The following is a 215041-nucleotide window of genomic DNA, read 5'->3' as shown; positions in this document are numbered from 1 at the left end:
CGCAACGCCACGCACCAGATGAAGAAGCTCACCCTCGCGGACCTGAAAGCCTTCCGCGACCACCTGCGCATCCCCATCACGGACGAACAGCTCGAAGCGGACCTCTACCGGCCTCCGTACTACCACCCCGGCATGGACTCCCCGGAGATCCAGTACCTCATGGGCCGCCGCAAGGAACTCGGCGGATTCGTCCCCGAACGGCGGCCGGACCACGCGCCCGTGGAGCTTCCCGACCCCAAAACCTATGAGGTGGCCAAGCGCGGCTCCGGCAAGCAGCAGGCCGCCACCACCATGACCTTTGTGCGCCTGCTCAAGGACCTGCTCCGGGACAAGAAGTTCGGACACCGCATTGTGCCGATCGTTCCGGATGAATCCCGGACCTTCGGCATGGACGCGTTCTTCCCCTCGGCGAAGATCTACAACCCGGACGGCCAGGGCTATCTCTCCGTCGACCGGGAGCTTGTCCTGGCCTACAAGGAATCGGCGCAGGGGCAGCTGATCCACCCGGGCATCAATGAGGCCGGGGCAGTGGCGGCCTTCACGGCCGCGGGCACCTCGTACGCCACGCACGGCGAGCCGCTCGTGCCGGTCTACGTCTTCTACTCGATGTTCGGTTTCCAGCGCACGGGCGACTCCTTCTGGGCCGCAGCGGACCAGATGACCCGCGGGTTCATCATCGGCGCCACCGCCGGCCGCACCACCCTTACCGGTGAGGGCCTGCAGCACGCCGACGGCCACTCCCCCATGCTGGCCGCGACCAACCCGGCCGTCGTCACCTACGACCCCGCCTTTGGGTACGAAATGGGCCACATCATCCGCGACGGCCTGGAGCGGATGTATGGCGGCGCCGCAGGAAGCCACGCGGACCGGAACCTGATGTACTACCTCACGGTCTACAACGAGCCCATCTTCCAGCCGGCCGAACCCGAGAACCTCGACGTCAACGGGGTGCTGAAGGGCATCTACCGGGTGTCGGCGTCGGAGGTGACCGGGCCGAAGAGCCAGATCCTGGCCTCCGGCGTGTCCGTCCCCTGGGCCCTCGAAGCCCAGCGGATCCTCGCCGAGGACTGGGGCGTCTCCGCCGATGTCTGGTCCGTGACGTCCTGGACCGAACTGCGCCGCGACGCCATGGCCGCCGAGGAAGACGCCTTCCTCAACCCCGGCCAACCCGCACGCGTGCCGTTCGTCACCGAACAGCTCGCCGGCGCCACCGGCCCGATCGTCGCCGTCACCGACTACATGAAGGCCGTCCCGGACCAGATCCGCCAGTTCCTCCCGCACCAGTTCGCCTCGCTGGGTGCGGACGGCTTCGGCTTCTCCGACACCCGCGCCGCCGCCCGCCGCTTCTTCAAGAACGACACCCACTCGATCGTGGTGAAGACCCTGCAACTGCTCGCGGCGAGGGGCGACGTCGAGGAAGGCGCGCCGTCGTACGCCATGGACCGCTACAAGCTCCTGGATGTCAACGCCGGGACCACCGGCGGAGCGGGCGGCGACTCCTGAGCGTTGCGTTAGGGGCGCGCGCTAGTGTGGGCAGATGAGCGACAGCGGAGCCCTGAGCCCGACGACAGGCACGACGGCGGTGCTGCTTGCTGCCGGCGCCGGGACGCGGCTGGGGCTCGGCCCCAAGGCGCTGCTCCGGTTCCGCGGCCGCACGCTCGTTGAAGTGCTCGCTGACATGCTGTTGCAGGGCGGTTGCCGGGAAGTGGTAACAGTGCTCGGCGCTGATGCAGCAGCGGTCCTCGCCGCCACCGACCTCAGCCGGCACAAGGTCATCGAAAACCCTGACTGGGAGTCCGGGATGGGCAGCTCTTTCCGGGCCGGGGTTGCCGCGGCGGCTCCGGAGGATCACGTGCTCATCGCGCTCGTGGACCAGCCCGGGCTGACTCCGGACATGGTGGCCCGGCTGCTCGCGTCGCACCGGCCGCGCCGGGTAACGGCCGCCGCATACCGCGGACCCGACGGCACGCTCCGGCGCGGACACCCGCTGCTGATGGATGTCACGCTGCGTCCCGAAGCTGCCGCCTCGGCCGCGGGTGACGCCGGCGCCCGGCAATTCCTGCAGGCCCACCCGGACCTGGTTGATCTGGTGGACTGCAGCGACCTCTCCGGCGGCGAGGACCTCGACACCCCGGACCAGCTGCACCTCCTCGACTAGGGCCAAACGCCGTCGCGCACTCACCACCCCCAACAACGCGGGGTCAGATACGGCCCAAAAGACGCCCCAACATGGGCCGGATCTGACCCCGCGTTAGGTTTAGCGGGAGGGGGCGAGCAGCTCTTCCAGTCCCCGCTTGAAACCGGCCCTGCCGCCGTGGGCGGGATGCCTGATTTTCGGCACGTCCAGGCCGCTCTGCTGCAGGCTGCGGTACGCCACGTTCCCGACAGCCACCACGTGTTCGATGGAGAAATCCTCCGCCAGTGCCTGCCAAAACGGGGTTCCCAGTGCGGCCTCGGCAACGGTGGGGGTGCGGTTGGACAGCGGCCGCCCGGGCACATGGGTATGCCAGGGGCAGGCGCTCCAGAGCAGCGGCAGGAAGTCCAGTTCGGCCAGGACCTGCCACATGACCGTGGCCGTCGGCTCCGCCGCAATTCCGGCAGCTTCCGGCGGCAGCGCATATCCCTTCCCCGGCCCGAACAGCCCGAAACTGTTCGCGGGGCCCTGGAACATCGTGCGGTTGGTGAAGGGGACCCCGGTGATCCCCATGCCCCTGAAACCGGGGGCTTCCCCCACCAGCAACATCTTCGGGGAGCGGTCCAGCATTTCGCTCAGGTATAGCGCGAGGTTCCGCCGGCGCAGGGCGTTTCCAGGCACGGTGTGGTCGAAGAGATTGTTGCACCCCGGCCCGGTTTCGACGGCCGCGAGCCGGTCTATAAAGCCTTCGATGCTGGATGAAATCACTCGGGGACCGTTCCTTGGCAGCTAATTGGGTCAACCAGACTGTCCGGCCCCCTCCGCCGCCGACACACGCTAGCGTCCGGCACCCCCACACAACGCGGGGGGTGCTACCAGCGGGGGTGGATCGATTCGCGGAAATAGCGGTCGTAGATTTCGTGGACGCCGACGTCGAAAGTTGAGTCAATGCCCCTGACGTCCGCGGCGGCGGCATTGGAGCGCGCCTGGTCCGGGTTGCGTGCACCGGGGATCACGGTGCTGAGCCCGTCCTGCGCCGCGATCCATGCGATCGCGGCCTGGGCCGTGCTGACGCCGTCGGGCACCAGTTCCTCGAACTCGGCCACCGCCTTGAGCCCCTGCTCAAAGTCCACACCCGAGAAGGTTTCCCCGACGTCGAAGGCGGAGCCGGTGCGGTTGTAGTTCCGGTGGTCGTTCTCCGGGAATGACGTGTCCTTGGTGTACTTGCCGGACAGCAGCCCGGAGGCGAGCGGAACCCGGGCGATGACGCCCACCCCGGCTGCCAGGGCGGCGGGAAGCACCTCGTCCAGGGGCTTGAGCCGGAAGGCGTTGAGGATGATCTGCACTGTGGCCGTGCCCTCGTGGCGGATGGCTTCGAGGGCCTCGTCGGTCCGCTCCACGCTGACGCCATAGTTCCGGATGACGCCGTCGGCCACCAGGGTGTCCAGCGCGTCGTAGACCTCAGCGTTGCTGTAGACAGCCGTCGGCGGGCAGTGCAGCTGGACCAGATCGAGTTGTTCAACGCCCAGGTTGCGCCGCGACCGGTCCGTCCATTCCCGGAAGTTGGCCAGGTTGTAGTTTTCCGGCGTCTGTTCCACCCGGCGGCCCATTTTGGTGGCCACCGTGATGTCCAGGCCCGGGTTGTCCGCCAGGAACGTGCCGATGGCCTGTTCGCTGCGCCCGTCACCGTAGACGTCGGCGGTGTCGAAGAAGGTGACGCCGGCCTCGGCCGAAGCGGCAAGGATGGCCTGCGCCTGTGCCGGGTCCACGTTCCCCCAGTCCGAGCCGAGCTGCCATGTCCCCAAACCAACGATGGAGACGTTCCGTCCGGTCTTGCCCAACATTCGCTGTTCCATCATCCGACTATAGGCCTGAACAGCAACGCGGGGTCAGATACGGCCCATTAAGGCCCCTCCGATGGGCCGTAAGTGACCCCGCGTCGCTGCCCAGCACAGAGCGCATGTCCGACGGCGTCGGGCGCCTCTAGCTCCGGCTCAGGGCCTCGCCGCCGTGGCGGCCCCCGCCAGCGGCCATCCGATGACCGTCTTGGGCCGCGGAGTGGCATAGGTCCGGACTTTGGATGTGCTCAGCCCCAACCGGACCAGCGATTCGGCGATGGTGACGGCGGCCGCCACCCCGTCCACCACGGGGACGCCGGCACGCTTGCGGATCTCCTCGTCCAGGCCTGCCATGCCGCCGCACCCGAGGACAATGACTTCCGCCTTGTCCTCACGGACTGCCAGCAGGGCCTGTTCGATGATGGCCTCCACCGCGCGCTCCGGCTGCTCCTCCAGTTCCAGGACGGCCATTCCGCTCGCCCGGACGGAGGCGCACCGGGCATCGAGGCCGGCCAGCTTCAGCCGGTCCTGGATCAGCGGGACGGCACGGTCCAGCGTGGTAACCACCGAGTATTTGTGGCCCAGGAACATCGCGGTGCTCGCGGCCGCTTCGGTGATGTCAACCACCGGAACGTCGAGGAGCTCCTGGAGCCCTTCCCTGCCGTGCTCGCCGTAGCCAGCTTGGATGACGGCATCGAACGGCTCCGGATAGGACAGGACCCTGTCCATGACGGCGATAGCCGCAAGGTAACTCTCAAAGTTTCCCTCGCAGGAATCGGCGCCGAAGCGGGGAGTGAGCCCCACGATTTCCGTGTCCGGCAGCGCGGCCTGGCGTGCCTGGGCGGCGATGGAGTCTGTCATGGACTGCGTGGTGTTGACGTTGGCGACAAGAATGCGCATGGTGCTTCCGCTTTCGGACAGATGGGTTAGTGGTTGCTGGCGACAGCGATTGCTTCGCCGTCGACGTCCTCGAGCCGCCGCGAGCGGTCCGAGATGGCGTAGTAGATCGCCGCGGCGATTCCGGCTGCGACGAACCACGCGAACGGGGCGGCGGCTTCCAGCGCCGGAACAAAGGCGACCAGGAGAGCAACGCAGGCGGCAGGCACCAAAGCGATGATCGCCCGGGGATTGAAGCCCTTCTTGTAAAAGTAGGCTCCCGCCGGATCCTCGGTGTAGAGCTCCAGGACGTTGACCTTGCCGCGGCGCAGCAGCCAGTAATCGGCCATTACGACGCCGAACAACGGGCCGAGCAGCGCTCCGAGTCCACCCAGGAAGTACACAATCACGATCGGGTTGTTGTACAGGTTCCACGGCAGGATGACGAGGCCGATCGTGCCACTGACCCAAGCCGCCTTGCGGAAGTTCAGGTGCTTCGGGAAGAGGTTGGTCAGGGCATAGACGGGAGCCACAAAGTTGGCCATAAGGTTCACTGCGATGGTCAGGATCAGTAGCGCAAGGCAGGCCAGGACCAGGAACATCGTGTTCGGGATGGTCTGGACGATGTCCGACGGGCTCTTGATGATCGTGCCGTTGATCTTGAACTGGCCGCCGGCCATGACCACCACGATCGCGCCGAAGAGGAGCATGTTGATGGGGATGCCCCAGAAGTTGCCTCGTACCACCGCCTTCTTGGAGACGGCGGACCGGGTGAAGTCACAGAAGTTCAGGACGAACGTTCCGTAGATGGAAACCCACAGCGCACCGCCGGCGAAGATGGTGCGCCACATTTCGGCGCCTTCGAGGGCGTGGTTCGAGGTCCAGGCGATGGAGCCGCCGGCCTGGACGAAGATCCAGATGGCCATGGCCGCCATGGTTACCAGGATGATGGGCCCGGCGAAGGCTTCATACTTGCGGATCATTTCCATGCCGAAGCTGACGATGACCAACTGGACGATCCAGAGGAACACGAACGAGGCCCAGCCCAGCGTGGAGAGGCCGAGGAGGGAGTTGGCGTCCAGCTCCCGGAGCGAGGGGACCATGGCCACGAGCATGACGCGGAGCACGACAGACGCCAGGTAGGTCTGTATACCGAACCACGCGACGGCCACCGCCCCGCGCAGGAGGCTGGCGATCTGTGCCCCCCTGATGCCGAAGCTGATCCGGCTCATGACCGGGAACGGGACACCGGTCTTGACGCCCATAAAACCGGAGAAGCTCAGTAGCCCAAACAACAGGACGGCTCCGACGCCGAGGGCGAGAAGGATCTGCCAGCCGCCCAGTCCGAGGGCGAAGAGGCCGATGGCGAAGGCGTAGTTTCCGAGGCTGTGGACGTCATTGGCCCAGAGGGTGAAAATGCTGTAGCTGGTCCAGCGCCGGCCTTCCCGCTTCGTCGGGGCAAGGTCAATGTTGTAGAGGGAGGGGCTGATCGTGCGGCCGGAGGCGGCGCTGGCTGCTTCACAAAGTGCGTCGACACCCATGGACGGGTGGGTAGCTTTGCTCAAGTCAGCTGCGGTCTCGGTAGCCGGTTCGACGCCGGTCAACGGGGTCGTCTGCATCGTGATCTCGCTTCTTTAAGATGTCTTCCATGCGTTCCGCGCTGGGATATGTGCCGAGAACTACCGGCAGGAGCGTCATTGCATTCATTCCACAATGCGGAATATGGGTATCGAGTAGTGAAATAACGGTATGACCTGGATCACGTATCAGTCAAGGGTTGCCGGAATGCGGCCAGTCACAAACGGTTGCTACGGCCCCAGGCACACCCCAGCCCGCCCTCACCGAATCCCCGCAGGAACAGCAACGCGGGGTCAGGTACAGCCCATGTCCGGCCCCGGCATCGGCGGTATCTGACCCCGCGCTGGTTTTAGCGGGAGGGGGGCCAGGCCGGCTTCCTTGAGACCCAAGTAGATCTTGTCGCGGGAGATGGGCAGCTCCGAGAACCGAACGCCGGTGGCGTTCCGGATGGCGTTCGCGAGCGCCGGCGCCACCGGGTTGAAGGGGCTCTCGCTCATGGACTTGGCGCCGAGCGGGCCCAGTTTGTCGCTGGTGTCGGCGAAGTACACCTCGCTGCGCGGCACGTCCGCGAAGGAGGGGATGTGATACTGCCGGAGGATGTCCGTGGTGACGCGGCCGGCGTCGTCCACCCTGAGTTCCTCGTACAGCGCGGCGCCCAGGGCTTGGGCGATGCCGCCTTCGATCTGGCCGCGGCACTGGCGCGGGTTGACCACCACGCCGGCGTCGGCCGCCTGGACGCTTTGCAGGATCCGCAGCTCACCGGTCCCGGTGTTCACGGCCACCCGGAAACCCTGGACGTTGAACGCAACGGAGCGCGGCGTTCCGCCCCAATGGCCCTCGGCGGCGAGTTCGACGCCGGCGCGTTCGGCGGCGTCGTAAATTTCCGTCAGCGGCACGCGGGTTCCGTCGCAGACTACGGCGTCCGTCTCTAGCACGCACCCGGCGGCGGGGATCTGTCGGAGTCCGGCGGCGAAGGCGCGGATGCGCACGGCGAGGTCCTCGGCGGCGGCGAGGGTGGCCTTCCCGGCCACCACGGTGCCAGCCGAGCCGAACGCCCCGGAGTCGTGGTCGACGAGGTCGGTGTCGGACTGCCGCACCGTGACACGGGCGGCGGTGGTGGACAGGGCGTAGGCGGCAAGCTGGGCGTGGACGGTGGTGGTTCCGTTGCCGAATTCGGCCGTCCCGACGGCGGCGGCGTAGGTCCCGTCGGGCAGGAGCCGGAGCCGTGAGTGGGCAAAGTGGCCGCGCGGCGGGACGGTGTCGATCATGGACAGGGCGGAGCCCTCTCCCGTGACCCAGTCCGGGCCGAGGTCCTCGAGTCCCCCGGTCCGGTAGCGTTCCCCGCCGCGGGCCAGGGCGTCCTGCACCAGCCGGGTGCACTGGTCCAGGCCGTAGCTGCCGTACCGGACGTCCTCCTGTGGCTCGTCGCGCGTGGACAGCATGTCGTCTCCTTCGCGGACCATGTTGCGGCGGCGGAAATCCATGGGGTCCATGCCGATCCCGGCGGCGAGCTCGTCGATGCCGGATTCGATGGCGAAGATCATCTGGCTCAGCCCGTAGCCGCGGAAGGCGCCGGACGGAACGGTGTTGGTGTAGACGGCGTGGGCGTCCACTTTCTTGTTGGCGCACTTGTACACCCCCAGGGACTCGCCGCAGCCGTGGAACATGACGCCGGGCGCGTGGTTGCCGTAGGCGCCCGTGTTGGTGATCACCTCCAGCTGAAGGGCGGTCAGCCGGCCGTCGCGGCTGGCGCCGGCCTTGAGGTGGATGGTGAACGGATGCCTGGTGGTGGCCGCCGTGAACTGTTCAGCCCGGGTGAATTCAAGCTGCACGGGGCGTCTGAGTTTCAGGGCGGCGAGCGCCACGACGTCCTCGGTGAGCACCTCCTGCTTGCCGCCGAAGCCGCCGCCCACCCGTCCCGCGACCACCCGGATCTGGTCCTCCGGCAGGCCGAAGACCCGGCCCAGGGTCCGCCGCACCAGGAAAGGGACCTGGCTGGACGTGCGGATCTGCAGCCGTCCTTCACTGTCGAAGGACGCGATGGCGGCATGGGTTTCTAGCGCCGTGTGCGCCACCCGCTGGGTGCGGTACGTGTGCTCGTGGATGAAGTCCGCCGCCGCGAATCCTGCCGACGCGTCGCCGAGTTCGGAATGCAGTTCCGCCACAACGTTCCGGTCCGGCCGGCTGATGCGGGATGTGTCCGCGTCCTTGTCGCCGTGGATGGCGGGAGCCCCGGGGAGCATGGCGTTCTCCGGGGTGAAGACGGCGTCCCGCAGTTCGTAGTCGACCCGCAGTGCGCGCACCCCGGCTTCGGCCTCCGCCACGGTGCCGGCAACGACGGCGGCGACCCGCTGGCCGATGAACCGCACGACGTCGTCGAACACACGGGTATCGTCCGGGTCATCGGTGAAGTGCTCGTGCTGCGCGGTGGAAAACAGCTGGGCCGGGGAGTCCTCGTGAGTGAAGACCGCCGCGACGCCGGGAAGCGCCAGCGCGGCCGTCGTGTCGATGGAGCGGATCCGGGCGTGCGCGTGCGGGGAGCGCAGCAGCTTCATGTGCAGCAGTCCGGGCAGTTCTTCGGCCGGGACGTCCAGGGTGAAGCGGGCCCGTCCCGTGACGACGGCAAGGCCGGCGGGTGCCGGCACGTCGTCGCCCAGCTGGCCGGGAAGCGGCTCCGGCCGGCTGGCCCTGGCGGCTCCCGCACCGGCAGCCGGGGAGCCCGGTGCCGAGAGGTCGGGGTGCCCTTCCGGCCCGCAGACGGCATCCCCGATGGCGCGGTAGCCGGTGCAACGGCACAGGTTGCCCTTGAGGTTCCGCGGCAGGTTCGCCTTCTGCTCGTCATCGAAGGTGGCCGCCGTCATCACCATGCCTGCGGTGCAGAAACCGCACTGGAAACCCTGCCGGTCCAGGAACTGCTGCTGCATCGGGTGGAGTGCGGCGGCGTCATGTCCGCCGGAGGCACAGGTGGCAGCCAAACCTTCGATGGTGGTGACGGCGCGGCCCTCGGCCCGGACCGCGGGAAAGATGCAGCTGTGCACCGGCATGCCGTCCACATGGACCGTGCACGCACCGCAGTCGCCGGCGTCGCACCCTTTCTTCACGCCGAAGTTCCCCTGCTCGCGCAGGAACGTCCGCAGGCACTGGCCGGGACGGGGTTCGGCGTCCGCCGGGACGCCGTTGATCTCGATGGACATGATCAGGCCCCGTCCGTCGGGGATCCGGCGCGCGGGGGATGGACCTTCGGCGGCCAGAAGTCACCGGATACGCGTGCTGGATGGTGGCCTGCCGGGGCGGCCAGTTCGGCCCGGATTTCTTGGGCTAGCCGGTACGTCATGTCCTTGCGCCAGGCGGGCATTCCGTGGACGTCGTCGTGGTAGAGCTCGTCGGGGATGGCCGCGTCCAGCGCCTCGGAGAGGGCGGCGGCCGACGTCGATGCGCCGGACAGCGCATCTAGGCGCAGCTGCACGGGGCGTTTGGTGGCTGCGGTGACGGTGAGGACCAGGCTGCCGTCGGCGTCGAGCCGTCCGATCAGCAGCACCCCGGACCGGCCCAGGTTGCTCAGGGACAACCGGCGGAAGGCCACCCGCGAGGACAGGGCCGACGCCGGGAGGCTGACGCTGCGCAGGAGCTCCCCGGGAGCAAGGCAGTTCCTCCCGTCACCGGTCACGAAGTCCAGCACGGGGACTGTGCGGCTGGCACCGCCGGGGCCCAAGACGGTGGCTGTGCCATCCAGCGCCGCGCAGAGCGAGATCATGGGTCCGGCCGGCAGTGCGGTGCACAGGTTGCCGCCCACTGTGGACATGTTCCAGATTTTGAAGGAAGCCACAAAGGAGTCGCAGCAGGGGCGGACGAGCGCCACGGCCGGCCAGTCCCCGGCCCGTTCCCGGCCGGCGTGCGAATCCGGGACCGCATACAGTTGCGCGATGGTGCAGGTTGCCGCGACCTCGATGCCCGCGGCCGAGACCGCGAGGGGTGCCCAGCCAGTGGAGCCGAGGTCCAGGAGCCGCCGGAGCGGTTCCTGGCCGAAAGCTGGACTGCCATAAGAGAAGAGCACGGTGCCCCCGGCGAGCCAGGCGTCCCCGTCGCGCCATTCGGCCGGGTCCGCGGTGCGGACCACAGCCTCAACGGTGTTCATGTCCATGGGACCTCCTGACGTTCCGGCATGCCGGCCATTATGTCGCAGGGGTCCCGGCCGGTGCGGGCGCCCCTTAGAAGCGGTCCCAGCCGGGCCGCCGCCGGCAGCACGGGCCCGTCGCCGGACCGCCAGGCGCCTAGCAGCGGGAGCAGATCCAGCATGGCCGCACGCCCCGGGCCTAGTAGTCGATCCTGGACTCGAGCGAGTTCCAGGTGGTGAACGGAGCTAGGATGGCGGGGGCCTGCGGGTCGGTGAGTTCCAGCCTGCCCACCGGCATGAGCGCGTCGCGTTGATTGCTTTCGAAGTATTCGTAGAAGACGGCGTCATCGAACCCGGCGGAGGCGGCATCGTGCCGGTCTGCGGCGAACACCACGCGCTGCACCCGCGCCCACAGCGCGGAGGCCAGGCACATGGGGCATGGCTCGCAGCTGGAGTAAAGCGTGGCCCCGCCGAGGTCGAAGGTGGCCAGTTCGCTGCACGCCCGCCGGATGGCTGTGACTTCGGCGTGCGCAGTGGGATCGTTGGTGGCGGTGACGCGGTTGACGCCGTCGAACGCCTGCCCGTCCGCGGTGACAACCACCGCACCGAACGGGCCTCCGCCGGTCAGGACGTTGGCCGTGGCCAACTCGATGGACCTGGCCAGGAACTTCTGGGCCGTAACGGTTGTAGTCATGCTGCGACTCCCTTGCTGCGGAAGCCGGTACACCGTCACGGGACGCAGGGGCCGGATGCGACGGTGACCAGTCTTCAGCATGTGCCTTGAAGGTTGCGCCTGGTAGATAGCGTCCCGGGTTCGGGCTGCCCGCCGTTGGCAAGATTGAGAGTAGCACCACGGCCCCCGCACGGCGCCCCACACCCGATGGAAGCCCAGTTTCGTCGTGTGAAATCTCTATTTCCGGATCTTCACGCCGGCGGACTACCGCCCGAAGATCGGGAGCGCGCGGAGCCAGCGGGAGAAGCCGCGGTCCTTGCGGTCGCAGTCGGCCGGAATGTAGAAGTCCGGGTCTGTACCGCCGAAAGGCAGGTACAACTCCTGGCCCGGCGCCGGAAAGTCAGGGACGGTGTCCTTCTCCTGCGAGTCCATGGACTCCTCCTCAGTCATGTGTGGCCGTTTCTTCGCCGAGGGCCGAACCACGCGATCGTGGTTCCGCTTTGCGAAAAAAATTTATTGCTATGTGGAAGAGAATAGGGGTCGACGCCGGTGGCGGTCAAGGTTCCCGGCCGGCGCAGTCACAAACCGAATTTTCGGAAAGTGATGTACACCACGCCCGGGCCGGGCTACGCTGGAAAGCAATTCGTGGCGCAGGTCACGTAACCTGGGAGCAGCAGGCAGGGTCGTAATGAGCTGACATCAACTGATGTCGGCTCTTTTTTTGTGGGCCGACGGAACGAGAAACGCGCGGGAAACAAGCGCTTAATTTCTATGTGGGACTTTGGTGCCACATACCTGACGTTGGGAATCAGACCATGAGCAACAAGATCGTCCTCGGCCACAACCAGTACGGCAAAGCGGAAGTCCGGGTCGTCAAGATCACCCGGGACACCGGCCGCCACGAGATCGAAGACCTGAACGTCACCTCGCAGCTGCGCGGGGACCTGGCGGCGGCCCACCTCGAAGGCGACAACAGCCATGTGGTGGCCACGGACACCCAAAAGAACACCATCTACGCCTTCGCCAGGGACGGCATCGGCTCCCCCGAGGCCTTCCTGCTGCGGCTGGGCAAGCACTTCACCTCAAGCTTCGACTGGATCAGCGGCGGCCGCTGGGCGGCCGAGTCTTACAAATGGGACCGGATCCAGGCCCACGGAGCCGAGCACGACCACTCCTTCGTCCGCAGCGGCCAGGAAGTCCGCACGGCCGTCCTGGTCCGCGACGGCGGTGCCGAGCACCTCATCGCCGGGCTAAAGGACCTCACCGTGCTGAAGTCGACCCAGTCCGGCTTCAGCGGCTTCCCGAGGGACAGATACACAACCCTCCAGGAGACGTCGGACCGCATCCTCGCAACGGATGTCTCCGCCCGCTGGCGCTTCAAGGCCGGCACCGACTTCGGCGCCATCGACTTCAACAAGAGCTACGACGACGTCAAGGGCCTGCTGCTCGAGGGTTTCAGCGAGAACTACTCCCACGCCCTGCAGCAGACCCTCTTCGACATGGGCGCCAAGGTCCTGGAGGCGCACGCCGAAATCGACGAGATCAAGTTTTCCATGCCCAACAAGCACCACTTCCTCGTCGACCTCTCGCCGTTCGGCCTCGACAACCCCAACGAGGTCTTCTTTGCCGCCGACCGCCCCTACGGCCTGATTGAGGCCACCGTCCAGCGTGAAGACGCCAGCCCTGCGGAAATCGCGTGGCGCGGCATCGCCGGCTTCTGCTAGAACTCCCTGCGCCGCAGGCCCTAGCTGCTGGCGCCGCCGGTCCGAACCGGCGGCGGCGCCGGCAACCGCTGTACCGGCAACCCACTACCCGTTAGCCAGACATTGTTAGCCGGACGACGACGTCCGCCATGAACCAGAAAGTCTGCCATGAACGCACGAAAGAAATTGACCGCCCGGCCGCTGCATCCGCGGTCCGGCGGCACGCCCCGCCCCGAAGACGAGCGGCTCTCCCTCGGAAGCAGCTTCGCCTATGGATTCCAGCACGTCCTGACCATGTACGGCGGCATCATCGCCGTCCCCCTGATCGTCGGCCAGGCCGCCGGGCTGGCTCCCGCAGACATCGGGATCCTGATCGCCGCGGCCCTCTTCATGGGCGGCCTGGCAACCCTCCTCCAGACCCTGGGCCTGCCGTTCTTCGGCTCCCAACTCCCCCTGGTCCAGGGTGTCTCCTTCGCCAGCGTGGCCACCATGGTCGCCATCGTCTCGGGGGGAGGCGGCATCCCCGCCGTCTTCGGCGCCGTTATTGCCTCCGCGGCCATCGGACTTTTGATCGCCCCGGTATTCTCCAAGATCGTCCGGTTCTTCCCGCCGGTGGTCACCGGAACTGTCATCACCACCATCGGCCTCACGCTGATGCCCGTGGCGGCCAACTGGGCCATGGGCGGGAACAAGAAGTCCCCGGACTACGGAAGCGTGGCCAACATCGGGCTGGCGGCTATCACCCTGGCCCTCGTCCTGCTGCTGAGCAAGGTCGGCAGCGCCACCATTTCCCGCCTGTCCATCCTGCTGGCCATGGTGATCGGAACGGGGGTCGCGGTCGTGACCGGGATGGCGGACTTCTCGAAGGTCGGCGACGGCCCGATCGCTGCCTTCCCCACACCGTTCCACCTCGGCGTGCCCACCTTCGAGGTCGCCGCCATCATCTCCATGGTGATCGTGGTTCTGGTCATCCTGACCGAGACCATGGCCGACATCCTGGCCGTCGGCGAAATCGTGGGCACCCGGGTTGACTCGAAGCGGATCGCCGCGGGCCTGCGGGCAGACATGGTATCCAGCCTCGTGGCGCCGGTCTTCGGCTCCTTCACGCAGAGCGCCTTCGCCCAGAACGTCGGCCTGGTGGCCGTCACCAAGATCAGGAGCCGTTATGTGGTCGCAGCCGGCGGCGTCATCCTCGTCCTGCTGGGCCTGCTGCCGGTGCTCGGCCGCGTAGTCGCGGCGGTTCCGACGGCGGTCCTGGGCGGTGCCGGGATCGTGCTCTTCGGCACGGTGGCCGCCAGCGGCATCCGCACCCTGGCCAAGGTGGAGTACCGGAACAACATGAACCTGATCATCGTCGCCGCCTCCATCGGCTTCGGCATGATCCCGATCGCCGCGCCGACCTTCTACGACAAGTTCCCCGCCTGGTTCAGCACCATCTTCCACTCCGGCATCAGCTCTGCAGCCCTCATGGCCATCCTGCTGAATCTGCTCTTCAACCACCTGAAGACGGGCAACTCGGAGAACCAGTCAGTGTTCGTGGCCGGAACGGGCCGGGCGATCCGCGAGGAAGACCTCAGATGCCTGGCCGAGGGCGACCGCTATGAGAACGGCAAACTCATCGACTGCGACGGTAGAGAAGTTCCGGTGGAACAGTCCACGGTCGCCGCGGACGAGCCCTAGGAAGCCGCATCGCCGGAATCGCAGAAGCTGGTGGGGCCCACAGCCGTGGGCCCCACCAGTCGCGCGTCGAAAGCGGCCCCCTTCCGGTCGGACGCCCTGGCGCTTCAGCCCTGCTTGAGCTCGTCCGAGATCGCGCGGGCGGCCTCGCGCAGCAGCGGAACGGCCTTGTCCGCGAAAGCCTGGTCAACACGGGACACGGGCCCGGAGACGGAAATGGCGGCCGGCGTCGGGGCATCCGGGATGGCCATCGCAAAGCACCGCACCCCCACCTCCTGCTCTTCCTCGTCAATGGAGTAGCCACGCTGGCGGATGAGCTTCAGGTCTTCCAGCAGCGTATCGACGTCGCCAATGCTCTTCGGGGTGGGCGTCGGCATCCCCTGGCGTCCAACGATGCCCCGGACGGTGTCGTCGTCCAGCTGGGCCAGGATCGCCTTGCCCATGCCGGTGGCATGCATGTAGCCGCGCTTACCCACCTCGGTAAACATGCGCATCGAGTGCAGCGACGGCACCTGCGCGACGTAGATGACCATGTCGGAGTCCAGAACGCCCATATTGGCCGTTTCACCCAACCGGTCCACGAGCGACTTGAGCTGGGGCCTGGCCAGCGAGCCGAGCTGCTTGTTAGCCGCCTCACCCAGGCGGATCAGGCGGGGCCCCAGCGCGTACCGGCGGTTGGGCAGCTGCCGGATGTACCCCAAGGAAACAAGGGTGCGCAGGAGCCGGTGAATGGTGGGAAGGGGCAGATCGGTGGAATTGGACAGCTCGCTGAGGGTGACCTCGCCGCCCGCATCGGTAATCAGTTCCAGAAGTTCGAAGACGCGCTCAACGGACTGCACGCCTCCCGAGGGCTTATCAGCCATAAAGATTCTCTCCTGCGCGTCGGCGTCGACATTTCTTATCCACATCGTGAAATCCAGCTGAAAATCAAAGATACAGCACCCCGACACCTGATCAATGACCCAGCAAGGGTTGTTTTTCCACTAAGCAGATAATAATATCCATAATACGAGAACATTCACGGAAGTGTGAGCGGCCCGCCACGGGCCATACCAGGAGGAACTCAATGGCGAACCCCAGCCCCGGAAATTCGATCACCCTGCGCGTGGAAGCGCCGTCCAGCTTCACCGCCACCAGCGAGCTGGCGGCAGCGGTCGGCGCAGCAGGGGCGGCCATCACCGCCCTGGACGTCACCGAATCCCACCACGAGACGCTCGTCGTCGACGTCACCTGCAACACCACCGACGACGAGCACGCGGCCCGCGTCAAGGACGCTCTCAACGCGCTCGACGGCGTGAAGGTCCAGCATGTTTCGGACCGCACCTTCCTGATGCACCTGGGCGGCAAGCTCGAGGTGGTCCCCAAGGTGGCCCTGCGCAACCGCGACGACCTCTCCCGCGCCTACACCCCCGGCGTCGCCCGCGTGTGCCTGGCGATCGCGGAGGACCCTTCCGCCGCGAGGAACCTGACAGTCAAGCGCAACACCATCGCCGTCGTCACGGACGGCTCCGCCGTCCTTGGCCTGGGCAACATCGGGCCGGCCGCCGCGCTGCCGGTCATGGAAGGCAAGGCCGCCCTCTTCAAGCAGTTCGCTAACGTCGACGCGTGGCCGGTCTGCCTCGACACCCAGGACACTGAGGAGATCATCCGGATCGTCAAGGCCATCGCCCCTGTCTACGGCGGCGTGAACCTGGAAGACATCGCCGCCCCGCGCTGCTTCGAGATCGAAAACCGGCTCCGCGAGGAACTCGACATCCCCGTCTTCCATGACGACCAGCACGGCACCGCGATCGTCACGCTCGCCGCCCTGGTCAATGCACTGCGCGTCGTGGACAAAAAACTCTCCGAGGTCAAGATCGTGGTGTCCGGCGTCGGCGCCGCGGGCTCGGCCATCATCCAGCTGCTCAAGGCGCAGGGCGCCAACCACATCATCGCCGCAGGCCGCTCGGGCGCGATCCACCACGGCGCCGAGTACGACGACGAGCACCGCAGCTGGATCGCGGAAAACACCAACGAGGCCGGCTTCTCCGGAACCCTCCACGAGGCTCTCAAGGGAGCGGACGTTTTCATCGGCGTCAGCGCCCCGCACGTGATCGGCGAAGAGCAGGTGGCGTCGATGGCCAAGGATGCGATCGTCTTTGCCATGGCCAACCCGACGCCGGAAATCGACCCGGTGATCGCGTCGAAGCACGCCGCCGTCGTCGCCACCGGCCGCAGCGACTTCCCCAACCAGATCAACAACGTGCTCGCCTTCCCGGGCTTCTTCCGCGGACTGCTCGACGCCGGCGCCGCCGACATCACGCCGTCGATGCTGGTGGCCGCCGCGAAAGCGATCGCCAACCGGGTGGCGGACGAGGAACTGAACGCCAGCTACATCATCCCCAGCGTCTTCGACCCCGAAGTTGCCGGCGACGTCGCCGCCGCCGTTGCCGCGGCGGCGCGCGAGAACTCCGCACGCGCCGCCACCCGCGCCGTTCCGGCCCACGCCTGATCCACAGCCTTATTCAAGCCCAGGAAGGACCAGAAATGGCTCTCACCGTCACCGATCCCCAACCCGTCGACCGGGCAGGGGAAATCCTGACCCCGGAGGCTCTCGCCTTCGTCGAGGAACTTCACCTCCGCTTTGCCGGAACCCGCGCCGAACTGCTCAAAGCCCGCGCGGTCAAGCGCGAGCACGTTGCCCGGACCGGGCGCCTGGATTTCCTGCCGGAGACCCAGGAAATTCGCGACGCCGACTGGAGCGTGGCGCCGGCACCGGCCGCCCTGCAGGACCGCCGGGTCGAGATGACCGGGCCGGCCGCCCCGGCCAAGATGGCCATCAACGCGCTGAACTCCGGCGCAAAGGTGTGGCTCGCCGACCTCGAGGACGCCAGCACGCCCACCTGGTCCAACGTGGTCGAATCGATCCTCAACCTCCGCGACGCCGCCGAGGGAACACTGAAGTACACCTCGCCCGAAGGCAAGGAGTACGCGCTGCGCACAGACGCCCCGCTCGCCGTTGTGGTGGCCCGGCCCCGCGGCTGGCACATGGGCGAACGGCACCTGCTGATCGGCGGGGAACACACGATCGGCGCCCTGGTGGACTTCGGCCTGCACTTCTTCCACACCGCCAAGCGGCTCCTGGAGAACGGTCACGGACCGTACTACTACCTGCCCAAGATGGAGAGCCACCTCGAGGCACGGCTGTGGAACGAGATCTTCGTCTTCGCGCAGGACTATCTCGGCATCCCGCAGGGCACCGTCCGCGCCACGGTCCTGATCGAGACCATCCCGGCGGCCTTCGAGATGGACGAGATCCTCTTCGAACTCCGCGACCACGCCTCCGGCCTGAATGCCGGACGCTGGGACTACCTGTTCAGCATCATCAAGTACTTCCGGGACGCCGGCGAGAGCTTTGTCCTTCCCGACCGGGCCAGCGTCGCCATGACCGCGCCATTCATGCGGGCCTACACCGAACTCCTGGTCAAGACCTGCCACCGCCGCGGCGCCTTTGCCATGGGCGGGATGGCGGCGGTGATCCCCAACCGGCGCGAACCCGAGGTGACCGCCCAGGCCTTCGAGAAGGTCCGGGCGGACAAGACCCGCGAGGCCAACGACGGCTTCGACGGCTCCTGGGTGGCGCACCCGGACCTGGTGCCGATCTGCCGCGAGGTGTTCGACTCAGTCCTGGGTGCGCGGCCCAACCAGCTGGACAAGCAGCGGCCCGAGGTCAGCGTCACCGCCGAGCAGCTTCTGGACATCCGTTCCGCCCAGGGCCAGGTGACCGAGGCAGGCATGCGCCTGAACCTCTACGTGGCCGTGGCCTACACCGCCGTCTGGATCTCCGGAAACGGCGCCGTGGCCATCCACAACCTGATGGAGGACGCCGCCACGGCCGAAATCTCGCGGTCCCAGGTCTGGCAGCAGATCCGCAACCACTCGGTGCTCGCCGACACCGGCCGGACCGTCACCCGCGAACTGGTGTCCGCCATCCTCGCCGAGGAGACCGAGAAGCTCCGCGGCGAGGTGGGCGAGGACGCTTTTGCGAAGCACTACCTTCCGGCCAGCCGCCTGATCGGCGACATCTGCCTGTCCGAGGACTACACCGATTTCCTCACCACCCCGGCCTACGAACTGGTGGGCTGAGGGATGGCAGCCACCTCCGCCGGCGCAGGACTACACCGAAGCAGTCAGGGACCGGTGACACCGTCCCTCTCCGGGGCCGACCTCGCCAGGATTGACGCGCAGCTCGCCGACACCGACCGGCTGCTGGAGCGCAACTACCCGGGCGATGACGGCTCCCGCCAGCCCGTGCACACCGTCTACGTTCCCGCCGACCGCTTCAGCCCGGAGTTCACCGCCGACTGGGGCGCCCAGGCCCTCGCCGCGGCGGACGCCCGCGGAGGCATCGAAAGCCTATGCGCACTGCAGGGCCAGGACGCCGACCTGGCGGCGGCCGTCGCGCCCCGGGTCCGGACCAAACTCTCAGCCCAGCCCATCGAGGACCTCCGGCTGGACTTCGAGGACGGGTTCGGGGACCGGGGCGACGACGCCGAGGACACCGCCGCTGTTGCCGCGGCGTCCGCCGTCGCCGCCGCCGTCGCCGCCGGCACCGCGCCGCCGTTCATCGGAATCCGTTTCAAGTGCTTCGAGGCCGCCACCCGGGCCCGGGGACTGCGGACCCTGGACCTCTTCGTGTCGCAGCTGGCTGCGGCCGGCGAACTCCCGGATGGGCTCATCCTCACCGTGCCCAAGGTCACCACCGTGGCGCAGGTGGAAGCCATGGCCTTCGCCGTGTCCCGGCTCGAGGACGTTCACTCGCTCCCCGCGGGCCGGCTCCGGTTCGAGGTACAGGTGGAAACGCCGCAGCTCATCCTGGGCCCGGACGGGACATCTCCGGTGGCGCGCCTGCCGCACGCGGTGCCCGGCCGGATCAGCGGGCTGCACTACGGGACGTACGACTACTCCGCGTCGCTGCAGATCTCGGCCGAATACCAGTCCATGGAACATCCCGTGGCGGACTTCGCCAAGGAAGTCATGCAGCTTGCCGTGGCCGGGACCGGCATCCGGCTCTCCGACGGCTCCACCAACATCATCCCGGTGGGCGACAACGTGGAAAAAGCCTGGCAGCTCCACGGCCGGCTGGTCCGCCGGTCGCTGGAACGCGGGTACTACCAGGGCTGGGACCTCCACCCGGCCCAGCTGCCCAGCCGGTTTGCCGCGACTTACGCCTTCTACCGGCAGGGGCTCCCCGCTGCCGCTGCCCGGCTTCGCAATTACGTGGAACAAACCGGCGGCGGCGTCATGGATGAGCCCGCCACCGCACGCGCCTTGGCAGCCTTTGTGCTGCGCGGCGTCCAATGTGGCGCTGTCGGCGCCGATGAAGTTCTGGCGCTGGCCGGCGTCGGACTTTCCCAACTCACCGAGCTGGCCCACCCGCGGCTGGCCGCTTCTTCCGCCCCCTCATCGAAAAGGACACACCCATGAGCAACTACTTTTCACCCGAAGGCGGTCTGCCGCCGCAGACCCAGCTCCTCACCGACCGCGCCGTGGTCAAGGAGGCGTACACCGTCATCCCCAAGGGGGTGCTGCGCGACATCGTCACCAGCAACCTTCCCGGCTGGACCAACACCCGGTCCTGGATCATCGCCCGGCCCATCGCCGGCTTTGCCACGACGTTCTCGCAGCTGATTGTCGAGGTGGGCCCGGGCGGCGGCAGCGACAAGCCCGAGGCAGAGGCCGGCGTCGAAGGCGTGATCTTCCTGACCAAGGGCGAGCTGACACTGACCCTCGACGGCGAAATCCACCATCTCGAGGCCGGCGGCTACGCCTACCTCGCCGCCGGCTCGGACTGGAAAGTGTCCAACGACTCCGCCGGTGAGGCCGCCAGTTTCCAGTGGATCCGCAAGGCATACGAGCCCTTGGAAGGCTTCACGGCCAAATCCTTCGTCACCCGGGACCAGGACGTCGAGCCGCGGCCCATGCCGAACACCAACGGGGCCTGGGCCACCACCCGTTTTGTGGACCCCGACGACCTCGCCCACGACATGCACGTCAACATCGTCACGTTCCAGCCCGGGGCCTCCATCCCCTTCGCCGAAACCCACGTGATGGAACACGGACTCTTCGTCCTGGAGGGCAAAGCCGTCTACCGCCTCAACGACGACTGGGTGGAAGTGGAGGCGGGCGACTTCATGTGGCTCCGGGCCTTCTGCCCGCAGGCCTGCTACGCCGGCGGCCCGGGTCCGTTCCGCTACCTGCTCTACAAGGACGTCAACCGCCAGATCCGCCTGACCTAAGGCATGTCCGCGCCGGACCGGTGCACGCAGTGCTGGTCCGCACATTGCTGCTCCAGCGAGCGCTGTTCCGCGTTGTGGTGAGTCACCCTGTGGAGTCCGCCCCGCCTGTCGGGGCGGACTCCTTCGTTGTTCCGGACTCTTTCGTGGTTCCGGGGCCGTGCGCGCCTCCGCACCAAATGAGATTCCCAAGCCCGAGGCCCTTGCGGCCCGGGCGATGCTTGCTAGCCTGAGGCTGTGAAGTACGAATCCCTGTGGATCGGAATGCTCCTTGGCGCGGCCTTCGGCTTCGCCATCGGAGTCACCACCGTCGACAAGCCGTTCACAGGCCTGCTGATCGGCCTGGGCATCGGCGCGCTCGTGGGCCTGGCAGCCCGGAAAGATCCCACGAAGCGGTAGAACCACCCTTCGCCGTATCCGCAGCACCCCCGCGCCCCTCCCGGACGTACGCCCCTTGACGCGCACCCCTTGACTCTCCTGCCCTAGCTTCCCTACACTTTTCATAAAGCAGAATCTAAATTCCACAAAGCGGAAATCGCAGGAAACGGTCTGCAAGGCAACGAAGCCCGGGATCCAGCTCCCGCCCACACCGGAAGGAACCCACAATGACGTACACCGTGAACTGCTCCATCCTCCTGACGGAGCTCCCTCTCCTGGAACGCCCGGCCGCGGCGAAGGCCGCCGGTTTTGACGCCGTCGAATTCTGGTGGCCCTTCGAGACCTCTGTCCCTACCGACGCTCAGGTCACCCGGTTCGAGAACGCCATCACCGATGCCGGCGTGCAGCTCACCGGCCTGAACTTCAATGCCGGCGACATGCCCGCCGGAGACCGGGGCCTCGTGTCCTGGAAAGGCCGCAGCGCCGAGTTCAAAGACAACATCGACGTCGTCGCCGGGATCGGCGCGCGACTCGGCTGCACCGCCTTCAACGCCCTCTACGGCAACCGCCAGGAGGAGCATTCCCCCGAGGAACAGGACGAACTGGCCGTACAGAACCTGGCCGCCGCAGCCGCCGGAGTCGCCCGGATCGACGGAACCGTCCTGCTGGAACCGGTCAGCGGCGCACCCCGCTACCCGCTGCTAACCGCGGCCGATGCTCTCGACGTCATCGCCCGGGTCAAGAACGAAACCGGCGCGGAGAACATCAAGCTCCTGGCCGACTTCTACCACCTGGCGGTCAACGGTGACGACGTCGCTGCCGTCATCGAAGGCCACGCCAAAGACTTCGGCCACATCCAGATCGCCGACAGCCCCGGCCGCGGCGCCCCCGGAACCGGGACCCTGCCGCTGGGCGAATGGATCACCCGCAGCCGCGAACTCGGCTACGAGGGCTACATCGGCCTCGAATACAAGGAACCGGCGGAAACCGCCTTCGCCTGGGCCATCCGCCAGCACGCCGCGGGCTAGCCCCACCCGCCCGCGCTAACAGACTTCAGTAAAGGAAACACAATGAGCAACGTTGCAGTGATCGGACTCGGCATCATGGGCCTGCCCATGGCCATCAACCTCGTCAAGGCCGGCCACGCGGTCACCGGCTTCAACCGGAGCCAGGACAAGATCGACAAGCTCGTCTCCGAAGGCGGCCGGGGCGCCACGAGCATCGCGGACGCCGTCAAGGACGCCGACGTCGTCATCACCATGGTCCCGGACTCCCCCGACGTCGAGGGCGTGGTCAGCGGCGCCGACGGTGTGTTCGCCAACGCCAAGCAGGGCGCGCTCTGGATCGACGCATCCAGCATCCGCCCCGACGTCGCCAAGCGTTTGGCCGACGACGGCAAAGCAGCCGGGATGCGCCCCCTCGACGCCCCGGTCTCCGGCGGGGAGCAGGGCGCCATCGACGCTGCACTGTCCATCATGGTGGGTGGCGACGCCGCTGACTTCGAAGCCGCCCAGGATGTCCTGACGGCCGTCGGCAGGACCATCGTCCACGTCGGCCCGTCCGGTTCCGGCCAGACCGTCAAGGCAGCCAACCAGCTGATCGTGGCCGTCAACATCGAGGTCCTGGCCGAGGCCATTGCCTTCCTCGAGGCCTACGGCGTGGACACGGACGCCGCCCTCAAGGTCCTCGGCGGCGGGCTGGCCGGCTCCAAGGTCCTGGACCAGAAGGGCCAGAAGATGCTGGACCGCAACTTCGACCCCGGATTCCGCCTGGCCCTGCACCACAAGGACCTCGGCATCGTCACCTCCGCTGCACGCGAAGCCAACGTCGCGGTCCCCCTCGGCGCCGTCGTCGCGCAGCTCGTCGCCGCCACCGTCAACCAGGGCGACGGCGGACTGGACCACTCGGGCCTCTTCAAGCAGGTCCTCCAGCTCAGCGGCCGAAAGTAACCCAGGCCGGAAGTAGGCAGCCCGGCGACAGGCCGGAACCAGGCAAAACAGGGCAACCGCCGTCGTACTTCACGACGGCGGCTCCCCCTCCACAACCAAAACAGACTTTCAAGGAGCACACCATGACGAAGATGCGCACTGTTGACGCAGCCGTCGCCATTCTGGAAAAGGAGGGCGCCACCGAGGCGTTCGGCCTGCCAGGGGCGGCAATCAACCCGTTCTATTCCGCGATGCGGGCCCACGGCGGCATCCGCCACACCCTGGCCCGCCACGTTGAGGGCGCCAGCCACATGGCCGACGGCTACTCCCGTGCGGCGGACGGCAACATCGGCATCTGCATCGGCACGTCCGGTCCCGCCGGCACGGACATGATCACGGGGCTGTACGCAGCCTGGGCGGATTCGATCCCGATGCTCTGCATCACCGGTCAGGCCCCGGTCGCCAAGCTGCACAAGGAAGACTTCCAGGCCGTGGATATCGAGTCCATCGCCAAGCCCGTCACCAAGATGGCCATGACCGTCCTGGAGCCCGGCCAGGTTCCCGGCGCCTTCCAGAAGGCTTTCCAGCTGATGCGCTCTGGCCGCCCGGGCCCGGTGCTGCTGGACCTGCCGATCGACGTTCAGATGGCCGAAATCGAGTTCGACATCGAGACGTACGAGCCGCTGCCCGTGGAAAAGCCGAAGGCCAGCCGCAAGCAGTTGGAAAAGGCCTTCGACATGCTGACGGCCGGCGAACGCCCGCTGATCGTGGCCGGCGGCGGCATCATCAACGCCGGCGCCTCCGAGCAGCTGGTGGAACTGGCCGAACTGCTGGGCGTTCCGGTCATCCCCACCCTGATGGGCTGGGGCGCGATCCCGGACGACCACGCCTTGATGGCCGGCATGGTGGGCCTGCAGACCAGCCACCGCTACGGAAACGAGAACTACCTGCGCAGCGACTTCGTGATCGGCATCGGCAACCGCTGGGCCAACCGCCACACCGGCGGCCTGGACACCTACACGGCCGGCCGCAAGTTCGTGCACATCGATATCGAGCCCACCCAGATCGGCCGCGTGTTCTCGCCGGACCTGGGCATCGCCTCCGACGCCGGCGCGGCCCTGGCGGGGCTGGTCGAACTCGCCCGCGAGCGCAAGGCTGCCGGCACCCTGCCGGACTACAGCGCCTGGGCGGCCGAGTGCGCCGGACGCAAGGCCAGCCTGCACCGCAAGACGCACTTCGAGAACATCCCGATCAAGCCGCAGCGTGTGTACGAGGAGATGAACAAGTCTTTCGGCAAGGACACCACCTATGTGTCCACCATCGGCCTGTCGCAGATCGCCGGCGCCCAGATGCTGCACGTGTTCGGCCCCCGCAAGTGGATCAACGCCGGCCAGGCCGGTCCGTTGGGCTGGACCGCCCCGGCCGCCCTCGGCGTTGTCCGCGGCAAGCCGGACGAGACCGTCGTTGCCCTGTCCGGTGACTACGATTTCCAGTTCATGATCGAGGAACTGGCCGTGGGCGCGCAGTTCAACCTGCCTTACATCCACGTGGTGGTCAACAACTCCTATCTGGGCCTGATCCGCCAGTCGCAGCGCGGCTTCAACATGGAACAGAACGTGTCCCTGGCGTTCGAGAACATCAACTCCACTGATCTCTCGGCAACGGCAAGCGGCTACGGCGTGGACCACGTCAAGGTGGCCGAAGGCCTGGGCTGCAAGGCCGTCCGAGTGGAGGACCCCAACGACCTGGCGTCCGCTTTCGACAAGGCCAAGGCGCTGGCCGGCGAGTTCAAGGTTCCTGTGGTGGTGGAAGTGATCCTGGAAAAGATCACCAACATCTCCATGGGTGTGGAGATCAACGCGGTCAACGAGTTCGAGGAACTGGCCGAGACCAGCGCCGACGCCCCCACCGCCATCCTGGCGATGCAGGCCTGAGATGCGGGTGGTCATAGCGCCGGACAAGTTCAAAGGCTCGCTCTCGGCCCCGGACGTTGCCCGGCACGTTGAAAATGGGCTCCAACGGGCCTGTGGCGGCAATCTTGAGGTCCTCAGGATTCCCGTTGCCGACGGCGGCGAGGGCACCCTCGATGCCGCCGTCGGCTCCGGGTTCGGCCGCCGGAGCGCCGTCGTCAGCGGCCCCACCGGCGAGCCGGTCCGCGCGGACTTCGCCGTCCGCGGCCGCGTTGCCGTCATCGAGATGGCCACCGCCTCCGGGCTCGCCGTGCTGCCCGGCAGCCCCGCCGGTGCAGCGCCGGATTCGGCGAGCGCCACCGGCGCCAGCAGCCTGGGCACCGGCGAACTGATCCGCGCAGCGCTCGACGCCGGGTGTCGGCAGATCGTCCTCGGGGTCGGCGGGAGCGCCAACACCGACGGCGGCGCCGGCGTCCTGCAGGGTCTTGGCGCCAGGTTGCTCGACGCCGACGGCCGTGAGCTGCCGCTCGGCGGGGCAGCCCTGGCCCGGCTGGCTTGGATCGACTTCTCCGGATTCGACTCCCGTCTGGACGAGGCACGTTTCGTGCTCGCCAGCGACGTCGACAACCCGTTGCTCGGACCCTCCGGCGCCGCACACATCTTCGGCCCGCAAAAGGGCGCCACCCCCGCCGACGTCGGGCTCCTGGATGCAGCTCTGTCCCACTTCGTGCAGGTCCTGACATCCGAGATCGGCCCCCGGGCGCTCCGGGCGGCCGAGGCTCCGGGCGCGGGCGCAGCCGGCGGCGTGGGCTACGCGGCGATCGCGGCATTGGCCGCGGCCCGCCGGCCCGGCATCGACGTCGTCCTCGAATTCACCGGACTGGCAGACCGGCTGTCCGGAGCGGACCTGGTGATCACAGGCGAAGGCAGCCTGGACGAGCAGACGCTGCTGGGCAAGACTCCCGCGGGCGTTGCCCGGGCGGCCCGGCGCGCCGGAGTCCCGGTCGTCGCGGTCTGCGGCCGCACCACCCTGACATCCGAGCAGCAGCAGGAATCCGGATTCCGGGAGGTCTACCCGCTGACTTCTCTGGAGGCCAGCTTGGAAACATGTATAGCCGAAGCAGGTCCCCTGCTTGAACAATTAGGACAGCGCATCGGCGCGGAACTGCCGGGCCTGGTCCCGGCCGGGACCGCGCCGGCGAAAAGTGCCCGCAAAAAGGAGCCCCTCAATGTCTGAAGAACGCTTTGACCTCGTCATCCGGGGACGGCGCATCCTCACCACCGCCGGCATCGCCGCTCGTGAAGTTGGGGTGCGAGGCGGCAAAATCGTCGCAATCGAGCCCTTGGGCAACGGTCTTGCCGGCGCAGAAGTGATTGAACTTGCCGACGACGAAACCCTGCTGCCGGGCCTCGTGGACACCCACGTCCATGTCAACGAGCCCGGTCGCACCGAATGGGAAGGCTTCGCCTCCGCCACCCGGGCAGCCGCGGCCGGCGGCGTGACCACCATTATCGACATGCCGCTGAATTCCATCCCGCCCACTACCACCGTCGAAGGGCTCAAGCTCAAGCGCGAGGTGGCCGAAGACCAGGCGTTCGTAGACGTCGGGTTCTGGGGCGGTGCCGTGCCGGGGAACAAGGCCGAGCTGCGCGGCCTCCACGACGAGGGCGTGTTCGGCTTCAAATGCTTCCTGCTGCACTCGGGCGTGGACGAGTTCCCGCACCTGGACGCTGACGAGATGGAAGAGGACATGGCCGAGCTCAAGGCCTTTGACTCGCTCATGATCGTCCATGCCGAGGACTCGCACGCGATAGACCGGGCACCCCACCCGGGCGGCGACCATTACTCGACGTTCCTGGCCTCCCGCCCACGCGGCGCCGAGAACAAGGCCATCGCCGAGGTCATCGAACGGGCCCGCTGGACCGGCGCCCGCGCCCACATCCTGCACCTCTCATCCTCCGACGCCTTGCCCATGATCGCCAGCGCCAAGCGCGACGGCGTCCACCTCACGGTGGAGACCTGCCCGCATTACCTGACCCTCATGGCCGAGGAAATCCCCGACGGGGCCACCGCCTACAAGTGCTGCCCGCCGATCCGCGAGGCCTCCAACCGCGAGCTGCTCTGGGCAGGCCTGCAGGACGGCACCATAGACTGCATCGTCTCGGACCACTCCCCGTCCACCCTTGACCTGAAAGACTTGGAAAACGGGGACTTCGCGGTGGCCTGGGGCGGCGTTTCCTCACTGCAGCTGGGCCTCTCCCTGATCTGGACCGAGGCCCGGCACCGCGGCATCCCCCTGGAACAGGTGGTCTCGTGGATGGCCGAGAAGCCGGCCGCACTGGCACGCCTCTCCAACAAGGGCCAGCTCGCGCTGGGGTACGACGCCGACTTCGCCGTCTTTGCCCCGGACGAGGCGTACGTCGTGGATGTCTCCAAGCTCAAGCACAAGAACCCCATCACCCCGTACGACGGCAAGGCGCTCTCCGGCGTTGTCCGGCAGACTTACCTCCGCGGCACCCTGGTTGACGGCCGGACTCCGACCGGCAAGCTGATCCGCCGCGGCGGCGTATGAGCCAGCCGGCCGCGGCCGGCCCGGCACACGCGGCTTACGGACAGCGCGGCCCGGTTGGCCGGACCGGGCCTGTCGGCCGGGTCGGACGGCCTGGACAGATCGGACGAGCTGGACAGGCCGGCCTCACCGCGAAGGGGCTGGCCGTCTGGGTCACCCTGCCGGACAACGCCGACTGTGACCCGGCCGTCCTGGCCCGGGCGGCCGAACTCGTGCTTGGCCGCGCCCTCAGATGTGCCCCGGAGGCGGAAGTCCACTTTAGGCCCGCCGCCGGGGCAGCAACGTCCGCCGTCGTCCGATCCCCCGGAGAGGACGGCACCCCGGCGGGAACCGCACCGGAGGTTCCCGCCGGAGCCGAACTTCCTGTCTGGACTGAACTGCTTGCCAGGGCTGACGACGACGGCGGGGCGGCAGGCGACGGCGGGGCGCCGCTGGCGCCTGCCCCCGGCAACATCGCCCGGCTCGCCGTCGACCTCGCGGCCGGGGAGGCCAGGCTCGACGGCGAGCGGGTGCCCCTGACGGACGTGGAGTTCGCCCTCCTGAGATGCCTCGTGCAGAACTGCTCCCGCACGGTAACCCGGCAGGACCTGCAGCATTGCCTCGACGGGTTCGACACCCCTGGTGCGGCCACCCGGTCTATCGATGTGTACGTCGGCCGGGTGCGCCGGAAGCTCAAGGGCTGCCGGCACGCCCTCGTCACCGTCCGCAGCGGCGGCTACCGCTTCGTCCCCGGTCCGCTGGCCACCGTCCGCGGACCAGCGGAATACAGCATCTGACCCGGATTAGCCCGCCGCTGCCACCGACCCCTCGATGGAAGGAACTTCATGCAACGCACCGTAACCAACAAGCTGCACGCCCCCACCCGACTGCAGTCCGGCGCCCCGGCCCCCGGGTTTACGCTGCCCGACTCCGCGGGGCGCCGGATTTCGCTGTCCGATTACCGCGGCAAGAACGTCATCATCTACTTCTACCCCCGCGCCGCCACCCCCGGCTGCACCGCGGAGGCCTGCGATTTCCGCGACAGCTTTGCCGCACTCCAAGGTGCGGGCTTCGAGGTCCTGGGCATCTCCCCCGACGCACGGGAGGACCTGGCCGCCTTCGCGGCCGAGCATGCCCTGACCTTCCCGCTGCTCGCGGACCAAGACCACGCCACAGCCCTGGCATACGGGGCCTGGGGCGAGAAGCTGGTGGACGGCGAAGTCCACGAAGGAACCCTCAGGTCCACAATTGTGGTGGGCCAGGACGGCAACGTGTTCCTGGCCCAGTACCGGGTCGGCGCGGAGGGCCACGTGCGGGCCCTCCGGGAGGAGCTGGGCGTCTAAGCGCCGGACGACTGCTCCACCGCCTTCGGCTTTCCGCCACGGTTTCGGCCAGGGGCGCCGCGGATCCCCGGTGCCGCGGTCTGATTCCGCCGCGGATTTCCGAAGGCACCGAACGGGCCCTCACGCGCGGCCTAAAAAAGGGCGCCCGCAACGGCCTGCGTCAGCTGATGGATCACTTCGGTGCGTTCGGGAATGTCGCTTTCATCCTGGCCCTTGGTGTAGATCACGAGGGCGTAGGCGGTGCTGCCCTGGGCCAGGATCGCGGCATCGTGAAGCTCATCGCCGAGGAGGCCGTACTTGTGGAAAACCGTGATGCCCTCCGGAACGGCCGCTGGAATCAGCGTTTCGTAGTTGGTGTCCTGCATATAGGACAGCAGCTGCGCGGTGTCCCCGGCGTTCAGGAGCGTGCCGGAGTAGACGCCGGAGATGATGGTCGCCATTTCCGCCGGCGTCAGTGTATTGGTTTCGGGGTCGTAGCTCACGCCTAGCGATGCCGCGTACTCCGTCAGCTCCTCGTGGCCCACGGCATCCATGATCAGCGACCAGGAGTCGTTGTCGCTTTGCTGGATCATCTCCCGGAGCTGGAATCCGGCGGTGTAGCTCCCCATCGGGTCCTCGAGGCTGGCATCCCCGGTTTCGACCAGATGGTAGAAGGCCGCCGCTGCCAGGACCTTGGCCGTGCTGGCCGCCACGAACTTCTCCTGGACACCGTATTCGTGGGCGTCCGCAGAGCCTGCGCCCTTGGAAAGATCGACCAGCGCCACGCCGAACTGGTACTGGCTGTTGGCCGCGATGATGGCATTGACCTTTGCGTCGAGCGCCGCGTCGATGGACCCGGCCGGCGGGGACGGGGCAGACTTTCGGGCCGCCGCGTCCAGCCCCGCCGGGGCCGGGTTGCTGGCCTGGGCCGTCGTCGGAGCTGATGGCGCGGCCGACGCCGCCGCGAGATTCGCCGCCGTGCGGGCTTGGGCGGAGGAGTAAATCCCTGTCGCCAGCGCGAGTGCCAGCACCGCGGCGACGGCTGCGAGGATCACGGCCCGGACCCGGCGAGGCGCCCGCCCCCGGCCGGTGCCCGCGCGTCGTGATCCGGTGCGTGGCTCTCGTGTCGTGTGATCGTCCATAGAGGCCTGACTTTAACCAGCCCACCTATGCATCAGCTATGAAGAGGCTGTCACGACGGCCCAGACCCGGCGCAGCTGCCGAGCTGAGGAGGACGCTGAACGACACACAGTCGGCTCTCCCGGACCGCCGTCACACCGCCCTACCCTCCGCCCAAAAGACGCCGCAAACGCCGGCCGTCGCACCATCCGTTGGACCGCCGGCACACCGCCGGCAACCGACGGAATACAGGCCTCGGCGCAGGTGTTGTGCACCACAGACCAGTTGTCCCCTCCCCCTAAGGATCACCATGAGCGCCAATCCGACTGTCAAACTCCAGCCCGGCACGCCGGCCCCGGAATTCACGCTGCCCGATGCCGAGGGCAAGCCGGTCTCCCTCGCCGACTACCGCGGCAAGAACGTCATCGTGTACTTCTACCCGCAGGCCGCAACCCCGGGCTGCACCACCGAGGCCTGCGATTTCCGTGACAACCTGGCATCCCTGCAGGGCTCGGGCTACGAAGTCCTGGGCATCTCCCCCGATGCCCCGGACGCCTTGGCTCACTTCACCGGCGACTTCGCCCTGACCTTCCCGCTTCTGGCCGACGAGGACCATGCCGTGGCTCTCGCCTACGGCGCCTGGGGCGAGAAGCTGATCCACGGCGAGGTCACGGAGGGCATCGTCCGCTCCACCGTGGTGCTGGACCCCGAGGGCAAGGTGAAGCTCGCGCAGTACCAGGTCAAGGCCCAGGGCCACGTCGCTGCGCTGAAGGAAGAGCTGGGCGTCTAGCAGCGCGGCCCCGGGTCAGGCCCGGGCGGAGCTGAGGCTCGGGTTTCGGCTCGGCTGGAGCTTAGGCTCGGGCTTCGGCTTCAGCCCGGCGGATTCCGCTACGCTTTCGGACCGCCGCAGCTTCGGCTTCGGCTTCAGCCCGGCAGATTCCGCTACGCTTTCAGACCGCCGCAGCGGAATAAGACAACCGCGCCGCGGATCCTGCCTGCGCCCGTCTGAAATCGGTGCGCGTGTCCGAAATCGGTGCGCCACTCGGAACACCGCGGATAAGTTGTCCACATCCGCGGCGCCGCCGGTTGTCCGGTCCGGCCTCGGGGGCCACGATCGGCACATGGAACTGCCACTGATTCTCAGCAGCGATCTCGCACGCCTCGGCCAGGACGCCCGAACCCTCGCGCGGCAGGCAAAATCGGGGCAGCTCCGGCGTATCCGGCAGGGCGTCTACGTACGGGCACGGGAATGGGACGCGCTGACGCCGTGGGACAGGTATCCGGTCCTCATCCGGGCGGCAGCCGCCACGCTGAGGAGCCGCACCGTGTTCTGCCGCCAGTCGTCCGCTGCTCTGTGGGACATGCCGCTGCTCGGCCATCAACATGTGGTCCGGGCCTGCACATCCGACGCCGGCGGCGGACGCTCGCGCGCCGGGGTCCGGCGTCATTTCGTCGATTTTGACTCGACGCAGATCGAGGAACATCGCGGGCTCCTGGTCACGGACCGCGTCCGGACAGCCTTGGACTTGGCAGCCTTCGAATCGTTCGAGCAGGGCGTCACGGTCTTCGACCACGTCCTCCGGTCACAGCCTGACAACTTGGCACCGGTCAGCCGCGAGGACCTGGACGCTGGCATTGACGGCAACTACTCCAAAGCCGCGGCCCGGCGAATCCGGATGGCCTTGAAGTTTGCTGATCCCGCGTCCGGCTCCCCCGGAGAATCGGTAAGCCGCGCGCTGATGCACCGGCTCGGTTTCCGGGTTCCCCTCCTTCAAGTCGAAATCCGCGATGCGCGGGGGCTGGTGGCATTCACAGACTTTGACTGGGCCGAAGAGAAGCTGTGCGGAGAATTCGACGGCCTCGTAAAGTACCGGAAAGCGGAGTATCTCCAGGGCCGAACACCGGCTCAGGCCCTCACCGACGAGAAGCGCCGGGAGGACAGGATCCGCGCCACGGGCCGACGCGTGATCCGCTGGACATGGTCCGAGCTGTCCAGCCCGGCAACCTTTGCGGCATTCCTGGCTGCGGCGGGTGTTCCGCGCCAGACACTCCCGTCGTGCCGTCGCTGATCCTGCGGTGGTTCCGCGACGACGGCTCCGAACCCGGACAGGGGTGTCTCGGATCCCGGGCTGCGCCGGGCAGTCCTCGCTGCGATTCCGGACCACCGCTCCAAACTCGGATCCCAGGCAGCTCGGACCCGGGACCCACGCTGGGCAGTTTCCGCTACGATTTCGGACCACCGTTCCAAGCTCGGACCCGGCCAGCTCGGACCCCGGCCCCACGCCGGGCAATCCTCGCTACGATTTCGGACCACGGCTCGGAACCCGGACGGGGGCGGCGCGGATCCCCGGTGCGCCCGTCTGAAACCGGTGCGCCCGTCTGAAAACGGCGCGGAAACCCAGCAGGCGGCCGCCTAGGGTTTGGTCCCGGCCACCACCGTGGCGGTGGACCGGAGCCGGATCGCGCCGTCGTGCTGATACCGGCCCAGCAGCTCGAACACGTCCGAGCGGATCAGGGCCCGCGACTCGTCGTCGGCTTTGGCCAGCCCCATGGCCACGGTGGTCGCAATTTCGGTCATGAACTCCCAGTAGCTCTCGGGGGTTTCATGCACCAGCTCGGTGCTGACCTGATATTCGGTCACTTCCGTGAGCCCGGCGTCCTTGAACATCCGGGTCATGAACCCGGTGGGTGCGCAGCGGAACAGCCCGGGGTTCCCTGCGGGCGGAATGGGCAGCTCGCTGTGCCGGGCAATCGTGCCCAGGATCAGGCTGGCCCACGGATTCTGGGCGGCCCGCCCCCAGACGACGGCGCCCACCCTGGCGCCGGGCTTGGCGGTGCGCGCCATTTCTCGCATGGCCGCGGACATCACCGGAAAGAACATCAAACCGAACCGGCAATACACGGCGTCGAACGTGTTGTCACCGAACGGCAGGGCGGCCGAGTCGCACACTTGAAAGTCCACGTTGTCCAGGCCCCTGGCCAACGCCTTCTCTTCGGCCACCCGCAGCATCCCGGCCGAAATGTCGGCCAGGACCACGCGGCCCTCCGGTACCTGCGCCGCGACATCGAGCGCGGGTTCCCCCGAGCCGGCCGCGACGTCCAGCACCGTGGAGTCGGGGCGAAGCCGGAGCTCCCGGAGCAGGGCGTCCCCGAACGGGGCATGCCAGCCGAGCAGTTCAGCGTCCCATTTCTTCCAGCCCGCCGAGAACTCATCCCAGAGCAAGCGCTGCTCCTCGCGAACACGGTCGGCCGAGGCTAACATGGCGGTTCCTTCGCTCGTCTGTACCTAGCCTTTCCCCACCCCTAGTCTGCGCCGGGAATCGGTCACCGGCAATGAGTCGAAGGGCAGTAGGCTTAACGGCATGTCTTCCCATGAAACCCCCGGCACCGCAGGCAACGACCCCCTGGGGGAACCGGTCCCGGGCGGCGTCCCGGCGCGGCGCGAGGTCACCGTCCGCCGGGCGCCGAAGTATGTGCCGTTCCTAATCCTGGGCGGCCTCGTGGGCGTGGCCGCGGCTGCCATCATCGCCTTTGCACTCCCCGGTGATGCCAGCTACGACGCCAGCTCCGTTTTCGGCTTTTTCATGATTCTTTGTGCAGCCGGCGGCGTCATCCTGGGGGCCGTGGCGGCTCTCGTGCTGGACCGGGTCAGCGTCCGCCGCGCCGAGCGCGCCGTCGTCGAACCCGTCCCCGATTCGGTCTCCGACGCCGACGACGACGGGAACCGCATCTAGGGGCGGCAGGTCATAATCCGGCCGCCGGAAAAGTCTTAGCGCACATCGTGAGATAATCGACCAGTGGCACGCGGCGATGGAAAACTTTCTCATGATCTTCTCCCAGGCGAAAAAGGCCCTCAGGACGCATGCGGCGTCTTCGGGGTCTGGGCACCCGGTGAAGAAGTAGCAAAACTCACCTACTACGGGCTGTACGCACTGCAGCACCGCGGTCAGGAGTCGGCTGGTATTGCAACCAGCGACGGCAAGCGGATTAACGTCTACAAGGACATGGGCCTCGTTTCCCAGGTCTTCGACGAGACCACGCTGAACACCCTGACCGGGCACCTGGCCGTCGGCCACTGCCGCTATTCAACTACGGGTGCGAGCCACTGGGCCAACGCCCAGCCCACCCTGGGCGCGACCGCCACGGGCACCGTGGCCCTGGCCCACAACGGCAACCTGACCAACACGGCCGAGCTCAAGGCGATGATCGAGGACCGCAACGGCGGCCAGCTCAGCGGCGAGATGAAGCAGGGCAACACCTCGGACACGGCGCTGGTCACGGCGCTCCTGGAGGGCGAAGAGGGCAAGTCCCTTGAGCAGACCGCGATGGAGCTGCTGCCCAAGATCAAGGGCGGCTTCTGCTTCGTCTTCATGGATGAGGGCACCCTCTACGCGGCCCGCGACACCTACGGCATCCGCCCGCTCTGCTTGGGCCGGCTGGAACGCGGCTGGGTGGTGGCCTCCGAGCAGTCCGCCCTCGCCACCGTCGGCGCCAGCTTCATCCGCGAGATCGAGCCCGGCGAGTTCATCGCGATCGACGAGGACGGCGTCCGTTCCCAGCGCTTCGCCGAGGCGACGCCGGCCGGCTGCGTTTTCGAATATGTCTACCTCGCCCGCCCGGACGCGTCCATTGCGGGCCGCTCGGTATACGAATCCCGCGTGGAAATGGGCCGCCAGCTGGCCCGCGAAAACACCCAGGAAGCGGACATCGTCATCCCGGTGCCGGAATCGGGCACCCCCGCGGCGGTGGGCTACGCCGAGGAATCCGGCATCCCCTTCGCGCACGGCTTCGTCAAGAACTCCTACGTCGGCCGCACGTTCATCCAGCCCTCGCAGACGCTGCGCCAGCTCGGCATCCGGCTCAAGCTCAATGCCCTCGAATCCGTGATCCGCGGCAAGCGTGTCGTGGTGGTGGATGACTCGATCGTCCGCGGCAACACCCAGCGCGCCATCGTGCGGATGCTCCGGGAAGCCGGCGCCGCAAGCGTCCACATCAAGATTTCCTCCCCGCCGGTCAAGTGGCCCTGTTTCTACGGCATCGACTTCGCCTCCCGCGCGGAACTGATCGCCAACGGCGCCACCGTCGAGGAAATCACCCAGGCCATCGGTGCCGACTCGCTCGCCTATATCTCCGAAGACGGCATGATCGGCGCCACCCGGCAGCCGCGCGAACGGCTGTGCACCGCCTGCTTCACCGGCAAGTACCCGATCGAGCTGCCGGGCGCGGACAAGCTCGGCAAGAACCTGCTTGAGCGCACGGACCTCGGCGGGCTGCCCGCCACGGCAGCGCCGGCACCGTCCGCCGCGTCCGACGCCGATCCCGGCACCTCGATCGCGGACGACCCGGCCGCCAAGGCCGGCGCCACCGGCTGCGACCCGGGCCCGGACTCCGAATTCGAAGAACTGCTCACCGATGCCGACCGCGTCACCTCAGCCGACAAGAAAGAGCCAGTATGACTTCCGCCTCCCCGGCCGCTGACATGAATGCCGCCCAGAACGCCGGCATCACCTACGCCTCCGCCGGCGTCGACGTCGAAGCGGGAGACCGCGCCGTCGAGCTCATGAAGGATGCCGTCAAGGCAACCCACAACGCCTCAGTGATCGGCGGCGTCGGCGGGTTCGCGGGGCTCTACGACGTCTCCCGGCTGCTGACCTACAAGCGGCCGCTGCTGGCCACCTCCACCGACGGCGTCGGCACCAAGGTGGCAATCGCCCAGGCCATGGACATCCACGACACCATCGGTTACGACCTCGTCGGCATGGTGGTGGACGACATCGTCGTCGTGGGCGCCGAGCCGCTCTACATGACCGATTACATCGCCTGCGGCAAGGTTGTCCCCGAGCGCATCGCCGACATCGTCCGCGGCATCGCGGCCGCCTGCTCGGTCGCCGGCACCGCCTTGGTGGGCGGCGAAACCGCCGAGCACCCGGGCCTGCTCGGGGAGCACGAGTACGACGTCGCCGGTGCCGCCACCGGCGTGGTCGAGGCCGACGCTCTGCTGGGCCCGGACCGTGTCCGCGCCGGCGACGTCGTGATCGGCATGGCCTCCTCCGGCCTGCACTCCAATGGCTACTCCCTGGTCCGCCGCGTGGTCAACCACGCCGGCTGGGCCCTGGAACGCCATGTCTCCGAACTCGGCCGCACCCTGGGCGAGGAGCTCCTCGAGCCCACCCGCGTCTACGCCGCGGACTGCCTGGACCTGGCCCGCACCTTCCCGGTCAACGGCTCCGCCGCTGGCGGCAAGGCTGTCCACGGCTTCAGCCATGTGACCGGCGGCGGACTCGCGGCCAACCTCGCCCGCGTCCTCCCGCAGGGCCTGCTGGCCACCGTGGACCGCTCCACCTGGGAGCTCCCGGCCATCTTCAAGCTGGTCGCCGAGCTCGGCAACGTCCCGCTCGCCGACCTTGAGCGCACCCTGAACCTGGGTGTCGGCATGGTCGCCATTGTTTCCCCGGAGGCCGCGGACGCCGCCGTGAACCGGCTCAACGACCGCGGCCTGCCGTCCTGGATCATGGGCACGGTCCAGGAGAACTCGGACTCGATCGTCAAGACCGGCCCGGACTACGTCCAGGGCGCCAAGGGCGTCGACGGCGGCGCCGTCCGTTTGGTCAACGCCTACGCCTGATCCCGCCCGCACCATCATCGAGTGCTCCCCACCGGCACCCTAGCCTCCCAAGTCCCCACCGGCTCCCAGCCCTCGCAGGCTCAGGCAGGGGCCTCGCCGGAGTGGGCCCAGCCGCCGTTTGGAGACCAGGAAACGGCGGTTGGGGAGCACTCGATGGGTTTAAGCGGCGGCCCTAGACCTCCAACAGGTTGAACACGCCGCCCTGCGGGTCCTGGAGCGTGGCGATGCTGCCGGCTTCCCCGGCCTCCTCGGGTTCGATCAGCACGACGCCGCCCACGGCCACCGCGGCCTGAACCGCTGCCGCGACGTCGGAGACGCCGAAATAGACCTGCCACCCGGGCTGGAGGGTGTCCTGTGCATCGCCTGGGACCCGGGCGATCCCGGCCACCTCGGCGCCGTTCACCATGAGCGTGGTGTAGGTGCCGCCGTCGTCCTGGGGGTATTCGGTCACGTCGTGCCCGAGGATGTGCTGGAAGAACCCGACGGCGGCCTGGGGGTCCGGCGTCAGGAGCTCGGCCCAGGCCAGGGCGCCGGCTTCCTGGTCCCGGGCGGCGCCGAAATGGGTGCCCGCCTGCCAAGCCCCGGTGGTTCCGCCGCCGGGCGGGGCGAAGAAGACCATGATGCCGGTGTCGCCGACCTGCTCCGGGCCGAAGTCGAGGCGCCCGGAGGAGTGGGCCAGCTCGGCGGCCAGATCACCGGCATCGTCAACTGCGAAGTAAACATTCCACCGTCCCGGGTCGCCCGAGGATTCCTGCTCCGCGGTCTGCGGGGCGATCACCGTCACCAGATCCCCACCGAGGTATGCCTTCGCGTAGCTGCGGCCGTCCGGGGTGGGCAAGTCTTCGTACCGCCAGCCGAAAACCTCCGCGTAGAAGGCCTTGGCTGCCCCCACGTCGCTGGTCTGGAGATCGGTCCAGCAGAGCTCGCCCTCGGCGAATCCTGTGCGAATGGTCATGGCAGTCCTTCCGGGCCGGCGGGTGGTGTCCGGGAGAATCCGGCACGATCAACCTAGCCCGAGGTCCAGCCGGTGACAACTACACCGACGGCGCGGGCCGCTGGCGTGCCGAGTATTCGCCCGGTATTCGCCCGGTGGCACAAGAAAGGCCGCCAGCCACGCCTGAGACAGGTGTGGCCGACGGCCTGAAAATCTTTGGCTGGCACCGCAGTGCCGGAAGGATCCTCCCGAAGAAACTGCCGGGAGGATGCGTCGACTAACCTATCCGACGGGAGTCAACCTCGTCGTCGTCGTCTTCCAAATCGTCCGCGTACTTATCCACATACGCCGAGTAATCCGGCTCGACCGGATCATCCGCAAAGTGGTTCGTGGCACGACTTCCCGGGCCCGTGAGCTCGCGCTGAAGGGCCGAATAGTCAGTGTTCGGGGAGTAGTACTTGATGTCCCGAGCCTGCTTGGTAGCTTTTGCCTTTTGACGGCCGCGCCCCATGGCGTGACCCCCTTTTGTACTTGGACCGGAGGTGGTCACCTTTGGCGATCGGTGAGGCCCCGGAATGTTTGGTCAATTTGTCGTACACCTAGATTACATGCTTTCGGCCCCGACTGCTTGCCGGCCCGCGCCCTGTGGACAGTGTGGCGCTTCCGGCGGACGGGCCACGGCCCGCCGCGCATGCGCCGCGCCGGGCTTGTTCGATAGAGTTTCGTGGTGTGCCCCCGGAAACGGGCCACGACGCCGGGCCTCCAGCCCCGGCCAAGATGCACGGAAGTGGTGAAATTCTCAGTGACCGAAGAGAATCCAAGGCGCGGCGGCTGGTCCGTCCCGCCGCCGCCTTCGAGGCTGCCGACGTCCGCCCTGCCCGTTATTGAAGCCGACAGTTACCCGGCCGGGCCCTCTCCGGCGGCCCCTCCGGCTGCGCCCCCGGATGAGCACCGGACCGGGACGCCCTGGGGCCTCAAGCCTCCGGCCGCAACGCGCCCGGGCCTCGCAGTCTCCGGCATCATCACCGCACTCTCGATCCGCATACGCCCGCTGGTCCGCCGCATCCGCCGCCAGGGGCGCAAGCGGCTCGGCGTGGCTGCGGCGGCGCTCATCGCTCTCGTACTTCTGGTGTGGCTGGCGGTGGCCTCATTCGCCGGCAGTACCCGGTCGTCCGCGGACGGCGGCCCGGCCCCCGCAGCGGCGTCGGGTTCGGCGTCGTCCGCGGCCGGCCGGGGAAGCCTGCCGCTGGAGGGGGTCAGCCCGATGGACTTCCAGTTGCGTGACTGCTTCAAGGACTTCGATCCGGATGCCCAGCAGTCCACCATCGTGGACTGCACCACCGGCCACTCGGCGCAACTGGTCGCCGTGGTGAAGTACGCGGGTGCGGACTCCTACCCCGGCCGGGAAATGCTTCAACAGAAGGCGCGCGATGCTTGCAAAGCCGCGCCGCTGACGGACATGGCTGGCGCCTACGCGCTGAGTTACAAGCTGGCGTACCCGAGCTCGAGCAGTTGGGGCAAGGGCGACCGCCGCGTCGACTGCTACGCCGTGACGGATGCCGGCAACGTCATCATGGAGTCCTTGCTCCCGTAGGTTTGCGCGGCCTTTCGGCCTTATCAATCCCCGGGCGTCGTAGCGCGCCGGCAGTACCCACGGCGCCCGCAAGTTCCGACGCACGACGGCGTTAGCGCGCCGGCAGCCGGGACGAACCCGGCTGCCGGCGGACGCTGGCGCGACACTGCTGCCGGCGGCTAGTCCTTGCGCCGGACCGAGAGGCCGGTGCCGGTGGAGGCGCCGCCGTCGGGCCGGTCGGTGGCGTCATGGCCGCCCATGGTGAGTTCCATCAGGTCCGGCGCGGTGTCCACCACAACCGTGTCCCCGTCGGAGATCTCGCCGGCCAGGATGGCCCGGGCCAGCCGGTCGCCGATCTCGCGTTGCACCAGCCGGCGCAGCGGCCGGGCGCCGTAGGCGGGATCAAAGCCGGTGACCGCCAGCCAGGCGCGGGCGCCCTCGGTAACTTCAAGGTTCAGCCGGCGGCCCTTGAGCCGCTCGCCCAGCTCCTTGACCTGCAGCTCCACGATCCGGGACAGCTCCTCCACGCTCAGCGGATCGAACAGCACCACCTCGTCCAGCCGGTTCAGGAACTCCGGCTTGAAGGAGGCATGCACGGTCGCCATGACGGCATTCTTCTTGGCCGCCGCGTCGAGGTTGGGATCCACAAGGAACTGGCTGCCCAGGTTAGAGGTGAGCACCAGGATCACGTTGCGGAAGTCCACGGTGCGGCCCTGGCCGTCGGTGAGTCGGCCGTCGTCGAGCACCTGCAGGAGGATGTCAAAGACCTCGGGGTGGGCCTTTTCCACTTCATCGAGCAGCAGCACCGAGTACGGGCGGCGGCGGACGGCCTCGGTCAGCTGACCGCCTTCCTCGTAGCCGACGTAGCCGGGGGGCGCACCGACAAGCCGGGCCACGGAATGCTTCTCCGAGTATTCGGACATGTCGATCCGGACCATCGCGCGCTCGTCGTCGAAGAGGAAGTCGGCAAGGGACTTCGCGAGCTCCGTCTTGCCGACGCCGGTGGGGCCAAGGAACAGGAAGGAACCGGTGGGCCGGTTGGGATCGCTGATCCCGGCGCGGGCGCGGCGCACGGCGTCGGAGACCGCGGCAACGGCCTTCTTCTGGCCGATCAGCCGCTCCCCCAGGACCTCTTCCATGTTCAGGAGCTTCTGGCTCTCGCCCTGCAGCATGCGCCCGGCCGGGATGCCGGTCCACGCCGAGATCACCTCGGCGATGTCATCCGCGGTGACCTCATCGGCCACCATCTGGCCGGACTTGTCGGGCACGGCCGCTTCGGCCTCGGCCGCGGCGTTCAGTTCCCGCTCCAGCGCGGGGATCTCGCCGTAGAGGATTCTGGACGCCGTTTCGAGGTCGCCTTCACGCTGGGCTTTGTCGGCCGCGGAGCGGAGCTCGTCGAGCTTGGCCCGCAGGTCGCCCACCCGGTTCAGGCCGGCCTTCTCGGCCTCCCAGCGGGCGTTGAGGGCCGCGAGCTCCTCTTTCTTGTCCGCCATGTCCGCGCGCAGGGCCGCCAGCCGCTCCACCGAGGCGGGGTCGGTCTCGCCGGCAAGGGCCAGTTCCTCCATGGTCAGGCGGTCCACCTGGCGGCGCAGCTGGTCGATCTCCTCCGGTGCGGAGTCGATTTCCATCCGCAGCCGGGACGCCGCCTCGTCCACCAGGTCGATCGCCTTGTCCGGCAGCTGCCGGCCGGAGATGTACCGGTTGGATAGCGTGGCGGCGGCCACCAGGGCGGAATCCGAGATGGAAACCTTGTGGTGCGCCTCGTAGCGCTCCTTGAGGCCGCGCAGAATGCCGATCGTGTCCTCCACACTCGGCTCGCCGACGAAGACCTGCTGGAAGCGGCGTTCCAGGGCAGGATCCTTTTCGATGTTCTCGCGGTACTCGTCGAGGGTGGTGGCGCCGATCAGCCGCAGCTCGCCGCGGGCCAGCATGGGCTTGAGCATGTTGCCGGCGTCCATGGAGCTGTCCCCGGTCGCGCCGGCCCCGACGACGGTGTGGAGCTCGTCGATGAACGTGACGATCTGGCCCTCGGAGCTCTTGATTTCCTCCAGGACGGCCTTGAGCCGCTCCTCGAATTCACCGCGGTACTTCGCCCCGGCCACCATCGAGGCAAGGTCCAGGGCGATCAGGGTCTTGCCGCGCAGGCTTTCGGGGACATCGCCGGCCACGATCCGCTGGGCAAGTCCCTCGACGACGGCGGTCTTGCCCACGCCGGGTTCACCGATGATGACTGGGTTGTTCTTGGTCCGGCGGCTCAGCACCTGGATGATGCGGCGGATCTCGGCGTCGCGGCCGATCACCGGGTCCAGCTTGCCGGAGCGGGCAATCGCGGTGAGGTCGGTGCCGTATTTCTCCAGCGCCTGGAACGTGTTCTCGGGATCGGCATTGTCCACCTTGCGGTCGCCGCGGACACCGGGCAGCGCGGCGAGGAGGGCCTCGTGGGAGGCGCCGGAGTCTCGCATCAGCTTGCCGACGGCGTCACTTCCGGAGGCGAGCCCCAGCAGCAGGTGTTCGGTGGAGACGAAGGTGTCTCCGAGCCGCTCGGCCTCGTTCTGGGCGTTCTTGATGGCCTGCAGGGCAGTGCGGGACAGCTGCGGCTGCTGCACCGAACTGCCGGAGGTGGACGGAAGGGCCTTGATGGCGCTGCTGGCCTGGACGCTGACGGAATCTGGGTCCGTCCCCGTGGCGCGGAGGAGCGCGACGGCGACACCCTCGCGTTGGTCCATGAGCGCCTTGAGCAGGTGGGCGGGTTCAAGCTGGGGATTCCCCGCCGTCGAGGCGTTCATTGCGGCTGCCGCCAGAGCCTCCTGGCTCTTGGTGGTGAATTTGGCGTCCAAAGAGAGCTCCTTCCGGGAACATGCTGATACTAAAGTTGAGTCTACTCCGCTCAACTTTACGGCGGGTTCCTTTTGGTCCATGTTTGCCGACGGCGAAACGGCTGTCTAGGGCCGGACTCCCCGCAGCCCTCGCGGCACGGGACCCCCGGGACATGCCCCTCCCCGGCCGCGAGGACTGGACATAATCCCACCATGCCCTTTGCCTGAGACCAGGAATGGACATGTCCCGTGTCCATGGGCACCAAGAATGAGCATGTGGGCGCCAAGAATGAGCATGTCCCCTGCTTCTGGGCGTCAAAATGCATACATGCATCGGACTTGACGCCAGGAACGGCCCCGCTCCGGACATGCCCTCCGCCGACCCTGTACGACCGGGCATGTTCGCCGCCGAGCCGGCGCCAGGACCTGAAGATTGGACATGCTCCCCGCCGCCAAGCCGGACAAGGCGACATTCCCTCCCCCGGTCCGAGCCATTGGACATAATCCCCATATGTCCACTCCTGGGACTGAAGGCTGGACATATCCCCCAGCAACGCGCCCGGCCATTGGACATGCTCCCCGTAGTCGGGCCTGACCACTGGACATGTCCACTGACGGGCTCAGGAGCTGGACATGCCCTGCGCGGGGCCGGGGCCAGGGAATGTTGCGCAGCAAGCTCTGACTGGGCTCAGTAGGCGAAACGCGGCCCCACGAAGGAGCGGCACGGCGGCCGGGTCCCCCAAGGAACCGGCCACCGAGCCAAACACTCCCACCCCGAAAGCTTGTCACATGTTTGACAAGCATTGTCACGCGACGCTCCGGGCCGGACCGAAACTCGTCGGTATTGTGGAACCCATGAATGAGTCGTCCGCACCGCAAAATCCCGAGCACCGGAGTGTATTCCTGGACAAGCAGCACCCGGCGGCCTGGCGCGCACTGAACGGGCTTGGGCTCAAAGCCAAGGAAGCGGCCGAGGACGCGGGACTGGACGACAAGCTCATCGAGTTGCTCAACGTCCGCATCTCGCAGATCAACGGCTGCGCCTACTGCCTTGACCTGCACGTGGGCGATGCCGTCAAGGGCGGCGAGTCGGCCCAGCGTCTGGCTGTCCTCTCCGCCTGGCGCGACACCACGCTCTTCTCCGAAAAGGAACGGGCTGCACTGACTCTGGCCGAGGCGATCACTTCCATCGCCGACGCCCGCACCCGAGACCATGAGGGCGCCCAGGCGCGGAAGCACCTGACGCCGGAGGAATTCTCCGCGGTCAGCTGGCTGGCGATCACGATGAACGCGTTCAACCGGGTCTCGATCGTCAGCCAGCACCCCGTTCGCGCCGCCGGCGACTAACCTCGCCACAGAGCCGCACTCCCGCCCAGCCCGCCCGGCACTCAGTCAGGCCCACCCCGTCCGGCACTCAGTCAGCCCCGCCCCGCTCCCCGGCGAATCACCCGGCCGGCCACTCAGCCCCGCCCAGCTCGTCCGGCAATCCGCCCCGCCCGTCCGTCGCTCCAGGACGAAACCCAGGCCCAGCGCCCCGGGGCTGCGCCCACGCTACGCCGGGTAGATCGACACCGCCGCGGCCTTGACCACGAAGTAGGCCTCCAGCCCCGGCGCCAGGCCAAGGTCCGCGGAGGCGGCGGGCGTGATGTCAGCCGACAGGTCGCCGGCGCGGACCCGGATCTGGTCCCCGTGCGGCTCTAGATCCGTGAGCCTTACCCGGAACGAGTTCCGCGGGCTGCCATGGGCCTCGCTCAGGAAGACGGACACCGCCGACGGCGGAAACGCGGCCACTCCGGCCTGCCCGGGGACCAGCGGATCATCATGTTGGCCGGCGAATTCCAGCCCCTCGGCCGAACGGACGCCGGCGGCGGTCACGGTTCCCGCCACCAGGTTCAGTCCGGCAAGACCGGCGGCGAAGCGGCTGCGCGGGCGCCGGAGCACCTCGCGGACGGGGCCTTCCTCGGTGATCCGGCCCTCCTCCAGCACAATCACCCGGTCCGCGAGCATGTACGCGTCCAGGATGTCGTGGGTGACAATGACGGCGCGGCGCCCGGCGAGGACCCGCTTGAGCAGCCGGCGCAGCAACGGCGCGGCATGGATGTCCAGGGCCGCCATGGGTTCATCCAGCAGCAGGACGTCGGGGTCGGCCGCCAGCGCACGCGCCACGGCCACCCGTTGCGCCTGGCCGCCGGACAGCTCGCCGGGTCGCCGGGAGGCGAGCTCCGCGGCGTCGACTTCGGCCAGCCAGCGTCTCGCGGTTTCCCTGGACGCCACCTTGCCCACGCCGGCGCTCCGGGGTCCGAAGGCGACGTTGTCGAGCACGCTCAGGTGCGGGAACAGGAGTGGCTCCTGGGCCAGCAGGGCGGTGCCGCGGCGGTGGGGAGCGGTCCAGGTGTTCGCCCCGGCACCGAGCTGGAACAGGACCCTGCCGTCCACCTCGCCGCTGCCGGTGTCCGGGCGCAGCAGGCCCGCCATGACGGAAAGCAGTGTGGATTTGCCGGCCCCGTTGGGACCGAGCACGGCCAGGGTTTCCCCCGGCGCCAGGGTCACGGAGACGTCGAAGCCGCGGGCGGCAATGGCGGCGTTGATGCGGACGCTCACCGTGCCACCGGCTCCAGCGCGGGCTCCGCCGAACCTGCGCGCGGGGTGCGCGGCGCCGCGCCGGAGCCACGCGCGGCGGCCGCTCCCGGACCCCGGTAGGACAGTCCGACGACGGCGACAGCCACCGCGACAAGTAGGAGTGACAATGCGACGGCGGCGTCGGCGTCGGTCTCGCGCTGCAGATAGATCTCCAGCGGCAGGGTGCGGGTGACGCCCTGCAGGCTCCCGGCGAACGTGAGCGTGGCGCCGAACTCGCCCAGGCTGCGCGCGAACGAGAGCACGGCGCCGGACGCCAGCCCGGGCAGCACCAGCGGGAGGGTCACCCGGCGCAGCACCGTGGTGGGGCGGGCGCCGAGCGTCGCCGCGACGGCCTCGTACCGGCTGCCGGCCGAGCGCAGGGCGCCTTCGAGACTCACCACCAGGAACGGGAGGGCGACGAAGGTCTGAGCCAGGACCACGGCCGTGGTCGAAAAGGCGATCTGGATGCCCGCCAGTTCGAGCGATCGCCCGAGCAGCCCCTGCCGGCCGAAGGTGTAGAGCAGCGCGATGCCACCGACGACGGGCGGCAGGACCAGCGGCAGGAGCACGAAGGAACGGAGCAGCCGCTGCCCGCGGAACTGCCCGCGGGCCAGGACGAGAGCAAGCGGGACGCCCAGCACGATGCACAGCGCGGTGCTGGCCGCGGCGGTCCGCAGGCTCAGCCCCAGGGCCGTGAGGGACGATTCGGAGGTGACCAGGGGCAGGAACTGGGGCCAGTTGACCTTCGCGACGACGGCGGCCAAGGGCAGCAGGACGAATACGGCGCCTGCCGCGGCGAGGACATAGATCCAGCGCGGGATGCCCTGGTAACCGTGCCTCATCCGCGACTCACTTCGTGCCGAACCCGGCGTCGCCCAGGACTTTCTTGCCCGCCGCGCCGGTGACCAACGCCACGAAGGCCGCCGCCAGGTCCTTGTTCTTGCTGGCGCCCACCGTGGCGATGGGGTAGGTGTTGACTGCCTGGCCCGCCTCGGCGAAGGGGATTCCCTTTACCTTGTCGCCGGCGGTCTTGACGTCCGTGACGTACACGAGTCCGGCGTCGGCCTCGCCCGAGGTGACCTTGCCCAGGACGTCGGTGACAGAGGATTCCTCGCTGACCGGCTTCAGCGTCACGCCTGTGGATTTTTCGACGGCGGCGGCCGCGGCGCCGCAGGGGACCTGGCCGGCACACACCACCACCCGGACCCCGGGACGGGCAAGATCGGCGAACGAGGCGATCGATGCCGGGTTGGCCGGCGGGACGGCGATCGCGAGGACGTTGGTGGCGAAGTTCCTGGCGGGACCGTCCAGGAGTCCGGCGTCGGCGAGCTTGGCCATGTTCTTGGTGTCCGCCGAAGCGATGACATCCGCGGGGGCTCCCTGGCTGATCTGGGTGACGAGATCGGAGGAGCCGGCGAAACTCAGAGCCACCTTGGTGCCCGGGTTCGCCGCCTCGAACTCGGCGGCGAGCTTCGTGAAGGTGGCCTTCAGCGAGGCCGCGGCGAAGACCGTCAGGGTTCCGGTGGGCTTGGCCTCCCCCGCGCCTGACGTTGAGCCGCCGGTGCCCGATGCCGCGCCCGCTCCGCTGCCGGGCGCTCCCGCGCACGCAGCAAGGACAATGGAGACCGTGGCGGCGGCGATCAGAGCGGTGAGCCTGCGCGGCAGTTTCATATGACGGCCTTTCCTTTGGGGGTCTCGATGATCACGGTGGTGGCTTTCACCACGGCGGTTGCGACGGAACCGAGTTCCAGTCCCAGATCACGAACGGCCTCGCTGCTCATCAGGGACACCACCCGGAAGGGCCCGCACTGGAGCTCGACCTGTGCCATCACGGTGTCCGCCGTAATCGCCGTGACGAGTCCGACGAAGCGGTTCCGGGCGGAGCTGCCCACCCGGGCAGGGTCCTCCGGAAGCTGGGCCTGTTCCCGGGCCAGCTGTGCGAGCTCCAACCCGTCTACGGCCAGACGGCCGGAGTCATCCTTGAGCGCAGTGAGGTTTCCCTGCTCGGTCCAGCGCCGGACGGTGTCGTCACTGACACCGAGGAAGCGGGCTGCTTCGGAGATGCGAATCTTAGGCATATCTCCATGATAATCCTCATTTGCGGTTTTGGAACGGATTATTTACCGCATAAACAACCCTGAGGCAGCTTGACGACGCCGGGACAACCGTCGCTGCGTGGCCCGGTCCGCAGCGCGCAGATGCCCGCGGCCCGGCCCCGCGTGCCGCGGGCGGCGTTAGACTTCCACCATGGCCGTCTATGTCGATCCCCCTCTCTGGCCTGCCCACGGAACGCACTTTTCCCATCTGGTGTCCGACACCTCGCTTGATGAGCTGCACGCCTTCGCTGCCGCTGCCGGCATCCCCGATCGGGCGTTCGACGGCGACCATTATGACGTTCCCGAGTCCCGGCACGCGGCCCTGGTGACCGCCGGGGCCATCCCCGTGGAAGGCCGGGTCCTGGTCCGCAAGCTGATTGCGAGCGGCCTTCGAATCCCGGCCCGACGACGTGGAAAGGCCCTCCGGGTCCCGCTCCTGAACCGCTGGAACGAGACGCTGCCGGGCCACGACGCCCTCTTCCTGGATCTGATGGACCGCTGGGGCGAGGAGAACCGGAAATACCACGGCCGCACCCATCTGCTGGCCGTGCTGGAGGCTCTGGACCGGCTGTGCGAGCCGGCCGGCGCGCCCCGGCACGTGGTCCTGGCCGCGTGGTTCCACGACGCCGTCTACCGCGGCGTCGCAGGCCAGGACGAGGACGAGTCGGCCCGCCTGGCCCAGGACCGGCTCCGGCATGCAGACCTTCCTGCCGCCGAGGTGGACGAGGTGGTGCGCCTGGTGCTGCTGACGGCGGACCACTGCCCGGAGCCCGGCGACGACGCCGGCGCCCTGCTCAGCGACGCCGATCTCTCCGTCCTTGGCGGGGCCCCGGAGGCTTACGCCCGCTACCGGGCCGCGGTCAGGGAAGACTTCGCGCACATCGGCGACGCCGACTTCGCCGCCGGCCGCGCCGCGGTGGTCCGCCGGCTGCTGCAGCTTGATCCGCTCTTCCATACCGACCGCGGCCGCGAACTGTGGATGGAGGCGGCCCGCCGGAACCTCCAAGGCGAGCTCGCGTAACCGGCAGGCCGGCTGAGTGTCGGCAGCCGCCGGCGCTCAGGCGGCAACGCTGAGGTGATCGGCCAGCCTGTCGAACGATTCACGCCAGCCCTCGCCGTGGCGGTCCCGGCTGGCTGCTGAGTCGAACGGGCCCTGCGTGAACGTCATCTGGGTGCCGCCGTCGATCTCATCCAACCGGATGGTCACCTCGGTCTCGAACCCGCGGGTGCCGTCCGGTTTATCCCAGGCATGGGTGAACACGAACAGCTGCGGCGGCTCGATGTCGGTGTGCACTCCGCTCCACCAGAATTCCTCCCCGGTGCTGTCCTGGACCATGCAGGCGCGGTACAGGCCGCCGACTTCAAGGTCGGCGTCGATACTCTCACGCGGAACGTGGAAACCGCGCGGACCCCACCACCGCGGTGCCTGGTCCGGGTCCGTCAATGCAGACCACACCACCTGGACAGGTGCCCTGAACTCGCGGACGATCACCAGCATCAGGTCTGTGTCGCCCGACGCCAGTTCGCTCATGATCCCCTCCCGGATTCCTTAGAAATGACAGCAGGGCCGCCCCGCCTGCACCACAGCCCTAGCGGCGGCCGTGGACGTAGGTCGGCACAAACGGCGTATTGCTCGGAACGATCTGCTTGCCCAGCGGCATCAGCGAGACCGGGATGAGCTTGAGGTTGGCGATGGCCAGCGGGATGCCGATGATGGTGATGGCCATCGCGAAGGCAGTGACAACGTGCCCGATGGCGATCCAGATGCCCGCCACAAGCAGCCAGATGACGTTGCCCAGCAGGGTAAAGACACCGCTTCCGCCCGGCTTGTCCACCACCATGCGGCCGAATGGCCACAGGGTGAAGGACGCGATGCGGAAGGAGGCCAGGCCCCACGGAATGGTGACTATCAGCAGGCAGCAGATGATGCCGGCAAAGAAGTATCCGAGGGCCAGCCAAAGCCCGCCAAAGATCAGCCAGATGATGTTCAGGAGTGTCTTCATGAATCCATTCTCGCCCGTGGGAGTGACATTGGACCTAGGGAGGGGCCGGGATCATTTCGCTGACTTTCGTCACGGCTCCTAGGTATCGGCCTGCTTCACCATGGCGGCCTCAACATTGATCTTTACCTTGTCGCTGACCAGCAGCCCGCCGGCGGCGAGGGCGGCGTTCCAGGTCAGGCCGAATTCTTTCCGGCTGATGTCCGCCTCGGCGCTGAATCCGGCCCGGGTAGCGCCGAAGGGGTCCACCGCGACGCCCGTGTACTCGACCTCGAGTTCCACGGTCTTGGTGGTGTCACGGATCGTCAGTTCGCCGGTCAGCACGTAGTCCTCCCCTTCGCCACGGATCCCGGTGGCCCGGAACGTCATGTCGGGGTACTTCTCGACGTCGAAGAAGTCCGGACCGCGGACGTGCCCGTCGCGGTTGGCGTCCCCGGAGTCGAAGCTGGCCGTCTTCACCGTGGCGTGCAGGCTGGCATCCGCGAGGGACTCGCGCACCCTGGCCTCGGCGGTGGCCTCATTGAACCGCCCCCGGACCTTGCTGATGCCCGCATGGCGGACGCTGAAGCCGACTTCACTGTGGGACATGTCCAGCGTCCACACTCCGGGGGTCAAGCCTTCGGGCAGAGTCACAATGGTCTCCTTCGAGCACGGGCGGGCCTGTCCCGCCGGGACAATCGGGGTATTCCCCCACCCTGCATGCTAACGAGGAAGCCCGTCCCGGGCTAGGTCCCGCCGGCCCTTGACGCGGGGCGCGGAGTCTTCCGCCGGGCTGGACATGCGGGCCGCAGCCCATGCCTGCGGCCCGCATCCGGGCACGGGCTACTCTGGCCATCGTTCCAGGGCCGGGCTAGTCTGGCCTGTAAATGCCGGGCAATCACCCGTGTTCACGGGATTCTGTGCACAGCTTCACCCGCACAATCCCGATCGACCAAATGATGTGAGGAATCGTGGCCAGGTCCCTGGGGAAACGTGGCAAGGCGGCCACAGGCGCATGGGTGCTGAGCATCGCCCTGCTGCTCGCCGCGTGCCAGCCCGGGCCGCCGGAACCGTCCCCGGTTCCCGGCACGCCGTCGTCGTCGAGTCCGGCACCGCCGTCATCGGGTGGCCGGCCGTCGCCCAGTGCAGCGCCGTTGCCGGCCGGGTCGGTGCACTTCACCGCCCAGGGGGACATCGGTGTCAGTACGGGCGCCAAGAAGGTACTCGACGTCGTGGCCGGCCTCGAACCCCAGCTGAACCTCGCCCTCGGCGACTTCGCGTACAAGGCCGGGATCGAACAGCAGTTCTGCGACATGGTCACTGCCCGGCTCGGCAGGGACTTTCCCTACCAGCTGGTGACCGGAAACCACGAGAGCGACGGCCACGACGGCGACATTGCGAAATTCGTCCAGTGCCTGCCCAACAAACTGCCGGGCATCCAAGGCGAATACGGCACCCAGTGGCGGGTAGATGTCCCCGCGCAGAAGCCCGTTGTCCGCTTCATCCTGGTCTCCCCCGGCATCGATTTCCGGGACGGGCAGCCGCTGGACTATTCCAGGGACAGCGAACGCTGGCGCTGGACCGCGGACGCAATCGACGAGGCCAAGTCGCAGAATATCCCGTGGACGGTGGTGGGCATGCACACCCCCTGCCTGAGCATCGGAAATTATGGCTGCCTAGCGGGGCAGGACTTCACCAACATGCTGATCGAGAAAAAAGTGGACCTCGTCCTGTCCGGCCACGACCACGTCTATCAGCGGACGCACCAACTGGCCACGGGCGGGGCCTGCGCGGAACTCGTTCCCGCCAGCTTCACCTCCGGGTGCCTGGCCGATACCGACGGCTCCATGGTCAAGGGCTCAGGCACCGTGTTCGCCACCGTAGGCGTCGGCGGTGTCGGGCTCTACGATGTACATGCCGACGACCCGGAAATGCGGTATTTCGCCAGCACGTCCGGCAGGAACCGGGATCCCGCCCTCGGGACGCTCGACGTCACGGCCACGGCGGATGAACTGGCTGCCCGGTTCGTTCCCGCAGACGGATACACGTTCTCCGACTCCTTCACCGTGCGCCGCCGGTAGGACCTGCGGCCAGGGCACACCTGCCGCCGGGCGTTCGGCTCAGGCCGGCACCCAGACGCTGATCCAGTCGAGCGAAAGGTGGCCCCGCGCCGCCGGGGCCGGGCAGCCGGTCAGGCAGGACTCGGTCTGCAGGATCAGGTGCATGGGCGTCTTGGGCGCCTTGGTGCTGACCCCCAAGGACTGGCCGTCCAGGAAGAACTCAATCCGGCCGGGACTCCACTCCATCGTGGCCACGTGCCACGATGTCACGTACTGGTCCGAATCCAGTTTCTCGAACGCGTCCCTGCCGTTCCGGGCGAAATGTGCAGCGCCGTAAATGATGCTGGCCAGGTCCCCTTCGGGGAAATCCACCTCGCCATCACGTGGCCACACGCCGCTGTCCGGCCACAGAAGCCAGGCCGTCTTGAATCCGGCGATGGCGTCGCCCCGGTACCGGACCGAGTACCGGCCGTGGAGCAGGCTGTTGGCGCGCGGCGGGTTGGAGCTGGCGTTGGGGATCCTGGGCGTCGGTGCCGCCCCCATCGAGATCCCGTTTTCCGAGTGCAGGTACCAGTCCAGGGCCCCGTTGCGGACGCTGAGAACTTTCGACGGGTAGTAGCCGGAGCGCGCCTTTTTGCCGCTGCGCTGCGCGGCGGTGTCCGGCGTCCCGTCTTTGTAGCCGGCGCTCCACTTGGCGCTGTAGAGCGGGCCGGGGAAGCCGCCGAGCGGGACGTCACCGGCAGAGAAGTCCTCGACGAAGACCTGTTTCCAGCCGGGCAGGTCACCGGTCATTTTCACATCTGTGGTGCGGGCCGAAAGCGGCGCTGGCCCCGCCTGCGGCGCACTCCCGCTGCCCGGCGCCGGCGGAGCCGCCGACCCGTCACCGGCCTCCGCGGCCTGGCTGGGCATTGCAGTCCCGCCGGGCACGGCAGCCTGGGGGCCAGGGGACTGGGTTGCGGCGTCCGGCGTGGCTGACGGATCCGCCGGCAACGCCGAACGGGACGTGAACATCGGCCGCTCGCCCGCTGGACCGGCATCCGCCCCACACCCCACCAGCGTCGTGACCAGCACGATGGCGGGAACAAGCATGATCCGGGAGGGGAGGGGACGCCGGCGGCCTCCCGGCACGCTCCCCCTATGAACGGGTGTTCGCATCCGGCCAGTCTGGCACGGAGGCATCATCTCATCAACGATTTCGCGGCGATTTTAATTGAATGTTCAAGTTAATCCAAGGTTAACGCAAGGTGCCGTGACCAGTATTTAAGCCTGGGGTAACAACTAAGTTGTCGATAACTGATCAGCGTCAGCATTGGGTCTAATTTCCGGGTTGGTAGGGCCGGGAAGCGCTGCAGTTGAGACGAGCAGAGAATACGTCATTGAGTGGTGAGGCCAGTGTCCATCCCGAATCTCAAGCCGAACGTGCGTCCTCAAACGGCGCCTCCGCCGGCAAACCCGTCCGTCAGCGTGGTAATTCCCACTTTGAACGAGGCGATGAACCTGCCGTGGGTTCTGCGGCGTATGCCCTCATATGTGGATGAGGTGGTAATTGTTGACGGTCGTTCCCTGGACGCAACCGTCGATGTCGCCCGGGCCCTGCGCCTGGACGTGGTGGTGGTGGCGGAAACGCGCCCCGGCAAGGGAAACGCGGTGCGTGCCGGATTCGCGGCGGCCTCAGGGGACATCATCGTCATGCTTGACGGCGACGGCAGCATGGATCCCCAGGAAATCGGCTGGCTGGTGACTCCGCTCCAGCACGAGTACGACTTCGTCAAAGGATCCCGATATGTGACGGGCGGCGGCTCAGATGATCTCACCTGGCTGCGCAGCGGGGGAAACAAGGCGCTCACCCTCCTGGCCAACGCCGTCCTCCACAGCGACTACTCGGACCTTTGCTACGGCTACATCGCGCTCCGCCGTGAATGCGTCGACATCCTGGAATTGAAGTCGGACGGTTTCGAGATAGAAACGGAACTGATTGTGCGAGCCTCCAGGGCCGGCCTGCGCATTGCCGAGGTTCCCAGCCATGAGCTTTCCCGCATCTCCGGCCAGTCGAATCTGCACACGTTCCGGGACGGATGGAGGGTTCTGCGCACTCTTGCCCGCGAGCGGGTGAGCTGGGAGGCGCCGACCGCCGGAGCCCGCCCCGAGGCCTTGCGACGGGTCAAGTACAAGTATCCAAACCTGGTGTTCCCGCATGTTCCCACCGATCCGAGCAGCGTTCTTGGCCTCCGGGCGGGTGAGTAGAATGTCCGAGCACTCCGGTTTGCCGGCGGCATCTGTGGTCATCTGCTCGTACTCGGAGGACCGTTGGGACCTGCTCATGGCCGCCCTCGACTCGGTCCGCACCCAGAGCGTCCCGCCCAAGCAGACGATCGTCGTCGTCGATTACAACGTGGACCTCTACAAGCGCCTGATCTTCACCGTCCCGGACGCAGTGATTGTGGAGAACAACGGTGCCAAAGGCCTCTCCGGAGCCCGGAATACCGGAACCGCCGTCGCCAAGGCAGAGATCGTGGCGTTCCTCGACGACGACGCCGAAGCCGAGCCGGATTGGCTTGAACGGCTGGTTGCCCTGTACGACGATCCCGATGTCCTTGCTGTGGGCGGCCGGGTGGAACCGCTCTGGGAAGCCGGGCGGCCAGGCCATTTCGCCAGCGAGCTCGACTGGATTGTCGGCTGCACGTACCGGGGAATGCCCAAAGTCGCCGCCGAGGTCCGCAACCTCATTGGCGCGAATATGTCCTTCCGGGCCGAGGTCCTGGACCGTGTTGGCGGTTTCAACACGGCGCTGGGACGCCAGGACGCCGTTCCGTTCGGCTGCGAGGAGACCGAGCTGTGCATCCGCGCGGTGATCGGAGCCCCCGGGTCACGGGTGGTCTACGAGCCCGCGGCCCTGGTCCACCATCACGTTCCGGCCGGCCGGGGCACCCTGCGCTACATGCTTACACGTTCCTGGGCCGAAGGAATATCCAAGGCTCAGGTCAGCAAGGTGGTCGGCCACAAGCGGGCACTGGGCCCGGAACGCCGCTACGTCCGGCAGATCCTGCCCAGGGCGGTGTTTGCCGGTGTCGGCAGCTGGCTCCGCGGCGAGGACCGGGCCGGCATCGGCCGCGCGGCAGCCATCATCGCCGTGCTCGCCGCCACCGCTACCGGCTATGTCCGCGGCAGGCGCCTGCCCAACGCGCCCGTCCCGCAAAAACCCGTCCCGGCGTCGCCAGAAGATCCCTGGAGGGAAGTCCAGTGAACCTCTTGGAAGGGATGCCCGTCCCCGCACAATCCGTCTTCCCACACCGCTTTTTCACTCACCGTCTCTTCACACACCGCCTGGTGCAGCGCCTGCAACCGGATCCACCTGACCGCAGCACCCCAAACCCAGAAAGCTTGGACTATGAGCCAGTCTGAACGCGACGTGAAACAGCCGACCAGTGCTTCGGCAGGGGCCTCCTTCGACGTCCACGGGATCGTGGGGATAGATGTGGAGGCCGGGACGCCGGGTGAACCGCAGCTGCGGGATATGTTCGCGCCCTTCCTCGGGGAGTCGCGCGCGCCACGTCGGATCAGCATCGGCGGCAAAGTATCACCGGTCTCCGGCCAGTCGCACGCGGAGGATGCGTACCGTTTCACGGGGGATTCCCTGTACATCCCGGCCGACCGCGTTCAGATCATGGAGACGAAGGACGGCTACCGGGTCGAAGGCGCCGGCGAGCTTCTCACCTCGGTGATTCCGCTGCTGGATCGTCTGTGTGTCCGGGACGAGACGGCAATGATCCATGCCGCGGTAGTGGACTTCCGCGGCTCCGGGGTCCTGCTGCCGGCCTGGGGCGGCGTCGGGAAGACGAGCACGGTGGCGAAGCTGGTTGCGATGCACGACGTGCGCTTCATGGCAGACGACTGGGCCTTCATGGGCGCCGGCGGAATGCTCATGGGCTACGCCAAACCGATGTTCATCAAACCCCACCACCGGGCTATTTACCCGGACATGTTCCGGGGGACGCGCAAGCCGCTGGCCCCCGGATGGCTCACAACTCCCGTGGCCCACCTGGCAACGGCGGTTCATCCCGTCATCGTCCGCTACCCGAAAACGGCCGCGTTCACCCGGCGCTGGTCCCCTGAGCACCGCATGGTTCAGCCCGAGCACGTCTTCGGTGCCGAGCGGATTTCTTCGGCGGCGCCGGCCCAGCTGGCCATCTTCCTCGAACGCTTTGACGGTGCCGACGCCCGGCTGGAGGCACGAAGCGCGGAGTGGATGACGTCCCGGATCGTCGGCAACTTCCATTCGGAGCTGCCCATGGTGTCTCGGCGGCTCGTGGAGGCTTTGGGCGCCACCAGCCTCGTCCCCCTGGAGGAGCATTTCGGGCAGAAGGCCGCCGTGGTGCGCCGGGCCCTGGAAGACGTTCCCTGCTGGCTGCTCCGGCTGCCGGCAGCCTGGTCCGCGGACCAGGCCTCTGACTACATCGCGAACCTGGTCCGCTCGAAACTGGATGAGTGAGGCGAGGTGACGTGAGCGATCTGTTGGTATCGGTTGTGGTTCCGGCGCGCAATGCCGCGCCCTGGCTGGCCGAGTGCCTGGAATCCATCCGCAGCCAGCACCCGCACGAGATGATCGTGATCGATGGCTGCTCGACTGACGATACAGCCGCAATCGCCCGCGAATGCGGGGCGACCGTCATCTCCGACGAGGGGCGCGGCCTGCCGGCCGCGCGGATGCTGGGCGCCCGGCTTGCCACCGGTGACGTCGTCGCCCTGATCGACGCCGACGTCGTGCTTCCACCGGATAGTCTGCGCGGGCTGCTCGCCGAATTCGAGTCCGGCGGCTACGACGGCCTGCAGTTCGGATTGGCCAGCGAAGCCGACGGGCCCGGGTACTGGGGCGCGGCGCTGGCATGGCACCACAACCACAGCCGGGTACGCGGCTGGTTCGGCGTCAGCGCGACGCTGATGCGCCGCGACGTGCTCCTCGCGGTGGGTTTCGACGACGACTTCCGCTCCGGGGAGGATGTGGAGCTGCGGATCCGTTTGGAGCAGGCCGGCTACCGGCTCGGCGTCTCCGACAATGTTGTGGTCCGGCACCGGTTCGGCGACACGTTCGCCTACGCCAAGGACCAATGGCTCCAGGACGGGGCCGGCATGGCCCGGACCGTCCGCAAGCATCGGCGCCACGGCTGGCTGGTGTTTCTGCCCCTACTGGCGACCTTGCGGGGTGCGGGCATGTCCCTGTTCCGCGCACCGCGCTTCCTGCCATATTGGGCGGGCTTCCTCGTCTACAACTACAGCGCCATGTTCGGTGAACTCCTGCGGCCGGCCCACAAACCCATCTCCGTGGGCGGGAACGCGGCCTGGTTAGCCGCCGCGAGGATCGCCCCCATGGTTACCGGGTTCCTGTTCTGGGCCCTCGCGGCCCTGGTGCTGCTGCCGGCGCAAATAGGCCTCGGCTCGGCGGTGGTGTCTGCAGCCCTCCTGACCGTGCAGCTGGGGATGCTCGGCGTCGGGCCGGCCACGCTGACGCTTCTGCCCGCCGAAACTGACGGCGGACGGCGCCTGATCGCCACGAGCCTGCTCACCGTCGCCGCGTTCTCCCTGCTGGGGGCGGGACTGCTGGTGATGATCACGCGTTGGATCGGCACGGGGGTGGGCGAGGCATGGAACGATCCCCTGGTCACCGATCTCTTCCTGGCCACGGCGCTCCTGGCCGCGTGCGCCTATCAGCTTGACCACGTCGGCGTAGCCCAGCAACGTGCCGATCGGACCCTGGTCAGGAGCCTCGCGCAGAGCCTCGTGCAGCTCGCGGTCCTGGCCGCGGCATTCTCCCTTGGGATCCGTGACCTGGCGGCGGTGGTGGGCGCTGTCGCTGCCGGGGCGCTGGCTAGTGTCCTCGTGGGCCTCAACCAACTTGGCCGGGCCAAGGTGTCCCCCGACTGGCGGCATGGTCTCCGGCCCCGCCCGGCCCTGAGACTCCTGAAGCCGGGGCTCCCCAACCATGCCCTCATGCTGGCGGACCGCGCTCCGGGGTACCTGCTCCCGCTCATCGTCGCGGCCACCTTGGGCGCCGCACCCACCGCTGCGTGGTACATGGTGTGGATGATGGCCTCCGCGGTGTTCTTCGTGCCGCAGTCAGCCGGATTCACCCTGCAGACCGCCCTCGCGGGGACGCGGGCACGGCCCGGACTCGTGGCCTCCGCGCTGCGGGCCAGTCTCCTGCTCACGCTCGTAGCGGGGCTGATACTGATGCTTGCCGGCCCTGCGCTCCTGGGCTTCCTCGGGTCACAGTACGCGTCCGCATGGGTCCTTCTTCCCGTACTCGTTCCGGCACTCCTCCTCAGCTGCGTGACCCAGGTCTACTACGGGCTGTGCCGGGCCCAAGGGCGACTTTTGGAATCCACGGCAGTCGCGGCACTGGTCGCCCTCCTGGTCGTGGTACCCGCCGCGCCTGTAGCCGAACGCTACGGCCTCACCGGAGTGTCCGTGCTCTGGGCCGTTGCACAAACGGCAGCCTCGCTGATCGCCGCCCGGCGTCTGATCACCCTGACCCGACTGAAGCCCGCCGCCGCAGGCGAGATTCCTTCAGCGGCGCGCCACCTGCCGACCTGAATGGAGAAGTCATGACACGCGAAACGGCAGCAAGCCTCCCAGAGCGCACCTCGAACCGGCATGAGACGGGCGCGCGGGACGGCAGCGTCAAACCGCCAACCCACCGCAATCTCGGACTAACGCCGTCGTGGCACGTCGGCGCCCTGGCCGCTGCAGGCGCAGCCGCCCTCGCCCTCGGCGTCTGGAGCATGACCCAGGTCGATCCCCTGCTGATCGGCGGGGCCGGGCTCATTGGCGCCCTGCCGCCGGCCTACTTCATAGCTCTCGCGCTCAGCCTGGCCGGGTTCGTCACCTCCTTGAGTCTTCGCCGCCTCGTTCCGAGTCTCCTCACCTGGCAGGTCTTGGTCACGGTGGTTATCTTGGACGGCGCCGACCCCATCATCCACGGCTTGCCCCGGCTGGAAGCGAGCTTCCGCCACCTGGGCATCGCCGACACGATTGCACAATCGGGCCAGCTCGATTCGAACCTGGATGCGTACTTCAGCTGGCCGGGATTCTTTAGCCTTTTGGGAATGCTGTCGGGAGCCACGGGGGCCAAGGACCTGATGGGCCTCGCGACCTGGGCGCCGATCGGGATCAACCTCCTCCTGCTGGCACCGCTCCTGGCCTTGGCCAGGCGCCTGACGGCAAATCCGCGCCAGGCGTGGGCGGCCGTATGGATCTTCTATCTGGCAAGTTGGGTTGGGCAGGACTATCTGTCGCCACAGGCCTATTCGTTCGTCCTCATGCTCACCTTGATCGCCTGCCTGCTGAGCGTCTTTGGCGGATGGGCCTGGCCCACCGAGCGCACCCGCTTCTCCCGTTGGCTTGCCCGGAATGTCACCAAGCTCGACGGCGCAGTCCCCCGCCAGGGCGTCCTGGACCTGCCCCGGACGGACGCGGCGGCCCTTGTTGTGGTCTGCGCGCTCTTCCTTCTGGCCATGACAGCCTCCCATCAGCTCAGCCCCTTCGCCGTGATTCCCATCCTGGCCGCCATGCTTCTGACCGGGCGGCTCCGGCTCCGCTTCCTGCCCGTCCTTGCCGTGCTCCTGCCCGTGGGTTGGCTGCTCTTTGCGGCTTCAACATTCCTGCAGGGGCACTTCGGCCAGCTCTTCGGCTCGCTGGGCGACATCGGGGCAAACAGCCTCGGCGCGCTGAGCAACAGGGTGTCAGGCAGCGACGCACATCTTCTCGTCGTCTATACCCGCATGGCCGAGGTCGCCCTGGTCTGGATCCTCGCCGCCGTCGGCGCCTTTGTGGGCTACCGGCGAAAGGCGCCGTGGCTGGCAGCCGCGGCCGGGGCTGTTGCGCCGCTGGTACTGATTCCCCTCCAGTCCTATGGCGGCGAGCTGCTCCTTCGCCTGTACCTTTTCAGCCTGCCGTTTGCGGTGTGCCTGACGGTGCTGCCGCTGATGTCGGATAAATCGGCCGGAGTGGGCCTGAAGCGAGCCCTTGGTCTGTTGGTCATGGGCGCTGTGCTGGCCACCACCACGGTGGTTTCGCGGTACGGCAATGACAGCATGGAGAGCTTCAGCGAAGATGAAATCGCCGTAGTGAACCACCTCTATTCGACGGCGCCCACCGGCGCCATCCTCATCGAAGCGGTTCGCAACACCCCCTGGAGATTCCAGCACTACGCGGACTATGACTACCGGGCGCTCCTTGCTGCCGAGCCCGGTCCCAACGCCCCGCCGCTCAGCTGTGACGCGGTCAACCAGATCGCCCATAACGCGGGCGCTTACCTCATCGTTACCCAAAGCCAGCAGAACGCGGCCGAACTTCGCGGCTCAGCTCCTGCGGGCGGTCTTCACAGTTTTGTCACCACATGCGCCGCCAACCCGGGGTGGACAAAGGTTTTTGAGAACTCCGGCGGCGTGATCTTTCATATCGGAGGAGTCAAAAATGGCAAGTGAACGCAGCTACTTAGGCTATGCGACGGCGGCCGTCGCCGTGGCGGCCATACCGCTTTCGTTCGTCGGCCCTGAGGGCCTGCGCCTGGCGGTAATAGGCCTGCTGATGCTGGCCGGCCCTGGAACAGCACTGGTTCTGCTCCTCCGGTTCGCCCCGACGCGCTCGGCCCGTGCCACCGGCGCGCTCCCCCTCGCCATCGCCGTCGCCATCGCCTTCAGCCTGGCGATGTCCACCCTCGTGGCGACGGCGATGATCTACGCGCGGTTGTGGGCCCCTCCGGCGGGTGTATGCATCCTGTCGGCCGTGACCCTCGCCTTCTTGGGACTTGCGCTCAAGCGGCCACAGCGCGTCGAGGTGCGTGCGAAATGATTATTTTCCTGACAGGGCTGGCCACGGTATCGGCACTCGTAGGCTGCGATGTGCTGCGCGTTTTGAAGCCGGACAAGGCACTTCCGCGGACCATGTTGATCATCACCGCAGCCCTGCTGGCCGTAGTCGGCATCTCTGCAATCGTGCAGCTGGTGCGGCTGGCGTGAAAGTGGCCAGTCCGCCCGGCGACGCGGCACGAACGCGATACATGAACAAGACGAACCACTCACGGAAAGTATCTTCAATGAGAAAACTCAAAGCACTCAGCACGGTGGGGACGCTCGGAATGCTCGTAGCCGGTTCCCTTGTTTTCGGCTCCGCCCAGGTTGCGACCGCCGCATCCTGCAGTCCCGCACCGACCAACTCCTATCCCGGCACCGTTGTTGTCGCGACCGGTTTTGAGTCGGGCGGCCTCTGCGGGCTCATCCCCACGGTATCGGGCACAGGCACGGCGGCCGTTTCCACCGCCAAGCCCTATGCCGGCACGCATTCCGTGAAGTTGCACGTGACGACGGACATCGGGTCGGTCGCAAACCTTTCCTCCCCGGCGTTCACCGCTGGGACCAAGACCTCGTACGCTGAGGGCTGGTTCAATATCACCGTTGCCGGTGTCTCCGGCAATGATGTCCCCTACTTCCGCTTCTTCTCCGGATCCACCCGGGTTGCCGACATCTACCGCTACAACAGCAACGGGCAGCTGTGGCTCCGGGTGACCGCGCCCAACGGCACCTTTGTCTACACGAAGCTGATCTCCTCCAACATCACGCTGAGCGCCTGGCACCACGTCATCATGCGGGTCACCGCCAACGGCGCCGCGTCGACAGTCCAGGTATGGTTCGACGGCGTGCAGCGCTACAGCAGCACGAGCGTCAACATGCTCGGGAGCAGCTTGAGCAAGGTACAGCTCGGGGCGGAGCACGATCAGCAGAAGGGCGACGAATACATCGATCACGTGGTGATCAAGCGCTCCTAGGAACTGACCCCAAGACGACGGGCGCCGATAGGGGTGCCCGGAGCAACGCCTGATGCCGGGTCGTCACGAGAATGGCAGCAGGGGACCCGTCCCCCGGCTGCCATTCTCGTGCGCTGTAGGCCCTCAGCGTTGCGCTGCTCGCCTTAAAACCCCGTGCCGCACCGGGCCGGCCTCATGCCGGAGACTTGGCTGACCGCACGAAGTCGCCGATTTTGGCCAGGTCCTTGATGCCGCGTGCCGACTCGACGCCGGAGGAGACATCGACGCCCCACGCCCCGGCCTCCGCGGCCGCCCGGGCCACGTTCGCCGGGTCGAGGCCGCCGGCGAGGAGCCACCGCCGGCCGTCAAGCCCCTTGGTCCGGACGGAACCGTAGTCCCAGGCTTCTCCGGAGCCGGGGACAGCGGCGTCGATCAGGAGCATGTCCTCGCCCCAGTCGCCAAAGGCTTCCGGCGCGGCGTCCATGGTGACGGCGCGGATCAGCTTCATCCCGGCGTCGTGGACTGTCCGGACATCCGCGGGCGAACGGTCGCCGTGAAGCTGGACCCAAGCCAGGCCGCTCTGGCGGGCGATGGCCACGGCGTCGGCGGCAGGCTCGTGCCGGAAGACCCCCACCGCGGGCAGGCCGTCCGGGAGGTCCTTCAGGAGGTTCCGGACCTGTTCCGGGGTGACCTCCCGGGGGCTGCGGGTCAGGACGAAGCCGACGGCGTCCGCGCCGGCCCCGGCCGCGGTTCGGACCGATTCCGGGGTGCTGAGACCGCACACTTTGACGAACATTCGGGCTCCTTCTGCGCGCTTCCTGCCTTTGACGTTAGCAAGACCGGGCCGCCGCCGCCGACTTTGCGTCAACGCCGCCCGCAGCAACAGCTGCCCGGGCGCAGCCCCGAAGGGAGGGCCGAAGCGCCGAGGCAGGCAGATAGGCTGAGACCATGGAGATCATCCGCTATGCCGAGCTCAAAGCCCTCCCCTGGCGCAACGGCGGCGGGGTGACGCGCGAAGTGGCACGGCATCCCCGGACCCCGTCCGTTCAAACCGCGAGGCAAAGCACGGCGCCGGACAACGCCTGGGACTGGCGCATCAGCATTGCCGAAGTTTCCAAGGCCGGCGCCTTCTCGGCCTTTGCCGGGATGGAGCGGGTGCTGACCGTGATTGACGGCGAGTTGCTGCTCCTGAGCGTGGACGGCGCAGAGCATCCGCTCGAAAAGTACCGCCCGTTCCGGTTCTCCGGGGACGCCGAGTCGGCCGGGGCACTGCCCACCGGAGACATCCGGGACCTGAACGTCATCACCCGCAACGGATCTTTCAAGGGCTACACGTCCATCATCGAGCTGTCCAAGAAACGCGCCCATCCGGTGTTCGCCGGCCAGTTCGGCATCCTGCTGCAGGGACAGGCGACCGTCAGCCCCGGGGCTGCGGACGGCGCCGCGTCCGGCGCCGCCGCTCCGGAGCCAGCGCCGGAGGCGCAGCGCGTGGAACTGAACCGCTACGACGCCGTCGTCGGGGCTGATACGGCGTCGCCGGAAATCCTGGGCCGCGGCTTCCTGGCGGTCGTCTCCATCGATCCGGCGGAGCCCGGCACGGACTAGGCCTTCGCGGCCTTCACGCGGGCCCCGCTGACGCCTACCGAGTCCCCCGCCAGCCGCTGCGCCAGCCAGATGGGAACGATCGAGACCACAATCAGCACGACGGCCACGACATTGACCACCGGCGCCTGATTCGGGCGGAAGAGGTTCTGCAGGATCCAGATCGGCAGGGTGGTCTCACCGGCCCCGATCGTGAACGTGGTAACGATGATCTCATCGAAGCTCAGCGCGAAGGCCAGCAGCCCGCCGGCCAGCAGGGCCGAACGCAATTGGGGAAAGGTCACCAGCCCGAATGTGGTGAACACGCCGGCACCGAGATCGGCGGAGGCTTCCTCCAGGCCGGCGCTCATGCGCCGGAGCCGGGCAATGACGTTGTTGAACACGGTCACCATGCAGAACGTTGCGTGGGCGATCACCACCGTCCACAGGCTCAGGGGCACGCCCAGGATGGTGGTGAACATGTTGTTCAGGGCGATGCCCGTGACAACGCCGGGCAGCGCGATCGGCAGGATCACCAGGAGGCTGATGACGTCGCGGCCGAAGAACGCGTAACGCTGCAATGACATCGCCAGCAGAGTCCCCAGCACCAGCGAGATGGCGGTCGCCACCAGCGCCACCCACAAGGAGGACACGACGGCGTCCCTCACACCGGGTGAGTCAAAAGCCTTGCCCCACCATTCCAGCGTGAAGCCCTTCGGCGGCCAGCCGAACGTCCGGTCCGCGTTGAAGGAGTTCACCACCACCAGCATCAGCGGGGTGTAGATGAACAACAGCACCAGCGCTGTGATGACGCCCAGGACCACTTTGGCGCCGCGGGAAAGTCTCATGATGCGCCTTTCGCTACAGGTTGTTCAGGGCGCCGGTACGGCGGACGACGAAGAGGTAGAACATGATGATGGCGATCGGAACCAGCGATACCGCCGCGGCAAAGGGCAGGTTGTTCGCGGCTCCGACGTTCGCGTAGACCACGGTGCCGAGCATCTGGGTGGTCCCGCCGACGATCTGGGCCGTGATGTAGTCACCCAGGGACAGGGAGAACGTGAAAATCGTGCCCGCAATGATGGACGGGACCAGCAGCGGAAGCATCACCAGGCGCATGGTGGTCAGCGGCTTCGCGCCGAGGTCCCCGGAGGCTTCCAGCAGGGAGTCGGGCACCCGGTCAAAGCCCGCGTAGATCGGCAGGATCATGTACGGCAGCCAGATGTAGGACAGGGTCAGGATGACCGCCGTCTCGCCGTAGCCCGGCGACGACAAGCCGATCGGCGCGCCGAGCCACTCCAGCAGCCCGCCCTCGGCCAGGACATTCCGCCAGGCGTAGGCCTTGACGAGGTAGCTGGCCCACAGCGGCATCAGCACGGCCACCACAAGCAATTTCTCCCAGCGGGCGCCGGCCACCTTGGCGATGAAGAAGGCGATGGGCAGCGCCAGGATCATGTCGATCACTGTGACCGCGATGGCGATCCACAGTGTCCGGAGCGTGATCCGTTGATACACCGGATCCGTCAGCACGGTGACGATGTTCTCAGTGGTCCAGACCGTGGACACCTGCCCGGTGAAGGTGTCCACGGTCCAGAACGCGGTGATCAGCAGTGCTGCCAGGGCGGCGATATAGACGAGCACCAGCCAGCCGGCAGGGGCCGTAAGCAACGCGGCAAGCCTCAGCCGGGGCGAGCGGTGGAGCAGCGCCGAGAAGGCGTTGGCCTTCGCCCGGGGTACGGCCCCGGAACTACGGGGTGCGCCGGGTGGAAGCTGTTGCGTCTGTTGTGCCATCTCGCCTTATATTCCGCCGGCCCTCGGGCCGGCTGTTCTTTCCGGAGTCAGTACGGTCTGAGGACCGGAATCAGCCCTTAATTGCCGTCCAGGCCTTGGTCCATTCCGAATAGTCGGTGCATTTGACGTCCTTGCGGCCGTCGAGGCATTCGGCCACCGGGGTGGTCCAGTACCAGATCTTTCCGGCGTAGGCCGCATCACTGGAGTGGTACGTCTCGCAGTGCTTGGGGTCCTTGGTCTGCGCGCAGGCTTTCGCGTTGGCCGGGGATTCGCCAAAGTACTCCGCCACCTGGGCATTCACCTTGGGACTGGCGATGTAGTCGAGCCACTTGTAGGCGCAGTTGACGTTCTTGGTCTTGGCCCCGATCATCCAGGTGTCCGACCAGCCGGTGGCACCCTCTGTCGGAACCAGGGTCGCCACTTTAGCGCCGTCGGACGCCGCGATGTTCGCCCCCACCTGCCAGGTGGTGCCGACCACGGTGCTCCCTGAAGTAAAGGCCTGGACCTCCTTGACGACGTCGCTCCAGTACTCGCCGATGTGCGTGCGCTGCTGCTTGAGCAGGTCCACGGCGGCGGCCAGCTGGTCCTTGTCCAGCGCGTACGGGTTCTTGATGCCCAGCTCCGGTTTGTGCGCCATGAGGTACATGGCGGCGTCGGCGATGTAGATGGGCGAATCGTAGGCCGTGACCTTGCCGGTGTGCTTGGCGGCGTCGTCAAACACCGCGCTCCAGGAAGTGGGCGCCGGGGTGACCTTGTCCGTGGAGTACATCAGCAGGTTGGCGCCCCAGCCGTGCGGCATGCCGTAGTTCGTGCCGTTGACGGTATTCCAGGCTTTGTCCTTCAGGAACGGGTAGATATCCGGGTAGTTCTTCAGCAGGCTCATGTTGACCGGCTGCACATCCTGGCCGGCGACCAGGCGCAGCGAGGCATCCCCGGAAGCCGAGACGACGTCGTACTGACCGGTGCGCATCAGCGTCACTGCCTCATCAGAGGTGCCGAACGGCTTGAAGCTGACCTTGCATCCGGTCTCCTTTTCGAACGGATGCACCCAGTCCACGGCGGGGTCGTTGCTGCCGTCCTCGACATACCCCGGCCACCCGAGGATGGACAGCTGGCCTTCACCGGCGCCGATCTCGGTCTTGACCGGCTGCGCCGAGGGCGAGGAGCCCGATCCGCCGCTGGTTCCGCAGCCGGCGAGCGCGAGCGCCGCCGCCGCGACCACCCCGACCACGAGGGAGGCCTTCGTTCTTGGTGCCATGATCCTTACCTTTCGATGGGGGTAAATCGACGAATGGGCGCGGCGCGGCGTCAGGCGCCGTGGGCCGGAAGCCAGACGACGGCGTCGTCGTCCCAGCTCACGGTCACGTGCCGGTTCACCAGCTCCGCGTCGCTGCCGGGAAGCTTTTCCGGAACGAGCGCGACGACGGCGGGGCCGCCGTCGAGCTGCACCCGCACCTGGGTGGCGTGCCCGACGTAGACGAAGGACGTCACCGTTCCGGGCCGGGACGAGGTGCCCGCACGGCCCTCCGCTCCGCCGTTCCAGGCCACGCGCAGCCGCTCGGGCCGGATGCACAGGGGCTCCGCCCGGTCATAGATGCCCGCGGCCTGGCCGGCGTCGAATATGTTGGAGGTCCCGACGAAATTGGCCACGAAAATGCCTCCGGGGCGCTCGTAGATGTCGTGCGCGGTGCCGATCTGTTCGATGCTGCCGTTGTTGAAGACACCGATCCTGTCACTCATGGTCAGGGCCTCCTCCTGGTCGTGAGTGACGAAGATGAAGGTGATCCCCAGCGAGCGCTGCAATTCCTTGAGTTCGACCTGCATCTGCTGCCGGAGCTTCAGGTCCAGCGCGCCGAGCGGCTCGTCCAGCAGAAGGACCTTCGGCTCCACGACGAGCGCCCGGGCCAGGGCAACGCGCTGCCGCTGGCCGCCGGAGAGCTGCGCGGGCTTGCGGCCCACGAATTTCCCGAGCTGGACCCGGTCCAGGGCCTCCCTGGCCCGCTCCCGGCGCTGGTTCGCGGGCATGCCGCGCACGCGCAGCCCGTAGGCGACGTTGTCCACGAGGGACATATGCGGGAACAGTGCGTAGTCCTGAAAAACGGTGTTGACGTCCCGCTGGAAAGGCGCCGTCGCCGTGACGTCCTTGCCCTCGAGTTCAATGCTGCCGGACGTCGGCAGCTCGAAGCCGGCGATCAGCCGCAGGACCGTGGTCTTGCCTGATCCCGACGGGCCGAGCATGGAGAAGAATTCCCCGTTGCGGATGTCCAGGTCCACGGCATTAACCGCGACGGTGTCCCCGAATACCTTGGTGAGCTTGCGGAGGCGGATCGCCGGAACCTCTTCGGTCCCGGTCGCGGAGCCAGCGGCCAGTGTTTCGGTCATGCGGTGCGCCTTACGTCGTTGCCGGTGCGTCGTTGCGGTTGCGTCGTTGCGGTTAGTCCAAGCAGGTGCCACGCAGCGCAATGTGATCCAGGCCACACCGGACTGCTGGCCAAAATGCTATTACTTCATAGGATTTATGTATAGACCCTCCGGCAAAACCGGGATTAGGATGTCATCAGCCCGGACGGCGCACGGCGGCGCCGGTCCCGGACCTTGCACTCAGACCTGCGCGAACGCCCCGGCAGGGGGCGGTTCGCATACCGCTGGAGGGAAGGGAGGCCCTGATGCTGTTGTCGCCCGAGGGCGCCTCCCGGAGCCTCGCGGCCGTGTTCACGCCGATCAAATCCCGCGGCCTCGTTGATGAGGTGTGCGGCCGGATCGAGCAGGCGGTGGAGACCGGCCTGCTGACCAGCGGCCAGCGGCTGCCGAACGAAACCGAACTGGCCGCGGCCCTCGGGGTGTCCGCGGTGACGGCGCGTGAGGCGCTGTCCCAGCTGCGCGCCTCGGGCATCATCCGGACCGCGCGCGGCCGCAGCGGCGGAAGCTTCATAGCCGATGACGTGCTGCCCTCCCGGGAACGGGCCCTGGCGCAACTGCACGAGCTGAGCCGGCTGCAGATCCGGGACCTGGCGCTGCACTATCAGGCGATCGCCGCGGCCTGCGCGGGAGTCGCGGCGCGGCGCTCCGACGCCGCCGACGTCGCCACGCTGCGGTCGTTCATTCCCGCGGCGGACGATGATCCCCCGAGCTGGCGCCTGGCGCTGTCCGAGTTCCTGCTGGAAGTCGCGGCCATTGCCCGCTCGGCCCGGCTGGCCCGGGAACTCATCCGACTGCAGGCCGATCTCGGCACGTTCACGCTGCTGCCTTGTGCCGACTCCGGGTACCGCGCGCGCACCAGGGTGATCCTCGAGGACGTGGCCGCCGCGATCGAGTGCCACCGGCCCGGGGCCGCCGAAACGGAGGTCAAGGCCCTGATCTCGGCCACCACCGACTGGCTGCTGGCCGAGCAGGCCAAACGCTACTGGCCGGACGATTTTGATCCGCCGCACTGACGCCATCGGCCGCTATCGACCGCACGACCTTCATCACCCCGTCCCGGCACCTTCGAGCTAAGGCAAGGAATCATGTCCGAAGCCACCTCCGCCGCGGGGCCGTCCGCAGCATCGGCCGAGCCCGCCCCCGTAGCGACGGCAGCCGAGCAGGCCGCCGTCGAACTCGACGCCACCATCGCCGGAATCGAGCAGCGCCTTGCGGCCTGGGCCGCCGAGACCGGGGCCGCCCTGGCCGCCATGTCCGGGAAGGTCACCGGCACGGCCGTGGACAAGCTCATCCGGCCGGTGGTCGAGGAGCTCGTGCAATTGCCCGGCGGCTACGCAGCCGGCGCGGGATTCATCGCCAACGCCGGGCTGCTCGGGCCCGAGCGCAGCTACATCGCCTGGTGGCAGGGACCGGACCTGGAACCGGTGGATGCGCTGGCGAACTTCAGCCCCAACTCCATCAGCCGCTACGTCAAGGCCGAGTGGTTCAGGATCCCCGTCGAAACGGGCAGGGCGCATGTCACCGGGCCCTACGTGGACTTCCTCTGCACCGACGAGTACGTCCTGACCTTCACGCACCCGGTCTTCGCCCGCCCCGACGGCCCGGTCGCAGGAATCGTGGGCGTCGACGTCACGGTCCAGCGCCTTGAACGCTGGGCGATGCCGGCCCTGCGCCGTGTCGGCCCCCGGGCGGTGCTGGCCAACGCCGACGGCCGGGCCGTGGTGTCAGCGGCGTCCGACATCGACGCCGGAGACCTTGCCGCGCCGGACGAGCCGTGCCGGCACTACCCGGTGGGGCGCACGTTCACGGTCTGGAGCGACGCCGTCGCGCGCTAAGCCGGCCTTGCTAAACTTGGACGCCAAGGCCCCCTGTCCGGGGCCTCCGGACGACGGTTCAGTACCCGGTGCGCGACAAGACTGGCCACAGGAGCTCTCATGTCGTGGCTAATACTCATTCTTTCCGGGGCCCTGGAGGCCGTCTGGGCCGCCGCCCTGCACCGCACCACACAGGCCACGGGCCGCCGCCGGGTGGTCCCGGGATTGGTCTTCCTCGTCTCCGTCCTTGCCAGCACAGGGGGCCTCGCCGTCGCGATGCAGTCCATCCCGCCCGGCACCGGCTATGCCGTCTGGGTGGGGGTAGGCGTGGTGCTGACCTCCGCTTACGCGATTATCACCAGGGTTGAACGCGCGACGGCGGCCCGGATCCTGCTGCTCGGCGGGATCGCGGCGAGCGTCGTCGGCCTGAAGCTGGTGGCATGATCATGGCATCGAATAGCCGCCCCGAAGACCGTTCCGCAGCCCTTGCCTGGCTGATCCTGCTCGCGTCCGCCGTGCTGGAGGCGGTCTGGGCCACGGCCCTGGGCCTGTCGGAAGGGTTCACCCGCCCGCTGCCCACCCTGGTGTTCGCGGTGGCGGCCACCCTCAGCATGGCCGGACTCGGCACGGCTGTGAAGCGCATCCCGCTCGGTACCGCCTACGCGGTCTGGGTGGGGATCGGCGCGGCCCTGACGGTCGGCTGGGCGATGGCCACCGGCGTCGAACCGGCCAGCCCGCTCAAGCTGCTGTTCATCGCCGGGATCGTCGGCTGCGCTGCGGGCCTGAAACTCCTGCCGGCCGGGAAGGCCGCGGCTTCCCCGACGCTCCCGCCCAGTTAGTCCAAGCCCGGCGCGTGAATCGCCGGCAACACGCCGTGTCCGGGGCCGCTGCCGGGAAGCAAACGGGCAGGAGCGCAGGAATAGCCGCGCGCGCCCCGGGGTTCTTGGCAGGGACGGAGCTTCTCCGGAACTATTCAGCGCGCGAATGGAGATCCAGATGACGGCAGCACCAGTCCAGCTCGGCGACGGCCTTACGGTCAGCCCCCTGGGATTCGGCGGCATGGCCCTGACCCCTGTGTACGGGGAAGTGGACCCGGCCGAGGCCCTGAAAACTTTGCACGACGCCGTCGACGCCGGAGTCACGTTCCTGGACACGGCGGACATCTACGGCGGCGGCAGCAACGAGGAGCTGATCGGGCAGCTGCTCAAGGAGCGGCGGGACGAGGTCCAGCTGGCCACCAAGTTCGGCCTGGTGGGTAACCCAGCGGCCGGCTACACCGACATCCGTGGCGACGCCGCCTACGTGGAACAGGCCGTGGACCGCAGCCTGCAGCGGCTGGGCACCGACACCATCGACCTGTACTACATGCACCGCCGTGACCTCCGCGTTCCGATTGTGGAAACCGTGGAGGCCATGGCGAAGCTGGTACAGGCCGGCAAGGTGCGGCACCTGGGCCTGTCCGAAGTGACGGCCGAGGAGCTGCGCGATGCGAGCAAAGTCCACCCGATCGCCGCGGTCCAGAGCGAATGGTCCATCTGGAGCCGCGATGTGGAACGCAACGTTGTTCCTGCCGCGGCCGGGCTCGGCGTGGGCTTCGTGCCCTACTCGCCGCTGGGCCGGGGATTCCTCACCGGCACAGTGGACGCGTCAAAGCTGGGCAGCAACGACTTCCGCCGCAACATCCCGCGCTTCGCCCAAAGTGCGGCAGCGTCCAACCAGGGCGTGGTGGCAGCCGTGAAGACTGTCGCCGCCGAGCTGACCGTCTCCGGGCAACCGGCGACGCCTGCCCAGGTGGCGCTGGCCTGGCTTCTGGGCCAGGGCCGGAAGTTCGGATTGCCGGTGGTCCCCATCCCCGGCACCCGCAAGGCGGACCGGATCGATGAGAACCTCGGCGCCTTGGCGCTGGTCCTGACGCCGGCGCAACTCGAGGCGCTCGACGCCGCCGCGGATGCCGTCGTCGGCTCCCGCTCCGCGGACCCCACCTGGGTGTCCGAGGGCCGTGAATGACCGCGTCCGTAAACTGAAGCCCATGGACTCGCTCATTCACTCTTTACGTGACATCACCATCCGCCGGATTTCGGTCAGCGAGATGGACAACAACGTGTATCTACTCACCAGCAAAGTATCCGGCGCGCAGCTCCTGATCGATGCGGCCGATGATCTGGCCGCCATCGAGGAACTGCTCGCGGATGCCGCCGCGGACACTGCCGCGGCGCCGAAGCTGGCGCTAATTGCCACCACCCACCAGCACTGGGACCACGTCCGCGCACTGCCGGGGCTGGTTGAAGCGACCGGGGCGAAGACGGCGGCCGGGACGGAAGACGCCCCCGGGCTGCCGGTGCCGGTCGATGTACTGCTGGATCACGGGGACGTCGGCACCTTCGACGGCTTCGACGTGACCGCCGTGCATCTGCGCGGCCATACCCCGGGCTCGATTGCCCTGGTGTACCAAGACCCGGAGGGGCCGGCACATATCTTCTCCGGCGACTCGCTGTTTCCCGGCGGCGTGGGCAACACCCAGAAGGATCCGGCGCGGTTTGCCCAGCTGATCACCGATGTCAGCGAGCGGCTGTTCGACGTCTACCCGGATGACACCGTGGTGCACCCCGGCCACGGCAAGCCCACCACCCTGGGTGCGGAACGCCCACATCTGGATGAGTGGCGCGCCCGCGGCTGGTAAGTTTCAGCCCTTTTATGCGGCGTTTTCGGACAGCCGCCGCGTTTTCGGACGGCCGCTAGGGGGATCCCCGTAGCGGCCGTCCGTTTTCGTAGCGGAAACCCGAAACCTTAGCGGCTGCGGCGTTCGTTCGAGGCCGGAGCCGAAGCGCGGCGGGGGCCGCTGCGGGCCGGACGGCCTTCGCCGGAGCGGCCGTTGCCGCCGCCCGCGTAGGAGCCGCCCGAGGTGCCGCCGGTGTTTGAGGACCAGACAGCCGCGCTGCCTCCGGCTTTGCTGCCGCCGGACTTGGCGCCGGCCGCGGCACGCTGGCCCGTGGCCGGACGTCCGCCGCGCTGGCCGCCGGTTGCGCCACCCGTGCGGGATGCGCCGCCGGTGCGCGGTGCGCCGCCGGTCCGGGGTGCGCCGCCGGTCCGGGGTGCGCCGCTGCGGGGAGCCGAAGCGCCCCGGGTGTCGCTGCGTCCTTCTGCGGCGCGTCCGTCGGAACCTCGGCCGGCCGAAGCGCGGCCGCCTGCGGACGGAACATCGTTGCGGTGCGTGCCGTACGAGGTGGAGCGGGCGCGGACGCTGCGGCGCTCGGCGCGCTCGGCATCCTGCCGGTCCTCGTTGCGCTCGATGACACGCTCTGCGGCGTTGCGGGCAGCAGCCTGGCCTTCGTAGGCCACGGCACGGCGTTCGGCACGGGGAAGGTCGGTGCGGGGAGCCTCGGCTCCGACGCGTCCGCGTCCGCCACGGCCGCCGCGGCCACCCGCAGTGGGTGCAGCCTGGGTGGTCCGGCGGGCGCGCTTGCGCTCGGCGTTGGCACCGGTGGAGCTGCCACCGCCCTGGTTGGACTTGGCGGCCAGCAGCGCGGCGCGGGTGCGCGGGTCGATCTTGTCGGCCATTTCGCCGACCAGCTGGGCGACCAGCGGCGAGCTGGCGGTGACGCGCTCGAAGTTGACCTCGACGCCGGCAGCCTTCATGAGCTTCTTGACGTCGGACTGCTGCTCGGGAAGCGTCAGGGTCACAACCGTGCCGTCGGAACCGGCGCGGGCCGTACGGCCGGAGCGGTGCAGGTACGCCTTGTGCTCCGTGGGCGGATCCACGTGGATGACCAGCTCGACGTCGTCGACGTGGACGCCGCGGGCCGCGACGTCGGTGGCCACCAGGACGCGGACCTCGCCGGAGGAGAACTCGGCCAGGTTGCGGTCACGGGCGTTCTGCGAGAGGTTGCCGTGCAGGTCGACGGCGGGGATGCCGGCGTCGGTGAGGGTCTTGGCAAGCTTGCGGGCGTGGTGCTTGGTGCGCAGGAAGAGCACGCGGCGGCCGGCGCCGGAGGCGAGCTCGACGATCAGCTGCTTCTTGACGGTCTGGTCGTTGACGACGAGCACGTGGTGTTCCATGGTGGTCACCGCGGCCTGTGATTCATCCACGGCGTGCGTCAGCGGGTTGGACAGGTAACGCTGGACGATCTTGTCAACGCCGTTGTCCAGGGTGGCGGAGAAGAGCAGGCGCTGGCCCTGCCTGGGGGTCATGTCCATGAGCTTCTTGACCACCGGCAGGAAGCCGAGGTCGGCCATGTGGTCGGCCTCGTCCAGGACGGTGATTTCGACGCCTTCGAGGGTCAGGATGCGCTGGCGGATCAGGTCCTCCAGGCGGCCCGGGCAGGCGATGACGATGTCGACGCCGGCGCGCAGGGCCTTTTCCTGGCGGGCCTGGGAGATGCCGCCGTAGATCACAGTGGTATTCAGGCCCATGGCCTTGGCCATCGGCTCGATGGTCGCGTTGATCTGGGTGGCCAGCTCACGGGTCGGCGCGAGGACCAGGCCCATCGGGCGGCCGGGCTTGCGGAAGTGCTTGGCTTCCCGCTCAGCGAGTCGTGCTACAAGCGGGATGGCGAAAGCGATGGTCTTGCCGGAGCCGGTGCGGCCGCGGCCGAGGACGTCGCGTCCGGCCAGGGTGTCCGGGAGGGTCTTGACCTGGATGGGGAACGGTTCAACGATTCCCTGGGCGGTAAGGGTGTCGGCAAGGGCCTTGGGCGTGCCGAGGGCAGCGAAAGTAGTCATGTGTTTCAAGGTCTTTCAGGCGGTATCCATGCGGATATCGGCCCCCGGTGCCGGTTGGCCCAGGGGTTCGCCGAAGAAAAGTCAGGTGATCAACCGGGCTGCTGCCAAAGTTCAGCAAGCGGCCGCCGGGACCAAATGGAACGCGTTCATCGACGCAGGATGTGCCTCTCACATGAAAAAAACCCACTGCCTGCGAACGCATTCCCGAAGGGATCCGGCAGGGGATCCGAAAGGCGGGCCGAAGCCGGTCAACCGGAACCAAAGTGGGCATCACTGCACATCAAGTTTCACCAGTCTATCATCCGGCGGGACCCGGCCCCCTATCCGCGGACTTCGGGGCCGTTCCTAGCCCGCCAGGCGGGGGGCCTGGAACAGCGGGATGTGGGGCGACTGGGAGGGTATGCGGACGGACGTGGGGCCGGGCGCCGGGGACGCCGTGCGGGCAGCGCCCGGGGGTGCCGCACGCAGGATCACCAGGGCCTCGGCGTCAATCAGGCGGCGCGTACCCGTCCGGGAATCCAGGATCCAGAAGAGGTCCACGGCAGTGACCGTCTGGGTCACCGTGCCCCGGTGGAAGAGTTTGCCGTTATGCCAGGCCTCGATCTCATCGCCCACGTTCAGCTCGCCGGAGCGGCGGATGTGCCGTGCTTCGTCAACGTCCATGATCATTGCCTTCCCCAGCGTTTCAACGTCTTGCGCCCAGCATTCACGACCCACGTTTCGAAATCGTTTCCGGAGCGTGTTTTCCGTGTGTCACTTCGCCTCCGCCGCACTTTGCGGCGTCAAGGCCGGGCCGTGACCGCGGCCGATGACCGCCGCCGTCGCCCGCGATCGCAGCCGGCCGCCGCATCATTGACCGCCGCCGCGTCCCGGAGGAGCATGGTGGGCGGACAGGCGATGAGAGGAGACGGGGCCCGATGCCGGAACTGGCCGCCGCAGGTTTCTTTCGCGCCCTCCAGGTGCTGTTGCTGCCCATCGGGATCGCGGGCTACATCGCGGGCGTCCCGAGGCTGCTCGCGTACAGCCGGCGCACGGGCGTCTCGGCAACCTTGCTGTCGTCCCTCTACGCCCGCTACATGCAGCACCGCCTCGAAACGAGACCGGACGTCCCGGCGGCCCGGCTGATGGCAGTCATGCCAAATGTGTCCCAGGAAGGGTTCCGGCTCGAGACTGCCCCCACCCTCGTGGGCCACCTGCTGACCGGCTACGTTCCCCGGATCTACCGCTACCCGTACCAGGGACCGGCTCCGATGCACCACCAGCCGACGGCGCGGACCAGCCTCTACGATGCCGCCCTCCAGCGGCATCTGACCGGCGTTGACCAGCTCGTGGTCCTCGGCGCAGGGTTCGACACCCGGGCTTTCCGGCTGGCACAGGAAGACCGCATACGATGCTTTGAAATCGACCTTCCCCGGACTCAGGCGTTCAAGCTGAAGATGCTTGAGAAAGCCGGCCTGTCGACGCATCAGGCCACGTACGTATCCGCCGACTTTGAGACCGAGGACTGGATGGAGAACCTGGTAGCGGCCGGATTCGACCCCGGCAAGCCGGCGTTCTTTCTGTGGGAGGCGGTGACCATGTACCTTGACCGCGCCTCGGTAGAGGCAACGCTGCGCCGCATCGCCGGCAGCGCACCCGGAAGCGTCGTGGCCTTCGACTACTTCTCCCGGGACACCGTCGCCTCGCGATCGCCGTACATGCGGTACGCCAGGGCCACCGCGTCATACGTCGGCGAACCGCTGACATTTGGCATCGACAACACTCCCCCGGCCAGGAAGAGCGCGGCAGACTTTGTCGGGTCCTTCGGACTGGCCCTTGAGGAGCACCGGAATTTCGGTAGGGAGACCCGGCGCCGGTCCGCGCCGGCCGGGTTCGTCACCGCCGTCGTGCCCGCCGCGGCCGCCCGCGGTCCGCAGCCCGATGGCCCTAAGCCAAACACACAGCGTAACCCGGCAGAGCGCCGCAATGAGGGGAACCCATGACAGAGAGCCACAGCCATGACCACGCCGCGACCGATGCTGAGATGCCCGGCACCGCGGCCCAGATGTGGGACGAAAAGTACAGCAGCCGCTCCAGGATGTGGAGCGGTGAGCCCAATCCGCAGCTCATCGCGGAGGCGGCGCAGCTGCCTCCCGGCAAGGCGCTGGACCTGGGGTGCGGGGAGGGCGCGGACGCCATCTGGCTCGCCGCCCGCGGATGGGCAGTGACGGCCTTGGATGTCTCCGCCGTCGCCCTTGAACGCGCGGCCGCACACGCCCGGGAACGGGGCCAGGACGCCAACATCGAGTGGGTGCAGCAGGACCTGGCCACGTGGGTTCCGGACCGGTTGTTCGACCTCGTCACGGCCCAGTTCCTTCATTCCACCCTGATGCCGTGGCAACAGGCATTGCAGCTCGCGGCGGCCGCGGTGCGGACCGGCGGCACGCTGTTGATCGTCGGCCACCACCCCGACGGGCTGCCGCCGTGGGGCGCGCACCATACCCCGGAGAAGTTCTTCACCGCCGAGGATCTTGCCCGTGAGCTCGGGATCGAGGAACCCGAGTGGCGCATCGAGGTCCTGGACACCCGGCATCGCCTCGTCGTCGGCCCCGAGGGCGAGGCGGCGTCCCTCTCCGACGCCGTCCTCCGGGCCACCCGGCTGGCCGCGCAGTAAAGCGCGCGCGCCGCATGTGACGCAGTTCACTCCGTTTCGACCGTGAGGATTCCCGCTCCGGGCCCGTCTTACCTATGACGGCGCCACGGAGCGCCACCCTCAACCGATCAGGAGTGATTGCCTTGACCACCCAGACGCACACCCCGGCAGACATTCAGAAGCACACCAACCCGGCAGTCGCGGCGAAGACCCCCGCATTGACGGACCCCGCTCCGGCCGCAGGGGCGGACGGCCGCGGCGCGACCACCGTCGCAGACGGCGTAGTGGCGAAGATTGCCGGCATCGCGATCCAGGAAATCGAGGGCGTGCACGCCCTCGGCGGCGGAGCGGCCCGCGCGCTGGGAACCCTGCGGGAAAAGGTCGGCCAGAAGGACCTCACCCAGGGCGTCAGCGTGGAAGTCGGACAGACCCAGGTGGCGGTCGACGTCACCTTGGTGGTCGAATACCCGCACCCGCTCCAGCAGGTGGCCGATAACGCCCGCGACGCCGTCTACACGGCCATCGAGGACCTCGTCGGCATGGAGGTGACCGAAGTCAACATCACCATCACTGACATCCATGTAGCCTCCGACGACGACGGTGCCGCCGACGCCCGGACCGAGCCGAGGGTGGCTTGAGCCCCACCCTGGCCGGCCTGGCCATCGGAGCAGTCCTGGCCGGGGCGGCCCTGGCGTTCGGGTTCTGGGGCTTCCTGCTCACCGCGCTGATGATGGGGGCGGGGGCCGTGCTGGGCCGCGCCGCCGAGGGCCGGCTTGATCTTGGCGGAGTGCTCGACGCCCTGCGCGGCAAGCGCTCCTCCTCATGACGCGGGCGGGGCACACCCGGATCGCCCCGGCCGCGCTCAGGCACACCATCGAGACCATTGCGGCGCGCGCCTTCGGCGTCCCGGGGGCCAACGTCGCCGCGGTGCTGGAGGACGATGCGGGCCGGCTCGGCGCAACAGTCTCCGTGCACCTGGCTCTGCCGCCGCTGCTCGGCAGGGGCCGGGGACCGGGCCCGCTCCGCGGGGTGGACGGCGGCACCGTCTTCGACCTGTCCCGGGCGGCCCGGGCAACTATTATTTCCCGCGGCCTGGACCTCACCGGCCGGACGCTGGGCCGGGTCGATATCCGGCTCCGCGGGGCCAAACAGCCCGCCGGCCCCGCCAGGGTGGACGCACCGGCCGGCCGGCCGCACCCGAATCCCATGGAAAGGAACGCGACGTGAGCCAGCATCGAGTCATCCGCCGCCTCGTCCGCCGGGAGACCCATTCCTCGCGGGCCGCCGCGTCCGCCCTGACCGCCGGCGCACTTGCCGCAATCTTCCTCTGGCTGGCCCTCGAGGCCGTGCTGGCGCTGCTTCAGCAAAGCCCGCTCCTGGCCAGCCCCGACCGGCTGGGCCGCTGGCTCGCCGGCGTGCCGGCCAACACGCCCCCGGCCGGGCTGGTGGCGGCCGGCGCAGGCCTGGCAGCCCTTGGCCTGGTGCTGTTCGCGGCCGCAGCGACGCCCGGCCGCCGGTCCCGGCACGCCGTGCACAGCGACCGGAGCGCCGTCGTGGTCGATGACGAGGTCATCGCCTCAGCCGTGTCCCTGCGGGCGCGCCTCACAGCGGGGCTGGCGCGCGGGCAGGTGAGCACCACGGTGGGCAGGCGGGCCGTCCGCGTCCTGGTGCGCCCGACGTCGGGCATCCCCGCGGACCGGGACAAGATCGGCACCGCGGTGGACGCCGAGCTCGCCACGTATGCCCTGGACCGCCGCATCACACCCTCCATCCACATCTCCAGGGAAGGGGCGCTGGGGCAATGAGCCAAACCAACAGGGTACTGAACCGGATCCTGCTGGCCCTGGCGGGACTCGTGCTGCTCGCCGCCGGCACCGCCACGGCGGCGGCCGGAATCCTGCCGGACATCGCTGCCTTTTGGACAGCCGCGGGGTCCTCCCTCATGGACCGGGCCGGAAGCCTCCTCGCCGCGGCGCCGCTCCCTGGCCCGGCCCGCAGTTGGTGGGCCGTGGCCGGAGTCGCCGCTCCCCTCCTGGCGGCCGCGCTCAGCATCGCCTGGGTCGCATCGCAGGGCGGCGGCCGGACACCCCGGGTGGCCCGCGAGACTGACGGCGGCCTCGGCACCACTGTGGTCGAAACCGGACTCGTCTCGGCGGCCGTCAAGCAAGCCCTGGACGGCAGCCCCCTGATACTCGGCACCACGGTCTCGGCCTGGGAAACCCGGGGCAAAACCGGACTCCGGCTGCAGCTACAGGCACGGCAGGGAGCCTCCCCCCGGGAGATCGCGGACACCGCCGACCAACTGGTCCGGGGCATCGACGCATTGCTGGGCCATCCGCTGCCGGTTCTGGTCCGAATCACCAGCGGCACCAGGACCAAGGTGGCTGGACCCGGCCGCGCCCGCTGACCGGGTGGATGCACTGCAACGCCGCTTCACAGAGTAGGAACTCGAAGGGAACATCATGGGAATCGACGACAAGGCTAACCGCACGGTCATCCACCACATCGGTGCGGCCAAGGAAGGTGCCGGCAACGTGACGGGCAACCAGGATCTCAAGCGCGAGGGCCAGTACGAGCAGGCCCAGGCGAAACTGCAGGACGCAGGGGACCGGGTCAAGGATGCCGCTGCTGACCTCGGGGAAAACATCAAGGATGCCGCGCGCAAGCTCAAGGAAGGCTTCAGCAAGGAGTAGCCCGCCCTCAGCCATGGATCTGAGTGCCGTGATGAAAGCAGAGACAAGCGCGTGACTGATTCGCCCTCGGCGCCGCACCAGCTGGACCTCGTGCCGGACGCTTTGCTGGCAGGGCGGGCCGCCGACGGCGACACCGCCGCTTTTGAGGCGCTGGCCCGCCGGCATGGTCCCGTCATGCGGGCCTCCGCCCGCCGCCTGACCGGCTCGCTCGCCGACGCCGACGACGTCGTGCAGGAATCGCTGATGCAGGCCTGGAAGCAGCTTCACACCTTGCGCGACGGCGACGCCGTGAAGGGCTGGCTGTTGCGCATTACCGGCAGCCGCAGCATTGACCACCTGCGCCGCCGAAAGACCCATGCGGACCTCGGCGATCTCGACCACAGGCTGGAGGCCGGCGCGCGCACCGCTGAGAAGGAACACCCCGAACACGCCGCCCTGAGCGGCTCGCGGATGGACGCCCTCAAGGCCGCCCTTGCCGCCCTGCCCGAGGAACAGCGCCGCTGCTGGGTACTGAGGGCGTTCAATGACCAAAGCTATGAGGAAATTGCGCAAACGTTGAACATCAGCACCGCCAGCGTCCGTGGCCGCCTTGCCCGGGCACGCATCAGCCTGGCCCGCGAAATGGAGGACTGGCGATGAGCACCCCTTCCGACGCGCTCAGCTGCGGGCACAGCCTGGCAGACCTGAGCGAATACTTGGACACCGGACAGATCGGCGATCCCGGCCATCTTGCGGAGTGCCCCGAATGCCAGTCCGGGCTGGCCTCGCTGCGGCGGCTCGCGGCCCTTGGCAATGAACTGCTCGACGCCGACACCGCCGCGGCCGGCAGCGGAAGCGATGACTGGATGAAGACCATCCTCGGCAACCTGCGGCTGGAACTGCGGCCCGGCAGGAGCATCCCCCTGCGCGCCGACACGCCCGGCGATGTCCTCACCGAGACAGAGGGCTCGGTTTCGGCTCTGATCCGTTCTGTTGCGGATTCCCTTCCCGGCGCCGCCGCCGGCAAGTGCCGCCTTTACGGGGACCTCACCGAACCCGGGGCGCCGATCACCGTGGGAGTCGAACTCGCCGTCGTGTACGGGCATCCCCTGGAACAGCGCGCCGCAACACTGCGCCAGGAACTGGCCACGGTGCTTTCCCGGCAAACGGAACTGAACATCACGGCGATCGATGTGACGATCACCGATGTCCTGGAGCCACGGAACCCCGGACCCGGGGCGCCAGCTGCCGGGGCTCCAGTTGCCGGCGCGCCGGCCCCGACGGTGGGCCCCGGCGGCCCGCCCACCCCTCAGGAGAAGCCATGACCGAGCCCCTGTCTCCCGGCGACGGCACGCACGCGCCGGACGCCGCCGCTCTGGCCGCGGAACTGCAGTCGGTCATCGAGGCGGTCGCCGGCGTGACGGCGGTCTACCCGGCGCGCCCGCTCTGGCAGACGATCGCGGGCGCGGCCCGCTCGGCCGTGACCGGAGAAGCGCGGTCGAGGGTCGACGTCGCAAGTTCCGACACCGGCAGGCCAGTCACGGCGGTCAAGGTGCGTATCGGCGTGAGCGGGGCGCACCCCGCCCCGCACGTGGCCAGGGCCGTGGCGGCAGCCGTGCGGCAGCATCTGAGCCCCCACCCGGTGACGGTCCAGGTCGGAATCGTGCAGATCGGCAGCGAGGAGGCCGCTGACGCCAGCGGCGCGCAAGAAATGTGACAAAAGACAGCGGACGACAACTGAAGCTAAGATGATCGACAGTTGTCGAACGTGCGCGAGGGCGGGAGATTCCCGGACGGGCGCCGCCAACGGGGGCGAAGATCGGCCGCGCCGTCCCCGCACTTCCCCCTAGAGCCCGGGAGGAGGCTGGCTCCAGGCCGGTTGCCGTGCTGTCCGGGATCACCCGCCACGGGGGTCAGCACGGCGTATCACGGACCGGCTGGTCTTCCCGCGCGGACTGCCGCAACTACAGGGGCCGCCCAATACCGGCCCTAATCTTGATTTACCCGCCAAAACTGTTACCTCCGTCACATTGTGACGGGACCGTGCGGACTGCATCGCGGACCCCCCGCCCGCTGTGGCCGCCTGTGACAAGGAAGAAGCCTCATGTCTGAACGCATCACCACGGCCGCCCCGGCCACTGCAAAATCTGACACTGCAAAATCTGGCACCGCAAAATCTGACATTGCACCACACGGCCCGGCCGGCGCCGGGAACCACGAGCCGCACCTCGCCCGGGCCCTCGGCAACCGCCACATCCAGCTGCTCGCCATCGGCGGCGCGATCGGCACCGGCCTGTTCATGGGGTCCGGTAAGACCATCTCCCTCGCGGGACCGTCCGTCATCTTCGTCTACATGATCATCGGCTTCATGCTGTTCTTCGTCATGCGGGCCATGGGCGAGATCCTCCTCTCCAACCTGAACTACAAGTCATTCAGCGACTTCGCCGGGGACCTGCTGGGCCCCTGGGCGGGATTCTTCACCGGCTGGTCCTACTGGTTCTTCTGGGTGGTTACCGGGGTGGCGGACATCGTCGCCATCTCCGGCTACGTGGACAAACTCGCGCCCGGCACGCCGCTGTGGATCCCTGCGCTTCTCACACCGGTGGTCCTGATCCTCCTGAACCTCCCCACCGTGAAGGCGTTCGGTGAAGCGGAGTTCTGGTTTGCCATCATCAAGGTGGTGGCAATCGTGGCCCTGATCATCACCGGCGCGGTCATGATCGCCACCCACTTCACCTCCCCGAACGGCGCGGAGGCCAACCTCGCCAACATGTGGAACGACGGCGGCATGTTCCCGCACGGCATGTTCGGCTTCATCCTGGGCTTCCAGATCGCCATCTTCGCCTTCGCCGGAATCGAACTGGTGGGCACCGCCGCCGCCGAAACCAAGGACCCGGAGAAGAACCTGCCGCGGGCCATCAACTCCATCCCGGTCCGCGTCCTCCTGTTCTACGTGGGCGCCCTGGTGGTCATCATGGCCGTCAACCCGTGGCGCACCATCGATCCGGCGAGCAGCCCGTTTATCGGCATGTTCACGCTGGCCGGGCTGGGGATTGCCGCCGTGGTCATCAACCTGGTGGTCCTGACCTCGGCCGCCTCCAGCGCCAACTCCGGGATCTACTCGACCTCCCGCATGATCTACGGCCTCGCCCAGGACGGGAACGCACCGAAGGCGTTCGGAAAGCTGAGCCTGCGCAAGGTCCCGCAGAATGCCCTGCTGTTCTCCTGCATCTTCCTGCTGGCCGGGCTGGTCCTGCTCTACGCCGGCGACTCCGTAATCGGCGCGTTCACGATCGTCACCTCCGTGGCCTCGGTGCTGACGATGTTTGTGTGGTCCATGATCCTGATCAGCTACATCGTCTTCCGCCGCCGCCGGCCGGCCCTGCACGCGGCCTCGGCTTTCAAGATGCCCGGCTCCGCGTTCATGCCGTACGTGGTGCTAGCTTTCTTCGTCTTCATGCTGGTGGCGCTGGCCCAGGCTGACGACACCCGCCTGGCGCTCTTCGTCGCCCCCATCTGGTTCCTGCTTCTGGGTGCGGCCTGGCACTTCAACCGGAAGACGCCGCTGCAGCAGGCGCGGATTGTGGAATGGCAGGCCGTCCGCGCGGAGGAAGACGTCCGCGCGACTGTCTGACCCCTGACTGTCTGACAGCTGGCTGAGACTGTCGACTGAACATCGGCACGATCAACCCGTAATACGCAGGAGCCCCGACCGGAATATCCGGCCGGGGCTCCTGCTTGCTGTGATGCCGTGGCGTGGTGACCTGCGCACTGACCCTGCGGGACAGCACCGTCAGGAGCGCGCCGTTAGGAGCGGGCCCCTAGGCGCGGGTCCCGGCGGCGGCCGGGGCGACGGCGACGCGCGGCGAGACAGCCACGGCCGCGACGCCGATCGCCGCAGTGAGCGCGAAGACGCCGGCGAAGGACGCCGCCGTCGTCGTCGAAAACGCGGCGAAGACGATTCCCGTGCCGGCGAGGGCCAGGGCACCGCCGAGCGAATCCGAGATGGACATGGCCGAACTGTTGAAGCCCTCGGTGTCCTTGGTCGAGAGAGCCAGGGTCATGACGCTCAACCGCGGATACATCAGCCCCATCCCTCCCCCGGCGAAGATCCAGCCCGCGATCGCGACGGCGGCCGGCCACGCCAGCACCGTTGTCACGAGGGCCAGGACGACGGCGCCGAGGACCAGGGCGGAGCCGATCCGCACCGCCCTCCGGTGCTCCAAGCGGGTCCCCAGCCGGCCCTGGATGGCCGAGGCCGCCGCCCAGGCGATGGCGCCTCCGGTTAGGGTGAGGCCCGCAAAGGTGGGCGCGAAGGCATAGCGTTCCACGAGCAGGTATGGCAGGTACACCTCGGCGCCGAAGAATGCGGCGGCCGCGAGGCCGCGGGTCAGAATGACGCTTGGCAGGCCGCGCCGGGCGGTCAACGTCCCGCGCGGCATGAGCGGGCGGACGGCCAGGAGTGCGACGGCGACGGCGGCACCTGCCAGCACGTCGCCGGCCCCGGGGACCTCGGCGGACAGGTTCAGGCCCAGCACGGCGAGCGCAGCCAGCGCTGCCAGCGCCAACTTGGCCAGACCGCCCGGGGGCCGGGATACGGCGGCGGAGTCCACGGCCGCGGCGGGTTCTCCCGGACCCTGCACAGGGGTTCCGTTCAGGCCGCGCAGGGCGGGGGCCGTCAGGAGCAGGGCCGGAACGACGAGGCCGACCACGCCCAGGAAGACCCACTGCCAGCCGGCCACCTGCGCGACGATGCCGGCGGCAAAAGGCCCGACGAGGGACGGGATGACCCAGGCCGCGGAGAAGGCGGCGAAGATCTTGGCATGCAACACCGGCGGATAGACCCGGGCAATGACCACGTAGAGGGCCACTGTTAGACCGCCGCCGCCAAGCCCTTGAACCAGACGACCGGACACCAGCACGGGCATCGTCCCGGCGGTGCCGGCGATGAGCAGGCCGAGCGCGAACGTGCCCACAGCGGCCAGGAGCGGCGCCACGGGCCCCTTGCGGTCCGACCAGCTGCCGGTGGCCACCATGCCTATCACCCCGGTGGCCAGCGGGCCGGCAAAGGCCAGCGCGTAAAGGTCGGCGCCGTTCAGTTCCCGGCTGACGAGGGGCATGATGGTGGTCACCGCCAAGGACTCGAAAGCCGCCAGGAACACCAGCGCACAGGCGCCAAGCGTCACCAGCAGGTAGCTCCGGTGGAAGATCCCGGCTGACTCCGGGACGGACGCCCGGCTGGGTTCCCGGCTGGGCTCCTGACTGGGTTCCTGGTGAGGATGCGGGTCTTTTCGGGGCACATGCCACAGCTTACAAGCGGGGCACGTCCTGTCCCGCCTGCCGCTCTCAGCCGGCCTGGTCAAGCCCCTGGACCGGAACTACGACGGCGCCGCTCGCCCTTGAATCCGGGTTCAGCATCCAACCCACGCGCTTGACTGTGCTCAGCATGACGACGCTTTCCACGAGCACAATTCCCGGCACCTTCTGTTGCAGGGCGAGCTCAATGTTCATGATGTCCGCCAGGGACTGCAGCCACATGATGATTACGAAATTCGTCGGACCCGTGGTGGAGGCGCTGAGCCGTACGTTCCGCATGGTCTTCAGCTCGGCGGCCGCGGCCTCGTGCCGGCCGGCGGGAACATTGACGAACCACTGGCAGGTCACGGGGAACGCCGAGAACCTCTGGGCCACCTCACACCGGAAGGACAGGATCCCGCTGGCAAGCACACGATTAAGCTGCCGCTGGACCGTGGCAGGGTGCCTGCCCAGCGCGCGGGCAATGTCCGCCGCGGTGGCCCGACCGTCCTTGGCCAGGAACGGCAGGAGCGCCAGGTGGCTCTCCGGCAGCAGTTCCCGGGCGGCCGGCTGGGCGATTCCGGTGGCCTCGGGGCCGGCCACCGCCCGCACGGCGGCCTGCTGCGCGCGGCTCAAGACGTTGAGCCGCCACGAGCCGCCGCTCGAATGCAACCGGGTGCACAGGGCGGTCTGGTATTTGAGGAGACCGTCGATCTCCTTCAACTTTGAGATGACCTTCATGCTGAAATCGTCCAGGGAGGGCGTAATGACTGTCAGCATGAGGTCCCGGTTGCTGGCTGCCTCCTCCACCGTGACGATTTCCGGCATTTTGGCGAGCCTGGCGGTGACGTCCGCCCGCCGGTGCATTTCGCAATCCACGGCGACGAAGGCCAGGCACATCTGAAGCGGGTCGCCGATCAGGTGCGCGGTGATCCAGGAGACGCCGTCGGCCCGCAGCCGTTCCCAGCGGGCGGCGAGGGTGGTGGCGTGCACGCCCAGCACCTGCGCCGCGTCGGCCCAGCTCAGCCGCGGAGCAATCTGCAGGACGTTGATCAGGGCCAGGTCCTCTTCGCTGAGTTCCACTATTTCTCCCCTTGGTAATGCACGAAACCTGCGCTAATTCTCATTTTTTGCATTTTTTCAGGCCTTCAGCCGCGTGTGAACCATGTCACTTCAGAATAGACGCAGAAGGTCCCCACCGGACCCGAACCAAGCCAGCATCAAGAGTTGAAGGAGAACACGTGCCGATCACCGCAGACGCCCGGGAAATGCAGGCGGACCTTGCCCGGCTCCGCCACGAACTGCACCGGGAACCCGAGATCGGCCTGGCGCTGCCGCGCACCCAGGAGAAGGTACTCAAGGCCCTCGACGGGCTTCCCTTCGAGATCACCCTGGGCCGGGACACGACGTCGGTCACCGCCGTGCTGCGCGGCCAGGGGCCCGGATCGGGCGCCGGCTCCCGCCCGGCCGTGCTCCTGCGCGCGGACATGGACGGCCTGCCGGTCCAGGAGAAGACGGGAGTGGACTTCACGTCCAGGATCGACGGCGCCATGCACGCCTGCGGCCACGACCTCCACACCGCCATGCTGGCAGGAGCCGCCACGCTCCTGGCCGAACGCCGGCACCGGCTGGCCGGCGACGTCGTCCTGATGTTCCAGCCCGGCGAGGAAGGCTTCGACGGTGCCAGCCACATGATCCGCGAAGGCGTGCTGGATGCCGCCGGCCGGCGGGTGGACGCGGCCTACGGCATGCACGTGTTTTCCGCCCTGGAATCGCACGGCACGTTCTGCACCAAACCCGGCGTCATGCTCAGCGCGTCCGACGGCCTGGTGGTCACCGTGCTCGGCGCCGGCGGCCACGGTTCGGCCCCGCATTCGGCCAAGGACCCCGTGACGGCGGCCGCCGAAATGGTCACCGCCCTCCAGGTCATGGTCACCCGCCAGTTCAACATGTTCGATCCCGTCGTCCTCTCCGTCGGGGTCCTCCAGGCCGGCACCAAGCGCAACATCATCCCGGAAACCGCGCGCATCGAGGCCACCATCCGGACCTTCTCCGAGGAATCCCGACAGAAAATGATGGACGCTGTGCCGCGGCTGCTGAAGGGCATCGCGGCGGCGCACGGCCTCGACGTCGACGTCGACTACCAGCAGGAGTACCCGCTCACCATCACGGACGAGGACGAAACGCACACCGCGGAAAACGTCATTGAAGGCCTGTTCGGCGATTCCCGGCTCGCCCGCTGGGCCACCCCGCTGAGCGGCTCCGAGGACTTCTCCAGGGTGCTCGCCGAGGTCCCCGGCACGTTCATCGGCCTCAGCGCCGTCCCCCACGACGCCGACCCCGCCGCGTCCGCGTTCAATCACTCCCCGTACGCCACATTCGACGACGCCGTGCTGGCCGACGGCGCCGCACTCTACGCGGAGCTCGCCGTGTCGAGGCTGGCCGCACTGGCGGCAGCCGACGCTCCCGCCACGGCCAACGCCGCCACCCTTTCCTAGCTGCCACCCCCGAGGGAGAAGACCATGACTGCAACCGCGATTACGCCGGCGGCAACCCGAACATCCACCGGCAAGACGCTCATCGGCACCGGCATCGGCAACGCCGTCGAGTGGTACGACTGGGCCATCTACGCCACGTTCACGCCGTTCATCGCCAGCCAGCTTTTCAGCAAGTCGGACCCGGCGTCCGCGGTGCTGTCCACGCTGGCGATTTTCGCCGTCGGCTTCGTTGCCCGGCCCTTCGGCGGCTTCCTGTTCGGCTGGATCGGTGACCGGATCGGCCGCAAGGCGTCCATGACCCTGGCCGTGGGGCTCGCGTCCGTGGGCAGCCTGATGATCGGCATCGCGCCGACCTTCGCGGCAATGGGCGCCTGGGCATCGCTGATGCTCCTGGTGGCGCGCCTGGTCCAGGGCCTGGCGCACGGCGGCGAGCTGCCGTCGTCGCAGACGTACCTGTCCGAAATGGCGCCGAAGGAACACCGCGGCTTCTGGGCCACCCTGATCTACACCTCCGGCACGGTGGGAATCCTGTTCGGGACGCTGCTGGGTGCCGTGCTGAACATGGCCCTGAGCACCGAAATCATGAACGCCTGGGGCTGGCGCATCCCGTTCCTGGTCGGCGCGGCCATGGGTCTCTACGCGCTGATCATGCGGTCCCGGCTGCACGAAACGGACGTCTTCGAAGGCGAAGCTTCGGCGGAGAAGCGCGCTCCGATCTGGCCGCAGATCGTCCGCCACCGCAAGCAGGCGCTCCAGGTGATCGGCCTGACGGTCGGGCTGACGGTGATCTACTACATCTGGGGCGTCGTCGCCCCCAGCTACGCCACCACCGCGCTGAAAATCGACCGCGGCGAGGCCCTCTGGGCCGGCGTGATCGGCAACATCGTGTTCATCGCGGCACTGCCGTTCTGGGGCAAGCTGGCCGACCGCATCGGCCGCAAGAAGGTGCTCTGGTCCGGTGCGATCGGCGCGGGCATCATGCACTTCCCGATGACGGCGCTGCTCAAGGATTCCGCCTGGCAGCTGGCCGTCAGCATGTCCGTCATGCTGATTTTCATCGCCGCCAGCGCGTCGATCGTTCCTGCCGTCTACGCCGAGCTGTTCCCCACGAGCATCCGCACCGTGGGGGTCGGGGTGCCATACTCGATCTGCGTGGCGGTGTTCGGCGGCACCGCACCCTACCTCCAGCAGTGGCTCGGCACCACCATGCAGATGCCGCAGCTGTTCAACGTGTATGCCGTGCTGCTCCTGGCCGTCTCCGCGGTCTTCGTCTTCACCATCCCGGAAACGAAGGGCAAGGACCTGACCCTCTGATCCGGCTCCCGTTGGCCTGACACCCGGTTGCGCTATCAGTTGTGGCTGTTCTGGAGGCTCAGAACAGCCACAGGTGATAGCGCATCGTGATTTTGGGGGCAGCCGGGGTGGGTCAGCCGCCGACGAAGCGGTCCCGCCCGGCCCGGTATCCGAACACGGCGGCGAGCGAGCCCACCAGCAGGAACAGGACGCCCGCCGCGGCAAAGGACCCGGTGGCCTGGTGGAGCTGGCCGACCAGGAGGGTGCCGCTGGAGCCCAGCCCGTAGCCCACGCCCTGCATCATGCCCGAGAGGTGTGCCGCGGTGTGACCGTCCCGGGTGCGGACCATGATCAGGGTCAGCGCCGCCGCGGTCAGGCTGCCTTGGCCCAGGCCCAGCAGCCCGGTCCACAGCCACAGGAAATCGACCGGGCCGAAGATGCTGAGCGCAAAACCGGCGCCGGTCATCAGCGCCGCCACCATGTTGATTACGCGCTGGTCCCGGAACCGGGTGGCCAGCGCCGGGGCGAACAGCGAGCCCAGCATCTGCAGTGCAATCGAGGCCGAGACGATCAGGCCGGCGGTGCTGCCGTCCACGCCGCGTTCGCGCAGGATCGGGGCCAGCCAGGCAAAGACACTGAACGACATCATGGCCTGCAGGACCATGAACGCTGTCACCTGCCAGGCCACGGCGGAGCGCCAGACGCTGACGCCCTCACCGATCCGGGGCGGTCCGACGGGCCGGGCACGCAGGGCCGGGGGCAGGAACAACAAGAGGACGACGCCGGCCGGCAGCGCCCAGAACCAGAGCGCCGCTGTCCACTGCCCCGTCGCCCGGAACAGCGGGAAGGTAAACCCTGCGCCGAGGGCGGCCGAGGCGCAGATTGCCGTGGTGTACAACCCGCCCATGAGGCCCAGGCGGTGCGGGAAGTCCCGCTTGACGACGCCCGGAAGCAGCACGTTGCACAGCGAAATGGCGGCGCCACACGCGGCGGTTCCGGCCAGCAGGGCCGGAAGGTGGCCGGCCGCGGGAAGCTCCACCGGCCGCAGCAGCAGCCCCGCCGTGAGCACTGCCATGGCTCCGAGCAGCACCCGTTCGGCGCCGAACCGGCGTGCCAGTCCCGGGGCCAGCGGGGCGAACACGCCCAGCAGGGTCACCGGAACGGTGGTGAGGACCATGACCGCCCAGGCCGGCAGGCCGGCGTCGGCCGTCACCTCGGGCAGCACCGCCGCGAAGCTCGAGAAGACGGTGCGGAGGTTCAGCCCGATCAGGACCAGGCAGACACCCATGTAGGCGAGGAGGCGGCGGCCGGCGGCGCGCGGCGGTCCGGCGGGCTCGTCCCTGGGAACGGCCCGTAGCGAAAGATCCTGCTGGTCAGTTTTCCCGGCTGAGGTCACCCGCCCCATTCTTGCAGTCCGGGGGCCCGGAGGCCTTGTCGCCCGGTGCCTGGCGGATTCCCGGGGCGGGCCGGGCCCGCAAACTCAACTATTCTGGAAAGGATGAGCGAATCCCCAGAAAACCCCGGCACGCCGGAAACGCCGCTGTCCGGCGCCCCGGATGACACCCGGCTGCCGCGCCCCGTGACCCCCGGCAGCCAGGCCTCGTTCGGCACATATGGGGGCCGTCCGGTCAGCTTCGTGCGCCGCGGCACCCGCCTGCAGGGCCGCCGCCAGACTGCCTGGGAGGAGCACTCGGACCGTTGGGCGGTGGAGGTCCCCCGCCATGTCGCCAACACCTCGGTCCACCCCGACTACGTCTTCGACGCAGAGGCCGAATTCGGCCGGACGGCTCCGCTGGTTGTGGAGATCGGCTCCGGGCTGGGCGATGCCGTGTGCCACGCCGCCGAGGAGAATCCGGACAAGGACTTCCTGGCCGTGGAGGTTTACACCCCGGGCCTGGCCAACACCCTGATCAAGATCAACAGCCGCAAACTGAGCAACGTCCGGGTGGTGGAGGCCAACGCCCCCGAGGTGCTCGCCACCATGCTCCCGGCCGGCTCGGTCACGGAACTCTGGGTGTTCTTCCCGGACCCGTGGCACAAGTCCCGGCACCACAAGCGCCGGCTTATCCAGCCGGCCTTCGCCGATCTGGCCGCCCGGGCCATCAAACCCGGCGGCATCTTCCGGATCGCAACAGACTGGTCCAACTACGCCGTCCACGTGCGCGAGGTCATGGCCGGCTCCGCGGCGTTCGAGAACCTGCATGAGGGCGAGCGCGCCGGTGCGGAAAGCCCCCTCACCAAGGTCTGGGAATCCGGCGTCGAGTCCCGCGTCGGCGGGGCGCCGGTCAAGGAAGGCCGGGCGCCGGTCAGCACCGAGCACACCGGTCCCAACGAGGGCATCGACGAGACCGGCGGCTGGGCGCCGCGGTTTGAGGGCCGGATTCTCACCAGCTTCGAGAACAAGGCACACGAAGCCGGCAGGCTGATCTTCGACCTCAGTTACCGCCGCCGCTAGGCATATCAGCCGGTCGGCATATCAGCGCCGCGGGAATCTGTTCCGGGCCGCCCTCGCGTGGCACGATTACGGAAAGTGAAATATTCGGAGCTGCCAGCTCCGGCAGGAATCGCACCGGCAGCACCGGGCAGCACGAAGGACACAACATCAAACGAGAACTGAAGGACGCCGCGGAAGTCGCCGAAGACGTCACCAACTCTAAGCCCCTCGAAGTGGTGGCCCGGGCCGGGTTTGCGGTGTCGGGGCTCCTGCATTTCCTGATCGGGCTGGTCGCGATCCGGCTCGCCATGGGCGGCAAGGGCCAGGCCGACGTCAGCGGAGCGGTGGAACAACTCGCCGGGCAGCCGGCCGGCCCGCTGCTGCTCTGGACCTCCTTTGCCGCCTGCGTTGCCCTGGCCATCTGGCAGACGTCCGACGCGATCTTCGATTTCGAACACCTGCCGACCAAGAAGAAGGTCGCCAAGAAGCTCAAGGCCGGAGTGCAGGCCGTGGTCTACGCGGCGTTCGCCCTCACGCTGGCAACGGTCGCCACCGGCGCCCGTGCCGACCACCGCCAGTCGACCAGCGATCTGACCATCAATCTCATGAAGGCCCCGGGAGGCGTGGCGCTCCTGATCCTGCTCGGCGCCGCGGTCGCCGTCACGGGCATCGTCTACGCCATTCGAGGCTTCAGGAAGTCCTTCCTCAAGTACCTGCGGATGCCGTCCGGGAAACAGACGCGCACCGCGGTGACGACCATCGGCGTCGTGGGCTACGCCGCCAAGGGCTTCGTCCTGCTCCTCGTGGGGCTGCTGATCATCATCGCCACCGTGAAGGCGCACCCGGAAGAGTCGACGGGCCTGGACGGCAGCCTCAAAGCCCTGCGCGAGCAGCCGTTCGGCGTGTACCTGCTGGCCGCCGTCGGCATCGGCCTGATCTGTTACGGCATCTACATGGCGGTGCGGGCCAAGCTGGCGAAAATGTAAGTTGGCGATCCCCGGCGATCCCCGGCTGCTCCGGCCGACGTCGCCGCCGAGGAGCCGGTGCAGCCCGGCCGCGATCACCGATGCACCCCCATTTCGTCGAGGATTGCCCGCAGGGCCCGCACGGCGTAGAACGCCCGGGACTTCACCGTCCCGCTGGGGATTTTCAAGTGGGCCGATGCCTCCTGGACCGTATAGCGGCGGTAGTGCAGTGCCACCAGCACTTCGCGGTGTTCCGTGCTGAGCCGAAGGAGCGCCTCCTCCATGAGGATCTTGTTGAGCAGGTCATCGATCCGGCCGGCGGCGTCGGGGATGGTGCCGTCGGGGGTGGCCGCAACGTCGCGTTCGCCGGTTTCCTGCGGGCGCCCCCGGGCCTTGCGGTAGTGGTCGATCATGATGTTGCGGGCCGTCCGGAACAGGTAGCTGCGCAGGCTGCCCGTGATCTGCGGCGCCCGCTGCCAGACCCGCAGCACCGTCTCCTGGACGACGTCGTCGGCGAGCTGCGCATCGCGGCAGGCGCCGAGGACAAAGCGCTTCAGGGCCGCCCCGTGGTCGCGGTAGATCGCGGCCACGACGTCGTCGTCCAGCGGCATCTCCCACCTCCCGGAGGCAGTTGCCCTGCTACAGAGGGCGTACAGGGCAGCCCGATAATTCAGTGTGCGCCTGGACGGGCCCGACATGAACCTTTTAGCGCTCCCGGTACGTCTTAGCGGGTAGCGCCGGCTTGGCGAGTCGGGCCGGCTCGAGTCAAGGAGCAGCAATGAAGAAGCATCTCAGCATCGGTCTGTCCGCGTTCGCCCTTGCCGCGCTACTGTCCGGATGCGGCGGCGCAACATCGACATCGACGTCGACTGCGCCCACGTCCTCAGCCGCCTCCACGCCCGCGCAGTCATCCAGCAGCGCGGCGGCCGGTTCGGCGCCGGCGTCCACGTCCGCGGCGGTGCTCTCGGTGGGCCAGTCCTCGGCCGGTCAGATCGTGGTGGGCGCCCAAGGACTAAGCGTCTATGCCTTCGCCAACGACACGAAAGGCTCCGGGACCAGCGCGTGCACCGCCGGGTGTGCTACCTCGTGGCCTCCCGTCACCTCGACGTCGGCCACCCCCACTGTTAGTGGGGTGACCGGCAAAGTCGGAACCATACCCGCGGCTAACGGCAAATTGCAGGTGACCCTTAACGGGATGCCGCTCTACTACTACTCCAAGGACCAGGCCGCGGGAGACATCACGGGCCAGGGCGTCGGCGGAGTCTGGTACCTTGTGTCGCCTTCCGGGGAGATGATCAAGTCAGCGGCGGGCGGCTACTAGAGGGCCACGGCGGGCGACCGCCGGGGCCGTCCGCCGGCCCCGGCGGCGCGCCGGATGCGCCGACACCGGGGCCGCGGGGAAGACGGTTTAGGAGCCGGCTTCTTCGAACTCGACGGCGGCAAGGATTTCCTTGCTCCGGGGGTCCAGCATGAAGGCCTCGTCGTCGTCTTCCAGCATGAGGAATTCGCCCTGGTCCGTGGTGAAGTGCCAGGCCAGGGTGCTCTCCCCGTTGTGCTCATAGTTCGGATCGCCCATGGTGATCCGTTCCAGGGTCTGACCGGCAATGTCGCACAGTTCCCGGATGATCTGCTCGAACTCGGGCGCGTCCTCGAAGGCTTGCTCCGCGGCGGCGGCCTGGCGCTCCGCGAGGTCCGAAATCCGGGACACCCGGCCGGCGATGTGGGCATCGAGGTCCCCGTCGGCAAGGACCAGCAGGTCGGCCTGGCCACGCAGCCACGCGGCGTTGAGCGCCACGATGTCCTCCGTTTCGAGGACCGATTCGAACTCCCCGTCCAGCTCTTCAATGCGTCGCACGGCATCGGAAACCGTGCCCTCCGCGCCGCCGTCCCCAGTGTCCCCTTCAACTGTGCCGGCATCATCTGCGTCGGCGTCATCTGTGGCGTCTTCTTCGATGTCGCCTACGGCGGCCCAGCCACTGCCGCCGTCAAGGTAGGTGTCGACGTCGGTGTCGGTCAGGGCGCCGAAGGCCGCCACGGTGCGGTTGAACAGGTCCAGATGCGCGGCGGCGCCCATCCCCGCCAGGCCCTCCCGGACATAGGGGTCGATTTCCTCGCGCTCCGGCGCGGTGAACACGTACTGGGCAAAACCACCGGCCAGTGCCTGGGACAGGTAGAAATCCACGTAGTAGCTGCGCAGCGCGGCCGGGGAGATCTCGTCCTCATCCAGCAACTCCTCAAACATGGCGTTGACAACGGCGACGTTCGCGTCGACGACGTCCTCGTTCCCGCCGCTGAGGCTCTCCGCGGTGAGCACGGTCGGGTAGCGGCCGGCGGACTGGGTGGTGGACGGAGCGTTGGTCATGCGGAATCCTCGCTTCTGGGACTGCTGGTTTGGACTGCTGGTTCTCCGGACCCCTCCACGGTAGGCCCGTCTGCACGGCCGGCAGCCGTGCCGCAGTTGAACGTCAAGCGAAGTCTGGGGGACGTTCCGCTAGCAGACGCGAAGTTCCGGCGGCCTGCCAAGGCTCGCTAAGATGGATCAGATGACCTCCTGCCGAAAGTAGTGCGCACATGCCATCCCATCCGGACGAGAGTGCGGCACTGGCAATTCAGACCCCCGCCATCAACGACCGCTCCCTTGCGGCCGGGCTTGCTTACGCCATGGGGAGCCGCGTTTCTGGGATGTCCTTCGATGCCGCCACAGGGCTTCTGCTCGGCAAAGTCCGGGGCGGTGCCGACGTGCCCTACTCCACGACGGCGAAGCTTGTCCGGAAGGCGGGGGGCTGGAGCTGCACGGTGGGCGTCTGCAGCTGCCCGGTACGCAAGGACTGCAAGCACGTGGCGGCCCTGCTCTTCTCTGCCGAGGACAACCCCGCCATCCGGCTCCAACTGCTGGCCCCGGCCGAGTCCACGCGGCTCTCCCGCCAGGCCGCGCCGCCGGAGCTGGCCGACTGGGAGCAGGCGCTCAGCCCGCTGATCGCGAGTCCCGGCATCACCCCGTCCGCCAACGGCACCCCGCTGGCGCTCCAGTTCGATGTCGAGGAACCCGCCCCGCACTTTTCCTACACGGGCCGCCGCGATCCGCTCCGCAGCGTCCGCCAGCTGAAGGCGCGGCCCGTGATCATGGGGGCCAAGGGCAAGTGGATCCGCGGCGACGTTTCCTGGAGCACGCTGAGCTACTTGAACTACCGGCGCGAATGCAATGAGGCCCATGTGGAGTGGATGCAGGAATTCCTTGCCTCGCACACCGCCGTCGCGAACCGCCAGCACTCCGGCACCGGGCTGTGGCTGGGGCTCAACACGTACGCAGGCAAGAACCTCTGGAGCCTGCTGTCCCAGGCCCAGAAAATCGGCCTCGCCCTGGTGCACAGCCGCGGCTCCGAGCCGGTCCGGATCGTTCAGGAGCCGGCCGCCGTCGGGCTGAACCTGGCGCGGTTCGGCGCCGGCGGGGACGACGGCGGGCTGGAGCTCGCCCCCACCATCACGGTCGAAGGCGAGGTGGTGGACCCGGCGACGGTCGGGACCATCGGCCGCCCGGCGCACGGGATCTTCCTGGTCTCCGACGGCGGCGCCCTGCCCGGCGTCGCCGTCGGAGACCCGGCCATCAGCCTTGCCCCGCTGGAAAGCGGCCTAAGCGAAGAGCTGCTGACCTTCGTCACGGGCGGGACCACCCTGCACATCCCGGCGAAGGACGAAAGCCGCTTCCTGACCGGCTTCTACCCCAAACTCAAGCAGACCGCCCGGGTGACGGCGTCGGACGAGTCCGTGGAGCTGCCCTCGCTGGCCGTCCCCACCTTGTCCCTGCTGGCCAACTACGGGGCCGACCACCGGGTCCGGCTGCACTGGGAATGGCATTACAAGTCCGGAACCCTCGTCACGGCACAGCCGCTGTGGCGGCATCCCGGGGACCACGGCTACCGGGACGACCCCGCCGAGGCCCGCATCCTCGAGGGCGTCGGGCAACCCTGGGACGTGGTGGCCGCGCTGGGCGAATCCGCGACCGGAGGCTGGGGCACGCCGCGCCTCGCGGCCACGGCCGAACTGTCCGGGCTGGACACGCTCGCCTTCACCGAGGACGTACTCCCCCGGCTCCAGGAACTCCCCGACATCTCGGTGGACACCTCCGGGGAGATCGCGGACTACCGCGAGGCCGAGGAAGCCCCCGTGGTGGCGATCTCCACGAAGGCGACGGACAGCCGCGACTGGTTCGATCTGGGTATTGTTATCACCCTGGAGGGCCAGCCGGTTTCCTTCGCGGCACTGTTTTCCGCCCTGGCTGCCGGCCAGACCCGCATGCTGCTGCCCAGCGGCGCCTACTTCTCGCTGGACCTGCCGGAGCTGCACCAGCTGCGGGCCCTGATCGACGAGGCCCGCTCCCTGCAGGACAACCCGGGCGACAAAGACGCCCCGCTGCAGATCAGCCGGTTCCAGGCCGGGCTGTGGGACGAGCTCGCCCACCTGGGCATCGTCGACGAGCAGGCCGCCGCGTGGCGCGAGTCTGTCGGCGGCCTGCTGGAAGGCGGCATCAAGGGCCTTCCGCTGCCCGGGAGCCTGAACGCCGAGCTGCGCCCGTACCAGCTGGAGGGCTTCAACTGGCTGAGTTTCCTGTACCGTCACGGACTCGGCGGCGTCCTGGCCGACGACATGGGCCTGGGCAAGACCGTGCAGGCCCTGGCTCTGATGTGCGCCGCCAAGGATGCCGCCGGCGATGACGCCCAGGCCGGCGCCGCCCCGTTCCTCGTCGTCGCCCCCACCAGCGTGGTGGGCAACTGGGAGGCGGAGGCGGCACGGTTCGCGCCGGGGCTGACTGTGCGCGCAATCGGCGAAACCTTCGCCAAGAGCGGCTCGGATCCGGCCGCGGCGATGGCCGGCGCGGACATCATCATCACCTCCTACGCCTTGTTCCGCATCGATTACGAGGCCTACGCCGCCCGGGCATGGGCCGGCCTGGTCCTGGACGAGGCCCAGTTCGTCAAGAACCACCAGTCCAAGGCCTACCAGTGCGCCCGCAAACTGCCGGCCGCCTTCAAGCTCGCCATCACGGGCACCCCGTTGGAGAACAACCTGATGGAGTTCTGGGCGCTGACCTCGATTGTGGCCCCCGGGCTCTTCTCCAGCCCCAAGCGGTTTGCCGAGTACTACCAGAAACCGGTGGAGAAGAACGGCGACAAAGCGCAGCTGGACAAGCTCCGGCGCCGGGTGCGGCCGCTCATGATGCGCCGGACCAAGGAACAGGTCATCCGGGACCTGCCGCCCAAGCAGGAACAGATCCTGGAAGTGGTGCTGAATCCGCGGCACCAGAAGGTCTACCAGACGCACCTGCAGCGGGAGCGCCAAAAGATTCTGGGCCTGATTGAGGACGTCAACAAGAACCGCTTCACGATTTTCCAGTCGTTGACGCTGCTCCGCCAGCTCAGCCTGGATCCCTCGCTGATCGACCCCTCGCTCTCCGGGGTCCGCTCCAGCAAGCTCGATGTCCTGTTCGAGCAGCTCGCGGACCTCGTGGCCGAGGGCCACCGGGCCCTGATCTTCAGCCAGTTCACCGGCTTCCTGGGCAAGGTCCGGGAGCGGCTGGTCGAGGAGAACATCGAGTTCTGCTACCTCGACGGCAGCACGCGCAACCGCACCGACGTCGTGAACGAGTTCAAGAACGGCGCCGCGCCGGTGTTCCTCATCAGCCTCAAGGCCGGCGGTTTTGGCCTGAACCTGACCGAGGCCGACTACGTGTTCCTGCTGGACCCGTGGTGGAACCCGGCGTCCGAAGCCCAGGCCGTGGACCGCACCCACCGGATCGGCCAGGCCCGCAACGTCATGGTCTACCGGCTGGTCGCCAAGGACACCATCGAGGAGAAAGTCATGGCGCTCAAGGCGAAGAAGTCACAGCTTTTCGCCGACGTCATGGAGGGCGACGCGCTCACCGGCGGAACCCTCACCGCGGAAGACCTGGCCGGGCTCTTCAACGACTGACGCGGTCCGGCTGCGTCCGGAGCCGGGCCAGGAGCGTCGCGGCGAACAGCGCCGTCGTGATTTCCAGCGCGATGATCCCCAGCAGGGCTCCGGAGCCCGACGGCGCCGCGCCGGCCGCCGCGGCAACGGCGCCGTGGTGGCCGTGGCCCAAACCTCCGGCCCCGCCGCCGAGGAGCAGGGCCGCGTGCACCCCGGTCATTGCCAGGGCCGAGGCCATGACGCGGCGGCCGGCGCCGGCCAGGCGCAGACCGCCGTCGCGCCCATGCCGCCAGATGTGCACCACGCACGGCAGGCACACCGCCACCATGGCGAGCATGAGCAGGTTCAGCCATGTCCCGTGCTGGTTTTCGGCAACCAGCCAGAGGTGCGCGAGGCACGACGCCGCCGTTGCGGCGGCGGCGGTCCTGGAATGGAAACCGATGCCGGCAATGACGGTCCGGCAGCCCAAACTGGGGGCGACACTCACGGCGTCAGTTTAGCTGTGGCAGTGTCCGCCGGCGACAGGCTGCGAGCCTGCCGGGACATCCAGCACGGGGCTGCGGTCGAAGAAGCCCTCGGGCCGGAGCTTGAAGCCGACCGTGTCCACCGGCATGATGGGCCAGTCCTCGATCCGGGGGAAGTGCGTCAGCCCGAAGGTGTGCCACACCACGATGTCCTGGCCGTCGATGTCACGGTCCTGCGCGATGTACGCCGGCAGGCCCGCTCCCCCGGCGTGCTGGTTGACGAAGTCCCCTGTCGGGTACCGCTCATCCTCCGCGAACCGGGTGACCCACAGGTCCTTCGTGGCAAAGGCGGCGCGGCGGGCGATTGACGACTCGGGGTCGGCCAGCAGGTTCGGCTGGCCCTGGGCGTGCAGCTTGTAGCCCACGGGCTCACCCAGGCGGTTTCGCGATTCCGGGTTGGAAATGATCCAGGTCCGGCCGCTGCGGGCGTCGGCTTCCCGGGCTGCTTCCGACTCGCGCGCCAGGACAGTGCGCCTTCGGGAGAACGCATTGCCCCGTTCATTGCCTTCGCCCATGGCCTGCCGCACCACGTCCTCCTCCTCCACCCGGTTGGTGAAGCCGTCGATCGCCATGTCCAGGCGCGCGCTGAAGAGGTGCTGGTGGAACGGCGCGCCCAGTCCGGGGGCGATCTGGGAGATGTTGGCCGAGCCGCCCTCGGGGTAGGCGGAAGTGAAAACGACGCCGGTGGCTTTGGCCTCGAACTCAATGGTGCCGTCGAGGTAGAGGTACCAGTAGAAGCCGTAGTCGTAGTTGCCGATGGTGGTGAAGAAGGAGATCACCAGGCGGCGGTTGCGGCGGGTGTAGTTGATGCCCGTCCAGAGATCGCTGTGCTTGGCCAGGATCCCCCAGTCCTCCTCGTGCATGCAGATGCCGTTGCGGATCTCCCGCGGGTTGCCGAAGGCGTCGCTGATGACAGGGCTGAGATAAGTGATCTCGCCGAGGCAGTCGCAGCCCAGTTCCAGCGAATTGGCGTACTGGCCCACCAGGTATTCGCCGGTGTCAAAGTAGTTCTGCCAGGACCGGATCGGCGATGGATCCCCGTACGGGACCACCATCTCGGCGATGGACGCCCGGTTGATGATGGGCCGCCGGCGGTCGCCGTCCTGGAAGGCAAGGTTGTGCAGCACCACCCCTTCACGGACATCGAAGCCGACGTCGACGCTCCACTTTTCCCATTCGACGTGGTTGCCGCCGGTGACCGCGAAGCTGGGGCCCTCCGGCTGGGTAATGTGAATGGGTTTCTGCGTGGTCCGCAGCGGCCCGGTCAGCTCCGGGTCGGTGTAGTTGCCGTGTTCGGCGGGAACCGGAACGGCCCCGGTGTCCAGCACCTGCGTCACCGTCCTGGCGACGACATCCACATACGCGACAAGCCCGTCAACGGGATGCGCCCAGGCGCTGTCCTCGGGGAAATCCTGCACGAAGGCCAGGCCCCGCAGGATCCGGCGGCCCTTTTCCTCCGGGTACTCGAAGACCCCGGCAGACAGCGGGGCCACGCGGACCTTGCTGACGTCCAAACCGCGGTCCGCCAGCGCCTTGAGCCACCGCCCGTCCGTGGCCAGGAGCTCCTCGACCACCTCGAATTCCTCCTCCAGGACCGGGAGCTCCCCGGTTGCCGCCGTATCCAGCTCGGCGACGGAAATCACCGCGCCGCTGGTGACCGAGACAGTCACGTCGGCCGGGCGCCCTCCGGAGACGTCGTGGACGAAGACCCGGAACCGGCGGTCCGCGGTTCCGGACGGCGCATCCCTGGCGGGGTCCACGAGGCCCAGGTACGCGATGCGCCCGGTCTCGCCCAGCAGGTCCGCCGCGCGCAGGATGCGTTGGACTGCGGTGACTTCGGCGCCCGTGGCCAGACTGTACGGGCTGTACTGGCTGTTCTGGCTAAACGAGGTGCGGGTGTCAGGTTGTGCGGTCATCATGACGGCTTTCGTTCGGGGACCCTGGCGGGTCGGAACTTTATTTTCTATAGTTGTAGAGAATACGGAAATGTAAGCTGTGCCACAAGAGTCCGACGCAAAATAATTGGGGAGCTGTCCGGTGCCAAAGATTGTCGACCACGACCAGCGGCGGCTCGAACTCGTCGACGCCACGTGGCGCATCATCGCCCGGCTCGGCATCGAAAGTGCCACCATGCGGGAGATTGCCCTCGAGGCCGGCTTTGCAAACGGCGCCCTCAAGCCGTACTTTCCCACCAAGGATGACCTGCTGACCTTCGCATTCGGACACGTCTTTAACCGCACCAACGAGCGCATCGCAGAATTTACGGCCGGGCAGGCCGGGCTCGCGGCCCTGCGGGCATTCTGCGTGGAGGTGCTGCCCCTGGATGAGGAGCGGATCAACGAGGCCCGGATTGTCATTCCGTTCTGGCAGAAGGCCATCAACGATCCCGATAAGGCCCGGATCCACCGGGAGTCGATGGAGCAGTGGCTTGCGGCGATAAGGCAGCATCTCGCCGAGGCGCGGGAAGCCGGCAATGTCACCACTGCGGTCGATGACGCCGCCCTGGCGGGGCAGCTGCTCAACCTCCTCCTCGGTGCGCAGATCTCGGCGGCGCTCGCCCCGGCGGGCCAGGTGGAGCTGGGGCTGAACGAGCAGCTGGAGGGATTCCTGGCGCTGCTGGCCTGCTAGGCGCGGCGGTCATCTTTTTTCGCCGAACGTCGAAAAAAGATGACAGCAGCAGATCGCGGCGCTACCCTGAAAGGACTGTGTCCCACGACACATTCCCCGAAATACGACGCCGTCAGGAACTTCTATGACCGCAGTTGCAGCCCGCCCAACGCCCAGTCCCGCAGGACAGGATGTCCGCACCAGCACAGCAGAATCCTTCGAGCACTGGAAGCACCTTGTCGCGGAGTCCTTCGTTCCCCTGGCCGCCTCGAGCGCAGATACGGACAACTTCCGCGGCCGCATGCGGTCCCGCAGGCTGGACCGTGTGGCACTCGTGGAGGTTTCCTCCACGAGCCATGAGGTCCACCGCACGCCGGCACTGATTGCGCAGTCCAACCAGCGCTACTTCAAGCTCAATCTCCAACTGCAGGGCACCGGGCTCCTCATTCAGGACAACCGTGAGGCGGTCCTGCATCCGGGCGATCTTTCCATCTATGACACCAGCCGCCCCTACACGCTTGCCTTCGAGGGGGACGCCCGGCTCATGGTGGTGATGTTTCCCTGGGATGCGCTGCCCCTGCCGCCGGACTGCATCGCGCAGCTTTCCGCTGTGCGGATGGCCGCCGACGGCGGTCTGGCCGCGATCGTCGGGCCCTTCATCGCCCACCTCGCGGAGAACCTGGACGCGCTGAGCGGTCCCAGCGGCTCCCGCCTCGCCACGAACGCTCTCGATCTGGTCTCCACGATGCTGCATTCGGAACTGGACATGTCCCCGGACCGAATGAGGCCTCAGGCCCTCATGGCGGCATCCGTCCGCGAGTACATCGATGCCCACCTGGCCGATCCGGCGCTCTCGCCAGCCTCCATCGCGGCGGCCCATTTCATCTCCACGCGGCACCTGCACAACGTCTTCCATGAATCCGGGACCACGGTGGCGAGCTGGATCCGGACTCAGCGGCTGGAAGGGGCGCGCCGCGAACTTCGGGATCCGCTCCTGGCCGGCATGCCGGTTGGGGCCGTGGCCGGGCGGTGGGGGTTCCTGGATGCGGCCCACTTCAGCCGCTCGTTCCGGGACGCCTTCGGCGTGTCCCCCAGCGACTGGCGGCGCGGCGCCCCCGCGTGACCGTCACCCGCCGCGGAGGAGACCCGCCGGTGGCAGCACCCGCGGGCGGGACCCGTTGCGGCATGGGAACGATGCGGCCCCCGCGGGGACGGCGCGACGTCAGTGCGCGATCAGATCCGCGTGGTGAATTGCGACGACATTAGGGTGGGCCCGGAGCCGGTAGCGTAGGGCGTTGTCCCCGTAGGTCTCCAGAATAGGGCTGTTGGTCGGGTCCACCGACAGGCCGCGGGCCTTGGCCTGAAACTCCGGGCTCACCGCGAGCTTGGGCATCGTCGCGTCCAGCGCGGGGTTGTAGAAGAACGGAAGAGAGATCCTGTCCGTGCCGCGCAGGGGCGAGATTACGCGGTGCAGGGTGGCCTTGAGATAACCGTTCGTGGCCAACTCGAGCATCTCGCCGATGTTGACCACGAATGTTCCGGGCACCTGAGGTGCGTCGATCCACTTCCCCTGGTACTCCACCTGGAGTCCGCCCTTCCCGGGTTCAACGAGGAGGAGCGTAAGCACGCCGCCGTCGCGGTGGGACCCGACACCCTGTTTGGGTTCCGGGTTGGACTCGCCCGGATAACGCACAATCTTGAGCAGCGGGAAGGCCCGCGCGGCGAATGCCGCATCGAAGGTGTCCTCGGGCGCTCCCAGGGACACGGCAAGCGCCCGCAGAAGCGCGAGGGAGATGGCACTCAGCCGCTCGGTCCACTCCGAGACAATCTCCTGCATCTCTGGCAGTGCGCCTGGCCACAGGTTGGGCCCTTCGAGGCGCCAGTAGTCAGCTACACCGGCGCCCGGCTCAACAGTGTCACGCTCGACGCCGATGTCGATCTGCTCGCGCCAGTCGACCGCTCCGTCCGTAATTTCGCCGCCGACCCGGGTGTAGCCGCGGAACTGTGGGCTGTGGACGTTCTCGACGGCGAGCTTCTGTTCATCGGGCAGTTCGAAGAAGCGGCGGGAGACGTCGAGCATGGCGTCAGTGAGCTCCTGCGGGATGCCGTGGCCGGCCAGATAGAGGAACCCGACCTCATGCATGGCATTGCGCAGTTCGTCCCGAAACCGGGAGGCCTCTTCCGGGCCGGCGCTCAGTCGAGAGAAGTCCAGGACGGGCAATGATTCGAGTGACATCGTCTAATAGTCCTTTACAGCGAACTTGGCAAGCCGGAGCCTGTATTAGTTCCAATGTTACGGACCGGGCTGCAAGGATGAGGACTAAACATGTCGAAATAAGACATCGGGGGCGGGCCTGCGGCCCCAGGCAGGGTCCGTCGCTAGGCAGCGACTCCCGAGCGGGCCGCCTTGCGCTCGATGCCGGCTTCCACCAGCACGCCAGCCGCAAACACGACGGGGACGGCGACCAGCAGGCCCACGGCCGTTTCTGCACTGCCGCCGATCAGCGCGGTGAAGTTGCTGATCACGAGGGACAGGACCCAGCCAAGCAGCGCGGTGGCGAGCACTGGCGCCACCGCAGTCTGCCAGAGCTGGCCGGCTTCCCTTTCGCGCCGGAAGTACGCCACGACAGCCAAGGAACAGAGCATGTACAGCACCAGAAGCGCGGCCACGGCCAGCCCGCTGAACCAGGAAAAGAGGGTCAGGACCGGATCCAATGACAGCACCGCGAACGGGGCAACGAGCAGGAAAGCGACAACGGTCTGGATCCTCGCGGCGACGGCGGGGGCCTTGTGCCGGTTGGTCCGGGCGACGACGCGGGGCATCGATCCGCGCAGTGCCAGCGAATGGAGGTAGCGGTTGATGCCGTTGTGGAAGGCGATGATGCCGGCCAGCAGGGAGGTCACCAGCAGGATACCGGTGACGGTCCCGGCCCACGGCCCGAACAGCTCCACCATCGGCGTAAGCACGAAGGAGGTGGAGTCGCCCGATTCGAGGGCCGCGCCCGCCGCATCCATGACGTGCGCGGGGCCGTAGTAGCTGACCAGCATCCATGAGATGAAGGAGAAGAACACTGAAATGACTCCCACCGACAGATACGTGGCCCGGGCCACCGTACGGTGGGCGTCCTTGGCCTCCGCCGAGTAGATGGCCGTGGATTCGAAGCCGAACATCGAGGCGACAGCGAACATGATGGCTACCCCGGGGGCGCCGGCGCCGATCGCCGCAGGCGAGAATGACGCCGCCAGGCTTATCCCTTCCGGTCCGCCGCCGCGCAACAGCACGGTGAAGCCGAACATGAGCAGGATGGCGACCTCCAGGCCTACAAGGACTGCCAGAACGCGCGCCCCGAGTTCGATGTTGAGGGATCCCAGCACCTGCACGCCCGCCATGGTGACCCCGGCCAGCAGCCACCAGGGAACCGTGATTCCCGCGGTGCCGAGCACGCCCGAGAAGGCGGCCCCGTACAGCCCATACATCGCGGCCTGGACCGTGCTGTACGCGAGGAGCGCGAGCCATGCCGCTCCTGCCCCGATCTTTCGCCCAAACGCGGCCGTGACATAGGCGTAGAAGGCGCCGTTGGCCTGGATCTTGCGGCTCATCGCGACGAACCCGACGGCGAAGATCACTATCACGATGCCCACCACAAGATACGCGCCGGGCGCGCCGGCACCGTTGCCGAGGGCCACGGCCAGCGGCGACGCCCCGACGATTCCGGTCAACGGCGCCTGGGCGGACAGGACAAAGAACAGAATGCCCATGACGCCGACGCTGCCGGCACGGAGCGCGGTGGAGTGCTCCGTGCGGGGATTGTCTTCTGCGGTCCGGGATTCGGAATTTGAAATACTCATCGGATCCTTCTTAGCGGTAATGAGTCGGGGAAATGGCGGTCTGAGAAATCGGAGGAGGTGCCATGCACCGTGAAATCCAGCATGGCAGGTGACGCCCGTCACCCTCTTGTCGATCAGCGACCGGTTGTTGTTCCCCAGCGCAACAGCGTCCCGCGCCACGGAGTCCAGCGCAACGGCCTCCGGCGCAGGGGTCGCCCTGGCCATCGCGATCGTTCGCGACGGATCAACTGCAGTTCGCGCAAAGACAAGACTGCGGGTGGCGCCCCGGAGCAAACTCGGACAGGACAGTACGGCTCACCTACTCGATGTGGAGTACACCATGGAAACCTACGACGCCCTTCTCGCCTCGATCACCCCGACGTCCGGCGCGGTCCGGACCCTCATCGACCCGGCCACCGGCGAACCTGTCGGGGACGCGCCCGTCCACACCGTCCAGGACCTTGAGCAGGCCATCGCCGCAGCGGCGGTCGCGCAGCCGGTCTGGGCCGCACTGGGTCACGAGGCCCGGAGCGCCGCCCTCCTGAGGGCGGCCGACGCCGTCGAACGTTCCGCCGAGGAACTGGCGCGCCTGCTCTCCCGCGAACAGGGCAAGCCGCTCAACGGCCCCAACGCCCGCTTCGAGGTCGGCGCCTGTGCCGCCTGGCTCCGGGCGGCAGCCGCCACGCCCCTGGATCCGGAAACCGTGGTTGACGACGGCGAGACCCGCGCCGAGCTGCACTACCGCCCTATCGGCGTCGTCGGCGCAATCGGTCCCTGGAACTGGCCCATGATGATCACGGTCTGGCAGGTGGCCCCGGCCCTGCGGATGGGCAACGCGGTTGTGGTCAAACCCTCCGAGTTCACCCCGCTGTCCGTCCTGGCCCTCGTCCACGTCCTGAACCAGGAGCTCCCGGAGGGCCTCCTCACGGCCGTCTCGGGCGGCCGGGACGTCGGCGAGGCCCTGGCCGCACACCCCGCGGTCGGCAAAATCATGTTCACCGGTTCCACCGCAACCGGCAGGGCGATTATCAAGTCCTCCGCGGACACGGTCAAACGCCTTACCCTGGAACTCGGCGGCAACGACGCCGGCATCGTCCTGCCGGACGCCGACCCGAAGGCCATCGCCGAGGGCCTGTTCTGGGGCGCGTTCATCAATACCGGCCAGACCTGCGCGGCCCTCAAACGCCTCTACGTCCACGATGCCATCTACGATGCTGTCTGCGAGGAGCTCACCGCGGTCGCCGCCGCCATGCCGATGGGCAACGGACTGGACGAGGCCAGCGTCCTGGGCCCGCTGCAGAACCGCCAGCAGTACGACGTCGTCGCGGCGCTCGTGAACGCCGCCAAGGAATCCGGGGCGCGCGTGCTCCTGGGCGGCAACCCGGACCCGGACCGGGCCGGCCACTTCTACCCCACCACGCTCGTGGCCGACATTGACAACGACAATCCCCTCGTCACCGAGGAACAGTTCGGCCCCGCCCTGCCGATCATCCGCTACAGCAGCGTGGACGAGGCCGTCGCCATGGCCAACGCCCTCGACGTCGGACTCGGCGCCTCCGTCTGGTCCGCCGATCCTGCCGCGGCCCGGAAGGTGGCGGCGCGGATCGAGGCGGGCACCGTCTGGATCAACAAGCACGGCGCCGTGGACCCCCGCGTCCCCTTCGGCGGGGCCAAGCAATCCGGCTACGGCCTCGAATTCGGCGTCGAGGGCCTCAAAGCCCTCGGCGTCCCGCAGGTCATCAACGGCTGATGCTGTTCTTATTCGGGACCACCGGCGCCGCGGTGGCGGGCACCGGTTCGTGCCGCAGGTAGCTGCGCCGGAACCGGCCGCTTCCGGCGGTCAGCGCGCGGAGCTCCACGGCGTACCGCAACAGTTCCTGGTCCGGAACCTCGGCGCTGATCTCCGTGCTGTCATCCCCGGCGGACGTGGTTCCGGTCAGCCGGGCCCGGCGGGAGGACAAGTCGCTCATCACGGCGCCCACGTGCTCCTCCGCAACGCTGATGGTCACGGACGAGACCGGTTCCAGGAACTGGATGCGGGTGGCCGCCGCGGCCTCCCGAAGGGCCAGTGCGCCGGCCGCCTGGAACGCGGCGTCTGAGGAGTCCACGCTGTGGGTCTTTCCGCCGACCAGCGTCACCCGGATATCCACAACGGGGAACCCGGCGGAGACGCCCTTCTGCATCTGGGCACGGACGCCCTTCTCGATCGAGGTGATGAACGGCCCGGGAACCACCCCGCCCACCGTTTTGTCGACAAACTCGAACCCGGCACCGCGGTCCAGCGGCTCCACCTCGATGTCGCAGACGGCGTACTGGCCGTGGCCGCCGGATTGTTTGACGTACCTGCCGTGGCCCGCTGCCGGCGCGCCGAACGTCTCCCGCAGCGGGGTGATCACCGGGACGGTCTGCAGGTTCACGCCTTGGTCCCGCAGCCTGCCCAGGACGACGTCGGCGTGCGCCTCGCCCATGCACCACAGGATCAGCTGGTGGGTTTCGGAGTTCCGTTCCACCCGCAGGGTCGGGTCCCCGGCAGTGACCTTCCCCAGGTTCCGGGCCAGGGCGTCCTCGTCGCCGTGCGTGGCCGCCTCCACCGCAACCGGCATGAGCGGGTCCGGCATGTCCCAGGGGGCAATCAGCAGCGGCAGCTCCTTGGCCGAAATCGTGTCGCCGGTCTCGGCATTGCCCAGTTTTGTCAGGGCGCAGATGTCCCCGGCCACGCAGAACGGAACCGGGCGCAGGCCCGATCCCAGCGGCGAATAGAGGTGCGTGATCCGCTCGTCACTGTCGTGGTCCTCGTGGCCGCGGCCGGACATGCCACGGCCGCCCACATGGACCGCGGCGTCCTCCCGCACTGCCCCGGAGAAGACCCGCACCAGGCAGACCCTGCCAAGGAACGGGTCGATCGTCGTGCGGACCACCTCGCCGAGCAGCGGTCCCTGGGGATCACAATCCAACGGAGGGACGGCCACACCATTAAAGTCCGTCGCCGCCGGGACGGCATGCTCCGCCGGCGTCGGAAACCCGCGCACCAGGACGTCTAGCAGCTCGGCCAGACCGAGTCCGGATTCCGCGGATACCGGCAGCACCGGGTGGAACGACCCGCGGGCGACGGCCGTCTCCAGATCCGCAATGAGGACCTCGGGGGCAATGTCCTCACCCCCGAGGTAGCGGTCCATGAGCGTCTCGTCCTCGCTCTCGGCAATGATCCCCTCGATCAGCGCGCCGCGCGCGGACTCCGACGCGGCGAGCTCGGCGTCGTTGGCCGCGCGGGTGGCGGGCACGGGGTCGTCCGGAGCGTATTCGGACACTGTTCCGGTCAGCAGCCCCAGCAGGCCGGTGCCGGCGTCGGCGTGAACCGGGAGGTAGAGCGGCAGGATGGTTTCGCCGAAGGCCAGGCGGCAGCGGGCGACGGCGGCGTCGAAATCCGCGCGCGGATGGTCCAGCCGGCTGATGACCACGGCCCGCGGCATCGCGAGCCGCTGGCATTCGCTCCAGAGCGCGGTGGTCGCGGCGTCGACGTCGTCGGTGGCTGAGACCACAAACAACGCCCCGTCCGCCGCGCGCAGTCCGGCGCGCAGTTCGCCGATGAAATCCGTGTACCCCGGGGTGTCCAGCAGGTTGATCTTGTTGTCTCCGGACGTCACGGGCACCACTGCCAGCGCCACGGAGCGCTGCTGGGCGATGGCGGCGGGATCCGAGTCGCTCACGGTAGTGCCGTCGGCGATCGAGCCCTTGCGCGCGATGGCCCCGGTAGCGGCAAGCAGGGCCTCGGTGAGCATCGTCTTCCCGGCGCCGGAATGCCCCACGAGCGCCACATTGCGGATCTTGTCCGGCTGCTCCGGCGGCGGCGCGCCGTTGGCATCTGCACGTCGGAGATCAGACGTGCCCCGGACCGGACCCCTCGACGGAGTCTTGGCGCCCTTCGACGGCATGAGAACCTCCCGGCGTAGCATCCACTCGTGCCCTGCAGGGCCTTGTCTTAAGGATTGGACACCCTGGGACGCCCGGACAGCAAGGGCTTTTTCACGCCGCGGCCGGAGCCACCAGGGACCGGGACGCCGTCCGGTTCCGGAGCCAGCGGCCCAGGGCCTTGCCTTTGCCCTTCCACCAGCTGTCTTCATCGGTGTCATGGTGCCAGCGGAAGATCACGGAAACCATGACGAAGACCCCGGCCGCGACGTCCGTCCACGAGCCGGAGAGGGCATCGATGAGCACGCTGAACGCCATGACGCCAATCGACGGCAGCGCCAGGGTGCGGAACACGGTGTTGGCCACATACCGGCGGTGGGACCGCGGCACGGAGACGGCCCGGACGAAGTCGAAGCACAGGCAGACCACCACCAGGGACTGACCCAGGGACATCAGGATGTGGCCGGGCAGGGAGGCGGCAAACAGGACGGCCGGCTGGAACCCCGGATTCATCGCAGGCCCGCAGACGTTTCAGACCGCAGCCGGGTCCCGCCCCGCAACGATTGGACCGGGGGCGAATGGAATGTGGGCGGATGGAATAGGGCGGAACCGAACGTGGACGAACTGAACGTGGACGGATCAAACCCGGCTGATTCATGCATGCGATGCCCCCCGGCCTCTACGCTGCTGCGCTGGCTGCGCCCGGGCTTCGCGGAGAAGCTTTGAGCGCGTCACGCCAGACTTTCTGACACCCCAATTCAATGCGCGGGCCAGGCCTGAAGTCACGCGTTTCAGGTACCCGACTATCGGAAGGCCCGTTACCCGCTTCCGCTCCGGAGTACTCAGTTCGCCCTAGCGGCTACTTGCCCGGGGCGTCCCGACGTCACGGGAGAACGTGACCGTTGACACATCCCAGAAATTCATGCCATGGTTGTAACAGCAGATGGTCTGACCAACAGACCTAAATCTCCCAGCAATACTACGAGGAAGTAGCCACATGAATCTCTACTCGCTCATGCAGAAGCGAACCGCCACGCAGGGTCCCATTAGGGTGGGCGTCATCGGCGCCGGCAAATTTGCCTCGATGTTCCTCACGCAGGCACTCAACACGGAGGGAATCCACGTTGTCGGCGTTGCCGACATCGACGTCCCCAAGGCAAGGGGCGCCCTCCGGCGCACGGGCTGGCCGGCCGAGCGGTACGCGGCGAAGAACTTCGCGGAGGCCCTCCGCAACGGCACCACCTTCGTCACGGAGAGCTCCGCGGACCTCATCCGGCTCCCGGAAATTGAGGTCATCCTGGAGGTTACGGGAAACCCGATCGTCGGGACCGCCCATGCCGTGCAGAGCATCGACAACGGCAAGCACATCATCATGGTCAACGTCGAGGCCGACTGCATGGTGGGCCCGATCCTCCAGCGCCGCGCCGAGGCCGCCGGCGTGGTCTATTCCATGGCGTACGGCGACCAGCCGGCCCTGATCTGCGAAATGGTCGACTGGTGCCGGACGGTCGGTTTCGATATCGTCGCCGCCGGTAAGGGCACCAAATACCTCCCCGAATACAACTACTCCACCCCGGACACGGTCTGGAACTACTACGGTTTCAGCGACGAGCAGCTCGCCTCCGGCGACTTCAACCCGAAAATGTTCAACTCCTTCCTCGACGGCACCAAGTCCGCGATCGAAATGGCGGCCGTGGCCAACGGGACCGGGCTCACCCCGCAGGACGATGGGCTCTTCTTCCCGCCGGCCGGAGTGGATGATCTCCCGAACATCTACCGCGAGAAGTCGGTGGGCGGCATCCTGACCAGGCGCGGGACTGTGGAAATTGCCTCGAGCCTGCACCGTGACGGCACCGAAGTTGAGCGCGATCTCCGCTGGGGCGTCTATGTCACGTTCGAGGCGAAGACGGACTACGCCGCGCAGTGCTTTGCCGAGTACGGGGTGAAGACCGACTCGACGGGGCGCTATGGCTCGCTGTACCGCCCGTACCACATGATCGGGCTCGAACTGGGGGTCAGCATCGCCTCGGCCGTGCTGCGCGGTGAAGCCACCGGGTCGCCGACCGGCTTCCGCGGAGACGTCATGACGACGGCGAAGAAGGACCTCAAAGCAGGAGAAATCCTGGACGGCGAAGGCGGCTACACGGCGTTCGGCAAGCTGGCCCCGGCCCGGATCTCGCTGGAGCGCAACGCCCTGCCGCTGGGGCTTGCCCACGGCATGAAGCTCAAACGCGACGTACCCAAGGACGGCACCGTCTCGTGGGACGACGTCGACGCCGACGAAACGCTTCTGGCGGTCCAGATCCGCCGGCAGCTGGAGACGGAGTTCCGGACCGAGATGCTGCAGCACGCATAGGTCTGACCGTCAGGCCGCGATTACGATGGAAGTGCCGCCGGCGCCCAGCCGGCGGCATGGCAATCAACGAGGTGGTCGAACATGAGCGCAGAAGCATGGGAACCGGTCCAACGGGTCCGGACTTACGAGCAGGTGATGTCCCAGATCGAGGACAGAATCCTGGACGGCAGGCTCAAGGCAGGGGACAAGCTGCCGAGCGAACGGGACCTCTCGGCACTCCTGGGGGTTTCCCGGCCGTCGCTTAGGGAATCCCTCAGGGTCCTGGAGGCACTGGGCATCGTGGACATCCGGCCCGGCGGCGGGGCCGAAGGCGGGGCGGTCCTGGTGGGCGAGCCCGGATCCGGCTTCGTCAACCTGCTCAAGCTCCAGCTGGCACTGGGGCAGTTCGACCAGAAAGACGTTCTTGAGACCCGGATCGCCCTGGAAACCTGGTGCTGCGAGGAAGCCGCGGTGCGGGCCAGCGAACAGGACCTCCACGAACTGGAATTGATCCTGGACGCGATGGAGGATCCCGAGATTTCCACCGCCGAGTTCAACCGGCTGGATGCCGCATTCCACGTCCGGATCGCCGAATCAACCGGCAACACGCTTTCCTCCCACCTGATGGGGTCGCTGCGGACCGCCATCAACCGCCAGATGATCGAGGCCTACGCGCGGCTGGAGGACTGGAAGAAGACCGCCACAGTCGTTCGCAGCGAACATCGGCACATTCTCGACGCCATCCGGCGGCGGGATGCGAATGAATCCAGGCGCGCTGTGGGTGAGCACATCCGCAGTTTTTACAACATTGGAAACGTCGAGGGACAGAACCACCCGCGCTGACGCCCGCTGACGGCGTCGCCTGGTGCATGGCCCGCGGCACCCGGGATAGGGGAAGACTCCCCCGTCCCATATCGAAGGAGATATGGACGCTGATGAGCACGCTCACGCAAACACAAACCCGCCAGGCTGAACACGGTTCACCGGACAAGCTCAAGGTGGCAATCGGAAGTGCCGTCGGCACCACGATCGAAAACTACGACTTCCTGGCCTACGGCACGGCGGCCGCCCTGTATTTCGGCACCGCATTCTTTCCCGGCCAGGATCCGGTCGCCGCCACCCTGCTGGCGTTCGCCACCCTCGCCGTTGGCTTCGCGATGCGGCCGCTGGGCGGGCTGATCGGCGGCTACCTCGGAGACAAGTACGGCCGCAAACCAGTCCTCGTCGGCGCCCTGCTGGTCATGGGCGCCTCAACCTTCCTCATCGGGCTCCTGCCCACCTACCAGCAGGTCGGCGTCGCGGCCCCGATCCTGCTCGTGGCCATCCGGATCATCCAGGGCCTGGCGTTCGGTGCGGAGTGGGGCGGCGCCATCATGATGACCTTTGAGCATGCTCCTTGGCGCCAGCGCGGCCGGTACACCGGCATCCCCCAGGCCGGCGTCCCGCTCGGACTGCTGCTGGCCAACCTCGTCTTCCTGGCAACCACCGGCTGGAACAACGAATGGTCCTGGCGGATTCCATTCCTGGCCAGCTCCATCCTCATCATCGCCGGCATCATCATCCGGCTCAAGGTCAGCGAATCCCCCGAATTCGAGGAAACGAAAGCCAAAGGCGAACTCGTCAAGAACCCGCTCCTGACCGTCATCAAGAATGACTGGCGCACGATTCTGCGGGTCATCGGCCTTCGCCTGGCCGAGTCTGGTGGCTTCTACGTCATCGTCACGTATCTGCTGTCCTACATCGTTGCCAACAAGCTGGTCGACCGCCAGACAGGCCTGACCGGCCTCGTCCTGGCAGCAGCGCTGGGCGTCGTCACCACCATCCTCTGGGGCCGGCTGACCGACGGAATCGGACGCCGTAAGCTCTATGTCATCGGCTCCGCCGGCATTATTCTCTTCGGCTTCCCGATGTTCCTCATGGTCAACACCGGCGTCCCGTTCCTGGTCATCCTCGTCTACATCATCGGGCTGCCAGTCCTCCACGACATGCTCGCCGGCTCTCAGGGCGCCTGGTTCTCCGAGCTGTTCCCGGCCAACACCCGTACCTCGGGCGCCTCGATCGGCTACCAGTTCTCGGCCGCCATCTCCGGCTTCATCCCCCTCATCGCAGCAGCCACTGCCGCCGCCTGGGGCTGGAGCGGCGTGGCAATCGTCTACATGGCATGCGGAGCCATCGGGCTCACCGCGGCCCTGGTCACGCGGGAAACCTGGGGGCGGAGCGAACGCGCTGCCGTAGACCAGCTCATCGCCGCCGGCAAGTAGGGGCCCGTAGGGAGCAATCCGGCCACAACAACAGCTGTGCCCGGGACCCGCAGGGGTCCCGGGCACAGCTGTTTTTGCTGCCTACGGCCTATTCGATGCCGCGCGGCCGCCACACCACGAGGGCCTGCGACCGTGCCTGCGGACGCTTGCCTCGGGCTAGGCTGACGACGTCGCCGGCTGTTCCGGCGGCGAAGATCCGCGAATCGGCGGTCTGCCGGCGGCGCCCCAGCTCCTCCGTCAGCTCAGTGACCCGGCGCTGCAGGGCGGCCACCTGGTTCTCGAGCTGAAGGATCCGCTTGATGCCCTCCAGCGAGACCCCCTCCTGGGAGAGCCGTTGGACCTCGCGGAGCATGTTGACGTCCCGCTGCGAGTACCGCCGCGACTTGCCCGGGGCGCGGCTGGGCGAGACGATGCCCATGCGGTCGTACTGGCGCAGGGTCTGCGGGTGCATCTCCGCAAGTTCCGCGGCAACGGAGATGACGAAGATCGGCTGATCGAAGTCGATGCCCATGGCTGGCTCCCGTTCCTAGAGCCGGGCCTTGGTTGCCAGGCCCGTGCGGACGTCCTCATCGGCGGTTGCCGCGGCGAAGGCCTTCACGGCAGCCTCGGCTTCCTTGTTCAGCCTCCGCGGCACGGCGACGTCGATTGTCACCAGCAGATCGCCGGTGGCCTTGGCGTGCTTGACGCCGCGGCCCTTGACGCGCAGCGTGCGGCCCGACGGCGTTCCGGCGGGGACCCTGACCTTGACCTTGTCGCCATCGATCGTGGGAACCTCGATATCCGCGCCCAGGGCCGCTTCCGGGAAGGAGACGGGGACGTGGATGCGCAGGTTGTCGCCATCGCGGACGTAGAAATCGTGGGGTTTGACCGTGACGGTGACCATGAGGTCGCCGTTACCTGCCGGACCGTACTGGCCCTTGCCCCGGACGCGGACCTTTTGCCCGTCCTTGATGCCGGCCGGGATCCGGACGTCGATGACCTCGCCGTCGGGTTCACGCAGACCGATCGTGGTGCCGCGGATGGACCCGGCAAATGAGATCGAGGTGGACGCGGTGCGGTCCGCCCCCTTCTGCGGAGCGCGCTGGAACGACTGGCCTCCGCCGCCGAATCCGCCTCCGCCGCCGAAGAGATCAGCGAACTCGGGAGGAATGCCGCCCGCGGTGCTGTACCCGCCGGAATGGCGGCCGCCGCCGCCGGTGAAGAGCCCGCCGAACAGGTCTTCGAAGCCCGCTCCGCCGGCAGCCCCGCCGCCTCCGCCGGGGGCAAAGCGTGCGCCGCCGCCCATGGCACGGATCGCATCGTACTGCTGGCGCTCATCGGCATCAGAGAGCACCGAATAGGCCTCGGAGATGTCTTTGAACTTCTTCTCCGACGCCGCATTGCCCGCGTTGGTATCCGGGTGGTGCTGCCGGGCAAGCTTCCGGTAGGCCTTCTTGATGTCGGCGTCGGAAGCGTCCTTGGCGACACCAAGGATCTTGTAGAAGTCCTTGTCCACCCAATCCTGGCTAGCCAATGGCGTTTCCTCTCTAATTCTTGTGTTGCGTGGCTCTGCGTGATGCATGGGCCCCCGCCCCTTCGCGTGGTCGCTTGGTCCTTGCGGACCAAGCGACCACGCTCCGGCAGGCCCGATGCCACTCCCGGGGCCCATGCATCACTCCGAGCCCGTAGTCACCTCACCTTAGGCGAGATTACCGCTGAACGCCGTAGCGGATGAGGGGGCCCGGGAGTGGCATCGGGCCTGCCGGAGCCGGGTGGCCGAGGATCGTAGATCCTTGGCCACCCGGCGGAGGGGCGGGGCCCCCTCATCCGCGAAGGCGCGGATGCGTCACGCCGAAGGCGAAATTACGCCGGTACCGCCACGATTACCTGCGCCGCCCGGAGCACGCGGTCGCCGGACTTGTAGCCCGAGCGCAGGACCTGGCTGACGGTATCGAACTCGATATCCGTGCCGGGCTGCTGGATGAGGGCCTCGTGGATGGTCGGATCGAACTCCACGCCGGTCTCATCGATGCGGACCAGTCCGTACGTCTTCAGCGCGGTCTCCAGCTTCGCGGCGATCGCGGCGAAAGGACCGTCCGCGAGGTCGCCGTGCTGGCGGGCGGCGTCGACGTCGTCGAGTACCGGAAGCAGCGCGTTCAGGACGCCGATGACGGCCATCTCGCCCGCCACGGCCCGGTCGCGCTCGACGCGCTTGCGGTAGTTGACGTACTCGGCCTGCAGGCGACGGAGGTCATCCCTGAGCTCCTCCGCCTCGGCGGCGCCGGCTGCGCCCTGAGCCACCGATTCCGCGGCGGGCACCTCAACGCTGTTGAGGATGTCCTCCGCCTGGGACAGGGCGTCCCCGGATTCGGCGTGCTCCTGGCCGGGGTGGCGGGCCTGGCCGGTCTTCGGATCCACCTTGCGGTGGTCGTGGATCACCGGCTTCTGCGGCTCGTTCTCCCGCTGTTCAGCCTCGCGCCGGCTCTCGGAAGAACCGTGCTCTTCTTCGTTACCGTGGTGCGGCATGATTACTTCTTCTCGTCTTCGTCGACGATTTCGGCGTCGACGATGTCCTCATCGGAACCCGCTGCCTTCTCGCCTGCGGGGGCACCCTCAGCGCCGGTGGCGCCGTCGGGGGATCCGGCGTGGGCGTAGATGGCCTCACCGAGCTTGCTCTGGGAAGCCTGCAGCTTCTCAAACGCGGTCTTCACGGCGGCGTCATCGGTGCCCTCGAGGGCCTTCTTGAGGGCGTCGACGTCGGCCTTGACCTCGGTCTTGACCTCTTCCGGCAGCTTGTCGGCGTTGTCGGCGATCAGCTTGTCCACGGAGTAGGCGAGCTGTTCGGCCGTGTTGCGGGTGTCCGTTGCCTCGCGGCGCGCCTTGTCCTCGGCGGCGTGCTCCTCGGCGTCATGGACCATGCGGTCGATGTCTTCCTTGGACAGCGCGGTGCCGCCGGTGATGGTCATGGACTGTTCCTTGCCCGTGCCCTTGTCCTTCGCCGAAACGTGCACGATGCCGTTGGCGTCGATGTCGAAGGTGACCTCCACCTGCGGGACGCCGCGGGGGGCCGGGGCGATGCCGGTCAGTTCGAACGTGCCCAGCGGCTTGTTGTCGCGGGTGAATTCACGCTCGCCCTGGAAGACCTGGATGGCTACGGACGGCTGGTTGTCATCCGCGGTGGTGAAGGTCTCGCTCCGCTTCGTGGGGATGGCGGTGTTGCGCTCGATCAGGTGCGTCATGATGCCGCCCTTGGTCTCGATGCCAAGGGACAACGGGGTGACGTCGATCAGCAGCACGTCCTTGCGCTCACCCTTTAGGACACCGGCCTGCAGGGCTGCGCCGACGGCGACGACCTCATCCGGGTTGACGCCCTTGTTGGGCTCCTTGCCGCCGGCCAGTTCCTTGACCAGGTCGTAGACGGCCGGCATGCGGGTGGAGCCGCCGACGAGCACGATGTGGTCGATCTCGGAGAGCTTGATGCCGGCTTCCTTGATGACGTCCTGGAACGGCTTCTTGGTGCGGTCCAGCAGGTCCTTGGTGAGGTCCTGGAACTTGGCGCGGGTCAGCTGCTCGTCCAGGTGGACCGGGCCGTCGGGGGTGACGGACAGGTACTGGAGGGAGACGTTGGTGCTGGAGGAAGAGGAGAGTTCCTTCTTGGCCTGCTCGGCAGCTTCGCGGAGGCGCTGCAGGGCAATCTTGTCCTTAGTGAGGTCGATGCCCTTGACCTTGAGCTGGTTCAGCAGGTAGTCCACGACGCGCTGGTCCCAGTCGTCGCCGCCAAGGTGGTTGTCACCGGCGGTGGCGCGGACCTGGATGGTGGAGAAGTTGTCTTCATCCTTGCCGACTTCCAGCAGGGACACGTCGAACGTTCCGCCGCCGAGGTCGAAGACCAGGATGAGTTCGTCTTCCTTACCCTTGTCCAGGCCGTATGCCAGGGCGGCCGCGGTGGGCTCGTTGACAATGCGCAGGACGTTCAGGCCGGCGATTTCCCCGGCCTCCTTGGTGGCCTGGCGCTGGGCGTCGTTGAAGTAGGCCGGGACGGTGACAACCGCGTCGGTGACCTTTTCGCCGAGGTAGGACTCGGCGTCGTTCTTCAGCTTCATGAGGATACGGGCGGAAATTTCCTGCGCCGTGTACTTCTTGTCGTCAATGGCGACGGTCCAGTCGGTGCCCATGTGGCGCTTGACGGACGCGATGGTGCGGTCAATGTTGTTGACTGCCTGGCGCTTGGCGATCTCGCCGACCAGGACCTCGCCGGACTTGGAGAAGGCAACCACCGACGGCGTGGTGCGGCCACCCTCGGCGTTGGCAATGACGGTGGGCTCGCCACCTTCGAGAACTGAGACGACGGAGTTAGTGGTTCCGAGGTCGATACCTACTGCACGTGACATGGGTTGCTTCCTTACTTTCCTTGGAATCTTCGAGAAGGCCGCGGACCCACAGTGGCTTTCACCAGCCGGGTCCGACAGATATTGAGCGATCTACACTCAACTTTACCCAGACCCGAACTTAAGTCAATCCAAAGTTGAGCGACATCGACTCAACTTTGTCCCGGCTCCGGTCCAAGGGCGCTCTTCTTGACCCGCATTTCCCGGATTTCAGCCTCATTGCCGCTTCCGGGGGCAGTATTTCGCCCTGCGCGAACCTGGGGCGGGAACTGCGGCGCGAGCCGGCTGGCCGTCGACCCGCCGCAGTTCCCGCCCTAGTTCCCGCCGCGCTCCTGGTTCCCGCCCCGCTCCGCATCGTCGGCGGACGGCGCGCCCGCCTCCCGGCCGCCGAGCCGCCGGACGCCCGTTACTCCGCCCGTTCCGTAATCACCCTCGGGATACTCCCCCTCCTCGGTGACGGCGGCGGGCTCACCGGCAGCGCCTGCCTCGCCGTAGTCACCCTCGGGATAGTCGCCTTCCACGTCGCCGACGGCGGCCGCTCCGGCCACGCCGGCGTCGCCGTAGTCTCCTGCCGCGTAGGCCCCTTCGACGGCCGTGGGCGGCACTTCGCCGGCCGTGCCCGCGGAGCCGTAGTCGCCTTCGGCGTACTGCCCTTCGGCCGCTGCGGCCTCCGCCACATCCTCCGCGGAGCCCGTCCCGGCCCGCGCCTCGGCGTCGGCTGACGCTGCATTTCCGGTCCTGCTCTGGTCCGGCCTGTTCTCTGCAGACATGCTTTCTTCTGACATGTTCTCTTCAGACATTGATGGATCCTTCCTGGAAGCACCGGGCGCGCCCATGCGGGCGCAGGGGCAGTCTATCGAGCGCCACCGCGGGGCAACAGGGGAGCTGGCTCATGGGACGGCGCCGGCCGCCCGCAGTCCGGCGACGTCGGCCAGCACCGCGAGATGGTGGTCAAAGAGCTGTCCGCGGTCAGTGAAGGAGTCCTCGCCGTACTGGCCAAAGACTTCGAAGCTGACTGCACCGAACAGCGAGGTCCAAGCCAAAGCGCCGCGGGCCAGGAGATCATCCGGCACGGCCAACCCGAACTCCAGTCGGATTTTCGCCAGGTCCCGGGCCAGCCCGGCGGGCACGGCGGGACCCGGCCGCCCCTGCGCCGAAAGCTGCCCGGCCCGGAAGGCACCGTCGAGGATCGTCATGAGGGCGGAAATCACCCGGGTCCCGGGAGCCGTGGTCCGCTCGGCGGGCGCCCGGTAGCCGGGCACCGGGCTGCCGAACAGAAGGGCGTAGCGGGAGGGCTCGCGCAGCGCCCAGCCCCGCACCGCACCGCCCAGGGCGGCAAACCGGCCGCCGAAATCGCCCTCCGGGACCGCCGCGACGGCGGCATCCACCTCATCGCCGAGTTCGTTGTACGCGTCAATCAGGAGCAGGGTCAGCAGCTCCTCCCGGCTCTCCACATAGCGGTAGACCGCCGAGGACACGACGCCGAGGTCCCGGGCCACAGCGCGGAGGGACAGGGCGGCAGCTCCGTGCAGCGCCAGCTGCTCCCGGCCCAGGCGGAGGATGTCGGCTACGGTCCGGGCACGGGCACGCTCGCGCGGCGTGCCGGGCCGGGTGGCGGCGGCGCTGGGCCCGACGGCCTCCCCGGTGGTTTCACTGACGGCTGCGTTCTTGTCCTCTGGGTTCTTGTCCTCCGGCATGCGTCCAGCATTTCACACACAAGAGCACTGTCAACAAATGTGAGCACTGCTCTTGACTTGCTTTGTCCGGCGGCCCATCCTGATTAAAGAGAGCACTGCTCTCAATAAACGGAGATCGTCGCCTAAGGAGATCGAAATGTCCCACCCTGACTCTTCCGGGAGCGAAACGCCCCGCCTGTACGCCGTTACGGGAGCCGGCCCGGTCGGCTGGACAGTCGCGGAACAGCTGGCCGATGCGGGCCACCGCGTGCGCGTCCTGACGAGGTCCGGCAGCGGGCCCGACCACCCGCTGGTCGAAAAATTGTCCACCGATGTCTCGGACCCGGCCCGGCTGGGCGCGGCCTTCCAAGGCGCGGCGGCGGTCTTCCACTGCATTCACGGCTCGCGGTATAGCGCCGAGGCGTGGGCCAGGGAGTTGCCTGCGGCCGAGGCGAGCGTGCTCGCCGCCGCGGGCGCGGCAGGCGCCGTCGTCGTGTTCCCGGAAAGCCTGTACTCCTACAGCGAGCCGGAACGGCCCATGACCGAGGACGGACCCCGCGAGGCCGAGGGCGGCAAACGCGGCATCCGAACGGCTCTCCTGAAGGCCCGCGCGGAGTCCGCGACGGACACCGTGAGCGTGGTGGCGAGCGACTTCTTCGGCCCCCGGGTCCGCGGGGCGCACGCCGGCGAGCGCATGGTGAAGCCGGTACTGGCGGGCAAATCCCTGATGGTGATCGGACGGGCGGACCAGCCGCATTCCTTCACCTACGTTCCGGACCTCGCGGCGGCCATGATTGCCGCGGCGGACCGGCCCCCGGCATGGAACCGGGTGTGGCACGCTCCGACCGGACCCGCGCTGACCCAGCGTGAGATCGCTGGCGCCTTCGCCGACGCGGCCGGCACCCGGCCGCCACGCGTCACAGCGCTCCCGGGCTGGGCACTGAAGGCAATGGGTGTGTTTTCACCCGACATGCGCGAACTCGGGGAGACGCTGTACCAGTTCGAGCGCCCGTTCGTAATGGATTCCGCCGCGAGTCAGGCCGCACTGGGGCTGGCCCCCACCTCGTTGAACGAAGCAGCCGCCGCCACCGTCGCCTGGTGGGGGGACCAGGGACAGTGACGGCGGCTGCGGCTTTCGCGTCCGCCTAACGGACTCCCGCCTCCTCATTGCCGGCAGGGTTGTCCGCAGGCCGGAGGGGCGGGGCTCCTCGGCGGGCCGCAGTGCCGCGCTCCGGGCGGCCGAGCTTGCCGGGCCACCAGATCCGCGGGCCGATGTCGTAAGCCAGCGCGGGCACCAGCAGCGAGCGGACGAGCACCGTGTCCAGCAGCACGCCGAACGCGACGATGAAGGCGAGCTGCACCAGGAACATGATCGGGATGACCCCCAGGGCCGCGAAGGTGGCTGCGAGGATCACGCCCGCGGAGGTGATGACCCCGCCCGTCACGACCAGCCCGCGCAGTATGCCGGCCCGGGTGCCGTGTTTGAGGGACTCCTCCCGGACCCGGCTCATGAGGAAGATGTTGTAGTCGACGCCCAGTGCCACCAGGAAGACGAACCCGAAGAGGGGAACCGTGGCGTCCGCTCCCGGAAAGCCGAAGACGTTGTTGAACACGAAGGCCGAGACTCCCATCGCCGCGCCGTAGGACAGGACCACGGAGGCGACCAGCAGCACCGGTGCCAGCACCGAACGCAGCAGCAACATGAGGATCACCAGGATGACGCCCAGAACCACCGGGATGATGGTGACGAGGTCGCGCTGGGCGGTGGTATTGGTATCCAGGGCCGTGGCCGTCACGCCGCCCACCAGCACGCTGCTGTCCACCGTTTTCAGTTCCTGGCGGAGGGACACCACGACGTTTTCGGCTTCATTGGAGTCCGCGGCATAGTTCAGCGTCGCGTTGATCAGGACCTTCCCGTCCCGCACGGCCGGGTCAGCCGGGCTGGCCGGAGCCGCAGGTGCGCCGGGAACGGCCGGGCTGGCCGCGGCGCCGGTCATGATGGGGACGCCGCCTTCGGCCAGCAGGTAGGCGTCGCCGACGCCGTCGCTGGCCCTGGTCTTCGCAAGGATTGCCTGGGCCTTTGACTCGTCGGCCACGATCACCGCCGGACTGCCCGAACCGGCATCGAAGTGCAGGCCCAGGGCCTTCTGCCCGTCGACGGCGTTGGAGGCGGTGAGGATGACATCGGTTTGGGCGACGCCATTGGCTTTGAGTTGCAGGAGGCCGGTGGCCGCCACGAGCAGGAGCAGGACCGAGGCCACCCAGACCGTGCGCGGCCGGCGGGAAACGAGGGAACCGGTGGCCCGCCAGAGCCCCTTCTGCCCCTCCAGGCCGGTGACCAGTTCCGGCTCCCGTTCGGTTTCCGGGAGCAGTTTCGGCCGGAACGGCCAGAACGCTGCCCTGCCAAAGAGCGCCATGAGGGCCGGCAGCAGGGTCAAGGCCGCAAAGAGCGCACAGAGGATGCCCGCGGCGGCCACCGGCCCGAGCGCCTTGTTGGAGTTGAGATCGGAGAACAGCAGGCAGAGCAGCGCGATGATCACCGTGGCGCCGGAGGCCAGGATCGGCTCCCAGGCCGCTTTCCACGCGGCGATCGCTGCGGCCGTGCGGTTGGTGGTGTGGGTCAGGGCCTCGCGGAACCGGGCCACGTACAGCAAGGCATAGTCAGTGGCTGCACCGATCACGAGGATGGACAGGATGCCCTGGCTTTGGCCGTTCAGCTGGATCCAGCCGGCCTTGGCCATGCCGAACACCAGCAGGATCGCGGCGCACAGCGCAAAGACGGAGGTGAGCAGCACCATGACAGGCAGCAGCAGGGAGCGGTAGACGATCAGCAGGATCAGGAACACGGCGCCGAGGGCCACGAGCAGCAGGATGCCGTCGATTCCGGCAAAGGCGCTGGCAAGATCCGCCGCGAGCCCGGCCGGCCCGGTGACGAAGGTCTTCATTCCCGCTGGCGCGGAGGCCTGAACCTCGGTGCGCAGTTCCTTGACCGCCGTCTTCACTTCGCCCGAGGAAGCGATGGGCACCACGAACTGCACCGCCTTGGCGTCCGCGGAGGGGATGGGGCCGATCACCGTGCTGCCGACCTGCAGGGCCTCCAGCTTGCCCTTAAGCGCGGCGGCTTCCCCGAGCTCAGCCGGGGTGAAAGCCGCATCGGATTCCACCACGATCACCGCGGGGATCTCCTTGGAGTCCCGGAACTTGGCCTGCCAGTCCTGGGCCTCGGTGGCCTCAGCCCCGGCGGGAAGGAAGGAGGCCTGATCGTTTGATGACACCTCACTCAGGCGGCCGAACGTCGGACCACCAATGCCGGCGATCGCCAGCCAGGCCACGACGAGCACTGCGGGAATCAGCCACCGCAGCCAGAACGGGACGCGCGTGGTTGTAGGCGACGTCGTTTTCATGTGTCCTCCCAAGGTGGGCTTCGGGGCGAGGCCGGGCATAAACTCCATAGTAGACTATCTCCATCATGGAGATAGTCTAAATTGGGCTTTGGCACCTGATTTAATCGCCTGATTCGGCGGAGGAGAATGGGGAGTGCGGCCGCCGTCGGGTTTGAGCGGTAAACGCAGTAGACTCCCGTGGGCGCCGTCGACGCTCAAGGGCCGCGGTCAGACGCCGCGGCCGGATCAAGGACGAAGGAGGTCCGCCGTGTCATCCGAAGTCCCGGGCCCGCCCCCAGAGGCCGGCCCGCCGCCCCTCGTCCGGCTACTGCAGGAATTCACCCTGGAAGCCAACCGTTATGTGGACTCAGCCGGCGGACGCAATGACATGCACCGCACGGACCTCAACGCCCTCGCCGTCATCATGCGGCACGCGGCACGGAACCAGATCGTCACGCCGGGAATCCTTCGGAAAGAGCTGAATCTCAGCTCCCCCGCCACCACCGCGCTGATTGACCGGCTCCACAGTTCCGGCCACGTGCTCCGCGAGCGCGCGGGCGCGGACCGTCGCCAAGTGCAGCTGCTCATGACGCCCAAGGCCTACCGGGACGGCGGCGCGATGTTCCTCCCGCTGGCCCGTCACATGGGCGCAGCGATAGCGGACTTCACGCCGGAGGAGCTGGAAATCGTCACCCGGTTCATGAACTCCATGATCGAAGCGACCGTCCGGGCCGGAGAGGAAGCGGCCCGCGGGCCCGCTCCGGAGCCCGGCGCCGGTTGAGCCGCGTCGGGCGGGTCTGCCCGTTTTAATCGCGGGAGGGTAGCGTTCGAATATGAGTGCCCAGCAGCCTGACGATGTGTACACGCACGGCCACCACGAGTCGGTGGTCCGCGCCCACGCTTCCCGCACGGCGGAGAACTCGGCAGCGTTCGTTCTCCCGCATCTCACGCCCGGGGTGTCCGTGCTCGACGTCGGCTGCGGGCCCGGCAGCATAACCTGCGACTTTGCGGAACTGGTGGCCCCCGGCAGGGTCACCGGCCTGGACCGCTCCCCCGACATCGTCGCCCAGGCCGCAGCCCTCGCCGCCGAGCGAGGTGTGGACAACGTCGATTTTGCCACCGGCAACGTTTACGATCTCGGCTTCCCGGACGAGTCGTTCGACGTCGTCCACGCCCATCAGGTCCTTCAGCACCTCACGGATCCCGTCGCGGCCCTGCGGGAGATGCGCCGGGCAGCCAAGGCCGGCGGAATCGTGGCGGTGCGCGACGCCGATTTCCACGGGATGAGCTGGTATCCGGCCATCCCCGAGCTCGACGACTGGATGGAGCTGTACCAGCGGATCGCCCGCCGGAACGGCGCTGAGCCCGACGCCGGCCGCCGACTCGTGTCCTGGGCGCAGGCCGCCGGGTTCACGGACGTGGCGCCGTCGAGCAGCAACTGGCTCTATGCGACCGGGCAGCAGCGGCGATGGCAGGCCCGGGTGTGGGGCGAGCGGGTGCTGCATTCATCGTTTGCCGACCAGGCCCTCGAATACGGCCTGGCCACCGAGGCGGACCTGGCCCGGATTTCCGCCGGCTGGCACCGGTGGGGCTCCACCGACGACGGCTGGTTCCTGATTCCCAACGGCGAGGTGATCGCCCGGGCTTAGGCGGGCTGTGTCACAGCACCGGCACAGCCCCACGAAAGGGCTGCCATAACTCCACGCCGGAGGCTGGGGGCAGGCCGAGTCCTCGGCCGGCCCGGTTTCCCGGGCCCCAGCAAAGGAGTTTCACCATGGCACAGATTAACAAGACCACGGCCGGCATCATGCTCGCCGCGGTGATCGGCGGCGGCGCGATCGGCGCGTCGGCCATCCCTGCAATGGCCGCCGACGGCACCGGCACCTCTTCGTCGGGCACCTCTTCGTCGGGCACGGCGGCGCCGGACGGGTACGGGAACGGGTATGGAGCACCCGGCGGCGGCCAGGGCGGACCGCACCAGGCCAACGGCAAGACGGAGGTGGTCCTCACCGGCGACACCGCCACGAAGGTCGAGGCGGCAGTGAAGGCCGCCCAGCCGGCCGCGACGATCGAGCGGATGGAGACCGACGCCGACGGCGCCACCTACGAAGCGCACATCACCAAGGCGGACGGCACCCGTGCCACCGTCCTGCTGGATGCGAACTTCAAAGTGACCGGGACCCAGGCCGGTCCCGGCGGCGGCCATGGCGGCCTGAACGACGGGGATGCGGACGACGCCGCCGGCGGCGCCACCTCCAACGGCTGACTCCGGGCACCGCCCGGGCCGACCCTCCTGACGGGACGGTCCGGCCGTCCCGTCACCGCTCCGGCCGCAAGCCCTGCCCTGGACGGCGGCACAGCCGCCGTCCAGGGTTGCCGCGACCGAGTTTCTCTGAGCCATTCCCTGCTTCCCGATCTGCCGGTAGGGTGCTCGAAAAGAACCCGTAAGTAAAGGAGAAATCCATGCGCAAAGTGACGGCCGGCCTGTTCTGCTCCGTGGACGGCGTGGTTGAAGACCCGTTCCTGTGGCAGTTCGACAGTTTCGACGCGGAACTTGGCGCCGGGATGGGCGAGATGATGGGCCGGATCGACACCGGGCTTCTGGGCCGCGTCGGCTACCAGCAGTGGGCCGACTACTGGCCGAACGCCGAAACGGACAACGACTTCGCCGGCTTCATCAACCCGCTGCCGAAATACGTTGCATCCCGGACGCTGGCCGGGGATCTCAAGTGGCAGAATTCGCGCCTGATCGAGGGCCCGCTGGAGGAATTCGTGGCGGCCCTGAAGAACGGCGACGGCGGCGAAATAGGGGTCTTCAGCAGCATCTCCCTGGTCCGCCAGTTGCTCTTCGCCGGCCTGCTCGACTCCCTGATGCTGATCGTCCATCCGGTGATCGCCGGCAGCGGCCGGCGGCTCTTCAACGACGGCGATCCCCTCACCCGGCTGGTGCTGCAGGAATCCCAACAGACCAGCAAGGGGAACATGATTCTCAGCTACGGCCTCCGCGGCGACTGAATCCCGGCCCCGGCGGATGAACGCGGCGCATGAACGCCGCCGGACCGTCATCCGATCGGGCACACCCCGTCCGGGACCGTAAACTTGGCTGGTGCAACCCTCCCTTTGGCTGGCCCTGGCCGGCGCCGGCGTCCTGATCAGCTTCACTCCCGGCGCGGGCGCCATCAACACCATGAGCAACTCCTTGAACTCCGGGTTCCGCCGGTCCATCTGGGGCATCCTGGGCCAGCAGGCAGCCCTCGTGGTGCACATCCTGATCGTGGCCCTCGGCGTCGGGGTGCTAGTGGCGAGCTCGCCGGTCGCTTTCAATGTGATCCGCTATGCCGGGGCCGCCTACCTGGTCTATCTGGGCATCCGGCAGTTCCTGCACAAACCGGACCTGGATCAGGAGAAGGCCGCCGCCCTGCGCGACGAGCCGGCGTTCTCCATGTTCCGCCGCGGCCTCTGGGTCAATCTGCTCAACCCCAAGGCCGTGGTCTTCTTCCTGGCCTTCATGCCCCAGTTCATCCGGCCGGAGCAGCCGCTGCTGCCGCAGTACGCGGTCCTGGCCGCCACCGTGATCGTGATCGACGTCGCGGTGATGTGGTTCTTTTTCGCGGCGGCGGCCAGATCCTTCCAGCGCTTCACCCATGACGCCCGGGGACAAAAAGTCCTGAACCGCACCTTCGGCGGCCTCTTCGTCGGCGTCGGCGTCCTCCTGGCCGCGATCCACTAGGCGCCGCAGCCGCGGACGCGGGTTAGCTGCCCCTTTCAGGACGGGAAGTCATCCCTGGCGTCCCTGCGCTGCGCCTTTAGGAGCCGCAGCCCGCTGGCCAGCACGCCCACGTGGCTGAACGCCTGCGGGAAATTCCCGAGGAATTCCCCGGTATCGGGATGGATCTGCTCCGGCAGGAGTCCCAGCGGGTTGGCACGGCTACACAGGGACTCGTAGAGTTCATGGGCCTCCTCCACCCTCCCCTGTCCCGCCAGGTTGTCCACTAGCCAGAAACTGCAGAGCAGAAACGCGCCCTCGCCGCCGGGGAGCCCGTCCGGGGAAACCTGCGGCAAGTAGCGGAACAACAGCCCGTTCCCGGCGTCGAGCCCGGCGGCAATTGCCCTGGTGGTGGCCACCATTCGCGGGTCCTCAAAATCGATCACGTTTCGGATGGGAAGCGTGAGCAAGGAGGCGTCCAGGCCTCCGCTGCCGCCCAGATGCTCCGTCAAGGTACGCCTCTCGGCGTCCCAGGACTGGGTCAACGCGGCGTGCCGGATCTCCCTGGCCGTGGTTTCCCAGCGGCGCTTAGGGTACGGAAGCCCGTCTTTGCGGGCGATCCGGATGGCGCGGTCAATGGCGACGTAGCAAAGCGCCGCCGAGTATGTGAAAGTTCGGCCCGGTGTGCGGATTTCCCAGGGGCCGGAGTCGGGGACGCGCCATCTCCTGATCGCCATCTCCACGATGGGTGTCAGCGCCGCCCAAAGCTGTTTGTCCACCCGCCTGCCGCTGGTCGACCACTGATAGGCGATGTCGATTATTTCGCCGTATACATCGTGCTGGAGCTGGTGGCTGGCCAAGTTGCCCCAGCGGACAGGTGCCGAGCCGCGGTAGCCCCTCAGTTGGGGATCCTGCCATTCTTCGGGCGGCTGCGACCCGTCCAGGGCATACATGACCTGCGGCCTGCCATCGCGTTCAACATTTGTCAGGACCCAGGCGAGGAACACGTCCGCATCACTGGGATCGCCGATGCGCCTGAAAACGTAGTTGGAGAAGGAAGCGTCGCGCACCCACGTGTAGCGGTAATCCCAGTTTCGCGGCGTGCCGGGCCATTCAGGCAGGGACGAGGTCGCGGCCGCCAGGATGGCGCCCGTCTCCGCATGATCGAGCAGCTTCAGCGTGAAGGCGGAACGTTTCATCAGCTCCGCTTGGGATCCCTCGCAGTCCAGGCCCGTCGCCCACCGGCGCCACGCGTAAACCGTCTGGTCCAGGAGCTTCTTGCTTTCGGGGTGCTGACGGAGCCGGAACCGTCCCGACCAATGCAGGACCATGGTCAGTGTCTCGCCCGCGCGAAGGGTGAGCGTCGCGGCCAGTCCGGGCCCCTCGGGCCGGAGTTCAACGGAGGACCAGAGATAGACCTCCTGCTTTCCATCCTGCTGCCAGTCGAACCTCCACCCGGTGGCCAGGGCGTCAAAAGTCACTCCGGCCTTCGGTGTCAGGCTGATGCGCAGCGGGATGTCTCCGCCCACCGCCCGCGCGTGTCGGAGCAGCTCGGACCGGCCTGCGGGCACCGGCTCCGACAGGTCGGCCCCCGAGCGCAGCGTCAGGGCATCCGTCACCTGGAGCACGCCCCGGTCCGATACGAGGGAAGTCACCAGCACGCAGGAATCCTCGACATAGCGCTGGAAAGAGGACAGAGTATGGATCGGCGCGATGTCAAAGCGGCCACCGTACTCAGCGTCAAGAATCCCGGCGAAAAAGGGAGGGCTGTCAAACTCGGGAAGACAAAGCCAGGTAATCCCTCCGTCACGCCCCACTAGGGCGCATGTGGAGCCGTCGCCGATAAGGCCGTGGTCCTCGATGGGCAGGTACCCGTCCCGGCTAACCACCGGGCGCGCGTGCGCCGCAGTGATCATGGCCGATCACTCCTTCTGGTCAGTGTGAGCCTGATATTTGGATTCTCTCTCCCTTCCGCCGGGTGCGCCACCCCCGGGCGGGCCCGGTTCTTCGGCCCGTCCTCGGGCCGCCTTGGGCCCTGGGATGAAGGCAACCGCCGGCCCCGCGCCTGCACGATTCCGAGTGAGAAAGCGTAGGAACAGAGGAGCCATGATCGTTCGGAGCGCCGGCATTCTGCTGTATCGGGTGCACCCTGACAGCGGCGCCGCGTCCCGGCCGGGCGGCCCGCTTCCACCGGAGAGCACACCGCGGCTGGAGGTCTGGATAGCCCACATGGGCGGACCGTTCTGGGCCAGCAAGGATGCCCATGCCTGGTCCATCCCCAAGGGCGAATACGCCGACGGGGAGGACCCGCTGGCAGCCGCGCACCGTGAGTTCGCAGAGGAAATCGGCACGCCGGCACCCTCCGCCGATTACCACCTGCTCGGCAATTTCCGTCAGCCTTCCGGGAAGATCATCACGGTCTTCACGGCCCACGCGGACTTCCACCCCGAACACATTGTGAGCAACACTTTCGCCCTGGAGTGGCCAAAGGGCTCGGGCACCATCCGCAGCTTCCCCGAGATCGACCACGCCGAATGGTCCACCGAGGCAGAAGCCCGCGCCCGGCTGGTGAAGGGCCAGCTCCCGATCCTCGACGCGCTGCTCCAGCACCTCGGGCCGGACGCGCCACGCGCCGGCCGTCCCGGGCATGACACGGAATGATTTGCGTTTGACAAAATTTGTAACATCCGAGGGGTCTCCGCTAGCCAAGAGGCGCGGGATCGTTCATGCTTAGCTATGACCTCAATGTCGAGCCAGTACCGGATCATCGCGGTCTGCACCGGAAACATCTGCCGGTCTCCGATGGCCGAACTCATGCTGGCAGAGGCATTCCGGGCCGAACGCCTCACCGGGGCCCTGGTCGATTCCGCGGGCACCACCGCGTATGAAGCCGGCCACCCGATCGATCCGCGGGCTGCGCGCAAACTCACGTCCCGGAACATTTCCTCGGACCGTCATGTGGCCCGCGAATGGCGCGCCGAATGGTTCGTCAGCCGCGACCTGATCCTGGCCCTCGACGTCGACCACTACGGTTGGCTCCGGCAGACGGCACCGGACGGCGAGTCCCTGGCCAAGATCCGCATGCTCCGCAGCTTTGACCCCGCGGTGGCGGACAAGGACCCCCTGGAGCAGGGCATCGAGGACCCCTGGTACGGCGGCCACACCGATTTCGACACCACCTGGAACCTCATCCGGAGTTCCGTGCCGGGGATCGTGGAGCACGTCCGCGCCCAGCTTCAGCGCCTCGACGGGCAAGATCACGGCGACGATCAACCCAGCGATCAACCCAAAGCACAGCAGCGGGTACGCTCTATCTCATGAGCCCCGCACCCGTCATCATCGCAATCGACGGGCGGTCCGGCTCCGGCAAAACCACTCTGGCCATCGAACTGGCAGCACGGCTCCGGGAACACCACAAAGTCTCGCTCTTCCACCTTGAGGACATCTATCCCGGCTGGAACGGGCTGACGGCCGGGATCGAACGCTACGTCACCACGGTGCTGTCGCCGCTGCGGCGCGGGGAGCCAGCGGAGTGGGTCAGCTGGGACTGGGAACGGCACTACGACGGCGGGGTCCGCACCACGCGCCCGGCCGAAATCGTCCTGGTGGAAGGGGTGGGCGCCGCCGCTGCGGCGGCCCGGCCCCTGCTGGACGCCGTGATCTGGGCGGATGCCTCGGACTCCGACCGCCGCGCCCGGGCGCTGGACCGGGACGGGGAGACCTACGAACCGTTTTGGGACCAGTGGGCGGACCAGGAGGCTCAGTGGCTGGCGGCCGACGACGTCCCGGCCCACGCCGATGTGCACGTGCTCAACCGGGCGGACGGCTCGGCCCCGGACGACGTCCTGCAGGCCCTTCAATACCTTCCCGCCGTCGCCCCCGCCCTGCTCCCCGAACTCGCCGCCCGGGACGGCCTGCAGCTGCGGGCGGAACGGATCGACGCCGAGCCGGAGGCTGCGCTGCTGTTTGCGGCGCTCTTCGGCGGCTCAACCCACGCCGTGTGGCTCGACTCCTCGCTGGACCCCGCGGGCCTCGCCCCCCAGGCCGCGGAACGCAGCCGCTTCAGCATCCTGGCCGACGACGGCGGCCGCTACGGCCAGGCGGTCCGGCACAGTTCCGGCCTGACCCGCGTCAGTGCGGGCCAGGCCACGGTGACCACCGACGGTCCGTTCTTCCGCTGGCTCGACGGCGTCTGGGGGCGCCGGGCGCTCCCGGCCCCGGCGGGCTACCCGTGCGAGTTCACGCTGGGCTGGCTCGGATACCTGGGCTACGAACTCAAGCGCGAAACGGGCGGCAGTGACGTCGCGGCCCCCACCCCCGATGCCTGCCTGATCTTCGCCGGCCGTGCCGTGGTGCTCGACCACGCCGAGGGCACGGCGTGGCTCCTGGCTCTGGACACCCCCGACGCCCCGGACTGGCTCGGGGCGGCCCGCGCGGCCGTCGCCGCCGCCTCGGCGCCGGCTGCCCCCGCGGGCGGACCTGCCGGGCCCTCCTCCCCCGCCCAGGGACCCCCGGCGCCCTGCGCCACCACGCCGCACTTCACCGCCAGAGACGCGGAGTCCGCCTACAAAGCGAAGGTTTCCGAGGCCCAGCGTGAGATCGCGGAAGGCAACACCTATGAGGTCTGCCTGACCACCGCGCTCACCGCTGCCGTGCCCGCGGGCACCCACGGCACGGATTCGTGGCAGACCTACCTGGAGCTGCGGCGCGGCAACCCGGCCCCGTTCGCCAGCTATCTGCGGTTCGGCGAGCTGACGGTGGCGAGCACGTCACCGGAGCGTTTCCTGCAGATTGCCGCGGACGGCAGGATGCGGGCCGAGCCGATCAAGGGCACCCGCCGCCGGGATCCGGAGCCGGGCGCGGATGCTGCCCTGCGGCAGGAGCTGGTGACTTCGGCCAAGGACCGCGCGGAAAACATCATGATCGTGGATCTGCTGCGCAATGACCTGAGCCATTTCGCCGTCCCGGGTTCGGTGGCCGTCAGCCGGCTGTGTGCGATCGAGAGCTACGCCACGGTCCACCAAATGGTGAGCACCATCGACGCGCGGCTGCGGCCGGGGATGCCGCGGGCCGAGGCGGTCGCGGCCTGCTTCCCCGCCGGCTCGATGACCGGCGCCCCGAAGGTCAGCACCATGGCCATCCTGGACCGGCTGGAGGCCGCACCCCGGGGCGTGTATTCCGGGGCGATCGGCTATTTCTCCCTCAACGGGTCTGCCGACCTTGCCGTGGCGATCCGAACCCTGGTGACCACGGCCGCCGGCGAGGGCACGGCGGAACTGAGCCTGGGCGTCGGCGGTGCCGTCACCGCCGACTCGACCCCGCAGGAGGAGTACGAGGAAATCCGGACCAAGGCGTTCGGCGTTTTGTCGGCGCTCGGCACCGAGTTTCCCCAAGGCTAAGTTCCGCCGGTGCCGGCTACTGCAGTGTTGCCGACAGCCTTGCCACGTTGTCCACGTACTTCATCTTCATGGGCCGTTTCATCCAGTCATCGAGCACGAGTTCGTGGGAGATGCTGCGGTAGGTGTCCTCCACGGCACGGATCCGCTGGACGATGTCCTCGCCGAGGAGCATCACCGAAACCTCGAGGTTCAGCGAGAAGGAGCGCATGTCCATGTTGCTGGAGCCCAGCACGGCAACCTCGTTGTCAATGGTGAAGTGCTTGGCGTGCAGAACAAACGGCGCCTTGTAGAGGTAGATCCGCACCCCGGCCTCAAGCAGCGCCTCATAGTAGGATTGCTGGGCGTGGTGGACGAGGAACTGGTCGCCCTTTTCCGAGACGAAGAGCTCCACCTCGACGCCGCGCTGCGCCGCCGTCGTCACCGCATACAGCAGCGAGTCATCCGGGACGAAGTACGGGCTGCAGAGCGAGATCTTGCGCTGCGCCGAGTAGATGAGGGTGTTGAAGAGCCGCAGGTTGTTTTCGGTGATGAACCCGGGGCCACTGGGCACCACCTGGGCGGTGATGTTGCCGGCGTGCAGTTCGGGCCGGTGCGCGAGCTGCTCCTCAAGGGACTCGTCGGTCTCACTGAGCCAGTCGGTGGCGAAAACCACGTTGAGCGTGGTGACGATCGGCCCGCGCAGGCAGGCCATCAGCTCGACCCATTCGCGGCCGACCTTGCGGTGCTTGGGATTGTTGTAAGACGGTTCAATCAGGTTTTGGGACCCGGTGAACGCGATCTCACCGTCGATCACCATGATCTTGCGGTGGTTGCGCAGGTCCGGCCGGCGCCACTGCCCCTGCAGCGGGTTGAGCGGAAGCATGCGCCGCCAGCGAATTTTGCTGGCTTTGAGCCGGGCGATCAGCCTGCGGTAGCCCTTGATCCGGAGCGTGCCGAGGTGGTCGAACAGGACGCGGACCTCGACGCCGCGCTCGGCCGCTTCCTCCATTGCCGTCAGCAGGTCATCCGTGATGTGGTCCGAGCTCATGATGTAGAACTCGGCGTTGATGAAGGACCGGGCGCCGCGGACGGCCTCGGTCATCGCCTTGATGGAATCCGGGTAGCCGGGCAGGAGCTCCACCTGGTTGCCGTCGACCATCGGCAGTGAGCCCAGCGTCTTGTTCAGTTCCGCGGCAGAAGCCACCCACTCCGGTCCGGAGTAGTGGCTTTCCAGCATCGCCAGTTCCGAGGTCCCGGCGCGTACCCGGGTATTGACCGCGTCCTGCTGCGCGCGGCGCTTGCGCGAGAGCCGGAAGTTGCCGAACAGCAGGAACAACGCCAGGCCCAGCGTAGGCAAAATGAAGATGCCCAGCAGCCACGCCATCGCGGTGGTGGGGCGCCGGTTGCCGGGGATGATGCCCAGGGCCAGCACGCGGATGGCGAAGTCGATCACGGTCAGGATCAGAATCGCCCAAGACGGTAAAGTTTCCGCCAGCGGAAATGGCCACAGCACAGGCGAACCCCTCAAGCTACAGGCCCGCGGAACAGTTCCGGAACGGGCAACCTGCAAATCCTATCCCGGGACGGCCGAGACTAAGCTGTAGGCATGACCCCAGCTTCTGTTCCCTCGCCCGCGACCGTACTGGTCTTCCTGGATCCGGCGTTCGACGGCGGGCGCGTGGCGGACGCGTCGAAGCCGCAACTGATGGCCACGGACCTGGGCGCCACCCGCGGCGACGGCGTTTTCGAATCCCTCCTGGCCGTGGGCGGCCGGCCCCGCAAGATCCAGGCGCACCTGACCCGGCTGGCCGGCTCGGCCCGCCTGCTGGAACTGGATATTCCGGCTGAGGACGCCTGGCGGCGGGCGGTGGAGACCGCCATCGGCGAGTACAGGCGCCAGGATCCTCCCGCGGCGGCCGGCGGCACGGCAGAGGACGAGGTAGTGGTGAAGCTGCTGGTCACCCGCGGGCCGGAGGGCGCCTCCGCCCCCACCTGCTGGGTCCAGGCCTCCGCCCCTGCGGCGGCGGGGCGCCGGCAGCGCGAGACCGGCATCGACGTCATCCTGCTGGACCGCGGCTACGACAGCGAAGTCGGCGAGCGCGCCCCCTGGCTCCTGCTCGGCGCCAAGACCCTCTCCTATGCCGTGAACATGGCCGCGCTGCGCTACGCCCACCAACACGGCGCCGACGACGTCATCTTCACGTCCGCGGACGGCCGGGTCCTGGAGGGGCCGACGTCGACCGTGCTGCTGGCGCACCTGGAAACTTCAGACGACGGCGCCGGCGGTGTCCGCACGGTCCGGCGCCTCATCACCCCGCAGCTGGACAGCGGCATCCTGCCGGGCACCTCGCAGGGCGCCCTGTTCACCGCGGCCAAGGCTGCCGGCTGGGAGCTGGGCTACGGCCCGTTGGAGCCGAAGGACCTGCTGGACGCCGACGCCGTCTGGCTGATCTCGAGCATCCGGCTCCTGGCGCCGGTGAACCACATCGACGGCCAGGAAATCGGCACCCCGGAACTGCGCCAGCAGCTCACCGCCGAACTCAACGCCCTGTTCGCCACCATCGAATAGCAACGCGGGGTCACTTACGGCCCGTGGCGACGCCCGACATGGACCGTAAGTGACCCCGCGTTGGTCTTTCGTCACCCGAGCGCGTCCGCGGGAACCCCCGGGCAGCGGCGGAAGGAGGCGGGGTTGAAGGCCGGAAGCATGAAGGTTGCCAGCACGGCGTCGAGCAGTTCCGGCGCCCACGTGCTGTTCTCCCCCATCGTCGCGCACACGCCCAGCACCACGGGAGTTCCGTCGGCGCGGCGTCGGATCTGGACCTGCACCGGCCCGGTCAGCCCGAGCGTGCGGACCGCCGCCAGTCCCAGCTTCCGCACATCCGCGGCCTCGCCCGCCGGCACTCTGCGGCTGACTTCGTCGCTGCCGGCTCGCCCGTACGGGATTTTGGTCTTCTCCAGGACCACCGCCACCGGGGCCATCGCGTTCCGGGCCGGGGTGCCGAACACCAGGGCCACATAGTCGGTGCCCGGGATGAACTCCTGGACGAGCTGCCCGGCTGGCATGTTCTTCCAGCTCACGGACGCGCTCCCGGCCAGCAGGTGGACGGCGCGGGAGCCTTTGAAGATCCGGGGTTTGACCACGACGGGGCCGTTGAGGCCCGCGAGGGATGCCGGCGCTGCGGCCAGATCCCCCGGTACTGCGAAGCGCGGGACCGGGATGCCCGCCGCCTGCAACGCCCACGCGGTGAACAAGCGGTCGTTGGCGAGGGCCACCGCGGCGGGGTCGCCGACGATGATCCGCACGTCGTGGCCGAATCCGGCCCGGGCCGCGGCCAGGACCGGGAGTTCCACGGTGAGGGTCGGAATGATGACGTTGATGGCCTCCCGGTCCACCAGCCGGCGCAGGTCCAGGAGCATGTCCGGGTCCGTCGCCGGCAGGAGCTTCACCGTTGCTGCTGCCGGGCCGTCCCTGTCGGCACGGGTGTCGGCGCGGGCGTCGGAGCCGAGACAGGGGATGCCGCGGGCGGCGAGCTGAGCCGCGATGGTCCGGCCGGCGGCGCTTGCAACCCCGGTAACCAGTATGCGCGGACCCATATTTGCTCCATTCCGCCGTCACTTGCCGGGCCGTGGATGCGGCTGCAGCGGAGTTCGGGCCCCTATTGACGGTCACGTTGGATTTGCAGAAGGCGATAGACGGCCGACGCGTCGGACCGGTCCCACCAGTACACGGCGCAGTATCCGGCCGCGCACGAGTGGGCAGTACCCGAAATTGGAGCCCGCCACTACTCGCCCCCGCCGCGACGCCTGCATCACGGCGGCCGCCGCCCTTGGCGCGCTCCGGTTACGGAACATGACGACGGCGGCGGTGCGGGCCGGCGTCGTAAGTGTTACGTTTTTGGGGAGTAATGAGAACCGGTGCCAAGCCCTGACTGGCCGGTCGGCAACCCTCCCTTTCGCGGCGGGGTGCCTCAGGTGAATACTCGGCAATCGAGAATTCGAGCTGCAAGCGTGAAATAAAGGAGATCCGTCGTGCCCGACACGTCCACCCCCGCCGTCCCCGATGCGGCAGCCAACAGCAGCGCCCCCGGCGTGCCCTCCGCCGGCGAGGAAAAGCTGGCCTACCGCCTGTTCACCGGCCCGGATGACCGTGATTTCTGTGAGCGCGTCTCGGCCGCCCTGGCCGAAGGCTATGTGCTGCACGGAAGTCCCGCCGCCACGTTCAACGGCAGCACGGTGATCGTGGCGCAGGCGCTGGTCCTGCCCGCGGCAATCGCCAGCGCGGACGCCGCCGTGGCCAACGCCGTTGATGAACTCGACTCCGACGAGTTTGGCGCCGATGAGGCGTTCGAGGGGCACGCATGAGCTACGCAGGAGACCTCAGCCCGCAGGCCGCGTGGACCAAGCTGGAAGCCGGAGCCATCCTGGTGGACGTCCGGACCGAAGGCGAATGGGCCCACATCGGCGTCCCGGACACCGCGTCCGCGGGTGAACGGCGAAGCGATCCGCTCTTCATCCAGTGGAACCTCGCCGGCGGCGCGCCCAACCCGCACTTCGTGGAACAGCTACGGCGGCAGGCCCCGGCGGACACCACCGTTGAACTGGTGTTCCTCTGCCGCTCCGGCGCCCGGTCGATTGCCGCCGCGACGGCCGCGACAGCCGCCGGCTACACCTCCTACAACGTTCTTGAGGGCTTTGAAGGCGAGACCGACCGCTTTGGCGAACGCACCGTCAACGGCTGGAAGAACCGCGGCCTGCCCACCAACCTTGGAAAGATTTAAGTGACTTTCAATCCCGACGCCGCCGGCTGGTCCGCCGATACCCAGGCCGTCCGCGGCGGCCTTGACCGCACCGGCTTCCAGGAAACCGCCGAGCCGATCTTCCTCAACTCCGGATTCGTCTACGAGTCCGCGGCCGCCGCCGAGCGTGCCTTCACCGGCGAGGACGAGCGCTTCGTCTACTCCCGCTACGGCAACCCGTCGGTCGCGACCTTCCAGGAGCGGCTCCGGCTGCTGGAGGGAACCGAGGCCTGCTTTGCGACCGCATCCGGCATGTCCGCCGTCTTCACCGCCCTGGGCGCCCTGTTGGCGGCCGGGGACCGCGTCGTCGCCGCCCGGTCGCTTTTTGGCTCGTGCTTTGTGATTCTCAACGAGATCCTGCCGCGCTGGGGCGTCGAGACGGTCTTCGTGGACGGCCCGGACCTCGAGCAGTGGAAGTCTGCGCTGGCCGAGCCGACGACGGCGGTCTTCTTTGAGTCGCCGTCGAACCCGATGCAGGAAATCGTGGACATCGCCGCCGTGAGCGACCTCGCACACGCGGCCGGCGCCACGGTGGTGGTCGACAACGTCTTCGCCACCCCGCTCCTGCAGCGCTGCGGGGACCTCGGCGCGGACGTGATCGTCTACTCCGGCACCAAACACATCGACGGCCAGGGACGCGTGCTCGGCGGCGCGATCCTGGGCACCAAGGAATTCATCGACGGGCCCGTCAAACAGCTCATGCGGCACACCGGGCCCTCGCTTTCCGCGTTCAACGCGTGGGTCCTCACCAAGGGCCTGGAGACCATGGCCCTGCGCGTCAACCATTCCTCCGCCTCCGCCCTGCGGTTGGCCGAGTGGCTTGAGGGCCAGCCCGCGGTCAGCTGGGTCAAGTATCCGCTGCTGCCGTCCCACCCGCAGCACGATCTCGCGGTGAAGCAGATGAAGGCCGGCGGGACCGTGCTCACGCTGGAGCTGTCGCCCTCCCCGGGCCGCAGCGCCAAGGAGGCAGCCTTCGCGCTGCTGGATGGGCTGCGGATCATCGACATTTCCAACAACCTCGGCGATTCGAAATCCCTGATCACGCACCCGGCCACCACGACGCACCGCGCCATGGGCCCGGAGGGACGCGCGGCGATCGGGCTCAGCGACGGCGTGGTGCGGCTGTCGGTCGGTCTGGAGGACGTCGAGGACCTGATCCGCGACCTCGGCCAGGCGCTCAAGCAGGTCTGAACCGGGAAGTGCCCAAGCTCAGGTCCAAGCCGTCTTGAGCGCCCGCCAGGCGTCGTCGTCGAGCATGCTGGACGGTGTGACGGCGACGGCGGCCGCCCCGCCGGCGACGGACGCCTCCAGCCCGGCCGTCAGGTCAGCGGCCGAAATGCGCCCGGCCTTGGACCACATTCCGACCGAGATGGCGAACCTGCCGGATCGCTTTGCCATGGCTTTGGCCAGCTCGGCGGAATAGGAGGGTGCGGCGTCGTTGAGCCCGAAGTAGTCCCACATGACCAGCCGGTCCGCGGCCGCGGCGAGCATCCCGTAGTCGTGGCCGCTCTCGGGCCGGTCGCCGGCGGGATCGTGCCACGGCGCCCGAACGTCCATGTCCAGGGTGGCACCGTTGGCGTGCGCGGCCGCCGCCGCCCTGGCCACGACGGCTGCCACGGACTTCGACCGCCAGGCCCCAATGCTGGGATCTTCGACGTCGATGTCCCCGTTCGCGAGCCGCGGCCAGTCCGTCCGGCCGCTGGCTCGCCGGTAGGAGTCGCGGTCGTCTCCGCCGTACGTGTTGTTGTCAAACATCAGTTCCGTCAGCGCCACCGCGTCCGGGTGGTACCGCCGGGTCACCTCGGCCACGAAGTCCACCAGCCGATCCCCGACGGGTCCGGTGGTGAGGGCGGTGACGCTGGCGAAGTCCTTGGACCGGGTGCCGTCGAAATTAATGGCCGCCAAGCCCGGGTTCGTGCTGATCCAGGCCGGGATCAGCAGGTCGACGGTCAGGGTGATCCTGCGCTTCTTGCCGTCGCCGCCGGTCCCCAGCGCCTTGACCGCGTCGGCCACGTGGTCACGGCCCGGGGCCGCCTCAACCTCGGGGTGGGCGTCCCAGGGGAACGCCGTCCAGTCCAGCCGCCCGACGCTGATGGTAACGCTGTTGGCGTTCACTTCGTCGAGCCGTCTGGCCAGCTCCGGCAGTGTCGAGGCGGCCCCGACCACGGTTTCGTAGCCGACGCCGACGGTGCGCTCTGCGGGGGTTGCCGTCGATTGCCGCGGTCCGGCGCAGCCCGTGGCGGCAAGGGCCAGCACCGACAGGAGTGCCAGGGCAGGGAACGCGGCCGGTCTGCGCCTCAAACCCTGGCCTCGGCGCGCCCGGCCGGCGCGGTGACGCTGACCACCCCGGTGCGCGTCAGCTTGTTCCAGCGCGCCTCCTTGCCGCGGAGTTCCTGCACCAGCGCCGCCACCATGGTCAGGCTCGTGAAGACGGAGTAGAGCGGGACGAGCGGGAGCACCCAGACATGCCGCAGGTCCCTCCACGCCCTGTTCATGGCGAGGGCAAACACCGTGAGCAGCAAGGTGACGAACAGCCCCACCCAGCCCAGGAATGCCCAAACATCGGCACCGAGCGGGCTGTGGCCCAGCGCAATGAGGAAGACCAGATCCAGAAGCACCAGGATCTGGAACACCGGGAGAATAACCATGGTGACGGTATTGAAGAGCAGGTAGCCACCGAACAGGCCATGCCGGGCGTTGCCGATCATGCCCTTGTGGACGCCCATGGTCTGCAGCAGCCCGCGTGCCCAACGGACGCGCTGGCGCCAAAGCGCACGCACGGTTGACGGCGATTCGGCGTAGACCAGGGCGCGGGGAGCGAAGACCACCCGGTAGCCGGCCCGGTGCACCCGCCACGTGAGCTCCAGGTCCTCGCCCACCGTGTCTTCGCGGAACGGCCCGATCTCCTCCAGCACCCGGCGGGGGAATGCCCCGATGTTGCCGGAGACGATTGGAAGGCAGCGGATCATGGTCAGTGCCCGCCGGACCATCCCGGTGCCGACGTGGCTGATGAAGGCCAGCATCCGGGTCTGGACCCGGTTCAGGTTCACCGGCCGGTCATCGCCGCACACGGCCCCGATCCGCCCGTCCGTGAATCCCTGGAGCATCCGCCGGACCGTGTTCTGGGAGAAGATCCCGTCCGCGTCGACGAACATGAGGATCTCGCCGGTGGCCCGGCTGATGCCCAGGTTCAGGGCGGCCCCCTTGCCCGCGTTGGTCTGGGTCAGGACCGTGATGCGGGGATCCGATGCGGCGAGAGCGTGCATGAGCTCGGCCGTATTGTCAGTGGAGCCGTCATCTACGAGCACCACCTCGTACCGGTCGTACCGGGTGAGCTGGATCGAGCGGACGCAGTTTTCGATGACGGTCGCCTCGTTGAATGCCGGAACAATGATCGACACGCTGGGCCACTCATCCAGCAAGGTGGGCGCTTCGCGACGGCGTCGGCGGGCCGCCCGGAGCTCAAACCAGACGGACAGCGGCAGCACCAGCAGCTTCACGAGCCCGAACACCAGAACCGGCAGGCCGAGAAGGAGCAGGAGGAGCTGAGCCCCCGGAATGGCCGACGCGGCGGCGGATTCAAACGAGGACATGGGCGTACACTCCTGTGCTTTGCCGGAAGGACCCCGGATTGAAAGAAGGAAGGTCAAACGACGCCAGGACGGCGTCGAGCAGTTCCGGGGCCCGCGCGCTGTTCGCGCCGAACCGTGCGTTCACTTCCAGTACCACCGGGGTCCCGTCGGCGCGCCGGCGGACGTCGACGTCGACCGGGCCGGTGAGGCCCAGCGCCCGCACGGCGTCCATCGCAACGTTGCCGGCGTCCGAGGCCTCGCCGGCTTCGGCGCGGCGGGTGGTCACGGCGTTCCCGACGATGCCCTGCGCCAGTTCGGTCTTCTCCACGACGACGACGAACGGCGCGGTCCCGCTGGACGCCGGCGTGCCGAACACCATGGGGCCGTATTCGGCACCAGGAATGAACTCCTGGACAATCTGGCCTTCCGGCAGGCGGTGCCAGTCCACGTTCTCACTGCCGTCGATGACTAGAACGCCGCGCCCGCCCCGGGAGACCCGCGGCTTGACCACCACGGGCCCGCCGAGCGCGGCCATGGCTGCGCCGGCGTCGGCGAAGTCCCCGGGGACGCCGAACCTCGGTACGGGCACCCCCGCAGCGTGCAACTGCCAGGCCGTGAAGAGCTTGTCGTTAGCGAGGGCCACCGGACCGGCGTCGCCGATGATGACGCGGACGTCGGGCCCGAAGGCGGAGCGGAACGCCGCAAGCTGCGGGAGTTCGTCGCTGACCGTGGGGATGACCAGGTTGATGCCCTCCTGGACGACCAGCCTGCGCAGGGCGGAAACCATGTCCGGGTCCGAGGCCGGCGGCACCGGAACAACCGTGATTCCGGACCCGGCGGGCAGCTCGCGGATATCGGTGCCGAGGACGGGAATGCCGCGGGCCTTCAGCTGGGCCGCAATGGCTCGGCCCGCGGGGCCGCCGGCGCCGGTGACCAGGACGCGGGGCTTCACAGCTTCTCCATTTCGGTGCTCAGCAGGCGGACCGGTTCATAGGCTTCGGCGACCCGGCGCCGCGCCTGTCCTCCGCGGAAGGAGGCGATGCCCCGGACCCGCTCGGGTGTCATGTACGGCTTGGCGAGCTGGTCACTGTGCATCTTGACTGCCTGGACCTTGGCGTCGACGTAGTCGTCGATGTCGACGAAGACGCTCGGGCTGAACTCCCGGGTTGCCGACGGGCTCTCGTAGCAGAGGATCGAGTGGTGCTGGCGGGCCGCCCGCAGAGTGGCCATGTGGACGGCCTGGTGGTCCTGGTGCTGGTCGTGGTTGGAGTGCGTGAGGATGATGTCCGGGTTGTACCTGGCGATGGCGATTTCGATGACGCCCACAATTTCCTGGCTGTGCCTGGACAGGTCCGTGTCGGGGAAGTTGTGGTGCGTCATGCCGGTGAGACCCATGAACGAGGCGCCACGCTGCGCGTCGAGGGAGCGTTCCAGGGCGTCGCCGCCACGGTTGCCATCGCTCATGACGAGCCCTTGGACCTCATGTCCGGAGTCAACGAACTTGGCCAGGGTGCCGCCGCAGGCAAGTTCGAGGTCGTCCGGGTGGGCGCCGATGGCGAGAACCCTGCGGGGCTGGCGGGCCGGGACTCCGCCGGTGCGCAGGGCCGTCAGGGTAACGCCCAGGGACGCGAGACCGCCAAGCGTGGCTGTGAGGCAGGCCGTCCGCCACAGCTCGGACGCGTCGAAAACAAAGCAGGCCAGATTCGCCGCCAGCAGCGTCGAGCCGGCAAGGAGGCAAATTCTGCGGAGCAGCTCGGGGCGGCGCAAGCGGCGGTAGAACCACGATCGCCCCAAAGCTGCCGCGACCACAAAAGTGATCAAGAAAACAATGAGTAAAACGTAAATCGAGACCATGTTAATTTAATTCCTCTGTTGGAGTACGGCACCCCAGTGCCAGGTTGAATTAGGGCGTTTGATGTTCAGTTCCGGCCGCGGAGCCGGCCAGTACTTTGGGATGTTGGGCGGGTCATTTCACGGCATCGCTCCCCGCCAATTCCGGCAGGGAACGTGCCGGAGAAAGGTGGAGCCGCGGCGGGCTGTGCGAGCATTGCGGGCCGTTGACCAGCGCTTATGTAGCTCAGCAAAACCGCCCCCTCGGCGCGTTAAATGACATTGTGAGAGACCTTGTGGGAACACTCCGGAAACCCCGGAGTTGCTCCTCCAGTAAAGGCGACAGTCCTATCAGTACGCCCGAGTAGGCACTACCTGAATGCGCGGCAACTGAATTTTGGTCAGTGCAGGTACTACTTGCATTTGGCGCGTCCACTACCCGGGATGGGCGTCCGCAGCGTTAGCGCTGGGGCGTCTGGGTACCCGGCTTAATTAATCGGAAATCGGTCTGGAGCAACCGATAAATGACCGTGATTACACGCCAGCATTCGGGAACAAATACGGCGGCATTTCAGCATCATTTGCTCTTGATGCCCGCGCCCGCAGATTGTTGCCGGGTTCCATGGCCCATGACGGCGGCGGCCGGCGGTCTCCTGCTCAGCCCTGGGGCGCCCTGCCCAGGGGCGAGCGGGAGACCGCCGGTTCCCCGACGATGGCTCCCCGCGCTGTGACTTCGACGGCATGTTCGACGACGCCGGCCAGACCGCCCGCCCGGAACGGCCCCCGCTGCAGCTGCGAACCGGTGCCCTCCGCCAGGATTCTGTCGACCCCTTCACGCACCAGATCCAGTTCGCCCTGCTCCTCCAGCACGGGGGCCACAAAATCCACGAGTGCCCTGACCACATCGGCGGCCGGGGCCGGGGTGAACGTTCCGAAGTCCAGCAACTGCCCGCGCAGTCCGCAGTTGCTGGCCTGCCAGGCGGCCATCCGCAGCAGCACCGTGGGCACCGGGGCGGGATCGACGCCGTCGTTCCATTCCCTCGAGGCCGATTCGACGAGGGCGCGCACCAGCACGGCGATCAGCGCCGCGTCCTCGGCCCGCAGGCAGACATCGGCAACCCTGACCTCCACGGTGGGATGCTGCCGGCACAGCCGCGCATCGAAATAGATCATCCCCTCGTCCAGCAGGACGCCGCTTTCCACGAGCCGGGTCACAACCCGCCGGTAGATGGGCAGGCTGCCAAAGATCATGCTGGGGCCCGAGCCCGGCCAGCGGTTCCACGCCTGGGTGCGGTAGCTTTCAAATCCCGTTTCGGCACCGTTCCAGTACGGGGAATTCGCGCTCAGGGCGATCAGCACGGCAAGCTTGTCGCGGATCCGGTCCATCACAGCCACGCCTTCTTCGGGCGTCTCCACAAAGGTGTGGACATGGAGGCCGCAGGTCAGCTGGTTCCGGACGGTGAGCCCGAACCGCTCCTGCATGGTCATATAGCGCGGTTTCGGCGTCAGGTGGGTGGCGGCGCCCTGCGGCGACGTGGCGAGGGCGGCGACGCGGCCGCCGTGGGCGCGGGCCGCGTGGTCCGCGAGTGCCCGGCCCTGCCTGAGCTGCCGGAGAAGTTCCTTGTAGTCCAGGCACGGCCGCGTCTGGGTTTCAATCTGTTCGAGCTTGAGTTCGTAGCTGAAGTCGGCGCCGCCTTCGTAGACCGGTTTCTGTCCCGCAAGCACCCGGGCCGAGCCCTTGTCCGGCGGCACCAGGCTGGGCAGCATGAGGTCGGCGAGGGCAAGCAGCATCCCCGATTCGGGGTCCACTATCAGCAGTTCTTCCTCTACGCCGAACGTGCGCATGAATCTATTGTGCGTCAGGATCCGCGCGCGCGTCAGGCTCCGCCCGAAACCCCTGCACCAACGCGGGGTCACTCCGCGCCCATCCTGCCCCTCCGGATGGGCGCGATCTGACCCCGCGTTGTTTGGGATTAGTCCGGGACTAGTCCTGGAAGTACTCGATCTTCGCGCCGATGGTGTTGAGCCGCTCGGCCAGGTCCTCGTAGCCGCGCTCAATGACATAGATGTTCCGCAGCTCCGACACGCCGCGGGCGGCCAGCATGGCCAGCAGCAGGCAGGCGGCGGGGCGGAGGGCCGGCGGGCACCCCACCTCCGCGGCACGCCACTTGGTGGGCCCGTTGACATAGATCCGGTGCGGATCGAGGAGCTGCACCTGGGCGCCCAGCTTGTTCAGCTCCGTCAGGTAGATGGCCCGGTTCTCGTAGACCCAGTCATGAATCATCGTCTGGCCGTGGGCGTTGGCGGCAATCACGGCGAAGAAGGGCAGGTTGTCAATATTCAGGCCGGGGAAGGGCATCGGGTGGATCTTGTCCTCCGGCGCCCGCAGTTCCGAGGGCCGGGTGGTGACATCCACCAGGCGCGTGCGGCCGTTGCGGGCAAAATATTCCCCGGAGACCTCGAGCTGCTGGCCCATCTGTTCCAGCGTGGCGAGCTCGATCTCCATGAACTCAATCGGGACGCGGCGGATGGTGACTTCGGAGTTCGTCACGATGCCGGCGGTGATGAGGCTCATCGCCTCGATCGGGTCCTCGGACGGGAAGTATTCAATGTCGACGTCGATCGCCGGGCGGCCGGAGATCTTCAGCGTGGTGGTGCCGACACCCTCGATCTCCACGCCGAGCATCTGCAGGTAGAAGCAGAGGTCCTGCACCATGTAGTTGGGGCTCGCGTTGCGGATGATGGTGGTGCCGCGACGGTGGGCCGCGGCCATGATGGCGTTCTCGGTGACGGTGTCGCCGCGTTCGCTGAGCACGAAGGAGCGGTCGTGGCCGTCCGACGGCGGCGCCTGGACCGCGTAGAACCCGGACTTTGCCTCGACGCTGAGGCCGAACTGCCGCAGCGCCTGCATGTGCGGCTGGACAGTGCGGGTGCCGAGGTCGCAGCCGCCGGCATAGGGCAGCCGGTAGGTTTCGGCCTCGTCCAGCAGCGGGCCCAGGAGCATGATGACGCTGCGGGTCCGCCGGGCCGCCTCCACGTCCATGGACGCCAGATCCAGCATTGCCGGGCGGCGGATCTGGAGGTCGCTGGCGTTGAGCCATGTGCATTCGACGCCAATGCTGGTCAAAACCTCCACGATCCGGTTGACTTCCTCGATCCTGGCCAACCGGCGCAGCGTAGTGGTGCCGCGGTTGATGAGGCTGGCGCACAGCAGCGCGACGCCGGCGTTCTTGCTGCTGTTGACGTCCACCGCCCCGGAGAGCGTGCGGCCGCCCTCGACCCGGAGGTGGGTCATCTGGGGCCGGCCCACTTTGACGATGCTGCGCCCGACGATTGTCTCCAGCCGCTGGATCATCTTCAGGCTCAGGTTCTGCTTGCCCTGTTCCATCCGGGCGATGGCGCTTTGGCTGGTGCCCAGCTCGGCAGCGAGTTGGCCCTGGGTCCAGCCTTTCGCCCCGCGAGCTTCGCGGAGCAGGAGGCCTACGTGTTCAGCAGTCGGTTGAGTCATGTCCCGAAAATATCACGGATGATTTATTAACCCCCGGCATTCGCGCCGGAATGCCGTCAATGTCACAGTAATACCCGCATCATGCGATAAACGTGGACCGCGACGGCGTAGTGGGGACGACGGACAGCGCGCAGTGCGGACGACGGCGATCAGAGGCCCCAGGCGGACAGCAGGGCAGCCGTTGCTACTGGTGCGCGAGGAACACGAGGTTCCAGGTCCCCGCCGCGAGGGCCGCTGCAACTGCCGCCGCCGCGATGCAGAGACCGCCCAGCAGCACCCAGGCATCGAGTCCGCTGAACGTGGACGGCCTGGCCCAGGTCCGCGTCGCGCCGCCGAATCCGCGGGCCTCCATGGTCACGGCGAGCCGGGATGCGCTCCGGATCGCCTGCACCAGCAGCCCGAAGCTCTGGCCCATGGTGGCGCGGAACCGCTGGTAGGGATTGCCGCTTGAGCCCACGCCGCGGGCGCGCCGGGCCATCCCGATGGTCTGCCACTGCTCGGCCATGATCCCGACCAGCCGCATGGCGGCCAAGGTGCCCAGGACGAACCGGTGCGGCAGCTTTGCGTTCTGGGCCAGGGCGTCGGCCAGGTCCGTGGGGTCGGTGCAACTCATCAGCAGCACCGCCGGCAGCGCGATGGCGAGTCCCCGGAGCATGAAGCCGAGCCCAAGCTGCAGCGAGCCGGTGCTGATGGTCCAGATCCCGGCGTCGAACAGAACGGAACCGGCTTCCGGCGCAAGGATGGCGGTGCTCCAGCCGCCCAGCGCCGCCGCAAGGATCAGCGGCCAGCCGCGTTGCCACAGCAGGGCCACTGTCAGCCCGGCCAGCGGCAGGAGCAGCAGTTCGAAGGTGAGCGCCACCGATGCCGAGACCCAGTCAATGGAGAGCGCCAGCACCAGGGTGATCAGGGTGACCGCCGTGAACTTAACGAGTGGATTGGCCCGGGTCAGCAGCGCATGGTTCCCGCGGAGGCTCAGCGCGTCCCTCATGACGCGGCCCCCTCTGGAAGGCCACTGTCCGGGGCGGCAGCGCTGGCGGCGCCGCCAGGTCCCGAACCGGCGGCGGTTTCCCGCGTGTGGAGGCGCAGTTCGGTGCCGCCAAGGACGGCGCTGAATTCGGCGTCGTGCGTCACGGAAACCACCGCGGTGCCGGCGTCGAGGAGTTCGGAGAGGAAGGAGGCGAGTTCTGCCCAGGTGTTGGCGTCCTGGCCGAAGGTGGGCTCGTCCAGGACCAGCACCTGCGGGTGCGCCGCCAGCACGGTGGCCACCGAGAGGCGCCGCTTCTCGCCGCCGGAGAGCGTGTACGGGTTGGCATCCACGAGGTCTGTCAGCCGTAGCCGCTCCAGCAGCTCGTCCACGCGTTCCTCGCCGTAGCCGAGGTGGCGGGGCCCGAACATGAGCTCGTCGAGGACCCTGCCGGTGACGAACTGGTGCTCGGGTTCCTGGAACACCGTCCCTATCCTGGAGATCAGCTGCTGGGCTTTCCACCGGTACGGATCGGTTCCCGCACCCCCGCCCGGGCCGCTACCGGGCCCGGCCGGGACACAGACCGTTCCCGCCACGGGGCGCAGGAGACCGGCCAGCGTCAGGGCCAGGGTTGACTTCCCCGAGCCGTTCTGTCCGGTGATGGTCAGGGCCTCCCCGGCGCGAACCTGCGTCGCGATGCCCGACTGCACGGCCCGCGGGGCAATGCTGCGGAAACCCTCGCGAAGCCCGGCCCGCCGCGGCCGCTCGCGGGAGACCGCGAGCCCATCCGCCGCGAGCAGCAGCTGCCCGGAGGCCGGGGCCGTCCGGGTCCGTGTCGCCGGAACGTAGCCGGGCACCCAGACGCCGGCACCGATGAGCATGTCCCGCGCCTCGGCCAGGACCTGGTCCGGCGGCCCGTCCAGCAGGACCGCGGAATTCAGGACCGCGGAGTCCGTGGCGGCCCCGGGCTGCAGCACCACGATCCGGTCCACGAGGTCTTTCCAGACCGCCACCCGGTGCTCCACGACCACCAGGGTGGCGCCGGTCTTGTCCAGGCAGCGGCCCACGGCGTCGCGGACTTCCAGGACGCCGGCGGGGTCGAGGTTGGCGGTCGGCTCGTCGAGCAGCAGCAGCCCCGGCCGCATCGCGAGGATCCCGGCGAGCGCCAGGCGCTGCTTTTGCCCGCCGGAGAGTGCCGACGTCGGGTGGTCCAGCGGCAGCCGGCCCAGCCCGACGTCGTCGAGCGCCTCGCGCACCCGCGGCCAGATCTCGGGCGCCGGGACCGAAAGGTTCTCCGCGCCGAAGGCGACGTCGTCGCCGAGGCGGGAGAGCACCACCTGGGTTTCCGGGTCCTGCTGCACGAGCCCGGCACGGCCGCGCCGGGCCCGCGGCGGGGCGCCGTCGATCAGCAGGCTCCCGGTCTCGTCAGAATCCTCGGCGTCGCCGGCCGGACCCGGCCCGCCGGAGGCGCTGTCTCCCAGCACGCCCGCCAGGGCATGGAGCAGTGTGGATTTGCCGGCGCCGGAGGGGCCCAGCAGGAGCACGCGCTCCCCGGGCCGGATGTCCAGGTCAAGGCCGTTGACCGCCGGCCGGGGTCGTCCGGCGTGCCGCCAGCCCCAGCCGCGTGCGGTGACGGCGGCCGGACGGACGCCTGGTGAAGTTGTCATGAGTCGCCTATGCAATTCCAAGAGTGCAATTCCAAGAGTGCCGTACCGGGAGTGGGGTTCAGGAACGGCGGTCAGGAGAAGACGGGCTCCGTGGCGGCCTTGCGTGAGGCAAAGGAGGCAAGCACGCCCGTCTTGGCCAGGCCGCGGGTGGCCAGCCAGGCCAGTCCGCCCGCGATCACGGCGCCCGAGATGGTGGTGAAGACGATGTAGGCGAGCTTGTCTCCGGCCTCGTAGGCGATGTTCCAGCCCCACGGCAGGAAGGAGTCATTCAGGCCGCAGAAGAGGCCCGCGCCGGCGCCGGCCAGCAGGGACACCGGCAGGTTGAACTTCTTGTAGAGGAAAACAGCGAAGACCAGTTCCGCGCCAAGGCCCTGCAGGACACCGGAAATCATTACCGTGGTGCCGTACTGCGAACCCATGATCAGCTCGCCCGTGGCCGCCACGGTTTCGCAGAAGATCGCAGCACCGGGCTTGCGGATGATGAGCATGCCCAGCACCGCGGGGATCATCCAGCCGCCGGCGTAGAGTCCGGTGAGCGGCGGATAGAGTGCGCTGAGGGGGGTCGAAATCAGGTTGGCGCCCTGGTCCCAGGCCCAGAAGATAACGCCGCCCGCCACGGCGATCAGGGCGGCCACCACAATGTCCACCACCCGCCAGGTGTAGTTGTGCCGGGCTGATGAGCGGCTGGCGGGACCCTGCTGTGCTGAAATATCTGTCATGTCGTCCTCCTGAGGAACAGGAGGGGAGGGTGCTCCGGCCTCGGCTTCCGCCGCTCTCCGCGCACCCTGAGAACTCGACTCCCTTGCGCCGGTACTAACCGGATCAGGTTCGAGGGTCTGCGGCTGTCCGCACTCTCAGCGCCCACCACTGGTTTCCCCGGATTCTTCCGGCGATGCCCGACGGCGGCGCTCCCCTGTCGTAATTATTTCGCCCTTGTGGGCTGGCTCAGTTTACACCCGAACGGCCCGGCTTTTCAGTGGTGTGGCGTCATAATCCGGGGAGGCTAGCAGGCGCTCCCCGGCCGGGCTGGGCCGCTTGGTAGAGTCGACCTGCCGGCCCCCGGACGCGCCCGCGGGCTGCCTTGTCACCGATCGGAAAGCTGGACCATTTTGACGCAGACACCGGCCACGCCAGATCCCTCCGCCGAGTACGACCCGGACTCGGCCGAGCCGCAACCGCACGGTTCCCTGGCGGCGCTCATTGGCCGCGTGCTCGCCGAGATGGATGCGCTCCAGTTCGCATCGTTCAGCAAGGACGACGCCCTCGACCTCGGGCTGCTCCTCGTTGAACTGGGCAGGCAACGCTCGCTGCCCATCGCCGTCGACATCACCAAAGGCGAACAGGTGCTCTTCCACGCGGCGCTGGAGGGCGCCACCCCGGACAACGAACGCTGGATCAACGCCAAGAAGCGCACGACCCAGCGCTACGAGGTCCCGTCCCTGCTGGTGGGACTCCGGGCCCGCGCGGCCGGCGGAAGGATCGAGGACAACGCCTGGTTCGATCAGATGGAGTTCGCCGCCCACGGCGGGGCGTTCCCGATCTACGTGCGCGGCACCGGGTCCGTGGCGGTCGTGACTGTTTCCGGGCTGCCGCAGAAGGCAGACCATGACCTCGTTGTCGAGGCGCTGCGGACGGTCCTGGCACCGGACAACTAGGCACCGGACAGCCAGGCGCTGCGGACGGTCCTGGCACCGGACAACTAGGCCACAGGGCCGCCGGCGGCACGGGGCGTTCTCCGGGAAAGCCGGATCAGCGCAATTCCGACCGCCAGGAACCAGGCCCACATCAGGATCCCGTAGGCCGGGTAAAACCCGGGAACGGCCTGCCGCAGCGCCTCGGCAATGGTCCCCACGGTTCCTGCGGCCACCCCGAGCCACGCCACCGCGCGGGGAAATACGCCTATGAGCATGGGCAGCGAGATCAGCAGGATGCCGAGCGCGGACAGGACGCCGACGGCGGCGGGAGTATTGTTCTCGGCGATCACAGCCTCCGCCGCGGTGGCGAACCTGAGCCGGGCGGCGTCGTCGAACGTAACAGTGCCGGACGCCGCGGCGTACCGGTCGCTGAGATAGACCAGGATCAGCGATCCGCGGCTTGTGACCGGAACGGCGAGGAACAATGCCCAAGGCAGGGCGCCGATCACCGTCGCCAGAAGGGCCAGGCTCTTGTTGACCGGGGCGAGCGCCACGAAGAGGGTCACGAAGACCAGTACCGGCAGGATGTTGGACACCGTCCACAGGAGCTGTTCGGTGACGTAGATCCCCTTGTTCCGGGCGATGAACTCGAGGGTTTCGGCTCCCCCGTCCACCGGCGGCGGGGCAAGGAAGTCAAGGACCAGGGCCAGCACCAGCAACGCGATGAACACCACGGCGGAGATGCCCGCCCAGAAGTAAAGCTGCCGCCAGCTCTGGCCATTCGTTGGGGCGCCCCGGACGTCGCGGGGCGGGCGGGTGCGGGGCTGTTCCATGCTCGAAAGTACGTCCGGCGGCCGCCGCCTGACAGGGGCCTTGGCCCCTGTCAGGACCGCCGGGCAAGAAACGCTAGGCTAGGGGCAGCCCTGTTTCCTCCCCCAAGGAGTTACGAAGAATGAACCTCTTCATCAAGCTGCTCGGCACCGGCGTCAGCCTGCTTGCCGGCTATGTCGGCACCAAGGTCGTTGACACCGTCTGGGAGAAGTCCACGGGCAACAAGCCGCCCAAGGACCACGACGACGTCCCCACGACGCTGCGCTCGGCCCTGACGTTCGCGCTGATCTCCGCATCCGTCAGCGCCGTCATCCAGGTCCTCGCCAACCGCGGCACCCAGCGCGCGATCACCCGCTACGCCAAGACCCAGGACGTCGTCTAACCCGAGCCGTTTCCCGCGGCCGCTGCGACGGGTCCCCCACTTTCACTGGCCCCCGGCACCATCCCCGGGCGGCAAGGTGGAGAGGGTCACGAGGTTGGCCCGGCAAGGAGCTTTCGGATCTCGGCGAGCGTCGCTTCGGACTCGTCGAGGCGCTGGCGGAGCCCTTCGATCGTCGCGGCACTCGTGTCGGCGGCAGCGACCGGCGGCGCGGACTCCTTCTTCTTCGGTGCGAGGAAGAAGTTGGCCAGGTAACCGGTGAAGGTGCCGAAAATGCCGACACCGACCACGATGATGCCTGACCCGATGATACGGCCCGCGTTGGTGACCGGATATTGGTCGCCATAGCCAACTGTCGAGATCGTGACGATGGTGTACCAGATGGCGCCGGAGGCGGTCGTGATGTTGGCCCCCGGGGCGCCCTGCTCGACGCGGAGCATCGATAGGCTCCCGAATTCCAGCACGAAAATGCCCATGAGCAGCAGTATGTACAGGGAGCTGCCGGCCCGGTCTTTGCTGAGGGCGAGGCCCACCTGGCGGATGCCGACATCGCGGAGCAGGCGGTACACCCGGATCAGCCGGAAGACGCGCAGGATCTTGAATTGTGCCAACGGCAGGCTGGCCAACAGGTCCGCCCAGCCGAAGTGCTTGAAGAAATAGGCGCCCGCCGACGGCACGGTGACGATCCTGAAGAGGAAGTCGGCAACGAAAATGATGCTGAAGATACTGTTCATCACCGTCAGCACGGTATCGAGCGACTGCTCCTGCACGAGATAAAGGAGCAGCAGATTGACGATCGACAGGATCGAAAGGATGCCGATGAAGATTTCGTATCCGATGCTCTTCAGTTCACTGCGTTCCTTGGTCATGTGAGGATTCTGGCACGCAGGAAGCTGCGTGGCCGACACTTTTTTCGGATCCGGACGAACGGCGACCACGAATGTTGAGTCCTCCCGCCGGGATCCAGAAAGTGGCGGTCCAGTTCAGCGCCCAGTTGCGGTGTTCAGTGGCGACGTCCGGTATCAGCGGCCGGTGTCCCCGTCCGCCCGGCGCTTGGCCGCCGCCTGCTGGACTACGGCCTCAAGCTCGTCGGCGCTCAACAGTTCCGGGTGCAGGTGCTTGGTCCGGTAGCCGGCCCGCCCCACCATGTGGGCTGACACGGGGACGGTGAGCAGCTGAAAGAGCCAGGCCACCAGCAGGACCGGCCAGACCCACCAGGTGCGCATTTGCAGGCCCAGGGCCGTCAGCAGCAGGAACAGGCCAAGGACTTGGGGCTTGGTGGCGGCGTGCATCCTGCTCATGAGGTCCGGGAAGCGCAACAGCCCGATCGCGGCGGCGAGGGACATCAGCGCGCCGGTCACCATGAACACCGCGGATACGGCGTCGATCACTGTTTCAGGATTCACGGACGTTCTCCCTCCGGTCGGCCACGAACCGGGCCACGGTGACGGAGCCGACGAAGCCGATCAGGGAAATCGCCACCAGCAGCATGAGGTTGTTGAGGTGCCGGTTGACGGCCATGTCAATGCACAGGGCTGCCCCGAAGATGGCCAGCAGCACGTCGGCGGCCAGCACCCGGTCCAGCAGTGAAGGCCCACGCGCGATCCGGACGATCGCCCCGGCGGCGGCCAGGGAGAGAACGACGGCGGACACCGTCAGGACGATCTGCATCATGCGGCACTCTCCTGTGTCAGGGCGGACAGTTCCTCTTTGGTCCCCAGGATCCGGATCAGCCCGGCCTCGGTGTCCCGGACGTCTTTGCGCAGCTTGGCCGCGTCCTCGGCGTTGCGGACGTTGATGCCGTGGATGTAGAGGGTGGACGTGGACCTGTCCACCTCCACCACGAGGGATCCCGGAATCAGCGAGATCACATGCCCGGTGGCCGTGACGAGGATGTCGGAATGGCTCCGTAGCGGCACGGCGACGATTGCGCTGACAACGCGCGGCCCGCGGGCGACGGCGAGGTACAGGACCTGGAAGCTCGCCGCGACGACCTTGCCGAGGAAGATGATGGCGAAGGGGACGGCCCGGAGGACGTTGAACCGGCCGCCGAGCTCCACCGGGGGCAAATAGAAGACGCGCGCCACCAGCACCGCGATTAGGGCGCCGAAGAGGAGATTGCCGGGGCTGAAGTTCTGCCAGAGGGCGCACCAGACGAACACGAGCCACACCAGCAGTGGCAGTTCCTGGCGCAGGGAGACCTTTTTCCGGTTCATTTCCCGCCGCCTTGCTGGCCGGGCCGTTCGGCCTGGGGCACCGGCGGCACCGGCGCGTTCTCGCCCAGCACCGCCTGGATGTAGGGGGACCTGTCGAGCATCTCCTGGGCGGATTGGTCGGCCACCTTGAACAGCGGCCCGGCGAAGACCGTGAGGGCCACGCCGAAGACCACCAGGCCCAGGGTGGAGCCCACCATGGTGCGGGGAAGCAGGGTCACGTTCGTCTTCCCTGCACGGTCTCCGGTGGCGGAGTCCTCCGGCGCTGCCAGGAGCACCGGGTCGGGGTGCTCGGCGTCCTCCGGCTTACGCCAGAATGCCCGGTTCCAGACCCTGGCGATTGCCAGCAGGGTCAGCAGGCTCGTCAGCACCCCGCCGATCACCAGCGCGAAAGCCAGCGGCGTGCCGAGTTGGACACCCGCCTGGAGGAGTCCCAGCTTGCCCAGGAATCCGGAAAACGGCGGGATGCCGGCCAGGTTCATCGCGGGAATGAAGAAGAGCACCCCCAAAACCGGGGAGAGTTTGGCCAGCCCGGCCACGCGGTCCACGGATGAGCTGCCGCTGCGGCGTTCGATCAGTCCGGTGACCAGGAACAGGCTGGTCTGGATGGTGATGTGGTGGACCACGTAGAAGACCGCGGCGCCCAGGCCGGCCACCGAGGACATCGCCAGGCCAAACACCATGTAGCCGATGTGGCTGACCAGGGTGAAGGACAAAAGGCGCTTGATGTCGCTTTGGGCCAGGGCGCCGAGGATTCCGACCACCATGGTCAGCAGCGCCGCCACCATGAGCGGGGCGTTGAGCGCGTCCCCCGGGAAGAGCAGCGTCTCCGTACGGACCATGGCGTAGACACCCACCTTGGTCAGCAGCCCGGCGAACACGGCGGTGACCGGGGCCGGCGCTGTGGGGTACGAGTCCGGGAGCCAGAAGGACAGTGGGAAGACGGCGGCCTTGATGCCGAAGGCCACCAGCAGCATCACGTGCAGCAATGTCCGGGTGCCTTGGTCCAGGTCCCCCAGCTTGATGGCGAGGTCCGCCATGTTGATGGTTCCCGTGGCGCCGTAGATCATGGCAATCGCGATCAGGAACAGCACCGAGGAGACCACGGAGACCACCACATAGGTCACGCCGGCCCGGATGCGCGGGCCCGTCCCGCCGAGGGTGATCAGCACATAACTGGCGGTCAGCAGGATCTCAAAGCCGACGTAGAGGTTGAAAAGATCCCCGGAGAGGAAGGCGTTGGACACCCCGGCCACGAGGATCAGGTAGGTCGGGTGGAAGATCGAGACCGGCGCGTCGCGGTCGCCGTCCGCCATGCCCTGCCCGGTCGCGTAAATCAGCACCGCAAGGCTCACGGCCGAGGACACGACGAGCATCAGCGAGGAGAACTGATCCACTACCAGCACGATGCCCCAGGGCGGCATCCAGCCGCCGATGTTCACCGCGGCCGTCCCGCCTCCCCATACCGAGGCCAGCAACCAGCATTCCAGCAGCAGGGTCAGCGTCAGGACGGCGATGCTGACCGTCCGCTGGGCCCGCGGGTAGCGGATCAGCAGGAAGGTCAGGGCGGCACCCAGGATGGGCAGTACGACGGCGAGCGGGGCAAGGCTGGCGATGTTCACTTTCCGTCTCCTTCCTTGCTGGTGTCGACATTCAGGGAGCCCGGCTGTTCTTCCGAGGCGGCTTTCTCGGCCCTCACGACGCGGTCCCCGGACATGACCGCGGACGCGCTGCTGCCGGTGCCGGAACCGGAGCCGACGGCGGTGTCCATCAGCCCTGCGCCGTCACTGCCGAACATGGCAAGGGGGAACTCCGAGGTCTCGACCGGAATCACGGAGTCGTCCTCGGCGTCGAAGCTGGGCGTTTCCGCGACGCGGCGGTCCTCGGCGTCGTCCTGGATTTCGTCCTGGCGGGCCAGGACCCAGGTCCGGTAGATGATGCCCAGCATGAAAGCCGTAACGGCGAAGGAGATCACGATCGAGGTCAGGATCAAGGCCTGCGGCAGGGGGTCGTTGTAGTCCCCGGCCGGGGTGTTCTTGTCGAAGATCGGTGCCAGCCCGGCGTATCCGCCGGTGGCAAGGATCAGCAGGTTGGTGGCATTGGCCAGCAGCATGAGTCCCAGGAGGACCCTGGTGAGACTGCGTTCAAGGATCAGGTAGATACCGCACGCGTACAGGGCCCCCATGATCGTCAGCAGGGTCAGGTTGACGCTCATGTTGTCCCCTTGGCAGTTGTTTCCGCATTGGCGGGGTCCGTCCCTGCGGGTTCCCGCTCGGCGGATTCCGGCCCGGCGCCCCGGGCGGCAACCATCCCGGCTTCGCTGCTGCCGGGCCGGCTGCCTTCGGAGCGGCCGTCCCCGGAGAGCCCGTCCCCGGGCGATCCGTCTTCGGACAGCTCGGGCTGTTCCTCGAAATGCTCGTCGATCTCCGCCCCCAAGCTGCGCAGCACGTCCAGGGCCAGGCCGACCACCACCACGTACACGCCGATGTCGAAGATGGTCGAGGTCACGAACTTGATGTCTCCGAAGACGGGCAGCCACAGCTCCACGATCGCGCTCTGGAACACTTGTCCGCCCAGCAGCAGCGGCGTCATCCCGGCGGCCGCCGCCGTGGCCAGGCCGATTCCCAGCAGGGTGCCGGCACCCACCGGCGTGGCCTCGCGAAGTTCGAAGCGGCCGCCGGCGAGGTAGCGGATGGTCAGGGCGAGGCCGGCGGTGAGCCCTCCGGCGAAGCCGCCGCCGGGCAGGTTGTGCCCGGCCAGCAGCAGATACAGGGAGAACACGATCATCGAGTGGAAGATCAGGCGGGTGACCACCTCGAAGATGATCGAGCGGCGTTCCGGCGCCAGGGTCCGGCCGGCCACCAGCCACGCGTCGCGGGTGGCGGCAGCAAACCGCCGGTTCATCGCCAGGGCGGCATCGTCCCGGGTGGTGCCCCTGGCCCCGGTCCGCCGCCCCACCGTCCCCGCTTCGACGTTGGCCGACGTCCGGATGCGGTCGCCGCGGCCCCGGACGAAGATGAGGCTGGCCACGCCGGTGGCCGCGAGGGCCAGGACGGAAATCTCCCCGAAGGTGTCCCAGGCACGAATGTCCACCAGGGTCACGTTGACGACGTTCAGGCCGCCGCCGCCCTCGTAGGCCAGCTGCGGGAACTGCAGGGACACCGGCGCGGCCACCCGGGCGCCGAGGGCATAGATGGCCACGAAAATCATGGTGATGCCGAATGACAACCCGATCACCACCCGGATGACCCGGTATTTCCCGCCGGTCCTGTCCCGCAGCCCTGCCGGAAGGCTCCGCATGGCCAGCACGAACGCCACCAGGATGATGGTTTCCACCAGCATCTGGGTCAGGGCGAGGTCCGGAGCGCCCTGCAGCGCGAACAACAGGGCGATTCCGTAGCCGGTGACGGACACCATCAGCACGGCCAGGAACCGTTTGTTGGCGCGGACCGCGGCCAGCGCGCCGATCACGATCCCGGCGCCCGCCACAATCTGGAGCGGCGAACCCGGATCGATGACATAGAGCCCCGGCGGCAGCGGTTTGTTGGCCACGAGCAGGGCCGTCAGTGGCAGGACGAACGCCACAGTCAGGATGACCGAGAGGTAGAAGAACAGCGAGCCGCGCTGGGTCCGGCCCGTGACCCAGACCGCGACGTCGTCCAGGGCGCCGATCGCCTGCTGGTAGGCGCGATCCGCGTCGATCCAGCCCGGCACCCGTGCCTGCACCCGGGCGACGGCATTACGGCCGTAGAACATGGCAAGGCCCAGCGCGAACGTCACCGCGGTCAGCCCCAGGGCCGGGGTGAGGCCGTGCCACAGCGCCAGGTGCCCGGGCGAGGAGGTGGCGGCCCCGCCGTCGGGAGCGGCCGCGCCGACAAAGAGTTCCGCGTAGGGCTGGATCCAGCCGTCAACGGGGGCCGGCCACAGCCCGTAAACGATGGTCAGGACGCTCAGGACCGCAGGCGCGGCAAGGAAGGCAGGCTTAATCGGTTTGAAGGCGGTGGGCCCCACGCCGGGCTTCACGGCGAAGGCGCCCCACATGAACCGGGCGCTGTAGGCAAAGGTCAGCACGGAGCCCAGGACCACACCGGCCAGTAGCCAAGGGCCAGCCGCCGACTCGGGACTGTATTGGATGAAGGCCTCGAACACCGATTCCTTGGCCACGAAACCGGCCAGCGGGGGGATGCCCGCCATCGAGGCCGCGCCGATTGCCGCCACGATCGCCAAGGCCCGGGCAGAGCCGTAGACGCCGGACAGTTCGCGGACGTCCCGGGTCCCGGCCTGGTGATCAATGATGCCGACCACCAAGAACAGGGTGGCCTTGAACAGCCCGTGCGCCAGAAGCAAGGCGAGCCCGGCGAGCGCCGCCTCGGGGGTGCCGAGTCCCACCACCATGATCAGGAAGCCCAACTGGCTCACGGTGCCGTAGGCGAGGATGAGCTTGATGTCAGTTTGCCGGAGGGCCCGGTAGCCGCCTACCAGCATGGTGGCCAGCCCCAGGCCAAGGACGATCGGCAGCCACGGCGGGGTCGCAGCGAACCCGGGGGCGAGACGGGCCACCAGGTACACCCCGGCCTTGACCATGGCCGCGGCGTGCAGGTAGGCGCTGACGGGCGTGGGGGCGGCCATGGCGCCGGGAAGCCAGAAGTGGAACGGGATCAGGGCGGACTTGGTGATCGCGCCGATGAGAATCAGGACGACGGCGGCGTCCACGGCTCCGCCCGCGGGCCCGGTGACCAGCGCCGGGGCCTGGTCCAGGATGGCCTGGATCCGGTAGGTCCCCGCGGTTGACCCGAGGATGATGAGCCCCACGAGCATGGCCAACCCGCCGGCCGTCGTCACCATGAGCGCCTGGAGGGCCGAGCGCCGTGCGGACAGCCGGGTACGGGCATAGCCGATCAGCAGGTAGGACAGCACTGTGGTCAGTTCCCAGAAAACGAACATCAGCAGGAGGTCGTCGGCGGTGACCAGCCCGAACATCGCCCCGGCGAACGCCAGGAGCTGCGCCCCGAAACCGCCGAGGTAGTCGTCTTTGTCCTTGAAGTACCGGGCACAATAGACCAACACCAGCGTGCCTACCCCCAACACCAGCAGGGACATGATCCAGGCCAGGGCATCCATCCGGAAGGCGAGCTCGAGCTGCAGCCCGGGGACCCAGGGGAACACTTCGGTGATCGCCCCCGGCGCCGGCATGCCATCGCCGGAGCTCGTTCCCTCCGAATAGACGGCGGCATGCTGCAGGAGCAGCCAGATAAAAGAGGCCGCGGGGACCGCGGCCAGGGCGTAGAACGAATTCCTGCCAAACTTTCGGAACAGCAGCGGGGCCACAGCAGCCACCGCAAAGTGCAGGGCAAGAACTGTGATCACTGGTGTCTCCGCAACGTCAGAATTTCGATTTTCAGCAAGTTGGAGCAGGCGGGTCATTTGTTAGGTTCGGTGCCGACAGTTTACCAAGCGTGTACAAATTCTTTTGGCAGGGGCGCCGGCTGCTGAACAATTCGTAGCAAAAGTCATGCCGCCGCTAATCGCCGGGCGGCAACACCGCGCCGGGACACTCCGCCGAGACGGTCAGCGGGCACCTTGGGCCGCTACCATTCAGGCTATGAACACTGCCGCCGCCGAGGCCACGCGAGGGTCGTCCGAACTGGAATCGGGAAGTCCCGTCTCGCACAAGGGCCGCATCCTGGCGTGGGCGGCATGGGACTGGGGTTCGGCAGCCTTCAATGCCGTCATGACAACGTTCGTCTTCACCGTCTATTTGACCTCCAAATCATTCGGCGGCGAGGACCAGGCCTCGGCGGTGCTCGGCACCGCCCTGGCCGTCGCCGGGCTGGCCATCGCGCTCCTGGCGCCCGTCACCGGGCAGCGGTCGGATACCGGCGGCAGGCGCAAGCTGTGGCTGGGCGTCAACACGGCCGCCGTCGCGCTCCTGACCGGGCTGTGTTTCTTTGTCTTCCCGCGGCCGGACTTCCTGGTCCTCGGCGTCACGCTGATTGCGCTGGGCAACGTTTTCTTCGAATTCGCCGGGGTCAACTACAACGCCATGCTCGCCCAGATTTCCACCCCGCGGAACATCGGGAAGGTCAGCGGCTTCGGCTGGGGCATGGGGTACCTCGGCGGCATCGTGGCGCTGCTGATTGTGCTCCAGCTCTTCGTCCAGCCCAGCTTCGATTGGTTTGGCGCCTCCACGGCGGACAGCCTCAACATCCGCCTGGTGGCCGTGTTCTCGGCCCTGTGGTTCCTGATTTTCGCCCTCCCAGTGCTCTTCGCCGTGCCGGAACTGCCCCGCGCGGAGGACAGCCCACGGCTGGGCTTCTTCGCCTCCTACGGCCTGCTTGTCCGGCGGATCAGGGCGATCTACCGGACCAGCCCGCACACCATCTACTTCCTGCTCGCGTCCGCCATCTTCCGGGACGGCCTGGCCGCGATATTCACTTTTGGGGGCGTGATCGCGGCCGGAACTTTTGGCTTCGAACTCAAGGACGTCATCTTCTTCGCGATCTTCGGCAACGTCGTGGCGGCCGTCGGCGCCATCTTGGGGGGCTTTTTCGATGACAGGATCGGGCCCAAGGCCGTCATCATCGCGTCCCTGGCCGGGCTGCTGCTCGCCGGCAGCGCCATCCTGTGGCTCGGCAACGCCACCTACGAATTCCTCGGCGGCACTTGGGCCGGGACCACCACCTTCTGGACCTTCGGGCTGTTGCTCTGCCTCTTCGTGGGGCCGGCCCAGTCCTCCTCCCGCGCCTACCTCGCCCGGCTCGCCCCGCATGGCGAATCCGGCGAGCTTTTCGGCCTCTACGCCACCACGGGCCGGGCCGTGAGCTTCCTTGCCCCGGCCTTGTTCACCCTGTGCATCACGGTCGCCACCCCGCTCGTCGCCACCGGGGAGGCCCAGCGGTGGGGCATCGCCGGCATCATGGCGGTGCTCCTGGCGGGCCTGCTCGTCCTCCTGCCGGTCAAGGCACCGGACCGGACTGAAATCGCGGTTCTCCCCCGGCCCTAAGGACGTCCGAAATTCCTCCTCCAGCACTAGGCTGAGGATATGAACGTGGATGAAACGGACCTCCCCGGCCTCGGCCGGCGCAAGGACTTCATGACTGCCTCGGGACGCCGGATCGGCGTCGTCGAATACCGGGAAGGCCAGACGGAGCTTATTGTCTCGACGTGGGACGATCCTGACACCTGCCTGGCTTCGGTCCCGCTGACCGCGGACGAGGCGGCCGCCCTGGGGAACCTGTTGGGCGGCCAGCGCCTGGCCATGCAACTCTCCGAAGCCCACCGGGAAGTCCCCGGCATTGTCACCCGCCAGTTTTCGATCAGCGCGGAGTCACCCTTCCAAAACCAGCCGATGGGCAAGGCATGCATCCGCACCCGCAGCGGAGTGTCGATCGTGGCCATCATGCGCGAAGGCGAGGTCCTGCCCTCGCCGGCGCCCGACGTCGTGCTCCACCCCGGTGACCTCCTCATCGCGGTGGGAACGCAAGAAGGCCTGGACACGGCGGCCAGCATCCTCCGCAACGGATAAGCGGCATGGATCCGCTCGCCCTGACCCTGATCGAGCTGGGGGCTGTCGTCTTCTGCCTCGGTCTGCTGGCCAGACTGGCCGGGCGGATCGGGATGTCTCCGATTCCCCTCTACCTTGTGGGCGGCCTGTTCTTCGGCGCGGGAGGCCTCGTCAAACTCGAAGGCATGCACGAGTTCGCGCACCTTTCCGGGGAGATCGGCGTCATCCTCCTGCTGCTCATGCTTGGTCTGGAATATACGGCGGCCGAGCTCGTCACCGGGCTGCGGCGGTCCTGGCAGGCGGGCGTCCTGGATCTGCTGCTCAATTTCGTGCCCGGGGCGGGCCTCGCGCTGATGCTGGGGTGGGGCGTCGTGGGGGCGATGGTGATGGGCGGGGTGACCTATATTTCGTCGTCCGGGATCGCGGCCAAGGTGATCACCGACCTCGGCCGGATCGGCAACCGGGAGACCCCGGTGGTCCTTTCCATCCTGGTCTTCGAGGACCTCGCCATGGCCGTGTACCTGCCCGTCTTGACCGCCACGCTGGCCGGCGTCAGCATCGTGCTGGGACTGCAGACCGTCGGCATCTCCCTGGCCGTCGTCAGCCTGGTCCTGGTTGTGGCGCTGCGGCACGGCCACCACGTCTCCAAGGCCGTGCACAGCGAAAACTCCGAGGTCTTCCTGCTCAATCTGCTCGGCGCCGCCCTGCTGGTCGCGGGGCTCGCGGCCGCCATGCAGGTTTCCGCGGCGGTGGGCGCGTTCATGCTCGGCATCGCGATATCCGGGGCCACGGCCCACAGCGCCACGCGCGTCCTGGAGCCGCTCCGGGACCTCTTCGCCGCGATCTTCTTCGTGGTTTTCGGCCTCAACACCGACCCTCGGTCCATCCCCCCGGTCCTCGGCTGGGCGCTGTTGCTGGCCATAGTCACCGCGGCCACCAAGGTGGTCACGGGCGTCTGGGCGGCCAAGCGGGCCGGGATCGGGATTCCCGGCCGTTTCCGGGCGGGGGCCGCACTCATTGCGCGCGGCGAATTTTCCATCGTCATCGCCGGCCTGGCCGTCGCCTCCGGCGTGGTGCCACCGGAGCTGGCGGCCCTTGCCACGGCCTACGTGCTGATCATGGCGATCGCGGGGCCGCTGGCCGCTCGATTCGTGGAACCGATCGTCCGGCTATTCCGCCGTCCGGTCAGGCGGCCGGCCTACCGGACCTCCGGCCCGGCCTGAAGCCGCCAGGAACTGCGCCGGCCCGCCCCTAAATGTCGGTGCGGTGAAAATTCAGGTGGCTGCGGCTGGCAGTTGGGCCGCGCTGGCCCTGGTAGCGGTTGCCGTATTCCCCGGACCCGTAGGGGTGCTCCGCTGCCGAGGAAAGGCGGAAGAAGCACAGCTGGCCGATTTTCATGCCCGGCCACAGCTTGATGGGCAGCGTGGCCATGTTGGACAGCTCCAGCGTGACGTGGCCGGAGAACCCCGGATCAATGAACCCCGCCGTCGAGTGCGTCAGCAGCCCGAGCCGGCCCAGCGAGGACTTGCCCTCGAGGCGCGCCGCAATGTCATCCGGAAGCGTCACGGTCTCGTACGTGGAGCCGAGGACGAACTCGCCCGGGTGCAGAATGAACGGCTCGCCCGGCTCCACCTCCACCAGCCGGGTCAGCTCGGGCTGTTCCTCGGCCGGATCAATGTGAGCGTACTTGTGGTTGTCGAACAGACGGAAGAACTTATCGATTCTGACGTCCACGGAGGACGGCTGGACCATGGCAGGGTCGAACGGTTCAAGGACAATCCGCTGGGAGTCGAGTTCGGTTCGAATGTCGCGGTCAGAGATCAGCACAAGGTCAAAAATACCGCACGGCGCCATGCCGGGCCGCACTGACGGGCGCAGCCACCTTGTATGACTTCACCGGATATTTCACGCAGCGTATATTCCATGGCTGACATATCTTCGGGGTGGGCGCCTGCGGCCCGCGCACCCCTGCGGCCAAGATGCCCCGCGAACCGTTGCGGCGCCGCGTCCGGCCAAGCCGCTGCCCGCCGCTGCCCGGGGGATCCGCGCCCCGTGGACCGGCCGGTCCACGATTTCACCACCGGAGGTGTTCAACGACGCCGCCAGACTGGGGTAATGTAAATCTCGTTGTTTCACCGGGGCAAAGTCCAGCACGCTGGCTGGCCCCACTGCGGCTGTAGCTCAATGGTAGAGCGCTAGCTTCCCAAGCTTGATACGCGGGTTCGATTCCCGTCAGCCGCTCCAATCCCCGCCTTGACTCCATGCCGCTCCGCCACGGCTCCCATTAGGTTGCTACCTGTATGGTCAGAAGTCAGGAACCTCTTCGGTTCCGCTACAGGAGCAATCATGGCTGACAAGTCCCCCCGTCAAGCAGCATCCAAAAAAGCCGGCAAGTCCATCAAGGAAAAGCGCGCTGACAAGAGGGCCGCATCAGCGCCGGCCAGCTCCCTGGACAAGGTGACGGCCGCCAAGACGGCGAGCCCCAAGAAGAAGTGACCGGTTCCTCGAACCACCTCACCCTGGGCATCCTCGCCACCACCCGGAAACCCGACGAGCGGCGCCTCCCCATCCACCCCCTGCATCTGGACCGCATCGCGCCGGAAATCCGGGACAGGCTGATCCTCGAGGAAGGCTACGGCGAGCGATTCGGGCTCTCCGACGCCGAGCTCGCGCCGCTCGTGGGGCGCATCGCACCGCGACAGGAGCTGCTGGCCGACGCCGACGTCGTCCTGCTGCCCAAGCCGCAGCCCGAAGACCTGGCCGAGCTCCGGGACGGGCAAGTCCTCTGGGGCTGGCCGCACTGCGTGCAGGACCGGGCCATCACGCAGCTGGCAATCGACAAGAAACTTACGCTGATCGCCTTCGAGGCGATGAACCACTGGGCGAGCGACGGCGGCTTCGGCCTCCACGTCTTCCACAAGAACAACGAGCTCGCCGGCTACTGCTCCGTGCTGCATTCCCTGGCACTGACGGGATCCACCGGCGACTACGGCCGCCGGTTGAGCGCCGTCGTGATCGGCTTCGGGGCAACCGCCCGCGGGGCCGTGACCGCGTTGAACGCCCACGGCGTCCACGACGTGCAGGTGCTGACCAACCGCGGGGTTGCCGCGGTGGGCTCGCCCATCCACTCGGTCCGGATCGCGCAGTTCGATCACGACAACGAGGCGCCGTTCCTCAGCGAGGTCATCACCGAGCGCGGGCGCGTGCCGCTGGCGCCGTTCCTCGCCGAGCGCGACATCGTGGTCAACTGCACCCTGCAGGACCCCAACGCGCCACTGACCTACCTGCGCACCGAGGACCTGGCCGCTTTCCGTCCCGGCAGCCTGATCGTGGACGTATCCTGCGATGAGGGCATGGGCTTCAGCTGGGCGAAAACGACCACTTTCGCCGAACCGATGTTCAAGGTCGGGGACCACATCGACTACTACGCCGTGGACCACAGCCCCTCCTACCTGTGGAATTCCTCCAGCTGGGAAATCAGCGAGGCCCTGCTGCCGTTCCTCGAGACCGTGCTTGCCGGCCCCGAGGCGTGGACCGCGAACGAGACCATCCGCCGCGCGATCGAAATCCGCGACGGCGTGGTCCAGAACCCCGATGTGCTGCAGTTCCAGAAGCGGGAGCCCGAGTACCCGCACTTGCCCGTGGCGGGCTAGGGTTTCCGCGGTTCCCGGGTTTCTGCACCGATCCCGGGTATCCGCTACGAAATTGGACAGCCGCTGCGTGGATCCACGCAGCGGCTGTCCTATTTCGGCGCGAAAAGGCTAAGTCGTAGCGGTTTCCTGCCGCCGGCCCTGGCTCGGGACGATCCGCAGGAACCGGCGGCGGTCCTTCAGATCCACTTTCAGCATGAGCTGCCCGCGGCGCGCCAGAACGACGGCGATTGTCGCGGCGGCCAGCAGCGGCACCCCGCCGGAAACGAGGACAGCGGTGTGCGGGTCCGCGTGCTCGGCGAGCCACCCGATCATCGGGCCGCCGATCGCCTGACCGCCTATCAGCACCATGATGTACAGGCTCATGACGCGCCCGCGGATAGCGAGGTTGGCGCTGACTTGGACCAGCTGGTTGGCAGCGGTGAGGAACATCAGGCACCAGAAGCCGGCCAGCACCATGGCCGCCCCGAACCAGGGCATGGACGTCGCCAGGGATGCCAGGCACAGCATGAGCCCGTACATCCCGGCCCCCAGGACCACCGAGCGCAACCGCAGCTCGCGCCGCCGGGTGGAGGTAATTGCTCCGGCCAGCGCCCCGAGCGCCACGAGGGTGTTCAGCAGGCCATAGCCGCCGGCACCGGCGTCGTAGACGTGGTCGGCGAAGGCGGCCAGCAGCACCGGCAGGCTCATGGCGAACACGGCGACGAACCCTGCCATCAGCCAGGGCCAGTAGATCGTCGGCTTGCTGAGCGCGTAGTTCAGCCCTTCCCGCAGCATGCCGCGGCGCTTGGGAACCGGAACGCTGACCTGCAACTGATCTTTGCGCAGGCTCAGGAGCATGGTCACGGTGAAGCAGCAGGCCACCGCGTTGGCGGCAAAGGCCCACCCCGCCCCGACGGCGGTCAGCAGGAGTCCGGCCAGCGCCGGACCGATCAGGCCACCGAGCTGAAAGATCGTGGAGTTGACGCTGATCGCGTTGCGCAGGTAGCCGGGTCCGACCAGTTCGTTGACGAACACCTGGCGCGCCGGCTGGTCCAGGACGGTCACGAGGCCCAGGATCAGCGCGATTGCATAAACATGCCCGACCTCGATCCGCTGGCTCAGTGCCAGCACGGCAAGGGTAGCGGCCAAGACTGCGGCCGCTGACTGGCACAGCATGAGAATCTTCCGCTTCGCGAAGCGGTCCGCCATCATCCCTGCCCACGGGCCGAGGAACAGGGACGGCAGGAACTGCAAGGCCACAGTGACGCCGACGGCGGTGACGGAACCGGAGAGCTGCAACACCAGCCAGTCCTGGGCGATCCGCTGCATCCAGAGCGCCACCACGGCGATGAAGTGCCCGATCGCGAAGATGCGGAAGTTGCGGATCTTCAGCGAAATGAATGTGTGGCGCCACGGCAGGCGCCCGTTGACGACGGCGATTGGTTGGGTGATGGAGTCGGGCAAGGTAGCTGTGTTCGCCTCTAGCGGCGGAGGGGGTGCCACAGAAAAGTCCTCAAAAGAGCGGGTGAGCGGGATGGTCTTAACGCTAGGCTGGCCCCAAGAGATTATGGAAGACTATTCTTCGCATAACTCACATTACAAAATGCAATGCACCGTCCGCGGCGCCTGATCCGGGAGACCTCCATGTTCGAACCCGCCCAGCTCCGCTCGTTCCTGGCCGTCGCCGAGACCCTGAGTTTCACCAAGGCCGCAGAGCGCCTCGGCCTGGCCCAGCCCACGGTCAGCCAGCACGTCCGCAAGCTGGAGTCCGCCGCCAAACGGGTCCTGGTTGCCCGGGACACCCGGGACGTGCGGCTGACGGACAACGGTGACGCCATGGCCGGGTTTGCCCGGAGCATCCTCGCCGCGCACGACGCCGCCGCCCGCTATTTTTCCGGCTCCGCCATGCGCGGGCGCCTGCGCTTCGGCACGGCCGACGATCTTGCCATCACCGGGCTGCCCCGGATCCTCAGGGAGTTCCGGCAGATCTATCCGCAGATCAACCTTGAGCTCACGGTGGGCCAGAGCGACCAGCTCTACAAGCGCCTGAACGCCGGCCAGTTGGACCTTGTCTTCGTGAAATGGGTTGCCGGGGCCAAAGACGGGACCGTGGTCCAGCAGGATGCCTTCGCCTGGGTCGGCCTGGAACAGACCACACTGAATCCTGCCGATCCGGTTCCGCTGATTGCCTATCCCTCGCCCAGCCTTAGCCGCAAGCTTGCGATCGACGCCCTTGAGTCCACCGGCCGGACCTGGCGGATCACCTGCACCACGCGGCAAATCAGCGGCGTACTGGCCGCGGTCCGGGCCGGGATCGGGGTGGCGGTCATGCCGTCCTCCCTGGTGCCTGAGGACCTGAAGATCATCACCCGCCGGTTCGATCTGCCGCCGGTGGGCGATGTGGATTTCACCCTCATTCGCAATCCCCTGGCCAATACCGAGGTGATCGATGCCCTCACCCAGGCGATCGTGGGCCGGACCCTGAAGCGCCCGGCCTGAGCCCCGGCTGAAGCCTGCGCCCGCCGGCGCCCACGGCCCGCCCTGAGCCTCGGCTTGGGCCACGCCGCGCTCGGTCCGGCAGCCGGTCCGGGCGGGCCGCGGCGCGGCGTCGGTCCCCCTAGGTACTTACGCGAAGGGCTACCCGTACGGAGGTGACTACTTACTTGACCATTGAACGATGCAAGTACTTCATCTATCCTGACACTACCTAAGATCTACTGTTCGAGGTCAAGCAGAGGCCCACGACAACGATTCGAAAATCGAACGCTGTCGGCGCTGATGCCGCATGGCTGGCGCCAAGGTGTTCGGGATAGGCCGTCAATGATGCCAGCCCTTAACCATTCACGCATCCCCGTCCCCGCTTCAGTCCGTCCATCGAAGGCCGTCCATCCGGTAATCGCGCCAGCGCACCCGGCAACGGCCATGCACCACGCCGGGCCCGCCGTGCAGCACGCCGGCATGGCTCAGCATGCCGGCCCCGCCCAGCATGCCGGCCCGGACCGCCGGGGCATCCGGCCCGCCACTCTGGCGGAGTCCGAATATGTCGCCAGTCCGTATTGCGAACGTTGCGGCACGGACGAGTTCATTTACCTTGAGACCTTCGTCCCGGCCACGCACCGCAGGGACGGCTCGGTCAGCAAACTCGGCGAAGTCACCTACTTCTGCTCGGGTTGCGACGACTTCTCCGCCCACGCGGTCCCTGCCTCCTGGGTCCCGCCGGGCTGGTACTTCGGCTAGGCGCGCGCCGGATAGCCGACTCAGATAACGACCTGCCGCAGGACGCCTTAACGCCTTCGCCCTTTAACGCCGTCGCCGCCGTGCCCGCACCTCTCGGTGCTTGCACGGCGGCGATGGCGTTTTAGCACGCCCGGGCCAGGGTTTTGGCAGCCCCCGGCTAGATCAGATCATCCGAGATGTGGTTGGGCGTGCCGAAGCGGTGCGCCGTGATGCTGATGGCCTGCTCGTGCAGGAACGGCAGCAGTTCCACGCGCCCGGCTTCGGTGACCGGGTGGAAGTAGACCGCCAGGTCCGGGCGGCCGCCCGTGGCCTCGGCCAGCGCCTTGGCGTCCCCGCCGATCAGTCGGATCCGGGCGCCGGAGAGCTTGCCGGCGGCGGCGAGCGTGCCGGCGGAGGCCAGCCAGTCCGCGTCATTTTCGACGGTGGCGGCGATGCCAAGGCCGGAGAGGACCGCGCGCAGCTGCGCGGGCAGCTCGATGGCGGTGGAGACGGTGAGGGCGGATCCGGCAAGGACGCCGGCGGCCACGGTCCGGACCAGGCCGGCAAGCCGCTCGCCTTCCGCGAGGCGGACCGTGACGGGCAGCGCGCGGTAGCGGAAGACGTTGCGTTCGGCGCTCAGGCCCGAGACATCCTTGGCGGTGCCGAACTCCTCGGCCCAGGCCCGGGCGTCGGAGGCCAGTGCCCGCTGCAGCGGCGCGAGTTCGTCGGCGGTCAGGAAGCCCTTGGCGGCGTCCTCGAGCCGGCGGACTCCCGAGTGGGCGGGAGCGCTGGCCGGGGCGTCTGCGGTGCTGGGCTTGCTGACCCATTCGCCGAGACCGACGAGGTAGTTCGGTCCGCCGGCCTTGGTGCCGGCGCCGACGGCGGATTTCTTCCAGCCGCCGAACGGCTGGCGCTGGACGATCGCGCCGGTGATGCCACGATTTACGTAGAGGTTACCGGCCTGGATGGTGTCCAGCCAGATCCCCAGTTCCTCGCTGTTGAGCGAGTGCAGGCCCGCCGTGAGGCCGTAGTCGATCTGGTTTTGGATGGCGATGGCTTCCTCGAGGGTCTCGGCGGTCATGACGCCGAGCACCGGTCCGAAGAACTCGGTGAGGTGGAAGTAGGACCCGCGCCGGACGCCGGAGCGCACGCCCGGGCTCCAGAGTTTGCCGGTGTCGTCGAGTTTGCGCGGTTCCACGGCCCAGGTCTCGCCCGCGCCGAGGGTGGTGAGGGCGTTGAGGAGCTTGCCGTTGGCGGGCTCGATGATCGGGCCCATCTGGCTTGTCGGGTCTTCCGGGTAGCCGACCTTCAGCGAGGTGACGGCGTCGATCAGCTGGTTGTGGAAGCGCTTGGACTTGGCCACCGAGCCGACGAGGATCACCAGCGACGCGGCGGAGCACTTCTGGCCGGCGTGGCCGAACGCGGAGTACGCCACGTCCTTGGCCGCGAGGTCCAGGTCCGCGCTGGGGGTGACGATGATGGCGTTCTTGCCGCTGGTTTCGGCCAGGAGCGGCAGGTCCTTGCGGAAGGAGCGGAACAGCTCGGCGGTCTCGTAGCCGCCGGTCAGGATGACGCGGTCCACGGCCGGGTGGGAGACCAGCTGACGGCCGAGTTCCCGCTCGCCCAGCTGGACCATGGTGAGGACGTCGCGCGGGACGCCGGCTTCCCAGAGGGCCTCGATCATCACGGCACCGCTGCGCCGGGCCTGCTTGGCTGGCTTGATCACGACGGCGGAGCCGGCGGCGAGGGCGGCCAGGGTGGAGCCGGCGGGAATGGCGACCGGGAAGTTCCACGGCGGCGTCACGACGGTGAGCTTGGACGGGACGAACGTGGCGCCGTCGACGTCGTCGAGCTTGCGGGCTGATTCGGCGTAGTAGTGCGCAAAGTCGACGGCCTCGCTGACCTCGGGATCGCCCTGGTCAATCGTCTTGCCGGTTTCGCTGGCCATGACCTCGAGGAGGTCGGCGCGGCGGGCTTCGAGGACGTCGCCGGCGCGGTGCAGGATCTCGGCGCGCTCGGCGCCGGAGAGTGCGCCCCAGGCCTTGCCCTTCGCGACGGCGGTGTCGATGACCGCGTTCAGGGTCGCCTCGTCGTTGATGGTGGCTGCCTCGACGGCGGCGTTGCCCAGGGTGGACGTCGCCACGCGGCCCAGGATAGCGCGGCCCCAGTCGCGGTTCGCGGGCAGCGACGGGTCCGTGTCCGGGGTGTTCTCGAACGAGTCGCGCGGCAGCGGCGCGGCCGGGAGGGCGCGGTTCTGCCGGCGGTTCGGGCCGGGGACTTCGTCGTCGAGCTTGGCGAGGGAGCCAAGGAAGCGCTGCTTCTCCCGCTCGAAGAGGGATTCGTTCTCGCTGAGTTCGAAGACAGCGGACATGAAGTTGTCCTGGCTGGCGCCCTCTTCGAGGCGGCGGATCAGGTAGGCGATGGCGACGTCGAACTCAGCGGGGTGGACCACCGGGGTGTAGAGCAGGAGCGAGCCGACGTCCCTCTTGACGGCCTCGGCCTGGCCCTGGGCCATGCCGAGCAGCATCTCGAATTCGATTCCGGACTCCACACTCCGCTGCTTGGCCAGCAGCCAGGCGAAGGCGATGTCGAAGAGGTTGTGGCCGGCGACGCCGATCCGGATGTTGCGGATCCGGTCCGGGTGCAGCGAGTAGTTGATGACACGCTTGTAGTTGGTGTCCGAGTCCTGTTTGGTGTTCCACGTCGCGAGCGGCCAGTCGTGCAGGGAGGCTTCCACCTGCTCCATCGGCAGGTTGGCGCCCTTGACCACGCGGACCTTGATCGCGGCACCGCCGCCGGCGCGGCGGGCGGCGGCCCAGTCCTGCAGGCGGATCATGGCGGCGAGGGCGTCCGGGAGGTAGGCCTGGAGCACGATGCCGGCCTCGAGGTCCTTGAATTCGGGCTTGTCGAGGATCCGGGTGAAGACCGCGATGGTCATGTCCAGGTCCTTGTACTCCTCCATGTCCAGGTTGATGAACTTCGGCTTGGGGAAGGACGCCGCCCGGGTGAAGAGCGGGGTGAGCTTCTCCACGACGTGCTCCACAGCCTCGTCGAAGGCCCATGCCGAGTGCGGGGCCACCGTCGAGGAGACCTTGATGGAAACGTAGTCCACGTCCGGGCGGGACAGCAGGGCGTGGGTGCCCTCCAGCCGGCGGGACGCCTCGTGCTCGCCGAGGACCGCCTCGCCGAGCAGGTTGACGTTGAGCTTGATGCCGTCCTTGCGGATCTTGGCGATGGCCGGGCCCAGTTTGGCGTCGGTGGCGTCCACAATGAGGTGGCCCACCATCTCACGGAGCACGCGCCGGGCAACCGGGATGACCACCTGCGGCAGGATCGGAGCCATGGTTCCGCCGAGGCGGACCGCGCTGCGCATGTACCAGGGCAGGAACGCCGGGACCTTGGGGGCAAGTGCGGCGAGGTTGCGGGCGGCGACCTGCAGGTCTTCCGGACGGACGACGCCGTCGACGAACCCGACCGTGAAGTCCAGCCCGTTGGGGTCCTTCAGGACCCCGGCGAGCTGCTCGGCCGAGGCGTCGGCGGGGACCTTGGCGGCTTCGGTGAGCCAGTGGCGCACCAGCGCGATGGTGTCCTCGGCCAGGGCTGCGGCTTCAAGGACCGTCGAGCCTTCCGAGACGGCGGCGTGCGTGGCTTCTTTGCCGGTGGTCGCGCCGGATTCCGTGGAGATGTTGGTCATGGCTGGAACTCGTTCTTTCTCAAAATGTGGACCTCTTATGAATCAGTATGCGACCGGATTTTCATAAGATAAAGCGATGTTTTCTGAGCAATACCGGTTAGGAAAACCGATGCTTAACGATCCCGTCCGAACGTTCGGAAACCACCCCGCCGGTTAAGCCCCCATTGCGCTATCGCTTACGGCATCCACAGGATTTGAGGGCCATGAGCGCTAGCGCAACGGGGGCGGGGCGGGAAGTGCCGTCAGGCGAGGGGGCGGTGCATCTCCACAATCTCTTCGTGCCGCGGGCTGTCCGGGTTCATCAGCGAGTTTTTGCGGCCGTAGGTGAAGTAGACGATGAGCCCGATGATGAGCCAGACAACGAACCGCAGCCAGGTTTCCCAGTGCAGCTGGAGCATCAGGAAGGCGGAGGCAAGCACGCCAAACGCCGGAACCACCGGCATCAGCGGCAGCCGGAAGGTCCGCGGGGCGTCCGGCTTCTTGTAGCGGAACACGATGACCGAGGTGCAGACGACGACGAACGCGGCCAGGATGCCGATGTTGGTCAGGTCCGCAACGGCCTTGATCGGGAGGATGCCGGCCAGGATGGCGGCCGCGCCCCCGGCGATCCAGGTCACGCGCTGCGGCGTGCCGTTCCGGTCGGTCCTGGAGAACCAGCCCGGGAGCAGGCCGTCCCGGCTCATCGAGAACCAGACGCGGGTGCAGCCGAGCAGGAAGGTCAGCATCACGGTGAGGATGGACAGGACCGCGAACACGGAGATGATCGTCGCGATCACCGGCAGGCCCACGCTGTTGAAGGCGGAGGCGAAGCCGGCCTTGGGGTCGATTTCCGTGTAGTGCTGCATGCCGGTGAGCACCAGGGTGGCTGCGACGTAGAGCAGCATGGCGATGATCAGCGAGTAGATGATGGCCTTCGGCATGTGCTTCTTGCCGTCCGTCGCCTCCTCCGCCGCGGTGCTCATGGCGTCGTAGCCGAACACGGCAAAGAACACCGTGGCGGAGCCGGCCACCACGGGGCCGAAGCCGCTGGGCATGAAGGGGTCGTAATTCTTGGTGTTGATGTAGAAGATGCCCAGGCCGATGATGAACAGGATCAGGACCACCTTGATGACGACGGCGACCAGTTCGAAGCGCCCAAAGGTCTTAGTGCCGCGGGAGAGGATCCAGGTCACCAGCAGGCAGACGAGGATGGCGGGAACATTGACGATGCCGCCCGTGCCCTCATCCGGCGTCGCTGTCATCCAGGCGGGCATGTGGATCCCGATGCCGGCGAGGAAGGCGTCGAAGTAGCCCGAGATGCCGATGGCCACCACGGCCACGATGGCGATGTACTCCAGCAGCAGGTCCCAGCCGATGAACCAGCCGATCACCTCGCCGAGGGCAACATAGCCGTAGGTGTAGGCCGACCCTGCGCGCGGGATCATGCCGGCGAACTCGGCGTAGGACAGGGCCGCGGCGGCAGACGCCAGGCCGGCGATCAGGAACGAGACAAGCACGGCCGGGCCGACGCCGGGTTCGCTTGCACTGCCGTGGGCAACCAGGCCCGCGAGCGAAAAGATGCCGACGCCGATGATGCCGCCAACGCCGATGGCGGTCAGTTGCCAGAGCCCGAGGCTCCGGTGCAATCCGCTGTGCTTGTTTTCTTCTTCAATGTCGTCGATGGGCTTGCGCCGCATGATCGACTGTGACAAATCCTTCGAGCTCATCAGGGTCTCCTACATAGGGTTGCGCCCATCAATCCGCCCCGTGACGGGCTACTCAGTAAGAGACAGTATGCAAGCCTCGTTGCATTAGATAAAGTGAATTTTCCTAATCAATTTCCATTAGATTTACAAGGGAATAGCGATGCTCGACGTCCGGCGGCTGCGCCTGCTCCGCGAACTGAAGATCCGGGGCACCCTGGCCGAGGTCGCCGAAGCCCTTCAGTACAGCCCATCATCGGTCTCCCAGCAGTTGGCCCTGCTTGAGAAGGAAGCCGGCGTCGAGTTGCTCCGCAAGACCGGGCGCCGGGTCCAGCTGACCCCGCAGGCCGAGGTCCTTGTGGCACATACGTCCCAGCTCCTGGAGACCCTGGAGCAGGCAGAGGCGGACCTGGCCGCGTCGCTGACCACGGTGACGGGCACGGTACGCATCGCGGTGTTCCAGTCCGCCGCGCTGGCCCTCATGCCCGGGGCCCTGACACGGATGTCCGCCAGCTACCCGGAAGTCCGCGTGGAAATGACCCAGCGGGAACCGGAAACAGCCCTCCACGAGACCTGGGCCCGGGACTTCGACCTCGTGATCGCCGAACAGTATCCGGGCCACGCCGCTCCCCACTACGCCGAGCTGGACCGCGTGGCCCTGACCAGCGACGCCATCCGGCTCGCCGTTCCGCCCTCCGCCCCGGAACGCGCCGCCATCAGAACGCTGGCGGACACCGCCGGTCTGCCCTGGGTAATGGAGCCCCGCGGGGCGGCCTCCCGGCACTGGGCCGAGCAGGCCTGCCGGAGCGCCGGATTCGAGCCCGACGTCCGCTTTGAAACCGCCGACCTCCAGGCCCAGATCCGGCTGATCGAATCCGGGAACGCGGTGGCCCTGATGCCCGACCTCGTCTGGACCGGCCGCGGCACCAGCGCCCAGCTCCTGAACCTCCCCGGAGATCCGCACCGGACGGTGTTCACCTCGGTGCGGCGGTCCAGTGCCAAGCGACCGGCGCTCCTGGCGGCCCGGGAAATTCTGGCGGCGACGGCGGCGTCCATCGTTCCGGCGACGGCGGCCGGCGCGTTGAATCCGGGACCGGAGGACCGCTCTGACCGGACTGCGTGACGGGCCCGGTATTCCGGCTGCCCCGGCTTGCGGCCGCATGCCTGGGCGGGCTGCCGCGTGTGCAGTGGGCCACAGCGCCCGCGGCGGCCCCGCGTTAGACTGTTGACGTTATGAATCGCACAATATTCAAATCCAAGATCCACCGCGCGACGGTCACGCACGCGGACCTTCACTATGTCGGTTCCGTCACCGTGGACCTGGATCTGCTGGAGGCCGCCGACATCCTCCCCGGCGAGCTCGTGGCGATCGTCGATGTCACCAACGGCGCCAGGCTCGAGACCTACACGATTGCCGGCGAACGCGGTTCCGGCGTGATCGGCATCAACGGCGCCGCCGCCCACCTGATGCACGAGAACGACATCGTCATCCTCATCACCTACGCCCAGATGACCACGGACGAGGCGAAGGCGTACAACCCCAAGGTGGTCCACGTGGATCAGGACAACAGGATTGTCCAGATCGGCAACGACCCCGCGGAGGGAATGACCCCGGGTCTCCTGCGCCCGCCGCACTCGCTGAACAACGCCGCGCTCAACTAGCGCCGGCAGCCCCCGCCCGCCCCAGACGGTGTGAACTGCGATGTGAACGCCGGTGTGAACCGGACCTGCGCGCATAACACGCGCCCGCACGCCGTCGGGCGTAATAGGGCGCCCCGTGGAATAAAGCTGATTACTCTGGAGCGGTGACCTTTGCCCGCCGCGCTCCCGCCCCGCCGCGGAGGACCGCGTGCTAGGGGTGCTGGCAGGCTTCTTCGTCGTCTGGTCCATCATCCTGGTCGGCATGTTCGTGGGCCGGCGCAACATCCTGGGCGAGAACGCCCGCAACGTCCTCAGCGCCCTGACGTTCTTTGTGGCGAGCCCGGCCTTGCTGTTCGAGACGCTGAGCAAGGCGAAGCTGCACGACGTCTTTGCCGCGCCGCTGCTCGTGACGGCCGTCGGAGCCCTGATCACGGCGGTCTTGTTCTTTGGCATCGTGCGCTTTGCGCTCAAGCGCCCGGTCCCGGAGGCCCTGATCTCCGCCATGAGCGCGTCCCTGGCCAACTCGGCCAACCTCGGCATTCCCATCGCCGTCTTTGTGCTCGGCGATGCCAGTTACGTGGCGCCCCTGCTCATATTTCAGTTGGCCTTCTTCACCCCCATGTTCCTCATGGCGTTGGATGCCACCACGAGTTCGCACCGGACCACGCCCCTGAGCTTCGTCCTCATGATCCTGCGCAACCCGATGATCGTGGGCTCCGCGCTGGGCCTCGTGGTGGCCGGGACCGGCTGGCAGGTGCCCCCGCTGATCCTGGAGCCCATTCATTTGATCGGCGGGGCCGCCATCCCGGCCATGCTGATCGCGTTCGGCATGAGCCTTAACGGCTCCAAACCGCTGCAGGCGGCCACCGGGCGCCGGGTTGACAGCCTGCTGGCGAGCTTCTTCAAGCTGATCGTCCACCCGCTGGTGGCCTACCTGTTTGCCCGCTTTGCCCTCGGCATGCACGAGCAGGCGCTGTTCGCGGCGGTCGTCACGGCGGCGCTGCCCACCGCTCAAAACGTGTTTGTCGCGGCCAGTCGTTACCGTACCGGCGTCACAGTAGCCAAGGACACCGTGCTGATCACTACGGTGGTAGCTGTGCCGGCCATGATCGGCGTGGCCCTGCTGCTGGCTTGATTCCGTTGGCTCGATCCTGCCGGGCGGGCCGGCACCAACCCGGAGGAGGACCCATGAGAACAACCTTGGACACAGCGGTCATCGGCGGCGGTGCGATGGGCTCCGCCGCGGCCTGGGCGCTTGCCCGGCGCGGCCGGGACGTAACCCTGCTGGAGCAGTTCGGGCCCGGCCACCGCAATGGCGCCTCCCACGGCGCCACCCGGAACTTCAATCCCGGCTACGCGGATCCGGACTACGTCGCCATGCTGGCCGAGTCCGCCCGGCTGTGGAACGAGCTCGAAACGGACAGCGGCGAGCGCCTGCTGGCCCGCACCGGCGTCGTCAACCATGGCCCCGACCCCCGGCTGCCCGCGATCCGGAGCGCGCTGCTGGCCGCCGGACTCCGCGCGGAGTTCCTCTCAGTCGAGGAGGCGGCCGCGCGCTGGCGGGGCATCAGGTTCGATCAGCGCGTGCTGCACATGCCGGACGGCGGCCAGTTGAACCCGGACGCCGCGCTGCCGGCAATGCAGCGCCTGGCTGCCGGCCTTGGCGCCGAGATCCGCCATCACGTCAAGGTCCTGGAGCTTCAAGTCCTCGACGACGGCGTCCGGCTCACGGTCGAGTCCGACGGCCGGTCCGAGGTGCTCTCCGCGAGGCAGGCCGTGGTCACCGCCGGCGGCTGGACCACGAAGCTGCTCGCCGGGGTGGCACCCCTGCCGCGGCTGACGGTCACCCAGGAACAGCCCGCTCACTTCGCCGTCACGGACGCCCATGCCCTGTGGCCGGGGTTTAACCACATGCCGGGCCACGGGAACCCGTACGCATACTGGCGCTCCCCCGTTTACGGCATGCAAACTCCGGGCGAGGGAATCAAGGCCGGGTGGCACGGGACCGGCCCCGTGGTGGACCCGGACCGGCGGACCTTCGCCCCGGAGCCCGGGCAGCGGGCAGCCCTGCAGCGCTACGCCCGCGACTGGCTGCCGGGGGTCGACGCCGACTCCCTCACCGACATCAGCTGCACCTACACGACCACCGCGGATGAGAACTTTGTCCTGGACCGGATCGGCCCGGTGGTGATCGGCGCCGGCTTCTCCGGGCACGGGTTCAAGTTCACGCCCGCCGTGGGCAGGATCCTGGCCGATCTGGCCACCGGCGACGGCGGCGCGCCGGCCATCTTCTCGGCTTCCCGCCCCTGACTCCCGGGGGGCGCCCTGCCTCCCGGGGGTACCCTGCCTCCCGCGGTTCCCCTGCCCCCTGCGGTTCCCCTGCCCCTCCAGAGCAACGCGGGGTCACATCGCGCCCATCCCGGGCCGCCGCATGGGCGCGATGTGACCCCGCGTTGGTGTGTGCGCCGGTAGGCTGGGACCGGTCTTAAGCCGCCCCGCGGATCCCCGGGGCAACAGCATGAACTGGGGGAAGAATTGCAGAGCTTCAAATCAGGCAGCGTCGAACCGGGCACCCCCGATGTAGGCAGCGTCAAAGCAGGCAGCGTCAAAGCAGGCACGACCGATTCAGGCACCACCCAAGCCCGGGACGGCCGCCGCCGGAAGTTCGGCGCGGTGGACTGGATCGTCCGCGGCGTGGCCGGGGTGCTGCTTGTGGCGACGTCGGCGTGCGGCACCCCCGCGTCCGGGACCACGGCGTCCGGCACCCCGGCGTCCGGGACCGGCGTCGTCCGCCCGGGAACGGCCGCCGCTGCTCCCTCAACGGGCACGGCCCCCGAAGCTCCGTCAACCGGCGCGGACAGCACTCCGCTGGATTCCCCGACGACCACCGCCGCCGCCCCCGGCATCGACGTCTCCGGCGGCGGCGCCCAGCACGGGCAGTCAGCCGTCGCCGGCAAAGCGCTCCAGGTGCTGGCGACGCTGCCCGTCAAGGGCCGTGCACCGAAGACCGGCTACTCGCGCGCCCAGTTCGGCCCGGCCTGGGCCGATGTTGACCACAACGGCTGCGATACCCGCAATGACGTGCTCCGCCGCGACCTCAAGACCCTTGCGCTCAAGCCGGGGACCCGCGGCTGCGTGGTGCTCTCCGGCGTCCTGAACGACCCCTACACGGCCGCCGCCATCAAGTTCCTGCGCGGCAGCACCACCAGCTCCGCGGTTCAGATCGACCACGTCGTGGCTCTCAGTGACGCCTGGCAGAAGGGCGCCCAGCAGCTCAGTGCCGCCCGGCGGCTGTCCTTCGCCAATGATCCCCTGAACCTGCTGGCGGTGGACGGCCCGGCCAACCAAAGGAAGAGCGACGGCGACGCCGCCACCTGGCTGCCGCCGAACCGGTCCTATCGCTGCAGCTACGTTGCCCGCCAGATTTCGGTGAAATCCAGCTACGGGCTGTGGGTGACACGGGCCGAGCACGACGCCATGGTCCGGGTCCTCTCGGACTGCCCGGGCGCCCTGGCACCCACCAGCCAGCCGGCCGGCACTCCCCCGCAAGCCGCACCCGCACCCCAGCCCGCGCCGGCCGCCGTGCCCGCCCCGGCCCCGGCCCGGGTGGCTCCCGCTCCCGCGCCGGCGCCCCCGGCTGCGGTCTACTATGCGAACTGCACCGCGGTCCGGGCCGCCGGCGCGGCGCCTATCCACGCCGGCCAGCCGGGGTACAGCAGCAAGCTGGACCGCGACGGTGACGGCATCGGCTGCGAGTAGCCGGCTGCCCTTCCGCTGTGCCGTTGCCCCGGGGCCGCTCCGGGCGTGAGCTGCCGATCAGTTCTTCTGGTGTGCGTCCAGGAGCCGTGCGCAGCGGATGAAGCCCAGGTGCGAGTATGCCTGCGGATGGTTGCCCAGGTGGGTCTCAGTGCCGGGATCGTATTCCTCGGGGAGCAGGCCCGTGGGCCCGAACAGGTTGACCAGCTGGTCGAAGAGGTCCCAGGCCTCCTCGATCCGGCCCACCGCCACGTACGCCTCGATCAGCCACGTGGTGCAGATGTGGAAGCCGCCCTCCAGGCCCGGCAGCCCGTCGTCGTACCGGTACCGGAACACGGTAGGTCCCACCCGCAGTTCCCGCTCCACTGCCGTGACGGTGTCCAGAAAACGGGGGTCGTTGACGTCCAGCAGGCCGGAGAGGCCGATGTGCAGCACGGCCGCGTCCAGGTCCGGGCTGTCGTACGCCACCGTATAGGAGGACGCCGTCTCGTCCCAGCCTTCGCGCAGGACATCCTCCCGGATGGTGGCGGCCGTGGATTCCCAGGCCGGCAGCGGGTCCCGGCCGTGCCGGGCGGCCGTGCGCAGGGCCCGGTCGAGCGCCACCCAGCACATCACCTTCGTATAGACGTGGTGCCGCGGCGCCCGCCTGGCCTCCCAGATGCCGTGGTCCGCCTCATGCCAGCGGGCCAGCACGGCCGCGGCCATCTGGACCATCAGTTCCCAGTGCGCGTCGGAGAGCACGCCCAGGCGGGCGCTGAGGGCGTGGATCAGCTCCGCAATCGGACCAAAGACGTCCAGCTGCACCTGATGGTCGGCGGCATTGCCGATCCGGACCGGGCGCGATCCTGCGTAGCCGGGCAGGCTCTCGATGATGGCCTCGGTGGACAGCGGCGCCCCGGTCACCGAATACAGCGGGCGCAGCCACTCCGGGCCCGGCGCGTGGGCCAGGATCCGGCCCAGCCAGGCCAGGAAGCCCTCCGCCTCAGCCGTGGAGCCCAGGTCCACAAGGGCGTTGACTGTCATGGACCCGTCCCGCAGCCAGCAGTACCGATAGTCCCAGTTCCGGGTCCCGCCGATTCCCTCCGGCAGCGAGGTGGTGGGCGCGGCCAGCACGGCGCCGGTGGGTTCGTGGACCAAGGCCCGCAGCACTAGCGCGGACCGGCGGACCAGGGACGGTTTGACGCCCGGCATTTGCAGCTCATGGACCCAGCGCCGCGAATGATGGGCGACGGCGGAGCGGCGCCCGGTTTCGTCGTCCGGCACCGCGGGCTGCGGTTCCGTGTCGCCGCAGCGCAGGTTCAGGACCACCGGGCCGTCCCGCAGGTCGACCTCGCCGGTGGCGGTCGCGTGGCGGCCGTCCGAGGTGATGGAGAACGTCACACCCGGCGCCAGCAGGATGATGGGATCGGCGGTTCCCACCACGTGCAGTTCCGTTCCGCGGGCCTCCATGCTGAACGGTGCGTTCGCGTAGTCCGGCCGCGGGGCGAACACGATCCGGGCCGTGCCGGTGCCGGAAAGCACCCGCACCAGGCTGGTGATCCCTTCCGGTGCCGGCTCCAGATAATCCGTCACCGTGACGTCGGCCCACCGGGTCTCGACGATCATGGTGCTGTCCACGTAGCGCTGGCCCAGGACTTGCGAGGACTTCACCGGTTCCACGGAGAAGTGGCCGGCCGCATCACCGCCGAGCAGATGGGCGAACAGCGACCCGGAGTCCGGCAGCGGGTGGCTCATCCAACAGATCTTCGCGTCGGGCGTGATCAGGGCGGTGGCGGAGCCGTTGCCGATCATCGAGTGCCGTTCCAGGCCGACGGCGTCCTCGCCAAACAGCCATGCCCGCCGGAGTTCGAACAGGATCGCCAGGACCCGGGCGAAGGACTCCGGGTCCCGGAGCCGGTGGCCGGCCACGGTGGGCCCCTCCCCCACGCGCAAGGCCATGTCCGGCCCGCGCAGCGTCGCCATGGCCAGCTCATCGCTGGAGGCGTCGCCCGCGTAGAGGGCGGCACTGACCCCGAGCACGGAGCGCAGGTGCTCCATGGCCGCAGCCTTGGACGGTTCGACGACCGAAAGATCCAGCACCGAGCCGTCCACAATGAAGTGCAGCCCGGCCTCTTGGGCAATGCGCGCTGCCTGCCGGGCGGCAAGGTCGACGACGTCCTTCGCGGCGGACCGCGTGTGGACGGAGACCGCAACGGGCTTGCGCTCGATGCTGATGCCCCGGTAGGCCCCGACCGTTTCGGCGAGCGCCTGCTGAGCCTGCTGGAGGACGGATTCGGTGGCCAGCGAGAGGCTGTGGGCATAGCCCATGTCGAACTCCGCGCCGTGCGAGCCCACCAGATGCACCTCGGCGGGCAGGCGTGAGACTGCGGCGAGGTCGCGCAGGGACCGGCCGGAAATGACGGCGGCGTGGGTGTTCGGCAGGGCGGCCAGCGCACGGAGCGCGATCGCCGCGCTGGCCAGCGGCAGGGTCTCCGTCGAGATTCCTTCCGCGGTGCAAAGAGTTCCCCCGTAGTTGCACGCCACCAGGAGCCCGGGGGTGCGGGCCAGGATCTTGAGCTCGGCCAGCAACTGCGGCGTCAGCCCGTCGTCGGCGGCGTCCGTCTGCACAAACGCCCGGAGCAGCCCCAGCGGCAGTGATTTGGTCAGCAGTGCGGAGTCCGCGAGCGACTGGTTGAACGGAGTGGGCATGGGAGCCGTCCTTCGGGTAGTCCCCAATGCCTGCATGAGAATCGTCCGCGAAGGACGCTCTTCCAGTATCCCCCGGGGCCGATTTCGCTGCGGTGTCACGGCTGTTGCAACTGTGTAACGTCTGCCCGCCGCCCGGGGGCAGGCCGTCAGCCCCCGTGCGGCGGGCCCTAGGCAGCCCGGCCCTAGGCTGCCGGCCCTAGGCTGCCGGCCGGCCGCTAGCTGTGATCGGCGCGGTAGAAGTACATTTCCCGGGATCCCTTCGGGGCGTCCCACCCCTGGGCAAAGACCCAGCTGCCGCCGAATTTGAGCAGCCCGCCCCACGCCAGCGATCCTCCCTCGTTGATCGCCTTCTGGGTGAAGGGCTGGCTGATGTCATACAGTGCCTGCGCCGCGGCGAAGTCGCCGTTGGCGTCGGCATAGAAGAAGTCCAGGACCAGCTCGTTCCGCTCGTCGTCGCTGACGATTGCGCAGGCCACTTCGTGCAGCGAGCCGCCCAGCTGGCCGAGGTCCAGGTAGTCCTGCGGCTCAAACGTCCACTCCACCATGTCGGAGGACCGGCCAACGTGCGTGGTCCCGCCGCAGCCCTCGGACAAATACATCAGGTAGTGCCCGTCGATCTTGACCGCTTCGCCCTGGGCGTTGCGGGGAATGACGGCGCCCTTGGCCCAAAACCGCGAAACCTCGTGGGGGACAGCCAAACCAAGCTTTTCCCAGTGGACGAGGTCATCGGACACTGCAAGGTTGATGTCGCAGCCAACATCGCCCAGGGGGTAGGCATCGGCGTTCTGGCCGGACTGCCCGTCGCTGTGGTCGATCGTCCAGATCCCGTTGTAGAACATGTAGTACCGGCCATCGGCCTGGTAGACCTTGGGGTCTTCACAGCCGAGGATCTCGTTGTCCAGGGTGGGGTAGATGACCGGATTGGCGGGGTTGTCCTGCCATCCGTTTTCGGGATCGAAGACGGCGACGCCGATGCGGCTGGAGACTGATTCCTTGCGCGGAGACGCACGGTAGAAGAGGTACAGCTTGCCGTCCCGCTCCATGAGGGACGGGTTGAAGATCGAATCCGCCGTCCAGCCGATGCCGGTAGGGTCCTCCCAGTCCTGGACTTGCCGGAAGGAAAGCGAATCATCCTTGCGGAACGGGCCCACAGCCCATTCCGGTCGCTCAGCGTACTCGGCGGAGAACTGCTCGGTGGAGATGGTGTCGGTCAGCGGATTGCTGAACGTGAGCGCTCCCTCGTAACTTTCGAGCAGTGCCTGGGTGGTGATTTTCTGCATGGGGACAATCTTCCTGTCTTTGAAGTGCATGCCAAGCCGCGGTGGTCAGGGATCAGCGGCCAGCGGTCAGGGATCAGTGGTCAGTGTTCAGCGGTACTAGTTACGGACCAGCGTCACCCAGGTGAATCCGCCGGGGGCTACGGCAACACGGCCCGAAATACCGGCGCCGTTCGGTTGCGGCCCCCGGGCGACGGGCTGGCCGGAGGCATCGAAGGCCTCCTGGCTCAGGTGGAAACCTTCGGGAAGGTTCACCTTCCGCTCGATGGGTTCCGGGGCCGCACTGACGTACAGCGTGGACTGGCCGCCGGGGCCGGAGACGGACACGGTGGAGAGCTGGGGCTGGATCAGCAGGGCATCCAGAGCGACGTCGCCGTTCGTTGTGCCGACGACGGCGGCAGCCCCGGCGGGCAGCGCGCGCTTGAGCGCGAACGGGAAGAGGATGCCCGGCGCATCGGTGATGCCCTGCGCGCCAGCGCCGCCGTTGGGGGTGCTGCCGAGCGGACCCTTGCCGGCGGACCAGCTGGTGCTGCCTGAGGGCGTAATTCCCTGGTTGACGATCGGATAGATGTTCCGGGGTTCGTCCGCGGCGGGCAGGGGCACGCTGAGGGACGCACCAGCTGCCAGGGAGACGTAGCCGCCGCCGGAGATGTTGGCTTCCCCGGTCCAGGCAGAGGCAGGTTTCACCGCCGAGCCGGGGCCGGTGATAGTGCCGGACTCGGCCTCCGCCACGCTCAGCCCGTGGGTGGCGACGGTGCGGTTGATCCCCAGGGCCTTGGCCTTAAGCCCCGGGTTGTTGTCCAGGGCCAACATGGTCAGCAGGGCGTGGATGGTGGATTCGGCACCGGAGTTGGGGTTCACCCGGCCATCGGTTTCTATCCCGTCGATCGCCGTGCCGGCGGCCGGGTTGTAGGCGGGTGCGCCGCTGGGGTTGGCGCCGAAGAACCAGCCGGCCGTGATGGCGGCGAGGTCCAGCAGCCCGGGGGCCTTGGCGGCTTTCGCGGTGGCAACGAGGCCCTGGACGCGCGAGTCCACCCCGTAGGCAATCTGTGCCTCGCCCGGCGTGGGGCTCCAGGCGTTTTTGGGACCGCCCGCGGCGAGCAGCTGCGGAGTGAATCCGGCGGAATCTTTGACGGCGGCCTCGAGCAGCCGGGGCTGGTGGAGAACTTCGGCGGCGGTGGCGACGGCGGCCGGGGCCATGCCGCCCCAGGCGTGCCAGAGTGTCCGGGATTTGTTCCACGGCAGGATCGCGCCGAACGGCCACTGCGTCGCGGAGCCGGACGACATCCCGGCGATGCCTTCGCCCAGCCGGGACAGCGCCGTGGAGGCCGTGCCGTCGCCGGGGGCGGCCTTGACATAGGCGGCGAGACCCAGCACAGCCTCCGCGGAGGCGTCGGCGCCGCCGGTGATCAGCCACGCCGGAACCTTGGTGCCGTCGGCCGTGTCATAGGTGCCGTATTTGGCGAGGGACTGCTTGTTGAGCGAGCCGAGCGCGAGGTGGAGGCGCTCCTGCAGGAAGGACGCGAAGGCGGGGTCGGCGTCGGCGAAGGCCGCATAGCCTTCGCCGAGGGCCCACACGGTGCGGGCCAGCCAGTAGGATTCGGCCGAATCGGAGGGATCGGGCAGTTCCACGGGCTTGGCGCTCGGGGTCAGTGTGCCGTCGGCCTGCTGCCACAGGACCACGTTGCCGGCGTTCGGGCCGCTTGCCGTCTGCAGATACGTCAGCGAACGCAGGGCCTGGAAGGCGCGTTCCTTGCTGGCAAGGTCACCGGTCTGCTTCCAGTGCCGCAGATAGACGACGGCGGTACGGGCGATGTCGTCGGCGTTGAAGGCGCCCTGGCTCCAGTGTCCGGTGGCGGGGTCCAGATCTCCGCCGCCGACCCGGGTGTAGCTGCCGTCGGCCTTCTTGTCCGAGTACGTCCACGGCGCCTGTGCCGAGGGGTGCTCTGTGATCTGGTACGTGGTGTGGCCGTCCACGGGGGTGAGCGGCACGGTGTCCATGAGGAAGTTCAGGTGTGCAAGGTTGGTCAGCGGGGTTCCGGCGGTGCCGGCCGCCGGGGCGGTCAGCACCGCCGGCGCCTGGCCGGGCCGTGCGGCGGGCGCCGCCGCGGCAGTCCCCGCCCCGAGCAGGAGCATCGATGCGGCCACAGCGAACGCCGGCGCTTTCGTTCTCAGTGTGGTGCGGACATTGTTGTTCGTCATCGGTACTCCTGCAGGGCTGGGCGGATTCTCGGACTGGGCTGCGGGCGGGACGGGCTAGTTGGCCGCGGGAATCCGGTCCAGCTTGGCGACGCCGATCTTCGAATCAGCCATGCCGTAGAACACGAACAGCTGCTCGCCGATCTTCTCGATCGCGGTCGGGAAGACGACGTTGGGCACGATTCCGGACATCTCGTCCTCCGTCTCGGGCGCCAGGAGCGGCTTGTCGCTGCGCGCGATGACCTTGGAGGGGTCATCGGCGTCGAGGATCATCGCGGCGGCGGTGTAGTTGACGTTCTGCTGGTGGTCGAACGCGGACTTCGCCAGCTCGCCGGAAACGCCGTGGTGGATCAGCAGCCAGCCCTCGTCGACGCGGATCGGAGCGGGACCGCCGCCGATCTTCAGTTCCTCGAACGGGAACTCGCTCAATGCCACGAGCCGGTGCTTGGCCATGTGGACGAGGTTGCTGATGTCCTTCTCGACGTCGGCGACCGGCACGTAGGAGATCCAGATGCCGGGACGGTTGTCAGTAATTCCCGCCGGCACGTGCTCGCCTTCGCCTTCGCGGATCCAGCCGAGGTCCCACATGGGGCGGTGCAGCATCGCGTAGGAGGGCACGCCGTCGGGGTCGTTGACCGGCTCCGGGAAGAACACGGCGTCCTTGTTCGGGAACAGGTTCAGGTCCATGGAGAGGTCGGCCTGGTAGCCGAAGAGGCACGGGCCCAGGCGGGCCCAGTGGCGCAGGTCCTCGGAGTGGGCGAACGCCAGGCGCGGACCCAGCGGGCCGTAAGCGACATAGGTCATCAGGTGCTTGCCGAGGCTGGGCACCCAGGTGGTGCGGGGGTCCTCGGTGCCGGCGTTGTTCAGCCCGCGCTCCCAGCCCTCGTCGGGGGCCAGGACGATGCCCTGGCGTTCGACGCCGGTGGGGACGCCGTCCTCGATGATGACCTTGGCCAGTCCCACGCGGGAGACGTTGCCCTTGGCGACGAGGCGCGGCAGCAGATACAGCTCGCCGTCGGTGCCGCGGCCGCTGGCGGGGTTGAGCACGCCTTCGGCTTCGAATTCGTTGCCCGGTTCCGGCGTCATGATGACGCCGGCGCGGGTGAGGGTGAAGGGGACAGTGGGCAGTACGGAAGTCTGGGGGGAGGTCATGAATTAACCCTTTACGCTGGAGCCGATATTGGTGGAAATGAACTGGCGCTGAAAGAAGATGAAGAGTGCGACGGCGGGCGCCGCGAGGACGCACGCGCCGGCCAGGATGGCCCCGAACGGGTTGGACGCCGTCGCCGCGATGTTGGAGATGTAGTTCGCCAGGGAGACGGCGAGCGGCTGGATGGACTGGTCCTTGGTGACCAGGAATGGCCAGAGGAACTCGTTCCAGGGCCCGATGAACGTCAGCAGGATCGCCGTGACAATCGCGGGCTTCACCAGCGGGATGGCGATCTGCCACAGGATCCGCAGCTCGGAGGCGCCGTCAATCCTGGCCGCCTCGAAGAGGGTGGAGGGCAGTTGCATGAAGTACTGGCGGAAGACGAACACGGCGGTGGAGTTGATCGCGAAGGGCAGGATCATGCCGAGGTACGTGTCCGCCAGGCCGTAGTCCCGCACGATCATCACGTAGAGCGGGATGAGCAGCAGCTGGAAGGGGATCATCTGCACCAGCAGCATCATGCCGAACACCAGCCCCTTGCCGCGGAACTGCATCTGCGCCAGGGCGTACCCCACCAGCAGGCCGAAGACCACGGTGAAGAAGATGACGCCGCCGGTGAAGATGCCCGAGTTGACCAGGCCCTGGAGCAGGTTGATGGAGTTGTTGATGTTCGAGTAGTTCTCACCCGTGATGTTCGCCGGGTTGGGGAACGCCCCGGCCACCGAGGTGTCCGGCGAGGTCTGCAGCGACCCGATGAACATGTAATAGAACGGGAAGAGGAAGACGAACGCGCCCACGGCCAGGAGCACGAAGCCGCCCGCGCCGAGGTTCCTGCGCTTTTCCACGCCGGAGGCCGGTTCGGACCCCTTTCCGGACCCCTCGGTGCGGCGACCGCCCAAAAGACGCCCGGGGCCGCGGCCGGCGCTGTTGCTCCCGTGATTCTTATCGTTCGGCGCTGCTGCCTTGTTGAGAGTCGACATGTCAGTCCTCCTTCCCGCCCACGAGGCGTTTCTGGATCAGGGCAATCAGCAGCACGCCGATCACCAGCACCACGCCCAGCGCGGCGGCCACATCCGGGTTTCCCTGCAGGATGCCCATCTGGTACATCAGGAACACCGGCGAGGTGGAGGCGCCGTCCGGGCCGCCGCCGCCGGTGAGCAGGTACGGCTCGGTGAAGAGGTTGGCGCCGGTGATGGTCGCCAGCAGCGTCACCAGCACGCTGGCCGACCGGACGCCGGGAACGGTGATGTTCCAGAACTGGACCCGTTTGTTGGCGCCGTCCACGGAGGCGGACTCGTACAGCTCGTCCGGGATGTTCTGCAGCGCGGCCAGATACAGCAGGATGAAGAATCCCAGCTGCTTCCAGGTCACGAACAGCGCCACGGTCGGCATGGCGAGCCAGGAGTTCACCAGCCACGAGGGATTGGGGGCCAGCGGCCCTAGCACGGCGTTGACCAGGCCGTTCTGCTGGAACAGGAACAGCCAGACGCCGACGACGGCGACGCTCGCCGTGACGTACGGAACGTAGTAGCTGACCCGGAAGAAGGTCTTGAGCTTCGTCACCCGGTTCAGGGCGTTGGCCAGGACCAGGGACAGACCGACGGTCAACGGGACGTTGATGACGAGGAAGACGCCGATGTTCGCGAAGGACCGCTGCACGGCGGGATCCGTCAGGACGGTGATGTAGTTGTCCAGGCCCACGAACGGACGGTCGACCTGAACGCCGGGAGCGGTGAAGAAGTAGTCATGGAAGGAGATATAGACGGCGTAGCCGAGCGGAAACGCCAGCACGCCCAGGACATAGATAACGTACGGGGCACTGAACAACAATCCCAGCGGCTGGCGGCCCAGGAAATTCTTGCGTTTCCTGGTAACCAGCCGCTGGTCCGTCGTTCCGCCAACCGGCGCCCCGGTTACGGGGCTGCCATCAGAAGTGCGGAGTGACATGGGGGAATCACCCGTTACTTCTGGGCTGCCAGTTGGTTGATCTTGTCGGAAGCGCCCTTGAACGCGTCATCGATGCTCTGGTTGCCGAAAATCACGGACTTGCCCCATGCGTCGCGGAAGGTCTGCCAGATCTGCACCGAGTTGGACACGTTCGGCACCTCGACGGTGCGGCCGGCCTCCTCCGCGAACTGCTTGTAGGCCGGGTTCTTGGCAAAGTAGTCCGCGTAGGTGGCCGGGAGGTCCTTGCGCATGGGCATCTGGCCGCTTGCGGCCAGAAGCTTGCCGTCCTGTTCCTTGCTCGTGGCGAACTTCATGACGTCCCACGCCGTGCCCTGGTTCTTGCAGGCGGAGTACATCGCGACGTTCTTCGCGTCAGAGAAGGTGGACCCGCTGGCCTGGGCCTGCACGCCTGGGACAGCAACCGCGCCCCAATTGACCTTGCCCTTGTACGCGGCGACGGCCCACGGTCCGGCCAGCGACATGGCGGCCTTGCCTTCGGCGAAGGAGTCACCCTTATAGACCTCCTTGGAGGCCAGGTTCTCCTTGTACAGGGTTTGGAACATGGTGGCGACCTGCTTGCCCTGATCGCTGTCGAAGGTAGCCTGGCCGTCCTTGAGCAGGTTGGTCCCGCCCGAGCTGGCGGCATAGAACGGGTAGAAGTCGAACCAGGGCTGGAAGAAGTCACTGGAGGGCGAAGGCCACACGGCGTTGGCCGCGGCTCCGGACTTGACCAGGGTGCGGGCCGTGTCGAGGAACTCGGCCTGGGTGTTCAGCTTGGGGTGCTCGGCGTCCAGGCCCGCCTTCTTGAACAGGTCCTTGTTGTAGAACAAGACCACCGGGTTGGACTTCCACGGCAGCTGATACATCTTGCCGTCAGCGGATTTGTACTGATCGGCGAGGTCGCCGGTGCGGTCCTTGATGTACTGGGCACCGTCGGGGAACGAATCCAGCGAAACGAGGCCGCCCTGCTTCTGGAATTGCGGCACCGCGACGGGAGCGGTGTTGAAGACCAGGCAAGGGGCATTGCCCGCGGTGATGGCAGCGCCGATGACTTCCTCGGAACTCTTTCCGGCCGGGATTTCCTGGGCATCAATCTGCTGGTCCGGGTGGGCGGCGTTCCAGGACGCCACCATGTCCTTGCCCCACTTCACTTCGAACTCGTTGTTGGAGTACCAGATCTTGATGGGGCCCTTGGCCGTGGTGGCGGACGCCGCCGAGCCCCCGCCCGCCCCGCCGCCGCAGCCGGCGAGGCCGACTCCCATGATAGTTAGGGCGGCCACGGACATCACTCGCGTAGCAGTTGAAAAGCGCTTCATTGCGTCTCCTTGGGAGGGGTTTGCTGGCAGCACGCGCCAGGGTTGGGGTTCGTGTGGGACGAGCAGTGGGGATCGTGCAGGCTAGTGGCGGGCGGGCCCGGGGTCAGTGGGGGCCGGCCCGGTGGAGGCCCTGACCACCAGGCGCGGCGCGGGGAGCACCGTGTCTTCCCCGCGGCCGGCGCCGGTCAGCTGGTTCAGCAGGACCTGGGCCGCAACCCGGCCCCACAGCATGGGGTCGGTGGCCAGAGTGGTGAGCGGCGGGTTGAGGTACTGGGTGAACTCGGCATTGTCATAGCCGGTGATGGAAAGGTCTCCGGGGACGCTGAGCCCCAGCGACTGCGCATAGGACTGGCCGGCGGTGGCCATGAGGTCGTTCGCGTAGACAATGGCGGTGGGCCGGTCGGCCTGGCGGAGCAGTCCGGCGGTGGCGGCGACTCCCCCGGCGGCAGTGAAGTCCGCGGCGGCAAAGAGGTCAGCCGGAAGGCCGGCAGCGCCCAGCGCCTTTTCCCAGGCTTCGCGCCGGTTCCGTCCGTGAATGTATTCCTGGCCGCCGCCCACGTGCGCGATCCGGCGGTGCCCCAGCGCTACGAGATGTTCCACGGCAGCGATGATGCCGGCCGACTCGTCCACGGAGACGGCCGGAAACGGCGAGCCGGCGTCGGGCCGGTTCACCGTAACCGCGGGCACCTTGAGTTCAAGCAGGAGCGGGATGCGGGAATCGTCATGCCGGACGTCGGTGAGGATCACGCCGTCGACCCTTCCGTTCTCCACCAGTTTGCGGTAGCAGCGTTCCTCGGCGCCGGGAGCCGTGGCGACGCTGAGGACCAGGGTGTAGTCGTGCTCGGCGAGCGCCGTCTCGATCCCGGCGATGAAGGCCGGAAAGAAGGGGTCGGTTCCCAGCAAGGAGGGGTCACGGGCCACCACGAGGCCCAGGGCGTATGCCTTGGCGGAGGACAGCCCCTTCGCCCGCAGGCTCGGTTTCCAGCCGAGGTCCTTGGCCACGCTCAGGATGCGCTCCCGGGTGTCCGGGCTGACGCCCGGCTGGCCGTTGAGGGCATAGGACACGGCACCCTTGCTGACGCCGGCCGCTTGTGCGACGTCGCTGATGGTGACTGCCATGGAGCCGATCCCTTCGGGTTTGGCTCTGGCAGATTCCTGCACTGAACCGGTTAAGTGATGGGTATTACTAAACCGGTTCAGTTCCGTATTGTCAAGGGCAGGCCCGCCGGCTGGCGGCCGCCGTCGCCGGACTCCCCCCGCGCCGCCCGGTCAGCAACCTGAGCGCTGGTACTCGTAGGTTCCCGCGTCAGTCGCGTCGCCGCCGTGGCAGTCGCCGTCCCGGCTGACCGGACGGCCGTCCAAATCCGCGGGGAACAGGCCCGGTCCGGCGCGGTCAATTGCCGGGCTTGCGGCGGAGAGGTGGAGATCGGCCGGCGCATTCACAAAGCCGGCGGGATCGGTGGTGGACGTCGGACCCGGAACAATATTGGCAGGGCCGTTCAGGACATTCCGCTCCTCGGTCCAGCCGCCGCCGTCCATCCACAGCGAGTTGCGGACCGCCACGAGGATGTTCGCCCGAACGACCGTGGAGGCCGGGCATGAGGAGTGGCAGACCAACGCCTGGGAGTCCGGGCCGTTGAGCCACACCGTGTTGTGCTCGAACGTGGTGGCGTTGGTCGGGCCGAAGGAGGACGTCCCGCCGCGCGCAATCAGGCCCATGGCCTGGGCGCACCCTGTGCCGCAGGTGGCCCGGATGAGGTTGTAGCTGTAGATGTTGCCGTCGGCCGTGCCGCCGCCTCCGCGCCCAATTTCGGAGAAGACGTTGTTATCCACCGCCACATTGTGGTGGATTTTGTTCCGGTTGCCATTGAAGATCTCAAACGCACTGCCATCGTGGCCGAAGTCGTAGGACGGGGCAGTGGACCCGGTGACGGTGTTGCCCGCGAATTCATTGTCGCTGCCGTTGATGAGGAAGCCGAAGGCACCCGAATCGTCACTGCACTGCACGGCCGCCGCGGTGCCGCAGCCCGATCCCGGAGTGTTGACATTCATGATGTTGTTGTCGCTGAGCCTATTGTTCGTGTAGCTGCCGAAGTCGGAGCCGTCGCTGATCTTGATGCCTGCGGCATTGTTCTTCGCGGCCGAATTCCGAACGGAACCGTGGTCTCCGTAGACACTGAAACCCGCATAGCCGCAGGATTCCGCCTGCAGGCCGTCCACGGTGATGAAGTCGCCGTCCAGCCGGACGCACGTGCCCTCCAGCCCCGCCGTGACCACGGGCAACTGGCCGCTTCCGTAGGCGTTTAGGGTGATCCCCTGCCGGGCGGTGCCGCTCGCGCGGACGGTCAGGCCGCCGGAGAAGATGTCCCCGCGGCGAAAGCTGACCGAGTCCCCCGGCCGCAACCCGGCGGCATTGACCTTCTCGAGGGTCTGCCAGGCCGATCGGGGTGAGGTGCCGTCGTTGGCGTCGCTGCCGTCCGCACTGACGAAATACGCGGTTGAGGAAGCCGCCGCGGGAACGGATCGGCAGCCCACCAGGCCGCCCAAGAACAGCAGAACGATCACCGTGGCGGCGAGTGTGGATTTGATCTTCATGGGTGCACCTGGGTTTTCGCCATGTATCCGCGGATCCGGGCGCCACCGCCTGCCGGCGGACCACGTCGGCGTCCTGAGGGCCTTAACGCTAAGAGCGCACCGGCGCGAAGTCAACGGAAGGAGCCGGCGGACCCGGCTCCGGATGCCGCGCGGGCCCAACTCTCCCTAATGTTCCTTTTTGCTACTTGACGTTCCTTATTGTGCGATTATGATATCTAAGTATGTGATCTGCTTCACGTCACCCGCCGTATTTCAAAGGAGAAATTATGACCATGCATGAAGACGCACTGCTCCGGGCCTCCAGCCAAGGCGGGTGGGACCGGAGGACGCTACTGAAGACATTCGGTGCCGGAGCAGTCGCGATGGCCGGCATTCCACTGCTTTCAGCCTGCACGGGCGGCAGCGCTGCCGGCAGCGGGGCGAAGACGGCCACCTTCGGCTCCGGATCCTCCGATGAGGTTCCCAAGGCCGCATACAAGGCAGTGACGGACGCCTTCGAGAAGAAGTCCGGCGTCAAAATCACCACCAATGTGGTGGCCCACAACGACTTCCAGAACAAGATTAACACCTATCTCCAGGGCAGCCCGGACGATGCTTTCACCTGGTTCGCGGGCTACCGCATGCAGTACTACGCCGGCAAGGGACTGCTCGCCCCGATCGACGACGTCTGGGAAAAGGTCGGTGGAAACTTCTCCGACGCCCTGAAAAAGGCTTCGACGGGCGCGGACGGCAAGATGTACCTGATCCCCAACTACAACTACCCGTGGGGCTTCTTCTACCGGAAGAGCCTCTGGGCGGCGAAGGGGTATGCCGTCCCCACGACGTTCGATGAGCTGAAGGCGCTCTGCACCAAGATGAAGGCCGACGGGTTGATCCCCATTGAGTTTGCGGACAAGGACGGCTGGCCCGCCATGGGCACGTTCGACTACCTGAACATGCGGCTGAACGGTTACCAGTTCCACATGGACCTCACCGCGCACAAAGAAAGCTGGGACCAGAAGAAGGTCAGCGATGTCTTCGACACCTGGAAGGCTCTCCTGCCGTACCAGAACCCGAACGCCCTCGGCATGACCTGGCAGGACTCCGCGAAGTCCCTCGCAGACAAGAAGTCGGGGATGTACCTGCTCGGTTCTTTCCTCACCCAGCAGTACACGGACAAGGCGGTCGCCGACGACATCGACTTCTTCCCGTTCCCCGAGGTCGCGGTGGAAGGCCGGGACTCGATCGAGGCTCCCATCGACGGCCTCCTGCTCTCCAAGAAGGGCGGCCAGAACCAGTCCGCCAGGGATTTCCTGGCCTACGTCGGCACCCCTGAAGGGCAGGACGTGTACGCCTCGGTTGATTCGTCCAACATCGCCACGGCCAAGGGCACGGACACCTCAAAGTTCACGCCGCTGAACAAGAAGCTGGCGGAGGCCATCAGCGGCGCCAAGAACATCAGCCAGTTCTTCGACCGCGATGCCCTGCCGGCCATGGCCAACAACGTGATGATCCCGGCCCTGCAGACGTTCATCAAGGACGGCACCGTCGACGTGAAGAACCTGGAGGCGCAGGCCAAGTCCCTCTACGCCGCCCAGTAACGACGCACGCCACCGCATTTCCAAAGCCCAATATTCCCGGGGGCTTATCTCCCCAGCGCAGATCCGATGCGCGTTTCCCCGGCGTTTCCCCGGCATTTCCCACAGCATTTCCCAAGGCAAGGAATCTTCATGAGTGTCTCTACCAATCCGTCGGCGCGGGGGCGCAAGGCAGTTGCCGCTCCCGCGCGGCGGGTTCGGCGGCTGTCCCGCCGCGACAAAGTGGTGCTCGGCATGATGGTGGGCATCCCCACGCTGATCCAGCTCGTCCTGGTCTGGATTCCCACCCTCATGTCGGTCGGGCTGTCCTTCGCCCGCTGGAACGGGCTGGAGCTGACCGACATCAAACCCGCCGGCGCAGAGAATTACCAGTTCGTCGCCCATGACTACCCGCCATTTTGGCCCGCCGTGCAGCACAACGTCCTCTGGCTGGCGTTCCTGGCCCTGGTCGCCACGCCGCTGGGGCTGCTGCTGGCGGTGCTCCTGGACCAGAACATCCGCGGCACCAGGATCTACCAGAGCATCTTCTTCGCCCCCGTGATGCTCTCCCTGGCCCTGATCGGGATCATCTGGCAGCTGTTCTACAACCGGGACAGCGGCCTCTTGAACTTCCTCCTTGGAACCGCTGGCACGCCCCAGGCCGTGGACTGGTTCGGGGATTCAGGGGTCAACATCTGGGCAGCCCTCTTCGCCGCCACTTGGCGGCACGCCGGCTACGTCATGATCTTGTACTTGGCCGGACTCAAGGGAGTGGACCCCACCCTGCGTGAGGCGGCCCAGATTGACGGCGCCAGCGCGACTCAGACCTTCTTCCGGGTGATCTTCCCGGCCATGCGGCCGGTCAACGTCATCATCATCGTCATCACCGTCATCGAATCCCTACGGGCGTTCGACATCGTCTACGTGATCAACCGCGGCACCAACGGCCTCGAACTAATCAGCGCCTTGGTCATCCAGAACCTGGTGGGCGAGGGACAGGTGATCGGGATCGGCTCGGCACTGGCCGTCATCCTGCTCGTCATCTCGCTGATCCCGATTACCTTCTATCTGTCCCGTGCGTTCGGAAAGGACAAAGAGGCATGAGCATCGCCCATCCAACCGATGCCGCCGCGGCCGGGAGCCCGGTGGCCACCGGCCAGCCCGGCTTCGGCCCGGGCAGGACCGGCCACCGTCCGGGCCGGCCGGCCAACAACAAGCAGGGCAGGCGGCACTACGGCACCCACGTCTTCCTGATCGTCATGGCGGCCATTTGGCTGGTCCCCCTCGGCTGGGCCATTTTCACCGCCCTGCGGCCCAAGGCGGACACGGACAAGTACGGCTACTTCAGCACCGGAGGCGCCTTCAACTTCGACAACTTCACGCAGGCCTGGACGCAGGGCGGTTTTTCCCAGCTGTTCTGGAATTCCGTGCTCATCACGGTCCCGTCCGTGTTCCTGATCCTCTTCTTCGCCTCCATGATGGCGTTCGCTGTCAGCCGGGTGAACTGGAAGTTCAACATCACCCTGCTGATCATGTTCACCGCAGGAAACCTGCTGCCCCCGCAGGTGCTCGCGGCGCCGCTTTTTGAAATGTTCAAGCACTTCGAGCTGCCGTACGCGCTCAGCGATTCCGGGAATCTGCTCAACACCTATATCAGCGTGATCGCGGTGGACACCGCCTTCCAGATCGGCTTCGTGACCTTCGTGCTCTCCAACTACATGAAGGCGCTGTCGCCCGAACTGACCGAGGCGGCCCTGGTGGACGGGGCCGGCGTCTGGCGCCAGTACTGGGACATCATCCTGCCGCTGTGCCGCCCGGCCCTGGCCGCGATGGGCACCCTCGAGGTGATCTTCATATACAACGACTTCTTCTGGCCGCTGTTGTTCATCCAAAGCGGTGACCGCCTTCCGGTCACCACCGCCATCAACAACCTCCAGGGCCAGTTCCTCTCCAATTACAACCTGATCGCCGCCGGCGCCATGATCACCGCCGTCCCGGCCCTGGTCATCTACCTGCTCCTGCAGCGGCATTTCGTAGCGGGCCTGACCCTCGGCTCCAGCAAAGGATAAACGTGGACAACAACGTCAACGACACCAACCCCAATACCTCAGCCATGGACTACATCACCGCCCGGCTCGGCTCCGAGGGCTCGCCGATGCTGGCCTTCGGCGGCGACTACAACCCCGAGCAGTGGCCGGAGGAGACGTGGGACGAGGACGTCCGGCTGATGCGCGAGGCCGGCGTCAATTTGGTCAGCGTGGGCATCTTCAGCTGGTCACTGCTGGAACCGGCCGAGGGTGTCTACGAGTTCGGCTGGCTGGACCGGGTCCTGGACCTGTTGCACGCCAACGGCATCCGGGTGGACCTGGCGAACGCCACGGCCTCCCCGCCGCCGTGGTTCAGCCACAAGTACCCCCGGTCGCTGCCGGTAACGGCCGACGGCGTGCGGCACAGTTACGGTTCGCGGCAGGCTTTCGCCGCCTCAAGCCCCGACTACCGTCGTGCCGCAGCTGCCCTGACCGAGCAGATCGCCGCCCGCTACAAGGACCATCCCGCCGTCGTCATGTGGCATGTGCACAACGAATACGGCTGCCACAACCAGCCGGACTTCTCCGACGGCGCGGCCGCCGGGTTCCGTCGCTGGCTCGAACACCGGTATGGCAGCCTCGAGGCGCTCAATGCCGCGTGGGGCACCGCCTTCTGGTCCCAGCGCTACTCGGCCTGGGATGAAATCCTGCCCCCGCGGACCTCCGGGACGTGGGTTAACCCGACCCAGCAGCTGGACTTCGCCCGCTATTCCTCCGATGAGCTGCTCGAATGCTACAAGGCGGAGGCCGCGATCATCCGCTCGCACTCGGACCATCCCGTAACCACCAACTTTATGGGCTTCAACATGGGTCTGCACCAGCCGGTGGACTACTGGCGCTGGTCCGAGGAGATGGACGTGGTCTCCAACGACCACTACCTCATCGCCGAGGACCCGCGGAACTTCCAGGAACTCGCGGCCACAGCGGACCTCACCCGGGGCTGGGCCAAGGGCAAGCCGTGGCTGCTGATGGAACATTCCACGTCGGCGGTCAACTGGCAGCCGCGCAACATCGCCAAGGCCCCCGGCGAGATGCTGCGCAATTCCCTGCAGCACGTTGCCCGCGGCGCCGACGGCGCGCTGTTCTTCCAGTGGCGGGCCTCGCGTGCCGGCGCCGAGAAGTTCCACTCCGGACTGCTGCCGCACGCCGGCACGGAGACGAAGATCTGGCGCGAAGTGGTCCAGCTGGGCCAGGCGCTGCGCAGCCTGGCCGAAGTCAGCGGCTCGGTGGTCACTGGCGCCTCCGGCCGGGTGGACGTCGCCATCCTCCACGACACCGACGCGCGCTGGGCCTCCGAGCTGGACTCGCACCCGAGCGTGGATGCCTCGGCCGTCGCGGAGACCCGTCGCTGGCATGATGCCTTCTACCGGGCCGGGATCCCCACGGACTTCCGCCAAAGCACCGAGGACCTCTCCGGCTACCGGCTGGTCGTCGCACCCATGCAGTACCTCGTGACCGATGCCGGGGCCGCAAACCTGGACGCGTACGTGCGCGCCGGCGGCCACCTCGTGGTGACGTATTTCTCCGGTATCGTGGACGAAAATGACCACATCAGGCTCGGCGGCTACCCCGGCGCGTTCAGCACGCTACTGGGCGTGAAGATGGAAGAGTTCTTTCCGCTGCGTGCCGGAGAACGCGTCCAGCTCAGCAGCTTCGGCCCCGGCACCTGCTGGAACGAACTGGGGCTGGCCACCACTGCCGAGGTCCTTGCGGCCGTCGCCGAGGGCCCGGCTGCCGGTTCTCCCGCCGTCACCCGCAACCGGGCCGGAAGCGGCCGTTCCTACTATGTGGCCACGACGCTCGCACCCGAGGGCCTGGGCGAACTGCTCACGGTCGTTTGTGCCGACGCCGGGGTGGAGCCGCTGGTTCCGGATCTGCCGGCCGACGTGGAAGTTGCCCGGCGCATCAAGGACGGAACCGACTGGACATTCTGCATCAACCACGGGGCGCACGACGTCCGGCTGCCGCTGGCGGGCGTTGATCTTCTCACCGGCGCCGAGCTCGACGGCGGACTCGGCCTCGCGGCCGGTGCTGTCGCCGTCGTCCGTTCGCGTGCCGCCCAACTGGTCGGCACGTCCGCCGCCCATTCCAACCAGTCAAGCCTTCCAACCCACTCAAGCCTGTAAGGACTCCACATGCTAGCCGCAGCCCGTCATTCCGCCATCCTCGCGGAGGTCCAGCGAGAACGGATCGTCCGCGTCGCGGACCTCGCCAAGATGCTCGGCGTCTCGCTGATGACCGTGCGGCGGGACATCGAGGCCCTGGACGCGGCGGGCGCGGTGGAGAAGATCCACGGCGGGGCCAAATTGCCGGGCGGAGCCAGCACCCACGAGCCTGGCTTCGAGCTGAAGGTGACCCAACTCAAGGACGAGAAGATGGCCATTGCGCACGAGGCGGCCGCGCAGGTGCGCGAGGGCATGGCGGTGGGGCTGAGCGCCGGCACCACCACGTGGGCGCTGGCCCAGCTGCTGTCCGCCGGTCCGCGGATCACCGTGGTCACCAACTCGGTGCGGATCGCCGACGTCTTCCACCAGAGTTCCTCCCCGTCCACGGTGATCCTGACCGGCGGCGAGCGCACGCCCTCCGATGCGCTCGTCGGGCCGCTGGCCACGTCCTCGCTCAGGCAGCTGCACCTGGACGTGCTGTTCCTTGGCGTCCACGGCGTGGATGCCGACGCCGGATTCACGACGCCGAACGTGCTGGAAGCCGAAACCGACCGGGCCTTCGTTAGCGCGGCCCGCCGGGTGGTGGTGCTGGCGGACCACACAAAGTGGGGCACGCTCGGCATCAGCACCATCGCCAGCCTCGAAGATGCCGATGAGCTCATCAGCGACGACCTCCTGGGCGGTGAGGCCCGGCGTATCCTCGGCGAGCGCGTCGGGCGGCTCCGGCTTGCCCCCACCGGCGGTGTCCCGCGCGGCACCGCCCCGGTCCCTGCCCCTGCCCACGGCGCCGCCTCAGGCTGACCGGAACATTCCCGCCCACCTGCAAACCCCTACGCCTGGAGCTACCGTGACCAACCCGGACCTCACACTTGCTGCCGAGACCGCGTCCCCGCTGGGCGCCCTCCACGGAGAGCCCCTCTACCTGCGCCGTGGCGGAACGTCGCTGCTCATCGATTTCAGTACCGGCGAGCCCGCCATGCTGCACTTCGGTGCCGACCTCGGCCCGGCCCTGCCCGATCTTTCGCTGCTGGGCGACCCCGTGCCGCACTCTGCCCTCGACGTTCCGGTCACGCTGGGGCTGATCCCGCAGGCGTCCTCGGGCTGGCGCGGCCGGCCGGGTCTCCGCGGCCACCGCAACGGCGAGGCGTTCTCGGCTCGCCTTCGCGTCGTGAATGTCGAGCGTTCCGGCGGGGAGGACTGCTCGGCCGTCATCACCCAGGCCGACGCCGAAGCGGGGGTCACCGTCCGCACGGAGATCCGGATCCACGACGGCGGGCTGCTCCAGCTTCGCCACCGGCTCGACAACGACGGAGACGGCTCCTACAGCCTTGACGAGCTCGCGGCCGTGCTGCCGGTGGGCCGCGCCGCGACAGAGATCCTGGACCTGACCGGCCGCTGGTGCCGGGAGTCCCATCCGCAGCGCCTGCCGCTGCGCCAGGGTACGTGGGTACGTTCGGGGCGGCACGGCCGGACGGGCCATGATTCCTCGCTCCTGCTCGCGGCCGGCACCCCCGGCTTCGGCAACCGCCACGGGCAGGTCTGGGCCGTGCATCTGGGCTGGAGCGGCAATCACGAGAGCTTCGTGGATGCCGCCGCCGACGGCCGGACGGTCATCGGCGCCTCGGAACTGCTGGGAACCGGCGAAATCACCCTCGCCGCGAGCGCCAGCTACGAGACGCCGTGGCTGTTCGCGGCGTACTCGGCCGCCGGGCTGGACGGCATCAGCGATGCGTTCTATGCCTGGTTCCGCGGGCGCCCGCACCACCCCGGCGCGCGGTCCGGCAAGGCCCGTCCCGTGGTCCTGAACGTCTGGGAGGCGGTGTACTTCGACCACCGGTTGCCGGTGCTGCTGGAGCTCGCCGATGCCGCCGCCCGGCTGGGCGTGGAACGCTACGTTCTTGACGACGGCTGGTTCCGCGGCCGGCGCAGCGACCATGCGGGCCTCGGCGACTGGTACGTCGACGATGATCTGTGGCCCGCGGGCCTGACCCCGCTGATCGACGCCGTCACCGGCCACGGCATGGAATTCGGCCTCTGGGTCGAACCCGAAATGATCAACGAAGACTCGGACCTGGCCCGCAACCACCCGGACTGGATCGCCGGGCCGGCACCCCGCACCGCCGGGGGCAGCCGGCTGCCCTTGCAGTGGCGGCACCAGCAGGTCCTGGACCTGGTCAACCCGGAGGCGTGGCAGTACATCTTCGACCGGCTCGATGCCCTGCTGCGCGCCAACAACATCGCCTACCTCAAGTGGGACCAGAACCGGGACCTGACCGAAATGGGGCACGCCGGTCGCCCGTCCGTGCATGCGCAGACCCGGGCCGTTTACCGGCTGCTGGACGAGCTCCGCAAAGCCCACCCCGGCGTCGAGATCGAGAGCTGCTCTTCCGGGGGCGGTCGCGTGGACCTCGGCATCCTGGAACGCACAGACCGGGTCTGGGGTTCGGACTGCAACGACGCCCTGGAACGCCAGACCATCCAGCGCTGGACCGGCATGGTGGTCCCGCCGGAGCTCGTCGGCTCACACATCGGACCCACTACCAGCCACACCACCGCGAGAACGCACGACCTCTCCTTCCGGGCCATCACCGCGATGTTCGGGCACTTCGGCCTCGAATGGGATGTCCGGGGCCTCGGCGATTCCGAGCGCGCCGAGCTTGCCCGGGCAATCGCGCTGTTCAAGGAATACCGTCCGCTGCTGCACAGCGGGCGCATGGTGCGGGCCGACGAGCCCGATCCGGCGCTCCGCCTCCACGGCGTCGTATCCCACGACGGCGGCGAGGCACTCTATGCCCTGGTGTCCGTGGCGACCTCGTTCGCCGAAGTCCCCGGCCGGATCAGCCTGCCCGGGCTGCTGCCCGAGGCCGGGTACCGGGTGGAAGCGGTCTACCCTGCCCCCGAGGACCGGCGGGCGTTCCTGCAGACGGCGCCCCCGGCATGGCTTGCGGGCGGCGTCGAGGCGACCGGCCGCTTCCTGGCGGAATCCGGGCTCCCGATGCCAGTACTGAACCCGGAGCACGGGCTGCTCCTGGCCGTCCGACGCGTCACCACAGCCGATCCAGCCGCCGAGCCAGCGGCAACCAGCGGCCACCCCGCGAGGAGCTCCTGACATGGGCCAGATTACAAAACGCTGCTACAAGCTCTCCGACGGCCGGGACATCATCTACTTCGATGACGCCGACACCGTCCTGGCGCCCGAACGCGGAGACGACCTTCGAGAGCCGGCGGTCCGGCCGCCCACCGCCACCATGCGCCAGGATGTCCTGACCGGCGAGTGGATTTCGATTGCGGCCGCCCGGCAGAACCGGGTGGTCCTGCCTCCGTCGCACCTGGACCCGCTGGCCCCGGCATCGCCGGAGAACCCCTCGGAAATCCCAAGCCTGTACGACGTCGTGGTCTTCGAAAACAAGTCCCCGTCCTTCGGCCCCGATCTGACCGGGCCCGCCGCGCCCGCGGGCCAGGACGACCTCGTCCGGGTGGGCCTGGGACGCGCCAAGCAGTCCGTGGGCCGGTGCGAAGTGGTGTGCTTCTCCCCCGAACACACCGGCTCCCTCGCGGGACTGTCCTTGTCCCGGATGCGCACAGTGGTGGAGGCGTGGGCGGACCGGACTGCCGCGTTGTCTGCGCTGCCCGGCGTCGAGCAGGTTTTTCCGTTCGAGAACCGCGGGGAGGCGATCGGGGTGACGCTGCACCACCCGCACGGGCAGATCTACGCCTACCCGTACATCACGCCCCGCACGGCCCAGCTGGTCCGCACGATCGAAAACTACGGCGGCTCCCTGTTCGCGGACATCCTGGCCTTTGAGCAGCAGTCCGAGCGGGTGCTGTTCCAGGGCGAGCACTGGACCGCGTTTGTCCCGTTTGCCGCACGCTGGCCGCTGGAAGTGCACATGCTCCCGCACCGGCACGTCCCGGATCTCGCCGCCACCACCGACGAGGAACGCGATGAGTTCTCCCTGCTGTACGGCCGGCTGCTGCGCGGGGTGGACGCGCTCTACGACACCCCCACGCCGTATATTTCGGCGTGGCACCAGGCGCCCGTGCACGCCCATCGGGACGACATCCGGCTCATGCTGCAGCTGACTTCACCCCGCCGGGAGGAAGACAAACTCAAGTATTTGGCGGGTTCGGAGGCCGCCATGGGCGCGTTCATCGCTGACATCCCGCCGGAAACGGCGGCCGGCCGGCTTCGGGCGGCGATCGAAAAGGCTGATCTCGGGTCGCTCCGCCCCGGGCAGCCAGTGACAGGGCACACCGTGCCAGACCAGCCGCTAAAGGAACAGGAAACCGCCCGGCCATGAACGAGGTCCCCCTGGGGTATGAGTACTTCTCGAGCCAGTTTGGCGGCGCACCGGACGGCCTGTGGTCGGCGCCGGGGCGGGTCAACCTGATCGGCGAGCACACGGACTACAACGACGGCTTCGCGTTTCCGCTCGCGATCGACAAGCGCACCACAGTGGCGGCCCGCGCCCGGGCCGACCGCAGGCTGCGGGTCGCGAGCAGAGACTTCCCCGGCGTGGTGGAGGTCAGCCTCGACGGCCTCGATCCCGATTCCCTCACCGGCTGGGCCGCGTATCCCCTGGGCGTGGTCTGGGCGCTGACGCAGGCGGCGGCCGGCGGCGGTGGCGCAGCTCCGGGCGGCGCAGCTTCCGGCGCCGCGCGTCCGGGCAGCGCGGGCGCCGCGGGTCCGGGCGCCGTTTCCCGGCTGGCCGGGATGGACCTGGCCCTGACCTCGGATGTGCCGGCCGGCGCCGGCCTGTCCTCCTCCGCCGCCATCGAATGCGCGGTAGCCCTGGCCCTGAACGATCTCTGGGACCTCGGGCTGGACCGGCAGGCACTGGCCCGGGTCGGCCAGCTGGCCGAGAACAGGGTGGTCGGCGCGCCCACGGGCATCATGGACCAGTCGGCCTCGCTCCTGGGCGAGCCGGATCACGGCATCCTGCTGGACTGCCAGAGCCTGTTGACCGAGGCCGTCGCCCTCGGCTTCGCGGGCGCAGGCCTGCGGCTCCTGGTGATCGACACCCGCACCAGCCACTCCCATGCCGACGGCGGTTATGCCAGCCGACGCCGCTCCTGCGAGGACGGCGCCCGCAGCATGGCCGTCGGCAGTCTCCGGGCACTGGGCCCGGAGGACCTCCCCCGCGCCGCAGCAGTGCTGGACGGGCAGACCTACCGCCGGGTCCGTCACATCATCACGGAGAACCAACGGGTGCTGGACACCGTCGCGGCGCTGCGGACCTCCGGTGCTGCCGCCATCGGGCCGTTCCTCAACGATTCGCACACTTCCATGCGCGACGACTTCGAGATCTCCACCCCCGAACTCGACCTCGCCGTGTCCAGCGCGCAGGAATTGGGCGCCATCGGCGCGCGCATGACCGGCGGCGGCTTTGGCGGCGCCGCCCTCGCGCTGGTCCGGGACGACGACGCCGCCCGGGTGAGCGCCGGCATTGCCGGCCACTTCGCCCGGGCCGGGTACACCGCCCCGCACATCTTCCCCGTCACGGCGTCCGAGGGCGCGCGCCGGGACCTCTAGGCCGCGCTTACGCCCGCACGAGCCGGGCGGCGTCGGCCAGCAGTTCCACGGAACGGAGCCGGGCCTCGGTGCCGGTGCTCTGATGTGCCACGATCAGCTCGTCGGCGTCGGCGTGCCCGGTGAACTCGTCCAGGTACTCAATGACGGCGTCGGGGGTGCCGACGGCGGAATACTTCATCATCTGCGCCATGTGCTGGCCCTGCGGAGAGTCCAGGATCATGTCCGCCTCGTCGTCGCTGAACACGCGGCCGTTGCCGAAGAACAGCGAGACCCTGGCGCGCTTGGTGGCCTGGAACATCGCCTGGGCGTCGGCGGCCGAGTCGGCGGCAATGACGTTGACTCCGGCGATCACGTGCGGGGCATCCAGCTGCGCGGAGGGCCGGAATTCACGGCGGTAGACGGCCACCGCGTCCTGCAGCGCGTTTGGCGCGAAGTGTGAGGCGAACGCATACGGCAGGCCCAGCTGGGCGGCCAGCCTGGCCCCGAACAGGGAGGAACCCAGGATGTACAGCGGCACATTGGTGCCCTTGCCCGGGGTAGCCTCCACGCCCTGGATGCGGGTGGGCCCGGTCAGGTAGCCCTGGAGCTCCAAGACGTCCTGCGGGAAGCTCTCTGCCGACATCGGATCGCGGCGGAGGGCACGCATAGTGTTCTGGTCGCTGCCCGGTGCGCGGCCCAGCCCGAGGTCGATCCTGCCCGGGTGCAGGGTCTCCAGGGTGCCAAACTGTTCGGCGATGGTCAGCGGGGAGTGGTTGGGCAGCATCACGCCGCCGGCGCCGAGCCGGATGCTGGACGTGTGCGCGGCGACGTGGGCGATCAGCACGCTCGTGGCCGAGGAGGCAATCGAGGACATGTTGTGGTGCTCGGCGTACCAGATCCGCCGGTAGCCCCGTTCCTCGGCGAGCCGGGCCATGGCCACGCTTCCGGCGAAGCTCTCAGCCGCCGTCTGGCCCGGGCCGATGGTTGCGAGGTCAAGGATGGAAAGCGGAACAGTCACGGAAGAAGCCGGCCTTTCGTTGCGGGGCAGTGTACGGACCGGAGATTGGGACTACGGTCCGTGGCGGCGCCGATTTCCGGCGCGGGCACACTGGGGTCAACGACGGCGGCCCCCGGGATATTTCTGCGGCCGGCTCAGCTGCAGGAGTAGTTGTAGTCCATGCCGCCGGAAATGTATTGCGCCATCGAGACGCGGCTGCGCGGGGTGAGCCCGGGCAGGGCGCAGTTTGACTTGGCCCGCGAGGCTGATCCCGCACCAGCGAGCCAGCTCGGCAATCCTGCCAGCGGGCTGGTCGATTTCACGGTTCCGGCGATCCGCGCCCACTGGTATCCGGTGGAGTAGAGGCCCACCCTGGCACCGATCCGCTTGAAGTAGGCGGTCATGCCTTCCAGGACGGCCACGTTGGCGGTCTTGTCCGTCTGCCAGGTGTTTTCCGATTCCACATCCAGCCACCAGAGGTAGGACTGCGGGCTGCTGACGCCGCGGTTTCTGGCGTCGTCGGACGCCTTGGCCCACCCGTAGATGTAGGAGCAGGCTCTCAGCGAACCCGTGGCGCAATTGCCGTAGGGGTTGGTGACCGTAGCGCCGCCGTAAGTGTTCGACTTGGGCCACCAAGACCCCTGCCGGGCGGGGTTGGCCGTATTGACGTACAACGCCACCCTCGGCTGCAACGTCGCGGCGGGAGCCTTGGCCGTCTTCGCCCAGGTGAGCTGGCTCGCCAGGCACGGGTTCGTGTTGTTGGCGAGGCCGTAATTGACGCCGACCACCGCGAACAAGGGCTGCTTTGGCAGGGGCTTGCCGCACTGCGGCCAGGAGACGTCGAGTCCCGGTCCCGGGGAGGTGGCGGCCGAGGCCGGGCTTCCACCCAGGAAGACAAGGCCGAGGGTCACAACAAAGGCCAGTACGATGCGCGGGAGCGAGTTGGGCATGCCACAGTCTAAGGCAGAATCTCAAATCGGTAGTGTAATTCGGTATCTGCACCTAATTCGCCGAAAACACGCCGGCAGCGCGTCCCGACTGGCGCCCCGCTGACACCCGGATAGCGCTCCGCCAGGCCCGGGCGGGAGCTCCCCGTGAGGGAGCCGTGGAATAGTCAGCAGGCTGAGAATGTTCCCTAACCTATGAGCCATGACAATGCACAGCATCCGGAAAATTCCGCCACGATCGCCCTGCAGGACCTGGGAACCGTCCGCCGGCTCGGGTTTGGCGCCATGCGGATCGTCGGCGACGGCGTCTGGGGCGAACCGGCAGACCGTGCCGCCGCGGTCGCCGTCGTACGCCGCGCCGTGGAGCTTGGCGTCGACTTCATTGACACCGCTGACTCCTACGGCCCCAACATCAGCGAGGAAATCCTCGCCGAGGCGCTGCACCCCTACCGGGACGGCGTCAGGATTGCGACGAAGGTCGGGTTCACCCGCACCGGACCCAACGCCTGGGTTCCGGTGGGCCGGCCCGAGTACCTGCGCCAGCAAACGGAACTGAGCCTGCGCAAGCTCAAGGTCGACTCCCTCGACCTCCTGCAGCTGCACCGGATCGATCCCAAGGTGGACCGCGAGGAGCAATTCGCCGTGCTGCGCGATCTGCAGAAGGAAGGCAAGGTCAAAGCCCTCGGCCTTTCCCAGGTCAGCGTGGAGGAGTTGGAGGCAGCCGGCAAGTACTTCACGGTCTCCACGGTGCAAAACCGCTACAACCTCACCGACCGCAGCTCCGAAGACGTCCTCGACTACGCCGAGGCGAACGGCATCGGCTTCATTCCGTGGGCCCCGATCTCCGCCGGTGAGCTCGCCCGGCCGGGCGGTCCGCTGGACGCGGCCGCCAAGCGCCTTGGTGCCACCACCTCCCAGGTGGCGCTGGCCTGGCTGCTGCGCCGCTCCCCCGTCATGATGCCCATCCCCGGCACTGGCTCCATCAAGCATCTGGAAGAAAACCTCGCGGCGGCCGGAGTCGTGCTTGACGACGCCACCTACGCCGAACTCCACGCAGCCCGCTAAACCTTTCCACAACCCGCCGGCCCCGCCGGCAGAACAGGAACCACACCATGGCTAACATCCTGATGGTCGTCTCGGCCGCAAATGCCCTCACCATGCGCGACGGCACCGAACACCCCACCGGCTACTGGGCCGAGGAACTCGTCGTCTCCCACCAGACGCTCCTCGACGCGGGCCACACCGTGCACATCGCCACCCCCGGCGGCCGGAAGCCCACAGTGGACGAGGTCAGCCTTGCGGCCGAATCCGCCGGCGGCCAGGACCGGGCGGACAGTTTCCGGAAATACCTTGAGTCGATCGACGCCGAGCTGTCCGGCCCGCTGGTGCTGGGCGACGTCGATGTCGCCGGCTATGACGCCGTCATCATGCCGGGCGGCCACGGGCCCATGGCCGATCTCTACCAGGATGCCGATCTAGGCCGGATCCTCACCCGCGCCAACGCGTCCGCCAAGATCATCGCGCCGTTCTGCCACGGCCCGGCTGGCCTGCTGAGCGCCACGAACGACGACGGCACCTTCGCCTTCGCCGGACGCCGCCTCACCGTCTTCACCAACGAGGAGGAGTTGGGCGGCGGCACCGGCCCCAACACACCGTGGTTCGTGGAGGACGTCCTCAAGGAAAAGGGCGCACTGGTGGAAAACGGCGCGGCCTGGACCTCGCATGTTGTGAGGGACGGAAACCTCATCACCGGCCAGAACCCGCAGTCCAGCGAGGACGTGGCCAAGGAGGTTCTCAAGGCCCTCGCCGAATAGGCGGCCCGTAGCCGGGTCCGGGAACCCCGGACCCGGCTAAGCTAACCGCATGGCCATCAAATCCACTGCTGATAAAGTCGCCACGATCGTCCAGGGCTACACCCTGGAGGGCCCGACCATCGAGCTCGGAGCGGCAATCGTCGACGGCGAACTCCACAAGGACGCTCCCGTCCGGCTGCCGCTTGCCATGATGAACCGGCACGGCCTGGTGGCCGGAGCAACCGGCACAGGCAAGACCGTCACGCTGCACATGATGGCCGAACAGCTCTCCACTGCGGGTGTGCCGGTGTTTCTGGCCGACATCAAGGGCGACCTCTCCGGCCTGGCCACCGCCGCCACGGGCACCGAAAAGCTATTGGCCCGCACGGAGAGCATCGGCCAGGCGTGGTCCGGCAAGACCTTCCCGGTGGAATTCCTGGCCCTCGGCGGCGACGGAAAAGGCATCCCGGTCCGCGCCACCATCACCTCGTTCGGGCCCATCCTGCTCTCCCGGATCATGGACCTGAACGAGACCCAGGAATCCAGCCTGCAGCTCGTCTTCCATTTCGCGGACAAGAACAACCTCGAGCTCATCGACCTCAAGGACCTGCGCGCCGTCATCGCCTTCCTGACCTCGGCTGAGGGCAAGGACGAGCTCGAGGAACTCGGCGGCCTCTCCAAGGCAACGGCCGGGGTGATCCTGCGCGAACTCATCACGCTCGAAGCGCAGGGCATGGAGAAGTTCTTCGGCGAGCCCGAATTCGACACCGCCGAGCTGCTGCGTACCGCCCCTGACGGACGGGGCATGGTGAGCTGCCTGGAGCTGCCCACACTGCAGACCAAGCCCACGCTGTTTTCGACGTTCCTGATGTGGCTGCTCGCGGACCTCTTCGAGGACCTGCCGGAGGCCGGGGACCTCGACAAGCCCAAGCTCGTCTTCTTCCTGGATGAGGCCCATCTGCTGTTCAACGGCGCCTCGAAGGCCTTCCTTGACGCCATCACCACTACCGTCCGGCTCATCCGTTCCAAGGGCGTCGGCATCTTCTTCGTCACGCAGACGCCCAAGGATGTCCCCGCGGACGTCCTCGGGCAGCTGGCAAACCGGGTACAGCACGCCCTTCGCGCCTACACCCCTGAGGACGCCAAGTCGCTCAAGGCCACCGTCTCCACCTTTCCCACCAGCGACTACGATCTCGAGGAGACCCTGACCACGGCCGGCATTGGCGAGGCCGTCATCACGGTCCTGAACGAGAACGGCGCACCGACCCCCGTCGCGCTGACCCGGCTCCGCGCCCCGGAGTCCGTGATGGGTCCGAGCACCGATTCCCTGATTGCCAGTACCGTGGCAGGCTCCGCGCTTCTGCCCAAGTACGGCACCGCCGTCGATAACGTCTCCGCCTACGAGAAGATCACCGGTCAGGGCGCGGCCTCCACCGGAGCAGCCTCCGGGGCCTCGCGCCCAGGCAGCGCCGGGGGAAATCAGGACGGCGCCGTGGATCCGAACGCCGTCGAGGCCGAGGCCCGGCGGATCGAGGAAGAAATCCTGGGCCGTCCCAGCAGCCGGCCCGTGCCGGCCCCGGCACCCGACTACGGCGACGCCGCCAGGCGGGAGGCGCCCCGGCAGGCCCAACCGGCAGGCGGCGGTCCCGGCGGAGACCTCGCCGCGGCCTGGGGCGGGGCTTTGGGCGGCGGCCTCACAAGCATGGCCCGGTCGCTGGGAACGCAACTGGGCAAGGAACTGCTCCGCGGAGTCTTCGGCACGGCCCCGAAACGCCGCCGCCGCTAGGACAGGCCCCGGCGGCACCGAACGGAGCGTTCCCGCCCTGCCGCCGGGCCTCGCGCGGCCATGGCCCGCGTCACAGAGGCGGGCCGTGAGACAGGGTTTCCGGTGGGGTGCAGGTAACGTAAGAATCGTGCACATGAGTCAGGCGTTGGTCAAAATCGCAGCAGGGTGGCTGCTGGGACTGATGCTTGCCGTGGCCGCAGGCATCGTTTCAATCAATCTGGTGAACGCTTCCATCGCCGGGCCCCAGCAGCCCGTCCGCGACTATCTCAGCGCCCTGCAGAAGGGCGACGGCGAAAAGGCCCTGGGTCTCCTGCGCGCCTCCGTGCCACAAAGCAACCCGGCCATGCTCGACGGGACCGCACTGCAAACCGCGGCCGCACGCATCTCCGACGTCAAGCTTGGCGACGCAGTTGAGCGCGGCGGAAACCAGGTCATGGTGCCCATGGAGTACACCATCGACGGCAGCCGGCAGCGGACCGAGTTCCTGCTGGAGCGCTCCGGCACAGAGTGGCTGTTTTTCAACAAGTGGTCGTTCGTCCCCGCCGCTCTGCCTGTCCTGGACGTCACGGTGGTCAACTCCAGCGAGGCCACCCTCAACGGCGTGCCGGTGAACATGCCCAACGGGCGCAACTCCTTCGCCGTGTTCTACCCCGGCGAGTACGAGGCCGGCCTGAACGGCCAATACTTCTCGGCCCCGCCCACCCGGGCCACGGTGGCCGGCGGGGACGCGCGCCCGGCGTCGCTGAATCTTATGACCAAGGCCACCGACGCGCTGAAGGGTGCCGTGAGCGGCAAGGTCAAGGAATTCCTGGACTCCTGCGCCGCCGAGGCCGACAAGCAGCAGAAGCTGCAGCCCGACTGCCCGTTCTACCACGCCACCAACAACCGCGTGATTGACGGGACCATCGACTGGAGCATCACGGACTACCCCAAGGTGAACATCGAACCCTTCGGCGGCCGCTGGGTCGTGTCTCCCCTGGACGGCAAGGCCCGGATTAAGGCACGGCAGGTGGACCTGTTTACGGGCGCCGTGACCGAGATCAACGCCGTCCACGATTTCAGCTTCACCACCCGCCTGGACATCGACGGGGACACCGTCAAGCTCACGCCCCAGCTCAACTACTAGGACACCGTTCGGGCGGCGGCCCGACGGCCCCGTCACGCAGGGCAGAGTCACACAAAGCAGACTTTGAGCCCTGCGAGAGCACGGTCCCCCCTGAAATCCGCGGATTTCAACCCTGCCCGCGCCCCAAAACCTGCCGGTAGTGACACGTTCACACCTATCCGGGTGACTTCACGCCTGCAAGGACGGTCAGGACCTCGGCCACCATGGCCGCGGGATCGTGAACCACGTCGGCATAGTAGTAGCGGAGCACTACGTAGCCCTGAACCACGGAGCGGTTGTTCCGGCGCTGGTCCTTCCTCACCTGGGCCCAGTCGCCGTGGTGTCGTCCGTCGAGTTCCACGATCAATTTGCCCTCCAGCAGCAAATCCACAGACCCGACGCCGTCAATGTGCACCTGCGGCTCCACCCTGATCCCGGCTTGCCGGAAATACGTTCGGGCCAGGGTCTCAAGCAGGGATTCCGAGCCCCGGTCCACCCATTCCAGAATCTCCCGTGCCCGCCCGTTGCGCGTTCCGGGCAGCCGCTCCCGGAGGAAATCCAGCGTCATGTCGCCCCTGCCGACCGCGCACTCCACCATGACCAAGGACTCCCGGAACGGCACGCACCGCAGCGCGTGGATGAGGACATCGCCCAGGGCTGCGACCGGCCTGTGCGGGTGCGGCTCAAACAACAGCCCGCCGTGCCCCGATTCCGCGCCGACGGCGTCCCCGCGCCGGTGGTACACATGCCGTAGGCCGGTCTGCTCCAAGGCCCAGAGCCTGTAGAAGGGAGCCGCGCTCACACAAGTAAGCAGTTGCCTGCGCTGCAGCAGCGCCACGTAGTCGGGTGCCGCCGTCGGGAGCGCGTACAGTCCGCGGCACGGCTGCTGGACCGTTCCGGAACGCACGGCACGGCGGAGGGCGGCGTCGTCGATGCCCAAGCGGGCGAGGGACGGCCGCCGGGCGGCTCCCCCGCAGATATTCAAGGCCTTCGCGATGTCCATAGGCTTACGTTCACGCACAAAGCTGGTCCTCGGCACCCGCGGGGCACGCTATGTGGACAGTTTCGTGTCACGCCGGGCAGGTTCTTGGGGCAGCCCGCAGGTCGCATTCACGGAATCTGGAGGACACCGGGCCGGGATTAAGCCAAAAGGCTGCCGTCAGTGACGGCGGGTCACGGACAGCAGCCTCCTGATCAGCGTCGGCGCATCAGCGTCGGCGCAGGCCCTAGTCCATTCCGCGCAGGTCCAGGACCAGCTCGGTGTCGCCGTCGGCCTGGAGGATGACGGGAATGCCCCAGTCCTGCTGGTACAGGTGGCAGGCCGCGTGGTCCGGAATCTCGCCGTCGGCGTCTTCGGGGCCGTCACACGCGGCCGCGCGGGCGGTGATGTGAAGGACTCCCTCGGGAACGTCGGAGGACAGTTCCAGGGTGCGGCGCAGGCCCACGGAGGTCCCGCCGCCGGACACCAGCAGTTCGGGCGGGGTGGACGATATTTTCAGCTGGGTGGGATCGCCCCAGCGGTCGTCCAGCTTCTGCCCGGTGGGCGCCGTGAAACGGACTGCGAGTTCAAGCAGGCCGGGCGCTACGGGGCTCTTGGGCCGGTGGGTCTGCGCCGCGCCCTCGTCCACCTGTTGCGCTTCCTTGGGGATGGGCACGTAGACCAGCTGATGCTTGTTGGCCTCGACCACCACCAGCAACGGCTCGGCACCTGCGACGCGGGTGTGGTCCACAATGACATCCGAGGGCTCGGACAGTCCGCGTGCCAGCGTGGAGACCGTGCCCGTTGCGGGGTCGTACCGGCGGACGGCGCCGTTGTAGGTATCGGCGATCGCCACCGAGCCGTCGGGTAGCACCGTGACGCCGAGCGGGTGCTGCAGCCGCGCCTCCGCGGCCGGACCGTCGCGGAAGCCGAAGTCGAACAGGCCCTTGCCCACGGCAGATTCGACCGCGATGCCGCCCGCGTCGTCAATTACCAGTTTGCGCAGGGCCGAGGTTTCCGAGTCGGCCACCCAGATGTTCCCGTCGGCGTCCTCGGCGAGGCCGGAGGACTGGGCGAACCAGGCCTCGGCAGCCGGGCCGTCCAGGAGCCCTTCGAGTCCGTTGCCGGCAATGATTTTCACGGCCCCGGAGGTGGGCTCGAAGCTGAAAATCTGGTGCACGCCGGCCATCGCCACTACCACGGCGTTCAGCTTGGCCGACCAGACCACATCCCACGGGGAGCTCAGGGACACGGCAAGCGGATCCGGCTCCAGCCGGGCACCGTAGGCGGCGCCTTCCTCGTCCACGCGGGCCGGACCCGTCTCCAGGAGCCGCTGCACGCCGTTGCCGGCAAGGGTCCGGACGGTTCCGTCGGCTAGGGACAGCCCGCGCAGGCGGTGGTTGACGGTGTCGGCAACCACGACGTCGTAGCCTGCCTCGGCGGCGACGTCTTCCGGGAGCAGCACCAAGCCCTGCGGTTCGTTGAACCGGGCTCCGGCGGCGTTGCCGTCGGCGTGGCCCTTTTCACCGGAACCGTAGGTGCGCAGCACCGTCTGGAAGTCGGTGGAGAGTTCCACGAGCCGGTGGTGGCCGGTGTCGGTAACCAGCCACGAGCCGTTCTCGGCCGTTCCGATGCCGCGGCCGGCGGGCAGGAACAGGGCCTTGCCCGGGAAGCGCAGCGTGCCCGACGTCGGTTCCGGCGCCACATAGGGGCCGTTTCCACGGTGGAGGGTGCCTTTGGCCTCATGTTCGGCGATCAGTTCGGGGATCAGCACGGCCAGGCCGTCTGCGTGGCCCTCGCCGGAGAGGTGCGCCACGATGTAGCCCTCGGGATCGATGACCACCAGTGTCGGCCATGCCCGGGCCGTGTAGGCCTTCCAGGTGTCCAGTTCCGGGTCGTCAAGGACCGGGTGACGGATCTCGTAGCGTTCGACGGCGGCCGCCAGCGCCACGGGGTCGGCCTCGTGCTCGAACTTGGGCGAATGCACGCCCACGGTCACAAGGACGTCGGAGTACTGCTGCTCGAGCGGGCGCAGTTCGTCCAGGACGTGCAGGCAGTTGATGCAGCAGAACGTCCAGAAGTCCAGGAGGACGATCTTGCCGCGCAGGGATTCGAGGTCCAGGGTCTTGCCGCCGGTGTTCAGCCAGTTGCGGCCCACCAGCTCGGAGGCCCGGACCCGGAGGTGGGTGCGTACGGTTTCGGTCATCAGCGTCCTTCCAGCTTGGAATTGCGTTCGCCAAGCCTGGCATCTCGCTCGGCCAGCTTGGCAAACATATCGTTGTAAGCAGTGAGATCGGCATCGTTATTCCGGTCCGCCGCCCGGTCGGTCCGTTTGGACTCGCGGTCATCGGCGCGGGACCACATGATGGCGACGCCGATCGCCACCAGCAGCGTGGGTACTTCGCCGATGCCCCACGCCACGGCCCCGCCCATCTGCTGGTCCAGCAGGGCGGAGGCGCCCCACGTCCGGCCGAGGTTGCCGAAGTAGTCTGCGGCCAGGAGCCCGGTGCCGCCCATGATGGCGACGCCGAAGAACGCGTGGAAGCCCATGGTGGCCAACAGGAGCAGCAACCGCATGGGGTACGGTGCGCGGCGCGGCAGCGGGTCGGTGCCGATCATGGTGAGCACGAAGATGTAGCCGGTGAGCGCGAAGTGCAGGTTCATGAGCTCGTGGCCCACGTGGTCCCGCATGGCGTAGCCGAACGCGTCGGAGTAGTAGAAGAGCACGATGGACCCGGCGAAGTTGGCGGCCGCGAAGAGCGGGTGGGTCACCAGCTGCGAGAACTTGGAGTGGATGACGATCAACAGCCATTCACGCGGCCCGCGGGAGCTGTCGCGCCGGGGAGTGAGCGCCCGGAGTGCCAGCGTCACGGGTGCGCCGAGGACCAGGAAGATGGGGGTCACCATGGTGAGGGCCATATGGTCCACCATGTGCGCGGAGAACATCACCCGGCCGTAGACCGACGGCGGCCCCGAGGTCACGTAGGTGAGGACCACGAGTCCGATCACCCAGTTGACGGTCCGGAACCAGGGCCAGGAGTCGCCGCGTCGCTGCACCTTGCGCACGCCCAGAACGTAGGAGACCAGCGCAAAGAGCGCGACGGCGATCCAGAGCCAGTCGAGCCGCCACTCCGTAAGCCATCGCACCGGCGTCAGTTCCGGTGGCAGCTCGTAGCCGGAGAGGATGAAGGCCGGCGACGCGTCGGGTGCGAAGGTGGTGGGCTGTGGCGGAGCAGAGCGTCCCAGTGCCACGGCGATCCCTGATGTCGCTCCCATGACGATCAGCTCCGCGACCACCAGCTGCCAGAGCACGCTGCGGGCGGACCGGCCCATGGCGCGGTTGCCCAGCTGCGGGATGACCCAGCGGCGGTGCATAAGCCCGATGCCGCCCAGCACGAGGGCCGCCGCCGTCTTGGCCAGGATCAGTTGCCCGTAGGCCGAGCCGAAGAGATCGTCCCAAGTGGTGAGGCGGATGCTGGCATTGATCACGCCGGAGGCAAAGACCAGGGCGAAGGCAAAGCCGGCAAGGGACGAAAACCGGCGGAGAGTGGGTTCGGTGATGTCGGCGGTCCGCGCGGACGCACCCGCACCGGTGCCGCGTGCACCGGTGCCGCCCAGCACGCCGGAAAGCAGCGCCAGCATGATGATGCCGCCCACCCAGGCCGAGACGCCCACCAGGTGCAGTCCGAGGGAGTTGATGGCGCCCTCGTGGTCACTGGAGCTTGACGAGTGACCGATCAGGGCGAGGGGAACCAGTCCGCCCAGCGCCAGGATCAGGGTCAATGCCAGCCCGCCGCGGGAACGTACACCGAAGAGGGCAGTGGTGACCACGGCGGCGATTATGACCACGGCCAGCCAAGCGCGTCCCGTGTCTATATCCGTCATGAAGTAAACGAGGGAGCGGGTGAATTCCGGGTCTCCGGAAATGCCCTGCCCCGCAATGTCCGCATAACCCAACACCAGGACGGAGATCGCCGAGAGAGTCCAGACGGCGCCCGCCGTCGCGGCCACGGCCAGCGCCCGGGTGAACGCGGGGTGCTCCGGCGCGTTGCGGACCTTCGAACGCGAGCCGTTCCTGTCCCGCGGAAGGATGCCGGCCGCAAAGAACAGGCCGCCGATCACGGTGGCCACTGCGACGTTGTGAACTGCCTTGCTCACGGGCAACCCCCAGCGCACCAAGGCGCCGGGATCCGAGACTCCGCGGGCGGCAGCCGCGCCGGAGAAGATCAGTGCTGCGACCAGGCCTATGAACAACGCCGCCAGGCCGACGAGCAGCCACGGCCGGGAAACCCCGCCGGGGCCTTGGCCGGTGCCGCGCACGTCGCCGGGAGGTACGGGCGCTGCGGTTGTGGGCGTGGGATTTACTGCGGAAGGCACACCTCCATTGTCCGCTACGCCGCCCGGCTCAGCGAATCGGCCTCAGAGGGCCAGCTCAGCGAACCCGCCTCCCGGCCTTGGCACGGGACCCGGCCGGCAGCAATCCCGGCCGTGCCCGTGACACGCAAAAGGAGCGGCAACCCGAGGGTTGCCGCTCCTTTCAAGCCTGCGAAGAAGACTACTTCTTCTTGGCGACTGCAGCCTTCAGCTTGGAGCCGGCGGTCAGCTTGACGCTGTGGCCAGCGGCAATCTGAATGGTCTCGCCGGTCTGCGGGTTACGGCCGGTGCGGGCTGCACGGTCGGTGCGCTCGACGGCGAGCCAACCCGGGATGGTGATCTTCTCGCCCGCGGCGACAGAGGTCTCGAAGACCTCGAACAGTGCGTCGAGCACGGAGTTGACTGCTGCCTGGCTGGTGCCGGCCTTGCCTGCTACCTCTGCAACAAGTTCACTACGGTTCTTAGCCATTTATGTCCTCCTGGACGGTCATGATTTCTGGAGCCTGCACACGGCATGCGTACAAACCACTGTTCGAAAACTTACCAGCTTGGCGCCGCCGAGGTGGCAAATTCCGCGTGTTTTCGGCGTTTTTTGGGGAAAATCACCGTAATCGGCGCCGATCGCCGTCAAATTGCGCCGAGAGCGGACGCCTCTCCGTCGGGACCGTTTTCGCGGCGCGCGGCCGCGGTGAGTCCTGCCTCACTTTCAACGCCGCCCGGCGTGGGGATCCGGCCGCCGGAGTGGCTGCCTCCCGCGCGATACATTGAGGCGCGTGCCGTCCTCGTCCCCTGCTCCCTGGCCGGGTTTCCCGGCCGTGGGGGCCCGCGTGGGGGGCGGTGCGGGCCGGTCTGCTGCGGGGCCTGGCCGGGGGGGCGGTCGCGCCGTCGTTGCCGGTGGCGGCTGCGCGCCTGGCGGCATGCCGGGTTGTGGTTGGGGGGTTAAATGCGGGAGGACCCCCAACCTGTGGTTGGGGGTCCTCGACCGTGTAATGATGTTCCGGCGGTGACCTACTCTCCCACACCCTCCCGGGTGCAGTACCATCGGCGCTGTGGGTCTTAGCTTCCGGGTTCGGGATGGGACCGGGCGTTTCCCCCACGCTATGACCGCCGTAACCCTGTGTCCGCCACCCTGTCACGGCCCTGGTGGGGGTGTGGGGTGGGGAAGTCTGTGTGGTTACAACATGTGCTCTGCGACGTGTGGTCGCAGGTGTGGTGTTGTTATTTAGTTGTTGGTTCCTCAAGCAACGGGTTTGTTGGTTGGGAACCACATAGTGGACGCAAGCAGTCTTGTTTCTTTGTACCCTCTCCATGGTGTGAACGTCTTTTGAATCCGTTCACGGGGAGGGTGTGTGGTGTAAGTTATCGGCCTATTAGTACCGGTCAGCTTCACGAGTCGTTAGTCCTCGCTTCCACATCCGGCCTATCAACCCAGTGGT

189 protein-coding genes, 1 tRNA gene, 1 rRNA gene and 3 riboswitches are annotated in these 215041 nt (G+C 67.8%); of the genes, 104 read left to right on the top strand and 87 right to left on the bottom strand.

The features are described from left to right. Together C8D78_RS15515 and nboR are read left to right on the top strand one after the other, a co-directional pair. A partial coding sequence (locus tag C8D78_RS15515) for a transketolase-like TK C-terminal-containing protein (protein ID WP_425266710.1) occupies window positions 1-1503 on the top strand: 1503 nt, incomplete at its 5' end. A gap of 34 nt (window positions 1504-1537) precedes the next feature. Next, window positions 1538-2158 carry a nicotine blue oxidoreductase gene (gene nboR / locus C8D78_RS15510; protein WP_120954751.1) on the top strand — a complete coding sequence of 207 codons (621 nt, stop codon included), beginning with the start codon at window positions 1538-1540 and terminating at the stop codon, window positions 2156-2158. Between the two features lie 99 nt (window positions 2159-2257). Here nboR and C8D78_RS15505 read toward each other — a convergent pair whose 3' ends face one another. The 8 genes from C8D78_RS15505 to C8D78_RS15470 all read right to left on the bottom strand — a co-directional run bounded on the left by C8D78_RS15505 (window position 2258) and on the right by C8D78_RS15470 (window position 11663). Further along, entirely contained in the window at window positions 2258-2902 is a 645-nt protein-coding gene (locus C8D78_RS15505; protein ID WP_120954750.1) for a uracil-DNA glycosylase, read from the bottom strand. A 104-nt stretch (window positions 2903-3006) separates the two neighbouring features. After that, window positions 3007-3990 carry an aldo/keto reductase gene (locus tag C8D78_RS15500; RefSeq protein WP_120954777.1) on the bottom strand — a complete coding sequence of 328 codons (984 nt, stop codon included), beginning with the start codon at window positions 3988-3990 and terminating at the stop codon, window positions 3007-3009. A 138-nt stretch (window positions 3991-4128) separates the two neighbouring features. Beyond that, a complete protein-coding gene (locus C8D78_RS15495; RefSeq protein WP_120954749.1) occupies window positions 4129-4872 on the bottom strand; it encodes an aspartate/glutamate racemase family protein in 744 nt (247 codons plus the stop codon). A 26-nt stretch (window positions 4873-4898) separates the two neighbouring features. Next, on the bottom strand, window positions 4899-6467 hold the full coding sequence (locus tag C8D78_RS15490; RefSeq protein WP_120954748.1) for an NCS1 family nucleobase:cation symporter-1: 1569 nt from the start codon (window positions 6465-6467) through the stop codon (window positions 4899-4901). A gap of 252 nt (window positions 6468-6719) precedes the next feature. Further along, a complete protein-coding gene (locus C8D78_RS15485; protein WP_120954747.1) occupies window positions 6720-9620 on the bottom strand; it encodes a molybdopterin-dependent oxidoreductase in 2901 nt (966 codons plus the stop codon). Window positions 9621-9622: 2 nt separating this feature from the next. Further along, window positions 9623-10567, bottom strand: coding sequence for an FAD binding domain-containing protein (locus C8D78_RS15480; protein WP_120954746.1), 945 nt, complete (start codon window positions 10565-10567; stop codon window positions 9623-9625). A 172-nt stretch (window positions 10568-10739) separates the two neighbouring features. Next, window positions 10740-11234, bottom strand: a complete 495-nt coding sequence (locus tag C8D78_RS15475) for a nucleoside deaminase (protein WP_120954745.1) — start codon at window positions 11232-11234, stop codon at window positions 10740-10742. Window positions 11235-11477: 243 nt separating this feature from the next. After that, window positions 11478-11663, bottom strand: a complete 186-nt coding sequence (locus tag C8D78_RS15470; RefSeq protein WP_120954744.1) for a hypothetical protein — start codon at window positions 11661-11663, stop codon at window positions 11478-11480. Between the two features lie 365 nt (window positions 11664-12028). On the opposite strand from C8D78_RS15470, the gene pucL reads away from it, so the two are divergent. Both pucL and C8D78_RS15460 read left to right on the top strand, forming a co-directional pair. Beyond that, a complete protein-coding gene (gene pucL, locus C8D78_RS15465) occupies window positions 12029-12937 on the top strand; it encodes a factor-independent urate hydroxylase (RefSeq protein ID WP_120954743.1) in 909 nt (302 codons plus the stop codon). 147 nt (window positions 12938-13084) lie between these two features. Beyond that, the gene (locus tag C8D78_RS15460) at window positions 13085-14596 is read left to right on the top strand and encodes a nucleobase:cation symporter-2 family protein (RefSeq protein ID WP_120954742.1); all 1512 of its coding nucleotides are present in this window, start codon (window positions 13085-13087) and stop codon (window positions 14594-14596) included. A gap of 104 nt (window positions 14597-14700) precedes the next feature. On the opposite strand, the gene C8D78_RS15455 is transcribed toward C8D78_RS15460, so the two are convergent. Further along, on the bottom strand, window positions 14701-15456 hold the full coding sequence (locus C8D78_RS15455; RefSeq protein ID WP_120954741.1) for an IclR family transcriptional regulator: 756 nt from the start codon (window positions 15454-15456) through the stop codon (window positions 14701-14703). A gap of 203 nt (window positions 15457-15659) precedes the next feature. Between C8D78_RS15455 and C8D78_RS15450 the strand changes: the two genes are divergently transcribed. The 12 genes from C8D78_RS15450 to C8D78_RS15400 all read left to right on the top strand — a co-directional run bounded on the left by C8D78_RS15450 (window position 15660) and on the right by C8D78_RS15400 (window position 28976). Beyond that, window positions 15660-17084, top strand: a complete 1425-nt coding sequence (locus C8D78_RS15450) for an NAD-dependent malic enzyme (RefSeq protein ID WP_120954740.1) — start codon at window positions 15660-15662, stop codon at window positions 17082-17084. Between the two features lie 35 nt (window positions 17085-17119). Beyond that, entirely contained in the window at window positions 17120-18718 is a 1599-nt protein-coding gene (gene aceB, locus C8D78_RS15445) for a malate synthase A (protein ID WP_120954739.1), read from the top strand. 54 nt (window positions 18719-18772) lie between these two features. Continuing rightward, window positions 18773-20059, top strand: coding sequence for a DUF6986 family protein (locus tag C8D78_RS15440; RefSeq protein WP_208641977.1), 1287 nt, complete (start codon window positions 18773-18775; stop codon window positions 20057-20059). Continuing rightward, a complete protein-coding gene (locus tag C8D78_RS15435; RefSeq protein ID WP_116767195.1) occupies window positions 20056-20871 on the top strand; it encodes a bifunctional allantoicase/(S)-ureidoglycine aminohydrolase in 816 nt (271 codons plus the stop codon). The genes C8D78_RS15440 and C8D78_RS15435 overlap by 4 nt, the downstream gene beginning before the upstream one ends. 234 nt (window positions 20872-21105) lie before the next feature. Next, entirely contained in the window at window positions 21106-21267 is a 162-nt protein-coding gene (locus C8D78_RS19755; RefSeq protein ID WP_167467921.1) for a hypothetical protein, read from the top strand. Window positions 21268-21473: 206 nt separating this feature from the next. Further along, window positions 21474-22274, top strand: a complete 801-nt coding sequence (locus C8D78_RS15430) for a hydroxypyruvate isomerase family protein (RefSeq protein WP_120954737.1) — start codon at window positions 21474-21476, stop codon at window positions 22272-22274. Window positions 22275-22316: 42 nt separating this feature from the next. Then, window positions 22317-23195, top strand: coding sequence for a 2-hydroxy-3-oxopropionate reductase (locus C8D78_RS15425; protein WP_120954736.1), 879 nt, complete (start codon window positions 22317-22319; stop codon window positions 23193-23195). Between the two features lie 122 nt (window positions 23196-23317). Next, window positions 23318-25108, top strand: a complete 1791-nt coding sequence (gene gcl / locus C8D78_RS15420; protein WP_120954735.1) for a glyoxylate carboligase — start codon at window positions 23318-23320, stop codon at window positions 25106-25108. Between the two features lies 1 nt (window position 25109). Then, the gene (locus C8D78_RS15415; RefSeq protein WP_120954734.1) at window positions 25110-26321 is read left to right on the top strand and encodes a glycerate kinase; all 1212 of its coding nucleotides are present in this window, start codon (window positions 25110-25112) and stop codon (window positions 26319-26321) included. Further along, window positions 26314-27657, top strand: coding sequence for an allantoinase AllB (allB, locus tag C8D78_RS15410; protein ID WP_120954733.1), 1344 nt, complete (start codon window positions 26314-26316; stop codon window positions 27655-27657). Before C8D78_RS15415 ends, allB begins: the two co-directional genes overlap by 8 nt. Beyond that, on the top strand, window positions 27654-28430 hold the full coding sequence (locus C8D78_RS15405; protein WP_120954732.1) for a winged helix-turn-helix domain-containing protein: 777 nt from the start codon (window positions 27654-27656) through the stop codon (window positions 28428-28430). The genes allB and C8D78_RS15405 overlap by 4 nt, the downstream gene beginning before the upstream one ends. 48 nt (window positions 28431-28478) lie before the next feature. Next, window positions 28479-28976: a peroxiredoxin gene (locus C8D78_RS15400; protein ID WP_120954731.1), complete on the top strand. Its 498-nt coding sequence runs from the start codon at window positions 28479-28481 to the stop codon at window positions 28974-28976. 131 nt (window positions 28977-29107) lie between these two features. Here C8D78_RS15400 and C8D78_RS15395 read toward each other — a convergent pair whose 3' ends face one another. Continuing rightward, window positions 29108-30010, bottom strand: a complete 903-nt coding sequence (locus C8D78_RS15395) for a serine hydrolase (RefSeq protein WP_120954730.1) — start codon at window positions 30008-30010, stop codon at window positions 29108-29110. 374 nt (window positions 30011-30384) lie between these two features. On the opposite strand from C8D78_RS15395, the gene bcp reads away from it, so the two are divergent. After that, window positions 30385-30864, top strand: coding sequence for a thioredoxin-dependent thiol peroxidase (gene bcp / locus C8D78_RS15390; RefSeq protein WP_120954729.1), 480 nt, complete (start codon window positions 30385-30387; stop codon window positions 30862-30864). A gap of 331 nt (window positions 30865-31195) precedes the next feature. Further along, window positions 31196-32143, top strand: a complete 948-nt coding sequence (locus tag C8D78_RS15385; RefSeq protein ID WP_120954776.1) for a type IV toxin-antitoxin system AbiEi family antitoxin domain-containing protein — start codon at window positions 31196-31198, stop codon at window positions 32141-32143. 344 nt (window positions 32144-32487) lie between these two features. Here the strand turns inward: C8D78_RS15385 and C8D78_RS15380 are convergent, their stop codons facing one another. Beyond that, a complete protein-coding gene (locus tag C8D78_RS15380) occupies window positions 32488-33336 on the bottom strand; it encodes a class I SAM-dependent methyltransferase (protein ID WP_120954728.1) in 849 nt (282 codons plus the stop codon). Window positions 33337-33436: 100 nt separating this feature from the next. On the opposite strand from C8D78_RS15380, the gene C8D78_RS15375 reads away from it, so the two are divergent. The 3 genes from C8D78_RS15375 to purM all read left to right on the top strand — a co-directional run bounded on the left by C8D78_RS15375 (window position 33437) and on the right by purM (window position 36699). Further along, the gene (locus tag C8D78_RS15375) at window positions 33437-33808 is read left to right on the top strand and encodes a hypothetical protein (protein ID WP_244208433.1); all 372 of its coding nucleotides are present in this window, start codon (window positions 33437-33439) and stop codon (window positions 33806-33808) included. Window positions 33809-33871: 63 nt separating this feature from the next. Beyond that, window positions 33872-35530 (top strand): amidophosphoribosyltransferase, encoded by a 1659-nt coding sequence (gene purF / locus C8D78_RS15370; protein WP_120954727.1) that lies wholly within the window; start codon window positions 33872-33874, stop codon window positions 35528-35530. After that, complete coding sequence (gene purM / locus C8D78_RS15365) at window positions 35527-36699, top strand: phosphoribosylformylglycinamidine cyclo-ligase (protein WP_120954726.1); 1173 nt, start codon at window positions 35527-35529, stop codon at window positions 36697-36699. Before purF ends, purM begins: the two co-directional genes overlap by 4 nt. Before the next feature lie 172 nt (window positions 36700-36871). Here the strand turns inward: purM and C8D78_RS15360 are convergent, their stop codons facing one another. After that, window positions 36872-37654, bottom strand: coding sequence for a VOC family protein (locus C8D78_RS15360; RefSeq protein WP_120954725.1), 783 nt, complete (start codon window positions 37652-37654; stop codon window positions 36872-36874). 256 nt (window positions 37655-37910) lie between these two features. Next, window positions 37911-38144 (bottom strand): DUF3073 domain-containing protein, encoded by a 234-nt coding sequence (locus C8D78_RS15355; protein ID WP_120954724.1) that lies wholly within the window; start codon window positions 38142-38144, stop codon window positions 37911-37913. 291 nt (window positions 38145-38435) lie between these two features. Here C8D78_RS15355 and C8D78_RS15350 point away from each other — a divergent pair, with 291 nt between their 5' ends. Further along, window positions 38436-39227: a septum formation family protein gene (locus tag C8D78_RS15350; RefSeq protein ID WP_147429616.1), complete on the top strand. Its 792-nt coding sequence runs from the start codon at window positions 38436-38438 to the stop codon at window positions 39225-39227. Between the two features lie 158 nt (window positions 39228-39385). Here the strand turns inward: C8D78_RS15350 and clpB are convergent, their stop codons facing one another. Continuing rightward, the gene (gene clpB, locus C8D78_RS15345) at window positions 39386-42043 is read right to left on the bottom strand and encodes an ATP-dependent chaperone ClpB (RefSeq protein ID WP_120954722.1); all 2658 of its coding nucleotides are present in this window, start codon (window positions 42041-42043) and stop codon (window positions 39386-39388) included. Window positions 42044-42877: 834 nt separating this feature from the next. On the opposite strand from clpB, the gene C8D78_RS15340 reads away from it, so the two are divergent. Then, window positions 42878-43369, top strand: a complete 492-nt coding sequence (locus C8D78_RS15340) for a carboxymuconolactone decarboxylase family protein (protein WP_120954721.1) — start codon at window positions 42878-42880, stop codon at window positions 43367-43369. A 204-nt stretch (window positions 43370-43573) separates the two neighbouring features. Here the strand turns inward: C8D78_RS15340 and C8D78_RS15335 are convergent, their stop codons facing one another. Genes C8D78_RS15335 through C8D78_RS15320 form a run of 4 tightly spaced genes read right to left on the bottom strand, consistent with a single transcriptional unit; the run spans window position 43574 to window position 46719 of the window. Beyond that, window positions 43574-44623, bottom strand: a complete 1050-nt coding sequence (locus C8D78_RS15335; RefSeq protein ID WP_120954720.1) for a sulfate/molybdate ABC transporter ATP-binding protein — start codon at window positions 44621-44623, stop codon at window positions 43574-43576. Then, window positions 44620-45483, bottom strand: coding sequence for an ABC transporter permease (locus C8D78_RS15330; RefSeq protein WP_120954719.1), 864 nt, complete (start codon window positions 45481-45483; stop codon window positions 44620-44622). The genes C8D78_RS15335 and C8D78_RS15330 overlap by 4 nt, the downstream gene beginning before the upstream one ends. Before the next feature lie 7 nt (window positions 45484-45490). Further along, window positions 45491-46312 (bottom strand): molybdate ABC transporter substrate-binding protein, encoded by an 822-nt coding sequence (modA, locus tag C8D78_RS15325; RefSeq protein ID WP_120954718.1) that lies wholly within the window; start codon window positions 46310-46312, stop codon window positions 45491-45493. Beyond that, the gene (locus tag C8D78_RS15320) at window positions 46309-46719 is read right to left on the bottom strand and encodes a TOBE domain-containing protein (protein WP_120954717.1); all 411 of its coding nucleotides are present in this window, start codon (window positions 46717-46719) and stop codon (window positions 46309-46311) included. Before C8D78_RS15320 ends, modA begins: the two co-directional genes overlap by 4 nt. A gap of 169 nt (window positions 46720-46888) precedes the next feature. Between C8D78_RS15320 and C8D78_RS15315 the strand changes: the two genes are divergently transcribed. Next, window positions 46889-47758, top strand: coding sequence for a DUF4031 domain-containing protein (locus C8D78_RS15315; RefSeq protein ID WP_120954716.1), 870 nt, complete (start codon window positions 46889-46891; stop codon window positions 47756-47758). A 36-nt stretch (window positions 47759-47794) separates the two neighbouring features. On the opposite strand, the gene C8D78_RS15310 is transcribed toward C8D78_RS15315, so the two are convergent. The 3 genes from C8D78_RS15310 to C8D78_RS15300 form a co-directional block, all read right to left on the bottom strand. Continuing rightward, a complete protein-coding gene (locus C8D78_RS15310; protein ID WP_120954715.1) occupies window positions 47795-48268 on the bottom strand; it encodes an SRPBCC family protein in 474 nt (157 codons plus the stop codon). A gap of 58 nt (window positions 48269-48326) precedes the next feature. After that, on the bottom strand, window positions 48327-48740 hold the full coding sequence (locus C8D78_RS15305) for a YccF domain-containing protein (protein WP_120954714.1): 414 nt from the start codon (window positions 48738-48740) through the stop codon (window positions 48327-48329). A 78-nt stretch (window positions 48741-48818) separates the two neighbouring features. Continuing rightward, window positions 48819-49370, bottom strand: a complete 552-nt coding sequence (locus tag C8D78_RS15300) for a YceI family protein (protein WP_120954713.1) — start codon at window positions 49368-49370, stop codon at window positions 48819-48821. A 317-nt stretch (window positions 49371-49687) separates the two neighbouring features. On the opposite strand from C8D78_RS15300, the gene C8D78_RS15295 reads away from it, so the two are divergent. Then, the gene (locus C8D78_RS15295) at window positions 49688-50797 is read left to right on the top strand and encodes a metallophosphoesterase (RefSeq protein ID WP_244208432.1); all 1110 of its coding nucleotides are present in this window, start codon (window positions 49688-49690) and stop codon (window positions 50795-50797) included. Between the two features lie 39 nt (window positions 50798-50836). Here the strand turns inward: C8D78_RS15295 and C8D78_RS15290 are convergent, their stop codons facing one another. Further along, on the bottom strand, window positions 50837-51568 hold the full coding sequence (locus C8D78_RS15290; protein WP_244208431.1) for a glycoside hydrolase family 16 protein: 732 nt from the start codon (window positions 51566-51568) through the stop codon (window positions 50837-50839). Window positions 51569-52240: 672 nt separating this feature from the next. On the opposite strand from C8D78_RS15290, the gene C8D78_RS15285 reads away from it, so the two are divergent. From C8D78_RS15285 to C8D78_RS15255, 8 genes are all read left to right on the top strand, one after another. Then, on the top strand, window positions 52241-53020 hold the full coding sequence (locus tag C8D78_RS15285) for a glycosyltransferase family 2 protein (RefSeq protein ID WP_244208430.1): 780 nt from the start codon (window positions 52241-52243) through the stop codon (window positions 53018-53020). Between the two features lies 1 nt (window position 53021). Then, window positions 53022-54020, top strand: a complete 999-nt coding sequence (locus C8D78_RS15280; protein WP_120954711.1) for a glycosyltransferase family 2 protein — start codon at window positions 53022-53024, stop codon at window positions 54018-54020. Window positions 54021-54164: 144 nt separating this feature from the next. Then, complete coding sequence (locus tag C8D78_RS15275) at window positions 54165-55265, top strand: hypothetical protein (protein WP_120954710.1); 1101 nt, start codon at window positions 54165-54167, stop codon at window positions 55263-55265. 11 nt (window positions 55266-55276) lie between these two features. Continuing rightward, entirely contained in the window at window positions 55277-57364 is a 2088-nt protein-coding gene (locus C8D78_RS15270) for a glycosyltransferase (RefSeq protein WP_120954709.1), read from the top strand. Window positions 57365-57375: 11 nt separating this feature from the next. Next, window positions 57376-59256, top strand: coding sequence for a hypothetical protein (locus C8D78_RS15265; protein WP_120954708.1), 1881 nt, complete (start codon window positions 57376-57378; stop codon window positions 59254-59256). Beyond that, entirely contained in the window at window positions 59246-59623 is a 378-nt protein-coding gene (locus C8D78_RS15260; RefSeq protein WP_120954707.1) for a hypothetical protein, read from the top strand. The genes C8D78_RS15265 and C8D78_RS15260 overlap by 11 nt, the downstream gene beginning before the upstream one ends. Further along, window positions 59620-59790: a hypothetical protein gene (locus C8D78_RS19750; RefSeq protein ID WP_167467925.1), complete on the top strand. Its 171-nt coding sequence runs from the start codon at window positions 59620-59622 to the stop codon at window positions 59788-59790. The genes C8D78_RS15260 and C8D78_RS19750 overlap by 4 nt, the downstream gene beginning before the upstream one ends. 77 nt (window positions 59791-59867) lie before the next feature. Beyond that, the gene (locus C8D78_RS15255) at window positions 59868-60596 is read left to right on the top strand and encodes a LamG domain-containing protein (protein ID WP_244208429.1); all 729 of its coding nucleotides are present in this window, start codon (window positions 59868-59870) and stop codon (window positions 60594-60596) included. A 172-nt stretch (window positions 60597-60768) separates the two neighbouring features. On the opposite strand, the gene C8D78_RS15250 is transcribed toward C8D78_RS15255, so the two are convergent. Beyond that, window positions 60769-61371: a phosphoribosylanthranilate isomerase gene (locus tag C8D78_RS15250; protein ID WP_120954706.1), complete on the bottom strand. Its 603-nt coding sequence runs from the start codon at window positions 61369-61371 to the stop codon at window positions 60769-60771. 152 nt (window positions 61372-61523) lie between these two features. On the opposite strand from C8D78_RS15250, the gene C8D78_RS15245 reads away from it, so the two are divergent. Beyond that, window positions 61524-62180 (top strand): HutD/Ves family protein, encoded by a 657-nt coding sequence (locus tag C8D78_RS15245; RefSeq protein WP_120954705.1) that lies wholly within the window; start codon window positions 61524-61526, stop codon window positions 62178-62180. Here the strand turns inward: C8D78_RS15245 and C8D78_RS15240 are convergent. From C8D78_RS15240 to C8D78_RS15225, 4 genes are all read right to left on the bottom strand, one after another. Continuing rightward, window positions 62177-63004: an ABC transporter permease gene (locus C8D78_RS15240; protein ID WP_120954704.1), complete on the bottom strand. Its 828-nt coding sequence runs from the start codon at window positions 63002-63004 to the stop codon at window positions 62177-62179. The two genes, C8D78_RS15245 and C8D78_RS15240, sit on opposite strands and share 4 nt — an antisense overlap. Window positions 63005-63017: 13 nt before the next feature. After that, window positions 63018-63947 (bottom strand): ABC transporter permease, encoded by a 930-nt coding sequence (locus C8D78_RS15235; RefSeq protein ID WP_208641976.1) that lies wholly within the window; start codon window positions 63945-63947, stop codon window positions 63018-63020. Window positions 63948-64017: 70 nt separating this feature from the next. Continuing rightward, window positions 64018-65205, bottom strand: coding sequence for an ABC transporter substrate-binding protein (locus tag C8D78_RS15230; RefSeq protein WP_120954703.1), 1188 nt, complete (start codon window positions 65203-65205; stop codon window positions 64018-64020). Between the two features lie 50 nt (window positions 65206-65255). Next, entirely contained in the window at window positions 65256-66329 is a 1074-nt protein-coding gene (locus tag C8D78_RS15225) for an ABC transporter ATP-binding protein (RefSeq protein ID WP_120954702.1), read from the bottom strand. 284 nt (window positions 66330-66613) lie between these two features. Here C8D78_RS15225 and C8D78_RS15220 point away from each other — a divergent pair, with 284 nt between their 5' ends. From C8D78_RS15220 to C8D78_RS15195, 6 genes are all read left to right on the top strand, one after another. Beyond that, entirely contained in the window at window positions 66614-67381 is a 768-nt protein-coding gene (locus C8D78_RS15220; protein ID WP_120954701.1) for a FadR/GntR family transcriptional regulator, read from the top strand. 72 nt (window positions 67382-67453) lie between these two features. Further along, the gene (locus C8D78_RS15215) at window positions 67454-68203 is read left to right on the top strand and encodes a cache domain-containing protein (RefSeq protein WP_120954700.1); all 750 of its coding nucleotides are present in this window, start codon (window positions 67454-67456) and stop codon (window positions 68201-68203) included. A 23-nt stretch (window positions 68204-68226) separates the two neighbouring features. Continuing rightward, window positions 68227-68293, top strand: a riboswitch (guanidine-III (ykkC-III) riboswitch). Window positions 68294-68302: 9 nt separating this feature from the next. Beyond that, complete coding sequence (locus C8D78_RS15210) at window positions 68303-68626, top strand: DMT family transporter (RefSeq protein WP_120954699.1); 324 nt, start codon at window positions 68303-68305, stop codon at window positions 68624-68626. 2 nt (window positions 68627-68628) lie between these two features. Further along, window positions 68629-69021 (top strand): DMT family transporter, encoded by a 393-nt coding sequence (locus C8D78_RS15205; protein WP_120954770.1) that lies wholly within the window; start codon window positions 68629-68631, stop codon window positions 69019-69021. A gap of 157 nt (window positions 69022-69178) precedes the next feature. Further along, window positions 69179-70189, top strand: coding sequence for an aldo/keto reductase (locus C8D78_RS15200; RefSeq protein WP_120954769.1), 1011 nt, complete (start codon window positions 69179-69181; stop codon window positions 70187-70189). 22 nt (window positions 70190-70211) lie between these two features. Then, window positions 70212-70862: an MBL fold metallo-hydrolase gene (locus C8D78_RS15195; protein WP_120954698.1), complete on the top strand. Its 651-nt coding sequence runs from the start codon at window positions 70212-70214 to the stop codon at window positions 70860-70862. Window positions 70863-70969: 107 nt separating this feature from the next. Here the strand turns inward: C8D78_RS15195 and C8D78_RS15190 are convergent, their stop codons facing one another. Both C8D78_RS15190 and C8D78_RS15185 read right to left on the bottom strand, forming a co-directional pair. Beyond that, entirely contained in the window at window positions 70970-72901 is a 1932-nt protein-coding gene (locus C8D78_RS15190) for a DEAD/DEAH box helicase (RefSeq protein WP_120954697.1), read from the bottom strand. Between the two features lie 345 nt (window positions 72902-73246). Then, a complete protein-coding gene (locus C8D78_RS15185) occupies window positions 73247-73564 on the bottom strand; it encodes a hypothetical protein (RefSeq protein WP_244208428.1) in 318 nt (105 codons plus the stop codon). 254 nt (window positions 73565-73818) lie between these two features. On the opposite strand from C8D78_RS15185, the gene C8D78_RS15180 reads away from it, so the two are divergent. The 12 genes from C8D78_RS15180 to cycA all read left to right on the top strand — a co-directional run bounded on the left by C8D78_RS15180 (window position 73819) and on the right by cycA (window position 81839). Then, window positions 73819-74883, top strand: a complete 1065-nt coding sequence (locus tag C8D78_RS15180; RefSeq protein ID WP_120954695.1) for a class I SAM-dependent methyltransferase — start codon at window positions 73819-73821, stop codon at window positions 74881-74883. After that, window positions 74880-75554: a class I SAM-dependent methyltransferase gene (locus C8D78_RS15175; RefSeq protein WP_120954694.1), complete on the top strand. Its 675-nt coding sequence runs from the start codon at window positions 74880-74882 to the stop codon at window positions 75552-75554. The genes C8D78_RS15180 and C8D78_RS15175 overlap by 4 nt, the downstream gene beginning before the upstream one ends. 122 nt (window positions 75555-75676) lie before the next feature. Further along, a complete protein-coding gene (locus C8D78_RS15170; protein ID WP_120954693.1) occupies window positions 75677-76171 on the top strand; it encodes an Asp23/Gls24 family envelope stress response protein in 495 nt (164 codons plus the stop codon). Next, window positions 76168-76359 (top strand): hypothetical protein, encoded by a 192-nt coding sequence (locus C8D78_RS15165; protein WP_120954692.1) that lies wholly within the window; start codon window positions 76168-76170, stop codon window positions 76357-76359. The genes C8D78_RS15170 and C8D78_RS15165 overlap by 4 nt, the downstream gene beginning before the upstream one ends. Further along, entirely contained in the window at window positions 76356-76760 is a 405-nt protein-coding gene (locus tag C8D78_RS15160) for a hypothetical protein (protein ID WP_208641975.1), read from the top strand. Before C8D78_RS15165 ends, C8D78_RS15160 begins: the two co-directional genes overlap by 4 nt. Continuing rightward, window positions 76757-77338, top strand: coding sequence for an Asp23/Gls24 family envelope stress response protein (locus C8D78_RS15155; RefSeq protein WP_120954691.1), 582 nt, complete (start codon window positions 76757-76759; stop codon window positions 77336-77338). Before C8D78_RS15160 ends, C8D78_RS15155 begins: the two co-directional genes overlap by 4 nt. Continuing rightward, entirely contained in the window at window positions 77335-77940 is a 606-nt protein-coding gene (locus C8D78_RS15150; protein WP_120954690.1) for a hypothetical protein, read from the top strand. The genes C8D78_RS15155 and C8D78_RS15150 overlap by 4 nt, the downstream gene beginning before the upstream one ends. A gap of 55 nt (window positions 77941-77995) precedes the next feature. Beyond that, window positions 77996-78226, top strand: a complete 231-nt coding sequence (locus C8D78_RS15145) for a CsbD family protein (protein WP_120954689.1) — start codon at window positions 77996-77998, stop codon at window positions 78224-78226. A 51-nt stretch (window positions 78227-78277) separates the two neighbouring features. After that, window positions 78278-78865, top strand: coding sequence for an RNA polymerase sigma factor (locus tag C8D78_RS15140; protein WP_244208427.1), 588 nt, complete (start codon window positions 78278-78280; stop codon window positions 78863-78865). Then, a complete protein-coding gene (locus tag C8D78_RS15135) occupies window positions 78862-79530 on the top strand; it encodes an Asp23/Gls24 family envelope stress response protein (RefSeq protein WP_244208426.1) in 669 nt (222 codons plus the stop codon). The genes C8D78_RS15140 and C8D78_RS15135 overlap by 4 nt, the downstream gene beginning before the upstream one ends. Continuing rightward, a complete protein-coding gene (locus tag C8D78_RS15130) occupies window positions 79527-79922 on the top strand; it encodes a hypothetical protein (RefSeq protein WP_120954688.1) in 396 nt (131 codons plus the stop codon). The genes C8D78_RS15135 and C8D78_RS15130 overlap by 4 nt, the downstream gene beginning before the upstream one ends. 387 nt (window positions 79923-80309) lie before the next feature. Continuing rightward, window positions 80310-81839 (top strand): D-serine/D-alanine/glycine transporter, encoded by a 1530-nt coding sequence (gene cycA / locus C8D78_RS15125; RefSeq protein ID WP_208641974.1) that lies wholly within the window; start codon window positions 80310-80312, stop codon window positions 81837-81839. Window positions 81840-82026: 187 nt separating this feature from the next. Here the strand turns inward: cycA and C8D78_RS15120 are convergent, their stop codons facing one another. Beyond that, window positions 82027-83415: an MFS transporter gene (locus tag C8D78_RS15120; RefSeq protein ID WP_120954766.1), complete on the bottom strand. Its 1389-nt coding sequence runs from the start codon at window positions 83413-83415 to the stop codon at window positions 82027-82029. Between the two features lie 136 nt (window positions 83416-83551). Then, window positions 83552-84583, bottom strand: coding sequence for an Lrp/AsnC family transcriptional regulator (locus tag C8D78_RS15115; protein ID WP_120954687.1), 1032 nt, complete (start codon window positions 84581-84583; stop codon window positions 83552-83554). 158 nt (window positions 84584-84741) lie between these two features. Here C8D78_RS15115 and C8D78_RS15110 point away from each other — a divergent pair, with 158 nt between their 5' ends. After that, window positions 84742-85998: a M20 metallopeptidase family protein gene (locus tag C8D78_RS15110; RefSeq protein WP_120954686.1), complete on the top strand. Its 1257-nt coding sequence runs from the start codon at window positions 84742-84744 to the stop codon at window positions 85996-85998. A gap of 24 nt (window positions 85999-86022) precedes the next feature. Next, window positions 86023-87312 (top strand): MFS transporter, encoded by a 1290-nt coding sequence (locus tag C8D78_RS15105; RefSeq protein WP_120954685.1) that lies wholly within the window; start codon window positions 86023-86025, stop codon window positions 87310-87312. A gap of 112 nt (window positions 87313-87424) precedes the next feature. On the opposite strand, the gene C8D78_RS15100 is transcribed toward C8D78_RS15105, so the two are convergent. Then, a complete protein-coding gene (locus tag C8D78_RS15100) occupies window positions 87425-88696 on the bottom strand; it encodes an MFS transporter (protein WP_120954684.1) in 1272 nt (423 codons plus the stop codon). Window positions 88697-88789: 93 nt separating this feature from the next. Between C8D78_RS15100 and trmB the strand changes: the two genes are divergently transcribed. Continuing rightward, a complete protein-coding gene (gene trmB / locus C8D78_RS15095; protein ID WP_244208425.1) occupies window positions 88790-89746 on the top strand; it encodes a tRNA (guanosine(46)-N7)-methyltransferase TrmB in 957 nt (318 codons plus the stop codon). 158 nt (window positions 89747-89904) lie between these two features. Next, complete coding sequence (locus C8D78_RS15090) at window positions 89905-90711, top strand: DUF1206 domain-containing protein (protein ID WP_120954683.1); 807 nt, start codon at window positions 89905-89907, stop codon at window positions 90709-90711. Between the two features lie 74 nt (window positions 90712-90785). On the opposite strand, the gene C8D78_RS15085 is transcribed toward C8D78_RS15090, so the two are convergent. Further along, a complete protein-coding gene (locus tag C8D78_RS15085; protein ID WP_120954682.1) occupies window positions 90786-91301 on the bottom strand; it encodes a sigma-70 family RNA polymerase sigma factor in 516 nt (171 codons plus the stop codon). Window positions 91302-91468: 167 nt separating this feature from the next. On the opposite strand from C8D78_RS15085, the gene C8D78_RS15080 reads away from it, so the two are divergent. Continuing rightward, complete coding sequence (locus C8D78_RS15080) at window positions 91469-92011, top strand: COG4315 family predicted lipoprotein (RefSeq protein WP_120954681.1); 543 nt, start codon at window positions 91469-91471, stop codon at window positions 92009-92011. Window positions 92012-92098: 87 nt separating this feature from the next. On the opposite strand, the gene C8D78_RS15075 is transcribed toward C8D78_RS15080, so the two are convergent. Continuing rightward, the gene (locus C8D78_RS15075; RefSeq protein WP_208641973.1) at window positions 92099-93052 is read right to left on the bottom strand and encodes a DMP19 family protein; all 954 of its coding nucleotides are present in this window, start codon (window positions 93050-93052) and stop codon (window positions 92099-92101) included. A 209-nt stretch (window positions 93053-93261) separates the two neighbouring features. Between C8D78_RS15075 and C8D78_RS15070 the strand changes: the two genes are divergently transcribed. Then, window positions 93262-96657 carry a DEAD/DEAH box helicase gene (locus C8D78_RS15070; protein ID WP_120954680.1) on the top strand — a complete coding sequence of 1132 codons (3396 nt, stop codon included), beginning with the start codon at window positions 93262-93264 and terminating at the stop codon, window positions 96655-96657. Here C8D78_RS15070 and C8D78_RS15065 read toward each other — a convergent pair. Next, window positions 96647-97123, bottom strand: a complete 477-nt coding sequence (locus tag C8D78_RS15065; protein ID WP_244208424.1) for a hypothetical protein — start codon at window positions 97121-97123, stop codon at window positions 96647-96649. The two genes, C8D78_RS15070 and C8D78_RS15065, sit on opposite strands and share 11 nt — an antisense overlap. Before the next feature lie 9 nt (window positions 97124-97132). After that, window positions 97133-99076: a primary-amine oxidase gene (locus C8D78_RS15060; protein WP_120954763.1), complete on the bottom strand. Its 1944-nt coding sequence runs from the start codon at window positions 99074-99076 to the stop codon at window positions 97133-97135. Window positions 99077-99197: 121 nt separating this feature from the next. On the opposite strand from C8D78_RS15060, the gene C8D78_RS15055 reads away from it, so the two are divergent. Together C8D78_RS15055 and C8D78_RS15050 are read left to right on the top strand one after the other, a co-directional pair. Next, the gene (locus C8D78_RS15055) at window positions 99198-99788 is read left to right on the top strand and encodes a TetR/AcrR family transcriptional regulator (protein ID WP_120954678.1); all 591 of its coding nucleotides are present in this window, start codon (window positions 99198-99200) and stop codon (window positions 99786-99788) included. A 124-nt stretch (window positions 99789-99912) separates the two neighbouring features. After that, a complete protein-coding gene (locus tag C8D78_RS15050; RefSeq protein WP_120954677.1) occupies window positions 99913-100890 on the top strand; it encodes an AraC-like ligand-binding domain-containing protein in 978 nt (325 codons plus the stop codon). A gap of 99 nt (window positions 100891-100989) precedes the next feature. On the opposite strand, the gene C8D78_RS15045 is transcribed toward C8D78_RS15050, so the two are convergent. After that, complete coding sequence (locus C8D78_RS15045) at window positions 100990-102003, bottom strand: isopenicillin N synthase family dioxygenase (protein WP_120954676.1); 1014 nt, start codon at window positions 102001-102003, stop codon at window positions 100990-100992. A gap of 143 nt (window positions 102004-102146) precedes the next feature. Then, the gene (locus tag C8D78_RS15040; protein ID WP_120954675.1) at window positions 102147-103616 is read right to left on the bottom strand and encodes an APC family permease; all 1470 of its coding nucleotides are present in this window, start codon (window positions 103614-103616) and stop codon (window positions 102147-102149) included. A gap of 319 nt (window positions 103617-103935) precedes the next feature. Between C8D78_RS15040 and C8D78_RS15035 the strand changes: the two genes are divergently transcribed. Continuing rightward, a complete protein-coding gene (locus C8D78_RS15035; protein ID WP_120954674.1) occupies window positions 103936-105345 on the top strand; it encodes an aldehyde dehydrogenase family protein in 1410 nt (469 codons plus the stop codon). On the opposite strand, the gene C8D78_RS15030 is transcribed toward C8D78_RS15035, so the two are convergent. Together C8D78_RS15030 and C8D78_RS15025 are read right to left on the bottom strand one after the other, a co-directional pair. Next, complete coding sequence (locus C8D78_RS15030; RefSeq protein ID WP_120954673.1) at window positions 105335-107527, bottom strand: elongation factor G-like protein EF-G2; 2193 nt, start codon at window positions 107525-107527, stop codon at window positions 105335-105337. The two genes, C8D78_RS15035 and C8D78_RS15030, sit on opposite strands and share 11 nt — an antisense overlap. A gap of 91 nt (window positions 107528-107618) precedes the next feature. Further along, window positions 107619-108017: a hypothetical protein gene (locus C8D78_RS15025; RefSeq protein WP_120954672.1), complete on the bottom strand. Its 399-nt coding sequence runs from the start codon at window positions 108015-108017 to the stop codon at window positions 107619-107621. 484 nt (window positions 108018-108501) lie between these two features. Here C8D78_RS15025 and C8D78_RS15020 point away from each other — a divergent pair, with 484 nt between their 5' ends. From C8D78_RS15020 to C8D78_RS15010, 3 genes are all read left to right on the top strand, one after another. Further along, a complete protein-coding gene (locus C8D78_RS15020) occupies window positions 108502-109860 on the top strand; it encodes an NAD(P)H-dependent oxidoreductase (RefSeq protein ID WP_120954671.1) in 1359 nt (452 codons plus the stop codon). An 81-nt stretch (window positions 109861-109941) separates the two neighbouring features. Continuing rightward, window positions 109942-110682: a FadR/GntR family transcriptional regulator gene (locus C8D78_RS15015; protein ID WP_120954670.1), complete on the top strand. Its 741-nt coding sequence runs from the start codon at window positions 109942-109944 to the stop codon at window positions 110680-110682. A 92-nt stretch (window positions 110683-110774) separates the two neighbouring features. Continuing rightward, window positions 110775-112100: an MFS transporter gene (locus C8D78_RS15010; protein WP_120954669.1), complete on the top strand. Its 1326-nt coding sequence runs from the start codon at window positions 110775-110777 to the stop codon at window positions 112098-112100. Window positions 112101-112188: 88 nt separating this feature from the next. Here the strand turns inward: C8D78_RS15010 and C8D78_RS15005 are convergent, their stop codons facing one another. The 6 genes from C8D78_RS15005 to C8D78_RS14980 all read right to left on the bottom strand — a co-directional run bounded on the left by C8D78_RS15005 (window position 112189) and on the right by C8D78_RS14980 (window position 118164). Then, window positions 112189-112611 (bottom strand): heat shock protein transcriptional repressor HspR, encoded by a 423-nt coding sequence (locus C8D78_RS15005; protein ID WP_120954668.1) that lies wholly within the window; start codon window positions 112609-112611, stop codon window positions 112189-112191. A gap of 15 nt (window positions 112612-112626) precedes the next feature. Then, window positions 112627-113613, bottom strand: coding sequence for a DnaJ C-terminal domain-containing protein (locus tag C8D78_RS15000; protein WP_208641972.1), 987 nt, complete (start codon window positions 113611-113613; stop codon window positions 112627-112629). A gap of 329 nt (window positions 113614-113942) precedes the next feature. Beyond that, window positions 113943-114605 carry a nucleotide exchange factor GrpE gene (locus C8D78_RS14995; protein ID WP_208641971.1) on the bottom strand — a complete coding sequence of 221 codons (663 nt, stop codon included), beginning with the start codon at window positions 114603-114605 and terminating at the stop codon, window positions 113943-113945. Between the two features lie 2 nt (window positions 114606-114607). After that, window positions 114608-116470, bottom strand: coding sequence for a molecular chaperone DnaK (gene dnaK / locus C8D78_RS14990; protein WP_120954666.1), 1863 nt, complete (start codon window positions 116468-116470; stop codon window positions 114608-114610). Window positions 116471-116781: 311 nt separating this feature from the next. Continuing rightward, window positions 116782-117267 carry a hypothetical protein gene (locus C8D78_RS19745; protein WP_167467924.1) on the bottom strand — a complete coding sequence of 162 codons (486 nt, stop codon included), beginning with the start codon at window positions 117265-117267 and terminating at the stop codon, window positions 116782-116784. Window positions 117268-117357: 90 nt separating this feature from the next. Further along, on the bottom strand, window positions 117358-118164 hold the full coding sequence (locus C8D78_RS14980) for a TetR/AcrR family transcriptional regulator (RefSeq protein ID WP_120954665.1): 807 nt from the start codon (window positions 118162-118164) through the stop codon (window positions 117358-117360). A 136-nt stretch (window positions 118165-118300) separates the two neighbouring features. Here C8D78_RS14980 and C8D78_RS14975 point away from each other — a divergent pair, with 136 nt between their 5' ends. After that, on the top strand, window positions 118301-119263 hold the full coding sequence (locus tag C8D78_RS14975; RefSeq protein ID WP_208641970.1) for an NAD-dependent epimerase/dehydratase family protein: 963 nt from the start codon (window positions 118301-118303) through the stop codon (window positions 119261-119263). Window positions 119264-119288: 25 nt separating this feature from the next. Here the strand turns inward: C8D78_RS14975 and C8D78_RS14970 are convergent, their stop codons facing one another. Next, entirely contained in the window at window positions 119289-121547 is a 2259-nt protein-coding gene (locus C8D78_RS14970) for an MMPL family transporter (RefSeq protein ID WP_120954760.1), read from the bottom strand. Window positions 121548-121794: 247 nt separating this feature from the next. On the opposite strand from C8D78_RS14970, the gene C8D78_RS14965 reads away from it, so the two are divergent. The 5 genes from C8D78_RS14965 (at window position 121795) to C8D78_RS14945 (ending at window position 125256) form a co-directional block, all read left to right on the top strand. Then, window positions 121795-122307 (top strand): MarR family winged helix-turn-helix transcriptional regulator, encoded by a 513-nt coding sequence (locus tag C8D78_RS14965; RefSeq protein ID WP_120954664.1) that lies wholly within the window; start codon window positions 121795-121797, stop codon window positions 122305-122307. Between the two features lie 52 nt (window positions 122308-122359). Then, window positions 122360-123175 carry a methyltransferase domain-containing protein gene (locus C8D78_RS14960; RefSeq protein WP_120954663.1) on the top strand — a complete coding sequence of 272 codons (816 nt, stop codon included), beginning with the start codon at window positions 122360-122362 and terminating at the stop codon, window positions 123173-123175. Window positions 123176-123300: 125 nt separating this feature from the next. Further along, window positions 123301-123792, top strand: coding sequence for a hypothetical protein (locus C8D78_RS14955; protein WP_120954662.1), 492 nt, complete (start codon window positions 123301-123303; stop codon window positions 123790-123792). 197 nt (window positions 123793-123989) lie between these two features. Then, window positions 123990-124541, top strand: coding sequence for a dihydrofolate reductase family protein (locus tag C8D78_RS14950; RefSeq protein ID WP_120954661.1), 552 nt, complete (start codon window positions 123990-123992; stop codon window positions 124539-124541). Between the two features lie 91 nt (window positions 124542-124632). Next, entirely contained in the window at window positions 124633-125256 is a 624-nt protein-coding gene (locus C8D78_RS14945) for a LysE family transporter (protein WP_120954660.1), read from the top strand. Between the two features lie 35 nt (window positions 125257-125291). Here C8D78_RS14945 and C8D78_RS14940 read toward each other — a convergent pair whose 3' ends face one another. Continuing rightward, window positions 125292-127148, bottom strand: coding sequence for a glycoside hydrolase family 15 protein (locus C8D78_RS14940; protein WP_120954659.1), 1857 nt, complete (start codon window positions 127146-127148; stop codon window positions 125292-125294). 190 nt (window positions 127149-127338) lie between these two features. On the opposite strand from C8D78_RS14940, the gene C8D78_RS14935 reads away from it, so the two are divergent. The 3 genes from C8D78_RS14935 to C8D78_RS14925 all read left to right on the top strand — a co-directional run bounded on the left by C8D78_RS14935 (window position 127339) and on the right by C8D78_RS14925 (window position 130631). Further along, window positions 127339-127893 (top strand): NUDIX hydrolase, encoded by a 555-nt coding sequence (locus tag C8D78_RS14935; protein WP_120954658.1) that lies wholly within the window; start codon window positions 127339-127341, stop codon window positions 127891-127893. Window positions 127894-127968: 75 nt separating this feature from the next. Then, window positions 127969-128553, top strand: coding sequence for a low molecular weight protein-tyrosine-phosphatase (locus C8D78_RS14930; protein WP_120954657.1), 585 nt, complete (start codon window positions 127969-127971; stop codon window positions 128551-128553). Continuing rightward, on the top strand, window positions 128550-130631 hold the full coding sequence (locus C8D78_RS14925; RefSeq protein ID WP_120954656.1) for a chorismate-binding protein: 2082 nt from the start codon (window positions 128550-128552) through the stop codon (window positions 130629-130631). The genes C8D78_RS14930 and C8D78_RS14925 overlap by 4 nt, the downstream gene beginning before the upstream one ends. A gap of 16 nt (window positions 130632-130647) precedes the next feature. On the opposite strand, the gene cls is transcribed toward C8D78_RS14925, so the two are convergent. Continuing rightward, a complete protein-coding gene (cls, locus tag C8D78_RS14920) occupies window positions 130648-132123 on the bottom strand; it encodes a cardiolipin synthase (protein ID WP_425266709.1) in 1476 nt (491 codons plus the stop codon). A 93-nt stretch (window positions 132124-132216) separates the two neighbouring features. On the opposite strand from cls, the gene C8D78_RS14915 reads away from it, so the two are divergent. Then, window positions 132217-133179: an aminodeoxychorismate lyase gene (locus C8D78_RS14915; protein ID WP_120954655.1), complete on the top strand. Its 963-nt coding sequence runs from the start codon at window positions 132217-132219 to the stop codon at window positions 133177-133179. 71 nt (window positions 133180-133250) lie between these two features. Here C8D78_RS14915 and C8D78_RS14910 read toward each other — a convergent pair whose 3' ends face one another. Further along, window positions 133251-134207, bottom strand: coding sequence for an ATP-grasp domain-containing protein (locus tag C8D78_RS14910; protein WP_120954654.1), 957 nt, complete (start codon window positions 134205-134207; stop codon window positions 133251-133253). Window positions 134208-134514: 307 nt separating this feature from the next. Beyond that, window positions 134515-134628: riboswitch (SAM riboswitch) on the top strand. A gap of 74 nt (window positions 134629-134702) precedes the next feature. Between C8D78_RS14910 and C8D78_RS14905 the strand changes: the two genes are divergently transcribed. The 3 genes from C8D78_RS14905 to C8D78_RS14895 are packed head-to-tail and all read left to right on the top strand — an operon-like array spanning window position 134703 to window position 136600. Then, window positions 134703-134975: a DUF1737 domain-containing protein gene (locus C8D78_RS14905; protein ID WP_120954758.1), complete on the top strand. Its 273-nt coding sequence runs from the start codon at window positions 134703-134705 to the stop codon at window positions 134973-134975. Further along, window positions 134972-135391, top strand: a complete 420-nt coding sequence (locus C8D78_RS14900; RefSeq protein WP_120954653.1) for a rhodanese-like domain-containing protein — start codon at window positions 134972-134974, stop codon at window positions 135389-135391. The genes C8D78_RS14905 and C8D78_RS14900 overlap by 4 nt, the downstream gene beginning before the upstream one ends. Further along, complete coding sequence (locus tag C8D78_RS14895; protein ID WP_120954652.1) at window positions 135392-136600, top strand: O-succinylhomoserine sulfhydrylase; 1209 nt, start codon at window positions 135392-135394, stop codon at window positions 136598-136600. A gap of 18 nt (window positions 136601-136618) precedes the next feature. On the opposite strand, the gene C8D78_RS14890 is transcribed toward C8D78_RS14895, so the two are convergent. The 9 genes from C8D78_RS14890 to C8D78_RS14850 form a co-directional block, all read right to left on the bottom strand. After that, window positions 136619-137710 carry a hypothetical protein gene (locus tag C8D78_RS14890; RefSeq protein ID WP_147429614.1) on the bottom strand — a complete coding sequence of 364 codons (1092 nt, stop codon included), beginning with the start codon at window positions 137708-137710 and terminating at the stop codon, window positions 136619-136621. Beyond that, window positions 137707-139002, bottom strand: coding sequence for a glycosyltransferase family 2 protein (locus C8D78_RS14885; RefSeq protein ID WP_120954650.1), 1296 nt, complete (start codon window positions 139000-139002; stop codon window positions 137707-137709). Before C8D78_RS14885 ends, C8D78_RS14890 begins: the two co-directional genes overlap by 4 nt. After that, window positions 138989-139933, bottom strand: a complete 945-nt coding sequence (locus tag C8D78_RS14880) for an ATP-grasp domain-containing protein (RefSeq protein ID WP_120954649.1) — start codon at window positions 139931-139933, stop codon at window positions 138989-138991. The genes C8D78_RS14885 and C8D78_RS14880 overlap by 14 nt, the downstream gene beginning before the upstream one ends. Continuing rightward, on the bottom strand, window positions 139930-140802 hold the full coding sequence (locus C8D78_RS14875) for a PIG-L deacetylase family protein (RefSeq protein ID WP_167467923.1): 873 nt from the start codon (window positions 140800-140802) through the stop codon (window positions 139930-139932). The genes C8D78_RS14880 and C8D78_RS14875 overlap by 4 nt, the downstream gene beginning before the upstream one ends. Window positions 140803-141468: 666 nt before the next feature. Beyond that, complete coding sequence (locus tag C8D78_RS14870; protein WP_120954647.1) at window positions 141469-142656, bottom strand: glutamate--cysteine ligase 2; 1188 nt, start codon at window positions 142654-142656, stop codon at window positions 141469-141471. Window positions 142657-142795: 139 nt separating this feature from the next. Then, window positions 142796-144319: a UDP-N-acetylglucosamine 1-carboxyvinyltransferase gene (locus tag C8D78_RS14865; protein WP_120954646.1), complete on the bottom strand. Its 1524-nt coding sequence runs from the start codon at window positions 144317-144319 to the stop codon at window positions 142796-142798. Window positions 144320-144503: 184 nt separating this feature from the next. Beyond that, window positions 144504-145307: an energy-coupling factor transporter transmembrane component T family protein gene (locus C8D78_RS14860; protein ID WP_120954645.1), complete on the bottom strand. Its 804-nt coding sequence runs from the start codon at window positions 145305-145307 to the stop codon at window positions 144504-144506. Continuing rightward, window positions 145304-146950 carry an ABC transporter ATP-binding protein gene (locus C8D78_RS14855; RefSeq protein WP_120954644.1) on the bottom strand — a complete coding sequence of 549 codons (1647 nt, stop codon included), beginning with the start codon at window positions 146948-146950 and terminating at the stop codon, window positions 145304-145306. The genes C8D78_RS14860 and C8D78_RS14855 overlap by 4 nt, the downstream gene beginning before the upstream one ends. A 71-nt stretch (window positions 146951-147021) precedes the next feature. Beyond that, on the bottom strand, window positions 147022-147669 hold the full coding sequence (locus C8D78_RS14850) for an ECF transporter S component (RefSeq protein ID WP_120954643.1): 648 nt from the start codon (window positions 147667-147669) through the stop codon (window positions 147022-147024). A 62-nt stretch (window positions 147670-147731) separates the two neighbouring features. After that, window positions 147732-147875, bottom strand: a riboswitch (TPP riboswitch). Window positions 147876-148059: 184 nt separating this feature from the next. On the opposite strand from C8D78_RS14850, the gene C8D78_RS14845 reads away from it, so the two are divergent. Beyond that, window positions 148060-148605, top strand: a complete 546-nt coding sequence (locus C8D78_RS14845) for a heme-degrading domain-containing protein (RefSeq protein ID WP_120954642.1) — start codon at window positions 148060-148062, stop codon at window positions 148603-148605. A 44-nt stretch (window positions 148606-148649) separates the two neighbouring features. Here C8D78_RS14845 and C8D78_RS14840 read toward each other — a convergent pair whose 3' ends face one another. Next, window positions 148650-149417: a DUF4386 family protein gene (locus tag C8D78_RS14840; RefSeq protein WP_120954641.1), complete on the bottom strand. Its 768-nt coding sequence runs from the start codon at window positions 149415-149417 to the stop codon at window positions 148650-148652. A gap of 119 nt (window positions 149418-149536) precedes the next feature. On the opposite strand from C8D78_RS14840, the gene C8D78_RS14835 reads away from it, so the two are divergent. Beyond that, window positions 149537-149797: a DUF4235 domain-containing protein gene (locus C8D78_RS14835; RefSeq protein WP_120954640.1), complete on the top strand. Its 261-nt coding sequence runs from the start codon at window positions 149537-149539 to the stop codon at window positions 149795-149797. Window positions 149798-149883: 86 nt separating this feature from the next. On the opposite strand, the gene C8D78_RS14830 is transcribed toward C8D78_RS14835, so the two are convergent. From C8D78_RS14830 to C8D78_RS14800, 7 genes are all read right to left on the bottom strand, one after another. Then, entirely contained in the window at window positions 149884-150663 is a 780-nt protein-coding gene (locus tag C8D78_RS14830; protein WP_120954639.1) for an ion transporter, read from the bottom strand. A 153-nt stretch (window positions 150664-150816) separates the two neighbouring features. Further along, the gene (gene mnhG / locus C8D78_RS14825) at window positions 150817-151200 is read right to left on the bottom strand and encodes a monovalent cation/H(+) antiporter subunit G (RefSeq protein WP_279629532.1); all 384 of its coding nucleotides are present in this window, start codon (window positions 151198-151200) and stop codon (window positions 150817-150819) included. Continuing rightward, window positions 151190-151468 (bottom strand): MrpF/PhaF family protein, encoded by a 279-nt coding sequence (locus tag C8D78_RS14820; protein WP_120954638.1) that lies wholly within the window; start codon window positions 151466-151468, stop codon window positions 151190-151192. Before C8D78_RS14820 ends, mnhG begins: the two co-directional genes overlap by 11 nt. After that, on the bottom strand, window positions 151465-152010 hold the full coding sequence (locus C8D78_RS14815; protein WP_120954637.1) for a Na+/H+ antiporter subunit E: 546 nt from the start codon (window positions 152008-152010) through the stop codon (window positions 151465-151467). Before C8D78_RS14815 ends, C8D78_RS14820 begins: the two co-directional genes overlap by 4 nt. After that, window positions 152007-153629, bottom strand: coding sequence for a Na+/H+ antiporter subunit D (locus C8D78_RS14810; protein ID WP_120954636.1), 1623 nt, complete (start codon window positions 153627-153629; stop codon window positions 152007-152009). Before C8D78_RS14810 ends, C8D78_RS14815 begins: the two co-directional genes overlap by 4 nt. Then, the gene (locus C8D78_RS14805; RefSeq protein WP_120954635.1) at window positions 153626-154222 is read right to left on the bottom strand and encodes a Na(+)/H(+) antiporter subunit C; all 597 of its coding nucleotides are present in this window, start codon (window positions 154220-154222) and stop codon (window positions 153626-153628) included. The genes C8D78_RS14810 and C8D78_RS14805 overlap by 4 nt, the downstream gene beginning before the upstream one ends. After that, on the bottom strand, window positions 154219-157374 hold the full coding sequence (locus tag C8D78_RS14800) for a Na+/H+ antiporter subunit A (RefSeq protein WP_120954634.1): 3156 nt from the start codon (window positions 157372-157374) through the stop codon (window positions 154219-154221). The genes C8D78_RS14805 and C8D78_RS14800 overlap by 4 nt, the downstream gene beginning before the upstream one ends. Before the next feature lie 235 nt (window positions 157375-157609). Here C8D78_RS14800 and C8D78_RS14795 point away from each other — a divergent pair, with 235 nt between their 5' ends. From C8D78_RS14795 to C8D78_RS14785, 3 genes are read left to right on the top strand one after another with little or no spacing between them, the layout of a single operon-like run. After that, the gene (locus C8D78_RS14795; RefSeq protein ID WP_120954633.1) at window positions 157610-159010 is read left to right on the top strand and encodes an MFS transporter; all 1401 of its coding nucleotides are present in this window, start codon (window positions 157610-157612) and stop codon (window positions 159008-159010) included. A gap of 39 nt (window positions 159011-159049) precedes the next feature. After that, window positions 159050-159532 carry a cation:proton antiporter regulatory subunit gene (locus tag C8D78_RS14790; protein ID WP_120954632.1) on the top strand — a complete coding sequence of 161 codons (483 nt, stop codon included), beginning with the start codon at window positions 159050-159052 and terminating at the stop codon, window positions 159530-159532. Window positions 159533-159537: 5 nt separating this feature from the next. Further along, window positions 159538-160734 (top strand): cation:proton antiporter, encoded by a 1197-nt coding sequence (locus tag C8D78_RS14785; RefSeq protein WP_120954631.1) that lies wholly within the window; start codon window positions 159538-159540, stop codon window positions 160732-160734. Window positions 160735-160762: 28 nt separating this feature from the next. Here the strand turns inward: C8D78_RS14785 and dcd are convergent, their stop codons facing one another. Then, window positions 160763-161338 carry a dCTP deaminase gene (gene dcd, locus C8D78_RS14780; protein WP_120954630.1) on the bottom strand — a complete coding sequence of 192 codons (576 nt, stop codon included), beginning with the start codon at window positions 161336-161338 and terminating at the stop codon, window positions 160763-160765. Window positions 161339-161681: 343 nt separating this feature from the next. Here dcd and C8D78_RS14775 point away from each other — a divergent pair. The 3 genes from C8D78_RS14775 to C8D78_RS14770 all read left to right on the top strand — a co-directional run bounded on the left by C8D78_RS14775 (window position 161682) and on the right by C8D78_RS14770 (window position 163164). Continuing rightward, window positions 161682-161755 (top strand) — tRNA-Gly (locus C8D78_RS14775). Between the two features lie 102 nt (window positions 161756-161857). Beyond that, window positions 161858-162007, top strand: coding sequence for a hypothetical protein (locus tag C8D78_RS19740; RefSeq protein WP_167467922.1), 150 nt, complete (start codon window positions 161858-161860; stop codon window positions 162005-162007). Beyond that, window positions 162004-163164 (top strand): N(5)-(carboxyethyl)ornithine synthase, encoded by a 1161-nt coding sequence (locus tag C8D78_RS14770; protein ID WP_120954629.1) that lies wholly within the window; start codon window positions 162004-162006, stop codon window positions 163162-163164. The genes C8D78_RS19740 and C8D78_RS14770 overlap by 4 nt, the downstream gene beginning before the upstream one ends. A gap of 108 nt (window positions 163165-163272) precedes the next feature. Here C8D78_RS14770 and C8D78_RS14765 read toward each other — a convergent pair whose 3' ends face one another. Next, window positions 163273-164646, bottom strand: a complete 1374-nt coding sequence (locus tag C8D78_RS14765) for an MFS transporter (protein WP_120954628.1) — start codon at window positions 164644-164646, stop codon at window positions 163273-163275. A 141-nt stretch (window positions 164647-164787) separates the two neighbouring features. On the opposite strand from C8D78_RS14765, the gene C8D78_RS14760 reads away from it, so the two are divergent. Together C8D78_RS14760 and C8D78_RS14755 are read left to right on the top strand one after the other, a co-directional pair. Beyond that, the gene (locus tag C8D78_RS14760) at window positions 164788-165642 is read left to right on the top strand and encodes a LysR family transcriptional regulator (protein WP_120954756.1); all 855 of its coding nucleotides are present in this window, start codon (window positions 164788-164790) and stop codon (window positions 165640-165642) included. 459 nt (window positions 165643-166101) lie between these two features. Then, on the top strand, window positions 166102-166380 hold the full coding sequence (locus tag C8D78_RS14755; protein ID WP_244208423.1) for a hypothetical protein: 279 nt from the start codon (window positions 166102-166104) through the stop codon (window positions 166378-166380). Between the two features lie 157 nt (window positions 166381-166537). Here the strand turns inward: C8D78_RS14755 and C8D78_RS14750 are convergent, their stop codons facing one another. Together C8D78_RS14750 and C8D78_RS14745 are read right to left on the bottom strand one after the other, a co-directional pair. Then, entirely contained in the window at window positions 166538-170053 is a 3516-nt protein-coding gene (locus C8D78_RS14750; RefSeq protein ID WP_120954626.1) for a proline dehydrogenase family protein, read from the bottom strand. Window positions 170054-170295: 242 nt separating this feature from the next. Next, window positions 170296-171759: an amino acid permease gene (locus C8D78_RS14745; RefSeq protein ID WP_120954625.1), complete on the bottom strand. Its 1464-nt coding sequence runs from the start codon at window positions 171757-171759 to the stop codon at window positions 170296-170298. A 139-nt stretch (window positions 171760-171898) separates the two neighbouring features. On the opposite strand from C8D78_RS14745, the gene C8D78_RS14740 reads away from it, so the two are divergent. The 5 genes from C8D78_RS14740 (at window position 171899) to C8D78_RS14720 (ending at window position 177135) form a co-directional block, all read left to right on the top strand. Then, entirely contained in the window at window positions 171899-172858 is a 960-nt protein-coding gene (locus C8D78_RS14740) for a LysR family transcriptional regulator (RefSeq protein ID WP_120954624.1), read from the top strand. A gap of 110 nt (window positions 172859-172968) precedes the next feature. Beyond that, window positions 172969-173397 carry an aspartate 1-decarboxylase gene (gene panD, locus C8D78_RS14735; protein ID WP_208641969.1) on the top strand — a complete coding sequence of 143 codons (429 nt, stop codon included), beginning with the start codon at window positions 172969-172971 and terminating at the stop codon, window positions 173395-173397. Window positions 173398-173584: 187 nt separating this feature from the next. Beyond that, entirely contained in the window at window positions 173585-174511 is a 927-nt protein-coding gene (locus C8D78_RS14730) for an AEC family transporter (protein ID WP_120954623.1), read from the top strand. A 53-nt stretch (window positions 174512-174564) separates the two neighbouring features. Then, complete coding sequence (locus C8D78_RS14725) at window positions 174565-175686, top strand: FAD-dependent oxidoreductase (protein ID WP_120954622.1); 1122 nt, start codon at window positions 174565-174567, stop codon at window positions 175684-175686. A 225-nt stretch (window positions 175687-175911) separates the two neighbouring features. Continuing rightward, entirely contained in the window at window positions 175912-177135 is a 1224-nt protein-coding gene (locus C8D78_RS14720; RefSeq protein WP_244208422.1) for a GmrSD restriction endonuclease domain-containing protein, read from the top strand. Between the two features lie 57 nt (window positions 177136-177192). Here C8D78_RS14720 and C8D78_RS14715 read toward each other — a convergent pair whose 3' ends face one another. From C8D78_RS14715 to C8D78_RS14675, 9 genes are all read right to left on the bottom strand, one after another. Beyond that, window positions 177193-179820: a trehalase-like domain-containing protein gene (locus C8D78_RS14715; RefSeq protein ID WP_120954621.1), complete on the bottom strand. Its 2628-nt coding sequence runs from the start codon at window positions 179818-179820 to the stop codon at window positions 177193-177195. Between the two features lie 215 nt (window positions 179821-180035). Beyond that, entirely contained in the window at window positions 180036-181100 is a 1065-nt protein-coding gene (locus C8D78_RS14710) for a glycoside hydrolase family 130 protein (protein ID WP_120954620.1), read from the bottom strand. A 96-nt stretch (window positions 181101-181196) separates the two neighbouring features. Next, window positions 181197-183299 carry a hypothetical protein gene (locus C8D78_RS14705; protein WP_120954619.1) on the bottom strand — a complete coding sequence of 701 codons (2103 nt, stop codon included), beginning with the start codon at window positions 183297-183299 and terminating at the stop codon, window positions 181197-181199. 54 nt (window positions 183300-183353) lie between these two features. After that, complete coding sequence (locus C8D78_RS14700) at window positions 183354-184448, bottom strand: glycoside hydrolase family 130 protein (protein WP_120954618.1); 1095 nt, start codon at window positions 184446-184448, stop codon at window positions 183354-183356. A gap of 3 nt (window positions 184449-184451) precedes the next feature. Further along, window positions 184452-185207, bottom strand: coding sequence for a carbohydrate ABC transporter permease (locus C8D78_RS14695; protein ID WP_425266712.1), 756 nt, complete (start codon window positions 185205-185207; stop codon window positions 184452-184454). Window positions 185208-185427: 220 nt separating this feature from the next. After that, window positions 185428-186393, bottom strand: a complete 966-nt coding sequence (locus tag C8D78_RS14690) for a carbohydrate ABC transporter permease (protein ID WP_120954616.1) — start codon at window positions 186391-186393, stop codon at window positions 185428-185430. A gap of 14 nt (window positions 186394-186407) precedes the next feature. Continuing rightward, window positions 186408-187709, bottom strand: a complete 1302-nt coding sequence (locus tag C8D78_RS14685; RefSeq protein ID WP_120954615.1) for an ABC transporter substrate-binding protein — start codon at window positions 187707-187709, stop codon at window positions 186408-186410. 81 nt (window positions 187710-187790) lie between these two features. Next, complete coding sequence (locus tag C8D78_RS14680) at window positions 187791-188828, bottom strand: LacI family DNA-binding transcriptional regulator (RefSeq protein ID WP_120954614.1); 1038 nt, start codon at window positions 188826-188828, stop codon at window positions 187791-187793. Between the two features lie 150 nt (window positions 188829-188978). Then, window positions 188979-190304: a right-handed parallel beta-helix repeat-containing protein gene (locus C8D78_RS14675; protein WP_120954613.1), complete on the bottom strand. Its 1326-nt coding sequence runs from the start codon at window positions 190302-190304 to the stop codon at window positions 188979-188981. A gap of 266 nt (window positions 190305-190570) precedes the next feature. On the opposite strand from C8D78_RS14675, the gene C8D78_RS14670 reads away from it, so the two are divergent. The 8 genes from C8D78_RS14670 to galK all read left to right on the top strand — a co-directional run bounded on the left by C8D78_RS14670 (window position 190571) and on the right by galK (window position 201645). Then, the gene (locus C8D78_RS14670) at window positions 190571-191884 is read left to right on the top strand and encodes an ABC transporter substrate-binding protein (RefSeq protein WP_120954612.1); all 1314 of its coding nucleotides are present in this window, start codon (window positions 190571-190573) and stop codon (window positions 191882-191884) included. Window positions 191885-192013: 129 nt separating this feature from the next. Next, window positions 192014-192964, top strand: coding sequence for a carbohydrate ABC transporter permease (locus C8D78_RS14665; protein ID WP_120954611.1), 951 nt, complete (start codon window positions 192014-192016; stop codon window positions 192962-192964). Continuing rightward, window positions 192961-193929 (top strand): carbohydrate ABC transporter permease, encoded by a 969-nt coding sequence (locus C8D78_RS14660; protein ID WP_120954610.1) that lies wholly within the window; start codon window positions 192961-192963, stop codon window positions 193927-193929. Before C8D78_RS14665 ends, C8D78_RS14660 begins: the two co-directional genes overlap by 4 nt. Window positions 193930-193931: 2 nt before the next feature. Continuing rightward, the gene (locus tag C8D78_RS14655) at window positions 193932-196073 is read left to right on the top strand and encodes a beta-galactosidase (protein WP_244208421.1); all 2142 of its coding nucleotides are present in this window, start codon (window positions 193932-193934) and stop codon (window positions 196071-196073) included. A gap of 9 nt (window positions 196074-196082) precedes the next feature. Continuing rightward, window positions 196083-196913, top strand: coding sequence for a DeoR/GlpR family DNA-binding transcription regulator (locus tag C8D78_RS14650; RefSeq protein WP_120954609.1), 831 nt, complete (start codon window positions 196083-196085; stop codon window positions 196911-196913). A gap of 91 nt (window positions 196914-197004) precedes the next feature. Continuing rightward, window positions 197005-199221 carry an alpha-galactosidase gene (locus C8D78_RS14645; protein WP_425266711.1) on the top strand — a complete coding sequence of 739 codons (2217 nt, stop codon included), beginning with the start codon at window positions 197005-197007 and terminating at the stop codon, window positions 199219-199221. Between the two features lies 1 nt (window position 199222). Then, the gene (galT, locus tag C8D78_RS14640; protein WP_244208420.1) at window positions 199223-200413 is read left to right on the top strand and encodes a galactose-1-phosphate uridylyltransferase; all 1191 of its coding nucleotides are present in this window, start codon (window positions 199223-199225) and stop codon (window positions 200411-200413) included. Beyond that, a complete protein-coding gene (galK, locus tag C8D78_RS14635) occupies window positions 200410-201645 on the top strand; it encodes a galactokinase (RefSeq protein WP_120954607.1) in 1236 nt (411 codons plus the stop codon). The genes galT and galK overlap by 4 nt, the downstream gene beginning before the upstream one ends. A gap of 7 nt (window positions 201646-201652) precedes the next feature. Here the strand turns inward: galK and C8D78_RS14630 are convergent, their stop codons facing one another. After that, window positions 201653-202642, bottom strand: coding sequence for an LLM class flavin-dependent oxidoreductase (locus tag C8D78_RS14630; RefSeq protein ID WP_120954606.1), 990 nt, complete (start codon window positions 202640-202642; stop codon window positions 201653-201655). 134 nt (window positions 202643-202776) lie between these two features. After that, complete coding sequence (locus C8D78_RS14625; RefSeq protein WP_120954605.1) at window positions 202777-203571, bottom strand: glycoside hydrolase family 25 domain-containing protein; 795 nt, start codon at window positions 203569-203571, stop codon at window positions 202777-202779. 192 nt (window positions 203572-203763) lie between these two features. On the opposite strand from C8D78_RS14625, the gene C8D78_RS14620 reads away from it, so the two are divergent. The 4 genes from C8D78_RS14620 to C8D78_RS14605 all read left to right on the top strand — a co-directional run bounded on the left by C8D78_RS14620 (window position 203764) and on the right by C8D78_RS14605 (window position 208273). Next, window positions 203764-204633, top strand: coding sequence for an aldo/keto reductase (locus C8D78_RS14620; RefSeq protein WP_120954604.1), 870 nt, complete (start codon window positions 203764-203766; stop codon window positions 204631-204633). Between the two features lie 47 nt (window positions 204634-204680). Continuing rightward, entirely contained in the window at window positions 204681-205382 is a 702-nt protein-coding gene (locus C8D78_RS14615) for a type 1 glutamine amidotransferase domain-containing protein (RefSeq protein WP_120954603.1), read from the top strand. Between the two features lie 49 nt (window positions 205383-205431). Beyond that, complete coding sequence (locus C8D78_RS14610; RefSeq protein WP_120954602.1) at window positions 205432-207147, top strand: helicase HerA-like domain-containing protein; 1716 nt, start codon at window positions 205432-205434, stop codon at window positions 207145-207147. 133 nt (window positions 207148-207280) lie between these two features. Beyond that, complete coding sequence (locus tag C8D78_RS14605; protein ID WP_120954601.1) at window positions 207281-208273, top strand: hypothetical protein; 993 nt, start codon at window positions 207281-207283, stop codon at window positions 208271-208273. Between the two features lie 154 nt (window positions 208274-208427). Here the strand turns inward: C8D78_RS14605 and C8D78_RS14600 are convergent, their stop codons facing one another. The 5 genes from C8D78_RS14600 to rrf form a co-directional block, all read right to left on the bottom strand. Further along, the gene (locus tag C8D78_RS14600; protein WP_120954600.1) at window positions 208428-209255 is read right to left on the bottom strand and encodes a DUF559 domain-containing protein; all 828 of its coding nucleotides are present in this window, start codon (window positions 209253-209255) and stop codon (window positions 208428-208430) included. Window positions 209256-209478: 223 nt separating this feature from the next. Next, on the bottom strand, window positions 209479-211437 hold the full coding sequence (locus C8D78_RS14595) for an NHL domain-containing thioredoxin family protein (protein ID WP_120954599.1): 1959 nt from the start codon (window positions 211435-211437) through the stop codon (window positions 209479-209481). Next, window positions 211437-213551 carry a bifunctional copper resistance protein CopD/cytochrome c oxidase assembly protein gene (locus C8D78_RS14590; protein WP_244208434.1) on the bottom strand — a complete coding sequence of 705 codons (2115 nt, stop codon included), beginning with the start codon at window positions 213549-213551 and terminating at the stop codon, window positions 211437-211439. The genes C8D78_RS14595 and C8D78_RS14590 overlap by 1 nt, the downstream gene beginning before the upstream one ends. A 235-nt stretch (window positions 213552-213786) precedes the next feature. Beyond that, window positions 213787-214074, bottom strand: a complete 288-nt coding sequence (locus C8D78_RS14585; protein WP_011776355.1) for an HU family DNA-binding protein — start codon at window positions 214072-214074, stop codon at window positions 213787-213789. 526 nt (window positions 214075-214600) lie between these two features. Beyond that, window positions 214601-214717: ribosomal RNA gene (rrf, locus tag C8D78_RS14580) — 5S ribosomal RNA — on the bottom strand. Between the last annotated feature and the right edge of the window lie 324 nt (window positions 214718-215041).

The sequence above is a fragment of the Arthrobacter oryzae genome (assembly GCF_003634095.1).
GTDB classification, from domain to species: Bacteria; Actinomycetota; Actinomycetes; order Actinomycetales; family Micrococcaceae; genus Arthrobacter; species Arthrobacter oryzae.
Note: the sequence above shows the minus strand (reverse complement) of the source record. Positions and strands in the feature narration are given on the sequence as shown.

Coding starts and splice junctions, on each gene's coding strand:
- nboR (WP_120954751.1), top strand. CDS start 1,538: ATGAGCGACAGCGGAGCCCTGAGCCCGACGACAGGCACGACGGCGGTG.
- C8D78_RS15500 (WP_120954777.1), bottom strand. CDS start 3,990: ATGGAACAGCGAATGTTGGGCAAGACCGGACGGAACGTCTCCATCGTT.
- C8D78_RS15495 (WP_120954749.1), bottom strand. CDS start 4,872: ATGCGCATTCTTGTCGCCAACGTCAACACCACGCAGTCCATGACAGAC.
- C8D78_RS15490 (WP_120954748.1), bottom strand. CDS start 6,467: ATGCAGACGACCCCGTTGACCGGCGTCGAACCGGCTACCGAGACCGCA.
- C8D78_RS15485 (WP_120954747.1), bottom strand. CDS start 9,620: ATGTCCATCGAGATCAACGGCGTCCCGGCGGACGCCGAACCCCGTCCC.
- C8D78_RS15480 (WP_120954746.1), bottom strand. CDS start 10,567: ATGGACATGAACACCGTTGAGGCTGTGGTCCGCACCGCGGACCCGGCC.
- C8D78_RS15475 (WP_120954745.1), bottom strand. CDS start 11,234: ATGACTACAACCGTTACGGCCCAGAAGTTCCTGGCCAGGTCCATCGAG.
- C8D78_RS15470 (WP_120954744.1), bottom strand. CDS start 11,663: ATGACTGAGGAGGAGTCCATGGACTCGCAGGAGAAGGACACCGTCCCT.
- pucL (WP_120954743.1), top strand. CDS start 12,029: ATGAGCAACAAGATCGTCCTCGGCCACAACCAGTACGGCAAAGCGGAA.
- C8D78_RS15460 (WP_120954742.1), top strand. CDS start 13,085: ATGAACGCACGAAAGAAATTGACCGCCCGGCCGCTGCATCCGCGGTCC.
- C8D78_RS15455 (WP_120954741.1), bottom strand. CDS start 15,456: ATGGCTGATAAGCCCTCGGGAGGCGTGCAGTCCGTTGAGCGCGTCTTC.
- C8D78_RS15450 (WP_120954740.1), top strand. CDS start 15,660: ATGGCGAACCCCAGCCCCGGAAATTCGATCACCCTGCGCGTGGAAGCG.
- aceB (WP_120954739.1), top strand. CDS start 17,120: ATGGCTCTCACCGTCACCGATCCCCAACCCGTCGACCGGGCAGGGGAA.
- C8D78_RS15435 (WP_116767195.1), top strand. CDS start 20,056: ATGAGCAACTACTTTTCACCCGAAGGCGGTCTGCCGCCGCAGACCCAG.
- C8D78_RS15430 (WP_120954737.1), top strand. CDS start 21,474: ATGACGTACACCGTGAACTGCTCCATCCTCCTGACGGAGCTCCCTCTC.
- C8D78_RS15425 (WP_120954736.1), top strand. CDS start 22,317: ATGAGCAACGTTGCAGTGATCGGACTCGGCATCATGGGCCTGCCCATG.
- gcl (WP_120954735.1), top strand. CDS start 23,318: ATGACGAAGATGCGCACTGTTGACGCAGCCGTCGCCATTCTGGAAAAG.
- C8D78_RS15415 (WP_120954734.1), top strand. CDS start 25,110: ATGCGGGTGGTCATAGCGCCGGACAAGTTCAAAGGCTCGCTCTCGGCC.
- allB (WP_120954733.1), top strand. CDS start 26,314: ATGTCTGAAGAACGCTTTGACCTCGTCATCCGGGGACGGCGCATCCTC.
- C8D78_RS15405 (WP_120954732.1), top strand. CDS start 27,654: ATGAGCCAGCCGGCCGCGGCCGGCCCGGCACACGCGGCTTACGGACAG.
- C8D78_RS15400 (WP_120954731.1), top strand. CDS start 28,479: ATGCAACGCACCGTAACCAACAAGCTGCACGCCCCCACCCGACTGCAG.
- bcp (WP_120954729.1), top strand. CDS start 30,385: ATGAGCGCCAATCCGACTGTCAAACTCCAGCCCGGCACGCCGGCCCCG.
- C8D78_RS15385 (WP_120954776.1), top strand. CDS start 31,196: ATGGAACTGCCACTGATTCTCAGCAGCGATCTCGCACGCCTCGGCCAG.
- C8D78_RS15380 (WP_120954728.1), bottom strand. CDS start 33,336: ATGTTAGCCTCGGCCGACCGTGTTCGCGAGGAGCAGCGCTTGCTCTGG.
- C8D78_RS15375 (WP_244208433.1), top strand. CDS start 33,437: ATGTCTTCCCATGAAACCCCCGGCACCGCAGGCAACGACCCCCTGGGG.
- purM (WP_120954726.1), top strand. CDS start 35,527: ATGACTTCCGCCTCCCCGGCCGCTGACATGAATGCCGCCCAGAACGCC.
- C8D78_RS15360 (WP_120954725.1), bottom strand. CDS start 37,654: ATGACCATTCGCACAGGATTCGCCGAGGGCGAGCTCTGCTGGACCGAT.
- C8D78_RS15355 (WP_120954724.1), bottom strand. CDS start 38,144: ATGGGGCGCGGCCGTCAAAAGGCAAAAGCTACCAAGCAGGCTCGGGAC.
- C8D78_RS15340 (WP_120954721.1), top strand. CDS start 42,878: ATGAATGAGTCGTCCGCACCGCAAAATCCCGAGCACCGGAGTGTATTC.
- C8D78_RS15330 (WP_120954719.1), bottom strand. CDS start 45,483: ATGAGGCACGGTTACCAGGGCATCCCGCGCTGGATCTATGTCCTCGCC.
- modA (WP_120954718.1), bottom strand. CDS start 46,312: ATGAAACTGCCGCGCAGGCTCACCGCTCTGATCGCCGCCGCCACGGTC.
- C8D78_RS15320 (WP_120954717.1), bottom strand. CDS start 46,719: ATGCCTAAGATTCGCATCTCCGAAGCAGCCCGCTTCCTCGGTGTCAGT.
- C8D78_RS15315 (WP_120954716.1), top strand. CDS start 46,889: ATGGCCGTCTATGTCGATCCCCCTCTCTGGCCTGCCCACGGAACGCAC.
- C8D78_RS15310 (WP_120954715.1), bottom strand. CDS start 48,268: ATGAGCGAACTGGCGTCGGGCGACACAGACCTGATGCTGGTGATCGTC.
- C8D78_RS15305 (WP_120954714.1), bottom strand. CDS start 48,740: ATGAAGACACTCCTGAACATCATCTGGCTGATCTTTGGCGGGCTTTGG.
- C8D78_RS15290 (WP_244208431.1), bottom strand. CDS start 51,568: ATGACCGGTGACCTGCCCGGCTGGAAACAGGTCTTCGTCGAGGACTTC.
- C8D78_RS15280 (WP_120954711.1), top strand. CDS start 53,022: ATGTCCGAGCACTCCGGTTTGCCGGCGGCATCTGTGGTCATCTGCTCG.
- C8D78_RS15275 (WP_120954710.1), top strand. CDS start 54,165: ATGAGCCAGTCTGAACGCGACGTGAAACAGCCGACCAGTGCTTCGGCA.
- C8D78_RS15265 (WP_120954708.1), top strand. CDS start 57,376: ATGACACGCGAAACGGCAGCAAGCCTCCCAGAGCGCACCTCGAACCGG.
- C8D78_RS15260 (WP_120954707.1), top strand. CDS start 59,246: ATGGCAAGTGAACGCAGCTACTTAGGCTATGCGACGGCGGCCGTCGCC.
- C8D78_RS19750 (WP_167467925.1), top strand. CDS start 59,620: ATGATTATTTTCCTGACAGGGCTGGCCACGGTATCGGCACTCGTAGGC.
- C8D78_RS15255 (WP_244208429.1), top strand. CDS start 59,868: ATGAGAAAACTCAAAGCACTCAGCACGGTGGGGACGCTCGGAATGCTC.
- C8D78_RS15250 (WP_120954706.1), bottom strand. CDS start 61,371: ATGTTCGTCAAAGTGTGCGGTCTCAGCACCCCGGAATCGGTCCGAACC.
- C8D78_RS15245 (WP_120954705.1), top strand. CDS start 61,524: ATGGAGATCATCCGCTATGCCGAGCTCAAAGCCCTCCCCTGGCGCAAC.
- C8D78_RS15240 (WP_120954704.1), bottom strand. CDS start 63,004: ATGAGACTTTCCCGCGGCGCCAAAGTGGTCCTGGGCGTCATCACAGCG.
- C8D78_RS15235 (WP_208641976.1), bottom strand. CDS start 63,947: ATGGCACAACAGACGCAACAGCTTCCACCCGGCGCACCCCGTAGTTCC.
- C8D78_RS15230 (WP_120954703.1), bottom strand. CDS start 65,205: ATGGCACCAAGAACGAAGGCCTCCCTCGTGGTCGGGGTGGTCGCGGCG.
- C8D78_RS15225 (WP_120954702.1), bottom strand. CDS start 66,329: ATGACCGAAACACTGGCCGCTGGCTCCGCGACCGGGACCGAAGAGGTT.
- C8D78_RS15220 (WP_120954701.1), top strand. CDS start 66,614: ATGCTGTTGTCGCCCGAGGGCGCCTCCCGGAGCCTCGCGGCCGTGTTC.
- C8D78_RS15215 (WP_120954700.1), top strand. CDS start 67,454: ATGTCCGAAGCCACCTCCGCCGCGGGGCCGTCCGCAGCATCGGCCGAG.
- C8D78_RS15210 (WP_120954699.1), top strand. CDS start 68,303: ATGTCGTGGCTAATACTCATTCTTTCCGGGGCCCTGGAGGCCGTCTGG.
- C8D78_RS15205 (WP_120954770.1), top strand. CDS start 68,629: ATGGCATCGAATAGCCGCCCCGAAGACCGTTCCGCAGCCCTTGCCTGG.
- C8D78_RS15200 (WP_120954769.1), top strand. CDS start 69,179: ATGACGGCAGCACCAGTCCAGCTCGGCGACGGCCTTACGGTCAGCCCC.
- C8D78_RS15195 (WP_120954698.1), top strand. CDS start 70,212: ATGGACTCGCTCATTCACTCTTTACGTGACATCACCATCCGCCGGATT.
- C8D78_RS15190 (WP_120954697.1), bottom strand. CDS start 72,901: ATGACTACTTTCGCTGCCCTCGGCACGCCCAAGGCCCTTGCCGACACC.
- C8D78_RS15185 (WP_244208428.1), bottom strand. CDS start 73,564: ATGGACGTTGACGAAGCACGGCACATCCGCCGCTCCGGCGAGCTGAAC.
- C8D78_RS15180 (WP_120954695.1), top strand. CDS start 73,819: ATGCCGGAACTGGCCGCCGCAGGTTTCTTTCGCGCCCTCCAGGTGCTG.
- C8D78_RS15175 (WP_120954694.1), top strand. CDS start 74,880: ATGACAGAGAGCCACAGCCATGACCACGCCGCGACCGATGCTGAGATG.
- C8D78_RS15160 (WP_208641975.1), top strand. CDS start 76,356: ATGACGCGGGCGGGGCACACCCGGATCGCCCCGGCCGCGCTCAGGCAC.
- C8D78_RS15150 (WP_120954690.1), top strand. CDS start 77,335: ATGAGCCAAACCAACAGGGTACTGAACCGGATCCTGCTGGCCCTGGCG.
- C8D78_RS15145 (WP_120954689.1), top strand. CDS start 77,996: ATGGGAATCGACGACAAGGCTAACCGCACGGTCATCCACCACATCGGT.
- C8D78_RS15135 (WP_244208426.1), top strand. CDS start 78,862: ATGAGCACCCCTTCCGACGCGCTCAGCTGCGGGCACAGCCTGGCAGAC.
- C8D78_RS15130 (WP_120954688.1), top strand. CDS start 79,527: ATGACCGAGCCCCTGTCTCCCGGCGACGGCACGCACGCGCCGGACGCC.
- cycA (WP_208641974.1), top strand. CDS start 80,310: ATGTCTGAACGCATCACCACGGCCGCCCCGGCCACTGCAAAATCTGAC.
- C8D78_RS15105 (WP_120954685.1), top strand. CDS start 86,023: ATGACTGCAACCGCGATTACGCCGGCGGCAACCCGAACATCCACCGGC.
- C8D78_RS15100 (WP_120954684.1), bottom strand. CDS start 88,696: ATGGGGCGGGTGACCTCAGCCGGGAAAACTGACCAGCAGGATCTTTCG.
- trmB (WP_244208425.1), top strand. CDS start 88,790: ATGAGCGAATCCCCAGAAAACCCCGGCACGCCGGAAACGCCGCTGTCC.
- C8D78_RS15085 (WP_120954682.1), bottom strand. CDS start 91,301: ATGCCGCTGGACGACGACGTCGTGGCCGCGATCTACCGCGACCACGGG.
- C8D78_RS15080 (WP_120954681.1), top strand. CDS start 91,469: ATGAAGAAGCATCTCAGCATCGGTCTGTCCGCGTTCGCCCTTGCCGCG.
- C8D78_RS15075 (WP_208641973.1), bottom strand. CDS start 93,052: ATGACCAACGCTCCGTCCACCACCCAGTCCGCCGGCCGCTACCCGACC.
- C8D78_RS15070 (WP_120954680.1), top strand. CDS start 93,262: ATGCCATCCCATCCGGACGAGAGTGCGGCACTGGCAATTCAGACCCCC.
- C8D78_RS15060 (WP_120954763.1), bottom strand. CDS start 99,076: ATGACCGCACAACCTGACACCCGCACCTCGTTTAGCCAGAACAGCCAG.
- C8D78_RS15050 (WP_120954677.1), top strand. CDS start 99,913: ATGACCGCAGTTGCAGCCCGCCCAACGCCCAGTCCCGCAGGACAGGAT.
- C8D78_RS15045 (WP_120954676.1), bottom strand. CDS start 102,003: ATGTCACTCGAATCATTGCCCGTCCTGGACTTCTCTCGACTGAGCGCC.
- C8D78_RS15040 (WP_120954675.1), bottom strand. CDS start 103,616: ATGAGTATTTCAAATTCCGAATCCCGGACCGCAGAAGACAATCCCCGC.
- C8D78_RS15035 (WP_120954674.1), top strand. CDS start 103,936: ATGGAAACCTACGACGCCCTTCTCGCCTCGATCACCCCGACGTCCGGC.
- C8D78_RS15030 (WP_120954673.1), bottom strand. CDS start 107,527: ATGCCGTCGAAGGGCGCCAAGACTCCGTCGAGGGGTCCGGTCCGGGGC.
- C8D78_RS15025 (WP_120954672.1), bottom strand. CDS start 108,017: ATGAATCCGGGGTTCCAGCCGGCCGTCCTGTTTGCCGCCTCCCTGCCC.
- C8D78_RS15020 (WP_120954671.1), top strand. CDS start 108,502: ATGAATCTCTACTCGCTCATGCAGAAGCGAACCGCCACGCAGGGTCCC.
- C8D78_RS15015 (WP_120954670.1), top strand. CDS start 109,942: ATGAGCGCAGAAGCATGGGAACCGGTCCAACGGGTCCGGACTTACGAG.
- C8D78_RS15010 (WP_120954669.1), top strand. CDS start 110,775: ATGAGCACGCTCACGCAAACACAAACCCGCCAGGCTGAACACGGTTCA.
- C8D78_RS15005 (WP_120954668.1), bottom strand. CDS start 112,611: ATGGGCATCGACTTCGATCAGCCGATCTTCGTCATCTCCGTTGCCGCG.
- C8D78_RS14995 (WP_208641971.1), bottom strand. CDS start 114,605: ATGCCGCACCACGGTAACGAAGAAGAGCACGGTTCTTCCGAGAGCCGG.
- dnaK (WP_120954666.1), bottom strand. CDS start 116,470: ATGTCACGTGCAGTAGGTATCGACCTCGGAACCACTAACTCCGTCGTC.
- C8D78_RS19745 (WP_167467924.1), bottom strand. CDS start 117,267: ATGTCTGAAGAGAACATGTCAGAAGAAAGCATGTCTGCAGAGAACAGG.
- C8D78_RS14980 (WP_120954665.1), bottom strand. CDS start 118,164: ATGCCGGAGGACAAGAACCCAGAGGACAAGAACGCAGCCGTCAGTGAA.
- C8D78_RS14975 (WP_208641970.1), top strand. CDS start 118,301: ATGTCCCACCCTGACTCTTCCGGGAGCGAAACGCCCCGCCTGTACGCC.
- C8D78_RS14970 (WP_120954760.1), bottom strand. CDS start 121,547: ATGAAAACGACGTCGCCTACAACCACGCGCGTCCCGTTCTGGCTGCGG.
- C8D78_RS14960 (WP_120954663.1), top strand. CDS start 122,360: ATGAGTGCCCAGCAGCCTGACGATGTGTACACGCACGGCCACCACGAG.
- C8D78_RS14955 (WP_120954662.1), top strand. CDS start 123,301: ATGGCACAGATTAACAAGACCACGGCCGGCATCATGCTCGCCGCGGTG.
- C8D78_RS14950 (WP_120954661.1), top strand. CDS start 123,990: ATGCGCAAAGTGACGGCCGGCCTGTTCTGCTCCGTGGACGGCGTGGTT.
- C8D78_RS14940 (WP_120954659.1), bottom strand. CDS start 127,148: ATGATCACTGCGGCGCACGCGCGCCCGGTGGTTAGCCGGGACGGGTAC.
- C8D78_RS14935 (WP_120954658.1), top strand. CDS start 127,339: ATGATCGTTCGGAGCGCCGGCATTCTGCTGTATCGGGTGCACCCTGAC.
- C8D78_RS14930 (WP_120954657.1), top strand. CDS start 127,969: ATGACCTCAATGTCGAGCCAGTACCGGATCATCGCGGTCTGCACCGGA.
- C8D78_RS14925 (WP_120954656.1), top strand. CDS start 128,550: ATGAGCCCCGCACCCGTCATCATCGCAATCGACGGGCGGTCCGGCTCC.
- C8D78_RS14915 (WP_120954655.1), top strand. CDS start 132,217: ATGACCCCAGCTTCTGTTCCCTCGCCCGCGACCGTACTGGTCTTCCTG.
- C8D78_RS14910 (WP_120954654.1), bottom strand. CDS start 134,207: ATGGGTCCGCGCATACTGGTTACCGGGGTTGCAAGCGCCGCCGGCCGG.
- C8D78_RS14900 (WP_120954653.1), top strand. CDS start 134,972: ATGAGCTACGCAGGAGACCTCAGCCCGCAGGCCGCGTGGACCAAGCTG.
- C8D78_RS14885 (WP_120954650.1), bottom strand. CDS start 139,002: ATGTCCTCGTTTGAATCCGCCGCCGCGTCGGCCATTCCGGGGGCTCAG.
- C8D78_RS14870 (WP_120954647.1), bottom strand. CDS start 142,656: ATGCGCACGTTCGGCGTAGAGGAAGAACTGCTGATAGTGGACCCCGAA.
- C8D78_RS14865 (WP_120954646.1), bottom strand. CDS start 144,319: ATGACTCAACCGACTGCTGAACACGTAGGCCTCCTGCTCCGCGAAGCT.
- C8D78_RS14860 (WP_120954645.1), bottom strand. CDS start 145,307: ATGAGGGACGCGCTGAGCCTCCGCGGGAACCATGCGCTGCTGACCCGG.
- C8D78_RS14855 (WP_120954644.1), bottom strand. CDS start 146,950: ATGACAACTTCACCAGGCGTCCGTCCGGCCGCCGTCACCGCACGCGGC.
- C8D78_RS14850 (WP_120954643.1), bottom strand. CDS start 147,669: ATGACAGATATTTCAGCACAGCAGGGTCCCGCCAGCCGCTCATCAGCC.
- C8D78_RS14840 (WP_120954641.1), bottom strand. CDS start 149,417: ATGGAACAGCCCCGCACCCGCCCGCCCCGCGACGTCCGGGGCGCCCCA.
- C8D78_RS14835 (WP_120954640.1), top strand. CDS start 149,537: ATGAACCTCTTCATCAAGCTGCTCGGCACCGGCGTCAGCCTGCTTGCC.
- C8D78_RS14830 (WP_120954639.1), bottom strand. CDS start 150,663: ATGACCAAGGAACGCAGTGAACTGAAGAGCATCGGATACGAAATCTTC.
- C8D78_RS14820 (WP_120954638.1), bottom strand. CDS start 151,468: ATGATGCAGATCGTCCTGACGGTGTCCGCCGTCGTTCTCTCCCTGGCC.
- C8D78_RS14815 (WP_120954637.1), bottom strand. CDS start 152,010: ATGAACCGGAAAAAGGTCTCCCTGCGCCAGGAACTGCCACTGCTGGTG.
- C8D78_RS14805 (WP_120954635.1), bottom strand. CDS start 154,222: ATGAGCGTCAACCTGACCCTGCTGACGATCATGGGGGCCCTGTACGCG.
- C8D78_RS14795 (WP_120954633.1), top strand. CDS start 157,610: ATGAACACTGCCGCCGCCGAGGCCACGCGAGGGTCGTCCGAACTGGAA.
- C8D78_RS14790 (WP_120954632.1), top strand. CDS start 159,050: ATGAACGTGGATGAAACGGACCTCCCCGGCCTCGGCCGGCGCAAGGAC.
- C8D78_RS14785 (WP_120954631.1), top strand. CDS start 159,538: ATGGATCCGCTCGCCCTGACCCTGATCGAGCTGGGGGCTGTCGTCTTC.
- C8D78_RS19740 (WP_167467922.1), top strand. CDS start 161,858: ATGGCTGACAAGTCCCCCCGTCAAGCAGCATCCAAAAAAGCCGGCAAG.
- C8D78_RS14760 (WP_120954756.1), top strand. CDS start 164,788: ATGTTCGAACCCGCCCAGCTCCGCTCGTTCCTGGCCGTCGCCGAGACC.
- C8D78_RS14755 (WP_244208423.1), top strand. CDS start 166,102: ATGGCTCAGCATGCCGGCCCCGCCCAGCATGCCGGCCCGGACCGCCGG.
- C8D78_RS14750 (WP_120954626.1), bottom strand. CDS start 170,053: ATGACCAACATCTCCACGGAATCCGGCGCGACCACCGGCAAAGAAGCC.
- C8D78_RS14745 (WP_120954625.1), bottom strand. CDS start 171,759: ATGAGCTCGAAGGATTTGTCACAGTCGATCATGCGGCGCAAGCCCATC.
- C8D78_RS14740 (WP_120954624.1), top strand. CDS start 171,899: ATGCTCGACGTCCGGCGGCTGCGCCTGCTCCGCGAACTGAAGATCCGG.
- panD (WP_208641969.1), top strand. CDS start 172,969: ATGAATCGCACAATATTCAAATCCAAGATCCACCGCGCGACGGTCACG.
- C8D78_RS14725 (WP_120954622.1), top strand. CDS start 174,565: ATGAGAACAACCTTGGACACAGCGGTCATCGGCGGCGGTGCGATGGGC.
- C8D78_RS14715 (WP_120954621.1), bottom strand. CDS start 179,820: ATGCCCACTCCGTTCAACCAGTCGCTCGCGGACTCCGCACTGCTGACC.
- C8D78_RS14710 (WP_120954620.1), bottom strand. CDS start 181,100: ATGCAGAAAATCACCACCCAGGCACTGCTCGAAAGTTACGAGGGAGCG.
- C8D78_RS14705 (WP_120954619.1), bottom strand. CDS start 183,299: ATGACGAACAACAATGTCCGCACCACACTGAGAACGAAAGCGCCGGCG.
- C8D78_RS14700 (WP_120954618.1), bottom strand. CDS start 184,448: ATGACCTCCCCCCAGACTTCCGTACTGCCCACTGTCCCCTTCACCCTC.
- C8D78_RS14695 (WP_425266712.1), bottom strand. CDS start 185,207: ATGTTCATCGGGTCGCTGCAGACCTCGCCGGACACCTCGGTGGCCGGG.
- C8D78_RS14690 (WP_120954616.1), bottom strand. CDS start 186,393: ATGTCACTCCGCACTTCTGATGGCAGCCCCGTAACCGGGGCGCCGGTT.
- C8D78_RS14685 (WP_120954615.1), bottom strand. CDS start 187,709: ATGAAGCGCTTTTCAACTGCTACGCGAGTGATGTCCGTGGCCGCCCTA.
- C8D78_RS14680 (WP_120954614.1), bottom strand. CDS start 188,828: ATGGCAGTCACCATCAGCGACGTCGCACAAGCGGCCGGCGTCAGCAAG.
- C8D78_RS14675 (WP_120954613.1), bottom strand. CDS start 190,304: ATGAAGATCAAATCCACACTCGCCGCCACGGTGATCGTTCTGCTGTTC.
- C8D78_RS14670 (WP_120954612.1), top strand. CDS start 190,571: ATGACCATGCATGAAGACGCACTGCTCCGGGCCTCCAGCCAAGGCGGG.
- C8D78_RS14665 (WP_120954611.1), top strand. CDS start 192,014: ATGAGTGTCTCTACCAATCCGTCGGCGCGGGGGCGCAAGGCAGTTGCC.
- C8D78_RS14660 (WP_120954610.1), top strand. CDS start 192,961: ATGAGCATCGCCCATCCAACCGATGCCGCCGCGGCCGGGAGCCCGGTG.
- C8D78_RS14650 (WP_120954609.1), top strand. CDS start 196,083: ATGCTAGCCGCAGCCCGTCATTCCGCCATCCTCGCGGAGGTCCAGCGA.
- galT (WP_244208420.1), top strand. CDS start 199,223: ATGGGCCAGATTACAAAACGCTGCTACAAGCTCTCCGACGGCCGGGAC.
- galK (WP_120954607.1), top strand. CDS start 200,410: ATGAACGAGGTCCCCCTGGGGTATGAGTACTTCTCGAGCCAGTTTGGC.
- C8D78_RS14625 (WP_120954605.1), bottom strand. CDS start 203,571: ATGCCCAACTCGCTCCCGCGCATCGTACTGGCCTTTGTTGTGACCCTC.
- C8D78_RS14620 (WP_120954604.1), top strand. CDS start 203,764: ATGAGCCATGACAATGCACAGCATCCGGAAAATTCCGCCACGATCGCC.
- C8D78_RS14615 (WP_120954603.1), top strand. CDS start 204,681: ATGGCTAACATCCTGATGGTCGTCTCGGCCGCAAATGCCCTCACCATG.
- C8D78_RS14610 (WP_120954602.1), top strand. CDS start 205,432: ATGGCCATCAAATCCACTGCTGATAAAGTCGCCACGATCGTCCAGGGC.
- C8D78_RS14605 (WP_120954601.1), top strand. CDS start 207,281: ATGAGTCAGGCGTTGGTCAAAATCGCAGCAGGGTGGCTGCTGGGACTG.
- C8D78_RS14600 (WP_120954600.1), bottom strand. CDS start 209,255: ATGGACATCGCGAAGGCCTTGAATATCTGCGGGGGAGCCGCCCGGCGG.
- C8D78_RS14595 (WP_120954599.1), bottom strand. CDS start 211,437: ATGACCGAAACCGTACGCACCCACCTCCGGGTCCGGGCCTCCGAGCTG.
- C8D78_RS14585 (WP_011776355.1), bottom strand. CDS start 214,074: ATGGCTAAGAACCGTAGTGAACTTGTTGCAGAGGTAGCAGGCAAGGCC.